At 41.4% G+C, this 230,686-nt stretch carries 206 protein-coding genes, 6 tRNA genes, 3 rRNA genes, 2 pseudogenes and 1 riboswitch (2 of these 218 only partly in view); of the genes and pseudogenes, 108 read left to right on the plus strand and 109 right to left on the minus strand.

What is annotated here, in order from left to right; genetic code table 11:
* The 14 genes from NA23_RS01470 to NA23_RS01535 form a co-directional block, all read right to left on the minus strand.
* Nucleotides 1-533, minus strand: the 5' portion of a protein-coding gene (locus tag NA23_RS01470; RefSeq protein ID WP_033191375.1) for a DNA polymerase III subunit delta. Its footprint begins 496 nt before the window's first position; only the first 533 of its 1,029 coding nucleotides appear in the window; its start codon is at nucleotides 531-533; its stop codon lies off the left edge, out of view.
* A 20-nt stretch (nucleotides 534-553) separates the two neighbouring features.
* On the minus strand, nucleotides 554-1,288 hold the full coding sequence (locus NA23_RS01475) for an ABC transporter ATP-binding protein (protein ID WP_052107102.1): 735 nt from the start codon (nucleotides 1,286-1,288) through the stop codon (nucleotides 554-556).
* 22 nt (nucleotides 1,289-1,310) lie between these two features.
* Nucleotides 1,311-1,799 carry a pantetheine-phosphate adenylyltransferase gene (gene coaD, locus NA23_RS01480; RefSeq protein WP_033191374.1) on the minus strand — a complete coding sequence of 163 codons (489 nt, stop codon included), beginning with the start codon at nucleotides 1,797-1,799 and terminating at the stop codon, nucleotides 1,311-1,313.
* Nucleotides 1,800-1,834: 35 nt separating this feature from the next.
* Nucleotides 1,835-3,181, minus strand: a complete 1,347-nt coding sequence (gene dnaB / locus NA23_RS01485) for a replicative DNA helicase (RefSeq protein ID WP_033191373.1) — start codon at nucleotides 3,179-3,181, stop codon at nucleotides 1,835-1,837.
* An 18-nt stretch (nucleotides 3,182-3,199) separates the two neighbouring features.
* Complete coding sequence (lnt, locus tag NA23_RS01490) at nucleotides 3,200-4,675, minus strand: apolipoprotein N-acyltransferase (RefSeq protein ID WP_033191372.1); 1,476 nt, start codon at nucleotides 4,673-4,675, stop codon at nucleotides 3,200-3,202.
* A 37-nt stretch (nucleotides 4,676-4,712) separates the two neighbouring features.
* Nucleotides 4,713-5,870, minus strand: coding sequence for a DegT/DnrJ/EryC1/StrS family aminotransferase (locus tag NA23_RS01495; RefSeq protein ID WP_033192500.1), 1,158 nt, complete (start codon nucleotides 5,868-5,870; stop codon nucleotides 4,713-4,715).
* A gap of 73 nt (nucleotides 5,871-5,943) precedes the next feature.
* On the minus strand, nucleotides 5,944-6,975 hold the full coding sequence (locus tag NA23_RS01500) for a tetratricopeptide repeat protein (protein ID WP_128998154.1): 1,032 nt from the start codon (nucleotides 6,973-6,975) through the stop codon (nucleotides 5,944-5,946).
* Nucleotides 6,968-7,909 (minus strand): cation diffusion facilitator family transporter, encoded by a 942-nt coding sequence (locus NA23_RS01505; protein WP_033191370.1) that lies wholly within the window; start codon nucleotides 7,907-7,909, stop codon nucleotides 6,968-6,970. The genes NA23_RS01500 and NA23_RS01505 overlap by 8 nt, the downstream gene beginning before the upstream one ends.
* A gap of 75 nt (nucleotides 7,910-7,984) precedes the next feature.
* Complete coding sequence (gene rplT / locus NA23_RS01510) at nucleotides 7,985-8,341, minus strand: 50S ribosomal protein L20 (protein WP_033191369.1); 357 nt, start codon at nucleotides 8,339-8,341, stop codon at nucleotides 7,985-7,987.
* Between the two features lie 37 nt (nucleotides 8,342-8,378).
* The gene (gene rpmI, locus NA23_RS01515) at nucleotides 8,379-8,582 is read right to left on the minus strand and encodes a 50S ribosomal protein L35 (protein WP_033191368.1); all 204 of its coding nucleotides are present in this window, start codon (nucleotides 8,580-8,582) and stop codon (nucleotides 8,379-8,381) included.
* A gap of 44 nt (nucleotides 8,583-8,626) precedes the next feature.
* Nucleotides 8,627-9,148 carry a translation initiation factor IF-3 gene (infC, locus tag NA23_RS01520; RefSeq protein WP_084384006.1) on the minus strand — a complete coding sequence of 174 codons (522 nt, stop codon included), beginning with the start codon at nucleotides 9,146-9,148 and terminating at the stop codon, nucleotides 8,627-8,629.
* A gap of 198 nt (nucleotides 9,149-9,346) precedes the next feature.
* A tRNA-Lys gene (locus NA23_RS01525) sits at nucleotides 9,347-9,422 on the minus strand.
* A 5-nt stretch (nucleotides 9,423-9,427) separates the two neighbouring features.
* Nucleotides 9,428-9,502, minus strand: a tRNA-Arg gene (locus NA23_RS01530).
* Nucleotides 9,503-9,510: 8 nt separating this feature from the next.
* A tRNA-Glu gene (locus NA23_RS01535) sits at nucleotides 9,511-9,585 on the minus strand.
* Nucleotides 9,586-9,859: 274 nt separating this feature from the next.
* Here NA23_RS01535 and NA23_RS01540 point away from each other — a divergent pair.
* Nucleotides 9,860-10,810 (plus strand): glycosyltransferase family 4 protein, encoded by a 951-nt coding sequence (locus NA23_RS01540; RefSeq protein WP_052107101.1) that lies wholly within the window; start codon nucleotides 9,860-9,862, stop codon nucleotides 10,808-10,810.
* Between the two features lie 26 nt (nucleotides 10,811-10,836).
* Nucleotides 10,837-14,115 (plus strand): O-antigen ligase family protein, encoded by a 3,279-nt coding sequence (locus NA23_RS01545; RefSeq protein WP_236938452.1) that lies wholly within the window; start codon nucleotides 10,837-10,839, stop codon nucleotides 14,113-14,115.
* 46 nt (nucleotides 14,116-14,161) lie between these two features.
* Here the strand turns inward: NA23_RS01545 and NA23_RS01550 are convergent, their stop codons facing one another.
* Both NA23_RS01550 and NA23_RS01555 read right to left on the minus strand, forming a co-directional pair.
* Nucleotides 14,162-14,905, minus strand: coding sequence for a carboxylesterase family protein (locus NA23_RS01550; protein WP_203225727.1), 744 nt, complete (start codon nucleotides 14,903-14,905; stop codon nucleotides 14,162-14,164).
* Nucleotides 14,906-15,059: 154 nt separating this feature from the next.
* Nucleotides 15,060-15,989: a DDE-type integrase/transposase/recombinase gene (locus NA23_RS01555; protein ID WP_033191792.1), complete on the minus strand. Its 930-nt coding sequence runs from the start codon at nucleotides 15,987-15,989 to the stop codon at nucleotides 15,060-15,062.
* Nucleotides 15,990-16,118: 129 nt separating this feature from the next.
* On the opposite strand from NA23_RS01555, the gene NA23_RS01560 reads away from it, so the two are divergent.
* From NA23_RS01560 to NA23_RS01580, 5 genes are read left to right on the plus strand one after another with little or no spacing between them, the layout of a single operon-like run.
* Nucleotides 16,119-16,769, plus strand: a complete 651-nt coding sequence (locus NA23_RS01560) for a PIG-L deacetylase family protein (RefSeq protein WP_033191364.1) — start codon at nucleotides 16,119-16,121, stop codon at nucleotides 16,767-16,769.
* Between the two features lie 19 nt (nucleotides 16,770-16,788).
* On the plus strand, nucleotides 16,789-17,190 hold the full coding sequence (crcB, locus tag NA23_RS01565) for a fluoride efflux transporter CrcB (RefSeq protein ID WP_033191363.1): 402 nt from the start codon (nucleotides 16,789-16,791) through the stop codon (nucleotides 17,188-17,190).
* A gap of 35 nt (nucleotides 17,191-17,225) precedes the next feature.
* Nucleotides 17,226-17,561 carry a DUF190 domain-containing protein gene (locus tag NA23_RS01570; RefSeq protein WP_033191362.1) on the plus strand — a complete coding sequence of 112 codons (336 nt, stop codon included), beginning with the start codon at nucleotides 17,226-17,228 and terminating at the stop codon, nucleotides 17,559-17,561.
* A gap of 46 nt (nucleotides 17,562-17,607) precedes the next feature.
* Entirely contained in the window at nucleotides 17,608-18,966 is a 1,359-nt protein-coding gene (locus NA23_RS01575; RefSeq protein ID WP_033191361.1) for a hypothetical protein, read from the plus strand.
* Nucleotides 18,963-20,966, plus strand: a complete 2,004-nt coding sequence (locus NA23_RS01580; RefSeq protein WP_145974438.1) for a hypothetical protein — start codon at nucleotides 18,963-18,965, stop codon at nucleotides 20,964-20,966. Before NA23_RS01575 ends, NA23_RS01580 begins: the two co-directional genes overlap by 4 nt.
* On the opposite strand, the gene NA23_RS01585 is transcribed toward NA23_RS01580, so the two are convergent.
* Nucleotides 20,963-22,549 (minus strand): PatB family C-S lyase, encoded by a 1,587-nt coding sequence (locus tag NA23_RS01585; RefSeq protein WP_033191359.1) that lies wholly within the window; start codon nucleotides 22,547-22,549, stop codon nucleotides 20,963-20,965. The genes NA23_RS01580 and NA23_RS01585 overlap by 4 nt on opposite strands.
* Nucleotides 22,550-22,656: 107 nt before the next feature.
* A complete protein-coding gene (guaA, locus tag NA23_RS01590) occupies nucleotides 22,657-24,204 on the minus strand; it encodes a glutamine-hydrolyzing GMP synthase (protein WP_033191358.1) in 1,548 nt (515 codons plus the stop codon).
* A gap of 228 nt (nucleotides 24,205-24,432) precedes the next feature.
* Here guaA and NA23_RS01595 point away from each other — a divergent pair, with 228 nt between their 5' ends.
* Genes NA23_RS01595 through NA23_RS01605 form a run of 3 tightly spaced genes read left to right on the plus strand, consistent with a single transcriptional unit; the run spans nucleotide 24,433 to nucleotide 29,312 of the window.
* On the plus strand, nucleotides 24,433-26,298 hold the full coding sequence (locus NA23_RS01595; RefSeq protein WP_033191357.1) for a family 20 glycosylhydrolase: 1,866 nt from the start codon (nucleotides 24,433-24,435) through the stop codon (nucleotides 26,296-26,298).
* Nucleotides 26,299-27,864 carry an ABC transporter permease gene (locus NA23_RS01600; RefSeq protein WP_249477113.1) on the plus strand — a complete coding sequence of 522 codons (1,566 nt, stop codon included), beginning with the start codon at nucleotides 26,299-26,301 and terminating at the stop codon, nucleotides 27,862-27,864.
* Nucleotides 27,861-29,312 carry a phospho-sugar mutase gene (locus NA23_RS01605; protein ID WP_033191356.1) on the plus strand — a complete coding sequence of 484 codons (1,452 nt, stop codon included), beginning with the start codon at nucleotides 27,861-27,863 and terminating at the stop codon, nucleotides 29,310-29,312. Before NA23_RS01600 ends, NA23_RS01605 begins: the two co-directional genes overlap by 4 nt.
* Nucleotides 29,313-29,361: 49 nt before the next feature.
* Here the strand turns inward: NA23_RS01605 and NA23_RS01610 are convergent, their stop codons facing one another.
* Nucleotides 29,362-30,237 (minus strand): PhzF family phenazine biosynthesis protein, encoded by an 876-nt coding sequence (locus NA23_RS01610; RefSeq protein WP_033191355.1) that lies wholly within the window; start codon nucleotides 30,235-30,237, stop codon nucleotides 29,362-29,364.
* A gap of 115 nt (nucleotides 30,238-30,352) precedes the next feature.
* Between NA23_RS01610 and NA23_RS01615 the strand changes: the two genes are divergently transcribed.
* The 8 genes from NA23_RS01615 (at nucleotide 30,353) to NA23_RS01650 (ending at nucleotide 39,217) form a co-directional block, all read left to right on the plus strand.
* A complete protein-coding gene (locus NA23_RS01615; RefSeq protein ID WP_033191354.1) occupies nucleotides 30,353-31,165 on the plus strand; it encodes a metallophosphoesterase family protein in 813 nt (270 codons plus the stop codon).
* Between the two features lie 432 nt (nucleotides 31,166-31,597).
* Nucleotides 31,598-33,105 (plus strand): 16S ribosomal RNA (locus NA23_RS01620).
* Between the two features lie 41 nt (nucleotides 33,106-33,146).
* Nucleotides 33,147-33,223 (plus strand) — tRNA-Ile (locus NA23_RS01625).
* A 5-nt stretch (nucleotides 33,224-33,228) separates the two neighbouring features.
* Nucleotides 33,229-33,304: transfer RNA gene (locus NA23_RS01630), tRNA-Ala, on the plus strand.
* A 35-nt stretch (nucleotides 33,305-33,339) separates the two neighbouring features.
* Nucleotides 33,340-36,265 (plus strand): 23S ribosomal RNA (locus NA23_RS01635).
* Between the two features lie 24 nt (nucleotides 36,266-36,289).
* Nucleotides 36,290-36,406 (plus strand): 5S ribosomal RNA (rrf, locus tag NA23_RS01640).
* The 16S, 23S and 5S rRNA genes sit together here with 2 tRNA genes alongside, the layout of an rRNA operon.
* Nucleotides 36,407-36,528: 122 nt before the next feature.
* Nucleotides 36,529-37,827, plus strand: coding sequence for a methylenetetrahydrofolate--tRNA-(uracil(54)-C(5))-methyltransferase (FADH(2)-oxidizing) TrmFO (gene trmFO, locus NA23_RS01645; protein ID WP_407918651.1), 1,299 nt, complete (start codon nucleotides 36,529-36,531; stop codon nucleotides 37,825-37,827).
* Between the two features lies 1 nt (nucleotide 37,828).
* Nucleotides 37,829-39,217, plus strand: a complete 1,389-nt coding sequence (locus NA23_RS01650; protein WP_033191353.1) for an MATE family efflux transporter — start codon at nucleotides 37,829-37,831, stop codon at nucleotides 39,215-39,217.
* Between the two features lie 12 nt (nucleotides 39,218-39,229).
* Here NA23_RS01650 and pcm read toward each other — a convergent pair whose 3' ends face one another.
* The 3 genes from pcm to NA23_RS01665 all read right to left on the minus strand — a co-directional run bounded on the left by pcm (nucleotide 39,230) and on the right by NA23_RS01665 (nucleotide 42,482).
* On the minus strand, nucleotides 39,230-39,826 hold the full coding sequence (pcm, locus tag NA23_RS01655; protein WP_033191352.1) for a protein-L-isoaspartate O-methyltransferase: 597 nt from the start codon (nucleotides 39,824-39,826) through the stop codon (nucleotides 39,230-39,232).
* A gap of 34 nt (nucleotides 39,827-39,860) precedes the next feature.
* Nucleotides 39,861-40,814: a calcium/sodium antiporter gene (locus NA23_RS01660; RefSeq protein ID WP_033191351.1), complete on the minus strand. Its 954-nt coding sequence runs from the start codon at nucleotides 40,812-40,814 to the stop codon at nucleotides 39,861-39,863.
* Nucleotides 40,815-40,979: 165 nt separating this feature from the next.
* Complete coding sequence (locus NA23_RS01665) at nucleotides 40,980-42,482, minus strand: GGDEF domain-containing protein (protein WP_052107100.1); 1,503 nt, start codon at nucleotides 42,480-42,482, stop codon at nucleotides 40,980-40,982.
* 418 nt (nucleotides 42,483-42,900) lie between these two features.
* Here NA23_RS01665 and gap point away from each other — a divergent pair, with 418 nt between their 5' ends.
* The 3 genes from gap to tpiA all read left to right on the plus strand — a co-directional run bounded on the left by gap (nucleotide 42,901) and on the right by tpiA (nucleotide 45,956).
* Entirely contained in the window at nucleotides 42,901-43,899 is a 999-nt protein-coding gene (gene gap / locus NA23_RS01670) for a type I glyceraldehyde-3-phosphate dehydrogenase (RefSeq protein ID WP_033191350.1), read from the plus strand.
* A gap of 90 nt (nucleotides 43,900-43,989) precedes the next feature.
* Nucleotides 43,990-45,189, plus strand: coding sequence for a phosphoglycerate kinase (locus NA23_RS01675; RefSeq protein WP_033191349.1), 1,200 nt, complete (start codon nucleotides 43,990-43,992; stop codon nucleotides 45,187-45,189).
* A gap of 14 nt (nucleotides 45,190-45,203) precedes the next feature.
* Complete coding sequence (gene tpiA, locus NA23_RS01680; RefSeq protein WP_275060694.1) at nucleotides 45,204-45,956, plus strand: triose-phosphate isomerase; 753 nt, start codon at nucleotides 45,204-45,206, stop codon at nucleotides 45,954-45,956.
* Between the two features lie 75 nt (nucleotides 45,957-46,031).
* Here tpiA and NA23_RS01685 read toward each other — a convergent pair whose 3' ends face one another.
* Nucleotides 46,032-47,600: a bifunctional aspartate carbamoyltransferase catalytic subunit/aspartate carbamoyltransferase regulatory subunit gene (locus NA23_RS01685; protein WP_033191347.1), complete on the minus strand. Its 1,569-nt coding sequence runs from the start codon at nucleotides 47,598-47,600 to the stop codon at nucleotides 46,032-46,034.
* 225 nt (nucleotides 47,601-47,825) lie between these two features.
* On the opposite strand from NA23_RS01685, the gene aglB reads away from it, so the two are divergent.
* Nucleotides 47,826-49,286 (plus strand): cyclomaltodextrinase, encoded by a 1,461-nt coding sequence (gene aglB, locus NA23_RS01690; protein ID WP_052107099.1) that lies wholly within the window; start codon nucleotides 47,826-47,828, stop codon nucleotides 49,284-49,286.
* 142 nt (nucleotides 49,287-49,428) lie between these two features.
* Nucleotides 49,429-50,184 (plus strand): class I SAM-dependent methyltransferase, encoded by a 756-nt coding sequence (locus NA23_RS01695; RefSeq protein WP_033191346.1) that lies wholly within the window; start codon nucleotides 49,429-49,431, stop codon nucleotides 50,182-50,184.
* A gap of 179 nt (nucleotides 50,185-50,363) precedes the next feature.
* Here NA23_RS01695 and tnpB read toward each other — a convergent pair whose 3' ends face one another.
* The 7 genes from tnpB to NA23_RS01725 all read right to left on the minus strand — a co-directional run bounded on the left by tnpB (nucleotide 50,364) and on the right by NA23_RS01725 (nucleotide 56,615).
* A complete protein-coding gene (gene tnpB / locus NA23_RS01700) occupies nucleotides 50,364-51,632 on the minus strand; it encodes an IS200/IS605 family element RNA-guided endonuclease TnpB (protein ID WP_203225728.1) in 1,269 nt (422 codons plus the stop codon).
* The gene (locus NA23_RS10680; RefSeq protein ID WP_084384008.1) at nucleotides 51,610-51,753 is read right to left on the minus strand and encodes a transposase; all 144 of its coding nucleotides are present in this window, start codon (nucleotides 51,751-51,753) and stop codon (nucleotides 51,610-51,612) included. The genes tnpB and NA23_RS10680 overlap by 23 nt, the downstream gene beginning before the upstream one ends.
* Before the next feature lie 169 nt (nucleotides 51,754-51,922).
* Nucleotides 51,923-53,149: a [FeFe] hydrogenase H-cluster maturation GTPase HydF gene (hydF, locus tag NA23_RS01705; protein ID WP_033191345.1), complete on the minus strand. Its 1,227-nt coding sequence runs from the start codon at nucleotides 53,147-53,149 to the stop codon at nucleotides 51,923-51,925.
* 25 nt (nucleotides 53,150-53,174) lie between these two features.
* Entirely contained in the window at nucleotides 53,175-54,113 is a 939-nt protein-coding gene (locus NA23_RS01710) for an ABC transporter substrate-binding protein (protein WP_052107098.1), read from the minus strand.
* Complete coding sequence (locus tag NA23_RS01715; RefSeq protein WP_033191344.1) at nucleotides 54,110-54,817, minus strand: ABC transporter ATP-binding protein; 708 nt, start codon at nucleotides 54,815-54,817, stop codon at nucleotides 54,110-54,112. Before NA23_RS01715 ends, NA23_RS01710 begins: the two co-directional genes overlap by 4 nt.
* The gene (locus NA23_RS01720) at nucleotides 54,818-55,564 is read right to left on the minus strand and encodes an ABC transporter permease (protein WP_052107260.1); all 747 of its coding nucleotides are present in this window, start codon (nucleotides 55,562-55,564) and stop codon (nucleotides 54,818-54,820) included.
* Nucleotides 55,565-55,685: 121 nt separating this feature from the next.
* On the minus strand, nucleotides 55,686-56,615 hold the full coding sequence (locus tag NA23_RS01725; RefSeq protein ID WP_033190929.1) for a DDE-type integrase/transposase/recombinase: 930 nt from the start codon (nucleotides 56,613-56,615) through the stop codon (nucleotides 55,686-55,688).
* A gap of 128 nt (nucleotides 56,616-56,743) precedes the next feature.
* Between NA23_RS01725 and NA23_RS01730 the strand changes: the two genes are divergently transcribed.
* Nucleotides 56,744-57,013 (plus strand): CPF_0552 family protein, encoded by a 270-nt coding sequence (locus tag NA23_RS01730; protein WP_033191343.1) that lies wholly within the window; start codon nucleotides 56,744-56,746, stop codon nucleotides 57,011-57,013.
* Nucleotides 57,014-57,072: 59 nt separating this feature from the next.
* Here the strand turns inward: NA23_RS01730 and hydE are convergent, their stop codons facing one another.
* From hydE to NA23_RS01760, 6 genes are all read right to left on the minus strand, one after another.
* Entirely contained in the window at nucleotides 57,073-58,113 is a 1,041-nt protein-coding gene (gene hydE, locus NA23_RS01735; RefSeq protein ID WP_033191342.1) for a [FeFe] hydrogenase H-cluster radical SAM maturase HydE, read from the minus strand.
* A gap of 5 nt (nucleotides 58,114-58,118) precedes the next feature.
* On the minus strand, nucleotides 58,119-58,367 hold the full coding sequence (locus tag NA23_RS01740; protein ID WP_033191341.1) for a hypothetical protein: 249 nt from the start codon (nucleotides 58,365-58,367) through the stop codon (nucleotides 58,119-58,121).
* On the minus strand, nucleotides 58,354-59,763 hold the full coding sequence (gene hydG, locus NA23_RS01745; RefSeq protein ID WP_033191340.1) for a [FeFe] hydrogenase H-cluster radical SAM maturase HydG: 1,410 nt from the start codon (nucleotides 59,761-59,763) through the stop codon (nucleotides 58,354-58,356). Before hydG ends, NA23_RS01740 begins: the two co-directional genes overlap by 14 nt.
* Nucleotides 59,764-59,804: 41 nt before the next feature.
* Nucleotides 59,805-60,050, minus strand: a complete 246-nt coding sequence (locus NA23_RS01750; protein WP_033191339.1) for a TM1266 family iron-only hydrogenase system putative regulator — start codon at nucleotides 60,048-60,050, stop codon at nucleotides 59,805-59,807.
* A gap of 421 nt (nucleotides 60,051-60,471) precedes the next feature.
* Entirely contained in the window at nucleotides 60,472-62,238 is a 1,767-nt protein-coding gene (locus tag NA23_RS01755) for an NADH-dependent [FeFe] hydrogenase, group A6 (protein WP_033191338.1), read from the minus strand.
* 237 nt (nucleotides 62,239-62,475) lie between these two features.
* A complete protein-coding gene (locus NA23_RS01760) occupies nucleotides 62,476-63,195 on the minus strand; it encodes a hypothetical protein (protein WP_052107097.1) in 720 nt (239 codons plus the stop codon).
* A gap of 246 nt (nucleotides 63,196-63,441) precedes the next feature.
* Here NA23_RS01760 and NA23_RS01765 point away from each other — a divergent pair, with 246 nt between their 5' ends.
* The 7 genes from NA23_RS01765 to NA23_RS01795 all read left to right on the plus strand — a co-directional run bounded on the left by NA23_RS01765 (nucleotide 63,442) and on the right by NA23_RS01795 (nucleotide 70,881).
* Entirely contained in the window at nucleotides 63,442-64,296 is an 855-nt protein-coding gene (locus NA23_RS01765; RefSeq protein ID WP_084384009.1) for an HAD-IIA family hydrolase, read from the plus strand.
* 38 nt (nucleotides 64,297-64,334) lie between these two features.
* Nucleotides 64,335-64,958: a sigma-70 family RNA polymerase sigma factor gene (locus NA23_RS01770; RefSeq protein WP_033191337.1), complete on the plus strand. Its 624-nt coding sequence runs from the start codon at nucleotides 64,335-64,337 to the stop codon at nucleotides 64,956-64,958.
* Between the two features lie 34 nt (nucleotides 64,959-64,992).
* On the plus strand, nucleotides 64,993-65,478 hold the full coding sequence (locus NA23_RS01775) for a YqeG family HAD IIIA-type phosphatase (RefSeq protein ID WP_033191336.1): 486 nt from the start codon (nucleotides 64,993-64,995) through the stop codon (nucleotides 65,476-65,478).
* Nucleotides 65,479-65,482: 4 nt separating this feature from the next.
* Nucleotides 65,483-66,502, plus strand: a complete 1,020-nt coding sequence (locus NA23_RS01780; RefSeq protein ID WP_033191335.1) for a Gfo/Idh/MocA family protein — start codon at nucleotides 65,483-65,485, stop codon at nucleotides 66,500-66,502.
* Between the two features lie 272 nt (nucleotides 66,503-66,774).
* The gene (gene iscB / locus NA23_RS01785) at nucleotides 66,775-68,097 is read left to right on the plus strand and encodes an RNA-guided endonuclease IscB (RefSeq protein WP_033191334.1); all 1,323 of its coding nucleotides are present in this window, start codon (nucleotides 66,775-66,777) and stop codon (nucleotides 68,095-68,097) included.
* 42 nt (nucleotides 68,098-68,139) lie between these two features.
* Nucleotides 68,140-68,364, plus strand: a complete 225-nt coding sequence (locus NA23_RS01790; RefSeq protein ID WP_033191333.1) for a DUF4258 domain-containing protein — start codon at nucleotides 68,140-68,142, stop codon at nucleotides 68,362-68,364.
* Between the two features lie 24 nt (nucleotides 68,365-68,388).
* Nucleotides 68,389-70,881 carry a beta-alanine-activating enzyme beta-propeller domain-containing protein gene (locus NA23_RS01795; RefSeq protein WP_084384010.1) on the plus strand — a complete coding sequence of 831 codons (2,493 nt, stop codon included), beginning with the start codon at nucleotides 68,389-68,391 and terminating at the stop codon, nucleotides 70,879-70,881.
* 44 nt (nucleotides 70,882-70,925) lie between these two features.
* Here the strand turns inward: NA23_RS01795 and NA23_RS01800 are convergent, their stop codons facing one another.
* From NA23_RS01800 to NA23_RS01820, 5 genes are read right to left on the minus strand one after another with little or no spacing between them, the layout of a single operon-like run.
* Nucleotides 70,926-71,903, minus strand: coding sequence for a redoxin domain-containing protein (locus NA23_RS01800; protein WP_033191332.1), 978 nt, complete (start codon nucleotides 71,901-71,903; stop codon nucleotides 70,926-70,928).
* Nucleotides 71,900-72,739, minus strand: coding sequence for a thiamine pyrophosphate-dependent enzyme (locus tag NA23_RS01805; RefSeq protein WP_033191331.1), 840 nt, complete (start codon nucleotides 72,737-72,739; stop codon nucleotides 71,900-71,902). The genes NA23_RS01800 and NA23_RS01805 overlap by 4 nt, the downstream gene beginning before the upstream one ends.
* Nucleotide 72,740: 1 nt before the next feature.
* Entirely contained in the window at nucleotides 72,741-74,423 is a 1,683-nt protein-coding gene (locus tag NA23_RS01810) for a 2-oxoacid:acceptor oxidoreductase subunit alpha (RefSeq protein WP_033191330.1), read from the minus strand.
* Nucleotides 74,424-74,425: 2 nt separating this feature from the next.
* Nucleotides 74,426-75,007, minus strand: a complete 582-nt coding sequence (locus NA23_RS01815) for a 2-oxoacid:acceptor oxidoreductase family protein (RefSeq protein WP_033191329.1) — start codon at nucleotides 75,005-75,007, stop codon at nucleotides 74,426-74,428.
* The gene (locus NA23_RS01820) at nucleotides 75,004-76,857 is read right to left on the minus strand and encodes a thiamine pyrophosphate-dependent enzyme (protein ID WP_033191328.1); all 1,854 of its coding nucleotides are present in this window, start codon (nucleotides 76,855-76,857) and stop codon (nucleotides 75,004-75,006) included. The genes NA23_RS01815 and NA23_RS01820 overlap by 4 nt, the downstream gene beginning before the upstream one ends.
* Nucleotides 76,858-77,088: 231 nt before the next feature.
* Nucleotides 77,089-77,267: riboswitch (cobalamin riboswitch) on the plus strand.
* A 61-nt stretch (nucleotides 77,268-77,328) separates the two neighbouring features.
* On the opposite strand from NA23_RS01820, the gene NA23_RS01825 reads away from it, so the two are divergent.
* From NA23_RS01825 to NA23_RS01835, 3 genes are read left to right on the plus strand one after another with little or no spacing between them, the layout of a single operon-like run.
* The gene (locus NA23_RS01825; protein ID WP_033191327.1) at nucleotides 77,329-78,384 is read left to right on the plus strand and encodes an ATP-grasp domain-containing protein; all 1,056 of its coding nucleotides are present in this window, start codon (nucleotides 77,329-77,331) and stop codon (nucleotides 78,382-78,384) included.
* On the plus strand, nucleotides 78,368-79,216 hold the full coding sequence (locus NA23_RS01830; protein WP_033191326.1) for a succinate--CoA ligase subunit alpha: 849 nt from the start codon (nucleotides 78,368-78,370) through the stop codon (nucleotides 79,214-79,216). Before NA23_RS01825 ends, NA23_RS01830 begins: the two co-directional genes overlap by 17 nt.
* Nucleotides 79,204-80,049 carry a YitT family protein gene (locus tag NA23_RS01835; RefSeq protein ID WP_033191325.1) on the plus strand — a complete coding sequence of 282 codons (846 nt, stop codon included), beginning with the start codon at nucleotides 79,204-79,206 and terminating at the stop codon, nucleotides 80,047-80,049. The genes NA23_RS01830 and NA23_RS01835 overlap by 13 nt, the downstream gene beginning before the upstream one ends.
* Nucleotides 80,050-80,283: 234 nt before the next feature.
* Here the strand turns inward: NA23_RS01835 and NA23_RS01840 are convergent.
* A pseudogene (locus NA23_RS01840) lies at nucleotides 80,284-82,131 on the minus strand (ABC transporter substrate-binding protein).
* 598 nt (nucleotides 82,132-82,729) lie between these two features.
* On the opposite strand from NA23_RS01840, the gene NA23_RS01845 reads away from it, so the two are divergent.
* From NA23_RS01845 to NA23_RS01875, 7 genes are read left to right on the plus strand one after another with little or no spacing between them, the layout of a single operon-like run.
* Nucleotides 82,730-83,743: an aspartate-semialdehyde dehydrogenase gene (locus NA23_RS01845; RefSeq protein WP_033191324.1), complete on the plus strand. Its 1,014-nt coding sequence runs from the start codon at nucleotides 82,730-82,732 to the stop codon at nucleotides 83,741-83,743.
* A complete protein-coding gene (dapF, locus tag NA23_RS01850; RefSeq protein WP_249477115.1) occupies nucleotides 83,709-84,497 on the plus strand; it encodes a diaminopimelate epimerase in 789 nt (262 codons plus the stop codon). Before NA23_RS01845 ends, dapF begins: the two co-directional genes overlap by 35 nt.
* Nucleotides 84,498-84,516: 19 nt before the next feature.
* Entirely contained in the window at nucleotides 84,517-85,398 is an 882-nt protein-coding gene (gene dapA / locus NA23_RS01855) for a 4-hydroxy-tetrahydrodipicolinate synthase (RefSeq protein WP_033192486.1), read from the plus strand.
* Nucleotides 85,395-86,063, plus strand: a complete 669-nt coding sequence (locus tag NA23_RS01860) for a 4-hydroxy-tetrahydrodipicolinate reductase (RefSeq protein WP_033191323.1) — start codon at nucleotides 85,395-85,397, stop codon at nucleotides 86,061-86,063. Before dapA ends, NA23_RS01860 begins: the two co-directional genes overlap by 4 nt.
* A 23-nt stretch (nucleotides 86,064-86,086) precedes the next feature.
* Nucleotides 86,087-86,833 (plus strand): 2,3,4,5-tetrahydropyridine-2,6-dicarboxylate N-acetyltransferase, encoded by a 747-nt coding sequence (gene dapD, locus NA23_RS01865; protein WP_084384011.1) that lies wholly within the window; start codon nucleotides 86,087-86,089, stop codon nucleotides 86,831-86,833.
* A 25-nt stretch (nucleotides 86,834-86,858) separates the two neighbouring features.
* Nucleotides 86,859-88,079 (plus strand): aspartate kinase, encoded by a 1,221-nt coding sequence (locus NA23_RS01870; protein ID WP_033191322.1) that lies wholly within the window; start codon nucleotides 86,859-86,861, stop codon nucleotides 88,077-88,079.
* A gap of 17 nt (nucleotides 88,080-88,096) precedes the next feature.
* Nucleotides 88,097-88,810, plus strand: a complete 714-nt coding sequence (locus NA23_RS01875) for a DUF6062 family protein (RefSeq protein WP_052107095.1) — start codon at nucleotides 88,097-88,099, stop codon at nucleotides 88,808-88,810.
* A 145-nt stretch (nucleotides 88,811-88,955) separates the two neighbouring features.
* On the opposite strand, the pseudogene NA23_RS10685 reads toward NA23_RS01875, so the two are convergent.
* Nucleotides 88,956-90,093: pseudogene (locus NA23_RS10685) on the minus strand (IS110 family RNA-guided transposase).
* A gap of 239 nt (nucleotides 90,094-90,332) precedes the next feature.
* Here NA23_RS10685 and NA23_RS01890 point away from each other — a divergent pair.
* Nucleotides 90,333-91,469, plus strand: coding sequence for an aspartate aminotransferase family protein (locus tag NA23_RS01890; protein ID WP_033191321.1), 1,137 nt, complete (start codon nucleotides 90,333-90,335; stop codon nucleotides 91,467-91,469).
* On the opposite strand, the gene NA23_RS01895 is transcribed toward NA23_RS01890, so the two are convergent.
* The 5 genes from NA23_RS01895 to NA23_RS01915 all read right to left on the minus strand — a co-directional run bounded on the left by NA23_RS01895 (nucleotide 91,466) and on the right by NA23_RS01915 (nucleotide 95,854).
* Entirely contained in the window at nucleotides 91,466-92,206 is a 741-nt protein-coding gene (locus NA23_RS01895) for an energy-coupling factor transporter transmembrane component T family protein (RefSeq protein ID WP_033191320.1), read from the minus strand. The genes NA23_RS01890 and NA23_RS01895 overlap by 4 nt on opposite strands.
* Before the next feature lie 46 nt (nucleotides 92,207-92,252).
* Nucleotides 92,253-92,840: a hypothetical protein gene (locus NA23_RS01900; protein WP_052107094.1), complete on the minus strand. Its 588-nt coding sequence runs from the start codon at nucleotides 92,838-92,840 to the stop codon at nucleotides 92,253-92,255.
* 24 nt (nucleotides 92,841-92,864) lie between these two features.
* Nucleotides 92,865-93,623, minus strand: a complete 759-nt coding sequence (locus NA23_RS01905) for an SAM hydrolase/SAM-dependent halogenase family protein (protein ID WP_033191319.1) — start codon at nucleotides 93,621-93,623, stop codon at nucleotides 92,865-92,867.
* A gap of 63 nt (nucleotides 93,624-93,686) precedes the next feature.
* Complete coding sequence (locus NA23_RS01910; RefSeq protein ID WP_407918652.1) at nucleotides 93,687-94,814, minus strand: M20 metallopeptidase family protein; 1,128 nt, start codon at nucleotides 94,812-94,814, stop codon at nucleotides 93,687-93,689.
* A 152-nt stretch (nucleotides 94,815-94,966) separates the two neighbouring features.
* A complete protein-coding gene (locus NA23_RS01915) occupies nucleotides 94,967-95,854 on the minus strand; it encodes an FG-GAP repeat domain-containing protein (protein WP_033191318.1) in 888 nt (295 codons plus the stop codon).
* 223 nt (nucleotides 95,855-96,077) lie between these two features.
* Here NA23_RS01915 and NA23_RS01920 point away from each other — a divergent pair, with 223 nt between their 5' ends.
* The 5 genes from NA23_RS01920 (at nucleotide 96,078) to NA23_RS01940 (ending at nucleotide 101,303) form a co-directional block, all read left to right on the plus strand.
* Nucleotides 96,078-96,320 carry a hypothetical protein gene (locus tag NA23_RS01920; RefSeq protein WP_033191317.1) on the plus strand — a complete coding sequence of 81 codons (243 nt, stop codon included), beginning with the start codon at nucleotides 96,078-96,080 and terminating at the stop codon, nucleotides 96,318-96,320.
* A gap of 40 nt (nucleotides 96,321-96,360) precedes the next feature.
* On the plus strand, nucleotides 96,361-97,545 hold the full coding sequence (locus NA23_RS01925) for an alpha/beta hydrolase-fold protein (protein ID WP_033191316.1): 1,185 nt from the start codon (nucleotides 96,361-96,363) through the stop codon (nucleotides 97,543-97,545).
* A gap of 29 nt (nucleotides 97,546-97,574) precedes the next feature.
* Nucleotides 97,575-98,573, plus strand: coding sequence for a phospholipase C/P1 nuclease family protein (locus tag NA23_RS01930; RefSeq protein ID WP_052107093.1), 999 nt, complete (start codon nucleotides 97,575-97,577; stop codon nucleotides 98,571-98,573).
* Between the two features lie 188 nt (nucleotides 98,574-98,761).
* Nucleotides 98,762-100,039 carry a serine hydroxymethyltransferase gene (gene glyA / locus NA23_RS01935; RefSeq protein WP_033191315.1) on the plus strand — a complete coding sequence of 426 codons (1,278 nt, stop codon included), beginning with the start codon at nucleotides 98,762-98,764 and terminating at the stop codon, nucleotides 100,037-100,039.
* A 28-nt stretch (nucleotides 100,040-100,067) separates the two neighbouring features.
* Complete coding sequence (locus NA23_RS01940) at nucleotides 100,068-101,303, plus strand: DUF1015 domain-containing protein (RefSeq protein WP_033191314.1); 1,236 nt, start codon at nucleotides 100,068-100,070, stop codon at nucleotides 101,301-101,303.
* 32 nt (nucleotides 101,304-101,335) lie between these two features.
* Here NA23_RS01940 and disA read toward each other — a convergent pair whose 3' ends face one another.
* Nucleotides 101,336-102,400 (minus strand): DNA integrity scanning diadenylate cyclase DisA, encoded by a 1,065-nt coding sequence (disA, locus tag NA23_RS01945; RefSeq protein ID WP_033191313.1) that lies wholly within the window; start codon nucleotides 102,398-102,400, stop codon nucleotides 101,336-101,338.
* Nucleotides 102,401-102,686: 286 nt separating this feature from the next.
* On the opposite strand from disA, the gene NA23_RS01950 reads away from it, so the two are divergent.
* The 7 genes from NA23_RS01950 to efp are packed head-to-tail and all read left to right on the plus strand — an operon-like array spanning nucleotide 102,687 to nucleotide 107,856.
* Entirely contained in the window at nucleotides 102,687-103,622 is a 936-nt protein-coding gene (locus NA23_RS01950) for an ROK family protein (RefSeq protein WP_033191312.1), read from the plus strand.
* 48 nt (nucleotides 103,623-103,670) lie between these two features.
* Nucleotides 103,671-104,105 carry an OmpH/Skp family outer membrane protein gene (locus NA23_RS01955; protein WP_033191311.1) on the plus strand — a complete coding sequence of 145 codons (435 nt, stop codon included), beginning with the start codon at nucleotides 103,671-103,673 and terminating at the stop codon, nucleotides 104,103-104,105.
* A gap of 45 nt (nucleotides 104,106-104,150) precedes the next feature.
* The gene (lptB, locus tag NA23_RS01960) at nucleotides 104,151-104,885 is read left to right on the plus strand and encodes an LPS export ABC transporter ATP-binding protein (RefSeq protein WP_033191310.1); all 735 of its coding nucleotides are present in this window, start codon (nucleotides 104,151-104,153) and stop codon (nucleotides 104,883-104,885) included.
* 26 nt (nucleotides 104,886-104,911) lie between these two features.
* A complete protein-coding gene (locus tag NA23_RS01965; RefSeq protein WP_033191309.1) occupies nucleotides 104,912-105,511 on the plus strand; it encodes a TIGR03936 family radical SAM-associated protein in 600 nt (199 codons plus the stop codon).
* On the plus strand, nucleotides 105,508-105,870 hold the full coding sequence (locus tag NA23_RS01970; RefSeq protein ID WP_033191308.1) for a response regulator transcription factor: 363 nt from the start codon (nucleotides 105,508-105,510) through the stop codon (nucleotides 105,868-105,870). Before NA23_RS01965 ends, NA23_RS01970 begins: the two co-directional genes overlap by 4 nt.
* The gene (locus NA23_RS01975; protein ID WP_052107092.1) at nucleotides 105,863-107,266 is read left to right on the plus strand and encodes a PP2C family protein-serine/threonine phosphatase; all 1,404 of its coding nucleotides are present in this window, start codon (nucleotides 105,863-105,865) and stop codon (nucleotides 107,264-107,266) included. The genes NA23_RS01970 and NA23_RS01975 overlap by 8 nt, the downstream gene beginning before the upstream one ends.
* A 32-nt stretch (nucleotides 107,267-107,298) precedes the next feature.
* Nucleotides 107,299-107,856 (plus strand): elongation factor P, encoded by a 558-nt coding sequence (gene efp / locus NA23_RS01980; RefSeq protein WP_033191307.1) that lies wholly within the window; start codon nucleotides 107,299-107,301, stop codon nucleotides 107,854-107,856.
* 43 nt (nucleotides 107,857-107,899) lie between these two features.
* Here efp and NA23_RS01985 read toward each other — a convergent pair whose 3' ends face one another.
* Nucleotides 107,900-108,829, minus strand: coding sequence for a DDE-type integrase/transposase/recombinase (locus NA23_RS01985; protein WP_033190913.1), 930 nt, complete (start codon nucleotides 108,827-108,829; stop codon nucleotides 107,900-107,902).
* Between the two features lie 127 nt (nucleotides 108,830-108,956).
* On the opposite strand from NA23_RS01985, the gene NA23_RS01990 reads away from it, so the two are divergent.
* The 5 genes from NA23_RS01990 to NA23_RS02010 all read left to right on the plus strand — a co-directional run bounded on the left by NA23_RS01990 (nucleotide 108,957) and on the right by NA23_RS02010 (nucleotide 111,963).
* A complete protein-coding gene (locus NA23_RS01990) occupies nucleotides 108,957-109,274 on the plus strand; it encodes an Asp23/Gls24 family envelope stress response protein (RefSeq protein ID WP_033191306.1) in 318 nt (105 codons plus the stop codon).
* Between the two features lie 35 nt (nucleotides 109,275-109,309).
* Entirely contained in the window at nucleotides 109,310-109,735 is a 426-nt protein-coding gene (gene nusB / locus NA23_RS01995; RefSeq protein WP_033191305.1) for a transcription antitermination factor NusB, read from the plus strand.
* Nucleotides 109,736-109,832: 97 nt separating this feature from the next.
* Nucleotides 109,833-110,345 carry a hypothetical protein gene (locus NA23_RS02000; protein WP_033191304.1) on the plus strand — a complete coding sequence of 171 codons (513 nt, stop codon included), beginning with the start codon at nucleotides 109,833-109,835 and terminating at the stop codon, nucleotides 110,343-110,345.
* A 26-nt stretch (nucleotides 110,346-110,371) separates the two neighbouring features.
* On the plus strand, nucleotides 110,372-111,211 hold the full coding sequence (gene folP, locus NA23_RS02005; protein WP_084384012.1) for a dihydropteroate synthase: 840 nt from the start codon (nucleotides 110,372-110,374) through the stop codon (nucleotides 111,209-111,211).
* Nucleotides 111,208-111,963 carry a pseudouridine synthase gene (locus NA23_RS02010; protein ID WP_249477118.1) on the plus strand — a complete coding sequence of 252 codons (756 nt, stop codon included), beginning with the start codon at nucleotides 111,208-111,210 and terminating at the stop codon, nucleotides 111,961-111,963. The genes folP and NA23_RS02010 overlap by 4 nt, the downstream gene beginning before the upstream one ends.
* Nucleotides 111,964-112,010: 47 nt before the next feature.
* On the opposite strand, the gene NA23_RS02015 is transcribed toward NA23_RS02010, so the two are convergent.
* The 5 genes from NA23_RS02015 to NA23_RS02035 all read right to left on the minus strand — a co-directional run bounded on the left by NA23_RS02015 (nucleotide 112,011) and on the right by NA23_RS02035 (nucleotide 116,719).
* Complete coding sequence (locus NA23_RS02015) at nucleotides 112,011-113,054, minus strand: vWA domain-containing protein (RefSeq protein WP_033191303.1); 1,044 nt, start codon at nucleotides 113,052-113,054, stop codon at nucleotides 112,011-112,013.
* Nucleotides 113,055-113,067: 13 nt separating this feature from the next.
* Entirely contained in the window at nucleotides 113,068-113,547 is a 480-nt protein-coding gene (locus tag NA23_RS02020) for a hypothetical protein (RefSeq protein WP_033191302.1), read from the minus strand.
* Nucleotides 113,548-113,981: 434 nt separating this feature from the next.
* On the minus strand, nucleotides 113,982-114,410 hold the full coding sequence (locus NA23_RS02025; protein WP_033191301.1) for an Hsp20/alpha crystallin family protein: 429 nt from the start codon (nucleotides 114,408-114,410) through the stop codon (nucleotides 113,982-113,984).
* Between the two features lie 256 nt (nucleotides 114,411-114,666).
* Nucleotides 114,667-115,575: a D-2-hydroxyacid dehydrogenase gene (locus tag NA23_RS02030; protein ID WP_033191300.1), complete on the minus strand. Its 909-nt coding sequence runs from the start codon at nucleotides 115,573-115,575 to the stop codon at nucleotides 114,667-114,669.
* Nucleotide 115,576: 1 nt separating this feature from the next.
* On the minus strand, nucleotides 115,577-116,719 hold the full coding sequence (locus tag NA23_RS02035; protein WP_033191299.1) for a pyridoxal-phosphate-dependent aminotransferase family protein: 1,143 nt from the start codon (nucleotides 116,717-116,719) through the stop codon (nucleotides 115,577-115,579).
* 350 nt (nucleotides 116,720-117,069) lie between these two features.
* On the opposite strand from NA23_RS02035, the gene NA23_RS02040 reads away from it, so the two are divergent.
* The 12 genes from NA23_RS02040 to guaB all read left to right on the plus strand — a co-directional run bounded on the left by NA23_RS02040 (nucleotide 117,070) and on the right by guaB (nucleotide 127,834).
* On the plus strand, nucleotides 117,070-118,305 hold the full coding sequence (locus tag NA23_RS02040; RefSeq protein ID WP_033192477.1) for an aminotransferase-like domain-containing protein: 1,236 nt from the start codon (nucleotides 117,070-117,072) through the stop codon (nucleotides 118,303-118,305).
* A 1-nt stretch (nucleotide 118,306) separates the two neighbouring features.
* The gene (buk, locus tag NA23_RS02045) at nucleotides 118,307-119,383 is read left to right on the plus strand and encodes a butyrate kinase (protein ID WP_033191298.1); all 1,077 of its coding nucleotides are present in this window, start codon (nucleotides 118,307-118,309) and stop codon (nucleotides 119,381-119,383) included.
* Nucleotides 119,384-119,386: 3 nt separating this feature from the next.
* A complete protein-coding gene (locus tag NA23_RS02050) occupies nucleotides 119,387-120,277 on the plus strand; it encodes a bifunctional enoyl-CoA hydratase/phosphate acetyltransferase (protein ID WP_033191297.1) in 891 nt (296 codons plus the stop codon).
* A gap of 34 nt (nucleotides 120,278-120,311) precedes the next feature.
* On the plus strand, nucleotides 120,312-121,397 hold the full coding sequence (gene buk, locus NA23_RS02055; protein WP_033191296.1) for a butyrate kinase: 1,086 nt from the start codon (nucleotides 120,312-120,314) through the stop codon (nucleotides 121,395-121,397).
* A gap of 20 nt (nucleotides 121,398-121,417) precedes the next feature.
* Nucleotides 121,418-122,062, plus strand: coding sequence for a ZPR1-type zinc finger protein (locus NA23_RS02060; RefSeq protein WP_033191295.1), 645 nt, complete (start codon nucleotides 121,418-121,420; stop codon nucleotides 122,060-122,062).
* 38 nt (nucleotides 122,063-122,100) lie between these two features.
* The gene (locus tag NA23_RS02065; protein ID WP_033191294.1) at nucleotides 122,101-122,331 is read left to right on the plus strand and encodes a 4Fe-4S dicluster domain-containing protein; all 231 of its coding nucleotides are present in this window, start codon (nucleotides 122,101-122,103) and stop codon (nucleotides 122,329-122,331) included.
* Between the two features lie 18 nt (nucleotides 122,332-122,349).
* On the plus strand, nucleotides 122,350-123,411 hold the full coding sequence (locus NA23_RS02070) for a 3-methyl-2-oxobutanoate dehydrogenase subunit VorB (protein WP_033191293.1): 1,062 nt from the start codon (nucleotides 122,350-122,352) through the stop codon (nucleotides 123,409-123,411).
* A 5-nt stretch (nucleotides 123,412-123,416) separates the two neighbouring features.
* The gene (locus NA23_RS02075) at nucleotides 123,417-124,172 is read left to right on the plus strand and encodes a thiamine pyrophosphate-dependent enzyme (protein WP_033191292.1); all 756 of its coding nucleotides are present in this window, start codon (nucleotides 123,417-123,419) and stop codon (nucleotides 124,170-124,172) included.
* Nucleotides 124,169-124,720 carry a 2-oxoacid:ferredoxin oxidoreductase subunit gamma family protein gene (locus NA23_RS02080; protein ID WP_033191291.1) on the plus strand — a complete coding sequence of 184 codons (552 nt, stop codon included), beginning with the start codon at nucleotides 124,169-124,171 and terminating at the stop codon, nucleotides 124,718-124,720. Before NA23_RS02075 ends, NA23_RS02080 begins: the two co-directional genes overlap by 4 nt.
* 196 nt (nucleotides 124,721-124,916) lie before the next feature.
* The gene (locus tag NA23_RS02085; protein WP_249477120.1) at nucleotides 124,917-126,086 is read left to right on the plus strand and encodes a hypothetical protein; all 1,170 of its coding nucleotides are present in this window, start codon (nucleotides 124,917-124,919) and stop codon (nucleotides 126,084-126,086) included.
* A gap of 72 nt (nucleotides 126,087-126,158) precedes the next feature.
* Nucleotides 126,159-126,234: transfer RNA gene (locus NA23_RS02090), tRNA-Gly, on the plus strand.
* Between the two features lie 85 nt (nucleotides 126,235-126,319).
* Nucleotides 126,320-127,834 (plus strand): IMP dehydrogenase, encoded by a 1,515-nt coding sequence (guaB, locus tag NA23_RS02095; protein WP_084384013.1) that lies wholly within the window; start codon nucleotides 126,320-126,322, stop codon nucleotides 127,832-127,834.
* Between the two features lie 96 nt (nucleotides 127,835-127,930).
* Here guaB and NA23_RS02100 read toward each other — a convergent pair whose 3' ends face one another.
* Genes NA23_RS02100 through NA23_RS02115 form a run of 4 tightly spaced genes read right to left on the minus strand, consistent with a single transcriptional unit; the run spans nucleotide 127,931 to nucleotide 130,238 of the window.
* Entirely contained in the window at nucleotides 127,931-128,233 is a 303-nt protein-coding gene (locus NA23_RS02100) for a hypothetical protein (RefSeq protein WP_033191289.1), read from the minus strand.
* Nucleotides 128,234-128,264: 31 nt separating this feature from the next.
* Nucleotides 128,265-129,344, minus strand: a complete 1,080-nt coding sequence (locus tag NA23_RS02105; RefSeq protein WP_052107091.1) for an SHOCT-like domain-containing protein — start codon at nucleotides 129,342-129,344, stop codon at nucleotides 128,265-128,267.
* A 26-nt stretch (nucleotides 129,345-129,370) separates the two neighbouring features.
* Entirely contained in the window at nucleotides 129,371-129,868 is a 498-nt protein-coding gene (locus NA23_RS02110) for a hypothetical protein (protein WP_033191288.1), read from the minus strand.
* Nucleotides 129,849-130,238: a DUF2089 domain-containing protein gene (locus NA23_RS02115; protein WP_033192474.1), complete on the minus strand. Its 390-nt coding sequence runs from the start codon at nucleotides 130,236-130,238 to the stop codon at nucleotides 129,849-129,851. Before NA23_RS02115 ends, NA23_RS02110 begins: the two co-directional genes overlap by 20 nt.
* Nucleotides 130,239-130,409: 171 nt before the next feature.
* Between NA23_RS02115 and hfq the strand changes: the two genes are divergently transcribed.
* The 7 genes from hfq (at nucleotide 130,410) to NA23_RS02150 (ending at nucleotide 135,363) form a co-directional block, all read left to right on the plus strand.
* Nucleotides 130,410-130,730, plus strand: coding sequence for an RNA chaperone Hfq (gene hfq, locus NA23_RS02120; RefSeq protein WP_052107258.1), 321 nt, complete (start codon nucleotides 130,410-130,412; stop codon nucleotides 130,728-130,730).
* Between the two features lie 32 nt (nucleotides 130,731-130,762).
* A complete protein-coding gene (gene hflX / locus NA23_RS02125; RefSeq protein WP_033191286.1) occupies nucleotides 130,763-132,043 on the plus strand; it encodes a GTPase HflX in 1,281 nt (426 codons plus the stop codon).
* A 2-nt stretch (nucleotides 132,044-132,045) separates the two neighbouring features.
* Entirely contained in the window at nucleotides 132,046-133,044 is a 999-nt protein-coding gene (locus tag NA23_RS02130; protein ID WP_052107090.1) for a M23 family metallopeptidase, read from the plus strand.
* A gap of 5 nt (nucleotides 133,045-133,049) precedes the next feature.
* On the plus strand, nucleotides 133,050-133,379 hold the full coding sequence (locus tag NA23_RS02135; protein WP_033191285.1) for a hypothetical protein: 330 nt from the start codon (nucleotides 133,050-133,052) through the stop codon (nucleotides 133,377-133,379).
* Nucleotides 133,376-134,566: a methionine adenosyltransferase gene (gene metK / locus NA23_RS02140; protein WP_033191284.1), complete on the plus strand. Its 1,191-nt coding sequence runs from the start codon at nucleotides 133,376-133,378 to the stop codon at nucleotides 134,564-134,566. Before NA23_RS02135 ends, metK begins: the two co-directional genes overlap by 4 nt.
* 99 nt (nucleotides 134,567-134,665) lie before the next feature.
* Nucleotides 134,666-134,953 (plus strand): 30S ribosomal protein S20, encoded by a 288-nt coding sequence (gene rpsT / locus NA23_RS02145; protein ID WP_033191283.1) that lies wholly within the window; start codon nucleotides 134,666-134,668, stop codon nucleotides 134,951-134,953.
* A gap of 2 nt (nucleotides 134,954-134,955) precedes the next feature.
* Complete coding sequence (locus NA23_RS02150) at nucleotides 134,956-135,363, plus strand: hypothetical protein (RefSeq protein WP_033191282.1); 408 nt, start codon at nucleotides 134,956-134,958, stop codon at nucleotides 135,361-135,363.
* A gap of 68 nt (nucleotides 135,364-135,431) precedes the next feature.
* On the opposite strand, the gene NA23_RS02155 is transcribed toward NA23_RS02150, so the two are convergent.
* From NA23_RS02155 to NA23_RS02220, 14 genes are all read right to left on the minus strand, one after another.
* Nucleotides 135,432-137,420: a methyl-accepting chemotaxis protein gene (locus NA23_RS02155; RefSeq protein ID WP_033191281.1), complete on the minus strand. Its 1,989-nt coding sequence runs from the start codon at nucleotides 137,418-137,420 to the stop codon at nucleotides 135,432-135,434.
* Nucleotides 137,417-138,922 (minus strand): histidine ammonia-lyase, encoded by a 1,506-nt coding sequence (hutH, locus tag NA23_RS02160; protein WP_033191280.1) that lies wholly within the window; start codon nucleotides 138,920-138,922, stop codon nucleotides 137,417-137,419. The genes NA23_RS02155 and hutH overlap by 4 nt, the downstream gene beginning before the upstream one ends.
* A complete protein-coding gene (locus tag NA23_RS02165) occupies nucleotides 138,919-139,443 on the minus strand; it encodes a cob(I)yrinic acid a,c-diamide adenosyltransferase (protein WP_033191279.1) in 525 nt (174 codons plus the stop codon). The genes hutH and NA23_RS02165 overlap by 4 nt, the downstream gene beginning before the upstream one ends.
* Before the next feature lie 96 nt (nucleotides 139,444-139,539).
* On the minus strand, nucleotides 139,540-140,130 hold the full coding sequence (locus tag NA23_RS02170; protein WP_033191278.1) for a GNAT family N-acetyltransferase: 591 nt from the start codon (nucleotides 140,128-140,130) through the stop codon (nucleotides 139,540-139,542).
* A gap of 101 nt (nucleotides 140,131-140,231) precedes the next feature.
* Nucleotides 140,232-140,495 carry a DUF4911 domain-containing protein gene (locus NA23_RS02175; protein ID WP_033192472.1) on the minus strand — a complete coding sequence of 88 codons (264 nt, stop codon included), beginning with the start codon at nucleotides 140,493-140,495 and terminating at the stop codon, nucleotides 140,232-140,234.
* Nucleotides 140,495-141,016, minus strand: coding sequence for a metal-dependent transcriptional regulator (locus NA23_RS02180; protein ID WP_033191277.1), 522 nt, complete (start codon nucleotides 141,014-141,016; stop codon nucleotides 140,495-140,497). The genes NA23_RS02175 and NA23_RS02180 overlap by 1 nt, the downstream gene beginning before the upstream one ends.
* A gap of 46 nt (nucleotides 141,017-141,062) precedes the next feature.
* Nucleotides 141,063-142,736, minus strand: a complete 1,674-nt coding sequence (locus tag NA23_RS02185) for a nucleoside kinase (RefSeq protein ID WP_145974440.1) — start codon at nucleotides 142,734-142,736, stop codon at nucleotides 141,063-141,065.
* 75 nt (nucleotides 142,737-142,811) lie between these two features.
* Nucleotides 142,812-144,194 (minus strand): Rne/Rng family ribonuclease, encoded by a 1,383-nt coding sequence (locus NA23_RS02190; RefSeq protein ID WP_052107089.1) that lies wholly within the window; start codon nucleotides 144,192-144,194, stop codon nucleotides 142,812-142,814.
* A gap of 37 nt (nucleotides 144,195-144,231) precedes the next feature.
* Nucleotides 144,232-145,455: an adenosylhomocysteinase gene (locus NA23_RS02195; protein ID WP_084384014.1), complete on the minus strand. Its 1,224-nt coding sequence runs from the start codon at nucleotides 145,453-145,455 to the stop codon at nucleotides 144,232-144,234.
* 32 nt (nucleotides 145,456-145,487) lie between these two features.
* Nucleotides 145,488-146,654 carry a hypothetical protein gene (locus tag NA23_RS02200; protein WP_033191276.1) on the minus strand — a complete coding sequence of 389 codons (1,167 nt, stop codon included), beginning with the start codon at nucleotides 146,652-146,654 and terminating at the stop codon, nucleotides 145,488-145,490.
* Between the two features lie 15 nt (nucleotides 146,655-146,669).
* Nucleotides 146,670-148,358 (minus strand): GspE/PulE family protein, encoded by a 1,689-nt coding sequence (locus tag NA23_RS02205; protein WP_084384109.1) that lies wholly within the window; start codon nucleotides 148,356-148,358, stop codon nucleotides 146,670-146,672.
* A 59-nt stretch (nucleotides 148,359-148,417) separates the two neighbouring features.
* Nucleotides 148,418-149,479, minus strand: coding sequence for a cell division protein FtsZ (ftsZ, locus tag NA23_RS02210; RefSeq protein WP_033191274.1), 1,062 nt, complete (start codon nucleotides 149,477-149,479; stop codon nucleotides 148,418-148,420).
* Nucleotides 149,480-149,509: 30 nt separating this feature from the next.
* A complete protein-coding gene (gene ftsA, locus NA23_RS02215; protein ID WP_033191273.1) occupies nucleotides 149,510-150,790 on the minus strand; it encodes a cell division protein FtsA in 1,281 nt (426 codons plus the stop codon).
* Nucleotides 150,791-150,795: 5 nt separating this feature from the next.
* On the minus strand, nucleotides 150,796-151,284 hold the full coding sequence (locus NA23_RS02220; RefSeq protein ID WP_033191272.1) for a DUF4894 domain-containing protein: 489 nt from the start codon (nucleotides 151,282-151,284) through the stop codon (nucleotides 150,796-150,798).
* 173 nt (nucleotides 151,285-151,457) lie between these two features.
* Between NA23_RS02220 and NA23_RS02225 the strand changes: the two genes are divergently transcribed.
* On the plus strand, nucleotides 151,458-153,416 hold the full coding sequence (locus NA23_RS02225) for an SUMF1/EgtB/PvdO family nonheme iron enzyme (RefSeq protein WP_033191271.1): 1,959 nt from the start codon (nucleotides 151,458-151,460) through the stop codon (nucleotides 153,414-153,416).
* A gap of 6 nt (nucleotides 153,417-153,422) precedes the next feature.
* On the opposite strand, the gene NA23_RS02230 is transcribed toward NA23_RS02225, so the two are convergent.
* The 8 genes from NA23_RS02230 to NA23_RS02265 all read right to left on the minus strand — a co-directional run bounded on the left by NA23_RS02230 (nucleotide 153,423) and on the right by NA23_RS02265 (nucleotide 161,770).
* Complete coding sequence (locus NA23_RS02230) at nucleotides 153,423-153,998, minus strand: macro domain-containing protein (protein ID WP_084384015.1); 576 nt, start codon at nucleotides 153,996-153,998, stop codon at nucleotides 153,423-153,425.
* Nucleotides 153,985-155,262 carry a replication-associated recombination protein A gene (locus NA23_RS02235; RefSeq protein ID WP_033191270.1) on the minus strand — a complete coding sequence of 426 codons (1,278 nt, stop codon included), beginning with the start codon at nucleotides 155,260-155,262 and terminating at the stop codon, nucleotides 153,985-153,987. The genes NA23_RS02230 and NA23_RS02235 overlap by 14 nt, the downstream gene beginning before the upstream one ends.
* The gene (locus NA23_RS02240; RefSeq protein ID WP_033191269.1) at nucleotides 155,228-156,163 is read right to left on the minus strand and encodes an SDR family oxidoreductase; all 936 of its coding nucleotides are present in this window, start codon (nucleotides 156,161-156,163) and stop codon (nucleotides 155,228-155,230) included. Before NA23_RS02240 ends, NA23_RS02235 begins: the two co-directional genes overlap by 35 nt.
* Entirely contained in the window at nucleotides 156,156-156,689 is a 534-nt protein-coding gene (locus NA23_RS02245) for a metal-dependent transcriptional regulator (protein WP_084384016.1), read from the minus strand. The genes NA23_RS02240 and NA23_RS02245 overlap by 8 nt, the downstream gene beginning before the upstream one ends.
* A 37-nt stretch (nucleotides 156,690-156,726) precedes the next feature.
* Nucleotides 156,727-157,320 (minus strand): uracil-DNA glycosylase, encoded by a 594-nt coding sequence (locus tag NA23_RS02250; RefSeq protein ID WP_033191268.1) that lies wholly within the window; start codon nucleotides 157,318-157,320, stop codon nucleotides 156,727-156,729.
* 290 nt (nucleotides 157,321-157,610) lie between these two features.
* Nucleotides 157,611-159,527: an ABC transporter ATP-binding protein gene (locus NA23_RS02255; RefSeq protein WP_033191267.1), complete on the minus strand. Its 1,917-nt coding sequence runs from the start codon at nucleotides 159,525-159,527 to the stop codon at nucleotides 157,611-157,613.
* Nucleotides 159,528-159,547: 20 nt separating this feature from the next.
* The gene (locus NA23_RS02260; protein ID WP_033191266.1) at nucleotides 159,548-161,302 is read right to left on the minus strand and encodes an ABC transporter ATP-binding protein; all 1,755 of its coding nucleotides are present in this window, start codon (nucleotides 161,300-161,302) and stop codon (nucleotides 159,548-159,550) included.
* 3 nt (nucleotides 161,303-161,305) lie between these two features.
* Nucleotides 161,306-161,770, minus strand: a complete 465-nt coding sequence (locus tag NA23_RS02265; RefSeq protein ID WP_052107088.1) for a MarR family winged helix-turn-helix transcriptional regulator — start codon at nucleotides 161,768-161,770, stop codon at nucleotides 161,306-161,308.
* A gap of 243 nt (nucleotides 161,771-162,013) precedes the next feature.
* Here NA23_RS02265 and NA23_RS02270 point away from each other — a divergent pair, with 243 nt between their 5' ends.
* The 11 genes from NA23_RS02270 (at nucleotide 162,014) to NA23_RS02320 (ending at nucleotide 174,613) form a co-directional block, all read left to right on the plus strand.
* Nucleotides 162,014-162,505, plus strand: coding sequence for a hypothetical protein (locus NA23_RS02270; protein WP_033191265.1), 492 nt, complete (start codon nucleotides 162,014-162,016; stop codon nucleotides 162,503-162,505).
* A 40-nt stretch (nucleotides 162,506-162,545) separates the two neighbouring features.
* Nucleotides 162,546-163,550 carry a Holliday junction branch migration DNA helicase RuvB gene (gene ruvB / locus NA23_RS02275; protein WP_033192465.1) on the plus strand — a complete coding sequence of 335 codons (1,005 nt, stop codon included), beginning with the start codon at nucleotides 162,546-162,548 and terminating at the stop codon, nucleotides 163,548-163,550.
* Nucleotides 163,540-164,238 (plus strand): YggS family pyridoxal phosphate-dependent enzyme, encoded by a 699-nt coding sequence (locus NA23_RS02280; protein WP_084384018.1) that lies wholly within the window; start codon nucleotides 163,540-163,542, stop codon nucleotides 164,236-164,238. Before ruvB ends, NA23_RS02280 begins: the two co-directional genes overlap by 11 nt.
* Before the next feature lie 30 nt (nucleotides 164,239-164,268).
* A complete protein-coding gene (locus NA23_RS02285; RefSeq protein WP_033191264.1) occupies nucleotides 164,269-164,565 on the plus strand; it encodes a YggT family protein in 297 nt (98 codons plus the stop codon).
* Nucleotides 164,562-165,365, plus strand: coding sequence for an NAD(+) kinase (locus NA23_RS02290; protein WP_033191263.1), 804 nt, complete (start codon nucleotides 164,562-164,564; stop codon nucleotides 165,363-165,365). Before NA23_RS02285 ends, NA23_RS02290 begins: the two co-directional genes overlap by 4 nt.
* A 34-nt stretch (nucleotides 165,366-165,399) precedes the next feature.
* Nucleotides 165,400-166,116 carry a phosphate signaling complex PhoU family protein gene (locus NA23_RS02295; RefSeq protein WP_052107087.1) on the plus strand — a complete coding sequence of 239 codons (717 nt, stop codon included), beginning with the start codon at nucleotides 165,400-165,402 and terminating at the stop codon, nucleotides 166,114-166,116.
* A gap of 71 nt (nucleotides 166,117-166,187) precedes the next feature.
* Nucleotides 166,188-169,532 (plus strand): LptF/LptG family permease, encoded by a 3,345-nt coding sequence (locus NA23_RS02300; RefSeq protein ID WP_033191261.1) that lies wholly within the window; start codon nucleotides 166,188-166,190, stop codon nucleotides 169,530-169,532.
* A gap of 10 nt (nucleotides 169,533-169,542) precedes the next feature.
* Entirely contained in the window at nucleotides 169,543-170,898 is a 1,356-nt protein-coding gene (gene tilS, locus NA23_RS02305) for a tRNA lysidine(34) synthetase TilS (protein WP_052107086.1), read from the plus strand.
* Nucleotides 170,888-172,738, plus strand: coding sequence for an ATP-dependent zinc metalloprotease FtsH (ftsH, locus tag NA23_RS02310; RefSeq protein ID WP_033191260.1), 1,851 nt, complete (start codon nucleotides 170,888-170,890; stop codon nucleotides 172,736-172,738). Before tilS ends, ftsH begins: the two co-directional genes overlap by 11 nt.
* Nucleotides 172,739-172,775: 37 nt before the next feature.
* On the plus strand, nucleotides 172,776-173,174 hold the full coding sequence (locus tag NA23_RS02315; RefSeq protein WP_033191259.1) for a thioesterase family protein: 399 nt from the start codon (nucleotides 172,776-172,778) through the stop codon (nucleotides 173,172-173,174).
* Nucleotides 173,175-173,206: 32 nt separating this feature from the next.
* The gene (locus NA23_RS02320) at nucleotides 173,207-174,613 is read left to right on the plus strand and encodes a B12-binding domain-containing radical SAM protein (protein WP_033191258.1); all 1,407 of its coding nucleotides are present in this window, start codon (nucleotides 173,207-173,209) and stop codon (nucleotides 174,611-174,613) included.
* A 35-nt stretch (nucleotides 174,614-174,648) separates the two neighbouring features.
* Here the strand turns inward: NA23_RS02320 and NA23_RS02325 are convergent, their stop codons facing one another.
* The 10 genes from NA23_RS02325 to NA23_RS02370 all read right to left on the minus strand — a co-directional run bounded on the left by NA23_RS02325 (nucleotide 174,649) and on the right by NA23_RS02370 (nucleotide 184,219).
* Nucleotides 174,649-174,876: a TM0026 family membrane protein gene (locus NA23_RS02325; RefSeq protein ID WP_033191257.1), complete on the minus strand. Its 228-nt coding sequence runs from the start codon at nucleotides 174,874-174,876 to the stop codon at nucleotides 174,649-174,651.
* 3 nt (nucleotides 174,877-174,879) lie between these two features.
* Nucleotides 174,880-175,686, minus strand: coding sequence for an ABC transporter ATP-binding protein (locus NA23_RS02330; protein WP_033191256.1), 807 nt, complete (start codon nucleotides 175,684-175,686; stop codon nucleotides 174,880-174,882).
* A complete protein-coding gene (locus tag NA23_RS02335; protein WP_033191255.1) occupies nucleotides 175,683-176,678 on the minus strand; it encodes an ABC transporter ATP-binding protein in 996 nt (331 codons plus the stop codon). Before NA23_RS02335 ends, NA23_RS02330 begins: the two co-directional genes overlap by 4 nt.
* Nucleotides 176,679-176,680: 2 nt before the next feature.
* On the minus strand, nucleotides 176,681-177,523 hold the full coding sequence (locus NA23_RS02340; RefSeq protein ID WP_033191254.1) for an ABC transporter permease: 843 nt from the start codon (nucleotides 177,521-177,523) through the stop codon (nucleotides 176,681-176,683).
* 2 nt (nucleotides 177,524-177,525) lie between these two features.
* A complete protein-coding gene (locus tag NA23_RS02345) occupies nucleotides 177,526-178,542 on the minus strand; it encodes an ABC transporter permease (protein WP_033191253.1) in 1,017 nt (338 codons plus the stop codon).
* Nucleotides 178,543-178,635: 93 nt separating this feature from the next.
* Complete coding sequence (locus NA23_RS02350) at nucleotides 178,636-180,450, minus strand: ABC transporter substrate-binding protein (RefSeq protein ID WP_033191252.1); 1,815 nt, start codon at nucleotides 180,448-180,450, stop codon at nucleotides 178,636-178,638.
* A 42-nt stretch (nucleotides 180,451-180,492) separates the two neighbouring features.
* Nucleotides 180,493-181,635: an ROK family transcriptional regulator gene (locus NA23_RS02355; protein ID WP_033191251.1), complete on the minus strand. Its 1,143-nt coding sequence runs from the start codon at nucleotides 181,633-181,635 to the stop codon at nucleotides 180,493-180,495.
* A gap of 400 nt (nucleotides 181,636-182,035) precedes the next feature.
* Nucleotides 182,036-182,713, minus strand: coding sequence for a 16S rRNA (uracil(1498)-N(3))-methyltransferase (locus tag NA23_RS02360; RefSeq protein ID WP_033191250.1), 678 nt, complete (start codon nucleotides 182,711-182,713; stop codon nucleotides 182,036-182,038).
* 97 nt (nucleotides 182,714-182,810) lie between these two features.
* On the minus strand, nucleotides 182,811-183,920 hold the full coding sequence (locus NA23_RS02365; RefSeq protein ID WP_033191249.1) for an ABC transporter ATP-binding protein: 1,110 nt from the start codon (nucleotides 183,918-183,920) through the stop codon (nucleotides 182,811-182,813).
* Between the two features lie 23 nt (nucleotides 183,921-183,943).
* Nucleotides 183,944-184,219 (minus strand): type II toxin-antitoxin system Phd/YefM family antitoxin, encoded by a 276-nt coding sequence (locus NA23_RS02370; protein WP_033191248.1) that lies wholly within the window; start codon nucleotides 184,217-184,219, stop codon nucleotides 183,944-183,946.
* Nucleotides 184,220-184,401: 182 nt separating this feature from the next.
* Between NA23_RS02370 and NA23_RS02375 the strand changes: the two genes are divergently transcribed.
* From NA23_RS02375 to NA23_RS02385, 3 genes are read left to right on the plus strand one after another with little or no spacing between them, the layout of a single operon-like run.
* The gene (locus NA23_RS02375) at nucleotides 184,402-185,850 is read left to right on the plus strand and encodes a radical SAM/SPASM domain-containing protein (protein ID WP_033191247.1); all 1,449 of its coding nucleotides are present in this window, start codon (nucleotides 184,402-184,404) and stop codon (nucleotides 185,848-185,850) included.
* A 38-nt stretch (nucleotides 185,851-185,888) separates the two neighbouring features.
* Nucleotides 185,889-186,455 carry a TetR/AcrR family transcriptional regulator gene (locus NA23_RS02380; RefSeq protein ID WP_033191246.1) on the plus strand — a complete coding sequence of 189 codons (567 nt, stop codon included), beginning with the start codon at nucleotides 185,889-185,891 and terminating at the stop codon, nucleotides 186,453-186,455.
* Between the two features lie 23 nt (nucleotides 186,456-186,478).
* Nucleotides 186,479-187,681, plus strand: a complete 1,203-nt coding sequence (locus tag NA23_RS02385; RefSeq protein WP_033191245.1) for an MFS transporter — start codon at nucleotides 186,479-186,481, stop codon at nucleotides 187,679-187,681.
* A gap of 97 nt (nucleotides 187,682-187,778) precedes the next feature.
* On the opposite strand, the gene NA23_RS02390 is transcribed toward NA23_RS02385, so the two are convergent.
* The 5 genes from NA23_RS02390 to NA23_RS02410 form a co-directional block, all read right to left on the minus strand.
* Nucleotides 187,779-188,141, minus strand: a complete 363-nt coding sequence (locus tag NA23_RS02390) for a S1 RNA-binding domain-containing protein (protein WP_033191244.1) — start codon at nucleotides 188,139-188,141, stop codon at nucleotides 187,779-187,781.
* Between the two features lie 38 nt (nucleotides 188,142-188,179).
* Complete coding sequence (gene rpmE, locus NA23_RS02395; RefSeq protein WP_033191243.1) at nucleotides 188,180-188,392, minus strand: 50S ribosomal protein L31; 213 nt, start codon at nucleotides 188,390-188,392, stop codon at nucleotides 188,180-188,182.
* A gap of 79 nt (nucleotides 188,393-188,471) precedes the next feature.
* A complete protein-coding gene (locus NA23_RS02400; protein ID WP_033191242.1) occupies nucleotides 188,472-190,289 on the minus strand; it encodes a heme NO-binding domain-containing protein in 1,818 nt (605 codons plus the stop codon).
* Nucleotides 190,290-190,706: 417 nt separating this feature from the next.
* On the minus strand, nucleotides 190,707-191,837 hold the full coding sequence (locus NA23_RS02405; RefSeq protein ID WP_052107085.1) for a hypothetical protein: 1,131 nt from the start codon (nucleotides 191,835-191,837) through the stop codon (nucleotides 190,707-190,709).
* A gap of 497 nt (nucleotides 191,838-192,334) precedes the next feature.
* Nucleotides 192,335-193,909 (minus strand): GGDEF domain-containing protein, encoded by a 1,575-nt coding sequence (locus NA23_RS02410; RefSeq protein WP_033191241.1) that lies wholly within the window; start codon nucleotides 193,907-193,909, stop codon nucleotides 192,335-192,337.
* Nucleotides 193,910-194,141: 232 nt separating this feature from the next.
* On the opposite strand from NA23_RS02410, the gene NA23_RS02415 reads away from it, so the two are divergent.
* The 8 genes from NA23_RS02415 (at nucleotide 194,142) to polA (ending at nucleotide 206,571) form a co-directional block, all read left to right on the plus strand.
* Nucleotides 194,142-194,807: a class II glutamine amidotransferase gene (locus tag NA23_RS02415; RefSeq protein ID WP_062946211.1), complete on the plus strand. Its 666-nt coding sequence runs from the start codon at nucleotides 194,142-194,144 to the stop codon at nucleotides 194,805-194,807.
* Nucleotides 194,808-196,004 carry a diaminopimelate decarboxylase gene (gene lysA, locus NA23_RS02420; protein ID WP_275060690.1) on the plus strand — a complete coding sequence of 399 codons (1,197 nt, stop codon included), beginning with the start codon at nucleotides 194,808-194,810 and terminating at the stop codon, nucleotides 196,002-196,004. It abuts the gene before it with no gap.
* Nucleotides 196,005-196,106: 102 nt separating this feature from the next.
* Nucleotides 196,107-198,452, plus strand: a complete 2,346-nt coding sequence (locus NA23_RS02425) for a CehA/McbA family metallohydrolase (RefSeq protein WP_236938475.1) — start codon at nucleotides 196,107-196,109, stop codon at nucleotides 198,450-198,452.
* A 155-nt stretch (nucleotides 198,453-198,607) separates the two neighbouring features.
* The gene (locus tag NA23_RS02430; RefSeq protein WP_033191239.1) at nucleotides 198,608-201,094 is read left to right on the plus strand and encodes an ATP-dependent Clp protease ATP-binding subunit; all 2,487 of its coding nucleotides are present in this window, start codon (nucleotides 198,608-198,610) and stop codon (nucleotides 201,092-201,094) included.
* A 60-nt stretch (nucleotides 201,095-201,154) separates the two neighbouring features.
* Complete coding sequence (radA, locus tag NA23_RS02435; protein ID WP_033191238.1) at nucleotides 201,155-202,549, plus strand: DNA repair protein RadA; 1,395 nt, start codon at nucleotides 201,155-201,157, stop codon at nucleotides 202,547-202,549.
* A gap of 54 nt (nucleotides 202,550-202,603) precedes the next feature.
* Nucleotides 202,604-203,479 (plus strand): DegV family protein, encoded by an 876-nt coding sequence (locus tag NA23_RS02440; protein WP_084384019.1) that lies wholly within the window; start codon nucleotides 202,604-202,606, stop codon nucleotides 203,477-203,479.
* 37 nt (nucleotides 203,480-203,516) lie between these two features.
* Complete coding sequence (locus NA23_RS02445) at nucleotides 203,517-203,900, plus strand: carboxymuconolactone decarboxylase family protein (RefSeq protein WP_033191237.1); 384 nt, start codon at nucleotides 203,517-203,519, stop codon at nucleotides 203,898-203,900.
* Complete coding sequence (polA, locus tag NA23_RS02450; protein ID WP_033191236.1) at nucleotides 203,878-206,571, plus strand: DNA polymerase I; 2,694 nt, start codon at nucleotides 203,878-203,880, stop codon at nucleotides 206,569-206,571. The genes NA23_RS02445 and polA overlap by 23 nt, the downstream gene beginning before the upstream one ends.
* 4 nt (nucleotides 206,572-206,575) lie before the next feature.
* Here polA and NA23_RS02455 read toward each other — a convergent pair whose 3' ends face one another.
* The gene (locus NA23_RS02455) at nucleotides 206,576-207,439 is read right to left on the minus strand and encodes a DMT family transporter (RefSeq protein WP_052107084.1); all 864 of its coding nucleotides are present in this window, start codon (nucleotides 207,437-207,439) and stop codon (nucleotides 206,576-206,578) included.
* Nucleotides 207,440-207,542: 103 nt separating this feature from the next.
* Here NA23_RS02455 and NA23_RS02460 point away from each other — a divergent pair, with 103 nt between their 5' ends.
* From NA23_RS02460 to NA23_RS02490, 7 genes are read left to right on the plus strand one after another with little or no spacing between them, the layout of a single operon-like run.
* On the plus strand, nucleotides 207,543-208,106 hold the full coding sequence (locus NA23_RS02460; RefSeq protein WP_236938639.1) for a chromate transporter: 564 nt from the start codon (nucleotides 207,543-207,545) through the stop codon (nucleotides 208,104-208,106).
* Nucleotides 208,103-208,624 carry a chromate transporter gene (locus NA23_RS02465; RefSeq protein WP_033191234.1) on the plus strand — a complete coding sequence of 174 codons (522 nt, stop codon included), beginning with the start codon at nucleotides 208,103-208,105 and terminating at the stop codon, nucleotides 208,622-208,624. The genes NA23_RS02460 and NA23_RS02465 overlap by 4 nt, the downstream gene beginning before the upstream one ends.
* Before the next feature lie 51 nt (nucleotides 208,625-208,675).
* On the plus strand, nucleotides 208,676-209,455 hold the full coding sequence (locus NA23_RS02470) for an oxygen-binding di-iron domain-containing protein (protein WP_033191233.1): 780 nt from the start codon (nucleotides 208,676-208,678) through the stop codon (nucleotides 209,453-209,455).
* Nucleotides 209,456-209,459: 4 nt separating this feature from the next.
* On the plus strand, nucleotides 209,460-210,302 hold the full coding sequence (locus tag NA23_RS02475; protein WP_033191232.1) for a methyl-accepting chemotaxis protein: 843 nt from the start codon (nucleotides 209,460-209,462) through the stop codon (nucleotides 210,300-210,302).
* 31 nt (nucleotides 210,303-210,333) lie between these two features.
* A complete protein-coding gene (locus NA23_RS02480) occupies nucleotides 210,334-211,206 on the plus strand; it encodes a sulfide/dihydroorotate dehydrogenase-like FAD/NAD-binding protein (protein ID WP_033191231.1) in 873 nt (290 codons plus the stop codon).
* Complete coding sequence (gene gltA / locus NA23_RS02485; protein WP_033191230.1) at nucleotides 211,197-212,627, plus strand: NADPH-dependent glutamate synthase; 1,431 nt, start codon at nucleotides 211,197-211,199, stop codon at nucleotides 212,625-212,627. The genes NA23_RS02480 and gltA overlap by 10 nt, the downstream gene beginning before the upstream one ends.
* Nucleotides 212,628-212,679: 52 nt before the next feature.
* The gene (locus tag NA23_RS02490; protein WP_033191229.1) at nucleotides 212,680-212,958 is read left to right on the plus strand and encodes a hypothetical protein; all 279 of its coding nucleotides are present in this window, start codon (nucleotides 212,680-212,682) and stop codon (nucleotides 212,956-212,958) included.
* A gap of 92 nt (nucleotides 212,959-213,050) precedes the next feature.
* Here the strand turns inward: NA23_RS02490 and NA23_RS02495 are convergent, their stop codons facing one another.
* The 12 genes from NA23_RS02495 to NA23_RS02550 all read right to left on the minus strand — a co-directional run.
* A complete protein-coding gene (locus NA23_RS02495; protein ID WP_084384020.1) occupies nucleotides 213,051-213,671 on the minus strand; it encodes a carbohydrate binding domain-containing protein in 621 nt (206 codons plus the stop codon).
* A 484-nt stretch (nucleotides 213,672-214,155) separates the two neighbouring features.
* Nucleotides 214,156-215,163 (minus strand): LacI family DNA-binding transcriptional regulator, encoded by a 1,008-nt coding sequence (locus NA23_RS02500; protein WP_033191228.1) that lies wholly within the window; start codon nucleotides 215,161-215,163, stop codon nucleotides 214,156-214,158.
* Nucleotides 215,164-215,196: 33 nt separating this feature from the next.
* Nucleotides 215,197-216,075: a glycoside hydrolase family 16 protein gene (locus tag NA23_RS02505; RefSeq protein ID WP_236938480.1), complete on the minus strand. Its 879-nt coding sequence runs from the start codon at nucleotides 216,073-216,075 to the stop codon at nucleotides 215,197-215,199.
* Nucleotides 216,076-216,099: 24 nt separating this feature from the next.
* The gene (locus NA23_RS02510) at nucleotides 216,100-219,321 is read right to left on the minus strand and encodes a hypothetical protein (protein WP_033191227.1); all 3,222 of its coding nucleotides are present in this window, start codon (nucleotides 219,319-219,321) and stop codon (nucleotides 216,100-216,102) included.
* Nucleotides 219,322-219,355: 34 nt separating this feature from the next.
* Nucleotides 219,356-221,509: a beta-glucosidase family protein gene (locus NA23_RS02515; protein ID WP_033192455.1), complete on the minus strand. Its 2,154-nt coding sequence runs from the start codon at nucleotides 221,507-221,509 to the stop codon at nucleotides 219,356-219,358.
* Between the two features lie 28 nt (nucleotides 221,510-221,537).
* Nucleotides 221,538-222,458 carry a carbohydrate ABC transporter permease gene (locus NA23_RS02520; RefSeq protein ID WP_033191226.1) on the minus strand — a complete coding sequence of 307 codons (921 nt, stop codon included), beginning with the start codon at nucleotides 222,456-222,458 and terminating at the stop codon, nucleotides 221,538-221,540.
* Nucleotides 222,455-223,306 carry a carbohydrate ABC transporter permease gene (locus NA23_RS02525; protein WP_033191225.1) on the minus strand — a complete coding sequence of 284 codons (852 nt, stop codon included), beginning with the start codon at nucleotides 223,304-223,306 and terminating at the stop codon, nucleotides 222,455-222,457. Before NA23_RS02525 ends, NA23_RS02520 begins: the two co-directional genes overlap by 4 nt.
* The gene (locus NA23_RS02530; protein ID WP_236938482.1) at nucleotides 223,303-225,654 is read right to left on the minus strand and encodes a DUF5696 domain-containing protein; all 2,352 of its coding nucleotides are present in this window, start codon (nucleotides 225,652-225,654) and stop codon (nucleotides 223,303-223,305) included. The genes NA23_RS02525 and NA23_RS02530 overlap by 4 nt, the downstream gene beginning before the upstream one ends.
* Nucleotides 225,641-227,674, minus strand: coding sequence for a YIP1 family protein (locus NA23_RS02535; protein WP_236938484.1), 2,034 nt, complete (start codon nucleotides 227,672-227,674; stop codon nucleotides 225,641-225,643). The genes NA23_RS02530 and NA23_RS02535 overlap by 14 nt, the downstream gene beginning before the upstream one ends.
* Nucleotides 227,675-227,712: 38 nt before the next feature.
* The gene (locus NA23_RS02540) at nucleotides 227,713-228,585 is read right to left on the minus strand and encodes a carbohydrate ABC transporter permease (protein WP_033191224.1); all 873 of its coding nucleotides are present in this window, start codon (nucleotides 228,583-228,585) and stop codon (nucleotides 227,713-227,715) included.
* Between the two features lie 23 nt (nucleotides 228,586-228,608).
* On the minus strand, nucleotides 228,609-229,460 hold the full coding sequence (locus NA23_RS02545; RefSeq protein WP_236938488.1) for a carbohydrate ABC transporter permease: 852 nt from the start codon (nucleotides 229,458-229,460) through the stop codon (nucleotides 228,609-228,611).
* 278 nt (nucleotides 229,461-229,738) lie between these two features.
* Nucleotides 229,739-230,686 carry the final stretch of an extracellular solute-binding protein gene (locus NA23_RS02550; RefSeq protein ID WP_033191222.1) on the minus strand. The gene runs 2,019 nt beyond the window's last position, so the window shows 948 of its 2,967 coding nt (coding positions 2,020-2,967); its start codon lies beyond the right edge, outside the window; its stop codon occupies nucleotides 229,739-229,741.

Genomic DNA, 230,686 nt, shown 5'->3' on the forward strand with positions numbered 1-230,686 from the left:
ACCACATCCTCAACATCGCGTGGAGTTGGATGGTCACCAGCATAAAGCTGAAGTTTTTCTAGTTCGTTTAGTATAGCGTATTCATCCGGCCCTGTGAATTTAAATACGGCTTTTGCCGTTTCTTCTGAACATACTATACCGATTTTGCTTGCGACATCGCTTATAAACTTGAGCCATTTGTCTTCTTCCCATTCTTTTGGTTTTTCAAACGTTAAGACCTCTACCTTTCCCGGTAGCTTAGTGACTTCTTTGCTCACCTTCTCTGTACGTACAAAGACAGTGACCCAACTTGCGGATAAGTCAGTAGAGTAAAACTGTGTCTTTTCGTCTTTAGACCACTCATCGAAATCAACCAAATCGTAAACCTTAGCATTTGCAAACAAACCTAAGCTCACACCTGCGTTCTTTAGTTCTTCGATTTTGTTATCATCGTCGGCATATATTTTGTGATACTCCACATCTTTTCCTTTTAAGTATTCTCTTATATAAAGTTCCTTACCGAGCTGGGAATCACCTGTGAGGTAAACAACCATATTCTGCCACTTTCTCCCCTTCAAATGCCTTTTGTGGTATTCTCTATGACCTCTACAATCCTACCGTTTTCCATTCTCATTATCCTGTTTGCTATCTGAGCAACATTTTGGTCATGTGTTACTATAACGAATGTCGTTCCAAACTCTCTATTAAGCTCGATTATTAGCTTCTTTATCTGCTCGCCGTTTTTCACATCGAGTGCACCTGTTGGTTCGTCCGCCCATATGATCTTTGGTTTTGTAGCGAGCGCACGAGCAATTGAGACCCTTTGTTGTTCTCCACCAGATAACTGTGAAGGGTATGCATCTTTTCTATGGGAGATTCCCATCAATTCGAGCAACTCTAAGGCCCTCTTTCTTGCGTCTGCAACGGGAACCTTGTTTAAGAGAAGTGGTAATTCTGCGTTCTCTACAGCGGTTAGTACCGGGATCAGATTGAAGAATTGGAATATGAATCCCATACTCTTTGCCCTGAATTTTGCCTTTTCTTCTTCGGACATCTTGGTTATCTCCTGGCCGTCAATGACTATCGTCCCTGATGTGGGAATATCGAGCCCTGCCAACAAGTTCAACAAAGTAGTTTTTCCCGAACCGGAGGGACCTAAAATCGCAACAATTTCTCCCTTTTTTATCTCCAGGTTCACAGAATCGAGCGCAACAACCTTTGAACTACCAGAACCGTAAATCTTGGAAAGATTCTCCGCTTTCACTATAGCTTCCACGAGCTCCCCCTGGCCGACATTTTTTAAATCCATAATTTCACCTCATCTCATTATCTTAAAATCTTAAATTACCAAACTTTTCGCGTAACTTTCTTTCCACAACTTCAGGGACCCATTGGGAAACCTGTCCACCGAAAGATGCAACTTCTTTAACAAGACTGGAGGAAAGAAACGAATAATTTTTGTCGGTCATAAGGAAGACGGTTTCTACGCCGTTGCATATCTCTTTATTGGCAAGTGCCATTTGAAGTTCGTATTCGAAATCCGTAACTGCCCTTAAGCCTCTTATAACTACGTTTATATTATTCTTCGTAGTGTATTCCACCAAAAGTCCCGAGAATGTTTCAACACGTATATTTGGGATATCCTTAAGACATTCCCTTACCATCTCTACACGCTCTTGGATTGTGAACGTGTAGTTTTTTCTTTTGTTTTCCATAACCACTACGTACAGTTCATCGAATAGCTCGGCTGCTCTCCGTGCTATGTCTATGTGACCGTAAGTTATAGGGTCAAATGACCCCGGATAGATTGCTTTAACCATACTCTTCCGCTCCTTGTGTTTTATTGTAGTTTATTTCAGCTTTCCGAATGGAATACATCAGGTTCGAAGAAGTTTGTAAACGAGGGGTTGAACATAAGCGTTATTGTACCGATGGGTCCGTTTCGCTGTTTGCCGATAATTATCTCTGTCTCGTGTGGTAGGTCTACATGCTGCTTTTTGTAGTATTCCTCCCTGTAAAGGAATATCACAACGTCCGCATCTTGTTCGATAGCTCCGGATTCTCTGAGGTCACTGAGACGTGGACGCTTGTCTTCTCTTTGCTCAACCGCTCTCGATAACTGAGATAGTGCAATGATGGAAACATCAAGTTCCCTTGCCAGAAGCTTCAACGAACGTGAGATTTCGGATATTTCTTGCTGCCTACTATCTCTTCTACCATCACCTAAATCCATGAGCTGCAAGTAATCTATGAATATGGCATCTATATTGTATTCTTTTTTCATCCTCCTGGCTTTTGCCCTCAAGACTCGCGGTTCCAGATTAGACTCATCATCTATTATTATATTCGCTTTCATCAATCTGGAAGCCCCTTGAACAAGCCTTTTCCACTCTTCGTCACTTAACCAACCTCGTCTGACTTTTTGAAGGTCTACAAGTGATTCCATACACAGAAGCCTTTGGATCAGCTGCTCTTTGCTCATCTCCAGGCTGAATATCCCGACTGAGGCTTCCCCAACTGTTGCCATGTTTTTTGCTAAGTTCAGTGCGAATGCCGTTTTTCCCACGCTTGGACGCGCTGCTATGATTATTAAATCGGACTTGTGAAATCCGGATGTCATTTCATCGAGCTTCTTAAAGCCCGTTGGAATGCCTGTTACCAAACCTGTGAGTCCTTTAAGGTGCTTTGACCTCAAATCTTCAAGATGTTCAAAGACCTCAGTCAGAGCACTCCGGATGTCTATGTACGTCTTTGTAGCACGTGACTCCGCTATCCTGAAGACCAGCCGTTCTGCTTCGTCAAGTACTTCGTCTACGTTGAGTGCTTCATTGTAGGCCTTCTCGACAATAAGGCTACCGGCAGTAATCAGTTCTCTCAAGATCGCCTTGTCCCTTATTATCTGGGCATACATCTCAGCATGTGCGGATGTCGGAACGTTATCGGCAAGTTGAGCAACGTACAATTCTCCACCAATCTTGTCAAGAACACCCATCACCTTCAGCCTGTCGCAAACGGATATTATATCAATTGGGAGTCCCTCATCGTGCAGCTGCTCTATGGCGGAGAAGATGTAACGATGCTTAGGATCGTAAAAGTCAGAGGAGCTGACTATCGAAACGATGTTATCAATCTTCTCTGGCTCAATCAAAATACTTCCTATCAACGCCTGTTCCGCTTCTATACTAGCAGGTACATTTTTCACGTTTTCATCCTCCTAGAGTTAATCGAATATCGTCCTCTTCTTCTTTGCTGTAATACCTACAAGTATCGTCAGAATCAGTGATACGAGGACTATATAATCGCCGTATGTCGCATAAAATGTTACTTTGTCGTTCGGTTTGACGTACAATAGTCCCCAAGTAGTTTTGTTCTCAGGTAATGTGACGAAACTACCGTATTCATCAACAACACCGCTGATACCTGTGTTGGAAACTTGGACGACGTTCCTGCGCGTTTCAACAGCTCTGAAAATCGCCTGGACAAAGTGCTGAACTAATGGAATTCTTGAGTCGTACCATCCATCGTTTGTAATGACTATCAAAATGTTCGCGTCTTTTGACATCTTTCTTGAAATATACGGGAAAAATGACTCAAAGCAGATTTGCAGTCCCACTTTCCCGTAGCCTTCGATATTAAACGTTTTTATTTCTCCGGGGGAGAAATAGTACATTCCCCTCAGAAACGCAAGCCGACCGAATATTTCTTTGTAAGGTAGGTTCTCTACAAATGGAAAGAGATGGACCTTGTCGTACTTGTCTAAGAACTGTCCATTCGCATAAATTACAGCGCTGTTGAACGCGTTATTTCCAACCAGAGTTGGATAACCAATCACGAATACCCTGTTTTTAAATTTTTCAAGCAATTTTCTTTCCACTTCCGAGTTTCTTATATCCGTACCTGAGAAGACTGCTTCAGGAAATATCGTTAATAATGCTGGAGCATTTGAAAAGCTATTTTCAAGGTAATCGATTATTGTGTTTGGATCATATGTGTACTTTACCTTCTGTGGTGTGTTCGTCTGAGCCAAGACGACAGGTTTATCTCCCACTTTCTTTGGTAGGAATGATTCTACTGTTCCATTTATCAGAAAAATAAGGGCTACGATTGCTAATACAAACACAAAATTTTGCTTGTTTGCACGCAGAAGTTTGTAGCCTTCGTAGTTTAAAACAACTATGAGAAACACAAGTCCGAGAGTCCCTGTGTACGGGAGTATCTGGAGTAAGCCCCTAAAATTATAGAGTGCATCACTCAGTCTTCCGCCCGTAAAACCCAAATCACCTATTCCACGCAAGTAATCGGCAATAACGTAAATAGAAGCTACAAAAAGCGGTTCAAGGAATCTGAATCTGACCTTTTCAGCCCAGAGACCATAGAAAAAACCAAAGAGCAAGAATGGAAGAGCTTCCAGTATGCAGAAGAGTATAAAAACAAAGAAGCCTGTAGTAGCGTTAAATCGACCGAATAGTTCTGGTAGACTGGTCGTCAGTGTGTTAATTAAATAGTGAAAGTTCGAGAAAGAGAACACAAAAAAGTACAAAAAAGACACGGTTGCAGAAATAAAAGGTCCTTTCTTCTCAAGGGCAAAAAACAGAGGGATTAAAGAAAAGAACACCAACCCCCCGTAAAGATAGCCTGGCATTGATAACGTAGTAATTAGTGAGGCTAATAAAGTGTTAAGCAATGTTTGAACCATGATGACCTTTCCCCCTATCACCTGTTATATTCCAAAACTACTTCAAAAACTTTTCTAAAACGGCACGTAGTTTTTCAGCGACGTACTCTTGCTCTTCTAGTGTCATGTCAGTGTAAAATGGGATAGCTATCGTCCTTTGGGAAATTTCTTCAGTTACAGGCAGCATACCTTCTTTCCACCCCAACTCTCTGTACGGTTTTTGCAGATGTACAGGAGCAAAGTAATTTCTGCATTGAACGCCTTCACTCTCTAAGTTCTGCATTATCGCATCGCGAGTGAAACTTGTTGTACCTCTCGGCAATCTAACAACGTACACAAACCAGGACATCTTGGTAACATAGTCCTTCACAACAGGTAGTTGCAAAGGTAAGTCTCTTAAAAGCATTTCATAGCGCTTAGCTACTTGCATGCGCTTTTCGATAATCTCGTTCAACCTGCACATCTGTGACCATCCGAGCGCTGCCGACATTTCATCGATTCTGTAATTGTAACCAACATAGTCGTGAGAGAGCCAGCCCTGGCCTTCACCTCGACCTTGGTTTCTCAGCGAAACTGACATTTTGTGTATCTTTTCGTTGTTTGTGACAACGATTCCACCTTCACCCGTTGTTATCTGCTTGTTTGGATAAAAGGCAAATGCTCCAGCCATTCCGAACGTACCAACTTTCTTACCCTTGTACTCACTTCCAAGTGCCTCGCAAGAATCCTCAACAACTATAATATCGTATTTTTCGCTTATTAAGTTTATTTTATCCCAATCCAGTGGATGTCCAAATACATCCACGGCCATTAAAAATATCCTCCGAAATTTGTTGTAATTCTCTTCCGCTACCGTTTTGAAATGTTCGATATCCATGTTCATCGTCTCAGGTTCTATATCAACGAAGGTAACACTGCCGTTTTCATACAGTGCCACGTTAGCGGAGGCAACGAACGTGAAGGAAGGAACAATCAACAAGTCTCCTTTCCCAAAATTGAGAGCTTTCAAAATAAGATGGAGAGCGCTTGTGCCACTGGAAACGGCAGCAGCGTATTTTGACCCCACGTAATTTGAAATAGCATTTTCAAACATCTCAGTGTAAGGTCCTATGCTAAGTCTTCCCGATTTGAGTACGTTAACTACAATATCTATATCTTCGTTTGTTATCTGTGGTTTCGACAGCGGGATAAAGCGCTTTTCGTATGTTTTATCCATATTCTCTATCTCTCCTTTTGGCATTTAAAAAGGATTCTCTCTCAAAAACATTATACCACCAAAAAAGGAATCATTATTCAAGCTTTATCCTTTTCAAGAAGTTGTACTCGTTCATCGCCTCTTCAAACATGCCCGCCTCTTCGTAAAGCTGTGCAAGGCGCAATCTTTTTTCTTCGTTCAGAGGGTCTTTGTCTACAATTTTTCTGTAAGTCTGCGCAGCGAGTTTTTTCAAGCCCAGGAGGTAGAAAATTTCGTACCTTGTGTACCTTATTGAGAAAAGCACTATTACAACAAGTACCACGAGAAAAACGGTACTGAAGAGTAGATTTTTACCAACGTTCAACAGGTGAGAGAAAAACTCCTTGACGGAAGACCAGATTACAAACCACAATTTGTTTTTCTTGGCTAATATACGCTCAAATCTTTCGTCTACGAATCCGTGAGCTTTAAAGTCTTTGTACAGCTCCAAAATTCGAGCTTTCATCTCCTTGTCGGCATCTGCGTAACGTTGGTACAGTTCTTCCAGTACGTATTGCACAAACGCGTTTCTTTTTTCCAAATTCTTCAACACTTCGCTGAAGAGTTTTTCTTTGGTTTTTGTGTCTTTTGATATTATTTCAAGCACGTCTTTTGCATAATCCTTCACATCGATGGTGAGAACATTTAGAATCAACAAGGCATCAATATTCCGTGAAAGGTTACTGTTTAAGTAATCGATGAGTTTTTCTTCTCCGAAAATCTCCAAAATATAATATTTCAGATTCGGTTTCAGAGTAGATGTCTTCAAAAACTTTATAAGTCCATCTACGTCTTCTTTGAGCGCAAAATCAAAATCTTTGAGTTTCCTTTTGGCATTAAGAATCCTTCCAAGCTGTTCTATCCTTCTGCTTTCTTCATTTGAGACATATGGACTCAATTGTGATATGTAAGATAGGTACATATCCCAAGCAAAATCTGGGTCTTCTTTCGATTTTTCTAGAATTTCACCAAGGGAGAGGCAGAAAGATGTTGCAGGGGTTAAAAGAATCAGGGCAATTATGAATGTAAGCAAACCAAAAGCAAAAGGTTTCCAGGGACCTGAAAACAGTTCTGGTAGATTATTCATTTTTTCTTTCGTCCTTTTCGAAACTCTCCTTTGTGAGTCCAAAAGGCTCGTGTTCATCGTTCTCCTCCGGCTCAACGTGGATAACCACATCGTAAATCTCTTTTGTTTCACACAGGTGCTTCTTTATGCATTTTGTAATCTCATGTGCGTCTTTAACATTCATTTTACCATCTACTTCGATATCCATGTCTATGTCGAATTTTCCTCCAACTTTTCTTACACGCACCTTGTGGGGATTGTGCGCGCCGCATTTTTGGCAAGCTTCGAAGACCTTTTCGTAAATCCACATCTCTTCTTTTCTAAGTCCATCCATTAAGTCATGGGCGTTCTCTTCAAAAACTTCCCACGCTACCTTTATTATTATACCAGACATCACGATTCCAACCAAAGGGTCCATCCACGCCAGACCGATTTTATTAAGTGCAACTCCTACAAAAACCAAGCTTGACATTATGATGTCGTTTCTCATGTTCTTGGCTTCTGCAACCATAGAATTGCTCTTGTACTTCTTGCCAGTTGTGTATTCGATCAGAAAGAGGAATGTTTTTCCACCTACGGAGAGAATAGCTGCGAGCAATGGGAGGATCCCCATCAAAACTTCGTACTCCCCTGTTATCAACCTTTTCGCACTCTCAATAAGCAAACTCACACCTGCGTAGAAGATGACGAAAGATATTATTTTTGCACCTATGTTCTCAGCTTTATGATGTCCGTAGGGATGGCCTTTATCAGGGGGTCTTCTAGAAATCAAGGTTGCGACTAGCATTGTAGAAGATGTTAGGATATCCGTTGACGTATCAATACCATCAGCCAGAACAGCCATACTCTTGAAAATGAGGCCGATGCTGACCTTGAGTACCGCAAGTAAGATGTTCGTAAAAACAGCGATAAGTGCCACCTTTTTGATAGCTTTGTCTGCGTTTAGCTCGCTCAAAAAGGTCACTCCTTTCTGCTCAAAATAGAAAAATCAAGGGGCTTTGCGCCCCTTGATTTTGAGAATCATTATCAATTATTTTCCGAGAGCTGTCTTTGCGATCTTTACGTACTCTTTGAAGCTTTCTGGATCGTTTACCGCAAGCTCAGCAAGCATCTTTCTGTTGATTGTCACATTCGCAAGTTTAAGCCCGTGGATAAGTTCGTTGTATTTGAGTCCTTCATTTCTTGCTGCGATGTTAATTCTTGTGATCCAGAGTTTTCTGAAGTTACCCTTCTTATTTCTTCTACCATCAAATGCGAACTTGAGTGCTCTGTAGTAAGATTGCTTTGCAAGTGAATACCTTCTGCTGAGTGCTCCTCTGAAACCTTTGACAAACTTCAGAAATTTTTTCTTTTTCTTCTTCGCATTCACAGCATTCTTAACGCGCATAGTTATTCCTCCTTATTCGGTTTGATTTTTTATCTACTTATTTTTTGCCAAGAAGTCTGAGGATTCTTGGCTTGTCAGCATTTGAAACAACATCTTCGAGTCTTAATGCGCGAAGTGTCGACCTTCTCTTCTTTCCAGTTTTGTGCCATGCGTTAGCATGTCTGCGCATAATCTTTCCATTCTTTGTTACTCTGAACCTTTTGGCAGCAGTCTTGCTTACTTTCATCTTCTTCTTGGCCATTGTTTTTCCCTCCTACTTGGTATTATTTTTTGTATCTCCAACTCTTACAAATTCTTTGGCTTGAGCATCATCCACATGTCTCTTCCTTCAACCTTTGCCTCTTTTTCAACGGTGCCAATGTCGGCAACATCTTTGGCAATACGTTCGAGGATTTCCTTACCTTTGTCCATAAATGCCATTTCTCGTCCGCGGAACATCACAGTGACCTTAACCTTGTTACCATCTTCGATAAATCTTCGGATATGCTTCAGTTTCGTTTGGTAATCGTGTTCATTTATTGCAGGTCTGAACTTCATTTCTTTAATTTCGATAATCTTCTGGTTCTTTTTGGCCTTCTGTTCCCTTTTTGAAAGTTCATACTTATACTTGCCGTAATCGAGAATTCTTGCGACTGGTGGTTGCGCATTTGGAGCGACAAGAATTAGGTCTAAACCTCTTGATTTGGCAAGGTCGATAGCTGCGCTCTTGGACATGACACCAACTACTTTTCCTTCCTCATCAATTACGCGCAGTTCTGAGAACGGGATTTCTTCGTTCTTGATGATCTTTTCTTTTTCGTTCTTAATAGTTTTCCCCTCCTATCAAAAAAATTAATGCGGGCTTGCGCCCGCCATTGAATACCTTCCCAACGATTGATTCACAAAGTTTTGCTATAAACATCACTCACTACTTTTACTTACCCAATAAGCTTTATGCCATTGGGTGGGAAGCCGGGCGCTTCCTCTTTTCACATTTACTTATAAGTGTTGGTTTCCTAAAAAACCTGGTGGGCCGCGTGGGACTCGAACCCACGGCCACCTGATTAAGAGTCAGGTGCTCTACCTGCTGAGCTAGCGGCCCAATCATGGTGCCCCCAGGAGGAATCGAACCTCCATTTGCGGATTAGGAATCCGCCGTTCTATCCTTTGAACTATGGGGGCTTCCCTTCTGGCAGCCCCACGGGGAATCGAACCCCGACCCTCGGACTGAGAATCCGATGGACTAGCCGTTATCCTATGGGGCCATCTTTTCAAAGAGTCAGCTTTCTCATTTTTGCTGACCGTGTTATATATTAACATATAAGAACGAATTGTCAAGAGACGAAGTTTGAAATTCTCTCGTTGAATTATTCCAACTGTAATTGTTGTCTTGGCGATAGTTGATTTAGTTTTCTTAATGAAGAAAACCAACTTATTAAAAATGCTACAATGAGTAGTATAATATTTAATCGTGATGAGATGGCAACTCGGCAGCGAATATTACTAAAGCGTTCGAACAGAAAGTAGGTGGGGAACGTAATGCGTTCAACTTTCTTGAATGACTTTTTAGTTATAATACCCTCTTTTGTTATCAGTGCGATAACAGTACCTATTTTTGGTCGGTTGGCTTACAAATACGGCATTGTTGACAAGCCAGATGGTGAACTTAAACCGCACGAGCGAATAACACCGTACCTCGGGGGGTTGAGTATTTACCTTGGTGTGCTCTTTCCCACTCCTTTTGAGCCTCTAACAAAAATTGCCTTAACCGTGCTGGTTCTTTTAGGACTCTATGATGATGTCAAAAACCTAAGTCCGAAGGTTCGACTTTTGACGGAATTTCTCATTTCTTGTGTGCTTGTGTATAAGTACGTTGGGCTATCTGCCTTTTTCCCGATTTACGTTTTTGTGATAGTTGGTTTGATAAACGCCGTGAATATGATGGACGGTTTGGATGGTGTTTGCGCAAGTGTTTCTGCTATTTCAGCACTTGGTTTAGTGATGGTTGCAACATCAAGATATGACAAAATCTTATTGATTGCGCTTATTGGTGCTCTGCTGGGTTATCTGCTGTACAACTTCCCACCTGCGCGGATATTCATGGGCGATGCGGGAAGTTATATGATTGGTGGCGTGCTTTCGATAGGATTACTCTCAGCACTCCGGAATGCTTCCTCTAATTTCCAATATGTAGTATCAGCTTTCATTTTCCTTTCTCTTTTCTTTTTTGATTTAGGTGCAGGTGTTTTGAGAAGAATTCTGAATGGTCGTAATCCTTTCAGTGGCGACAGAGGGCATTTTTATGATAAAATACAGCTAAAGACACAAAACAAAAGACGTACACTTCTGATTGTGACTTTTACCCAGTTTGCGTTTTTCCTTGTTGGTGTAATATCGAAGCAGGACAAACTGCTTTCAGTAGTAGGGACTGTATTTGTCGTTGTTATGTACTACCTTATCTCTCGCTGGCTGAAAATACTCAAGTATTAAAAAACACTGTGATATAAGGGAGGAGGATGAAAGTGCTTTCGTTATTTGAAGAGCTCGTTCTGTATGTAACTATACCACTTGTTGCGCTCTTTGCCCACAAAGAGTATACCTACGAGTTCAGTACTCCAAAGTACGCGATCCTAACTATCTCGACACTGCTGATAGGGGTGTATCTACTCTTTAAACTCTTACAAACAAAGAAGTTTAAGTTCTACGCGACCAAGGTTCATTTTGTTTGGCTAGCGTTTTCGATAGTGGCTTTGCTCTCGACAATAAACACATGGAGAGACAATCCTTACTTTTTTAGACAGGCTTTCGATATTGGATTATATTTGTTCTTGAACGTGCTTTGGGCATTTTATTTTTCAACGATTCTGGACGACAAGAAAAAGATTGCCAGGTTTCTCTTTGTTTTCGTGTTGACAGGATTGTTCGTCGCAATTAATGCGATTCTTAACTTTTACTTAGGTTACGATATAATGCTTGGACAAGTTGGGAGCCCATTTGAAAGAGCGAGTATAAAGGCGAATATAGGAAATGTGATATTTGTCTCGAACTACTTGAACATGCTTCTGCCTATTGCTCTTTATTTCGTCGTTAGTCTTGACCTTGGTGTTATAAACGTGCAAAGATTCTCCGCTATTTTCTTTTTGAAGTTCCTGTCATTGATTTCTGCGATCCTTTATTTAGACGTGATTATATTTTCCCAAACAAGATCAGAATATCTGGCACTCGTTGTCGAAGTGATTCTACTGGTTGTTGCATACTTCTTTTTCATTAGAAAACGTGAAGATAAAGCCGAAATGGAACTTCAAAAAAGTGCACCTAAGGTGCTCGCCAGATTGAAATCTTTGCGCCGGATCTCTGTTTTGGTATTCATTTTAATGGCACTCTTACTTGTTGTTCTTTACAACATTCCGTCGCCGTTTAACAACTACGGAACTTTCACTATGACCGAAAGATTCAACGCTATGGCTTCGGTATCGAGTAGAGATGAAAGGTTCTTATCTTGGTTCTCTACGTTGTACATGTGGAAAAAACACAAACTCTTAGGTCAAGGGATAGGAACGTACCAACTCTATGGGCTTTACGGGATCGCAGACCTCACCGATGCCAAACCTATCTACAGTTATGGTTGGAACAATTTCAAAAGGGCGCACAACGATTATTTCCAGATACTCGGAGAAACAGGAGTAATTGGACTTTCGTTGATTGTTCTGATGCTTGTGCTACTCACCCTTTATATTGCAAGAAACATCCGCAAAATTCAAGATCGTGACGATATCATCTTGTTTTCTATGCTCGTTTTGAGTGGTATAGTTTTCGCATTCCAAAGTGTCTTCAGTTTCCCAGGTCACCTCTTGCCAAATGCATTGCTGGCAACATTCGTTATAAGTGCAGGGCTGGGCAAGTACTTCAATAAAGTTGATGGCAGAGAATACGAAGTAAAGGGAACAAGAGCTCTGACAGTTGGTTTTGTACTCATATTTGCTGTCGCTGGTTCAACGTACCTAAGATGGAATCATTTCGTTTCAGAGGTGTACTTTAGGAATGGGAACATCGCATTCCAAACTCTTGTAACATTGAGAGATCAGATGACGCAAATAGACAATTATCTGAAACAGTTAGACCAAATCGAGTCTGACTTGAATAATTTCTCAGGCCAATTCCAAATCTACTCGCCCGAGAATTGGCACAAGTATAAGCAATCTCAGTCTGGCACGTTGAGTGGACTCTACAACAGGGCGCAAGCGGAAAGTGAAAGACTGCAGAACATCCAAAACATAAAAAACCAGATAGAACAGAATCGAAGAACACTGATTGCTCAAAAAGAAGCGATACCTCAAGAAGTCAAAAAATACTACGAAGAAGCAAAATCGTATTTCTTGAAAAGTATACAGCTAAACCATACCTACGGAAAGTCGTATTTCTATCTTGCTGCACTTGCCTCTGATCCGATAAGAATTGAAATGCTCAAAGAGGCGCTTAGGAAAGATCCGGAAGCGGTCTTAAGTCAAAATTACGATGAATATCAAAAGATACTACCAGAAAGGTTCAAGTACGCCTATTACAAAGATCTCGCAAAGTATATCAAGGAGAATCCTTCGTTCTTAGATAAAATAGACATGCCGACGGTTCAAGCACTTGTTGATTCATCTTGTCTGTACGAGTTCTCACTTCTCACGTTCACAGAAAGAAATACTTTCAAAACATTGGCAATCAGATACAACTCACTTTATCTTTTTACCAAAATGGTTACCGACACAATAGAGGACGAGGAACTCAAAAAGAAGACAGTGGCTCTTGAATCTGTTTTGTTCAATAAATTCGACACGTGGGTCAGAAGAACCCTCTACATAATGCCCGGTGGATGGAACAGGTTCCCGGACTGGAAAAACATCGATATTGAACTTGCAACAACCGGTGGGCAGGATATTTACCGATACTTCGCAAGTTTAACGGTCCAAGCATTGGATCCAGTTAACGTTGATTCACGAAACCTACTTGTAGATATGGCAAAACTCGAAGCAAAAACGTGCAAGTACATGGAGGAAAAAGGTGTTTGGGGTGTGCCCGATGGTGTACTTGATTATCTACATGCACTCGCCAGGGAGTACCAGATCATTTCGGAATACCAAGAGAGCATTGTTACGTATTCACAGTTACTTGAATGGTACAAAGAAAACTACGACTACATCTCAAAGAAAGTTGACAACAAAGAATTTTGGGACAAGAGCTACGAAAAATTTGTTGAAGATTTGAAAAACCAGCTAGATTCGTTGCTGGCAAAGGATGATAAGGGATATCTCTCAAACAGCCTTACACCTATGTTTGAAGATAGGTTACGAAGATTGTACCAAACCATTATGAGTACTGACTTCAAGCAAATTGAGAAGGAATACGTAGATGAAATTGTGAAATACGCACCTTCACTTTGGCCGAGAGTGGGCAAGTCAAGTGTTTGGAAAACCAATGCTTATAATTCTATGAAAGATTTTGAAAACCAGCTGGGCGCTCTGAATTTCTCAGAAGAGGCGAGGAAAGAACTTAATTCGATTCTAACAGGTGTCATCAACACAGATTTGATGAAGCTTTACGAAAGGTACGCACGCTTCAAGGCACATTACGAACTCATAAAAGACGAATTTCTCAACACAGCACAAGTTCTGATAAGTTTGTATCAGGAAAAACCAGAAGAAGAAATAATGAAGGACTGGAAAGAACCGATGTTCAGCATGCCTGAGTTTAAGAGTAAGGAAGAAGTCTTAAAGTTCCTGAACGAACTCATAGAAAAATACAAATAAAAAAGAATCGACATTTTAAGAACGCAGGGGGTATCCCTGCGTTCTTTTATCTTTTCACTTTTCTATGACTAAAGACCCACTCGATCATTTCTTTGTCCCTGTAAGCCGGTATCCAAGATGCGTGCGGAAAGCTTCCAAGACTTGCCATGAAACCCTTGGGATATTCCGTGTACCTTACAGGTGCTCCTAATTTCTCAAGTGCTTCGACTAAATCGCGCGAGTACTTTACTGGAACAACATCATCGTCCTCGGCATGAAAGAACCAAATTGGGATATGAGAAATTTTGTGAACTTTCTTTACATTTCCACCACCGCAGACGACAACTGCTGCTGCAAATTTTTCAGGACAAAGCGTCAGTAAACCCACCGTGCCAAATCCTCCCATCGACAGACCGGTTATGTATATCCTTTCTGTGTCTACTGGATAGTCGTGAATGACCTTATCAACAATCAAGACAACAGTTAAAAGCAACGAATTTGGCTCAAGTTCGTCACTTGTTCTGAACGAAGTGCCCCAGTATGCATTTTCTGGACATTGTGGAGCTAAAACAAAACACGGATGTTTTTGTTGAACATCTTCACTTGCCCATACCGTTGCGCCCTCGTTTGCGAGGATTTGCTTCGCGTTATCCCTTCCACGTTCACCTGCGCCGTGGAGAAATACAACCAACGGGTACTTCTCCTGGGTTTTCATATTCTCGGGAACAAACAACCTGTAAGGCATTTCGATAAACTCGTCCTTGTATACGAAGGGTTTAAACACGTCAAGATAGTTGATTTTTTCTGACATTGTGCACTCGCCTCCTAACCTCAGTTTTGTGGTCTCAGAAATATTATACATGAGATTTTGAACATTTGGAAAAATTGCGAGCGAGGGATATAATATGTTCAGAATAGCTCGTGTACTTTCATGCTTTGGGGATAGTTCAAATATCTCGATGCTGTTAACTTGTAGTGATGGAAGACAATAGAACACAGATAACACGCGCAATATCATTGTTGTTCAGTTTCAAGAGATTTCTCACTACACAAAAGCTGTTCACGTACATTGGAAGATTGTCAATATTCTTAAATCCACGCTTGGCTCGTACAAAGTCTTGGAATAACGAAAACTTCGATTCACATTGATTGTTTTGCCCAAGTCTCACAACAATATGATTGATATTCTTGTATAGTATCTTCACTGCACCATATGCACCAAGTCCATCTGTAATTAGTTCGATTGTTCTTTCGTTGTTACCAAAGAACTTCTCTAACAATATCTTCACTTGACCCATATCGCGATATTTGGATACATGCCAAGCAACAATAAGATTCGAATCGTGCTCAACTAAGAACCAAACGTAGTACTTTTTGGATTTAAACAAAACGACAGTTTCATCACCATGGACTTTGAAAGCATCTACAGGAACGAGGATGGAAAAGAAACAAGACAACTTAAGGATCCACTTGTAGATAGCGACATGAGAGACTTTGATATTAAGTGAGTCTCTGATGGAACGCAAGGACACAGCTTTGAAATAAAGGACGAAGGCTTTAAGGACAATAAAGATAGGGAAGCGGAAGAACTTGAAAGAGTCGAAAGGAAGAGGGACAAATTGAGGTAAGTTAGTTGGGATTTCGTCTCTGGTATGGCAAGAACGGCAACGGAACTTAACGAAGGCTTTTTTGATTTTGTGGATTTGCATAGTTTTTCCACAGACAGGGCATTTAGGATAAGGGAAAGAGAAGAACTTGTGTTTTTTTGAATGAACAAGTCTGAAAGTGCGCTTACAGTCTTTGCAAAAGTATTGTTGGTTACCGTACTTATCATGACCGTTTTTGTAGATGTTGGTAGAGCCGCATTTGGGGCAAGAGACTACAGAATTTTGCATAGTGGAGTACCTCCTTTTTGTGAGAATTGATGGTGGGGGGTGTTCCACTAATAAGAAGATAATACGGTTTTTGGAAATTTTCAATACTTTTAGTTAACAGCATCAATATCTCGAACGGTGGTGGTATGTATGTTGACGTCGTTTAGCAGTTACCTTTTCGTTGGTGCACACCCGGACGATATCGAGATCTGGGCTGGTGGCTTGATTTTCAAAATCCATGAGCGAAACAAAACAGCAAAGGTTTACTGCGTTGTACTTACGGACGGTTCGGCAGGTCAAGGAAGTGTTCAAGAACGCTACGAAGAGTCGATGGAAGCAGCCAAAATGCTAAGGGTTGATTCGTACGAGTTTTTGAACTTCAAAGATGCCAGTTTAGACTTTAACGTTGAACTTTCGAAGGTCATAGCTAACCTGATAAGGAAGTACAAACCGGATGTGTTGGTAACCCATCCTGCGAGTGATAAACATCCAGACCACGCAGCGGTGGGGTTGGCAACGAGCAAGGCTTTGTTCCTTGCAATGGTGTCTCCGGAATTCTTAGACTACGAGCCCCATCTGTGCAGGAATGTACTGAGGTTCGTATCGGATCCGTTCAGCAGTCCCAGTTCAAGAGTGTACGTTGATATTTCTGAAGTATACGAAATGAAAAAGGAGCTTATTGCCAAGTTCAAAACACAACTGGATGTTTTGGAACCTTATTTGCAACTCAACGAACTTTATGGTCGCATGATCGGTGTAAGGGCAGCTGAGCTTTTCGAACCTGAGGTACTGATATTTTGAATGAAAGGAGTGTTTCATTTTGAGGTCAGGGTTTTGGATTAAACTCGCAGCGGTCGGGACAGGTGGCTTTTTAGGTTCGATTATCAGATACCTGATTTCGTTGTGGTTAAACGAAAGATATCCAAATTCTTTTGTACCGTACGGTACTTTGGTAGTTAACATAATAGGGAGCTTTCTTCTCGGAGCCATCATGCAGGTTGCGTTTTATATTCCTATGAACCTATCTTTTAGGTTATTCCTTACAACAGGCATCATGGGCGGGTTAACCACGTTTTCAACACTAACGTACGAGACTATGTCTCTTGTTTACAGTGGAAGCTATTTTGCAGCCACACTGAATATATTGTTCAATTTGGTCCTTGGCCTTTCAAGTGCGTTCGGCGGAAAGGAATTGGTCGACCTCATTTTTGCAGTATTGTAATACGTACATTCATGTAGTCTTGGGGGTGATGGAGCGTGGAAAAGATAATTGGTACATTTGTACGTATTTACGTTAAGGAGAATCAGAAATGCGAAGCTTTCGGAAAAAAACCGCTCAACCAGGTGATTGCAGAAATGGCTGTAAAGATGGATATTACCGATTTCGTTGAATATAAAGCGTTCGAGGGGTATATATTCGATAAAAAGATCCACACGCTGACAAGAGAAGTTATAGACCACGAGCTTCCGATAATAATAGAGTTTTTCACAACAGATGAGAAAGCGCAAAGGTTTCTGGAAACCATGGCACCGTACTTAAAAAATGCGGCGGTACTTGTGTTTAGAGACACAGAGGGGTACTTTTTCACGTAACAGATAACCTCAGGGTATCGACCCTGGTTGTCGAGAGGTGAAACGTATGCGGAACTTTTACAAAAAGACCATAACGAAGGTTCTTATCATTGTATCTTTTCTTCTATTCATTTCGGGATTTTCGATAAAGCCAGTCATTGAAGTTTCGGTAAATATCATTGGAAACGAGAACATTGAAAAGATAACTAAAAGTGTTTTCTTATCTGAACTTCTTGACACAAACAAATTCACAGTAACCTTAGTAGACAACATTAAACATCTTTTCTTTGAGATGAATCTCCAAGATCTGCTCTCAACAGAAAATGTGATTCTTTCCAAACGTGAATATTCGAAGGGAACACTGAGTGTGATCCTTTATCTGAGGAACTTAAATGTGAGAAAGGAAACAGTTGAATACGTACGAAACGATGTTTCTGGCGATTACATTTACGCTGATGGTAAGTACATTCGCGTCATTCAAGGCGCTTGGTTTAAATTTGATGGGAAAAACTATATTCAAGATGAGAATGGTATATACGTAAAGGGAACGGATGGTAAGTACTATTCAGCCTTGGCTTTCTATTCACGCGTGCCGCACGAAAACACCTACTATGTTCTCGATTGTTCGATAAGTTACACGTTGAATGTAGAAAGCACTGATGTGAAAAAAGGTACATTCGATACACACTTAAGCGTTCCATTAGTTGAGCACAGATATGACCCGTACAACAATAAACTCTTAAGAATCGAGTACCCTTCTTCAGACATTTTGGATCGATTTGCTAAAAGTATAAGTTTTGAGCTGGCGAGCAGACTTATGGACCTCAGAAAGCTTTATGGCTTTGTCGAGAATGTAAGAATGCCACGGGTGCTAATTGATATCGGTTCGATAGATGGAGTGAAGCCAGGACTGTGTTTTGGAGTTTACGATGGGAACAATTACATCGCAGAACTAACGGTTGCACGTACTGGAGGCGACTACAGTGAGTGTGAAATAAAGTACATCAAGAAGGGAGCTAAGATAGAAAGAGGTTTCTCTGTTGTGGAGAAGAAACCGGATTTTGTCATTCCGTTAGGTATCAGCGTTCTTTACATGTACCATCCAGAAAATCTTGGCGATATCTGTGCAGAGTTCTCTGTGAAGACTTTGGATATCCACCGAGAAGAGCTTTCTTCAGTTGCTTTCGGCTTGAGTTATGATTTATCCAGCTCGGTAACTGATACCTTCCATGTGAGTTACTTACATCGCATGTTCTCTTCACCTGTTTATTTCATCGCGACTCTCAAAATACCAAAAGATTCCGCATCCCACATTACTCTAATTCCAATGATGGGTCTAAACGTCAGATTCGGCATTTTCACGCTCAGAGCGCTTACTACCATCGATCTTTCCAACTTTGAAATAGGTGGTGGTATCTCATGGTGAGAAACCATCTTAAGCGTTTAAATATTTGTGCATTCATAATTACGGTTATTTTTTCCTCACTCATCTTTGCACAAGGTGAAAATTTGAAACTCAGGGTCGTTTTTGATAAGAGTGTTAAACCTTTTTACGAGAATGTTGACCTTAACATTTCATTAATGAGCACATTCTCAGATGTAAAAGAAAACACTGCGAGAATCGTTCATGTGATAGGTGTGTCAAAAGAATCTATAACCCGAAAAGTAAATGACTTTGTGCGCGATGAAAAGGGAGATTACGTTTATTTCAAAGGAAGCTATTACCGAATATCCGATAAAAGAAGGTATTCCTACGATGAAAAGCAGAAAAAGTTTGTAGTTGATAAAAACGGTAGGTATGTATATCTTCAGGAATATGCCTGGGCGAGAAAGCAAGAGGATAAGTACGTAATTAGTGACTTTTATGCGTTGAAAAGCTACGAAGTTCAGGAAACGAAGTACTTTATATTTCTTGTAGTAACAGATATAGAAATATCGACGTTCTTCATCAAATCGATAACCCCGATTGTTGGGAAATGTTCCACAATTGAAAAGGCGATTGAGAACGCGCACAGGAGATTTTCAACGGTAGTAAACGAGTACAGTCCTGATAAGCTGGACATCGCCGTTCTTTTTGAGAAAGGTTTCGACCCCGTTTTGCGAACAGCCCTATTAACGCAGTTGCAAGAAGACACAAGGTACAATATTTACGACAGGCTTTACATAGATGAGGTTATGGAGATCCTACGTACTTCAGATTTGTTCGGTGTAGAGCAAATCGTTCTTAAATTCCGCCCGCCAAAGTACCTAATTACGTTCGAAAACTTAGTCCAGCTTGATAATCAAACCGCTGAGGACAGATACTACTTTTTCGAAAACCCAGTCAACGGACAATACATAAGAAGGACAATAAATGGTTTGGATGTGCCGGTGAGGGTTGAAGTCGGCGGTTATTATCGATACGATAGTACTAACAAAAGGTACGTTTTTGACATCGAGAAAGGTTCTTATGTAAAGTACTACAAGGGGCCTTGGGAGAAGGATAATTACGTTTTTGAGACGAGGTTCTACGACTACAACCTGTATAAACCCACAAGGCTCACAACGTTTTATTCGTTTCTCATGAAGGTGTTCGATACACAAAAGGGTACACTTGTCAGTAGTAAATTCTTTAGTAAGAATATAGAAACTATCCTGAAAGAGCCTGTCGATCGATTTGGCTCTGAAGTTGTGAACTTCCACACAGATGGGAAAGTTGAAAGTTATTACTCAGCTGCGAGACAAGTTCAAGAATTCCTTCAAACGGTCTTTCCTCTCACTGCAGTTATTTCCGAGACCTTTGGCGAGAAAGCGATAGTTGAAGGTGGTAAAAACATAGGTGCAAAGCCGGGTTACGTTTTTCAAAGCGTATCGGAGGGTTACACAACGGGCTTTTTGAGGTTGGAGAAGGTTCTTGAAAAGAGTTCCGAAGGTAAAATCTTCTATACTGTCCCAGGTGATGATGTTGAACCACACACGCTCGCCTTTGAAACAAAAATGTACCCCAACAACATAGGCCTGCGATTTGGTATGTTTATGAACAAAGAAGCCTACGGTATGAAAATAGGGTATATAAGAAGCGATATCTACGGAAATTATCTGTGGTCACTCACATTCTCTCTTGGAATTCCTTATAATGCGAATTCTCAGTCTGACAAAACGATAGTTCCAATGGGTTTGGAATTCTCAAAATTCTTGTTCGGTGAGAATTTTGAGTTAGTACTTGGCACATCCGTTAAGTACATTTCAGAAAACTCAGGTGAGACTTATATTAGCGATTACGAAATTGTCGCCGGTGTGACGCTCTCATCGTATGTGCGAAATTCCGTACTATCTTACGGAGGCGCTTGCTTTTACACAAGTTTGACTTACACACTCCCAATGAGTAATTTCGAGTTATCACAAAACAACATAAACATTTCTCTTGGATTCGACCTTAGGTTCTAACGTTCTAAATCTTCGGTTTTTTCCATCTTGATATGTGGAATTCCAGCTTCGTAGAAGACATGGCCAACAGATTTGTAGCCGAGTTTTTCGTAGAATTCACGAACCTCAAGCTGAGCATTTAGTGTGATCGGCTTGGGGTTCGTTCTCTTTATATAACTTTCTATCGCCTCCATTATCTTCTTGCCGTATCCAAGCCCGCGGAACTCCTTCAGAACTGCGACACGTTCAACCTTCCAGTACTCTCCGATGTCCCTGATCCTTGCTGTTGCTACGTATTTGCCAAAATGTCTGACTAAAAAGTGTATCGCTTGTTCATCTCTACCGTCGAGTTCCAATCTTTCGTCGATCCCCTGGCCGATGACGAAGACCTCGTGCCTGATTCTTTTGCATTCTTCAAATCTTTTATCCGGCAATTTGAAGTGTTCTATTGTCAATAGTTTATCGTACGCATCTTTTAGGCGATTCAATCCTTCTTTCAAAATGGCTCTAGGACATGCGAAGTTCAGCCTGACCGACTGGCCATCACCAAACTCTGCTCCGTCGTTCAAATAAACCTTTGCGTTCTCTAAGAAGAACTTTTGAGGATTTTCAAGACCAAGCGATGAACAATCAAGCCACATCAGATACGTTCCTTCTGGGAGGGTTGGTTTCACAAGCGGCATATGTTCTTTTATGAAATGGTAGGCAAAATCCCGGTTTACTTTTAAATAGTTTCTTAACTGAACAACCCATTCGTCGCATTTATAAGCTGCCTTCAGCGCTTCAAGACTTAATACATTGCCTGTCAAAAGTTCGAGCGATTCTATGTAATTTTTGTAATTCTGCCTGAGAATCTTGTCGGAGATTATCCCGTAAGCGTTTGTCAAACCGGCGATGTTAAACGTCTTTCCCGGCGAGTTAAGTACGATTACATTTTCCTTTCCCACTTTCAGAAAACTTGTAAAAGAATTTGGCTCGTAGATTATATCAGCATGGATCTCATCGGAGACAATTAAGATGTTGTGCCTTTTGGCTATTTCGTACAGTTTCGAGAGTTCATCGAAAGTCCACACTCGGCCAACCGGATTGTGTGGATTTGAGATGACTATCATCTTTGTGCGTTTATCGATTGATCTTTCCAAACCTTCGTAATCCATCACCCATTTGCCGTCTTTCAAAATCAACCTGTTCTCAACAAGTCTTCTTCCGTTGTTTTCCACTACTTTGAAAAACGGAGGGTACACCGGTGGTTGAATGATGACCTTATCTCCTGGGAGGGTAAAGATGTTGATTAGGAATGCTATCATAGGTACAACTCCGGGACCGTTGACTATCCATTCCTTTTCTATTCTTACACCGTAAGATTTTTCGTACCATTCAATTATCGCTTCGTAGTACTCGTCTGAGCGGAACGTGTATCCAAAGACCCCGTGTTCTACACGCTTTCTTAGAGCTTCAATGACACAATATGGACTCTTGAAGTCCATATCTGCAACCCACATGGGAATTACATCATCACCGTAGAGCTTAATTATCATATCCCATTTGAAAGAATCTGTGTTTTTTCTGTTTATGAGCTCGTCGAATTGATAACCTTTTTCCATTCCATCCAGCTCCCTTCACTATTGAACTCTTATCACCGTACATTGAGATTATACAACAAAAAAAGCACCCCGGAAGGAGCGCTTTTTAATATCCGCATTTTTAAAAGTTATTCCCACTCAATTGTGGCAGGTGGCTTCGAGGTTATATCGTACACAACTCTGTTAACACCTCTGACTTCGTTTACAATCCTTTTCGCAACATGGTTCAAAAACTCATGAGGTAGTTTTGCCCAATCGGCGGTCATTCCATCTTCGCTCGTAACGGCCCTTAGTGCTATCACATTTTCGTAAGTTCTGTAGTCGCCCATAACTCCGACAGTTTTTACTGGGAGAAGCACAGCAAACGCTTGCCACACTTTGTTGTACAAATCCCATTTCTTCAGCTCCTCGATGAATATCGCATCCGCTTCCTGTAGGATTTTGACAGCTTCCCTCGTCACAGGTCCGATGATTCTAACCGCAAGTCCGGGCCCGGGGAATGGATGGCGATAGAGTATGCTTTCCGGCAAACCTAATTCCTTTCCAAGTGCTCTCACTTCATCTTTGAAGAGGTACCTGAGCGGTTCGATGATTTTGAACGGCAGCTTTTCTGGTAATCCACCGACGTTGTGATGTGTCTTAATCTTTGCTCCAGCTTTCCTTTCCGCTACTTTACTCTCTATTACGTCCGGATACAATGTCCCTTGTGCCAGATATTCAATATCACCGTGCTGCTGTCTGAGTTTCATCGCTTCTTCGTAAAAGACGTCTATAAATGTATGCCCGATTCTTTTCCTCTTTTCCTCAGGATCTTCAATTCCCTCCAAGGCTTTGAAAAATCTATCCGATGCGTCAACGTAGTGTATCTTTATTCCCAGTTCTTCAAATCGCTTAACAACTTCCTGACCCTCATTCTTCCTCAAAAGCCCCGTGTCAACAAATATCGGTATCAGTTTGTCAGGTACAGCTTTGTGCAAAAGCATCGCGACAACGGAAGAGTCCACACCACCAGATAGACCCAAGATGACTTTGCCATCGATTTTCTCCCTCAGTTCTTTTATCAATTCTTCGGCAAGGTTCTTCATCGACCAATTCGGAGAAAGTTGCGCTACGACAGTTAGGAAGTTCTTTAAGATTTCTTTCCCATGTTGTGTATGGACAACTTCGGGGTGGAACTGGACACCGAAGTATTTGTCATTTTGACTCCGTATCGCCGCGTAAGGCGAGTTCTCGCTCTTGGCAATTACCTCAAATCCATCCGGCAACACTTCAACCCTATCAGAATGGCTCATCCAGACGGTGAATTTCTCAGGTAGACCTTCGAATATGCCAACATGTTTTACAATTTCAAGTTCAGCAGGGCCAAATTCCCTGTGAGGAGATTTCTCGACTCTACCTCCGAGTTGATGGACGAGCGCTTGAAGACCATAGCAGATTCCAAGCACAGGTAGGTTGCTTTCAAAAACATAGGAAGGTATCTTTGGTGAATTCTCATCGTAGACACTTGCCGGACCTCCGGAAAGAATAAACGCACTTGGTGATAGCTTTTGAACGTTTTCCCAAGGTTCATCATACGGGAGCAGTTCCCCGTAAAACCCTAGTTCCCTGACACGCCGGAGTATCAATTGCGTGTACTGTGAACCAAAATCAAGCACTACTACCGTTTTTCTTTCCATACTCTTCCCCCCACGGTTTTTTAGCTTCTTTTTTGGTTGTACAAATATTTGGTTATACAAAAACACTATCACAACACAACACGTTCTTCAAGCAAAAATATTTGAACTTTGTTTTGCGATTGTTATGAATTCTCTATGAGTACGCTTAATTAATCTGCTTATGGTGGTATAATCTTTTCTGGAGACAATTGAAACGCACAATTTTGGAAAATAACAGGGGGTGTGGGCATGAGCGCAAGAATACTTCTAATTCCGAAACCAAAAGTATTAAAGTGGACCTTTGAAGAATCGGCAATTACAGAAATTCCCAAGTATGGTTTTATCTACACAACGAACGAAGAAATAGCGAGATATCTTAAGCGCAGTGCAGAATCATTTGCGGGATATACAGTAACAAAATCTACAAACGGTGATGAGTTCGTTCAGTTGATTTCAAATCCCTATCTTTTTCCAAAACACGAGGGTTACAGACTGGTAATAGACGGAAGAATTACGATAATCGCCCATGATGATACGGGTCTGTTCTATGGAGTACAAACGCTAAGGCAGATTTTGAGACAAAGTTCTCACTTCAATGGTTTGCCGAATGTATTTATCGAAGATTATCCAGACTTTTTGTATCGAGGCATAATGATAGATGTAAGTCGTGACAGAATTCCAAAACTCGAGGTGCTTAAATTCATCATCGAAAAACTTTCAGAGCTGAAGGTAAACCAACTGCAGCTTTACACAGAGCACACGTTTGCCTACAGAGGTCATGAAAAGGTGTGGGAAGACTACAGCCCGTTAACACACGAAGAAATCATTGAGCTCGATACCTTTTGCAAATCGCATTTCATTGAACTTGTCCCTAATCAGAACACGTTCGGACATCTGAGTAAATGGCTCATACACGATGAATACAAGCATCTTGCCGAGGCATCAGATGGATATGAAACACCATGGGGAGGACGGTACGAGTACCCGTTTTCCATCTCGCCGGCAGTACCTGAATCTGTGAAGTTTGTTGAAGACATTCTCAGGGAGTTCTTGCCAAACTTCTCAAGTGAGCAGGTGAATATAGGCTGTGATGAGACGTTTGACTTAGGGCAGGGGAAATCGAAAGACTTGTGTGAAAGATATGGGAAAGGAAAGGTATATTTTGATTTTCTGATGAAGATCTACAATATCGCAAAAAGATACAAAAAGGCTGTTATGTTCTGGGGAGATATCATTGAGAATCATCCCGAATTCATCCCGCAGTTGCCGAAAGATATGATCGCAATGGTGTGGGGTTACGAGGCTGATCACCCATTTGACGAAAAGTGCGAACTTTATTCGAAAAGCGGTCTGTCGTTCTACGTTTGCCCCGGCACGTCCACGTGGAACACCTTTATCGGAAGAACAGATAACGCAATTGAGAACATAAAGAATGCGGTTTACAATGGATATAAGCACGGTGCGATAGGAGTTCTAACTACGGATTGGGGAGACAACGGACATCCACAACACTTGCCTTTCTCATGGATTGGATTTGCTTTCAGTGCGGCTTTAGGATGGAACATCACCGGGTTGGAAGTTGATGAACTTCTGGACGCTGTAAATCTCTATGTATTTGAAACAGAAAGACCTTTAGCTCAGTTCATACACAGACTTGGACAACTACACAATGCATTACCGTATACACCGAATGGAACTCCTTACTTCTACGCGTTTGTCTACCCAGATAGATTCAGTCAGAACGAGAAACTGAAAGAAATCAGTTACGAAACGTTAGAAAACATCGAGAGTGAACTAAAAACAATGAAGAAGGAGCTCAGTTCATTGGTTTCAGAAGAAAGTAAGCTCTCGGACGTAGTGGAACAAATAAGCAACAACATGGACTTTGCGAAGTTGGGATTGCAAGTACTAAGATTTTTAAGAACGTACGGTTCTGTTGAAAATATCCCTGAGGATGAGTGGAACGAATTCGATGGCGAACTTGAGCGTGTTTTGGAAGATTACAGACGAATTTGGTTGAGTTGCAACAGAAAAGGAGGATTAGAGCAGAGCATATATAAACTGACTCGAATAAGAAGAGTTCGAAAAGGAGATAAACGGGGGTTGATCTTCTAAGTGGTGCAGAAGATGGTAAAACGGACCGTCAAATTGACAGTTGCGCTGATTCCCATTTTTTACATAATCATCGCATTACTTGTACCTTTTATCCTAAACCTTCGATTTGCCGGAGGGTTTTCTCTTACCGCTCTGGTCGATAACGCTTCGAAGATAAGGTTTACAATATATCAAGCTTTGGTATCTTCGGTATTCACAACACTACTGGGAATACCCGGTGCGTACCTCGTTGGAAGAACTAAGATACATCCGGTTATAAAAAAAGTTTTTCGTGTAATGTCTAGCATACCGTTTGTGTTACCAGGTATCACAATGGCTATAGGCTTTTTCCTGGTATTTGGTAACAAAGGATTGTATTCACAGATACTAAGGCTTCTGGGACTTGATGTTCGCATACTCTACACGTTTACAGCGATACTTTTAGGTCATGTGTTCTACAACTTCCCGCTCTTCATCAGGATAGTTGGGGAAGCTTGGGAGAATATGGATGGTTATTTAATTGAGGCCGCAAAGGTCGATGGTGCCAGTAAATGGCAAGTATTTTGGAAAGTGGAGGTACCGGTACTTCTTCCGTCTATCCTCAGGGCGTTTTTCCTCACATACATTTACACATTTACGAGCTTTTCAGTGGTCTTGATACTCGGTGGCATCAGATACTCCACTCTCGAAGTGGCAATTTACATGTACTCAAGAATTACTTTCGATTTCAAAGCGGCATCCACACTCATGCTTTTCCAACTCTTGTTCATCTCCGTTCTTGGCTTTTTTACATCCATTAAAAGGGAGGGCTATGAAAAGCATCACTACCGGCATCTTGATGAATTCCCTCTTTGGGGCTATTTTTTCTTTGGAGTATCGGCACTTTTGATCTTTATACCGCTTGTTTATTCAGCACTTTCGGGCTTTTTAGATTACTACGGTAAGTTTTCACTGACGAATTTCAGAATGCTTCTCTCAGAAGACTTAGAGTACCTTGTAGGGACGAACTTTAAAAGCATGGTTCTGTACACGGTTGTTATAGCCTTCACCTCTTCACTGATAAGTGTTATAATTTCGATGTTTGCTGGATACTATTCGTCAAGAGGAAGAAGGTCGTATTATATTGTACTCATACCGGCTGCCATGTCGTCGGTGACGATAGCGTTTTCATACGTCTTTGTCAATATTCCCGTGCTCCTTAAACTCATCCTTGTTCATTCTCTGATTAACTTGCCTATCACTTTCGGTATACTTGAAGCTGGGTGGAGGAATGTACCGGAGAGTATCATCGATGCAGCAAAAGTGGACGGAGCAGACGCTGTACGATGGATATGGAAGATAGCGATTCCTTTGATAAAGAACTACGTCTTCATAGCTTTCGTTTATTCGTTTACAATCTCCGTTGGTGAGACATCTGGTACTCTAACACTTGCTGAACCTCCTATAACAACGTTCGCAGCTGTTGTGTTCAGGTTGATGAGTTCAAGGAACACAGAAGTAGCGATGGCACTCAATACATTTTACTTTATCTTCGTCGTCTCATTGTTCATAATAATAGAGATGCTAAGAAAGGAGGAAAGTGCATGATACTTTTCGGAACAGGTGGTATAAGAGGGATAATGAGAGAAGGGGAGTTCGATGAAAAAACCGTAGCTGTTGCATCGAAGGGCGTAGCCGAGTACATGAAGATGAAAGGTCTCAAAAAAGTTCTGATAGCATATGATACAAGGAACAACTCACAAGAATTTGCAAAGGTCAGTGCATCTGTATTTGCGGGTGAAGGTATGGACGTTTATGTTTTTGGAGAACCAGTACCAACGCCTGTCTTGTCTTATGGTGTACGAAAACTCGGCATGGATATGGGAGTTGTGATAACCGCGAGTCACAACCCCCCTGAATACAACGGTTACAAAGTCTATACATCAAACGGTGTCCAGGCAGTACCAGAAGTTACCGACGTACTTACCGAAATGGTGAAACGAGCATGGAACCAACCAATAAATGCGGTGGAAAAGTATAAAATAGTGCCGAACGAGGTGCTTGATGAATACATTTCGGATGTGGCAAAGCTTGTGAATGTAGATTTAAAAGGCTTGAAGGTAGTTTATTCTCCTCTCCACGGAACAGGTGCAAGATTTGTACCCAAACTACTGAGAATGCTTGGAGCGGAAGTCGTAGAGGTCGTCGAGCAGATGGAGCACAACGGGAATTTCCCAACTGTGAAGACACCGAATCCAGAAGATGATAGAGCACTTGAACTATTGAAAAAGTACATGGCAGACTATAATGTAGACCTTGGACTTGCAACAGACCCAGATGCAGACAGGGTTGGTGTTGTATTTAAAGACGTCAGGTTAACAGGTAATCAGGTCGGGGTTTTACTATCCAAAATGTTGATTGATGAATACTTAAGTTCTGGAAGGAATAAAGGTATGCTCGTAAAGACCATAGTAACAACAGATATGGTGAGACCTATGTGCGACGAAAGTGGGATAAAATTGTTTGAAGTACCAACGGGTTTCAAGTTCATCGGTGATTTGGTTGAGAAAGGGAAAGACCTGGACTTTGTCTTTGGATTCGAAGAAAGTTGTGGGTACTTAACCGGGGATTTAGCAAGAGACAAAGACGCGGTCCTTGCTTGTGGATTGGTGGCAAAAGCAGCCGTTAGGTTTGATCTACTTAACAAGATGGAAGAACTATACAAACAGTACGGATACTATTTTGAAAAACTCGTCAATTTCGACTTCAAATCGGTTGAACAAGCGCTCGATGTATACGCTAAGTTGAAACAAACAAAAGCTGAAGAAGTTAAGCAAGTTATCGACTACTCAGAAGGGTACAACGGGGTAATTCCAAACGAAACTCTGAGATTAGATTTCGACAACGCACGTATTTATGTCAGACCTTCGGGTACAGAACCAAAAATGAAGGCCTACGTGATGGTAAAAGCACAAACAAAAGAGCAAGCGCTCGCTGACTTAGAGAAATTCGAAGCAAAGATAAGGAGTATCGTCGATGGAATTTTAGCAAAATGACGAGATGAAAAAGCGGGGGATTTCCCCCGTTTTTTAAATTCTCAAATTCTCAAATCAGAAGACTACCTTCGATAACTATCTTCGCATCCCCACCCACGTATGCTTTATACACTCCATCTTTCAAGTGTACTTTGGCAAATATGTTGGACATCCTATTCATGGTTTCACCTTGGATTACCTCGTACATCTTTTCCGGTTCAACGATACCGTGCTTGTACAGATAGTAAATCAACGCACCATTCGCTGTTCCCGTTGCGGATTCTTCAGGTATCCCGTAGAGAGGAGCAAAATCTCGACAATTTGCAAGTGCCCGAGTTTCATCAAGCGTGAAAATATGGAAACTAACAATATTGTTTATCCTGCAGTAATCCGATATACTATCAAAATCAGGTGATAACGAGAAAAGCGTCTGTTTTGATTTAACTGGTACGATCAGATCCCAAAGTCCTGTACTGACCGCTTGTGGTTTTAATGTATACTTTCTATCTCCGATCTCATCTTCCTCTATACCAAGCAGTTCAGCCACCTTCTTAATATCATCCATCTCTAGCTCTTCCCCCATTACCGGTGTTGCCTGCTCCATCATCACTTTCCCTTCTTCTATAGATACATCGATAATACCAGCACGAGTGTGAGCTTTGTATACGCAGCCTGCTTTGACTAACTCCAAGTATTCCAATACCTTGAAAGAACCAATTGTCGCGTGGCCGCAGAGGTCAACCTCTGCAACGGGAGTAAAGTACCTGATATCGAATTCATCCTTTGAAATGCTTCTTACAAAAGCCGTTTCAGAGAATCTGACCTCTTTAGCAATGTTCTGCATAACAGAGTCACTTAGATTGTCCTGATTTTCTAAAATCACAACTCCTGCAGGGTTGCCCAAGAATGGCTTGTTTGTAAAAGCATCCGCCACGAAGAACTTCATTTTCCCCCTCCTCGGCAGTATCAGTCTTAAGAGTATTGTACCACACTTAACAATTCTTAAAACTAGAGACCTTTAGACATGATATAATACTTAAAAAAGTGTAGGAGGCTTTGAAATGAGAAAAATAGCGTTTATTTCTGATATACATTCGAACTTAGAAGCTTTAAGTGCAGTACTTGAGGACATCAAAAAGAAGAATTTAGACGAAATATATTGCCTCGGTGACCTTGTAGGCTACGGTCCAAACCCAAACGAAGTGGTTGAGATAATACGTCAGTACAACATCCCGACTGTTATGGGAAATTATGACGATGCAATTGGCTATGAGAAAGACAGCTGCGGCTGTGCGTACAATCCTGGCAGGGAGACAGAAGTAGGGGATGAATCGATCAACTGGACTATAAAACACACCACAAAAGAAAACAAAGACTTTCTCAAAAAGCTCCCCCACAAACTTTCCATCGAAGTTGAGGGCGTAAAGATCTTGCTGGTCCACGGGAGTCCCGCTAATCACTTGCTTGAATATGTGAAACCCTCAACCTCTGCTGATAGGCTGAAGATATTGTTAAGGAATGTAGAAGAAGATATCATCATCAACGGTCACACACACTTGATGATGGCACGGCATCTTTTTGGTAAGACCGTACTAAACCCAGGAAGCGTTGGAAGGACAAAAGACGGTATTCCGGGGGCTACCTATTTGATTTTGTACGTTGAGAGCGGAGTTTACTGGTATGAATTTGTGAGAGTGCCATATGATGTGAAAACAACGGTGGAGAAGATAGTAAAGGCAAGTCTACCTGTTGAACTTGCGACGGTCTTAGCACTCGGTCAGACCTTTGATATGGGAGAAGGAAAAAACGCAAAGTCCACCAACAAAGAGAATCAACAAGAAGTTCAAGAGAGTGGTATCGAATTCAAAATCTGAACAAATAGTTACTATATAACTTTTTCAAAGCCATGATAAATTCAGGGCTTTTGGTTTTATTGAAACGCCTGAGGAATAGGAAAGTGTTTGGAATGTGTAACAGAAGATTCGGATAATCCGTTACTGAGATGGACTTTACAGTTAACACAAGGCGTAGTAAAATGGCTTTCGCCGTCTGAAAAAAGACAGGCAAAAAGGAAAACAAAAAGCGCAGTTGACAAAATCAAAAGCATGTGGTAAATTAAGTAACGCTTAAGAACGCTTAAGAAAGATTAAGCGAAAAAATTTGAGTCTTGACAAAACTAATAGAGTGTGATAAATTAGCAAAGCGCACAGCAGCGACTCGATGAAGGTAAAAAAAGAGTCCGGTCATTGAAATACGAATAGCAGCCACCGAAAAAAATAAGAGCAGGGTTGAGCCTGACAAGGATTAGCTTGGAGGGTTTGATCCTGGCTCAGGGTGAACGCTGGCGGCGTGCCTAACACATGCAAGTCGAGCGGTGCAGCTGGAGGCTTTTGCCGAAGGCTGCATAGCGGCGGACGGGTGCGTAACGCGTAGGAACGTGCCCCCTGGAGGCGGATAGCCGTGGGAAACTGCGGGTAAACCGCCGTAGACTCGGGAGAGTAGAGGCCGAAAGGCGCCAGGGGAGCGGCCTGCGTCCCATCAGGTAGTTGGTAGGGTAACGGCCTACCAAGCCTACGACGGGTAGCCGGTCTGAGAGGATGGCCGGCCACAAGGGCACTGAGACACGGGCCCTACTCCTACGGGAGGCAGCAGTGGGGGATATTGGACAATGGGCGGAAGCCTGATCCAGCGACGCCGCGTGGAGGACGAAGCCCTTCGGGGTGTAAACTCCTTTTGTCGGGGAAAAAGGACTGATGGTACCCGACGAATAAGCCCCGGCTAACTACGTGCCAGCAGCCGCGGTAATACGTAGGGGGCGAGCGTTACCCGGAATTACTGGGCGTAAAGGGTGCGTAGGCGGCCGAGTGTGTCTGGCGTAAAATTCCACGGCTCAACTGTGGGTATGCGCTGGAAACTACTTGGCTTGGGTGCGGCAGAGGCAGACGGAACTGCTGGTGTAGGGGTGAAATCCGTAGATATCAGCAGGAACGCCGGTGGAGAAGTCGGTCTGCTGGGCCGTAACCGACGCTGAGGCACGAAAGCTAGGGGAGCGAACCGGATTAGATACCCGGGTAGTCCTAGCCGTAAACGATGCTCACTAGGTGTGGGGACGGAAGTCTCCGTGCTGAAGCGAACGCGATAAGTGAGCCGCCTGGGGAGTACGCCCGCAAGGGTGAAACTCAAAGGAATTGACGGGGGCCCGCACAAGCGGTGGAGCGTGTGGTTTAATTGGAAGCTAAGCCAAGAACCTTACCAGGGCTTGACATGCTGGTGGTACCGAGCCGAAAGGTGAGGGACCCTACCGCAAGGTAGGGAGCCAGCACAGGTGGTGCACGGTCGTCGTCAGCTCGTGCCGTGAGGTGTTGGGTTAAGTCCCGCAACGAGCGCAACCCCTGCCCTTAGTTGCCAGCGGTAAGGCCGGGCACTCTAAGGGGACTGCCGGCGACGAGCCGGAGGAAGGAGGGGATGACGTCAGATACTCGTGCCCCTTATGTCCTGGGCGACACACGCGCTACAATGGGATGGACAGCGGGAAGCGAGGCAGCGATGCTGAGCAAAACCCTGAAACCATCCCCCAGTTCAGATTGTGGGCTGAAACCCGCCCACATGAAGCCGGAATCGCTAGTAATCGCGGATCAGCCACGCCGCGGTGAATACGTTCCCGGGCCTTGTACACACCGCCCGTCAAGCCACCCGAGTCGCGGGCACCCGAAGACGGTGACCCTTAGGGGCGCCGTTGAGGGTGAACGTGGTGAGGGGGGCTAAGTCGTAACAAGGTAGGTGTACCGGAAGGTGCGCCTGGATCACCTCCTTTCTAAGGAGAGGATGGTGGCTGCTATTCGGATTTGAGTGATCGGGCTCGTAGCTCAGATGGTCAGAGCGCACGCCTGATAAGCGTGAGGTCGGAGGTTCGATTCCTCCCGAGCCCACCATGGGTGGGGACATAGCTCAGCTGGGAGAGCACCTGCTTTGCAAGCAGGGGGTCAGGGGTTCGAATCCCCTTGTCTCCACCAATGGGTGGAGGGTCATTGAAAAGTGCATAGGGTAAGGTGAAGGTACTAAGGGCACGCAGTGGATGCCTAGGCGGCAGGAGGCGAGGAAGGGCGTGGCAAGCTGCGAAAAGCCTGGGGGAGCTGCAAGCGAGCGTTGATCCCAGGATTCCCGAATGGGGCAACCTGCACGGGAGCAATCCCGTGCGCCACCAAAGGCGCGAAACCCGGGGAAGTGAAACATCTCAGTACCCGGAGGAGAAGAAATCAAACGAGATTCCCTGAGTAGAGGCGATCGAAAGGGGAGGAGCCTAAACCAGCGTTAGTGCTGGGGTTGTGGGACACAGCTAGGCTGAGACCGCTCTGAGGCGTTGTGTAGCCGAACAGTCTGGGAAGGCTGGCCGTAGAGGGTGATAGCCCCGTAGGCGAAACGCAACGCGCAGGAGTGGCTGTGATCCCGAGTAGCGCGGGACTCGAGGAATCCCGCGTGAATCAGGGGGGACCACCCTCCAAGGCTAAATACTACCTGCCGACCGATAGCGCAACCAGTACCGTGAGGGAAAGGTGAAAAGCACCCCGGAAGGGGAGTGAAAGAGACCTGAAACTGCGTGCCTACAAGAAGTCGGAGCCCGAGAGGGTGACGATGTGCCTTTTGATTAATGAGCCTGGGAGTTACCGTACCTGGCGAGGTTAAGCCGGGAGAGGCGGAGCCGAAGCGAAAGCGAGTCCGAATAGGGCGTGAGTCAGGTGCGGTAGACCCGAAGCCGGGTGAGCTACCCATGGGCAGGATGAAGGTGGGGTAAAACCCACTGGAGGTCCGAACCGGTGGATCGTGAAAAATCCTCGGATGACCTGTGGGTAGGAGTGAAAAGCTAACCGAACCCGGTGATAGCTGGTTCTCCCCGAAATGCATTGAGGTGCAGCCTCGGCAGTTCTGTGGTGGAGGTAGAGCACTGATAGGGCTAGTGGGGTTACCTGCGAACCCTGTCAAACTGCGAATGCCACCACACTAATGCCGGGAGTGAGCCCGTGGGGGATAAGCTCCACGGACGAGAGGGGAACAACCCAGACCGTCGGCTAAGGGCCCGGAGAGGTGGCTAAGTGTGAAGAGGAAGGAAGTGGTGCGTCCTAGACAACCGGGATGTTGGCTTAGAAGCAGCCATCATTTAAAGAGTGCGTAACAGCTCACCGGTCGAGACGCACTGCGCCGAAAATGTGCGGGGCTGAAGCCACCCCCCGAAGCCACGGAACCAGCGGAAGCTGGTTGGTAGGGGAGCGTTCCGCGGTAGGGAGAAGGTAGACCCGAGAGGGCTACTGGACGAGGCGGAAGTGAGAATCCAGGCATGAGTATACGAGAGGATGGTGAGAATCCATCCCCCCGAAAGCCTAAGGGTACCTGGGGAAGGGTCGTCCGCCCAGGGTGAGTCGGGACCTAAGGGAAACCCGAAAGGGGTACCCGATGGGAAACCGGTTAATATTCCGGTACCACCTGCGTATCGATACTGTAGGCGGGGACGCAGGAGGCTAAGCTCCGGGGATAAGTGGCAAATCCCTCCAAGCGGTTAGGCGGAGAGGGCTGTAGGTAAGTCCGCAGCCTGAGCTGAGCCGTGAAGGGGAGAGCCCGAGAGGGCTCAACGGGACTGACGCCAGACTGCCAAGAAAAGCCGCGTGTAGTGATACGTGGGTGCCCGTTCCGCAAACCGACACAGGTAGGCGGGCTGAGAAAGCTAAGGGGAGCGGGATAACCCTTGCCAAGGAACTCGGCAAATTGGCCCCGTAACTTCGGGAGAAGGGGTGCTACGGTAGGTTGAACCCAGGGGAAGCCGAAAGGTGGAAACTGGGGGAGGCCGAGGTAGCCGCAGTGACAAGGCCCTGGCGACTGTTTACCAAAAACACAGGTCTCTGCAAACTCGATGAGAGGAAGTATAGGGACTGACGCCTGCCCGGTGCCGGAAGGTTAAGGGGAGGGGTGCAAGCTCCGAACCGAAGCCCCGGTAAACGGCGGCCGTAACTATAACGGTCCTAAGGTAGCGAAATTCCTTGTCGGGTAAGTTCCGACCTGCATGAATGGCGTAACGACTGGGGCACTGTCTCGGCAGGGGACCCGGTGAAATTTCAGTCTGGGTGAAGATGCCCAGTACCCGCAGCTAGACGGAAAGACCCCGTGGAGCTTTACTGTAGCCTGGTATTGTGCTCTGTTGCGGCGTGTACAGGATAGGTGGGAGGCTGAGAACCGTGCTCGCCAGGGTGCGGGGAGCCGCCGGTGGGATACCACCCTCGTCGCAGCGGAGTTCTAACCTACGCGTGTGGAGAGCACGCGAGGGACAGTGCCAGGTGGGCAGTTTGACTGGGGCGGTCGCCTCCTAAAGGGTAACGGAGGCGCGCAAAGCTCGGCTCAGGTGGGTTGGAAATCCACCGTAAGAGTGCAAGGGCAAAAGCCGGGCTGACTGCGAGACCGACGGGTCGAGCAGAGGGGAAACCCGGTCCTAGTGACCCGGCGACTCCGAGTGGAAGGGTCGTCGATCAACGGACAAAAGTTACCCCGGGGATAACAGGCTAGTCTAGCCCGAGAGTTCACATCGACGGCTAGGCTCGGCACCTCGATGTCGGCTCATCCCATCCTGGGGCTGAAGCAGGTCCCAAGGGTTAGGCTGTTCGCCTATTAAAGGGGTACGTGAGCTGGGTTCAGACCGTCGTGAGACAGGTCGGTCCCTATCTGCTGCGGGCGCAGGAGGCTTGAGGAGGGTCGCCCTTTGTACGAGAGGACCAGGGTGAGGGAGCCTCTGGTGTACCAGCTGTCCTGCCAAGGGCATACGCTGGGTAGCCACGCTCCTGAGCGATAACCGCTGAAAGCATCTAAGCGGGAAGCGCGCTCCAAGATGAGGCCTCCAAGGCCGGTCCGAGAAGAGGACCTTGATAGGCCGGTGGTGGGAGCACAGCGATGTGTGGAGCCAACCGGTACTAATAGGCCGACTCCTTCACCTTGACCCTATGCACTTTTGAATGACCCTGGGTGCCGATACCGCGGTGGGAAACACCCAGTTCCATTCCGAACCTGGCCGTTAAGCCACCGTGGGCCGATGGTAGTAAGGGGGCGACCCCTTGCGAGAGTAGGTAGTGCCCAGGATTCCTATATGTTCAAAAAAGCCTCTGCATATCGCAGAGGCTTTTTTATTTTTTGATTATGTGTTAAAATGTTCTGAGCAGATAAACGAAAAGATGAGGTGGTAGGAGTGAATGAACAGAAAATTCAAGAAATACACGTTGTTGGTGCAGGGCTTGCAGGTAGTGAAGTTGCATGGCAGCTTGTGAAAAAGGGTCACAAGGTTGTCATCCATGAGATGAAAAGGATAAAGAAGTCGCCAGTGCACACAAGCAACCTCTTTGCTGAGCTTGTTTGTAGTAATTCGTTGAAGTCGATGGATTTGAAGAATGCCGAAGGGCTTTTGAAAGAAGAAATGAGATTGTTCGGAAGTTTAATTTTGGACTGTGCCATGGAAAATCGAGTGCCTGCGGGAAAAGCTCTAGCTGTTGATAGGGAAAAGTTCGCGAAGTGCGTTACTGAGAAGCTTTTGAAAACCGGACTTGTGGAAGTTGTCGATGAAGAAGTAAAAGAACCGGGTTCTGAAGGCATATGGGTGATAGCTACTGGTCCTACAACGGATGGTGAATTGGCAGAGTGGATTAAAAAAGTTACTGGCGGTGTTTTAAATTTCTTCGATGCGGTTGCACCGATAATCAGTGCGGAAAGCATAAATATGGATGTCTGTTATGTAGCTGATAGATACGGTGTAGGTTCCGGGGATTACATAAACTGTCCAATGAACAAGGAGCAGTACGAGGCGTTTTGGGAAGCGATTGTAAATGCGGAAGTTGTTGAAATGGACGATTTTGATAGAAAGCTTCTTTTCGAACGTTGCCAACCGATAGAAGAAATAGCTCGTAGTGGTAAAGATGCGATGAGGTATGGCCCGTTGAGACCAGTTGGACTTCGAGATCCAAAAACAGGAAAGGAACCATACGCGGTTGTGCAGCTAAGAAAAGAAAATGTAGAAGGAACGATGTATAACCTGGTCGGCTTCCAGACAAGGCTGAAATGGGGAGAACAATTAAGAATAATCAGAATGATTCCGGGATTGGAAAACGCGGAGATTCTAAGATACGGTGTGATGCACAGGAACAGTTATATCGAATCACCGAAAGTTTTAGATAAATTCCTCAGACTGAAAAGTGATCCAAGGATATTCTTCGCTGGTCAGATAACAGGTGTGGAAGGATATGTAGAATCCGCGATGACAGGCCTTTATGTTGGGCTGAATATTGCAAGGTTGGTCGAAGGGAAAGAGATGGTCGAATTCCCAAGAAAGACGATGTGTGGTGCACTGATAGATTACATAACGAGTGCGCATGAATTAAAGCCCATGTATGCGAATTTCGGGCTGATAGGTGGAGGCAAGAATCGCGAAAAGGTCGCACAAAAAGCTTTGGAAGAGATGAAGCAATTTATCGAAAGCACTGGGGAAAAACATATAGAAGGGGGAATCTAGTTTGGAAAGCAAGGTGAATAGGAATATAGAACTCTTGCTGGGAGACTACCGAAAGGCGATTGTTAAGCTTTCCATTCCCAATATGATTGCCATGTTTATCCAAACGTTATACAACCTTGTTGATGCCGTATGGGTTGCAGGTTTGGGACCTTCTACGCTCGCTGGTATGGGCTTGTTTTTCCCGATATACATGATAGTTATCTCAATTGCAACTGGTATAGCGGTCGGTACCAGCTCTGCAATTGCGCGAAGGATAGGTGCTAAGGATTTTGACGGTGCAAATGCGGTGGCTGAACATTCGATAATCCTTGCCATCTTTGTAGGTTTCTTGACCGCTCTTGTTGGTATTTTAACACTTGAAGGGGTTCTTCAGTTCACCGGTGCGTCCGGAGAAGCTCTACAAAAAGCAAAAGAATATGGAGTCATTATCTTTTTGTCTTCAGTATTTGCAATGTTTAACAACGCTGCTATCGGTATCCTCCGTGGTGAGGGAGATTCAAAAAGGCCTATGTATATAATACTTTTCAGTTCGGTTTTGAATATGGTTCTTGATCCGATTTTCATATACGTTTTTAAATGGGGTATTAAAGGAGCAGCGTGGGCGACGAATATCTCGGTATTTGTAGCGAGTGCTATGCTTTTGCACCTTCTGATGTTTTCAAAAAAGACATTTTTGAATGTTGGTTTCAGAAAGTTTGTTCTTACTAAAAGCATCATTCTGGATATCTTTACTGTCGGTTTCCCAACCGCACTTGCGCAGATCACAATGTCTGTAGCTATATATTTCCTTAACTTCTTTGCATCAAAAGCAGGCGGAGATATGGGAGTAGCAACGTTCACAGGTGCTTGGAGGATAATAAACTTAGGAACGTTAACTATTATTGGAATCTCATCGGCCGTAACGACGGTAACTGGGGCAGCATACGGCGCAAGGGATATTAAAAAGCTTGAATCGGCGCTTAACTATGCAATCAAATTCGCAGAGTACTTTGCAATTGCGATAATGGTAGGGATTTTCTTTTTCTCAAAGCCACTTGCGATGATGTTTGCGTACTCCAAAGCTTCTGCTCAGCTCTTGGACAATATCTCTCAGGCTCTTAAGATACTTTGCCTTTTCTTACCAGGTACACCTTTCGGAATGCTCACTTCTGGCATGTTTCAAGGCATTGGACATGGTTACAAAAGTCTGGTAACAACGATATTGAGAACGGTGATATTCCAGCTCTTCTGGACGTGGTTATTTGTAGACGTGTTTAAAATAGGACTGGCTGGAGTATGGTTGGGAATCGTCGTGGGTAACGCTACCGCTTCGATAATAACCTACACGTGGGGCAAGATCACCATAAAGAAGCTGTATTCCATACAGAACCAACAAACGGAAATGGATTAAGAAATCAGAATGCTAAACCATAGGTACGAATCTGACATGCCCTAAGGATTCTTCGGCGATCTTTGTTCCGTGTTTTCTTATTCTTTTCAAGATTTGCACGTATTCGTCTCCGACAGGAATAAGCAAAATCCCACCATCGCTAAGCTGCTCGATCAACGCTGGTGGGATTTCTTTTGCATAGCAAGTCACGGTGATTTTATCGTAAGGAGCGAATTCTTCTAACCCAAACTTTCCATCGCTTAAGAATACTTCGACGTTTTCAAGTCCCAGCTGCTGGATAATTTTTTTTGCCCTATCGTAGAGTGGTTTAACTACTTCGACGGTGTATATCTTTCCAGTTGGACCAACAAGTAATGACATTACAGCAGCGTTGTATCCACTCCCGGTACCAACTTCCAGCACTTTGTTTCCTTCTCTTAGCTCTAAGTATTCGCACATCAATCCCACCATATGTGGGGCGGATATGGTTTGACCGTAGCCTATAGGGAGTGGCGTATCAACGTAAGCACTATCTTGATATTCCGGTGGCACAAAAAGTTTCCTGTCTATTTTGTTCATAGCCTCAATGACTTTTTTTGATACACCGTAATATTCAAGATGTTCGTACAAATATCCCACCTTCTCAAAAAGTGGCTTATAGCTGTTAACCTCTGAAAATCAAATACGCGGTGTATCCTATGTACGCAGCAAAGAAAAGTGCGCCCTCAATCCTGCTTAATCTTAAATCCTTTGAGAAAAGTGTCAGAATAACCGTGATGGCAATAAGCAGTAAGACGTCCGCATTCAATACTATGGGGTAATTTAAAGGATTGATGATAGCGGAAATACCTAGTATGAAGAAAATGTTGAAAATATTAGAACCAACAACATTGCCCAATGCTATCTCATTTTTGCCTTTTATGGCAGCAACAAGTGAAGTGGCAAACTCAGGTATAGATGTACCAGCAGCAACTATTGTCAAACCTATCAACTTATCGGAAACTCCAAATACCTTTGCTATTTGTGTCGCACTGCTGACAATTATACGTCCTCCAAACGAAAGACCTATCAGACCTCCGATTATGTAAATTACGGAGAGCCAGGTACTTATATTTTTTAACTTTGCCATTTCCATCTCCTCAAATATCTCTCTATCTTTTTTTGCCATCTCGAATACGTAAGCAATGAAAATGGCGAAAAAGCATAGTAACACAACACCGTCACCACGTGTAATAAGTGAGGGGAGGTCCCGCCCCTTATTGCCAAGTGCGAGCACAGACAAAGCAGCTATCAGGCTAAGGGGAATTTCTTTCTTCAAAGTCGAATGTTTCACGGCTATCGGTCGTAGCATCGCAGAAAACCCTGCAACCACAAGGATGTTGAAGATATTGCTACCAATTATATTACCAAGTGCGATATCTGAATTCTTCTTGATGGATGAAACAACATTCACCGCTAACTCTGGTGCGGATGTTCCAAAAGCAACTATCGTGAGCCCGATGACAAGGTCTGAAACTCTGAGCTTCTTTGCGATAGCTGAGGCACCCTCTACAACTTTATCGGCACCGATACTTACCAAAACGAGTCCCAAAGCAAACAATAAGAAATTCAGAAGCACAAAAGACACCTCCAACTATCTACTTGATAAATAAATTGCGGAATTCATCCGCGATAGATTGATAACCTAACCTTTGAATAACACATGGTCCAGCTTGCTTGATACTATTATACTACCTACTGCCATTTTTGTATACGGTGGTCTATTTTCGGCGTTAATTGTTAGTCAGAAAAGCGTGATAGTTCGGTTTTTTCCGTTTGATTTTGAAATGTACAACGCCTCGTCTGCTCTCTTTAAGAAGCTTTCAATCGTATCGCTCCCCTTTAACTGAGTGACTCCAAGACTTATAGTGACTTTGTACGGGGTGTCCTTGAACTTTTCCTCAACCTTTGTACGAATTCTTTCCGCAATCAAGTGTGCTGCATCGATATCTGCTTCTGGTAGGAGAATGAGTATTTCCTCACCTCCCATTCTTATCGGAAAATCACTTGCCCGAACATTTTTCAATATGACCTCCGCTATGCCTTTCAAAACTTCATCACCCACGTTGTGTCCGAACGTGTCATTAATTCTTTTAAAGTCGTCTGCATCGATAGAAATTGCGGACAACGGAATTCTATCAGCTTTGCTTGAAACATAGAGTCGTTCGATTTGGCTGTTAAAAACGTATCTTGTTAGCAATCCGGTCAAAACATCCTTCTCAAGCAGTTGACGAATCTGTTCGTTTAGAGACCTTAGACTTTGATTTTTACTTTCGAGTTCTTTGAGGTAAAGATTTATCTGCTCGCGCTGGTGGAGATACTTTTTTATTGTGTTGGCTAAACTGCCGATTTCGTCGTCTCGGTAGATATATTTCTCAACAGTGTCAGGTGTATGGTTGTCAATTGCGTAGATTATATCACTGAAAGGTTCCAGAGCCAAGTGCTTCAGTTTGACGTAGAACACCGAAAGAATAGATATCAGAATAGCAATAGATGTTATAACCAAAATTACAACGTACAAGAGATATCTTGTGAGCAATGTAAAATTCTTTGAAAAGATAAGATACGCCACTCCCTTACCGGTGTGATCTAAAAGCTTGTAAGAATAAACCAGCTTTGTTATCGAGGAAATACCAGGTTTGTCTGAATAAGAGATAGAGGCTCCTGTTAGCTCTTCTAACTTTACCAGGTCCGTTACAGTCCAGTAGTTCCCAACTGTAATAACACTCGGCTCTTCAATCTGCCATAGGTTCAAGATTCTTGGTGATGGATAAAGAACGAACACCTGGATGGGAAACAAAGTTTCCGGGCTATCCAGAAAGAAATACGTCTTTCCCGTGAGTTGCTTGAAGGAGAGTTTGTCCAAAAGGTTATTAATCCTACTAACGTTTTGGTCGTCGAGAAATAATGTATGTATAAGCCCGTCGCTTTCATAAAATGCAAGAAAATCAATGTCGAGCATTTTAAAATTTGATATCAAACTCTCTTTGTAGAGTGCCAATTCTTCATCAGCTGGAGAAAGCCTATCAAGGAGGCTTTTGTGGGTATCAAGTACGCGTTGGAGTTCCCTACTCTTCTGGCTGAATTGAAATTCCAAATCTTTTGACACGTTCTTTGAAAACTCTTCTAACTGTAAGTTAAATGCGCTTTTTAAATTTGCCATCAGTAGAATGGCTAGTACAAGTGTGAACAAAAGAAAAGCAATAGATGAATAAATGACGAGCTTTCTAAGTTTTTGTGCTATCATATGAAGTTGTTATCCCCCTTGAGACAATTTGAAACGTCAGCGACCAATCTTCGTCTTAGTTTACAAATTTATTATATCACACGACCATTATATCACATAAACAAGTCTTAAAGTAACGTTTTTTCAAAGTTATCTTCTCAAAAGCAGAGGCCTTCTAATATCTTTGGAACAATAAGCATATCGTTCCAAAATATAGCTTAGTTGCCTAAACTCAGTCTATGTGGTATAATATGTCTGAAAATCCGCTGTATTCGAACATGACAGGCCTTACTTTGGATTGACTTTTTTCACCAGTACGAAAACTTTGAAAAATATTCAAAAAATTTAACTTCCCGTACCTTGCAAATGTAATATTTATATTGTACAATTTTTCACGAGCATGAGAAATTCGCACTAACACTACGAAGGAGGGAGAAAGATGAAGATAGCTATCAACGGTTTTGGAAGGATCGGAAGACTTGTTCTTAGAGAACTCATTCGCCGCAACAGTTCAGTTGAAGTAGTTGCTATTAACGATTTGGATAGCCCAGTAACATTGGCACACCTTTTCAAATACGACTCAGTCCACAGGGAATTTCCTGGCGAAGTTAAGGTAGAGGGCGACGTGATGTATGTTAACGGTAAGGCTATAAAAGTATTTGCCGAAAAAGACCCAGCAAACCTTCCATGGAAAGACCTCGGTGTTGACGTAGTTGTTGAATCAACAGGTAAGTTCACAGAAAGAGACGGCGCGATGAAACACATCCAAGCTGGTGCTAAGAAAGTTATCATCACAGCTCCAGCAAAAGGAGAAGACATCACCGTAGTCTTTGGTTGTAACGAGGAACAACTCAAACCAGAACACCAGATTATCTCCTGTGCATCCTGTACAACAAACTCCATCGCTTCAATAGTTAAGGTCATCAATGACGCATTTGGAATAGTAACAGGATACCTTGTAACAGTCCACAGCTACACAAACGACCAGAGAGTTCTTGACCTCCCACACAAAGACCTCAGAAGAGCAAGAGCAGCCGCTTTGAACATCATCCCAACAACAACAGGTGCTGCAAAAGCTGTTGCACTTGTCGTTCCAGAAGTCAAGGGTAAACTCGACGGTATGGCACTGAGAGTTCCAACTCCAGATGGTTCCATCTCCGTTCTCAGCGTCCAGGTTGAAAAGGCAACAACAGCCGAAGAAGTCAACGCAAAAGTCAAAGAAGCAACAGAGGGCAGGCTCAAGGGAATTATCAAATACAACGAAGATCCTATCGTCAGTTCAGACATCGTTGGAACAACGTACGCAGGTATATACGATGCAACACTTACCAAGGTAATGAATGGAACATTCGTAACAGTCTACAGCTGGTACGACAACGAATACGGTTACACTTGCAGAGTTGTCGATACAATCGAGAAAGTTGCAACAATGCTTTAATTCATAAACCGATAAAGGGGGCTTGTCCCCCTTTTTTGTACGGTGTTGATATGTGAATGTAAAATACCTTAGGCTCAGGAGGTGTCGAGAATGGAAAAGCTCACGATTAGGGATGTTGATCTCAAAGGTAAAAGGGTGATAATGAGAGTTGACTTTAACGTTCCTTTGAAAGATGGAAAAGTTGCTGACGATACAAGAATAGTTGAAGCGCTTCCAACAATAAAGTATGCCCTTGATAACGGTGCAAAGGTAATTCTCCTTTCCCACCTTGGCAGACCGAAGGGCGGTCCAGATCCAAAATACTCATTGAAACCAGTTGCAGAAAGACTTTCTGAACTTCTTGGTAAAGAAGTAAAGTTTGTTCCAGCATTGTACGGCGAAGAAGTTGAAAAGGCAGTTGCAGAATTAAAAGAAGGCGAAGTTTTAATGTTGGAAAACACAAGATTCGACCCAGGCGAAGAAAAGAACGATTTGGAACTCGCAAGAAAATGGGCAAGCCTTGCTGATATCCACGTGAACGATGCATTCGGTACAGCTCACAGAGCACACTCAAGTAATGTTGGAATCGCTCAATACATTCCATCCGTTGCTGGATTTTTAATGGAAAAGGAAATTAAGTTCCTTTCCAAAGCAACACTTAATCCTGATAAGCCATACGTGGTTGTCCTTGGCGGTGCAAAGGTTTCCGATAAGATAGGCGTCATAACAAACTTACTCAACAAAGCCGATAGGATAATCATCGGTGGCGCTATGATGTTCACATTCTGGAGAGCTCTCGGCAAACAAACGGGAAACTCTCTTGTTGAAGAAGATAAAATTGAACTTGCAAAACAACTCCTTGAACAGGCAAAAGAAAAAGGTGTCGAACTTGTTATTCCAACAGACGCAGTTTGTGCTCAGAAGATGGAAGCCGGTGTTGAGAAGAAGGTCTTCACTTGCGAAGAAGGTATCCCAGAAGGTTGGGCTGGCTACGACATCGGTCCTGCAAGTATCGAACTAATCAAGTCGAAACTTGCAGATGCGAAGACAGTTGTATGGAACGGACCACTTGGTGTGTTTGAAATCGAAGATTTCGCAACTGGTACAAAAGCGGTTGCAGAGTTCATTGCATCTCTCACCGAAAAAGGCGTAACAACAGTAGTTGGCGGTGGCGACAGCGCAGCAGCAGTTGCTCAGTTTGGTCTTGAAAAGAAATTCAGCCACGTATCAACGGGTGGCGGTGCATCACTCGAATTCCTCGAAGGAAAAGAGTTGCCCGGTATAGTATCAATTGCGAATAAAAAAAAATAACCAATAGGAGATTCATTCTCGCTGGAAATTGGAAGATGAATAAAACACCCAGCGAAGCGCAGCTGTTTGCCAACACTTTGACCAATGCGTTCGCTGGGTTTAATTCTTTTGATATATACATTGCCCCTGTTTTTGTGGCGCTCGATAGAGTTCGAGAAGTTGTTGCATCGAGTAATATAAAACTGGCAGCGCAAAATATGTACTTTGAAGATAGTGGAGCATTCACAGGTGAAGTATCACCGAAGATGCTTAAAGAAATCGGAGTTCAAGCGGTTATAATCGGGCACAGCGAAAGAAGAAGAATTTTCGGAGAAACGGACGAGTTAATTAACAAAAAGGTGAAAAAAGCACTCGCAGAAGGCTTGACTCCAATATTCTGTATAGGCGAAACTCTTGAAGAAAGGCAAAAAGGTTTGACGTTCTGTGTTCTTGAAAAACAAGTTAGAGAAGGTTTGTATGGAATAAGTGCAGAAGATGTCAAGAAAGTTGTAATCGCATACGAACCAGTCTGGGCAATAGGAACTGGTGTTGTCGCAACCCCAGAGCAAGCTCAGGAAGCTCATGAATTTGTGAGAGCACTACTTGAAAAAATGTACGGAGGCGAAGTTGCTCAGTCGGTGACAATCCTTTACGGTGGTAGCGTAACCCCAGAGAACTTCTTCGGTCTTTTTGTCAAACCCGATATCGATGGTGCACTCGTTGGTGGTGCAAGTTTGAAGGAAAGCTTTGTAGAACTTGCAAAGATAATGGCAAGCGTTCTTGGATAAGGCAGGTTTGTAATTAGTCAAGATAGTGAATTTAAAAAGCCCCCGATTTGGGGGCTTTAAATTTTTTCGTCTTTTTCAAATTCTCCATATTTCGTGGTATTCGTGTGGTGTTTCGCAGTATTCACAAACGAACTTTCCATCGATTTGAACAAACGAAGCGGTTACATTTTCACCGTGTGCAGGATTGGTTATACAGTTTTCATTTTTGCAACCAATCTCTTCAAAACCGTATATGCGTGGTGGTAGGTGGATTCTGTATTTTTCAACAACTCTCGAATTCTTGATGATATTAACCGTAGTATTTGGAGAAATGGCGGAAAGTTTCTTGATCTCTTTGAATGACAGGTATCTGTCCGGCAGGCTGATGTATCCTTTGTAGCTACCGTCGGCAGATTTGAAGATACCATCTGCACTGTCAACATCGTAAAGCTTGAGTATTTTCCTTATCTTTACTATCGTGTTGTATATTTCTTCCTGCGATTTTCCTTTCGCAATGTGGTCAATAACCGTCCCATTTTCGATTGGTTTGATGCCACGTTTTCCTTCTTTCAGAACACCTTTCGTCCCATCAACAATCGGTGCTGGGATTATGAAGTTTTCTTCCTCTTGCTGTTCAGATTTTGCTGTATCAAACGGTGCTTCAAGCGCACCTCCAAGCATGGAAAGAAGCACTATTCGTACATAGTATCCGTTTATCGCTTGCTCTTCCCAACCGTTCAAAGGAAGTGTATCAAGGAATGTGGGAATTTCAGGGTTGAATTTCGGTCTTGGCAGAGGATGGTAGAATTTTGTGCCTTCTGGAATTTTGTCGAGCATATCTTGTCTGAACGTCACAGCTTTTCTTAAGAATTTCTCTTTTTCAAGGATGTCTTCACCCATCCTTTCTAATTGCAGGCGGGTGAAGTACCATATCTTTGCCGGATTTCCGTAGCTCAAGTACTCATCTAATGAGTAGAATTGCCTAACTTCAAAACCGTTTCGTTTCATTTTCTGCACGTACCCATCTGGCATTTGTAATTCAGGTGGGGCGATCAAGTCAACTTCGACGTTTTTGAAAACCTTTAAGCCATCAGCTTTGGAGTGGACAGTTCTTCCGTGGAGTAAATCACCAACGAGAGCTATTCTAATATGGGAATTATCAAATTTGTTGTGTTCGAGGAAGGTGTATTCATCGAGAAGTTCTTGGGTAGGATGTTCGTGTTTGCCATCTCCACCGTTGATGAACGCGGGTCTTAAAATACCGTGCCTATCGGCAAACTCTCCAACCTTTCTCTCAAGTAGTCTTACAACACCCTCAAGCCTTGTTCTCAGTACAAAAATGGAGTACTCGCTGTAGCCTGTCAGCATATTGAACGTATCGACGTAGCTTTCTTGCTTGTTAAAAGAGGAGTGTTCTGAATCAAATATGTTCACTTTAGCGCTTCTGTGGAATTTTGCAGCGTTTATGAAGGATTCTTTCGTTCGGGTAGAAGGTTCTACAAATACGATGTAAATCCCTGTGTTACGTTTAATTTCAAATTCCGAAACGTCTTCTTTGTTTTTGATCTTCTCTTTCAATCGCTTTGTTGACTGGTACAGAAAGAGCTGTTCTTCAACCGAAAAATCGTTAATCACTGCCAATGTGCGGCTCAAAAAGTTGCCCATACAACCATCACTCCCCCCACGTTTTTGAGTCTTACTTTTTTGTTTAGCCGGTCTAACCCGGCTTATTCTAACTTAAGTTTCTAGCATATTATACAACACAAACGTGAAATGTGAAGAACCTCTGTTGGGAATGTTGAAAATTCTGTAGATTTCGAAGAACTGGAATGGTATAATTTTGAGCGGCAGGTTTTTTAGAACCAAATTCTAACTGAGGAGGAAACAAAGATGTTTGACAGAATTAACCAAGGTTACCAAACTCAACAACTCTATCCAATACCATCCTGGGTCTACGAAGGTGTTATCTACCAAATCTTCCCCGACAGGTTTGCTATAGGTAAGGGAAAAACTGTTCATGATAAAGCAAAGCTTTACGCAAAACGTGGCGGGAGGATCGTGGATTGGGATGTCCCACCAAAGAGAAAGGATAAGGCAGAACACGTGAAGGATTTCTACGGCGGAGACCTTTGGGGAATTGCAGAGAAGCTCGATTATCTAAAAGACCTCGGTGTTAATGTGATTTACACAAATCCTATATTCCTCTCCCCATCAAATCACAAATACGATGCGATAGACTACATGAGAATTGATCCACAATTCGGAGGGGAACGGGCTTTTAGGTACTACGTTAATAAAGCCAAAGAGGAGGGGTTTAGACTCATACTGGACGGTGTATTTAATCATCTTAGTAGCGAGAATCCGTGGTTCAAAAAAGCACTGAAAGGTGATAGAAGGCATGTTAGCAAATTCGCGATTCACAAAGATGGTCACAGAGCGTGGTACGGACACAAGGCTCTCCCCGAATGGCACCTTGAGGAAGTTGAAGTGATGGAGTACATTCTAAGTGTTGTTGAGCACTATCTGAGAAAAGGTATCGATGGTTGGAGACTGGACGTCGGATACGATTTGGGATATGTGAACAATGCGTTGATTACAAAGACCGCAAAAGAGATTTCGATTGATAAATACGTTGTCACAGAAACGTGGAACTATCCATCGAACTGGTACATGGTCGATGGAATAATGAATTATCACTTCAGAAATTCCGTAATTGCTTACCTGAAAGGTGAGTTCAACAACTTGGCAAAGGCACTGCAAAGTGCGTACAACGACACTCCGAATATCTACGGTTGCTGGAACATGCTCGATAGCCACGACACAGAAAGGCTTGCTACTGTGATACCCGACAAACAACTGCGAAAACTGGCGATAGTCCTGCAATTCACTTATCCCGGAGTGCCCGTGATTTACTACGGCACAGAAATCGGGCTTGAAGGTGGAAACGATCCGGAATGTCGTGCAACGATGAAGTGGAACGAAAAAGAATGGGACACGGATTTAAGGGAGTTCTATAAAAAGCTCATCGCAATTCGAAAAGCGCAAACCGCACTTAAGATTGGTACGTTCGAAGTACTTAACGAGGAACCTCTGGTGTTTTACAGACGCACACCGCATGTTTTGGATGGAATAATAGTGGCGGTAAATAAAGGCAAAAGGGCAGAGCTTAATATCTCGCTTCCCGATGGTAGAGTACTTGCCGGCACATGCTTTGTTGATTTGATTACAAACGAAGAATTCTGGATAACAGGGGGAATAATGAAGATAGATATTCCAGAAAAAGGATTTAGGATACTTAAGATAGTAAACAGACCAAGGAATGGATACAATCAATACAAACGGATTTATTAATATTAACATGGGTTTTTGGCAGCCCATATACTAATTCTTAGGAACATTAAAGGTTTCTTGTTCTGAATTAAGCTACTGAGATTTTTGCCATAGCGAATGCATTTGGCAATTAATCATTCACTAGTCATCAGGAGCGCGTTGTATGAGAAAATTTAAAAATTCAAGTGAATACTACGATTACATAGCTAACATGTACGATGCGATGTACGAAGGCACTTATTGGAATATTGCTAAAAAGCAAATCGTGTTTGAAATAAACAAGTACTTGCCCACATTGTCAGATAAGCATGTTCTTGATGTGGGATGCGGAACAGGTTTTTGGAGTGCCTGGGCTAATAGAAAAGGTGCAAGTGTGGTATGTGTGGAACCTTCTAAGAATATGATTGAAAAAGCAAAGGTTAGATTGAAAAGTGTACTATCCAATGAAGTTGATGGAAGGATTGAATTTCTGAATTGCTTTGCTGAAGATATAGGAAGCTACTATCCACTCGATGGTCAGTTTGATGTTGTGTTTCTCCTCGGGGATGTGCTAAGTTACGTGCAGGATATTCATAGGACCATGAAAAACATCCAAAAGGCAGCCAAGAAAGGGGCATTTGTTTTTGGAACAGTTGATAACTATTATTCATACGTTAAAGATGTTATCGTGTATGGTTCTTGGGATGACTACGAGTATCTGGAAAAGCATCAACGACTCACGATAGGTTCCGAATTTGGGACTTTTGAAGCGCATCCGTTTAAACCTTCTGAACTCGATGAGTTATTTGAAGCATACAGCTTTGAAGTTGTTGAGCTCACGGCTCTTGCGAGTTTTCCGAGTCTGGAATTAAGCATAAAATATGGCAGACATCTGATAAATGAAGCAGAACATTTGTTTTTTGTCGCTCAAAAAAATTAAGGGCATCACCTTCGGATGCCCTTTGTGTTTTTGCTCTTCTTATCTATCACATTCCAACCATCTTTTTGAGTCGCTTATTTCTTATCAAATCATTTCTTTATATGCCTTCCTTTTGAGCGAGCAGTTCAGTTGCTTAGATACGTCATACAGGTTTGTTTGTGAATCGCTCATGACTGAAGTCACGAGCTTCCTGCTTCACTGACAAGACTTGCTACCAGTGGTATGCCACTAATAGTAGAGGTCTCGCCTCCACAGGCATCGCCTTCCGGCTCGGACCGTCCCAGCCCTACGGGTTTATCAACAAGCAACTTTAGCCCTTCTGCTAGAATATTCCTCGCCGCATTGAAATCTCTGTCGTGTACACTACCACAGCTTGGACACTCCCAAACTCTCACACTCAGCTCTTTCACTTCTTCGTTCTTGTATCCACAATCACTGCATTTTTGTGATGATGGAAAATTGGGCGATACCTGCATGAAAATCCTGCTTCGTCTCATGGCCTTGTATTTGAGCATTTGCAAAAATTTCGACCATGATGCATCATGTATACTCTTTGCGAGCCGTCCGTTCTTTACCAGATTCTTAACCCTCAGCTCCTCGCAGATGATAACTTGGTTTTCGTTAATCACCTGCAAGGATAATTTCTCCAGAAAATCATCTCTGATATTTGATATTTTCTGATGCAACTTAGCAAGTTTGATTCTTGCTTTCTCAAAGTTCTTGCTTTTTACTTTCTTTCTTGATAAATCTTTTTGCAGTTTCTTTAGTTTTTTCTCATATTTAGCAAGCACCTTCGGTGCTTCGACACGATTACCGTTGCTATCCACGTAGAAACTTTTAAGCCCAAGGTCGAGTGCAACTGCATAGTTGATTGGTTCTGGTGTTTGGTTTTTGTTATTAACTTTATCAACCTCAACAGCGATTGAAACGTAGTAGTGTCCACTGGGAAGTAACGTAACTGTTGCAGTCTTTATCTTACCGTTGAACGTTCTGTGTATTCGAGCTTTAATCCAACCAAGTTTTGGTAGTCTTATTTTCCCCCAACAGCGGTTCTTAGTCTTATCTTTTGCCATAACTCCGAAATCAATCTGGATGTTGTTGTTTGTAGAATACGTCGTGTATGAAAACCTGTGCGACTTCTTTTTCTTAAAACGTGGCTTGTTAGCTTGACCTTTGAAAAACCTTTGATAAGCTTTATCCAATCTTATCAATGCATCTTCCAGAGCAAATTTATCAACTTCCCTAAGCCAAGGATACTGCTCTTTGAGTACGCTATTTAGGTGTTTTCTACACTCAGCCTCAGTGGTTGCGAGTTTTTGTTCTTTATATCTTTCCTCTCTCCAAGCAAGAAAATAGTTCCACACAAATCTTGTGCAGCCGAATGTTTTGGAAAGTTGTAGTTTTTGTTGCTTGTTTGGATATATCCTATATCTGTACGTGACTATCAACTAGCTTGTGTTCTATTTCGCCGGTAAGGATTTTAAGTCTGTCCTTAACGCACCAGACGATATGGTATTGAATGGAATAAACGTAACCTCTGCCTCTATGAAGATGAGCCACTAGCAACACCCCTACGCGAGATTAACATGGTACGTATATTCCAACATCTGTTGTCATGTGCGTCAAGTCAGAACAATGATTATGATAGCACAACTGTCTGACATACTAACTGTTACTCATGTCTGAAGACACGAGAGTGTCTTTAGCTTCAACGTCCAGCGTCGTTTTTCGACAAGAGTTACTTATTAACAGCTTTAGACTCGACCTCAATCCCGAGTGGTGCGAGTGCTCTTTCAAGTACTCCGTGCATGTACGAGATTACGATACCGTAATTCGTCATCGGGATGCCAAGTCTTTTGAACATTCTAACCCTTCGCATCATCTGATTACGCGTATTTACACAACCGCCGCAGTGGATAACGAGTTTTGCGTCGGCTACTTCCTCGTATTCTGGTAAATCAACACCAGCCCACACTTTGAAATTCACGTTCGCACCTGTGTGGTTTATAAGCCATCTGGGGATTTTTACGCGTCCGATATCTTCACTTAACGGCCTGTGCGTACAACCTTCCATGATGAGAACTGTATCACCATCTTGCAGTTCTTCTATTTTGTACACGCTTTCAACGAAATACCTAATGTCTCCTCTGTAATTCGCTTCGAGTATCGAGAAGGTTGTCAGTGGTATGTCTTGTGGAACGTCCAATGCAACTTTCATTACCGCTTGGGAGTCGGTTATAACAAGCTTCGGTGGTTCGTTGAGTTTTTCCAATGCATGCTTGAGTTCTGTTTCTTTCGTAACGATAGCTACCGCGTTCCTGTCGAGAATTTCTCTAATAGCATGAACTTGCGGCATTATGAGTCTTCCTTTTGGTGCGGCAATGTCAATAGGAACAACCAGCACAACGGTATCACCAGCGTCGACGAATCTCGGTACAAATGGCAGTTCCTCATCTGATGGAATAAGTTCGTTGAGCGCTTTGCCGATTTCATCTAATCCTTCTCGTTTTAGCGAGCTAACTAAGAAAACTCTTGTGTGGTAGAGCGATTCGTACTCACGTGCAATATCGTAAGCTTTATCTCCTAGTAAATCAACCTTGTTGACAACAATGATGAATGGAATCTCAAGCTCGTTGAAAAGTTTAATGATCTTCTCTTCGTACTCGCCTGGGTAATCGTTTACCACCAATATGCCCGCATCGGATTTATAAAAAGCCTTTATCGCTTTTTGAATTCTCTTTTCTCCCAGTTCACCGACGTCATCAAGACCCGGGGTGTCTATCAACGTCACAGGTCCAAGAGGATGAAGTTCCATCGCTTTGTAGACGGGATCCGTGGTGGTGCCCGGGATATCACTAACTATGGAAATGTCCTGTCCTGTTAGTGCGTTCATGAAAGAAGACTTACCGACATTCCTTCTTCCTACTATAGAAATGAACTTCCTAAAGCCACTTGTTGGTAGCAATTACCACACCTCCGATTGAGTGAGCTTACTTTACTACGTAGAAGAATTTCTCATCGGGTACCTTTGGCATACCGTCAGGATACAGTTCGTTCAACTTCTTAAGGTAAGCAAGGACTTCGTCTTTGCACTGTGCAGCAGAGATGTAATTGTACTGGCTTCTGTCAAGCGAGGTTTTTAAGACATTTGCAGGTATTCCAAGCTGTCTGCTTGTGATTTCAACAGCTTTGTCTACATTTTTGTACGACCACGCAAGGCTTTCTTTGAAGGATTTTTCAAAGAGTTTCACCGTCTGTGGGTAATCTATCAACTTTCCAGTTACAAACAATCCTGTGATTGGTATACCGAATTTAAAACCAGTTGCTTTGTTCCATTCATCTTGTAAGTCCATAATTATCTTTCCCTTTGCAAGTGTCATCGTTACGAATGGCTCTGGGATAGCTGCAATCTTTATCTTTCCACTGTTAAAGAGAGAAACAATTTCTTGAGGCTGAGCGTAAGCGAATGTAACGTCTTTGTCTGGTTCAAGTCCATTTCTCACCAGCAAGAATCTGAGCACAACGTCTGCTGTTTGTCCTCTTCCGTGAGCAGTGTATATCTTCTCGCCTTTGAAACTCTGGAAACCTTTGAATTCGAAATCCGGAGCAGCGACAACGTAGAACAACCTCCAGCTGTAGACTCCGACAAGCCTTACGTCGATACCTTTTGTATAAAGGTTTGCACCGAACGTTACCGGCAAAGCCGCAAAGTTCACTTTCTTTGCAACGATGTAAGCTGTTGCTTCGTCCATCGTTTTCCAAAACTTCATTTCGAGTGCCATATCTGTCTTTACCTCTTTGCTAATTAAACCAGCTACTGGGAATATCGTCGGACCGAACGGGTTGATGAACGTTACTCCAAAGATCGCCACTGTAATCAAAACCGACACAAAAACAACAACTTTTCTCAAAAGCTTAATACCTCTCATCCACTCCACCTCCCTAAAATTTTTGAAAGAATTTCAGATTCCGCTTTATAAAATTCAGGATTTGATATGTTCTTAGGTATACCGGAAACGTCGATCTCCTCAACAATCTTGCTCGGTTTATCACTCAGCACGTAAATTTTGTCTGCAAGCAATAGTGCTTCTCTAACATCGTGTGTTACTACAATCATCGCAAAGTTCATATCTTTTTTTCTATCGATTATATCCGAGATTATCGAAATCTTTAAATGGATATCCAACGATGCGAATGGTTCGTCTAATAAGAGCAACTCAGGTTGTATCATCAAAGCTCGCGCAAGGTTTACACGTTGCCTCATCCCACCGCTTAATTTTGATGGCTTGTAGTTAGCAAAATCCCTTAATTTCAATATGTCTAAGATAGTGAAGATCCTTTCCTCGTCTTCTGAGACAAACTTGAGATTCTCAACAACAGTTCTCCATGGTATCAGCCTTGGTTCTTGGAAAACGTAGCCAATCCTTTGAGCTTTGTTATCAACAGTTCCTTCGTATTCATCGATCAAACCTGCGATGATGCGAATCAACGTCGTTTTTCCACATCCTGAAGGTCCAAGCAGTGCTATCGATTCGCCCTTTTTTAAATCAAAGGATATCATTTCAATAACTTTGAGTTTTCCATAGCTCTTGCTTACTGATGTTACTTTTAAGATTTCTTCAAATGCATCCAATTAAACCAGCTCCCAATTCTTTAGAACTTTCTTAACAAAATGGTTCAGGATGTTTTCTACTGCAAGACCCATGAGTATGATAACCGCTGTGTACGCATATACTTTTTCAACAGCGACCGACTGTCTCGCCCAGGCTATAAGTACACCAATCCCCTTATCACCACACATGTACTCAGCTACGACCACAACCTTCCACACGTTGCCGATAACAACTTGCAAAGCACTCAGAAGCTGAGGAACAATCGAGCCAAGGTATACATCTCTCACAACCTTTGAACTGGGAACTCTGTATACTTTCGCCATCTCTATCAATCTCTTATCCGTTGTTCGTATACCAACCGCCGTCGACAATACCGTGTGTGGAAGCAGAGATAATATACTGACAATCACTGGTCCAAGCCAGCCTATGCCCCAGATGAACATAACGAGTGCAAGCCAGGTAACTATCGGAATAGCTTGGATGACGAGTATCCCAGGTCTCAAAATGTCGTACACAGTGTCGTTCAGACCTATGAAAAATCCTATTAAGACACCAATGAATACCGTAACGGTAAGTACAACAGCTATCTTCGAGAGTGTAAAGAAAAGAGCGTTCAGAACTTCATTTTTTTGAAATTCTTCAATTATGGTCTTTAAGACCGTTAGTGGATCTGGGAGTATCAGTTGTGAGTTTATCGCAAATGAAAGTATCGTCCATGTGATAAATATAACTAATATTCCTGCTAAATACTTCCAGATATTTTCCAATCTTCTTCCCCTCTCCAATTTTTTATGAGTCCTTTTGCTTTTGTTCAGTTTCATACATCGTGATTTTTTTGACAAAGTCCACTTCTTTCTGTTATAATTATAGTACCACACAAAGATGCTGTTAACTTGTAGTGATGGAAGACAATAGAACACAGATAACACGCGCAATATCATTGTTGTTCAGTTTCAAGAGATTTCTCACTACACAAAAGCTGTTCACGTACATTGGAAGATTGTCAATATTCTTAAATCCACGCTTGGCTCGTACAAAGTCTTGGAATAACGAAAACTTCGATTCACATTGATTGTTCTGCCCAAGTCTCACAACTATATGGTTGATATTCTTGTATAGTATCTTCACTGCACCATACGCACCAAGTCCATCAGTGATTAGTTCGATTTCTCTTTCGTTGTTACCAAAGAACTTCTCTAACAATATCTTCACTTGACCCATATCGCGATATTTGGATACATGCCAAGCAACAATAAGATTCGAATCGTGCTCAACTAAGAACCAAACGTAGTACTTTTTGGATTTAAACAAAACGACAGTTTCATCACCATGGACTTTGAAAGCATCTACAGGAACGAGGATGGAAAAGAAACAAGACAACTTAAGGATCCACTTGTAGATAGCGACATGAGAGACTTTGATATTAAGTGAGTCTCTGATGGAACGCAAGGACACAGCTTTGAAATAAAGGACGAAGGCTTTAAGGACAATAAAGATAGGGAAACGGAAGAACTTGAAAGAGTCGAAAGGAAGAGGGACAAATTGAGGTAAGTTAGTTGGGATTTCGTCTCTGGTATGGCAAGAACGGCAACGGAACTTAACGAAGGCTTTTTTGATTTTGTGGATTTGCATAGTTTTTCCACAGACAGGGCATTTAGGATAAGGGAAAGAGAAGAGCTTGTGTTTTTTTGAATGAACAAGTCTGAAAGTGCGCTTACAGTCTTTGCAAAAGTATTGTTGGTTACCGTACTTATCATGACCGTTTTTGTAGATGTTGGTAGAGCCGCATTTGGGGCAAGAGACTACAGAATTTTGCATAGTGGAGTACCTCCTTTTTGTGAGAATTGATGGTGGGGGGTGTTCCACTAATAAGAAGATAATACGGTTTTTGGAAATTTTCAATACTTTTAGTTAACAGCATCCACACAAATGCGGGGGGTGTGAGTATGGCAAGAGATATCACTGTAAGAACTGTCATGGCTGTTCTTGTTGACAAGCGAGAACAGGCTGCCGTTGAAGTTCAGAAACTGTTAACAGAATACGGTTGCTACATTAAGACACGTCTTGGGCTTCATGAAGGCGCAGGTCAGTATTGTTCTCCAGTTGGTCTTATCATCCTTGAACTTGTCGATGATGAAACAAAGCACGAAGAACTCTGTCAAAAACTCAACGCTATCGATGGTGTCCAAGCAAAGTACATGAAACTCGAAATCTAAGCTTACTTTTCTCACACTTTTCACACTTCACGATGGCGGGATTCTCCCGCCATTTTATTTTACTTTTTAACTGGCTCGGCAAGGCTTTCCGTTTTCTTTCTGTATCCGTAACCCTCGCCTACTATTAAACCAACGCTTTTAATCATATGTTTTGTGCATTCAACACACGCTGTATCTCGTTCGAAAAGGCATATCTTACCCGGATAAAGAGAATAGTTTGGTCTGTAAGGATTGGGTGTAAGATTTGGCATGATAACATTCGCTCCGTACTTTAGTCCGTACTGTCTGCCAAGTGGGTTAATCGAACCGAGTGCAGTTGTAGCTGGTATATTTGCAGTCGGCACAACTATCCTTGCAAGTGCTATCATTCTCAAGGTTGTCTGCAAATCGCCACCGGTAGCATCTTTCAATGGCGTGTCGGGGTTTGGTATGAAAGGTCCTATACCTATCATGTCTGCATCGAGCTCTTTGAGAAAGACAAGATCTAAGGCAAGATCGTACGGTGTTTGACCGGGTAATCCAACCATGAAACCAGCCCCTGTTTCATAACCGAGCCTTTTCAGTTCGTACAGATGTGCTTTCCTGTTCTCAAGCGAATCCCCAGGATGCAATTTTGCGTACAGCTGCGGTGAAGCGGTTTCATGGCGCATCAAGTACCTGTCTGCACCAAGTTCTTTCCAGATTCTATATTCTTCAAATGTTCTTTCGCCCAAACTCAGGGTTATCGCAACGTCCAACTTTTTTATCTGCTGGATAATTTCGCACATCATTTCAGTTGTGTAGTACGGATCCTCACCTGATTGCAGCACTATAGTTTTTATTCCGAGCTGTGCTATCAGTTTCGCTCTTTCGATAATTTCTTCCGGGCTCATCCTGTACCTTGCAAGGTTCTTATTTTCCGCCCTTAAACCGCAGTACAAACAATGCTGTGTGCAGTAATTGGAAAACTCAATTATACCTCTCAGATGCACTTCCTCGCCAACGTACTTTCTTCTGATTTCATCAGCAGTCTTGAATATTTCTTCATCGTATCTATCAGTGCTAATTATGTGTGTTAGGTAATCTATGTCGACATTTTGAATCTTCTTTAGGTCTATCATAACAATCACCTCGATGACTTTATCCTGAGAACTGCTTCAGCAACTAAACTCCGTTCCTCGGTTGATAGGTTTTTTTCACAAAAAGCTACGTACTTTTCGTCTTCGTAGACGATAAAACTTTCCCCGTATGTTTCTTCACCTGCTCTTGCGATGCAGGACAACCTTCGACCTATTTTTTCGCATACCCAGAGTTTCGCACCAATTTGCTGGGCGTAAGGAGTGAGTATTTGGCTGAGTCTTTCAAAATCTGACATCTCTCTCACCGCTATCGATGCGCTCTAAGTATTTTTCAACCAAGTCCCTATTATTGACCCTTTCGAGTTCTTTCTGGATCAGCTCGTAACCGAGCTTTTTGGTTTCCTCGGAAGCGTAGTCGTTCAGGTATTCTCTTAGTGTGAAAAGTGCGTTTGGTGTACAGAACCTCTTGACAAAGCCTGGGATGGCGAACTCCATGAAATGTTCCCCAGTTCTTCCCATCCTGTAACAGGCCGTGCAGAAGGAAGGTATGTATCCTTCCTTGAGCAGGTCTTGTATTACCTCCTCAAGTGACCTGTTATCGCCGAGTATGAACTGGCTCTTTCTCACTTTCTCTGGGTCATCCTGTGAATATGAACCTATGCCGATGCTCGAACCTCCATCTATTTGTGATACGCCCATCTTGAGTACTTCTTTTCTCAGATCAGCAGGTTCCCGCGCTGTGAGTATCATACCCGTGTAAGGAACAGCAAGCCTTATTATCGCCACCAGCTTTTTGAAGTCTTCATCGCTAACTTTGTGCGGTGGGTTGTAAGAAATCTCGCTTCCTACAGCTGGTTCAATTCTTGGGAACGAGATTGTGTGTGGACCAACACCGAAACGCTCTTCAAGGTGTATCGTATGGTATATCAAGCCCATCACTTCGAATTTCCAGTTGAACAGTCCGAAGAGTGCACCGATACCGACATCATCGATACCTGCAAGCATCGCGCGGTCAAGTCCGTAGAGTCTCCAAGCGTAATTCGATTTCGGACCTCGTGGGTGTAATTTTTTGTATGTTGGTTGGTGATAGGTCTCTTGGAAAATCTGGAATGTTCCGATTCCAGCCTCTTTGATGATCCTGTAGCCTTCTACAGTTTGCGGTGCAGCGTTGACATTTACCCTTCTTATTTCACCGTTTCCAACTTTCGTTTCGTATATGATTCGGATAGTTTCTGCAATGAATTCAGGGCTGTAGCGTGGATGTTCGCCGTAAACGACAATAAGTCTTTTGTGTCCCTTTGATACCAAAGCCTTAACTTCGTTTCTTAGTTCTTCAAATGTTAGCGTCTTTCTGTAGACCTCTCTGTTCGAAGTTCTAAATCCGCAGTAAACGCAGTCGTTTATACAATCATTGCCGATGTACAGTGGAGCGAAGAGCACAATTCTGTTGCCGTAGATACGCTCTTTAAGCGTGCGTGCAGCGTGGAAAATTTCTTCAAGCAGTTCTGGATCTTCAACGTTGAGTAAAGTTGCGACCTCTTCTGGTTCAAGTCTGTTCTTGTTCAGCGACTTGTCGAGTATTTCCAAAACTTTCTTCCTGTCAGGATTCTTTGTCTTCTCGAGTAGTTCCCAAATCTCTTCCTCAGGAATAAATGTCTTTTCAGTATCGATTTCTTTTGTAAAAACGTACATACTTCCCACCTCCGACATATCTGTAACAACCTTAGATTTTTCTAGTTAACAGCTACACTTTTGACCTTCACGCCTTTTATATTCCCCAACTTCCCTGTGAATGCTCCCATCGTATCGTTGTTTGTCTTCACTATGAGAAAGACGATTGCGATATTTTCATCCGGAACAGGGTATCCGACCCTGAGCTTGATAATATCTGCGTACTGGTGCAAAAGTTCGTTTACTTTTGAGTAGGCATTTTCTCTGTCGTGTACAATGATGTCAACGGTATAGTACCTTTCCTCCACAATTGTTCACCTCCAAGTGATTTGACAACGGTGAGATAAACAAAAATCCCTCTTTCCTTTGAACCAAGGAAAGAGGGATAATCAGCCACCAAGAAAATGATGCGATGCGTAAGAAATGCGCTAATTCATTTAAGACAGTACGTACAACCTTTACTTCCTATCCCTCTTTCCTTGGTGTCAGAGCGCTTTGCTCCTTCACCTCAGAAAGCTTACCAAAATACTTAGCGAAAATATTCACATGTCATATTTATTATACCACGGAAGTTTATACGAATGCAAGTGAGAATTTTATAATGTTAGTTGAATTTTGTACAATATTAGGAAATGTATGCTAAATTTGTGTGTTTTTTCACTTTTTCGGTGCATTTAAATAAAAAGCCGATGTGCTTTGGAGCACACCGGCTTTTGCAAATTGACTTTCTTAGTTTACCTTTTCAGTTTCCTTTTGTTTTTGTGCTTTTCTAACAGCCTTTGACCTATCTGTGTAATGCGTATGGAGCAAGTGGTGTGCGATGTGGCTGTTTGGTTTTTCGAGGAACTCTTCGTACAGCTTTATGATATCCGGGTTTTCGTGAGACCTTCTCAACACGCTTAGCTCGTCGATCGTGTAGATTGCCTGTGCGCGCTTCTTGAGGATGTCTGGATCAAGGCTCTTGGGCTGACCGCCGCCACCGATACAACCACCGAGACAGGCCATTATTTCAACGAAGTCGTAGTACCTCTTACCTTCCTTCATTTCTCTAAGCAGTCTCTTCACGTTCGCCATACCGTGGGCAACAGCAACCTTTATTTTCTTACCTTTGATATCAATTTCAGCCTCTCTCACACCGTCAAGACCACGTACGCTGTCGAAGACAAGTTTTGGCAATTTTTCTCCGGTCAGAACTTCGTAAGCGGTTCTGAGGGCTGCTTCCATAACACCACCGGTAACACCAAACAGCGCACCCGCACCAGTTGATGTACCAAGTGGGTTGTCGTACTGTTCTTCGGGCAAGTTGACAAATGGAATGCCTTTGAGTTTGATGAGTTTTCCAAGTTCTCTTGTTGTGATTACGTAATCTGTTACTTTGATTCCGTCTACAAGTTGCTGAGGTCTGGTGATTTCGTCCTTCTTAGCTGTACACGGCATGATAGAGACCATTACGATATCTTCTGGCTTAACTCCAATTTTCTGTGCGAAGTACGTCTTGACAACGGAGCTCATCATCTGCTGTGGAGATTTCGCCGTTGAGAGGTGTTCTCTAAGTTCTGGCCATTCTTTTTCCATTTCATTTACCCAACCTGGACAGCAGCTTGTAAACATGGGGAATTTTCCACCGTTTTGGAGTCTATGAATGAGTTCGTAGCCTTCCTCCATTATGGTAAGGTCTGCTGCAAAGTTCGTATCGAAGACGTAATCAAATCCAAGCCTTCTTATTGCCGCCACCATCTTTCCTGTGCTTATTGTCCCAGGCTCCATTCCAAATTCCTCACCTATTGCAACTCTAACGGATGGAGCTGTTTGTGCAACGTATACTTTACCAGGTTCTTTACTGTTAAGCATTTTCCAAACTTTCTTCCAATCTGGTGCTTCGTAAATTGCACCTACTGGACACAGATTAGCACACTGACCGCAGCTGATACAATCCGTCTCATAAAGCGGGATACCGAATTCGGTTTCAGGAAGAGATTCATATCCACGTTCAATCATCGAGTAGATATTCATGCCCTGTATCTCACTACAGACTCTAACGCATCTTTGACATTTAATACATTTCGAAAGGTCCCTGTGAACAGATGGACTGCTCATATCGATTTCTTTATCTAGAGCAACATTTACACCAAATATTGGTTGCACATCGTACATGTGAACAAGCTTTTGCAATTCACAGCGACCATCTGCTTCACAGTACATACATTCGTGAGGATGGTTGGACATTATCAAAGAGAGGTTGAACCTTACGGCGCTTTCTACTCTTTCTGTGTTTGTCTTTATCTTCATCCCATCTGCGACTTTTGTTGTACACGCAGGTTGGAGTGTTCTTGCTCCTTCGATCTCAACAACACAGATTCTGCACGCACCAATTGGTTCGAGTTCTGGATGGTGACAAAGCGTTGGAATTTTGAAACCTAAGTCAGCTGCCGCTTCGAGGACTGTTTTGTTTTCTGGAACTTGATAAGGCTTGTCGTTGATATAGATAGTTACCATCGGCCACCCACCTCCGTATAATGATAGCAGAAAATAAGTCTAATTGTATTCTACCACATAAATAAAAAATTCACAAGTTACAAATGCTTTGATTTTACACAAAAATCAAAGATATGTGTTCTTTTACGGCTAATTTTGGTTTTCACAAACATTTTTAGCTCTATGCTTAATTTCATAAAGTACTTTTTTCACAAACCAGAGCAGATAACTCGCCGTTTTCAAAATCTTGTTGAAAAGCTAAGATATAAGATAATAGTCTGTGGTTATAAAAGGTATTGATATTTGTTGTTCCGGACTTGTGTAGTACAGGGCGTTAAAGTAGTTGTACAACAAGTCGTTCAGTGAATAGACTTGAACAAATCGTAAGGGGCTGTCGGCACCGTGAATGATGAACCTGTAACCTAATCCGATACCTGAATATCTATCGTAGTACCAAATACCGCCAACTCTCGCAGTGACGTAAAGTGATTTTTGCCTTGCCTCGTTCAGTACAGTCTCCCAATCTTCAGGTTTTTCTTGTGATGTCCAAACGTTAACCAAAACACCACTTTCGATTAGTGTAAATAATTCCAAGTTCTTCGTTAGAAGGAAGCCAGCACTGACAAAACCGCGGCTGATAACACCTGCAACCCAGCTGTTCTGAGAAGGTAGAATAACAGCTCCTGAAATCGCTTGGAGGTGAGGTCTAAAAATCAAAGGTCCGAACACTGTGTTGTTATGAATATACGTTGAGTTGAGTATAATGTACAACTGCACTTCTTCTGGAACGTTTTGCTGTGCGTATACCTTACTGACAAAGAATGGATCGATAAAAAATGTATCACTGTTAAAAATTGTGTAGTCTGTGGCGTAGTTTCTTATTCTAAAGTTGAACAAACCAAGGATATCCAATATCGGCTGGGTTGAAACTTCCATGTTCCCTGTTGAAAAGCCGATCGATGTGAACTCGACGAACAAGCCTTCTTTGTGTTAAGGAATGATACTTAAGACAAAATGACTTTCTTCAGCGTATAATACGGAAAAGAGAGACATGAATATTAGCAACCCAAAAACAAAGAACTTCATAATACCACATTCTCAAGCGGGATAGCTGGGACTTGCAATAATTATACCACCTTTTCCTATGTTTTCCAAAAACCGTTCAAAGGTATGGTATAATTATGAAAATAGACGATATTGAAAAAATGTGGGAGGTAAACAAAGATGGAGACATTAGAGAACAGCAGAGAGATGCTGAAATTTCAGGAAATCAAAGAAAAAGGAAAGGAAAACATCAAGAATTGTAAGCTTTTCATATTGGACATCGATGGGACTTTTTACTTGAGCGGAAGACTTTTCGACGGTTCAAAGAAATTTGTAGAGGCACTTGAAAAGCTTGGTAAAAAGCTTGTTTTCCTCACAAACAACTCTAATAGAACTATAGATAGTTACATCGATGAATTTTCAAAAATGGGAATAAAACTTACAAGAGACCAGATAGTTACCGCAGGTGTTGCTACCGCAGAGTATCTGTACGAAGAATTCGGCCCGAAGAAAGTATACATTGTTGGAACAGAGGATATAAAGTACGAATTTTCAAGACTCGGTCATTCGGTTGTTGAGGAAGATCCAGAGGTGGTCGTGGTAACTTTCGATAAGACTCTGACTTACGAAAAGGTCAAAAAGGCCACTCAGTTTATTTCGAAAGGTGCACTTTTTGTTGTCACCAACCCAGACCTCAATTGTCCATCCTCCGAAGGTCCTCTTCCAGATGCAGGTGCAATCGCGTCCCTCATTAGAAAAGCTTCAGGAGCTTATCCCAACATAATTTTTGGCAAACCAGAACCAAAGCTACTTGAGATGGTAATAAGGCACAACAACGTGAGCAAAGAAGAGACCTGTATGGTTGGTGATAGATTGTACACGGATATACTTGCAGGCATACAAGCAGGCACTTGGACGGTGTTGGTGCTAACTGGAGAAGCCACCGTGGAACAGGTTCAAAAAAGCCCGATAAAACCACATCTGATAGCAAGAGATATAGGAGTCCTTGCCGATATACTACTTGGGGAGATATAAGATAAAAACAAAATCAACTGCACTGGTAGGTATCGTAAATGATAAAGTATGCACTTAGGAGTAAGCCGACTGAGAAGTTAGTTGAACTTGCACAAAGCGGTCTAACGGAAGCAATGGACCTTATCATAGAGAAATTTTACCCAATGGTCGTGAGGATAGCCTCACAGTTCTACGCTCCATGGGCAGAGTTTGACGATATCGTGCAAAACGGTCTAATTGGATTGATAAAGGCTATATTCTATTATGAACCTGGGAAGAGTTCGTTTACAACATTCGCTTGGAGGAGTATCGAATCAGAAGTAAAGACATTCATAACTTACCAAAACCGAAAGAAGAACAAGATGCTCTCGGAATCGACAAGCATGGACTCCATTTTTGATGACGTTGATGATGAACAGATAGATTACTTTGTAGCAGATACGGCACCGACTACTAACGTTGTCAAAAACGCTATCTTGAGTATAGTGCACGAGGAGATTTTAGAGTCGCTGAAAGATGATGAAATAAAGATTTTCGAACTCTGGCTCGACGGTCACAGCTACAAAGAAATAGAAGAGCAGGTTGGTGTCAACTTCAAGAAGGTCGATAATACCGTTCAGAAGGTAAAAAGAATTATCCGTAGTAGGCTCAGTATGTCTATTTTACCTTTCTTGGAAGGATAGGTTGAATTCATCACAGGAAAAGGAGCGATGCTGTTTGGGACGCTTCAGTAGGGTTCGAAGAGCGAAATCTGTCTTTGATATAGATTTCAAAAAGTTGCTTGATGAAGGTAAAAGAATTTTTCTTTTTGATTTTGACAACACTATAAATACGTGGAAATCGGCGCACGTACCTGAAGAAGTAGTCAGCATATTTGAGTTTCTCAAATCAAATGGAGCGGAAGTTTACATTATTTCGAACGGTTCAAAAAGGCTTCTTGATTACGATGTACCGGTGATATGGCGCTCGCTTAAACCTATCGGACTTAAGGTAAGATTGAAACTCAAGGAAAAGCTAAAAAGGAAACACGAAGTAATCGTGATAGGTGACCAATTTTTCACAGATGTGCTCTTTGCCAGATTGCTCGGTGTTGACGTTATCAAGGTAGAACCGTTGGATAGATCCCACGAGTTCTTCGGTACAAAGGTTCTTAGGTTCTTTGAGAAATTATTCCATCGTGCAGGGCACGGTGAAAAGGGGTGAGCGTATGCATAGAGTAAGACTCGGCATCGTGGGGTGTGGAATTGCGGCACGTGAGTTACACTTTCCTGCACTCGTTCAACTTACAGACAAGTTCGAAATCACAGCGGTCACAAGTAGAAGAAGAGAAAGGGCAGAAGATTTTGCAAGCATGGTTAAAGACGCTCTCGGATACGAGCCTGCGGTTTTCGATTCGTACGAAGAACTACTCGAGTCAGGAAGCGTAGATGCTGTTGACCTAACACTTCCCATTGAGCTCAACGTTCCTTTTATATTTAAGGCCGTTGAAAAGGGTGTGCATGTGATTTGCGAGAAGCCGATATCCACGGATATTGAGAATGGTAAGAAGGTTGTTGAACTATCAACTAACACCGACAAGGTGATATACATTGCAGAGAACTACAGGCACGATTTCAGGTTCAACAAGATAAGAGCGTTCATCGATGAAAATACCATAGGTCGACCTATCTTTGTCGCTTGGCATCTTTGGATCGGTATGGATAAGTCGAACAAGTACGTGCAAACCGAATGGCGGCAAAGGCCGAAACACATAGGTGGATTTTTGTCAGATGGTGGTGTTCACCACATAGCTGCACTAAGGGTCATCTTCGGAGATATAGCATGGGTGAGTGGTGTGACAAAAAGGGTCTCTGATTACCTCGGAGATGATGATACGTTATCTACTGTTTTCGAGTTCAACAGCGGTGTGGTAGGTAACTACACAGTTTCCTATGCCGTTAGCGGTAAGCAATATTTCGAGATTGTAGGAACAGACGGAAGAATCTATCTTGACGAAGAAAGAATCACAGTCCGTGGGCAAAGAGAAGAGACGATAAATATACCAAACCAAAACACATTCAAGAACGAGTTCGAAGATTTCTACAGGGTAGTTAAACATGGCGAACCAAACATTTTAGGTCACCCTGTTGATGCTTTAAAAGACCTTTCATTCTTTGAAGCGGCAATTAAATCGAAAGATACGAGAATAGAAATTGAAGACCTGTTAAGGTCAACTACCCCCGACTGAAGTCGAGGGCTTGTAAAAGCCCTGGTTGACCAGCCTAAGCACCGGACCCAAAGGACAAGGGGACGAAGGTGCTACGTTGGTAGTAGGCTCAAGACCCACTCCGGGATGCTTCTCCAGTCCCGGACACTGGAAGTGCTGGTTGCAGACAACCTTTGGGGTGTGGGCGAAACGGACCAGCACACGTGCCGGCTACCAACATTGGCGAAGAGAGTGCTAAAGTGAGTCCGCTTTAGCACGTCACAAGGCCCGTAAGGGCATTTTCATGGAGTGAGATGTATGGTGTTTGTGTTGGACAAAAACAAAAAGCCTCTGATGCCCTGTTCAGAAAAGCGCGCAAGACAGTTAGTCGTGGCAGGGCAGTAGTCCACAAAATGCATCCGTTCACTATACGTCTAAAAGACAGAACAGTACAGCAAAGTCAGTTGCAACCATTAAGGCTAAAACTTGACCCTGGCGCAAAAACTACAGGAGTAGCAGTTTTGCGAGAAGACGGCGACGTAGCAGAAACAGTTTTTCTTTGCGAGATACACCACAAAACAGACATAAAGCAAAAACTTGATGCCAGATGTGCTGTTCGTCGAAGCAGAAGAAACAGAAAGACTAGATATCGAAAGCCTAGGTTTCTAAATCGCAGACGGCCTGAAGGGTGGCTGCCACCATCGCTCAAAGCAAGAGTAGACCAGCTTATAAATGCGGTAAGGAAACTGACAAAGCTGTTGCCAATAAGTGCAATATCCATCGAAGATGCAAAGTTTGATACTCAAAAGTTGCAAAATCCAGAGACTTCTGGCATCGAGTATCAACGAGGTACGCTTTTTGGCTACGAGGTAAGGGAATATCTTTTGGAAAAGTGGGGACGAAAGTGTGCGTACTGTGGTAGAAGCGATGTGCCACTGGAAATCGACCACATCGTACCAAGGTCAAGAGGTGGAACAGATAGAGTATCAAACCTAACACTTGCTTGCCGTGAGTGTAACCAAAAGAAGGGCAACAAAACAGCTGCTGAGTTTGGATACCCACATATTGAAGAGCGGGCAAGACAAACATACAAGCAAGCAGCATTCATGAACTCGATACGCTCATATCTGAGCAAATCATTAAGCAGTTTTGGAATACCAGTTGAATACGGAACAGGAGCGCTAACAAAGGCAAATCGCATTCGTCTGGGGTTTCCAAAAGAGCACTACTTTGATGCTTGCTGTGTTGGTGAGAGCACGTCAAGTGAGATACGTATAACACAAAGCTATGTGCAAATCTGGCGTGCAGTTGGTCGTGGTACAAGGCAGATGTGCAATACTGATAAGTTCGGTTTTCCACGTGGGCATAGGCAAAGATGCAAGAAACACTTTGGTTTTCAAACTGGAGATATAGTTAAAGCTATTGTGCCACGAGGAAAGTATACTGGCATATGGATAGGTGCAGTAGCAGTGAGAGGAAGTGGATTTTTCGACATTAAGGATACGAATGGCAAAAGGATATGTGAGGGAATAAGATATAAGTACTGCAAGCTGATTCAAATAGCTGACGGCTGGCAATATAGCAAGAGGAAAGCAAACTATTCCAAGTCTCACACAACTGAAGTCGCGTGCCTCTAAGTCGGAGGTGAAATTTTCACGGACCAGTTCTACATCTCACTCTTGGATAAGTACGTACTATTAACACCACATGTGTACGAAAGGATGATTGAAAGGGGAATAACCATCGAGGAATTGATAGAAATGCTCGAATCGAAAGATTCACAAGCGATAATGCAAAGGAATTTCAGAATTAAGATAACAAACGGCAGAATTGCGGCAATTCTTCAACTTTCCAGCGGTGTTTTGTACGTTATAACGGTGTTTAAGGAAGGTAGGAAGGGTTAGTATTCCGATTGCGAGGTGGTAAATATGAAGAAGGTCACCATCTCGGTGTTTGTATTAATAGTGGTATTTATTCTATCTTCGTGTGTCCTGTTTCAAGATACCATTCCTCCGAGTGTTAATCTAACACTTAGTTATACTGTTGCCAAGCCAAACGTCAAAGTATCTGCGACCGTTGAGTTTTCCGACAACGATGTTGTAGACAGAATAGAACTCTATTCTGGTAGTAGCCTTATACAAGTAAGAACAGTTGGTAAAAAGTCCGGAACAGAAGTCTTTGAACTTCCGGAAATCCCCATTGAAGAAGGGATTATTAAAGATGTTAGCGTTGTAGCTAAAGTTTACGACAAAGTTGGCAATGTAAAACTGTCCAATCAAGCGACGTTGACACTTGATTTCCGAAAGCCAGTAATAACGATTAAAAATGAGTACGTAGGATACTTTGTGGATGTGGAGGTCCAGAAAGGTCCAAAACTTATTAAAATAGAGATCTATTGCAATAATGGAAAAATTGAAGAGATAGAAACACAGATATCTGAAGGAGTTGTAAGAATTCCAGTTTCTATACCTGACAACAGCACGGAGATTCTTGTGAAAGCGGAAAGTGAGTTCGGCATCTTTGGACAAGCAACTAAGACGATAATTGTTGATAAAGTAGCACCGCAGGTGAGTATTCCAACTGTGATAAGTGCACCTTACGTTAGTGGCACGATTACAATAGATATCACTGCATCTGATGATAACTTGGACAAAGTAGAGTACTACCTCAACAGTTCGAAAATTGGAGAGAAGAAGTCTGGACCGTTTTCTATCAGTATCGATACAGCAAAGTATCCAGATGGAGCATATACTTTTAAAGCTAAAGCGTACGATAAAGCAGGTAATTCAAGCGAAGCGTCTATATCTTTCATGATAGATAACAACCCACCGAGTGTATCGATAAAATCACTGACATCCGAAGCGTACATTTCGGGAACGAAAAATATAGAGGTCTCTGCGGAGGACGGAAACGGTATAAAAAAGGTGGAGCTATATTTGAATAACAACAAAGTTGGTGAAGCTACCTCGTCACCCTACATTTTCAATCTAAACACTTCCGGCTATTCGAATGGACAGTACACTTTAAAAGCGGTTGCATACGATATTTTCGACAAACGCAGTGAAACAAGTATTCAGATATATATTGATAACACACCACCTACTGTTAGTATCGTTTCACCTTCAAGTGGTGAAGTTGTTGTTGGGATAGTTGAAGTTCGTGTCAATGCATCGGATAACTACGGACTTAGCAAATTGGAGTTGTATTTAGACTATTCAAAAGTTGGTGAAAAAACAACTGAGCCGTACTTGTTGACAATCGACACCAGGAGTTACATTTCCGGTACCTCAACTTTGAAGGCAATAGCTTATGATTTGGCAGGAAATAAAAAAGAAGCAAGTATCAATATAACTATTCAAAAACCTCTACCGGGGGATATTATTTGGAAGTTTAAAACAGGTGGAAGTATAGCGAGCTGTCCTGCAATTGATACAAGCTGGAGCAGAAAGGCAATTTACTTTGGCAGTGACGATGGGTATTTGTATGCACTATCGTTCGATGGACAGATGAAGTGGAGGTATAAAACAAACGACTGGGTACACATTTCACCTGTTGTTGATACGGATGGGACAATTTACGTGGGAAGTGATGATGGGTATCTTTATGCTGTCAAACCAGACGGTACTCTCAAATGGAAAACACCTGTTGGGGATTGGGTGAGATCTTCTCCTGCTTTGTACTACTCAACTCTTTATGTTGCAAACAGAGGTGGAGAAATTTATGCTATACGCACATACGATGGAACGAAAAAATGGCGAGTTCAAATCGGCTCTTCAATATACTCTTCACCCGCTGTAGGAAAGGATGGAACGATTTACATAGGTAGTGGTAATGGAAAACTGTATGCTATTGACGATTGGGATGGAGAGACATTGTGGGAATTTAAAACCAACGGCTCTATTCAATCCTCCCCAGCAATCGACAACTATGGAACAGTATATATAGGCAGTGATGATGGCTGTGTTTATGCAGTAAGACCAAATGGTACGCTGAAATGGCAGGTTCAAACTGGTCACGGGGTGCGTTCTTCACCTGTGATTGGTTCTGACGGAACGGTTTATGTAGGTAGTGACGATGGCTATCTTTATGCGATTAATAGTGATGGAATTATAAAATGGACATTCAAAACCAACGGCTATATACGAACCGCTCCTGTGGTTGGTTCGGATGGGACGATATATGTTGCAAGTAACGACGGATACGTATATGCGGTTTCCTCCAGCGGAAAAGAAAAGTGGAGAAGGTCTATTGGTTACGTTCCCTCTTCAGCAACACTAGACGATGATGGGACTCTTTACATTGGAGCAAATGATGGATACCTATACTGGATTCAAACAAATTCTACATCAGGTCTGGCACGCAGCGATTGGCCGAAGTTTAAGAGAGATTTAAGAAATACAGGATACGTCTGGAGTTACTAAAAAAATGCCGCCCAAATGGGCGGCTTGCTTGCAAAGTTTTGGAGTTAAATATACTTTGCAATTTCTTCAACCGGCTTGCGGATTCTCTCGCTAAATTCCGCTGCTAAGTGTTTTTCATTCAACATATCAATATTTCCCCAATAACCAACAGCAATGAGGGTTATAACCACTCCTTTGATCTCGAATAGCTCTTTGACCTTGATGGGGTCGTAACCGGCAACCGGGTGTGCAATCAGACCCATTTGGGTTGCTTGAGCCAAAAGCAATCCAACGGCTGTGCCTGTATCAAATAACGCGTAGTTTCTCCTATCGCTCAACTGACAGCCAAGTTCATCATCTGTGTAAACTATTATCATAACAGGTGCGTGTTTCATCCAGTAGTTACCTTCTGAGAGTGTGGAGTGCAACTTCTCGAGATTTTCTTTCGTTCTTACAACAAGAAATCGCCAAGGTTGTTTGTTCATGCAAGAAGGTGCAAGGTGAGCAGCTTTTATGAGCGTTTCTATCTTTTCATCTTCGACAGGATCTGGTCTTACACCTCTGAGCGCCCTTCTGAGTAGTATGTTATCATTAAGCGCCTGATCTTCTTGAATCATTCTTTTGTACTCTTGCAAAACTTCCTCGGCATGGCCATTCACGTTGACTTTAATCCATTCTTTTCTGATTCTTCCCCAAGGGTCGACTATGAATGTGGATCTTATAAGCTTGCCGTCCTTTACAACTCCGAATTGCTCTGCTACTGCTTTGTCCGGATCTGACAGCAATTTTACCTTTAGACCTTTCTTCGATTTAAAGCTGGCGATAGCTTTGCAGTCATCAGGTGAGATACCTACAACATTGCCGTTGAATTCATCGATTAACTTTGTGAAGTCTAAACCTTCCAATGTGCACCCGGGAGTATTTGCCTTTGGATAGAAATACACCACTGTGTACCTTCCCAAAAGGTTCTTCCAAGAAAAATCGTTTCCGTCCTCATCTTTCAGAACGAATTGGGGAATGAGTCTGAAACGTGATTGAATCATACCTCCAACCCCCTCAATGCAACAGGTGTTTTATCGTTTTCGTATGGAGCAAGTTGCTCTTCGTACACAGGTTTGTTCGGGTTTACGTATATAACCCCCAGTGCGAGCTTAGAATTATCTGTTGCAATCTTAAACGCAGCTTGCCTATCGGTTGGATCATAACTGTCCGGTAGCAGATATGTGTTTTCTCTGTACCACTGGTAAGTGTTCACTTTGTTGAACGTCACGCACGGTTGGAGTATATCGATGAGTGCGTAACCTTTGTGCTTAATTGCCATCTTGATGAGTTCAACTGTCAGTTGGAAATTTCCCGAAAAGCTTCGGGCAACAAAAGAAGCATCGAGTGCAACGGCAACAGCAATGGGATTGAATGGATCAACCATTACTCCATCGAACTGGAGTGTTGTTACTTGGCCGCGAGCGGTCGTTGGTGAGGCCTGTCCTTTTGTTAATCCGTATATTTGGTTATCGTGGACGATATTTGTTATATCCGGATTCTTCCTTATTGTATGTATAAAATGATTACCACCTTCACCGTACGTACATCCATCTCCACTTTCTGCGATGACAACAAGGTTTGGATTGACCATCTTGATAGCAACAGCTGCCGGCAGTGATCTTCCATGTAAGCCGTTGAACATGTTGGCTTTAACATACTGCGGCATCTTTGCAGCTTGACCTATACCTGAAACCAGAACAACTTGGGTTGGATCAAGCTGAAGCTGTGCAAGTGCTGTTTTCAATTCGTTGATTATTCCAAAATTCCCGCAACCTGGACACCATGCGATATCTGCATCCGGTATATCGTATATCTTTGGATCAAACGCACTACTCATATTACTCAACCTCCTTGGAAATCGCTTCAACAACTTGCTCGACAGAGAATGGGAATCCGTCGTATTTCAAGATTCTTCTGCGCGTATCTACACCGTCGAACGTTAGTTTTATCAAGTTAGCAAACTGACCTATTGCGTTTTGTTCAAGGAATATAATCTTCTCTGCTTTTTTAAAGTAATTCTCCGCAATTGGAGGTACCGGATAGACTTGAGAAAAGTGGAGCATTGCGACGTCTTTTTTTCCGAGCCGTTCGAGAGCTTCTCTTACAATCAGTTGAGTAGAACCCCACGTGACGATTAAGTATTTGTAATCTTCACTTCCGAAAAGTTTCGGTGGCACAGCGTCCTGGAGTATTTTCTCCATCTTCTTCAAACGTTTTTCCACCATTTTCCTTCTTACCTCAGCACTTTCTGTTATGTGTCCATATTCGTCATGTTCATCACTATCAACTCTCACCAATCCCTTTCCGTATCCTGGAATTCCACGCGGTGATATGCCATCATCGGTTAATGCGTATCGCTTGTAATTTTCGTCTGTTTTAATTATGTACCGTTCTATCTTCGCTTGCGGCATTTCGTCTACATTGTAGAAGGAATCGAGGAAGTACTGGTCTGTGAGTACGAAGACTGGGACTTGGTATTTATCAGCCATGTTGAACGCTCTTGCACCAAGTTCATACGCCTCGCACAAATTCCCAGGTGCATAGATAATCCTCGGGAAATCACCATGCCCAGCGTACAGCACTAAGTTCAAATCACCTTGTTCTGTTCTTGTTGGCAGCCCGGTTGCTGGTCCAGGTCTTTGGCCGAGGTGAACAACGATGGGTGTTTCGATCATACCTGACAAGCTAATAGCTTCTGTCATTAATGCGAATCCTCCACCGGATGTCGAAACCATCGCCCTTGCTCCAGCGTACCAAGCGGCTATTGCCATGTTTGCTGCGGCAATCTCGTCCTCTGCTTGGTCCACAAGAATCCCATGTTGTCGTGAAAGCCTCGAGAGTTCCGTAAAGACCGTTGTTGCAGGCGACATTGGATAGGATGATATGAAATTGCAGCCGCCAGCTATTGCACCTTTTGCAACAGCTTCGGAGCCGTTTAAAAGATATTGCTTTTTGACTTCCTCGGAAGGGGTGATTTCGAACTTTAGGCCAAATGACTTCCCTATTTCATATCCTTTGAGTGCCGCGTTGATGTTCGCCTTAACGACCTCTTCTGATTTCTTTAAAAAATAAGCCCTTATGTTGTTCACCAGTGCATTCTCATCGGCGTTTATAATCCCTGCGAGAACACCTATCGCTACAGAGTTTTCGTATATCTTGTTCCCAAAACTCTCAGCGATTTCCTCAAGCATCAGACCTATCGAGTTCTTTTCCTTCTCTACATACCTCTTTTCACCAAGAATGAGCGTTTCATCTGTGATACGGCTTCTTAACCTCTCTATGGCGTTGTCGTTTAGCGGTACGAGAATGTCTATTCTATCGACGTAGGCTTTCACTGGTTGGGAAGAGATACGTATCTCGGTTGAGTTGTTACCTCCTCGAACTCGTGACATGTACTCTTTTGTTGCAAACACATGAAATCCAGAATCTTTTGCAACTCTTGTCAGAATATGCTCAACCGCTTGAATACCTTGCCCTGCGGCACCACTCAATACAATCGAAATCTCGCTTTTCTTTTCCATAACTATCTCGCCTCCAAAATACTCTCAAAAATTTCTTTGTTTGCACTATAGACGCGTTCACTCATTAGATCCTCCATTGCCATCAAATAGTGTTTTGGTTCTACACCGGGAACTAAGTTATTTTTCGCAACAACACCGAGTAATGCGATGTTCTGCATTCTTGAATCGGGAAGAGCGTATTTGACTTTGAAAACTGATATATTCCTCTGCCTTGCTGTGCTTTCGATTTCTTCCTCTTTTATCTCTGGTTCTTTACCAAGCCTCACTGGTAGTGGTTGCCAGGATGTGTTGTAATAGACAAGTATTCCATTATCTTTCAGATAGTTCAGAGCACGAGCGGCTTCGTGTCTTTCAAGTGCGAGTGCTAAATTCACATCGCCCGGTAGAACGAGCGGAGAATTTACATCGCCAATCTTAATATGCGACGAAACAACGCCTCCTCTTTGTGCTAAACCATGCGTGTCAACACCGATACACCTTTGACCACTGTAATCTATCGCACGGATAAGTATCTCGCTCAACAATCCGATACCTTGACCACCGACACCGATTAAAAAGATATTGAACGCAGTGAATTTCGTCATTTTGCACCACCACCTGTTTCAATCTTTTCAAATTCCAAAGCGCCTGATGGACAGACAACCATACAAGAACCATCACCGATGCATAGGTCTTCGTGAACAAAGATGCTTCCATCATCGGCTCTTTGGAACGAAGGACATGCGAATTTCGTGATACAAACACCAGCTAGTGTGCATCTGTTCGTTACCTTCATCTGCGGTACTTTTATAATGCCTTTTCTCCGCCTTTCCCTTGTGAATTTCAACATACATGGATGCTTGGCTATTACCACGTTGAATTCCGGTGTTTCGAGCGCAGTCTTTAGGATTTCTTCGAGTTTATCTTGCTGGTACGTGTCAACTTCCCAGATGTGTTTAACCCCTATGGCTTCAAGTATCTGCCTTATTTTAATAGCTTTTCCAGGATGGTCTTGATGGCCTGTCATCGCCGTTGTTCCGTTCTCCATCACAACGAGTGTAAAGTTGTGTTTGTTAAAGACAGCGTTGATAATTCCAGGCAATCCGGCGTGGAAGAACGTTGAATCACCAAGGAATGCCACAACTTTCCTATCTTTATTGAACATACTCAAACCGGAAGCAGTACCGGTTGAATGCCCCATGGACAGCAGGATTTGACCAACCTTGTACGGCTCCAAAAATCCCAGCGTATGACAACCTATATCCGCCACAGAAATATCCTTCTCCCTTAAAAGTTTCGATAAAACGTAAAAGACCGGCCTGTGACCGCAGCCTGGACAAAGCTGAGGTGGGCGGTTGACAACACGAACGAACTTTACTGGCTTTTCAACTTTCCTTACCAGCTCAGGTGAGAATTTGGACATAACAGAGTAAACCTTCTCAGGCGTGTATTCACCTATCCAGTCCTCAATATCGGTTTTCCCAACTATCTCGACGTCAATTCTTTCCTCATAGGCGATGGCTTTCACCTTTTCTTCTATAAAATTATCGAGTTCTTCAAGGATTTTCACTACCTTGTGCTTTCTGAGAAATTCCGAAATCGCTTTTCTGGGGAGTGGGTAAACCATTCCCAGCCTTAATATATCAACCTTCTTTGCGCTTTCACCAAGAACATCCAGTAACGAAAGATAAGGAAGCCCAGCGGTTATGATACCAACGTCGCTCCCATTACCTTGCAAGAAAGCGTAATTTTCAGATATCTCCTGCCACCTTAGGAGTTTCTCAAGTGCCCTTCTTTTCATTACAGGTACGTTCTGCGCTATTGGGATGTAAGGTCCGTTGGCGTTTGGATCGAAGAGAGGTTCACCAGTTGGGGATGGTTCGTAAACTCCAAAACTGACCTTCTGTTTAAAGTGTGCGGTGTGGGTTGTCAAGCGAAGAACAACGGGAGAACGCAGCTTTCTTGAGTATTCCACAGCCTTTTTGAACATCTCATAGACTTCCTGCGCATCCTTCGGTTCGAAGATAGGTGTGTATGAGAGCCTTGCGTAGTGCCTGTTGTCCTGTTCGTTTTGTGAACTGTTCGCTCCTGGATCATCGCCGGTTACAATTACCATCCCGCCGGGAATTTCCATCATACTGAGCTGGACAAACGAATCCGCAACAACGTTCATTCCTACACTTTTAAAGAACACGCACGATGTATATCCATTCACCGCCGCTCCAAATGCCAATTCGAGTGCTACTTTCTCGTTTGTTGAAAATTCAAAGTAAAGAGGATTTTTGTCTTTAGGTATAGAATTGATCGCTTCCGCTATTTCTGGCGTGGGAGAGCCAGGATACGAGGTGACCACTTTAACACCACTTTCAAGCATTGCCCGAACAATTGCAGAATTACCAATAACTATCTCGGAAAATGGACCTCGTTGTATCAAAACCTCCCCTAAGCTCTTCATTCGCCCACCTCCTAAAGTAAATTAGGTTTAACTTATTATATCATAAAAGAGTAGACTTTGTACAGATATGAATTTTACACGAAATTTTTCAGAAATCGAAAGTTAGCAAAAAGGTGTATAATGAAGAAAAAAGGTGAAAGGTATATCTAATTAACCATGCAGATAACTTTGGACGATTTTTTCTTTCTTGAAACAGAGTGTGTTTTCAATTATGATATAGTTGAAAAATGAATATCCCCTACCCTTAAAGGTGCGTAAGCTTAAAAGGGAACTCCGGTGAAAATCCGGGACGGTCGGGCCACCGTGAGTGTGGACGAAACCTGCAATATGCCACTGGCTGCAAAGCTGGGAAGGCGCAGGGAGTAGGATGATACACGAGTCGGGAGACCTGCCTTTAAGGGATGGGCACCCCAAAAACCGCAGATTTTTGGGGGAATTTTTCTTTGAATTTTTAAAGGGGAGGTTGATGAGATGAAGGTGCACGAGTATTTGGCAAAACGGGTTCTGAAAGCGGAAGGCGTCAGGATACCAAGCGGTGTTTTGATAACAAGGGAAGATATCTTAGAAAACTTGAGTGGCTTTTCTGAAAGACTTTCCCTGCTTGGATTTCCACAGGTTTTGAAAGCGCAGGTACTCGTCGGTGGGCGCATGAAAGCTGGTGGAGTTAAAATCGTCAAAAACTTAGAAGAGTCTTTCGAAGAAATTGTCAAAATCTCCCAGATGGAAATCAAAGGGGAAAGACCTTATGGGGTTCTCGTGGAAGAATTTATCCCGCACGAAAAAGAAATGTACCTTTCTATTTCAATCGATAGGAACATCAGAGATATCGTTATCGTTTTTGCACCGGAAGGCGGGATAGATGTAGAAGAATATTCGCAAAAGTATCCAGATAGGATTATAAAAAGCAACAATCCAGAGGATTTCCCTGCGGAGTTAAGAAAGCTGATTCTCAAGTTGAAAGATGTATTCGTAAGATACGATTTAACGCTTCTTGAGATTAATCCGTTCGTTGTAAAGGATGGTGAATTTATAGCGCTTGATGCCGTATTCCACGTAGACGATAGTGCTCTGTTCAGACAGCTATGGTTAGATGAAGAGATGCCGGAAAGTTCGTTTGTCAAATTACACGAAGGTGGTGTTGGTGTTATCGGTTGCGGTGCTGGGATTGTAATGGCGACACTTGATGCCCTCGTTGAGCATGGATTTAGACCAGCGAATTTCTGTGACATAGGTGGTGGAGCAACTGCTGAGAGTGTTTACAACGCTTTGAATAAAGTTAAGGAAATTACGAATTGTGCCGTTCTTAACATATTCGGTGGAATTACTGATTGTGTTGAAATAGCCAAGGGAATTATAAATTTTAAGAAGCAAAATCCTGATTTTACTTTACTTATCAGGCTTTCCGGTAACAACGAATTGCTCGCAAGGAAAATGCTTGAAGGATATAACATCCCAACTGTGAGCGATATGAAAGAACTCATCGAGAGTTTAAGAAAAGGTGGGATGGTCCATGTTCTCAGCAAATGACAGAGTTTGTGTGTACGGTGGGACTGGAAGGTACGGTAGTTTTCATTTAAAAAAGATGATTGAATACGGCACAAAGGTTAACTGTGTTGTGAGTAAGAATCGGTTAGTAAGAGAAATTGAAAAGGTAAGAGTTTACCAAAGCCTCTCGCAATTTCCTGACCATATTGACACAGCAATATTTTTCGTTCCTGCCCAGTACGTACTTGAAGCTTTCAACGATGCTGTTGAAAACGGGGTGAAAAAGATCGTTGTAATCACCGAACACGTTCCGATTCATGATTCAATAAGGATGGTTAGTATAGCAAAGAGCAAAGGAGTAATTCTTATAGGTCCAAACTGTCCTGGTGTAATTCATCCTAAAGAAAGGTTCAAAGTCGGAATAATGCCAGAAAAGTACTTTGCACCAGGTTCAGTTGCCATCATTTCCCGCAGTGGAACTTTGATGTATGAAACAGCAAAGCACCTTTCCGAAGGTCCAGGTGTCTCAATCGCACTTGGGTTGGGTGGGGATCCCATAGTTGGTACAAATGTTGCCGAAGCGTTCGAAGTGCTGAAATCGATGGGTTACGATAAGGTACTGCTTATTGGAGAAATTGGTGGGGAAGACGAGATAAGGGGTGTTGAACATGCTTTGAAAATAGGTTTTGAACCTAAAAACATAGTGGCATTCTTTGCAGGAAGGCACGCACCGGAAGGTAAGAGAATGGGACATGCGGGTGCGATTATAGAAGGCGACAGGGGTAAGATTTCTTTTAAAGAGAACTATTTGAAAAATCTCGGTGTTCGGGTGGTGAAGTTCCCGTGGGAAGTACTAAACGCTTGGAAGAATTGATTAAAGAGTATTTACTCTCTTCGCTGGGAGTGTTGCTGACAGCTCTTGGACTTGTTATATTCTTGATTCCTCACAACATAGCCGCCGGAGGGGCGTCTGGGCTTGCCATTGTGCTTAACAAATTGTTGCCGCTTTCCGTCGGTATTTGGATGTACATCGTTAATGCTGTGCTTTTTTTAGTTGCATTCTTAATCATCGGATTTGATTTCAGCTTCAAAACTATCTACTGCACGTTCTTGCTAAACTTTCTGATAGATTTATTCGACAGAATTGTTCCAATATACAAATACCACGGTGAGGAAGTAATTCTTGCGGTCTTCTTCGGAGATATTTTGACAGCCATCGGTATGGCGATAGCGTTTTCACAGAACGCATCAACCGGTGGGACCGATATCATCGCCAAAATCCTAAACAAATTCTTTGGTGCTCCATTTGGTCTGTCGATACTTTTCATCGATTTTGCAATAGGCATCTCTGCAGGATTAGTGTACAACATCGATACTGGACTTTATTCTATCTTGGCGATCATAGTTAATGGAACAACGATAGACTTTGTTTTGAAAGGTCTTGAACTTTCGGTAAATGTGTGGATTATCTCAGATAAACATGAAGAAATCAAAAATTTCGTAACGTCAGAACTTGAACGGGGATGCACAGTTTTCGAAGCTAAAGGGGGATACACGAATAAAGAAAGGATAGCTTTGCTTGTTGTTCTTAAGCGAAGAGAACTCCACGAGCTTGTCAACGCTATAAGAAGAATTGATCCAAGGGCCTTTTTCTTGGTGAACGAAGCAAGACAGGTTTACGGTGAAGGTTTTAAAGAGATAATTTAACTACATCCCTTCCCAAGGTTTGGCATTCCTCTTTCTTGGTTTTATACCCCTCGAGAGTCATTCGAGGGGATTTTTTTGTTTTAATGCGCTATGTCCACGACAGGATTTACCTCTGCTTGCTATTCATTCCATTCATGCTTTAGTTTGTGTCTTAAAACCGAAAAGTCCGAATTTTTTATCTTTATGAATCAAAAAAGGGCACCTTTCGGTGCCCCATTTGTTTTGTAACAAGGCTTATTGTTGTTTATACAACGAATAGAAATCGTTTCCAGGTCTCATCGGGTTATAGCTCCAACCTTTTACCCAAGTACGGAATACGTATGTTGCCGTTGGTTGATATAGTGGAACACTGATGCAGTTATCAATTACGAACTTTTGGATTTGTGTGTACAACTTTCCACGCGACTGTGGATCCGTCTGCGTTGCTGCCTCTTTTATGAGTTCATCAAGGCTTTTTCCACCGAGTTCTTTTCTTGGTGTGCTAACAAATTTCTTAAACGCATCACCTTGCCTGTCCGCATAGTCTCCTGAGCTGTGATAGTGCGTGAAAATGAAGTTGTCCGGATCTGGATAATCTGCCTGCCACGCGTTTATCGAAACTGGAATTTCTCCGTTTTGCGTTGCATCAAGGAAGTTGGGCCATTGTAGTGGTTGAACTTCTATCTTAACTTTACCAGGTGCTGCCATTTCCATATACATCTTAATCATTTCCGCTACTCTCTGCCTTGCTGTATTTCCTTCGTTGAAGGCTATGCTGAACTTTATACCTTTCTGCCAAGCTTGACCATTCCAAGCCTTTTGAAGGTATGTTTTTACGTCGTTAAGATTGAATTTGTAAAGCGGCAGCGAAGGATCGTAACCAAGTAAACCTTGTGGGAGTGCCGTTGGCACTCGTTTACCTGAACCTTTCAAGACTTCTTGAATAAGTGCGTCGTAGTTAATAGCTGCTGCAACAGCTTTTCTTGCGTATATGTCGCTAAAGAAGTCAGGTGGTATACCGTTTCCGTCGAACTTTCCACTTCCGATGAACTTGCTATTTGGATTAACAGACCAGTTAAACAAAAGAACTGTCACTGCGAGTGTCGGAAGGTTTCTGAATATTTGGATATCCTTGTTTGATTTCAGCTGGTCTACAAATTCTATAGAAACGTCTATAGTATCGGCATCTCCTTTTTCAAGCATCGCTTTTCTTGTAGACCACTCTGGAATCGCCCAAATTATTACTTTCTTAATCTTTGCAGGCCCTTTCCAGTAGCTTTCGTTTGCAGCAAGTGATATTTTTTGTTGCTTTCTATCCCATTCTGCAAGTTTGTACGGTCCTGTTCCGTTTGCATAGGTATGGAGGGGCGATTCCTCTTTTGCGACGTTTTTTTATTTCCACCATGTGTCCGCTTTACCATTCCATAGTCCGAGTTTGATACACGTTTCTTTGTCAAGTATTGCTGCCCAGTGAGCGCTTTGTGCTATTATGTTGAGAAATGCACTGTACGGTCTTTTGAGTTTAATGACTACGTTATCCCCTTGAACTGCTATCGCTGGATCAACAACTTGCTTGTAGAAATCAATAACCTTTTGCTTGTATTCTGCTTTTGGTTCGCCACTTTTGTCGAATATTTCGTCTACTGACTTACCAACGAACTCTTCAAGTGCTTCATCTCTTGAGTGGACTCCAAATATTGCGTACCACAGCATCCACATTGGACCGCCTTCTGGGTCGTAAAGCAGACCACGTTCGAATGAGTATTCGACATCTTCTGGTGTAAGTGGGTTACCGTTGTGGAATTTGACACCTTTTCTTATCGGGAATACGTATGTCTTGCCACCGTCTTTGATAAGACCGTTCTTAACAGTTGGAACTTCTGTTGCGAGCCTTGGTTCAAACTCGCTGACGCTTTGTCCTTTGTAAGCGATAAGGTTTTCGTACACGTTGAAGAGAACTTCGCTACTTGCTGTGTCGTATGCCAGATGTGGATCAAGTGTGTCTGGCTCACCTATGGTTGCTTGAACAAAAACCGTGGGGTTAAAAGCTGCAAAAAGTAAGTAGCTTAGAGCAAGAACCGGTACCACCAGTAACTTCTTCATCTGACTCCTCCTCTCGTCCAATGTTGTGGTTTTTCTTTGAGTCCATCCTCTCTTGCAGCTCCCCCCAATCAATCAAATATTATATGTAACTACACAAGCGTGGTCAATCGATATATTTTGTTAACTTTAGTCGCATTTTGCTTTCTATTTATAAATTCTCTTTAAGTGCGTGTTTAAGTTTTTGGCATATATATAGTTGAAAAGGTGAATTTTACTAAGGATAAATAACATGTTGTTTTCTGAGTAGAAAGGTATTGACAAACCATGGGACTCTTGTGGTATAATACAAGCAAAGTGTATGGTTGAGAAAAAACGAGAAAAAGTGAGCAAGAGAAAGATAATAGAATTTAAGTGAGGAGATATTTGGATATGGCAAATTACCTGAGATTATTAAATTCTGAAATGCCGAATGTAAATTTCAATATGAAGTCTAAAGCTAAACGCAGCTGCCCGCTATATGGTGGTCAGCTTGCGTTTGGCGTGGTGTAAAGCAAGCGCAAGTAATAGGGAAAGACTACCATAAGCGGGCTACAGTGAAAGACTGTAGCCCGCTTTTTTTAAAACTAAAGTGAGAAGTGCAAGAAGAGGAGGTATGTTTATGGGTTTCAAAATCGGGATTGTAGGTGCAACTGGTGCGGTTGGAAGAACGATGCTCGAAGTGCTTGAAAAAAGTAGTGTTCCTGTTTCAGAACTGAGGCTATTTGCGTCGGAAAGGTCAGCAGGTCAGATCCTTACGTTCCGAGGTGCGGATGTAAGGGTTGAAACACTCACGCAAGAGGCTATGAGAGAAGGTTTTGACTACTTACTGTTCTCAGCCGGTGCTGATGTATCAAGAAGGTACGCTCCGATAGCTGCTGAGGTCGGAACAACGGTCATCGATAATTCTTCCGCATTCAGGATGGTTCCGGAAATTCCGCTCGTTGTTCCGGAAATTAATGGGCATCTACTGAAAGGATACCGCGGAATCGTGGCAAATCCGAACTGTTCGACGATCCAGATGGTGCTGGCACTTTATAAAGTGCACGACAAATACCAGCTGCACGAGATATTCGTCTCAACGTATCAAGCGGTTTCCGGGGCTGGTCACAAGGCCATTGTCGAATATGAAAGGCAGCTTTCGGGCGATGATTCTCATTCCGTTTTTGTAAGGCAGATAGCCCACAATGTGATTCCTTTGATAGGAGACCTCAAAGACGATATTTCCCAAGAAGAGTGGAAGATGATAAATGAGACCAAAAAGATATTGAATTCAAAAGCCTTAGCGGTCTTTCCAACAACGGTGAGGGTTCCTGTTAGAATCGGACATTCTGAAAGTGTTATCGCACGCACGCTCTTTCCAATAATGTCAAAGGAAGACCTCATTGAGACGATAGCCTCCGGTGAAGATGTTGTGGTTCACGATGATATTGTCACTCCGCTCGAGGTAGCAGGCGATGATTACGTGCATGTTAGTAGAGTGAGGTTGTTCGATGCACAAACGTTCGGGCTATGGGTTGTAGCAGACAATTTGCGGGTTGGAGCGGCAACAAACGCGGTGAGAATCCTTAAACTGCACAGTGAACTGAACAATCCGACTGTTGAAAGAGAGGTCGAAGAAGTTGAGAGAAGATGAGTTAAGAAGGTACGGAATTACTTTGATTGAGAAGTACTCTGCGACCGGTAATACGTTCGTTGTTGTCGATTCAACTAGCATCGAACTTAGCGATGAAGAAAAGCAGGAAGTTGTGCTTTCGGTTGTTGAGGAAAGAGACGGGGTCATTTTCGTTGAACGGCGTGATGAACGTTTTTTCATGGATTATTTTAACAGGGACGGAAAGAGGGCGGCCTTTTGCGGAAACGGTGCAAGGACGTTTTTGAGATTTCTGTCTGAGCATTTTGGTGTGCAAGGGAAAGTGAGTATAGAAACAAACGCAGGTGTGCTTGTTGGATACACTAAAGAGAACGTTTATGTGCAGATGCCAGAACCAGTTGTCAGTTCTTTGATACCCAAAAAGGAGCTGGAAGACTTCGACGGTGCGTTGATTACAGTAGGTGTACCTCACCTTGTTAAGTACGTCGGTAGTGCGATTTGGGAGTTTGATATGGAGGTTGCAAGGTTGCTCAGACACAGGTACGATGCCAACGTCAATTTGTTTAATGTTTTGAATTCCAGCACGTTTGAGATTCGCACGTTTGAAAGGGGCGTTGAAAGAGAGACGCTATCTTGCGGGTCAGGAACTACTGCAACAGCGTACTTTGTTAAGTATTACGTGCTTGGAAACAACAAGGTTCCTGACAGGTTGACGGCGCATACAAAAGGCGGAGTGCTCAATGTTCTTTTTGAAAGTGATGGAATCTACTTAGAAGGGGGAGTCGAACATGGGTAATTCAGCAGGTCAAATGCGGATGTTCGAAGGGGTCGGGACTGCGATAGTGACACCTTTTGTCAACGGAGAGGTTGATTACGAAAGCTATGAGCGAATCGTTAGATGGCAGTTGGAAAGCGGTGTAAGTGCCATAATCGTTGCAGGTACGACAGGTGAAGGTGCCACATTAAGTGTTGAGGAAAGAGAACAACTGACAACTTTGACAAAGCAGTTGTGCGAAGGCAAGGCTCAGGTCATTGTGGGAACTGGGAGCAACGATACCAAGAAGACTTTGGAACTTTCACTGAGTGCACAACGCTGCGGTGCGGATGCGGTCTTGATAGTGACACCTTACTACAACAAGCCCACTCAAGAAGGTCTTTACGCACACTACAAATATCTGTCCGAAAGGTTGGATATTCCCATCGTCATATACAACGTCCCATCTCGAACAGGCGTGAATATATCTCCTGAAACTGTGGCACGCTTAGCTGCCGAATGCAGGAATGTCAAAGCGATAAAGGAAGCTAATCCGGACGTTGCACAATCAGATGAGATTTACAGATTGACAAAAGACCTCGATTTTTACATATACTCCGGTAACGATGATAGGGCGTTTCACATGATTTGTGCTGGTGCAAAAGGTGTTATCTCCGTGGCTTCGAACGTGATTCCAGCACAGATGGTAGAGATGGTGGATGCGATATTCTCAGCTAACCTTCCAAAAGCCCTCGAGATCCACACACGTCTTCTCCCACTCTTTAAAGCCTTGTTTATCGAAACCAATCCGCTTCCAGTTAAGGCTGCTATGTACTTGATGGGATTGCTGAACAATGAATTCAGGCTCCCACTCGTTCCACCAAAGGAATCGACCGTGGAAAAGCTAAGAGTTGTTCTCAGAGAGTTGGGGGTGATTCAATGAGTGAAAGAAATTTAAGGTATGGCCTAATCGGTGCCAATGGAAAGATGGGTACGGAAATTCAGAGCTATTTTTCTTTGTTCGGTGATGTGTGTGTTTTCAAAAAAGACAAGGGATTTTCAGAAGAAATCGAAACACCGCAGGTAATAATTGACTTCTCATCACCAGACGCAGTTTTTGAAACTGTCGAGCTGTGCAAGAAATATGGTTCTGGACTTGTGATAGGGACAACCGCTCTGATGCAGGAACATTTCGATGCACTACACGAGTTAGCTAACTATGTGCCAGTTGTTCAGAGCTACAATTTTTCGACCGGTATTGCTATTTTAAAAAGGCTATTGAAAGAGTACGGTGCTTATTTTGAAGATTGGGATGCCGCTATGGTTGAAATCCACCACAATCAAAAGAAGGATGCGCCTTCTGGAACTGCGAAGATACTGAAGCAGGCACTGGGCAGGGAGGTGCCTATAAGTTCCATAAGGGTTGGTGGGGTTTTTGGTGAACATACGGTGATTTTCTCGAACTCAGGTGAAACGATAGAGCTAACGCACAGGGCTTTGTCAAGAAGGGCATTTGCAATAGGTGTGAGGAATGCAGCGTTATTTGTGTTAACAAAAGAAAAAGGATTCTACAGCTACGACGATGTGCTCGCATCTGCGGGATTGTAGATTTAAAAATTGGAGGGAGTAAGATGGACATGAAAAAGAGTGCAAGGGAATTAACAAGCGAAGAGATTATTGAACTAATAGCAAAGAGTAAGAAAAGGGATGTTGTTAGGGTTTATGTATCCGGAAATCTTGAGGGCATCGATTTCAATAAATACAGATCTCAAGGTGCTGAGTTTGATTTTGTCGTAGGTAAAGACTTCGGTGTTTTGTTTGGAGATTTGGAAGTGATATCTCAAGTACTTGAGAACAAGAATATACGCCATTACAAAGTGGAGTACATCGCAAGGAATTCGGCTATACCGCTTGCGGATATTTCACGCTTCAATGCAAGGATAGAGCCCGGTGCGATTATTCGTGAGTATGTTGAGATAGGTGATAAGGCGGTTGTTATGATGGGCGCTGTGATTAATATAGGGGCGGTTATAGGTGAAGGGACGATGGTCGATATGAACGCTGTAATCGGTGCGCGAGCTCGCATTGGTAGGTACTGCCACATAGGTGCTGGTGCTGTTGTGGCTGGTGTTGTTGAACCGCCAAGTGCAAATCCCGTTGTCATCGAAGATCACGTCCTTGTTGGTGCGAATGCTGTGATTTTAGAAGGTGTCAGGGTTGGGCATCACGCGGTCGTCGCAGCTGGTGCAGTTGTTGTCAACGATGTTGAACCGTACACCGTTGTCGCTGGTGTGCCGGCAAAGATGGTTAAGAAGGTTGATGAGAAGACAGCCGATAAAACTCAGATTTTGGAAAGTCTCAGAGAGATTAATAAGTAAGTTGAGGATAGGTAGGTGACAGGCATTGACAAGGGTAGGCAGCGACAAAGTCATTGTTCAAAAGTACGGGGGTTCTTCTGTTGCGGATGCCGAGAGGATCAAGAATGTAGCTCGAAGGATAGCAAAGAAAGTCCAAGAAGGGTACAAAGTGGTGACCGTCGTTTCTGCAATGGGGAAAACCACGGATAACCTTATTTCGCTTGCAAAGAGTGTGTCAAGCAGACCGGATGAACGTGAACTCGATATGCTCCTTACAACAGGCGAGCAAGTTTCTTGTGCACTTGTTGCAATGGCTCTTAAAGATATGGGTATAAACGCAATCTCACTGAACGCTTTCCAGGTGAAGATTCTGACAACAAAATCACACAACAATGCAAGGATAATGGATATCAGCGTCAAGAAGTTGAAAGAGTACCTTGATAATCATGATGTGCTCGTGGTAACGGGCTTTCAGGGAGTTACCGAGGATGAGCATCTAACGACTCTCGGTAGGGGTGGTTCTGACACATCGGCGGTGGCGCTGGCCGCCAAGTTGAAATGCGATTGTGAAATCTACAGTGATGTGGCAGGTGTCTACACGTGCGATCCGAAACTCTATCCTCAGACGAAGAAACTTCAGTACGTCACGTACGATGATATGCTGGAAATGGCGGCAACTGGTGCAAAGGTCCTACATTCGCGATCGGTTGAGATAGCGAAAAAATATGGAGTTAAAATCTACTGTGGTTCATCATTCAGCGATGAGGAGGGAACTTGGGTGGTTGACAGGATTCCTGAATGGCTTGAAGAACCTTTGGTAACTGGTGTGAGCTTGGATAGGAACCAAGTCAAAGTGTCCATTATGGACCTTCCAAATGATGCGAATGTTGTTACCGACATATTCAAGAAGGTTGCCGAGAAGGGAATAAACGTCGACATGATTTCGTTGTTGAAAAACGGTTCGGCTACTCACGTTTCGTTTACAGTTGTTCCTGAAAGGCTCGATAAGATCGAAAGTCTTTTGAACGAAACACTGGCAGAATTCGGTGCGAAATACCACTTCTATGGTCAGTATGCTAAAATAACAGTAGTTGGAACTGGCATGCGCTCGCATTACGGTGTTGCGTCGAAGTTGCTCGAAGTTTTGGCAAAGCACGGTGTTGAGCCTGAACTGATAACGACTTCTGAAATTAAGATATCGGTGCTCGTGCCTGAAGATGTTGCACAAGAGCTTGTGAAAAGTATCTGTGAAGCTTTTGATTTGTGAGATGGAAGGTGGAATGATTGGGACTTACTGAGATGCACCTTGAGGAAGTTATCGAACAGTCAAATTTTGAATGCCCCATATGTAAACTCACACAGAGCTCCGTTGAGCAGATAATCGGTAGCCTATTGTATGAGGCTGTAAACGATCCTTCAGTCCGAGCTAAGCTACGTATTGAAGGTTTGTGTCGAAAGCATGTTGAAAAGATAGAGATGTATTTGTCTAAGCATCGGCAACTCGGTTCGATGGGACTAGCGATAATATACGCGGATATGCTCGATCATCTTACCAATTTTGTGCAGTCTGGAACGGAACCTGAGATGACCAACAGATGTGTTTTGTGCGATAAAGAAGGAATGTTTGAAGAGATGTACATTGAATCTTTTGTTGAGAATATCGAGAGCATGATTACGCTTTATGAGTCATCGAACGCTGTATTGTGCTATAGCCATTATGCTGAGATTTCTTCAAGACTTGGTAGTATTCTAAAAGATAGGCTTCAAAGAATTCAAGTGTCTAAATTCAAACACTTGGTAAACTTACTGCATTCGTACGTTGATAAGCACGATTATAGGAACAAGGTTGAGTTCTCAAAAGAGGAAATATGGGCACGTAAGGCGGCGGGATATTTGGTCGGAAAGAGTTTCAAGGTTTTACATCAAGGAAGCGCTGATTCTCCAGACAGTATTCTGAAAAGCATTGGTAAGAAGTTCAAAAAGCGAGGAGAAAAATAGAACCGTTCGAGTTCTTAAATAAGATTTCCGGTAATAAGTCAAGAGGAGAAAAAATAGAAAAATAAAAAACCTAGTCAACACTTTGACTTTCAATAACTTAATATTTCACTTTCATTCTTCACATACTTGATTTCGTTCTTTTTACCTATTTCATCGGTACATACGGTACGTTGTTCTTTAGTAAATAATACACTAAATTTACTAATTTCCTTGCAGTTAATATTAGCGCTCTCATGTGTTTGTGTGTTGTTGCTTCTGCGTACTTTTTGCGATAATATTCTTTGTATACAGGATCGTATGTCTTTACTCCGTTCGCTGCCATTACTAGGTATGTTCTTAGATACTTGTTCCCTTTTTTCGTTAGTTGGTTGTTTTCTGATTTGTAATTTCCACTTTGATTGATTGTCCATACAAGCCCTGCGTATGATGCTAACGCTGAGGCTTTTTCGAAACGATTGATGTCTCCTATTTCGGCTATAATTCCAGCTGCAGTTATTTCTCCTATCCCTTTGACTGTTGTTAGTGTGTTCGAAATTACTTTAAGTAATTTACTTATTTCTTTCTTTACTAGTTCGATTTGTTTTTCATAGTGCTGTATCAAATCGATAGTGGAAACAATAGATATTCTCAGAGTGTTTGAAGGATTAACAGACAACCTCAAGGCATCTTTAGCAAGAGTTTGGAGTTTTTCTGCTAAGACTTGTGAAGAGACATTGTGTCTGGAAATTTTCGCAATATATTCAAATAACTCTTCAATTGGCATGTTTGCGATTTCTTCGATTGTATAATCTTTAAGCAGGCATTCGAAAGTCTTATTTAGTTTAAAGTCAAGTTTAGGGAAATAAAGAGAAACGCCTAAGTTTCAATCGAGCGATATCTTCGTTGAACTTTAAATAAAGTCTGGTGAGATTACGAAGCTCAGAGATGATATATGAGTTATTGACAAAAGGGACTAAAGACTCAGGAAATTTAGAAGCGATAGAGAAAATAAGTTCAGCATCGATTTTGTCAGTTTTAGGACGATTGAGAATTTTGCGATAGAGCTTAATGTTATCAGTTTTAACCCAAAAGACAGGTACGTTGTTTTGAAAGAAGAAGTTAGCGACATTAAAAGAAAAAACACCAGTTGATTCAAGGACAAGAGAAAAATCGGAAGAAGAAGCAAAAGCTTTGTTAAAAAGTTCAACAATACCTTGAGGAGAGTTCTCAACAGTCCCACTACCGATGAAATCAGAAAAGAAAGAAAGATAGTTCTTTGAGACATCAATAGCTAAAATAGCCAAAGGAATCACCTCCGGATTGAGTACAGCCTTACAACCTCGCGGTACATAAGAAAACGAGGCAAAACATTTTCCGGCAAGTAAAAAGCTGTACTCTAGTTAGGCAATCTTATTTAAGAGAACAAAGTCTCAAGGAGGGGCAACCTGAAACTATTTTACCAGAGGTGTTAAAAAATATGCATTCAATTTTCAAAGACCAATTTTAATTTTTACCGAACTTATTATACGAGGAGGAAGAATCTATGCTCACTCAAACCGAGTGTTATCTGTCGAATACGTATAATAGATATCCGATAGAGGTTTCCCATGCGAAAGGCATATATATGTGGGATAAGTCGAACAAAAGATACATCGATACGTTCATGGGCATTGGTGTTTTGCTTTTCGGACATGGTCATGAGAAGGTTATACAGGCAATGAAGGAGAAAATCGATAGGTACGTCCATCTTTCGAATTTTTTCGTGGATGACGATGCAAATTACGTGGCGCAAAGACTTGTACGCGAGACAGGAAGGTACGGAAAGGTGTTTTTCACTAATTCAGGGACGGAGAGTACAGAATGTGCACTGAAGGTCGTTAGTAAGGTAAAAAGACATGGTAAGATTGTATCCTTTGTTAAGAATTTTCATGGAAGGACTTTGAAGGCCTTGAGTATCACGGGATTTGATAGTATACGTAATCAGTTCATATCCGATGAAAACGTAGTGTTTCTTCCCTACGATTATCATGTGGTCAAGGAATTCTTTGACAAGACCGAAGATATAGCTGCCGTGTTCATTGAGGTTGTACACGGTAGTGGTGGACTTAATCTGATTCCGAAAGAAATTGTAGATTTGATAAGAACTTACAAGGAGAAGAAGGAATATATAATCGTTGCGGACGAGGTGCAGAGTGGACTTGGTAGAACAGGACGATTTTACGCCTATCAGTATTTCGATATTGAACCTGATATCGTTACTGTGGCAAAAGGCATTGGAGGGGGTTTGCCACTTGGTGCATGTGTAATGCTCGATGAGTTCGCCGATGTCTTCGAGCCAGGTGAACACGGCTCGACGTTTGCTCCGAATCCTGTGGCTCTTGCCGCTGGAAGAGCGGTCTTGGATATGATTGATGAACAGTTGATGCATCAAGTTGTTGAAATGGGCGGGTACTTTGAAAAGCGTTTCTCAGATGTTGGAACCATCTTAGGTATAGGGTTGATGAGGGGAATAAAGCCAAGAGTATCGATTGATTCGAAGTGGGTTGAGAAATTCATAGACCATGGGCTTTTGGTAAATATACTAAGTAGTGGTGTTGTGAGGTTCTTGTTGCCGTTGAACGTAACTGCTGAAGAGATTGACGAGATATACACAAGGTTCTGCAACGTTTTAGAGCACTAAAGTATACGCATCGCCAAAACAGTGCAAATCAATCCTATGTTGGCAAGAAGGTAAAGCGTGTCACTTTTTGACCAACTGAGTGTATAATAGTGACTTCGTTTTGTGACACCGTATTTGCGAGCCTGAAGAGCTAATGATAGCTCTTCGGCTTTCCTTAAAGAAGATACTAACAAAGGGATAATGATACTTGTTAGTGCAGATAGTTTGTTCTTAATACCTTTTTCTGAATACTTCGCACCTCTTGAGATCTGCGCTTTGATAATCCTATCTGCCTCGTCCAAGAGTATTGGGATAAAGCGTATCGATATCGCAAGCATCATGCCGAAATCTTCTCGTGAATCATCCTTTACACCGAAATACTTGAGAATATCGACGATTCCTCTTGCGGTCAGAAGCGGAGGAGTTGTGTATGTGAACATCGTTGCAAAAAGGAAAATGAGAGACAAGCGAAGTCCTATGTAAATACTTGAAGTAATCCCTCCTATGAAGTACTGAACAATAACAGCGAAAACTATCAGAAACCACATACTTTTTAAGCTTCTTAAATATACAACAGGTCTTATTTTTGATAAAAGCATAAAGAAAACAAAAACAGCTACGGGGCCTATGTAGCCAATGAGGTCTTTAACTAACATTACACTCGTAACTTGGATAAGAACGGAAATCATCTTTACCCTGGGATCTAGCTGGTGGATTGGGGAATCTTTTGGGATGTATTTTCCTATGGTCAGTTTCAAAATTGATCACCTACTTTGTACCAATAGATTAAAAGCGAGACGTTCGCTATTTGCTGCTATTTGATTTTTTTGAATTCAAAAAGGCAACGTACTCGGAAATGATTTTCGTGTAGTAATGGAAGAACTTGATCGTGTATACGTTGTACTTATCAGACCGACCGTTGTAAGCAGAGATGGCTCTGGCAAGGTCCCAATCGAATACGTAGCGAAGTGTCAAATAGATGTAGCGATAAGCGATTCTCAGCTGCCAATCTGGGTGATTTATCAGTTCCACGTGATTTCTGTGCTGTTGCTTGAATTGCTTAACATCATCGTAGAAGTTGGCAACGTAAAACACCGCGTTTTCATGGAGTTGGAAATACCCAACAGCTTTACCTTGATCACCGAAGATGTTCCTGAAATTCGTTTCCGAAAGGCCAAAGGCAAGCATGTACAGAGGATCCACACTTTTTGGAACGATCTCAGCTTCTTCCTCCAAAGCTTTTGCCATCAGTTTTGCGTGGTTTTCTGGGACTTTGTGATTAACTAAAAAAACATAGGCAAACTCGTAGAGTTCGCCCGCAAGAATGCTATTCACGCTGAGAATCAACAAGAGTATACAAAAACTCTTGGAAAGATTTGTAAAGTACAGCATAAACCACCTCTTCGTCGAAGGAAATTAGAACAGAATTTCTAACTCACAACCTTCAAAGCATTTAAACCTCTCCCTTGCAACACCCTTATTCACCGCAATTTCAATGTATCCCGTACTGTCTTCGTGTATTAAGAGCTCTCCTTCGTTGACATCTGCGTAGGTTTCAACAACGGGGACAGCAACTGTTTTGTTGCCTATTCTCAATTTCACTTGGTCTTTCTGAGCAACCCAGGAGAAAGGCACGTTGGTTTCGATATTGCCAAACCTGTCAAAGTAGGCCACTTCCCCAAAGATACCGGTGGCACTCATGTGCGCCTTTCTGTAAGGAACGGTGGCGTAATTCGGTAACCTTGTTCCTAATTCATCGAAGATACCTTTTGTGATGTACGCAGCTGCAGGTGAGAAGATATCACGGCCGTGGAATGTTCTTGAGCTTCCAAAGTGATATTTCTTGTTTACCAAATCAACGATCTTCCTTGGTAGGTGCCTTTCCAAAACCAGTGTGAGGATACCATTATCAGGTGCAACGAAATAGTACTTTTCAGTTTCCACTGCTATTGCTTTTCTAGCTGTACCAACACCATAGTCGACTACAATAAGGAAAACAGACTTTTCAGGAAAGTAGTCGACGCTTCTATCCAAGATATACATAGCTTCTCTTACATTGTAAGGAGTGATGTTGTGTGTTAGGTCCACAATTTCTGCATCCGTTATATGTCGCATCACGCCTTTGCAGATACCAACGTAATGTGAATTTCCCCAATCGGTCATGAATACAATCACACCAGACACCTTCCTTTCAGTGGTGTTTCTAAGAGTTTCGATTTTTCCTATTCAGGTTGCTTTTCAAAATTCATTGTACAGTTCAACTAACCATTTTACCATAAAGTCGACAAGGTGTGGAATAACCTCGTCACCTGGCAAGAATTTAGGATGGTGCAATCCTATTACTTCGTTCCCTGTCCTAACACCTGCCCAGAACATCAAGGATGGATATTTCATCGTGAAAAATCCGAAGTCCTCACCTGTATATTTCATCCCACAATCTATGAATTTGTACGAGTTTTTTGAAACGAAGTCTTTGAATAGACCATAAATAACGGTGTTATTGACAACGGGTGGGTAGAGACTTCCCTTCTCCAATGTTCCACCGTATTTTTCTACCATTTTAGTAAGTTTTTGAAAATTCTCAAAGACAATTTCAAGTGTTTCTCCACGTATAGAACCCTCAACCTGTGCATAGTCTGCAACAGCGTTTCTTACATTACCACCAAACATTTTTCCAAAACCTGCCAGTACCCTTCTGCCTAAAGTTGAGTCATCTATGGGGTTGTTGTAGAACTCAGAGAGAAATCCTACGGCATTTCTTATTGCATCTATACCTTTCTCTTTTTGAGCGATGTGGGCTGATACTCCTTTGAATTTTGCGGTAATTTCCATTGCGCAAGCAAAGAGTGTACCATTGGTAGATGCAAACTCTCCGAGTTTGTATTCATCAGTAACGTGGAGTGCTGTTGCGCACTTCACTTTGTACTTTTCTCTTAATTCATCAAGGACGTACTTTGCACCTCCGATAGTTTCTTCCGCAGGCTGGAAAACGAAGACGTAGTTTCCCTCTATTTTTTCTTCCAGAATCTTCTTAATTACACCGTACATCACAGACATATGGACATCATGACCACACGCGTGCATAAGTCCTTCGTTTTTTGAAGCAAATTCCCAGCCTGTTTCTTCTCTTATCGGGAGTGCATCCATATCGGCTCTGTAGAGAACCGAAGGTTTCGCAGGAGATTGTTCTATAAGGACAACTAGACCTGTTTTCGCGATCTTTTCGTACTTAACTCCGAGTTTTTCAAGTTCTTTGATAATTATTTCTTGGGTTTTGTACTCGTTAAACGCGAGCTCTGGCGACATGTGAAGTCTGTGTCTCATTTCTATCGGTGAAATGGCATTTGAAATGTTTTCCATACCCATCGCTACACCTCTCCAATCCGTCGCGTTCTTTTACCGGTCACTTAGAATTATACCAAAAATCGGCGAAAAGAAAAAAGTCCACCTTCTCAGGTGGACAAAGTTATAAAGGTGAGGTTATGCGTTTTTGCGTAGAGGCATTAGGAACTGAGAATTCACACTTTGAAATCGACTTGCCTGACCGTTCCGACACTTCCGTTCTCAGTAAGGTAAATACCCGTACGTCTTATAATCGTATCGTAGTAGTCAAAAGGAGTAGTTACGCTTCCAAGAAATATCGCCCCAACGTTCAGGTCTAACAAGCCAACAAGTTTTTGCCTTCCATTTTCATCAGTTGTCCAGATTTTCAGTTTTAAGAACTCCACATCGTCTTCATCTATCCAATTATCTCCGTCACTGTCCAGCTTGCCCAGTTCAGAAAACCCATCACCAGTTACAGGTCCGAGCAATTCTCTTGCATCGTCTACCTTCCCGTTTCCGTTCTTATCGTACACGAGCAGCCCTCGCCCGTTACCGATGTAGAATTTTTCGAGCTTTCCATCAAAATTCAGGTCAAGTTCGACGACTTGCTCCTTGCCGGTCGGTGATTTTAAATCAAGGGCAAGTGGATCCACAACTTTTCCAGATACCTTTTCATATGAATAGGTCATTTGGAAGAGCGAAGCTTGAATGGAAAAATCTATTGTTCTGCCGTCTTTTGTCTTTACTTGTCCGGTTGCCGAGAAGTTTGAGTATTGGAGATTCAAAGATTCTGTCTCATTTTCAAACTCAACAACTTCTTGTGCGTCTTTTTTGTTTACGGAAATCTCGTATTGTGTTCCTGGAAGATAGATTTTCAACTTCTTACCTGTCAGTTTTTCCAACATCATCTTGAGTATCTTGATCTTGTTCAAAGTCTTCTCATCGATCATAGGCGATTTTTCATAAACCGTGATTTCAACAGTTGCTGGAATTTTGTATTTACGAACCGTTGAAGAGTTTCGCACGTAATTCAAACTAAGGTTTTCTGACGAAAGTGCTACGTTGTATTCTTCTATTCTCATTTGCTCACCACCTCTTGGAGATGGAACAAAACTTTGTGGAGTGAGTATTTCCAATTATATTATCGGAATATCAAACATGAACTGTAGGCTATCAGACTTTTAAAAAAGTGAAGAGATTTTGCAAATGAATATCGATAGTGTGTTATAATTGTTCATGAGCAACTATATGTCCAAGGATTGAGAAAACACTTCCATTTTAATTTTGGTACTATGAGGTGAAAAGATGATATGCCCAAATCTGCAAGGATGTAAGTTCTTCAATATCACTCTCTCGGGAAAAAGCGCACTTCAGGAATACTATAAATCGAATTACTGTTCAGCAAGTGATAAGTACAAAGACTGCGCTCGTTGGATCGTTTGCCAAAAGCTTGGAAAAGAACACGTACCCGATGACCTGTTTCCAAATCAAAAAGAGAGGGCGGAGTTGATACTTCTAGAGGCACAATCCAAAGGAAAATTAACTTAGCACTATTAATAAATCCAGTCATTTCCGGGAGGGGGAGCATATGAGTTTTGTTTTATCAGGAAACATATTTAAAAAGAGCGTGCTTTTGTCTATTGCAATGCTCTTGAGTGTTTTTGTAACACTATTTGGATTCAAGGTTACGTTCGTTGTTGAGGTTCCAACGTACACACCTTTTGATGATGATGATGTTTACATAGCGGGTACGTTTAATAACTGGAATCCAAAAGACGAAAGGTACAAGTTGGAAAGGGCTGGAGAGGTTTATACGATAACACTTGAGCTTAACGGACCGATTGAATTCAAATTTACCCGAGGTTCATGGGAGACCGTTGAAAAGGGTCAAAAAGGTCAGGAGATTCCTAACAGGGTGCTGAACGTTGACAAAGATATGGTTGTTAATATCACCGTAAATCACTGGAGGGATTTTGTGGAAAAGCAGCAAGCAGGTCTGAGAAAGACGTACACTGGAAACATAAAGTTGATTAAGGATTTTTATTCTCCAGAGCTCGGGAACAAAAGAGACATAATCATCTACCTTCCACCGGATTACGAAACTTCGGATGAGAGGTATCCCGTTCTGTACATGCACGACGGTCAGAATATCTTCGATGCCTCAACTTCGTTTTCGGGTGTTGAGTGGGGTGCAGATGAAAGTGCGGAAGAGTTAATTAAAAAAGGTTTGATGCGTCCGATTATAATTGTTGGGATATACTACACGGGCGCGGAAAGGATAAACGAGTACTCCCCTTGGGTTGATTCAAGTTACGGAGGAGGAAAAGGAGATCTGTATGCGAAGTTCATTGTAAACACCCTCAAACCTTACATCGATGAGCATTTCAGAACCTTACCAGACAGAGAAAACACAGCCATAATGGGTTCGTCGATGGGTGGTTTGATTTCACTTTACATAGGTTTTGAATACAACGATGTCTTTTCGAAAATAGGTGCGATGAGTCCATCTGTTTGGTTTGCAAATAGGAAGTTGGTAGAATATGTAAGAAATGCACAAGTTGAAGATTTTACAATGGTGTACGTCGATATTGGAACAGCAGAGGGTTCTAATCCAGTAGACCGCTTAAACGATGCTCGCGAGCTTTACAAGGTCTTGCTCCAAAAGGAGAATCTTGAAGTATTCTACATCGAAGATAGGGGAGCCCCACACTCTGAAAGTGCTTGGGCAAGGCGGCTACCAGAAGTTCTACTTTATTTCTTTGGTAAAGAGTAGAAATGCTGATTCCTGCAGGAGGTGCAAAGATGGCTAAGAATTTCTGGTTTCGCTTTTTAATATTTGCTTTTTTGATAATATTTTCGACTCTGTTGCTTTCCTGGAGTGGCCATGAGTCGTACACATATTTGGTCGTAAAATCGCTGAAAATTGACGTTGACAGATTGGTTGAGATAAGGCCTTACACTTACAAAGAAAGCCGTGTTTACAACATGGAGTTTTACTACACCGATGATTTTGCAGGTCAGCGAAAGTTCTTCGATTCTCTCAACGATGGAATTTTTCCGCCTGATCCTGAACCTGTCGATGGTAAGTTACCTGTGTGGCAGATAATGACAATATATGCACAGTTTCCGGATTTTGGAATGGATGAAGGATTGAACCTTTCCCCGCTTCAGTCACTTATTGGTAATAGTCAAGGTGTCAGGCATATGAGGTATAAATTAGGATTAATTGAAGCATTCGAAGGAGATAAGTCATTCTTGTACTTTGTTGAGATGTCTAAACAAGCATTTTCAAAAGGTGATGAATACTGGGGCTACAGGTTCCTATCTTACGCGCTCCATTATATGGAGGACCTATTCCAGCCATACCACGAAACACCTGGAACGTTCTGGGAAGTTGTGAGAAGCTTAATGGATAAGAAGACGAAGAATCTTTTGAACAACGCACACTATACGTACGACAACTATCTGGCTTTTCTGATTCATTATTCGAAGCACAGCGAAGAGATACGGAATTTGATAACCAGCACGCCAAAAAGAAGAATACCTTCGAATTACGAGGCGTTGATAAACGAGGTAATGATGTACGGTTATTCGAGATTTCCAGAAGTCCACAAGCGTATAAAGGATGTGATGGGCGATATGTTAACAGAACGCGTTCCCACACTTGAGGACTTCAAAAGGCTGGAAGCAGAGGGGAAGCTTGATAAGTTGTACGATGTAACGAAGGAAATAATCGTTGTGATGACTGGAACGATAAAGGCGTTTCTTGAAAACTATCTGTCAAGCTATGTGGAAAAGTAGTTTCCTTGTGGAAGAAAGCATATCCGAAGAATAAGATTCATTGGTATGTTTTCGATATCTTAAACGATAAAAACACATGAATAATGTAATTTTTCGAGACTGCGTGGAGTTTTTTGGACTCCACGTTTTTTTATTGACAATGTATAATGAATTACAGATTATTGCATTCCAATTTAGGAGGTGCGCCTATGTGGGAGCATGTTAAAGTCACCGATCCTGAGATTTACGAAGTGATTCTAAAGGAATGGGAAAGGCAAGAGTACGGACTCGAGCTCATAGCTTCTGAAAACTTTGTTTCTTTAGCTGTTATGGAAGCGATGGGGAGTGTTTTAACGAACAAGTATGCAGAAGGATACCCAAAAAAGCGCTATTACGGTGGATGTGAATGGGTTGATGTAGCTGAAACACTCGCAAGAGAACGCGCAAAGAAATTGTTCAACGCGAAGTATGCAAACGTGCAACCTCATTCTGGTTCTCAGGCTAACATGGGAGCGTATTTTGCTCTTGCAGAGCCAGGCTCTGTGCTGATGGGTATGTCACTGAGTCACGGAGGACACCTTACACACGGTGCAAGTGTAAATTTCTCAGGTCAGATATACAAAGTCGTTCAGTACGGTGTTAACCCACAAACAGAGGTCATCGATTACGACGAAGTAAGAAAGCTCGCATTAGAACACAGACCGAAGATAATCGTTGCAGGTGGTAGTGCTTATTCGAGAATCATAGACTTCAAGAAGTTTAGGGAAATAGCTGACGAAGTGGGAGCTTACCTTGTAGTCGATATGGCACACTTTGCTGGACTCGTTGCTGCAGGTCTTTATCCGAACCCACTTGAGTATGCGCATGTTGTTACAAGTACGACACACAAAACTTTGCGAGGTCCACGCGGTGGTTTGATATTGACTAATGATGAAGAGATTTACAAGGCGATTAACAAAGCAATCTTCCCAGGGATTCAAGGCGGTCCGTTGATGCATGTTATCGCAGCAAAGGCTGTCTGTTTCAAGGAAGCACTTACCGAAGAATTCAAGGAGTATCAAAAACAGGTTGTAGCAAATGCGAAAGCACTGGCAAAGGCATTGGAGGATAGAGGTCTAAGAATTGTGTCGGGAGGAACGGATACTCATTTGATGCTTGTTGATTTGAATCCGCTTAACGTAACAGGTAAAGCAGCCGAAACAGCTCTCGGATACTGCCATATCACCGTCAACAAAAACACGATACCTAACGAAACAAGGTCACCATTCGTGGCAAGTGGTATAAGGCTTGGAACTCCTGCGTTAACCACACGTGGGATGAAGGAAAAAGAGATGGAAATCATCGCTGAGTTAATTGTTAAAGTCTTGAAGAACATCAAAGACGAGGAAGGAAATATCGATGAAGGCGTTGCAAAAGAGGTGTCTTCACAAGTAATTGAATTGTGCAAACAGTTCCCACTTTACGAAGGAAAAATAAAGTTAGCGTAAGTAGACTAACAAATACGGAGGTGCGACAATGATTGTCAGACCTTTTCGAGCTCTGAGGCCAACGAAAGAGATGGTTGATAAGATCGCCGCTAAACCATACGACGTCGTAACAGAAGAAATGGCCAGAGAGGTGGCTAAGAACAATCCATATACGTTTTACAAGGTCTCAAGACCTGAGATAAACTTTGAGCAGCCTGTGGATACGCATGATCCAAAGGTTCTGGAAACTGGTAGGAAGCACTTGGAATGGTTGACGGAGAATGGATACATGTTCGTTGAAGACAGACCTTCCATTTACATTTATCAGCAGCATTGGAGAGACCATGTGCAAACCGGATTTTTTGCAACATTCTCAGTAGATGAATACATCGAGAACAAGATAAAGAAGCACGAACTGACAAGGAAAGACAAAGAAGACGAAAGGGCTCTCCATGTGAAGGTAGTTAAAGCACATACGGGACCTGTGTTTTTAATGTACAAATCCAAACCGGAAATTGATAACTTGATTATGAAACACACAGCAGGAACACCAGAATATGATTTCGTTGATGAATCCGGTGTGAGACACATAGTTTGGGTGCTAAGAGACGAAAACGAAATTCAAGAAATTGTTGATGCATTTAAGTCCGTTGATTCTTTCTACATCGCCGACGGTCACCACAGAGCAGCAGCGGCTGTAAGGGCTGCTATCGACTTTAGGAATGAAAATCCAAATTACACAGGTGAAGAAGAATTCAACTATTTCTTGGCAGCACTATTTCCACACAACCAGCTTAAGATACTTGATTACAACAGGGTGGTTAAGGATCTGAATGGTATGAGCGAAGATGAATTCTTAAGAAGGGTTTCTGAAAAATTCGAGGTCACTCCAGTGGACGGAGTTTATAGACCCGAAAAAAAACATACAATAGGTATGTACCTGTCAGGAAAGTGGTACAAGTTGGAACCAAAGAGTGGAACGTACGATGAGAACGATGTAATCGCTTCGCTTGACGTGTCAATCCTGCAGAATAATCTTCTTGCACCTATCCTTGGAATAGAAAATCCAAGAACGGATAAGAGAATAGATTTTGTTGGTGGTATTCTTGGTATAGAAGAACTGATAAGGCTTGTCGACGGTGGAGAGTTCAAAGTTGCGTTTGCTATGTATCCAACATCGATCAACGACCTTTTGAGAGTTTCTGACGAAGGTAAAATCATGCCTCCAAAATCCACATGGTTTGAACCAAAATTGAAGAGTGGAATCGTTGTCCATCTGATTTGAATATGACGCTATGATGTTGAAAAAGGCGCCGATTATTGGCGCCTTTTCTTTATTTCACGCAGCCTTCGTAGAATTGCTTTGGCACGTTTATCACCGATACCTTCGACTCTTTGCAGGACATTCGCATTCGTCTTTACGAGCTGGTCTATGGACCTGAATGACTTGATGACGTTTTGTGATATGTTCATTGGAATGTGGACTTCGTTTCTCAAGATTCTGTAACCTCTTGGTCTCACAATCGTGTCAGAAACCTGCTGTGAATTAACAACATCGTATCCTAATGCCTTTGCAAACGGGACAACACGGTGGTCTATCCTCATCATAGTTTCAAGAATTTGCTTTGCTTCGTCTTCCGTTACATCTTTTTTCGAATAATCCATTATTACCAACGTAAGTAGTTCTTCTAAATCTTTGAGAACCTCGCGTAACCTGAGTTGAGATAACCGTCCTTCGACACCTAATTCAATGATGTTTAATTCTATACTTGACGATATCGACTTGATTTCAGTACCTCTGATGAGGATTTCGCAGACTGAATCGAGCGGAACACTCCCCTCAATCTCGAGTTTGTCGAGCAATTCCAAATCCCTATCGAAGGACTCCCTAAACCTTTCAAGTGCGTTAATCGTTTGCCCTACTTTTGTTAGGACAAAGTTTATATCACCAAATACGTACTTTTTATCTTTATAATACAAGGTTACAACATTTCTTCGCTTTGATATCGCAACCACCATGACGCCAAGCTGCCTGGCTAACCTTTCGGCAGTTCTATGACGTGTGCCTGTTTCTGACGTTGGAATGCCAGGGTCTGGCACTATATGAACGTTGGCTGCTAAGATCTTCGATGCATTTTTGTCCATAACTATAGCTCCGTCCATTTTTGAAAGTTCGTACAGTCGCTCAGGGGAAAAAGCACATTCGATTCTAAAGCCCGCTTGTAATATATTAGAGTACCTCGGAAATTCTTCCTCATCTATGAAAACAATGAGAGCACCTAGCTGTGCGTGTATAATGTCATCAAGTGCTTTTCTAAGTTTCGTACCAGGAGATAGGAGTTTTATTTTTTCTGTGAGTTCTTGTTCGATAGGTTCTATCATGTCATCACATCCTTTTACACAGAATTTCTGAAAGTTAAACGTAATTCTAAGGTCCTTCCAAGGTTGACCGTGTTACAATGGTATGTGAGATTACAAAAATATCCAGCTTAAATAGTTTAACTTGCTAAAGAGATTTTATGTTTCAAACTTGTATTGAAAACTTCCACTTTATATTATACACTATCGTGCGAGTCTGTGTTATAATCGTTTATGACTTTGTCGTTTTTGGTTTTTTGTCTATTTTAATCCAGTAAAATAATACTAAGTGACAAGGGAGGAGACGAAAGTGTATGTCGTTGGTATAGACTTAGGCGGAACGTTTTTTAAAGTAGGTTTGGTTGATGCGAAGGATGGAAGGATCTTGAGAAAAATTGAAAGAGAAACAAAGGTAGAAGAAGGTAGAGACAAAGTAGTTGAGCGCATGGCGCAAGCGGTTTTAGAAGTGACGGAAGGTAACGAGTATGTGGGGGTTGGTGTAGGTTCACCCGGGTCTATTGATCACGATAAAGGTGTTGTGCGTTTCTCTCCCAATTTCCCAGACTGGGTCAATTTCGAGCTTGGTGAAAAGCTTTCATCTTTTTTGAGTAAGCCTGTTTTTGTTGAAAATGATGCGAATGCGTTCGTGCTTGGTGAAAGATGGTTTGGTGCAGGTAAGGGGCACGAACATATAGTAGCACTAACACTTGGAACAGGCGTTGGTGGAGGAGTTATCTCGCATGGGGTACTTATAACAGGAAAGGACGGGATAGGTACCGAGTTAGGACACGTAATAGTTGAGCCAAATGGCCCACTTTGTGGATGTGGCAATTACGGTTGTCTTGAAGCAATAGCTTCTGCTACAGCGATAAAACGCATGGCACTGGAGGGTCAGAAGAAATTCCCAGAATCAGAGATATTCTTGGCTGAAGAAGTAAATGCCAAGGTTGTTTTTGATGCTGCAAGAAACGGTGATTTACTTGGTAAAACAATAGTCGACAGGGTTGTTAATGCATTGGCTGTAGGTGTAGCTAACTTTATACATATTTTCAACCCGAGTATTGTGGTTATCGGTGGAGGTGTTTCTCGCGCAGGTGATATTCTGTTCACGCCACTTAAAGAAAAGGTGCATCACCTGGTGATGCCTTCCTTCCGTGGTACTTACGAAATTGTTCAAAGCCCGTTGGTTGAGGATGCAGGGATACTTGGAGCAGCTTCTATTGTTCTTCAGAGAGGGGTTAAATAAGCATCACTGGAGTAAATTTTAACTACTACATTTGGAGGTGTTTTCAGGATGAGTAAGTATTTCTTGTACGTATTAGTTTCAGCATTTGTGGTTCTTGCAGTCATTATTGGAACAGCGGCAGATTCAAAAACAGGGCCAAAGCTTGGCTACATTGATCCAAACAAAGTACTGCAAAATTACGATAAGTGGATCAACTTCCAGAAGCAAATGCAGGATGAGATAGCGAAGTACCAAGCTGAGCTCGATAAGATCAAAGATCAAAACCAGAAACAACAAAAGTACTTAGAATATCAACAGCTGATCAACAACAAAATAGCACAAACACAACAACAAATCGAAGCAGAGATTTTGGGAAAGGTAAAAGAGTATGCAGAAATTATGGGATACGACTTCATTTTCAATAGCACAACGATGGCCTATGGAAGCCAAGCTTATAATATCACGGATGCTTTTATAAAGTATCTTAAGACTGCAAAGAAGTAATGATTGTTCGACAGTCAAAGCAAAGCACAGGAGTTTGTACGAAAAATGGCAGAGACAGACAAAGTTTTCGATCAGATCTCTTGTGAACGGATAGTTAAAAAGTTCGGCAGAAAACTGGTTCTTAAGGAAGTTAATATGTACGTGAATACTGGAGAAGTGGTAGGCTTGCTTGGCCCTAACGGGTCAGGCAAGACTACGTTGTTTAATATCATACTCGGTGTCGTTGTACCAACGAGAGGAAAGGTCTATTTTAACGGCAAGAATATCACTAATATGCCTATCCACAAAAGAGCAAGGCTTGGTATAACGTATCTTCAACAAGAGACTTCCGTTTTTAGAGATTTGAATGTAGAGGATAACGTCAGGTTGGTGTTGGAATTTCAGAAACTCAAGAGGAATGAGATAAAATCCATTATCGATACCACACTTACAGAGTTTGGAATAGACTCATTGAGGAAACAGTACGCATTTTCGCTATCTGGTGGAGAAAAAAGAAGACTGGAATTGGCAAGGATGATGTCACTGAAACCGAAATTCGTTCTGCTGGACGAACCGTTTATTGGTATAGATCCGAAGACGGTCAAAGAGATCCAAAAGGTAGTTTTGAGCCTGAAAGAAAGAGGAATCGGTGTGATTATCACTGATCATTCTGTGGAAGCTTTGAAGCCAATTGTAGACAGGTTATATGTAATCCACAAAGGGGAAGTTTTAGCCGAGGGCGATCCCGATGAGGTTCTGTCAAACGAATTGGTTAAATCTGTCTATCTCGGAGAAGAATGATACGATGAAAAGATACGGAGGTTACAATGATTCTATTATTTAAGAAGAAGGGACTTTTGAGGTTCTTATCTGCTATTGAGACCTCGAATGCAATTGTTAGAACTCTTCTGAGGTCCGGTATGAAAATCCAATATTCTGAAGGTTTTCATCCAAAACCAAGGGTTTCTTTTCTGGATACTGTTGCTACCGGTGTTGTCGATTTGGCACTTTATGTTAATGTTAAATTGGAGCACGAGGCCAGCGATCTGGATATAGAGAGTTGGAAAGGGATTATAAGAAACGTAGCCGTGCAAGGTCTGGAACTGGTTGAAATATTTCCCAGCGACATTAACTTGAATGAAATTGTCACTTCGTATGAATATCTTCTCTTTTCACGAGAACCTCTTGATTTGAACCGTCCTGTTCAAAAGCATTCAGGCAAATTATTTATCCCTGCTGAAATGATGAACAGATACGAACTTATTTTGAAAAACGGACTTTATGTGGTAAAATACACTATAGAACGTCAAAAAATATTCAACCCGTACCTGATAGATGGAGTTTTTTTGGCTGTTAGGACAAAAGCATTCTATGGAACCGTTGAACTAAGAGAGTTTCTGACCAAAAACGGGGGGAAGATTCCATGAAAGTTCTTGTTGTTGATGATTCGGATGTGCTAAGAAAAATTACGGTGTTCAACTTAAAAAAATTGGGGATGGAAGTAGAAGAAGCAGTAGATGGCGTGGATGGCCTGGAAAAAATGCGTTCGTGGCGTCCCGATGTAGTCATTCTTGACATTATGATGCCACGAATGGATGGTTTTACAGTTTTGAAGGAGATGAAAAAGGACGAAGCGATAAAGGATATACCTGTCATTGTCTTGACTGCAAAAGGTGGTCAAGATGATGAGCAAATAGCCCTGTCACTCGGTGCAAAGAAGGTAATGACCAAACCGTTTAGTCCTACCCAACTTGTCGAGGAGGTAAAGAGCTTAGTAAATGGTTGACAGAACAAATGAAACACAGGTTTTGGAAGCGGTGAAACCCCTTTCGAAAACTTTGGAAAAGATAGCTCAGTTGTTTGGTTTTGAGTTAAAATCCGTAAATAGTCTCGAAGAGCTGTTTAATTCAGCTGAACAGCTCTATGATTATATTCATAGACGCCTCGTTGACCAGAAGGCGAACAACGAAGCACTACAACAGCTAATTGAGGCACAACTCGAGGAACTAACAGCGACGTACGAGGGATTGTCAGCTTTATTCGAAATAAATAAAATCATCTCATCCGTTGAAGAGCCTTGGATGATTTTGAGTAGTGTTCTAAAGCTTTTAAAGAATGCAGTTAATTTTTCCGCAGCGGTCATTGTACTCAAGATCAATGATAAGCAGTACTTAGAATACTATGGTGGCAAGAGTGCTGAGAACGTTCTCAATGAGTTAGTTCAAAGATATCACCAAGAAGATAGTACGATCTTTGTCGACTTTGATAAAGATGTTGGTGGTCATATAGCTCTGCCTCTAAAATCGGAGATAGGTGATTACGGGATAATGATACTTTCGGGCTATGGTTCTGAGAAGATATTCACAGCTGGCGACAAGAAGATTGCCGAAGCGGTTGCGCAACAAATACTCACAGCTGTGAATAGGTATGTTATGTTACAAAGAGAAATAGAAAAGAAGCGACTTGAAGAGCAAATTCAAATTGCAAGAAATATTCAAATGGGCTTACTGCCGAAGGAATTCCCTGTTAACGAAAAATTTGATATAAGTGCGCAAAGCGCACCGGCCGTTCAAGTTGGTGGGGACTATTATGATGTACTTGCTAAAGACGATGGAACGATTATATGTTGTATTGCGGATGTTTCTGGCAAAGGCTTGCCAGCAGCGCTTATAATGTCTTCTTTTAGGAGTATGTTCAGGCTCTCAAGTAAGATTTCTGAAGATTTAAAGATGTTGGCAGAACAGTTTGATAAAATGATACACCAAGATTTTGAAACTGGTAGGTTTATAACTTCAATAATCTTTAAGATTACGCCCGATGGTGAAATGGAATATGTTAACGCAGGTCATGATCCGCTGTACATACTCAGGGAGAACAAGATAATTAAGCTGGAGTCTACAGGTACACCGTTTGGAATTCTCGGCGAGGGTTGGTATGATATCGGGAAATTTAAACTCGAAAAAAACGACGTAATCGTGGCTTACACTGATGGCGTAGTTGAAGCGCGGAGTATTACAGGAGAAGAATTTGGATTTGATAGATTGCAGGAATTGATAATGAGAAATAGATACTTGAAAGCCTCGCATATAGTTGATAAAATAATGAACGCAGTCTTCGAATTCTCGCAAGGTACGGTTCAGCACGATGATACTACGGTGCTAGTCGTTAAATACGAATATTAAGATAAACAAAAAAAGTAACTGGAGGGATTAGTATGATAGAAGTTGGTGACCTTGAAAAGGGTATGTACATCAAGTACGAAGGAGATATATACAGAATAATCGATGTGAACAAGCACTTCAGAGGAAGAGGGTCAGGACTTATCAGAACAAAGCTCAAGAGTCTGTCAACTGGTTTGATTAGAGAAGCCAACTTCGCAAGCGGTGAAAAGGTCGAGGAAGCTGAACTTTCCTTCAGGAAAGCGGAATACCTTTACAACGATGGTGAAAACTATTACTTTATGGACCTACAGACTTACGAACAGTACGCAATCCCTGAGTCGGAAGTTGATGAAGCAAAATACTACCTTGTTGAAAATACACAGGTAGATCTTGTGATGCATGACGAAAAACCTATCGGTATTCAATTACCAACAACTGTGGTCTTGGAAGTTGTGGAAACGGAACCAAACTTTAAAGGTGATACCGTTTCAGGTGGGGGCAAACCTGCGGTCTTGCAGACAGGGCTTAAGATCAACGTTCCGTTCTTCATAAACGTGGGGGACAAGATTAAGGTCGACACAAGGACGGGAGAGTACATAGAACGAGCGTGATGACATTCAACAGAATTAACTTAACGATAGTGTTTGGATGCTGTTAACTTGTAGTGATGGAAGACAATAGAACACTCATAACACGCGCAATATCATTCCCGTTCAGTTTCAAGAGATTTCTCACTACACAAAAGCTGTTTACGTACATTGGAAGATTGTCAATATTCTTAAATCCACGCTTGGCTCGTACAAAGTCTTGGAATAACGAAAATTTAGATTCACATTGATTGTTCTGCCCAAGTCTCACAACTATATGGTTGATATTCTTGTATAGTATCTTCACTGCACCATACGCACCAAGTCCATCAGTGATTAGTTCGATTTCTCTTTCGTTGTTACCAAAGAACTTCTCTAACAATATCTTCACTTGACCCATATCGCGATATTTGGATACATGCCAAGCAACAATAAGATTCGAATCGTGCTCAACTAAGAACCAAACGTAGTACTTTTTGGATTTAAACAAAACGACAGTTTCATCACCATGGACTTTGAAAGCATCTACAGGAACGAGGATGGAAAAGAAACAAGACAACTTAAGGATCCACTTGTAGATAGCGACATGAGAGACTTTGATATTAAGTGAGTCTCTGATGGAACGCAAGGACACAGCTTTGAAATAAAGGACGAAGGCTTTAAGGACAATAAAGATAGGGAAACGGAAGAACTTGAAAGAGTCGAAAGGAAGAGGGACAAATTGAGGTAAGTTAGTTGGGATTTCGTCTCTGGTATGGCAAGAACGGCAACGGAACTTAACGAAGGCTTTTTTGATTTTGTGGATTTGCATAGTTTTTCCACAGACAGGGCATTTAGGATAAGGGAAAGAGAAGAGCTTGTGTTTTTTTGAATGAACAAGTCTGAAAGTGCGCTTACAGTCTTTGCAAAAGTATTGTTGGTTACCGTACTTATCATGACCGTTTTTGTAGATGTTGGTAGAGCCGCATTTGGGGCAAGAGACTACAGAATTTTGCATAGTGGAGTACCTCCTTTTTGTGAGAATTGATGGTGGGGGGTGTTCCACTAATAAGAAGATAATACGGTTTTTGGAAATTTTCAATACTTTTAGTTAACAGCATCAGTGTTTGAAAGGGGGGAAACCCATGGGCAACATCACGGTATCTGATAATGTTATTTCCGAAATTGCCTACAGATCTATATGTTCAGTCTACGGTGTGGAACCAGATGACAAAGAGTTTAAAAAGGTGCGAAAAAATATATCTGTGGAGAGAACACCGGAAGATAACGTGATTTTAAACATCAAACTTGAGGTTCCATACGGGGAAAACATCGTTGAATTTTCCAAAAAAGTTATGAAAGCAATCTCTGAAAACGTTACTCAGATGACAGAAAAAGTCGTTGAAGCGGTAAACGTTATTGTGGTTGGTGTTTCAGAAAGGGAATTTAACAAAGCTTCATAAAGAGTTTAGATAATCAAATTCAAGGGGTTGAAAATTTGGTATCAAGGAGACGGAAGCTCAGAGAAGCGGTAGTAAGAGCGCTTTTCCAACTTGATTTTAGGCCTGACGAATTTAATGATATCCTTCAAGATATGCTCAGTGATGAAAAGATATCGGAGTTAAAGAAGGACGTCGAAAGGTATTTGAGAAATATACATGAGAACAAAGAGAAGATAGATGAGACTATTTCAAAGTATCTTTTGAACTGGGATTTTGGAAGGGTTTCTTACATCGACCGAAGTATTTTAAGATTAGGAGCGTACGAATTGCTTTACGAAATGGATGTACCTATCGAGGTTACGTTGGATGAGATGGTAGAGATTGCAAAGAAGTATGGTTCCGAAGAGAGTGGAAAATTTGTGAACGGTGTTTTAGACAAAATTGCGAAAGCCGAAGCTCCGAAGGAGAAGTTTAACCTGTAATAGTGTTGATTTTAATCCATCTTATTTCATTTCTTATCAATTTTACTTTTTGTTGCTTGTCAGTATCTCAAGGGGGAAAACTGGGGGTTCTCGTTTTGTGAGTTACGTTGAGTTTGTTATTTTCGTGATCGTTGCAAGCTTGATTATGATCACCGCGTTCGATGGTTACAGCCATGTGCTACAACACATGGCTTATATTTTAGATATAAATAGAAAGACTTTGAGAACCTTTCATATGATAAACTATCTGAGGTTCGATTTTCATAGGCATGGTGTTGCAAATTCGAATATAAAAATAACTCAAGCGGAAAACTACACATCGTTTGCATTTGATGAGGAAATAGACGGTCAAATAAAAAGAGTGCTGTATAAAGCCATGAAACCGTTCGAAGGCAAATCAGTAATATACAGAGATGTGTACGAGCCTTTTGGCACTACTTACAAATTGTTGAACAGAAGAACATACACGGTAGATGGATTTTACAAGCTCAGCTCATCGCAAGATGGGAAGTATCTTATTATAGAAACAACTTACTACGAAAAGTGCTTGATACCGATCAAACTTCCAAATGTCCAGATAGTAAGTATAATTGTCACAAGGGAAGAATAGAAAGCTTTGTTTAAGGAGTGAATGATATGCAAAACATTGCTCGGGCTCACATGATAAGGGAATTAATAAACTCAAAGAGGACAAAAGTCATGGGGATAATTAATGTTACACCTGATTCTTTTTATTCAGGCAGTCGCGTCAGCGAAGACGAACTGCTCAAGAAAGTAGAAGAGATGGTCAGAAACGGTGTGGATATTGTAGATGTCGGCGGTGAAAGTACAAGACCAGGTGCAGAACCTGTACCTCTTGAGGAGGAAATTAGAAGGACAGTAACAGCCGTAAAGATCATAAGGCAACATTTTGATATTCCAATTTCAGTTGATACCTATAAATCAGAAGTTGCACGACTTTCTCTAGAAGCTGGTGCGGACATTATAAACGATATAAGTGCGTTAAGATTTGACGAAAAAATGGTCGATGTTGCTGCGCAGTACAAATGTCCTGTCATCATTATGCACATGAAAGGTACTCCAAAAACGATGCAACAGAACCCTGAATATACAGATGTTATTGCTGAACTGCTCGATTTTTTCAAAGAAAGGATCAATTTTGCTAAGAGTCGTGGAGTAGGACAAATAATAATTGATCCAGGCATTGGATTTGGAAAAAAATTGGAGCACAACTTAGCGATATTCAAACACATAGACAAGTTCAAAGAACTCGGATATCCAGTTCTCATCGGTGCGAGTAGAAAATCGATGATAGGAATGATACTTAACCTGCCACCAGAAGAAAGACTGAACGGCACACTTGCGTTGACCGCGTACTGCGTTATGCACGACGTGGATTTCGTAAGAGTCCACGATGTGAAAGAAAATGTTGAAGTTGTAAAAGTAATGGAGGCTATCAAAAATTATCCACTGTGAAAAGGAAAGAAGGTAAACAGAGAATGGATGTCAAAGACAAAAATAAGAAAATCCGCTTAGACCGGTTCTTGGCTAATGCACACATAGGGTCCAGAGCAGAAGTTAAAAGGTATATAAAAGACAAACGGATAAAAGTTAACGGTGAGATTATTACTGATCCTGGCCTTCACATATCAGAGCGTGACGTTGTTACAATAGATGATAATCCTGTGATAGCACATCATTTTGTCTACATTATGTTAAACAAGCCAGCAGGCTTTGTGTCAACAACGGCTGAAAATGAGCCAAGTGTTCTTAATTTGATAGAGCATCCTTATATTAATGAGCTGCACATAGCAGGAAGGCTCGACAAAGATGTAGAAGGGCTTTTGATAATTACCAACGATGGAGACTTCACACACAATTTGATATCACCGAAAAAACACATAGAAAAAGAATATTACATTTACACAAGAACACCAGTTTTTGTGAGTGAGCAGATGAAAAATGATGTCGAAAAGGGATTAGAAGTTGATGGTGAGAAGTTTTTGCCGGGCAAGATAAGACAAATTGATGAAAAAGTAATTTCAATAACTATTGTTGAAGGGAAGTACCACCAAGTTAAAAAGATGTGTAAAAAGCTTGGAATAGATTGGGAGAAGATAAAAAGGATTAGAATTGGAAAACTAAGACTCGACGAGACTTTGAAACCTGGTGATTGGCGAGAACTGTCACAAGAAGAGGTTAGGAAAATTTTTGAAAATCGAATCTAAAAAAGCGGTGCCAATCTCGGCACCGCTTTTCTTTAAAAAGTTGACTATTAATAAGAAATATTTTCGAGCTTAAGGTATCTCTTGTCTTCGTCCTTGGTGTAAAAGACTTCTATCGTATGTGTAGCTGCTGGTGAATCGCTTTCAAAAGTGACGATCCAAGATGAAGTCACGTACTCTACTATGCCAAGGTCATTTAAATTGACGTTTCCTTCAGAATCAGTGTATTTTATAACCCCACCTGTTTTTTGGCAAAGCTCTCTTACATCTCCCTGAGCAGAAAAGTCTGTTGCAGATGAGTTGTAGTAAACTCCTGGTACGAATGCACCGTGTATTGTGAAATATCCAACAAGAAGTGGTAACATGTCTGATTTATCAAAATGAGCGATTCCTGAGCCATCGCTTTTATAATGCGCTGGTGCATCCGTAATAACAATCATCACACGCTGTGCAGCTGGTCTCCATTCCATGGCAGTAGCAGCAAACATGATAGCATCGTAATCATTTTCTGGCCAATCGCCACCGTCACCTGCATAAAGTGTTGCAACGTATTCTTGAGCTGAAGCTGGTGAGGTGAGATTTAAAAACGTTGGGCTGGCTACTATATCACTTGGAGGATTCACGTAATCATCAAACGGAACAACACCGACCCTTGCGTCCAATCCTCGTTCTTCGAGAGACTTTGCAAAATTGATTATGCTGTTTTTAGCACCGTTTATAGCAGGAGACATACTTCCAGTTACATCAAGGATGATAGCGATGTCTAGTTTGTTTCTTACGGTGGATTCCTTGTATAGCACAAACCCCTGTTCCCTGTTATCTTCAAATACCCTCAGTTCGCTAGATTGCAAATTTTCTACACCGGGCAGACTAATCCTTAGTCGAACTGGATCGGGAACAGCAATAGGAACCAAAGAAGGTTGCTTGTCCAGTGTCCCATAGATACCGCTGCTTGAGTAACCTGTTGTGGAAGGTTTAGTTGTGCCAACTGGATCTCTTGGGATTACCTTAGGAGCTTGAGGTATCTCTGAACAGCTGACCAAAAATGCGAGAACAAAAACAAAAGTTAAGATACTTATAATCATCTTTTTCATACTTACCACTCCCTTAGAACCCAATTCCTACGCCCGCTGATACTGCGTAGGTATCGAAAAGTTGAAATGACGTGTTCATTGTTGCAATTCCCTCTACAAAAAAGATTATGCCAGTTCCGAATCTCATACCGGCTTTGAGGTGGAATATATCTTGATACATCGCAAACTCTGTATTCTTGATATCGTAAATGATAATCGGCGCAGCACCCACATAAAGTAACGAACCCATCAACGGTATTCCAAGGTAGAGATACGGATCAATCTCTACAAACTGGATTTCTTCGATGTTTATCTCTTCTAATTGCTCAAAAGATGCAACAGGATAATATCCTTCTAACATGAGAGAGATTCCTGCTGAAAGCGTTCCTATCCTTGCACCTACGTAAGGTCTGTTCTTACCACCAAGTTCCAAACCACCAAAGACGGATATTTCAAAACTGAATGCGGAAATTAAAGCAAGTACAACAAAACCGATAATCAAAACTTTTCTCATAAAATCACCTTCTCCTTTTTGTGTTGATTAGATTTTCCTTAAATACGTTGTTACTCCATTTAGGTAAATCTCACCTCTTACACCTCCCTCCGTAATTTCCAACAATTTGATTTAAACAGATCCTTTCTTGTTTCTAGTGAACTTCGACAAGTTTTCGAAGTTCTTTGGATTGTTTTAAGCACATTGGGGATTCTAAGCAATTCCTAATCAACCCTAATATACTTTTGACCTTAGTATGGAGAAAAAGGTTCAAATGCTCACCTGCCATTTGTGGCCAGATAACAAAAAAGCATATTAAAACAATCATTTTAAGCAAATTGCAATTTTTTGCACAGTTCAACCTAGGAAAGTATTTCTACGCTCTGTTCTAAAAAAATAAAAGCAGGGTTCTCGCTTTCGCAAGAACCCCGCTTTCTTTATGTAGCTCTAGTCTGTTATTCGACTTTTACCTCGAGAGCTGGTTTTTCTTCTTTCTTCTTTGGCAGTTCTATTGTCAAGACACCATCGTTGTATTTTGCCTTGATGTTTTGTACGTCAACATAGTCTGGGAGCAAGAAGGATCTTTCAAATTTGCCAAAGCTTCTTTCGACGATTCTGTAGTTCCTACCTTTTTCGTCTCTTTCAGCCTTCTTTTCTCCTGAAATTCTTAATATTCCGTCTTCAACTGTGATTTTTAGTTCGTCCTTCTTAACGCCAGGAACTTCAAGTTCAAGAACTACCTTGTCTTCTGTTTCATAAGCGTCTACCTTTGGGAGGAATTCAAAATCTGTTCTGAATGGTTTCATGAATTCTGAGAAGAGTCTGTCAACTTCTCTTTGTAATTCCATGAATGGTTCAAATAAGTCGTTTCTTCTTGCCAACATACTCTCACCCCCTGCTCAGCGTGTTGGATTTCTACCGAATTCCACTTATATTATACAGAATTATCACTCTACTGTCAAGAGTGATAATAACAAAGTCGGTAGTTGCGATTATACATAACGAAAAACAGAATACGTATGCTAAATTCTATAGCAATTAAAATGTTAATCAGTCGTAATATTAAACTGACAAATACAGAAAAACAAAAAAAGGGAGCACGGATGCTCCCCTAGATATGTGATTTTCTGATAACTATTCTTATGCGATTTCTTTTATAAGCCTTTCAACGAGTAGCATTCCAACTCTCTCTTGCGCTTCAAATGTGGAAGCACCAATGTGCGGAGTTGCTACAACATTCGGTAAGGCAAGCAGTTTCTGTCTGAGTTCGTCTGTAGGAGGCTCTACTTCGAATACATCGAGCCCAGCTGCGTAGACTTTGCCATTAACCAAGGCTTCGTACAATGCAGCTTCGTCGATAATTCCGCCCCTGGCAGCGTTGATGATTATTACTCCGTCTTTCATTTTTGAGATCGTTTCTTTGTTTATTAGGTACTTTGTCTCTGGTGTTAGTGGAACATGGATCGTTACGTAGTCGCTTTCTTTATAGAGTGTATCTAAATCAACCATCTTAACGTTCATATCGGTTTCTTTAACAAATGGATCGTAAGCCAAGATGTTCATGTTGAATGCAAGCAATCTTTTTGCAACTTCTCGACCAATGTTTCCAAATCCTATGATTCCGACGGTCCTACCAAAGAGCTCATGACCTTCAAGTTCCTTCTTCGTCCATTTGCCGTTTTTAAGGTCAGTTGTCCCACGTGCGATGTGTCTTGAACAGGCGATCATAAGCCCGATTGTTAATTCAGCTACGGAGATGCTGTTTGCACCTGGTGTGTTTATGACTTTGATTCCTTTCCCTTCAGCTGCTTTTACATCGATGTTGTCCAATCCTGTTCCCGCGCGTCCGATTATCTTAAGCTTTGTACCTGCTTCGATTATGTCGGCTGTGACTTTCGTTGCACTTCTAACAATTAGTACTTCTATTTCGGGCATGATTTTAAGAAGTTCTTCTTTTTCTAGATGTTCAGATGTTACTTCTACTCCGGGGACACTCTTCAATTTTTCAGTAGCCTGTTTATCAAGTGGATCGTTAATGTGTATCCTCATCTTACTTCACCAACCCTTTGAAGAGAACTTCTTCTGCAGCGACAACTCCTTTACCAAGCTCAACGTTGTATCCAAGTTCTTTCAGAGCGAACTCTAAAGCGGTGATTCCGGTGATTATATCGAACGGAGTAAGGTATCCAAGATGAGAAATTCTGAATATCTCGTCCTTCATTGGTTCTTGACCGGCTGCTATGGTAACACCGTACTTATCCCTCATGAGTTTCGTCAATTTGCTTGATGGGATTCCCTCGGGTGAGTTAACTGCAGTTAAGACGTTACCAGGTCTTTCTGAGAAGAAGGTCAATCCAAGAGCTCTAACTGCTGCTCTTGTCGCTTCCCCATAAAGTGCATGTCTTGCCCAGACGTTTTCAATTCCTTCTTCTTTGAGCATTTTAACAGCTTTGTTCAGCATGTAAATCAAGTTGACTGCAGTTGTCCATGGGTTGTCTGGTGAGCTCTTTTTGTATTTTCTCAAGTCAAAATAGAATCTGCTGTTCGTGCATTTTTCAACTTTTGCATAAGCTTTGTCGTTTATAGCTATGAAAGCAAGTCCTGGCGGGAGCATCCAACCCTTCTGTGCACCAGAAACTACAACGTCTACGCCCCATTCATCCATCTTAAGAGGTTCGGCCAAAAGACCACTAACTGCGTCTGTAACAAGGATGACATCTGTGTCTTTTGTGAGTTTGGCAATGTTTTCGAGGTCGATGACTGTACCTGCGGATGTTTCACTGTATGTTGTGAAAATGACCTTTGCATCTGGATGCTCTTTCATTGCCTTTTCGATCATTTCTGGTGTTACTGCTTTACCCCACGGTAGTTTGATTTCCACAACGTCAACACCATACGCTTTTGCGATTAATACCCATCTTTCACCGAATTTACCAGCGTTGACTATTATTGCTTTCTCACCAGGATTCACAAGGTTGACAACTGCGGTCTCAAGTGCACCTGTTCCGGAAGCGGTGAGAATGAAAACATCGTGCTTCGTTTGGAAAACGTACTTTGTCAGTTCGATAGTTTCTTCAAGAATCTTAACAAACTCAGGTGTTCTGTGGTGAATGGTTTCCTTCGCACCTTCGAGTAATATTTCGTGAGGAACTGGCGTTGGACCAGGTGATAACAATAAATACTTTTTTACCACATAAATCCCTCCTTCTTCGATATTAGTGTGGAATTTTTGTCTATAACTTACACTGACTAACCTATGCTAAAATGAGAATTTATTCACCAATATTTTACATCTTGGAACGTATATTTGACAACAGGCTTAATTGTGCAATTTTTTTCATGCAATGATTTGCAAAGTTGAAATTGAAGCAAAATCTCCACTAATCTGTTCATAACGTGAGTATGCAGTATTATCTTTCTTTTGCCTTTTGGCACAATGTTGCTAATATATAAGTGGAACAACAATTGAAACTATTCCAAAGGGTTAAGAGAAACCTTGTGCAAAGAGTTATCTGCAAAAATATGAGAAGGAGAGTGAGAGTCATGGATTTAGAAAGCATATTGTCCGATGTTGGAAGAAACCTAAGGTCTTCTTTGATTAGAGAACTGCTCAAATATGCCTCTGTTCCAGGTTCTATATCGTTCGGAGGTGGAGTCCCTGACCCGAACACGTTCCCGCGCCATGAACTTGCTGAGATCGCCAAAGAGGTAATTGAGAAAGAATACGCGTACACTCTCCAATACAATACAACCGAAGGTGACGACGAGCTTGCCAAACAAATGATTAAACTTCTTGAGAGGATTTATGGAATAACGAACCTTGATAGGTCTAACTTACTTTTCACAACAGGCTCGCAGCAAGCACTCGACCTTATCGCAAGGATTTTTCTTGACAAAGATAGCATCTGTTTTGTCGAATTTCCAGTGTACCTTGGCGCCGCAAGTGCTTTCAGAATGACCTTTACAAATTTTGAAACTGTACCGCTTCAAGAAGATGGTATGGATGTAGACTACTTGGAAAGAAAGCTTCAAGAACTGGATAAATTAGGAAAGATAAAGAATGTGAAGTTCATCTACTCTGTTCCTAATTTCCACAATCCAGCTGGCGTAACTATGAGCTTGGAGAAGAGAAAGAAACTAATTGAAATAGCAGAGAGATACGACATTCTTATTCTTGAAGATGACCCGTATGGCCTTCTAAGATTTGAAGGTGAACATTTGCCATCACTTTATAAATTAGGAGGGCCCGATAGAGTTGTTTTGCTCAATACGTTCAGCAAAATCCTCACACCAGGCTTAAGAATAGGAGTAATAGTTGGTAGAGCTGACATTGTCAGAAAAGCAACTCTTGCCAAACAGGCGGCTGATTTGTGTAGCCCGAGCTTAAACCAGAGGATAGCAGCAAGATTCTTAGAAAGATACGATTTACTTGAGTACTTAAAACCAGGAATCGAATTGTACAGAAAGAAGAAGAACACAATGATAAAAGCACTCGAAGAGGAATTCGCCGATATGAAAGGCGCAAAGTGGGTAAATCCGCAGGGTGGACTTTTCGTATGGTTTACGCTGCCTGAAGGTTACGATACGATGGAAATGTTCGAGACAGCAAAGGAAAAGAAGATCTACTATATCCCAGGTCAAGCATTTACCGTGGATGATAGTATAAGTTCTTCTATGAGACTCTCATTCTGCTTACCGCCAGAAGAGAAAATTATTGAAGGCGTCAAGAGACTAAAAGAAGTTGTTGTTGAATATGGGAAGAAGAAAGGGTTGATATAGTATGAAAATTCTCGTTATCAATCCTGGTGCAACAAGTACAAAAGTAGCGGTGTTCGAGGATAAGCAAAAGATAATACAAGAAACCCTTCAACACACAGTCGAAGAGCTCGATAAGTATCCATCAATAATGGATCAAAAAGAAATGCGCGCAAACGCCGTAGAGGAATTTTTGAAAAAGCACAATCTGTCGATTGAGCACTTCGATGCTATAGCAGCACGCGGAGGTATTCTTCCACCAGTTGAAAGTGGAACTTACGTTGTTGATGAGTATATGGTAGATTATCTGACCAACAAAACAAAAGTTCAACACGCTTCAAACTTAGCGGCGGTTATAGGCTATGAATTGGCAAGACGAGCATCCAAAAATATACCAGTTTATATCACAGATCCTGTAAGCGTTGATGAGATGATACCGGAAGCCCGATTATCTGGCATCAAGGACATAGAAAGAAAAAGTCTTTCGCATATATCCAATATGCGAGCTGTGGGTATTAGGATCTCAGAAGAACTTGGAAAAAGGTTTGAAGAACTGAACATGGTTATTGCACACCTTGGCAGTGGGATATCGGTCGCTCCTTTCGAAAAGGGAAGAATGATCGATGTGAACAACGCAAACGACGAAGGTCCATTTAGCGTTGAAAGGACTGGAGAATTGCCGGTTGGTGACGTTGTTAAATTGTGCTACTCAGGTCAATACACCAAAGACCAGCTAAAGAAGATGTTCGTTGGCAAGGGAGGTTTAGTAGCTTACCTTGGAACAAACGATTTAAGAGAAGCGTTTAAAATGGGAGAGAGTGATCCAAAGGCACTTGAAGTGATAGAAGCTATGGCTTATCAGATTGCACAAGAAATTGGTGCTATGTGTGTGGTTCTTAAAGGTAAAGTTGATGCAATAGTACTCACCGGTGGTATGGCTTTTAGCGAAAAGTTTGTTGACATGATTAAGTCGTATATTTTCAAATTCGGTCCGATCTTCGTCGTTCCCGGTGAGATGGAAATGGAAGCACTTGCCTACGGTGCACTCAGGGTACTGACTGGTGTTGAACAACCCAAGGTTTGGAAAGCTCAGGAGGTGTGATAAATGAAGAAACTTTACGAACTTTTGGATAAAGCAAGGAGCATAGGTAAAAAGGTTGTTGCTGTTGCGGCTGCGGATGACGATGTTGTGCTGAGAGCTGTTGATATGGCAAGAAAAGAAGGTATCGTCGATGCGATTTTATTCGGCGATGTAAAGAAAATTGAGCTTCACGCTGAAAAAGCTGGAGTCAGCCTCAAGGATTTTGAAATAGTCGATTCCAAGAATCCAGCTGATGACGCTGTCAAAGCTGTTGTTGAGGGTAAAGCACACTTTGTAATGAAGGGAAATATTAAAACAGGGGATTTGATGAAGGCAGTTTTGAAGGATGAATACAACCTGAAAACTGGTAGAACGATGTCTCTTGTTAGTATTTTTGAAACACCACTGTACCACAAGCTATTGATAGTTACGGACGCAGGTATGACAATTGCGCCTGATTTGGAACAAAAGGTGCATCTTATAGAAAATGCGGTTCTTGTTGCAAGAAAAGCAGTTGGTGTGGAAAAGCCCAAGGTAGCGATATTAGGAGCAATTGAGGTTGTTAATCCAAAGATGGAAGCTACAGTGCATGCTGCATTACTCGCGAAAATGAACGAAAGAGGACAGATAAAGAACTGTATTGTGGACGGGCCTTTCGCGTTGGATAATGCGGTGTCAAAAGAAGCCGCTGAGCATAAAGGTTTAGTTAGTTCGGTTGCCGGAGATGCCGATATTCTGATTATGCCAGACATTGAAGCCGGAAACATCTTCTACAAAGCTATGGTCTTTCTTGCCGGAGCAAAGGTTGCTTCTGCGATCATTGGTGCAAAGTGCCCTGTTGCACTTACATCGAGGGCTGATAGCGACGAAACAAAGTTGCTGTCACTAGCGTTAACATGCTTGATGAGTGAATGATGCTTAACCTTCAAGAAGATAGGTGGTGTAGAAGATGAAAATTTTGGTTATTAACCCTGGTTCTACGAGTACGAAGGTTGCTGTTTTTGATGATGAAAATATGATTGCGTCAAAGACATTAAGACATGCACCGGAAGAATTGGCACTGTTTAATAAATTAACCGATCAATTCGAATTTCGTGCCAAAATCGTTGAGAATTTCTTAAATGAAATAGGCGTCGAACCCGAGGAACTCGCGGCCGTTGTTGGTCGCGGTGGACTTTTGGATCCTATTCCAGGAGGTACATACAAGGTAACGGAAGATATGTTGGAAGTGCTCAGAGAAGCAAAAAACGGTGAACATGCATCAAACTTAGGTGCACTCATTGCCTATGAATTTACCAAAAGATACGGCATACCTTCGTTCATCGTAGATCCCGTCGTTGTTGACGAATTAGAGACTCTTGCAAGGTACACGGGTCACCCGATGTTTAGAAGAAAATCTATTTTCCACGCGCTGAACCAAAAGGCAACTGCAAGAAATGCGGCTGCACAGCTTGGAAAGAAGTACGAAGAGGTCAACCTCATCGTTGTGCACATGGGTGGAGGTATATCGATAGGAGCGCACAGAAAAGGCAGAGTTGTTAATGTGAACAATGCCCTTGATGGAGACGGACCATTTACACCAGAGCGAAGTGGGACGTTGCCTTTAACACAGTTAATTGACTTGTGCTACAGTGGAAAATATACGTACGACCAGATGAAGAAAAAGATCAAGGGTGCTGGCGGGATGGTTGATTACCTTGGTACGAATGATGCGATGGTAGTCCAGCAGAGGATTCGCGAAGGTGATAAGGAAGCAGAACTTGTTTACCGAGCAATGGCTTATCAAATAGCAAAGTGGATAGGCAGAATGGCGGCTGTTTTGAAAGGAGAAGTAGATGCGATTGTGCTAACCGGTGGACTGGCATACGACAAGGAATTCATGGTGAAATGGCTCACAGAATACACAAGTTTCATTGCTCCTATCCTCGTTTTCCCCGGTGGGGATGAGGAAAGAGCGTTAGCTATGGGAGCTCTTAGGGTTTTAAGGGGTGTTGAGGAAGCCAAGATATACTGGGAAAATGTTTTGCAACACTAACAAGAAAGGAAGTAAACCGAATGGCAAAGAATTATGCATTCATAGGTTTGTTTGGGAGCGGTAAGACTGAGGTGGCGATTAATTGGGCACTGAAACTAAAGGAAGAGCACGATAAAGTGGCAATTATCGACGGAGATATAATCTCCCCGTACTACAGAACAAGAGATGTTGCTGAAGAACTCGAAAATGCCGGATTGGTGACAGTTTACCCTAAAGGGGCATTAAGGAACGCAGACTTACCAATTATCACCGGTGGTGCAATTGGGTATCTTTTAAATCCCGATTTCAGGACAGTCATTGATGTTGGTGGTGAAGAAAACGGGATTGTCGTACTTGGTTACTTGAAACCATATCTTGGTGACTCGGAAATAAGTATGGTTGTGAATATTGCAAGGCCTTTCTCTTCAACAGTGGACGGGATAATTAGAGCATACGAACAATTGCGCAGGGTTGCGAGAATTAAGGTGGACTATCTCATAAACAACGCAAACCTGTCTTATGAAACAACACCAGATTTGATTAGAAAAGGGGAAGAGATAATCTCAAAGGTTTCAGAAATCATAGAAGTTCCTGTAAAGTGGACCGTTGTTCCAGATTTTATCAGCGAAAATGATTTTAGATATCCGGTGTTTAGGATTCGTCGATTCATGAAAATGGAATTATAAAATTTTTTGAATTCATTTTTTCGCAAAGGAGGATGCGTATGCCAAAGGTCAAAGGTAGGATAGAGATCGATCAAGAAAGGTGCAAAGGTTGCGGATTATGTATCAGCGTTTGTCCGATGAAAGTTATCGAGTTCAGTGATACGTTCAATTCAAAGGGTTACCATCCAGCTGAACCTAAACATGTTGAAAAATGTATCGCCTGTGGTTTTTGCTATAACATGTGTCCCGATGTATGTATTACAGTCTACCGTGAAGTAGAGAGCGCATAATTTGAGGAGGGAAGACTGATGAGTGAAAGAGTTTTAGTAAAAGGAACAGAAGCAATAGGCGAAGCTGCTGTTAGAGCTGGTTGTCGTTTGTTCTTTGGTTATCCAATAACACCGCAAAACGAATTGCCAGAGTATATGTCCAAGAGAATGCCAGAAGTTGGAGGAACATTCCTCCAAACAGAGAGTGAAGTAGCAACAATCAACATGGTATATGGTGCGGCATGTACAGGTACGAGAGTAATGACCTCGACTTCCTCTCCAGGTTTTAGTTTGATGCAAGAAGGCGTTTCTTACATGGCTTGTGCGCAGTTACCGGCAGTTCTTGTCAACGTTGTACGTGGTGGACCCGGGCTCGGTGATATTCAACCATCGCAAGGCGACTATTGGCAGGCAACGAAAGGTGGAGGCCACGGCGACTACAAGCTCATTGTGCTCGCTCCTTCAACAGTTCAGGAAGCCGTTGACCTTACTTATCTTGCTTTCGATTTAGCTGATGAGTACAGAAATCCTGTATTGATAATAGCTGATGGCGTTATTGGTCAAATGATGGAACCTGTTACGTTCCCTGAATTCAGAGATTTAAACACGTTACCAAAGCACGAGAGCTGGGCTTTGACAGGTGCGGATGGTAGAGAGAAACACATAGTTGTATCGTTCGACATAGATCCTTACGTGCTTGAAAAGATGAACCTCGAACTTGTTGAGAAGTTCAAGAGGATTGAAGCAAAGGAAAAGAGATGGGAAGAGTACAAATTGGATGATGCAGAAATAGTTATTACAGCGTTTGGAACGGTAGCAAGGATTGCAAAGAGCGTCGTTGAACAGGCAAGAAGAGAAGGAATTAAAGTGGGACTTTTCAGACCAATTACACTCTGGCCATTCCCGTATGAAAGATTAGAAGAAATAGCAAAGGGTAAAAAGTTAATTTTCGACGTTGAAATGAACATGGGACAGATGTTGGAAGATGTTAAGCTCGCAGTTAAGGACCATGCACCTGTTGAATATTACGGCAGGCTTGGAGGAGTTGTCCCAACACCTGATGAAATACTCCAAGCATTGAAATCTAAACTCGGGAGGTAATGGATATGGCATTTGAGGTTATATTGAAAAAGCCGGAAAGCCTTACTCAAAAAGAATTTACATATTGTCCGGGATGTACACACGGAATTATACACAGATTGGTTGCAGAAGTTATCGATGAGCTTGGAATAAGAGAAAAGACAATCGCTGTTGCTCCGATTGGTTGCTCTGTTTTTGCCTATCAGTTCTTTAATACAGATGCAACTGTTGCAGCTCATGGAAGAGCTCCCGCTGTTGCAACCGGTATGAAGAGGGCAAGGCCGGATCTGTATGTTTTCACTTACCAAGGTGACGGAGATCTTGCAGCAATTGGAACTGCGGAGATTATTCATGCAGCAAACAGAGGAGAAAAGATTACAACGATTTTTGTAAACAACGCTATTTACGGAATGACTGGTGGTCAAATGGCTCCTACAACATTGCTCGGTATGAAGACAACAACCACACCATACGGTAGAAGTGCGGAAAATGATGGTTACCCACTCCATGTTGCTGAAGTAATAAAGGAAGCAAGAGGTGTCGCATTCTTGGCCAGGACGAAGGTTAACACTCCTCAAGATGTGGTTAAGACAAAGAAAGCAATAAAGAAGGCTTTTTTAGCGCAGATAAAGGGCTTAGGATTTGGGATGGTCGAAGTACTATCCACATGTCCGACGAACTGGGGAATCGACCCTGTTAGTGCACTGAAATGGTTGGAAGAGCATATGGTTCCAGAGTACCCACTTGGAGTATTCGTTGACAAGGTAGGGGATGAGCAATGACAACAAGGATGATCTTCGCAGGATTTGGTGGACAAGGTGTCATGTTGATGGGACAGATCCTTTCCCTCGCTGGGATGTTACAGGGTAAAAACGTTACGTGGATGCCATCATATGGACCAGAAATGCGTGGAGGAACTGCAAACTGTACCGTTGTGATAAGTAATGAACCAGTTGCGTCTCCAGTTACCGATAAAGCGGAGGTTATTGTAGCGATGAACATACCTTCTCTTCTAAAATTTGAGCCTGCGGTAACACCAAATGGATATCTTTTTGTCAACCAATCGGTTGTGGACAGAGAACCAGTAAGGAATGATATAAACATCATCAAGGTACCTTGTAATGAAATCGCTGATAAACTTGGAAATCTGAAGGTTGCAAACATGGTCATGCTTGGCGCAGTTGTTGGAGCAACAGATGTTGTTGATGTAGAGAGTGTATTCAAAGCACTTGAAAAGAAACTCAGTGGTGGAAAAGCTACGCTTATTGAAATTAACAAACAAGCTATTCTAAAAGGCATAGAAATAGCAAAAGAACAACTTAGAAAGTGAGAAGCAAGGGGTACTTTTAAGGCGGATTAGATAGATATAAACACATTATGCCGGGGTTTCTAACCCGGCAATTTTTTTATAGCACGTTCAACAGTGAACGTGTTATAATATAATTGAATTAGAGACACAGAATCTCCATAAATTGAACGATAAGGTACTTTCAGTGGTCAAAACTTATAGGAGGTGAAGAAGGATGATGAAGTGGACTTTTAAAGGGATTTTTGTTTTGGTGATTCTTTTTGCGGTCGTAAGTTTCGCAAACTTTTACCTTAACGTAGGTACCGTTCAAATTGGAAATGACAACTATATGGTTTATGAATTCGGACCTGAGTTTTCGATAGGTCCTGTAACGCTTGGGTTTACTCTTACAACGTATGCAACCGATCTAACGACTGGTAATTTTTATTTTGGGTATCCTGGCTTATCAGCACCAAGCACCAACATTATCGACGGTATTAACATAACAGCTTTGGGATTAGACCTTGGTAACGTTTGGTTCAGATACGGCAGGATGAAACCAATAACTTACGGAATGGGTTTCATTTTCAGTGGTTATTCTAATCCGAGTGCAAGAACCGTTGATGCAGGTATCAGATTGGGCTCCTTGAACGCCTCTGCGCATATACCTTACCAACTGGCACAACTTTCAACGTTTACTTTCACTCAATCAGATCCGGTGTATACGGCAAATGTGAGCTCTAAGATTTCCATCTTTGAGCTATCACTCTTTGGCGGGGTAGACATGGATGGCTTGAAGGAAGATGCAGTTGCCACACCACTTACATACGCTGCAAGTGTTTCAATGACCACGAACGTAATCGGTTTTGTACTTGGTACAGAGGCTGGAGCACAAATTTGGAAGGACGGAACAGTCGGTTATGGTGCGTTTGGTGGTATATTTGGAGATTTTGGTATGCTGCAGTTTGTCGCTGGTCCGTTCTACGCATCCGACGGATTTAAACCATGGCTTATTTCAAGAAACTACGCTTTTGAGAAATTACAACCGGATTTCGGACCGGAGAAATACAAATCAGATGTTGGTTACATCGCAAATTTGGCTTTGACATTCACGCCGTACGGAAAAGTGGTAATTCTTTTGAAGGGGAATTTCGAAGGAAATATGACGCTTTCTGGTGAAGGACTGATCAACATACCAGCTATCGGTGGTACGAATGGTTTGGTTCTCTACGGTTATCTGTACGACGACACACCTTTCAAAGAAGGTCAGATCCTCGACTCCGATACATTGGCAAGAATAACTATAGCGTATCCTGTTTTTAGTAGTTTCTACGCGGGCGTAAAATACATTTGGCAAGATAATGAGTGGAAACAGACCGCATTTGTTGGAGGGACAGCGAATTTCTAAGTTTGCCGTGTTTTTGACTGTAAGGGTCTTGAAAATGTCGGTCTCTGGTGATATAATATATGCAGAAATTGAGCGGGTGTAGCTCAGTTGGTAGAGCATCAGCTTCCCAAGCTGAGGGCCGCGGGTTCGAATCCCGTCGCCCGCTCCAAATAACCAGGAAAGCAGGCAGACCCATGTAGGGGGTCTGCTTTGTTATAAAATAAAAAGCCGTGGGGCGGATGGAGGTTGAAAAAATGCCACAGAAGAAGGAAAGTGTTAAGAAGACTTCAAAAGATTCTGAGGTCGATGGTACGCTTGTTTTTAAGGAAGCCCTTACGTTTGACGATGTTTTGTTAGTCCCACAGTATAGTGAAGTATTACCCTCAGATACGGACGTTTCAACTCGTCTGACTCGCTTGATAAAACTCAACATTCCTCTTGTTAGTGCTGCTATGGACACTGTTACAGAAAGCGAATTAGCCAAAGCATTAGCTCGTGAGGGTGGCATAGGAATAATTCACAAGAACCTTTCCATTAAAGAACAAGCACATCAGGTGGAGATTGTCAAGAGAACAGAAAATGGCGTTATTGAGAATCCTGTTGTTATACATCCTGACGATACTGTTTTCAACGCATTGAAGCTTATGGCGGAATACAAAATTGGAGGTTTTCCTGTAGTCGACGATGAGGGACGTTTGGTCGGGCTATTAACTAACAGGGATGTAAGGTTCGAAAGGGACGTTAAGAAGAAAGTCAAAGAGCTTATGACTCCAAGAAAAAAGTTGATAGTTGCTAAACCGGGGATTTCGCTCGAAAAAGCGAAAGAGATCCTGCACGAGAATAGGATAGAGAAACTTCCACTTGTTGATGAACATGATAAACTCGTTGGACTCATCACAATTAAGGATGTGCTCAGCGTTATCGAGCATCCGAATGCGGCAAGAGACCAGAAAGGAAGGTTGCTTGTAGGAGCTGCGGTCGGTACTGGAAAAGATACGTTTGAGCGAGTCGAAGCACTTGTGAAAGCTGGTGTTGATATTATAGTCGTAGACACAGCACACGGTCATTCAAAAAAAGTTATTGAAACCATTAAAGCTATCAAGAGAGATTATCCAGAGCTGCAAGTTATTGCCGGAAATGTTGCAACAGCGGAAGCGACAGAAGAGCTTATAAAGGCAGGGGCAGACGCGGTAAAGGTAGGAATCGGGCCAGGTTCCATCTGTACAACTCGTATAGTTGCAGGTATAGGCGTACCTCAGCTCACAGCAATTCTCGATTGCGCTCAGGTAGCTAAGAAGTACGACGTTCCTATTATCGCTGATGGTGGTATCAGATACTCTGGAGACATCGTTAAAGCGCTTGCAGCAGGTGCAGAAAGTGTTATGCTTGGTAGTATATTCGCAGGAACTGAAGAATCTCCTGGAGAAACAGTTCTCTACCAAGGAAGAAAATACAAAGTCTATAGAGGTATGGGTTCCATAGGCGCCATGAAATCAGGAAGTGCTGACAGGTATTTCCAAAGCGAAAATCAAAAGTTCGTCCCAGAAGGTGTTGAAGGGATGGTACCATATAAGGGTGCAGTTAAGGACGTTGTTTACCAATTAGTTGGTGGATTAAGAGCCGGCATGGGTTATGTTGGAGCAAAAGATATAAAGGAACTCCAGAAAAAGGCTAAATTCATAAGGGTAACTCAAGCTTCGATTAAAGAAAGTCACCCACATGACATCGTTATCACGAAAGAACCACCAAACTACTGGAGCGGTCAGTAATAAATTGGATAAACGTTAGCAGTTTGTACGTATTAAAACTAAGCGGGGTAGATAAGTAGCCCCCGCTTAGTTTATCCATCACTGACTCATTGTGTGCTACCAATTTTCCTTTCTATGACTTGCAACCATGAGTTTCAATCCTATTTCTATTAATCCTGCTGCAATAATTGCTACGACGAACTCCCAAAATCCCATCTTTATGTAACCTAAAGCTTGGGTGATGATTAATCCACCTAAAATCGAAAGTCCAAGGCCGTTGGGGAAACTCTTTATCATGCTAACGATACCACCAACAAGCGCTATTGCGCCGAAGATTAACCAAACCGGAGAAGTTACAGATAGGACGACACTCAAGAGAATGAACACACCTGCCGTGAAAAGTATGACACCCCAAAACACAATACCACACCCCTTTCTGAGTTTCGTACATTTAATCCAACTTGGTTACAGGATTTCCTTCGAGCTCTCTGTAATTGAACAATTTAGCACTGACCTTACCTTTGTTTTTCAGGAAGTCAGTTTCCAGTGCTTGTGCTCTTATCGTACCTGTGTTATAAATTGTTTCCGCTTTCAATAAATTTACCGCCAATTCTCCAGTGTTATCGAGCTCTTCCAATCTCGCCGTTTCAATTAGCATTGAGCCATGATTTTCAACTGATTCGAGTTTGATGTCTTGACATTCTGTTTCTCCTTTGTTTTCCATAGTTTCACCAGTAATGCTTTTGACTTTTACTCTTCCTGTGTTCTTTATTCTTTCAGACTCTGTTTCTTTTGCTTCAATGCTCCCCATGTTATTAATTTCCTCGGCTTCTAAGACTTCAACGTTACACTTACCGTTGTTCACAAGACGCTCAAGCTGAGCTTGTTCTGCAATCAGTATACCACTTTTTGAGACGACCACGCTCTCTGCTTGTAAATTGTTAACGGTAAGTGAGCCTGTTAAGATAAGATTTTCGCATTCAATGGAGAGAGCAGAAAGTCTTCCGTTAACAATTACTTTTTCTTTTTTGAGAGAATCTATCTTGTGCTCGCCATCGATGAATATTTCTCTCTCGGACTGAAGCTTGACTTTATCGGCGAATAGCTTATTAACTAATGGGATATCAAAAGACACGATGTTATGTTTTCCAACGACGTTTGGAGTGCCTTCCTCTTTTGAAAGTATTAAGTTTACATCTCCGTCAACTTGACCTCCAGCCCAGATTATTTTGGACCTCACAGCATTTAGATTCCCGTTTATGATCCCTTGGATTTCGACAACGCTGTTTACCACTGAAACATCACCTTTGACCTTACCTTTGATCACAAGCTTTCCGTTAGTCATAGATATGCTTTTGTTTAGTTCTTCACCTTCCAGAATTTCCTTTGTTATCTCTACAAAATCTTCTGCATCGTATTTATCTCCAATCTCTTTCTCATAGAGCGCCTCTATCAGTTTTTCGGCATCCTGGGGGGTTATCTCTCCACTCTCGACAGCCTCCAGTACTCTCCTTAGTTCCGATCTATCCATAGTTTTTCACCACCTTTTGGTAAAGGTCATTCTTCAATCCTTATGCCGTGTAAAAAAGGTTTAATTATGAGATTGCGCACCATTCCAAGTATACCGTTTATGAAGAAGTTATTCACTTCGTTTACCTTTCCATCCACTGTGGGTCTTGTACCTTTGTATGAGCAACCTACCATCTCAAGGTTACGTCCGATGCGCCCCCCATTCCACACAATATTTGTGCCAACGAGTTCTACATTCCCGGTTACTTCACCAGAAAAGATCAGTTCGCCGAAAACCACTTCAAGGTCTCCAACAAGTCTTCCGTTTATAACTGCTTTTCCGTTCACTACTTCAACTGTTCCAACGTACTCTTCACCGGGATTTATCATAAATTCTCTACCGATGTACGTTCTCTGTTTCCTCACATTTTTGTTCATTCTTTTCTCCATAACAGCCTGGATGAGTTGTTCTGCTTCATCAACCGTTATTTCTTTTCGCGAAAGAGCTTCCAGAACCGCTAAGATATCATTCGGAAGTTCTCCCATCGGTTTCACCTCTCTTCTTTTTCAAAAGAGCAATAGCTTCTTCAACCGTGATCTTCTTTTCTTTAAGTAGTTTGTAGACATCGTTGGAATCAACCTGCTCTTCATCTTCATCAATAGGTGTAAGGCCCATCTTTTCCAAAACTTTGTCAAGTCTTCCTCTAAGCGCAAAGTAACCAATCCCAGTGAGTCTTTCCATTTCTTTTAAGTTTCCTTTTGTTCTCAAGAACATCATAATAAACCTCGTATCTTCTTCATCGAGATAAGCAAACGAAGGCGCTTCAAATGAACCACTAACGGTTACACCATCATCGTCGCATCTTAACTGAATTACTTTCATCGGCTTTCCACATACGGGACACCTTGGTAACATCTTAGCCACGGATTTCACCTCCCAAAATTATTGTACCACTTTCCAAATAATTTGTCAAATTAAACAAAAAATACACAAAGAGTTCTTGGCAAACAATGTAAAGCTGTGAAAAAACATCTCTTTGAAATTTACATATGTTGTGGTATAATCACATTGCATTGTGCTGTCTTTATGATTCTCTTTAAATTTGGGGGGATTTGTGTGGCAAAGGAAAAGTTTAACCTTCAAGATCGCTTTTTGAACATCGTTAGAACGCGCAAGATAGAGGTCAAAGTTTACTTGGTCAACGGCTTTCAAGCTAAGGGGATTGTTAGGTCGTTTGATAACTTTACGGTTCTTTTGGAGAACGGTAAGCAGCAGATGCTTATTTATAAACATGCTATCAGTACGATCCAACCTGCTCAGTACATCATGCTTATGAAGACCGAAGAGCAAGAATCGGAACAACAAGAACAACAAGAACAGCAGGATTCTGAAGATTCGCAAGAATAATTTGGCTGAATGTACAGCTCTTTGGAAAGGGGATGACAAAGTTTAGGAAGAAGGGGTTAATAATAGCGGTTGCGCATGATATTAACCTTAAAACGAATGAATCACTTGAGGAATTAGAACTGCTTTGTAAGACGTTAGGGATTGATGTTTTAGAAAAGGTTGTTCAGCGCAGGGAAAAACCCGACCCGGCAACTTACATTGGCAGCGGTAAACTCGAGAAGATAAAAAAACTCTGCGATGAAAACCAAATAGATGTTGTTGTGTTCGATGATGAGATTACACCTGTTCAGCAAAGAAACTTAGAAAGTATCCTAAAAGTCCCTGTTCTCGACAGAACGCAGGTAATTTTGGAAATTTTTTCCAAACATGCGACAACTTACGAAGGAAAAATACAAGTAGAAATGGCAAAGCTAGTTTATGAGCTACCTCGACTTAGGGGTAAAGGTTTTTATTTATCAAATCCTGGAGCAGGAATAGGTACTAGAGGACCTGGCGAGACTGCTCTTGAACTCGATAGAAGGAAGTTGAAACAAAGGATCGCAGTGCTAAGGAAAGAACTAAATAAGTTGAAAATTAACAGGGAAAATACGAGAAGAGCAAGGTTGTCGAGTGGCTATTACCTTGTTTCAATCGTTGGTTATACGAATGCAGGAAAGAGCACGCTTTTGAGTGCTTTGTCCAAAGAAAGTGATATACTCGTTTCTGACAAACTTTTCTCAACGTTGAACCCTACCATTCGAAAAGTTAAGTTACCAAGTGGTCGATGTTGTCTTGTAGGTGATACGGTCGGGTTCATAAGTAAACTGCCGCATACACTTGTCGAGGCTTTTCATTCTACACTGGAAGAGATTTTGTACTCGGACCTTCTTTTGCTTGTGGTCGATATTTCGGATCCATTTTATAAGGACAAAATTGCCGCATCGTACGATGTTTTGCAAGAGATAGGAGCATATGAAAAACCAAAGATGCTTGTTTTTAACAAAATAGATGCTCTGCCTGAAGACAAAGTCGAACTCATAAGGTACGAATATCCCGAGGCGGTTTATATATCAGCTAAACACAGAATAGGTTTTGATGATTTATTCTTAAAACTGGAAAGTTATTTTAAATCGTTCGACGTGCACCTGAATATCAAAATGGCTCATAGTGATTATGGACTTGTTTCTAAGTACTTTGAATATGTGAGGATAGAAGAATTGAGCTCGTCCGATGGTTATGACTTCGTTCAGATAAGTGGTCCCGAAAGTATTGTGTTAAAAATAAAAAATATCTTGGATTCAAGAACTGAGAATAATTGCTTTAAGGAGAGGTGAACATGGAAATTAGAGATTTTGGGTTTAAGTTCTTGTTATCAGTTATTGTCTTCTTCATAGTCTTCACACCTTCCTTGTTGGTTGCGCTATACCAGTTGCCGGTTGATAGCTCGTATATAACGGCTACGTTCATGGAATTTCGCTCTACTGGGAAAACACCGCATTTTCACTCTGGAATTGATTTCAGTACGTTTCTTAAAGAAGGCGTTCCGATAAAAGCAGCTGCCGATGGTTTTGTAAGAAGGTTGGAAATAGACTTAGATAACATCTATGGTAACACCGTTGTTTTGGAACATCCTGATGGATATAGAACACTGTACGCCCATCTTTCAGCGTTTGCAGACAAATACGAAAAACTGGCAAATATGCTAAGGGAAGAGTTTGGTTCAAAAAGGATTGTTGTGGAGTTCTTGTCGGACGACTTGAAGGTGTCAATCGGTGAGTTAATAGGTTATTCTGGAAGAACCGGCGAAGCAGCTCAACCGCATTGTCATTTCGAGGTGCGAGATAAAGAAGAACGAAATATATATGATCCTTTGGATTTCATTGATAAGAAATTATTGAAGCCTGTCCAGATGGGGATCATCTTGAAAGATTTGATAATTGATGGCAAGCAGTATCCATATTCAGAGAATGCTACATATGAGTTTTCAGGAGCTTATCCAAGAATAGCTGTTGAGGCATACACAGAATTAGCCAAAAATTTACTTGGAGTTAAAGAAATAAAGGTGTACTTTTCGGATGATTTGGTGTATCATATAATACTTGATAAGTTACCTATGGAGTACTGGGAAAAGCCGAATCTTCTCTATGACGAACACACTGTAATGACATCCTTGGTTTACCGTGCGTATTATAAGTTGTACTCTGATGAGGATTCTCCTTTTGTTAGGGTAAATAAGGTAAAGCAGTATGGTGGAAGTAATTACAAAGTGTCTCTTGAAATTAAAGATGCTTTTGGAAATGTTGGTAAGTTTTCTTTCAATCTCCAAAGAAGGTGATTAATATGTTCTTTTTTAGGAAAAAGGAGAAAACCGAGTCAGACTTAGAAAGGAATCCATTTTACAAAGAATCGAACGCACTGGTGGTATACATCAAATGTAATAAATGTGGGGAAGTATTCAGGAGCCATCTGAGGATCGGCTACGACTTTATAATAGATTACGACAACAGATCAGCTCCGTTCAAGATCGAAAAGATTTATGTAGGTTCGAAATGCCCCAATAAAATTGAGTTGAAAGCAAAGTTCACTGGTTCGTACAAACCAGTGAGCATCGAAATAGAAGGTGGAAAGTTTATATCAAAAGAAACTTACGAAAGGGAGGCAGAGAGATGAGAAGGCTGTTCACAAGCGAAAGTGTTACCGAAGGACACCCAGACAAGATGGCAGATCAGATTAGTGATGCCATCTTAGACGCGATTATCGCAGAGGATCCAAAGGCACGCGTCGCTGTCGAAACGTTGCTCACGACAGGTGTTGCCGTTGTTGCCGGTGAAGTAACGACAAGGGCATACGTCGACGTTCAGGATATTGTGAGAAGGACCGTTCTCGATATCGGTTACACAAGGGCAAAGTACGGTTTTGATGGAGAAACTTGTGCAGTTCTTTCTTCGATACACAGTCAGTCACCTGATATAGCACTCGGTGTTGACGAAGCAGCAGAATACAAAGAAGGCCAAAAAGCTGAAGACGAATTTGAAAAAATCGGTGCCGGCGACCAGGGAATGATGTTCGGGTACGCTACAAACGAAACAGAAGAGTTTATGCCTCTTCCGATAATGCTTGCTCATAAGTTAGCCATGAAACTTGCCGAAGTCAGAAAGAACGGTACCGTACCGTTTTTGAGACCAGATGGTAAGACTCAGGTTACTATTGAATACGATGAAAATGATAGACCGATTAGAGTAGATACGATCTTGATATCAACTCAGCACGAACCGGATGTGACAATTCCAGAGATTAAAGAAGCGCTTGTAAAGTACGTAATCGATCCTGTGATTCCGGAAGCGCTCAGGGACAACAAAATGCGAATTCTTGTCAACCCAACAGGGCGTTTTGTTCTCGGAGGTCCAGCGGCTGATACGGGTTTGACGGGAAGAAAGATAATTGTTGATACTTACGGTGGAGCTATACCACACGGTGGCGGTGCGTTCAGTGGTAAAGACCCGACGAAAGTTGACAGGTCTGCACACTACTTTGCAAGGTATGTTGCTAAAAACGTTGTCGCAGCAGGTTTGGCAGACAGATTCATGATTCAAATTGCATATGCGATAGGAGTTGCAAGACCGGTGTCCATAATGATCAATACATTTGGTACATCAAAAGTAGACGAGGAAAAGCTCCTGAAAGTTATAACAGAGCTCTTCGATTTCAGGCCAGGTGCCATTATTAAAAAGCTCGATTTGCTTAGACCTATCTACAAAAAGACAGCTGCATATGGTCATTTCGGAAGGAACGACCCAGATTTCACATGGGAAAAGACCGATATGGCAAAAGAGTTAAAGGCAGCGTTCAATCTTTGAACTTTTTAGATGTACTGAGAGCTGAGAAAGTCCCATCTACGGATGGGGAACCGATTAAAAAGACTAAGAAGACTAAAAGAGCAGGAGGGATTGGTTTTTATGCCTAACACAAAGTCTGCTGAAAAGCGTGTGAGAGTTTCCGAGAAAAGAAGAGTTCTTAACAAAGCTTACAAAACAAGCATGAAGAACAAGATCAAAGCGGTTCTTAAAGCTATTGCTGAAGGTAAACCTGTCGAAGAGGTTCAAGAACTTTTTAAGGTTGCTCAAAGTGCTATCGATAAGGCTGCAAGAAGAGGTGCAATTCACAAGAATCAAGCAAGCAGGAGGAAATCAAGATTGGCAGCAAAGGTTAAGGCCTACGTTGCTGCTAAAGAACAAGGGGTGTAAAAATGCCATTCTACTATGTGATGGAGCTGAGCGTAAGTGAGCAACGCGCAGATTATGCGCTCAAGAACGAAGAGCTCAAAAGATTAATAGAAGAAAAAAGGTGCGAAGTGAAGTTTGAGAATGGAACGCTTAGCATCAAGTTTCCGGAGAATGAGGACCTTGATGAAGAAGTCATGCAGATGGTCTTGGAAGTATTGAGAACACCAGTGAACGCCAAGGAATACATATATGAAAATGGAGAAAAGATAGAGATATTCTCCGGAAGGCTCGATCCAGCACACCCTCTTGGACAAGCAAAGGAAGAGATAAAGGAAAGAACCATAGAAAGCCTTGAAGAAGAAGAGGAAGAAGATCTAAAACCACACTACGAAGAACTCCTCGATGAGATTGAGGAGGAAGAAGAAGAGTAAGTGTAGATTTCAAAAGCCCACAGAGAGCTACTTTAAATAAAAACCCCCGATTCATCGGGGGTTTTTGCTTATATTTTGAACCTTTTTACATACTCGTTCAAATCGCTCACAGCTTTTGCAAGTTCGTCTGAGTAGTTCTTAACGTTGCTAACTTGTTCAGCTTGATTTGCAATTTGCGCAGCCATTTCTTCAATGTCATGTTCAACTTCTTGTATGTTCTTTGTTATCTTATCCATTGCAGCGCTGACTTCTTCTGTAGCACCGCTTTGTTCTTCAGCGGTAGCAGCCAAATCCGCTGTCATCTTTGAAACTTCTTCAATCTTTCCTATAAGCATTTTTAGGCTTTCCCCAGCTTCTTTAACCGTTGCGACATAACCATCAACTTTTTGACTTACTCCTGTTGTTACCTTTTCAACTTTTCTTGCCTGCTCTCCAATTTTGCCAAGTATCTCTGCTATCTTCTTTGTTGCCTGCCTGCTTTCTTCGGCCAGTTTTCTTATTTCATCGGCAACAACCGCAAAGCCTCTTCCAGCTTCTCCAGCACGTGCAGCTTCAATTGCAGCGTTGAGCGCAAGTAAGTTTGTTTGTTCTGCTATGCTCGATATCGTGTCGACTATTTCTCCTATCTGGTTTGAGAACTTTGTCAGTTCAACTATAGCGTTCAAAGATTCTCCCATACCTGTTCTGATTTCACTCACTGAGGACTCGACTTCTGCCATTCTTCCTGAGACCGTTGTGACATTCTCTCTCATTAATTCGGCGCTCTGAGACAACCTTTCTGAGTACCTGGCTATGTTCTGGGCACCGGCCGCTATCTCTTCCATACCACTATTCGCTTCCTGAGTAGCTGCAGCGATGTCTTGAACTTCCAAAGTTGTCTTTTGCACGGTCTCTTTAGATGCCATCGCTGCTTCTGCAGAATTTTGTGCAAGGTCATCGAGCATGAACGAAACGGATGAGACTTGTGCGCCGAGCTTCATAATTTCACCGACTGTTTGTTTGAAACTGTCTATGAGTATCTTGAATGCGCGGCCAAGTTCAGCGATTTCGTCTTTTCCAAGTTGTTCTTCGGAAACTTCAACCGTCAAATCGTTATTTGCAACCTTTTGAGCAACTTCAACGACATGATTGATTCGCTTGGTTATGCTATCGGTTAAGAACAGAGCAATTAAAGCTGCACCAAGTGCGATGATTATTCCAGCAAAGATACCGGATGTTATGATCTTTCGTGCAGCATCCGTGATTTCAGAATATGGGATTATGCCGATAGCAGTTAGGTTATAACTTCCTATCCTTTCAAACGCTGTAAATATCTTACCGTTGAACGTGTACACAACAGTCCCTTTTGTCTTTGAGATGATTTCCTGAGCAAGTTGTTTTGTACCTTCTTCTTTCGCCAAATCAAGTTTTCCGACATATTCAGCCTTTGGATGCGCAACGGTCAGTGTTCCATAGGCAAGGGCTACGTAGCCGGATTTTCCTATCTTGATGCCGGCGACCATCTTTTGTAGCTTATCCAATGGATATATACCAGCTAGTACCCCAATAACATTTTCTCCAAAATCCTTTACGGCTGCAACAACCAAGATACTTTGTTGACCGTTGTATTCATAAGGCATGTAAATATCGTATTCTTTCTTTTTTGTTAGAATATTTTCGATAACGTCGTTTGGAAGTTGAATATTAACAACCCCATCTTTGGACACTATTCTTTTGTCCGGCAAAATAACAAAAATTTCTAAATACCCCTTCGGATTTAGTGCGCTGTACGCGTTCCTAACACCCCAGCCAAGTTGTGTGATGCCTAATTCATCGTTTGTATTCATCATATAAGGCGATATAGCACCACTTGTTGAGTAATCGACCAAAGGCTTAACGGTTTCGTTTAAACTTACTTCTATGTCTTTTTTCACGGAACTTAGAACAAGTGCTTCAATCTGGGCTGCTGCGTCTCTGACCACGGAAGTTGAGACAAGAACAGAGACGAAAACGCTTACAAAAGAGGCTACGACTCCGACCAGAACCAAAGATAGGATAAGCTTTGTCCTCAAGCTCATGAAAACACCTCCTCGAGTATCACTTGCTTTACTTTATTAAAGTTATCTCCGAAATATTTGTCCTCAGATAATTTTATCTTTATTTTACCATAGAATTCCTCGATTATACAAGAGCTATTCAGTGGCCTTCGAGAGTCTAAGGCGACTGAAACGAGCATCGCTTCAATACTAACTAGTGATACCAAATTATCAAACACTTTTCTTAATTTTCTAACAGCGGTAGCTCCCATGCTGACGTGGTCCTCTTGGTAAGCAGAAGTTGGTATTGAATCGGCACTTGCGGGATGAGAAAGAACTTTATTTTCGTTGCAAAGTGCAGCGGCTGTGTACTGCCAAATCATATATCCGCTGTTGAGACCTTCTTCACCACCTGCAAGGAAGGGAGGAAGCCCTTCGTTAACCTTTGGATTGACAAGCCTATCTATCCTTCTTTCTATCATATTCCCCATGGATGTCAGTGCGATCGCTAAAAAGTCTGCACAAAGCGCAAGCGGTTCTCCGTGAAAATTACCTCCACTGATTATTTCGTCTTCAAAAACCAACGGGTTGTCGGTAGCTGAATTTATTTCTCGTTCAACAACTCCTTTAACCCATTCGATGGTATCAAAAACAGCACCGTAAACTTGTGGTATCGTTCTTAACGTGTATGCATCCTGGACTTTACTGCAATTTTTGTGACTTTCTCTGAGCTCACTTCCTTTTAAAAAATCCCTGAGCATCTGTGCTATTTTTATTTGTCCGGGATGTGGTCTTGCCAGCTGGATTCTTTCATCGAATGCAGAAGGAGTTCCAAGTAGGACATCTACACTTGAAGCCGCAATTAATGTAGCTATTTTCATCAGTCTTTCCAAGTCGCGAACAATCAAAGCCAAATGTGCTGCCATGAATTGCGTCCCGTTTATTAGACTCAGTCCTTCCTTTTCTTCCAATTGAATTGGCACAAAATCATAGCTGGAAGGAACGAAGGGAATATCTTTTCCATCTTTAAGGATTTTCCCTTCCCCAATTAAGACCATTGCAATATGTGATAAAGGAGCCAAGTCACCACTTGCACCAACCGAACCAATTTCAGGAACAGCGGGTGTTATTTTCTTGTTGAGTAGTTCCAACAGTTTTTCAATAACGACAGGTCTGACACCGCTAAGACCTTTAGCTAATGCATTAGCCCTTATCAAAATCATTGCTCTCACTATATCTTCCGAAAGGTAGTTACCTATGCCTGCAGAGTGCGAAAGGATAATATTTCTTTGTAGTTCTTTTAATTTTTCTTTTGATATTCGAACGTTTGCAAGAGCACCAAAACCAGTGTTCACACCGTATATTGGCTTTCCTATATCAAGAAATTTCTGGAGAATTTGTCTACTCAATTTGACTCTTTCGTGCGCATCTGGAGAAATGCTAACAGGAGCGTACTTTCTACTAACAAGATGAACATCTTCAATAGTTAGATGTTCACCATCAATTACCACGCTGGGGATTCTTGCAGAACTTTGAGAGGTCATAGTTCACTTCCCCTTATTCTTGTAATGTGTTTTCCTTCTACAAAACGGGCCATGATGTAAAGTAAATCGGAAAGGCGGTTCAGGTATTTTATAACCTCTGGTCTGACACCCTCTTTTTCCGAAAGTTTCACAACAAGTCTTTCGGCACGTCTGGCAACCGTCCTGCATACATCCAAGTATGCACTTGGCACTGTTTCGCCCGGTAAGACGAAGGAATCCAGTTTCACGACTTCTTCGTAAGCATGAACGTGTTTTGTAAGCAGTTCAATATCCTCTTCGCTAATTAATCTGACGAATTTTTCACCTTTTGCAAGTTCTGCCGCCAATCTGAAGAGGTCTTTTTGAACTTGTTCTACAACCTCCCTTTCATTGTCAGGTAGAAAATGCTTAGCTAATCCAAGAAACGAATTCAATTCATCGACTGTTCCGTAGGTTTCAACCCTTATGGCAGCTTTAGATATACGTTCTCCGTTTGCAAGACTTGTTTCACCTGCATCACCGGTCTTTGTGGTTATCGACATTTTTTATCCCCTCCATCTTGTTAGTTGCATCCTTTCTATGATATTATACTTTTGAATTAGTCATTTCACAAACTTTAGAAAGGCCAATTACGATTCTTATTCTTGAAAGTTCTCATCAATGCACTTTGATACGTCTAAAATCTTTCCGTAAATGACCGTGTTTTCGTAGGAATCACGATTTCTAAGGTAGCATTTCTTAGTACCTTCTAATTCAAAACCGAATTTCTCTAGGATCTTCCTCATCGGTATGTTTTTTTCTAAGGTTTCCGCTTCGATTCTTACAGCGTTGTTGTTTCTCGCCCATTCAATAGCCAACTCGGTTAATTTCGAGCCAATGCCGTTACCACGGTGTTCGGCTACTATTTCCATTCCGAATTCCGCAACATGCGCTGTCTTCTTTTTGCTATCCAAGAACCAAACCCATAGCTGGCCAACGATTTCATTTCCGTGTTCAACAACCACAAAGAGTCTGTTGCTTATGGAGAGCCAGTTCTTTACCCAGCTACTCATACCCTCCAAGGTGATTTCATCTGGAGCAGATAGTATCGTATCGCTTTCAGCGGCGACCTTTTTTCGCATTATATATACATTTTCAATATCATCTACACAGACTGTACGCAAAATGTACCCTTTGAAATTAACAGGAAATTCTAAACCATTGACTTCCGACCCCGCATCAAAATTCATAGCGCTCCCCCCAAAGACTGGATTTAGCATAGATATCAAGTACTCACTAAAGAAAATAACCCCAACGATACTGTTGGGGTTATCCATTATCTTTTAAAGATTCATCCAGCATTTCCATTGTTTGGTTTTAACGTAATGATTTCAAGGTCAACAAAACTTTTCGCACTCTCCAAAAGTCTAATGGCATCAACTACGGTGTCCTTTGTAGCAATAACCTTCAAGAATTCACCTTCGAAACTTCTTATGTTCATAACATTATCCTCTGCTTCAAGCAAGTAATTTAAGATATGAACATCTTCTTTTTTGAGCTTTACAAGTATGTCGTATTCAACAGGTTCTAAAGCATTTACAGAGTTATTTTTCATCACTTTTCCTCTGCCTCCTTGGTTTGTTCATTCGTATTGCCTGAATTTTCAAACATGCCCTTTGTTAGGGGGCAGGGAGCTAATCTTTTACGTGGTTGGGATAGGAAATTTCTAAACTTTTCGATAATTTCTTTACCTTCTTCTTCAAAGAGGAACCTTGCAAACTCTGAGAATTTGTTTACCGTGTTTTCACTTAAGTTGAAGTATATGTTCCATGCTGCTTCGTCTGCTTCTTCAGCAGAAAGTTGTAGAATTTCGCAAAAGAACACCTTAACAGCGTTGAATCTTGCATTTTCTGCAACAGCTATCTTCTTTCCTTCAGCAGTTAGAGAGATACCACCCCTGTGTTCGTAATAGATAAGACCTGCGTCAGCCAACTTTTCCAAAAATTGTTTGGCCGAAGGCATTTTAACTTTTAAAAAGTTCGAAATCTTTTTTAATCTTGTCCATCCCATTTCGTTCAATGTTAGGTAAACTGCCAAAAGATATTTCCGTTCAGTTGGGCCGAGTTGACTTTCCATAAAGTTCACCTCTCTATTTGCATTCAATTTTATTTTACCACATGAATTAGTATCTAAACGCACTCCTACCTATGAATTCTCTTATAATGGATGTCCTTGGTATGTCTTCTATGTTTGTAATGGGCAAGAAGTAATCGAGTATCTTGAGCAGTCTATTTGCTTCGGTGGACTCCGGCACATCGTCTGGCACTACTGCAAGCAATGGTTCAGCAAAGATTTTTAGCACAGATACTTCGTAAATAAGTGCGCTGTTAAACATTACGTCCGCATTTTCTTGGTACGGGAAGATGTTCTTTTCTTCACCTCGTCTAACACTATCCCACATCCTGAGCGTTGCAAGCGCGTCGTGCCCTCTGAATTTGCTATCTCGAACCATTCTTCTTAAAAGTCTGACGTCGGTTGTGTGCAATCTGTTGACGTTATCTAAATTGAGCTGTGCGAGTGCACTTGCGTAGATCTTAAACTTCAGTTCTTCTGGTACAAGCTCTGTGAGTTTCGGATTGAGACCATGGATACCTTCAACAATAATTATTTGTTCTTTCTCTATTTTCATCTTGGTACCCACTGGTTCTCTTTTTCCCAAAACAAAGTTAAATTTCGGTATTTCGACTTCCTTACCATCAAAAAGGTCTATCAGATTCCTGTTGAACAATTCAACATCTATCGCTTCGAGTGCTTCGAAGTCGTAGTTGCCATTCTCATCACGAGGTGTTTTTTCCCTATCAACGAAGTAATCGTCCAGTGAAATTGTCACAGGCTTGAACCCACTGGCTTTCAACTGGACCATCAAACGTTTTGAGAACGTTGTCTTTCCACTTGAAGAAGGTCCAGCAATAAGGACCAATCTGACCTTACCTTTTTTCTTTATCTCCTCAGATATCATTGCTATTCTTTTTTCATGCAACGCCTCAGCTAGAATGATTAAATCGGTAACCGCCCGTTCACCTTTTGCGATTACCTCATTCAGTTCACCAACACTGTTTATCTCCATGATTTCAAGCCATCTTGAGTACTCAAGAAAGACAGCCGATAGTTTCGGTAGGGGTTTAAATGCAGGAACTGAAACGTTCCCGTCTTTAACTACAGGAAGAAGAAGCACAAAACCTTGCTCGTACTTAACAAGCTCAAACCACTTTAAATAACCCGTTGATGGCGGCATGTAGCCGTAGAAATAATCAAAGTGTCCATCTGCTTCGTACACTTTGACTGTTTTTTTCTTTCTGTATTTTAAAAGTTTTACCTTATCTTCCATTCCTGCCGATGCAAAGAGCTGTATTGCTTCGCTCTTTTGAAGCTCGTTTTTCTTAAATCTGATATCAGCTTCCACCCACTTTTTCATCTCATCAGATAAGTTCTTTACGTCGTTTTCTGTGAGAAGAACGGGGTTGTTATTGTCTCTGATTTCGCAGTACACACCGTGTCCAATTGTGTGAAGTACTTTCAAGGTATATTGTTTAAATACGTTTCTCACAGCTGCGTGTAGAATAAATAACAAACCGCGCTGGTATATTCTCATACCATCTTGAGATTCTAAAGTAATGAAGCTAACCTCACCAGAACGATATATCGGTCTGAATAACTCAACAATTGAGTTATTTAATCTCGCTCCAAGAACCATTTTTCCAGTCTTTCGTTCGTATTCTTTAGCGATATTTTCCAAAGTTCCTCCAAGAGGTATTTCGTAAGTTTCGCTATTGACATAAATTTTGAGCATTTCCATATGCTTTCCCCCTTTTTTAAAAAATTGTTTAGTCTTTTACGGTGATCGTAGCCAAAAATTATATCACAATATTTGTTATTTTTTCCAGGTAATTTCGAAATCAGCGGGGTTAACGTGAGTAAAATGAACATGGACGTTTAGTTTGGCGACTTTCTTGATTTCTTCTTTGTTAATTATCTCTCTAAAGTGTGGGTGTAATTTAACAATGACCTCTGAAACATCTTTTGGCTTTTTCTTGAGCTCGTTAAAGAGTTGTTCAATAACAAGCTCAGGACTTGGTATCGTCCCTTTGCCACTGCACACAGGACACGTTGTTGTCAAGCGTTCATCCAACGACTTGGTGGTTCTTTTCCTTGTCATTTCAAGTAATCCTAGCTGAGTGAAACCATAGATCTCAACCCTGTTTCGGTCTTTAAGTACTTCTTTCTTCATGATTTCGATTATCCTGTTTCTACTCTTTTCACTTCTCATATCGATGAAATCTATGATTATTATACCTCCTAAGTTTCTCAATCTAAGAATCCTCGCAATCTCTTTGGCAGCCTCCGCGTTTATTTGTTCAGAAAGTTCTTCATGGTCGCTTGTGGTTGTGAAATGCCCTGAATTGACGTCTATAACGACCATTGCTTCCGTTTTGTCGATCACAATCTCGCCGCCTGATGGCAACGGAATGTATCGACTTAGAATTTTCTTCAGTTCTTTGTTTATTCCAAGTTCTTCGAATACATCTCCTTCTATTATTTTCACCCGGATGTCTCTGGAATATTCTCTTATCAATTCTTTATAAGCTGCCGAGTTCGTTATTACCTCATCTACACCTTGCTTCAAGAATTCCCTAAGTACAAAAGCATCCGAATCCGATTCTTTGTAGAGTAATTTAACCTTCTTAGCCTTTTTAAATTCTTTGATCAACTCGTTCCACTTAGACAGTAGCAACTCACCTTCATGGTAAATCTGCTCTTCAGTGGCCTCCGCCGCTGCAGTTCTCATGATAAATCCGCACGAGAGTTTTTCACGTAACCGACTCCCAAGCTCTTTGAGCCTGCTCCTATCATCTTGATCTTGAATCTTCCGTGAGACTCCGATACTGTGTGAAAATGGCATCAAGACTACATACCTACCCGGTAGACCAATGTTTGTGGTTACCTGGGGGCCTTTTGTTTGTCCACCTTCTTTTTTTATTTGCACAAGCACTTTTTGACCTTCCTGGAGTTTTTTCAGACCAAAGAATTCGAGATATTCCTGTTTTATATCTTTTAATCTTAGAAAACCATTCTCATCGTTCGACAATTTGACAAACGCTGCTTCGAGTGCAGGAACAAATTTCTCTATCTTTCCGACAAAAATACTTCCCGCAACGCTTTCCTCATCTTCTGGGAAGTATATTTCAACTAATCTTCCATCTTCAAGTAGTGCAACTTGAGGTCTGTCGTCTTTCTTGTTTATAACTAATATCACACTCTACACCTCTTTATAATACTCCGCACGAGTGTATTCAAAAACTTTCCAGGTATTTTCTTTGTTCGTCGGATAGTTCGTCTATCTGTATTCCTAATGCTCTTAATTTTAACTTTGCGACCTGTTTGTCTAATTCTTCAGGATAATCGTAGACCTCGTTTTTCAGTTGTTTATATTTTTGGGAAAGGTAAATCAACGAAAAGGCTTGAAGCGCGAATGAAATGTCCATGATTTCGACTGGATGTCCGTCTGCGGCTGCCAGGTTAACCAATCTACCCTGTCCAATAACGAAAATGTCTTTACCATCGATTTCATAGCAATTAACGTTTTGTCGTATCTCGTATTTCCTAGTTGCAAGCTTTTCAAGTTTTTCAATAGGTATTTCCACATTGAAGTGTCCTGCATTTGCCAAAACTACCCCATTTTTGAGTTTGCGAATTATTTCTTCATTTAAAACATCGCGAACACCTGTGGCTGTTACTATTATGTCTGCTCTTGGAGCAAGTTCTTCGATTTTCCCTACTTCAAACCCGTCCATCAAGGCTTCTACAGCTTTGATGGGGTCAACTTCACTGACCATGACTTTAGCGCCTAAACCATGTGCACGCATCGCTATGCCTCTTCCACACCAACCGTAACCTGCTACAAGAACGTTCTTACCGGCTATGAGCAAATTCGTGTTTCGCATAATCGAATCCCAAGTTGATTGTCCTGTTCCATATCTGTTGTCAAACATGAATTTCATCTTTGCGTTGTTAACTGCTATTACAGGGACCTTCAAAATTCCCTGCACCTGAAGGTTTTTTAGCCTTCTCACTCCCGTTGTTGTTTCCTCAGAGACTCCTTTCAAGTTTTCTAAGACCTCTTGTCTTTGTGTATGTGCAAGAACCGTTAAATCGGCTCCATCATCGAGTATTAGATCTGGTTTGTAGTCGAGTATTCTATGTAAAAAACCAAAGTACTCGTTCTCGTCTTCCGTGCGCTTAGCATGAACTGTTATACCAAAGTCTTTAAGAGCCTGTGCGACATCGTCCTGTGTTGACAACGGATTACAGCCAGTTACGAAAACTTCCGCACCAAGCTTTTTCAAGGTGATCGCAAGATAAGCGGTTTTGGCTTCAAGGTGAATCGACATCCCTATTTTTAAACCACTTAGTGAGTAATCCATTTCCTGAATTAAATTCAGAAGTTTCATATGTTTTGATACCCAATCTATTTTTTGATGTCCTGACTTTTGAAGATTTTTTTCCATCTGATTCATTTTGCTCCTCCTTTTCTAATTATTCTGAACCTTTACTTCGCTACTGCTATTGGGATTTTCTTTTCAATTTTTGACTTCCCTGAAGAAAACGTAACGATGAGGTCATAGACTCCGGGTTCCGCGAACGCAAGCCTTTCCAATGTTCCAACAAAAGTTCGTCCAAACGGCAAGCAATAGAATCTTCTGTTACTGATTTCAAAGTTGTAACCTATTTTCGCTATACTGAATTGCATTTTGTCAACTTTTATGAAGCGCTCCTTATTTATTTTATTTGTTAAATAGACTTTGATTACAGGAGTCTTTCCAACAACTACTAGATCCTCGGTTTCTATGTTAAAGTCAATTTCTCTTGGAGCAGGTTCCGGCTCTTTCGTAATAGGAATTGCAGATTTAAATTCTTTTATAGTCCCGTCATTAAAATAAAGTTTGACAGCCACTTCCATAAGCCCTTCGTTTTCCGCTTTGATGTTGACGCTCGATTTAAATATATGCGATTCACCGGGGTAAAGTTTAACTTCTTCTTTTACAACTTGCTGTACCTCTTTACCTAAATAATTCCATACGATCTTTGAAAGTGAAATATTTTGCAGCTGAGTCGTTCTGTTAATTATGTACACCGAAGGCTTAAACTCTTCACCAACCAAGTAGTACGGCTCAGAGAAGATGCCATAATATATCTCTTCCTTATAAGTAAATGTTCTAGAAATTTCAGCAGGCTTTCCATTGATCTTACATTTAGAGTAGATCGTGTACGTCCCGCTTGGCAAATTTGCTAAAAAGACGTTTTCTTCCAAATTGAAAACAAGTCTCCGCCCCCGAGCATCTACAGAGCCTTGAACTGCATTTGGATACGTGAATTCGTACAGTGTTTTCGATTCGCTATAAATCTTAAAGTAAAATTCCGAAATAACGAAATTTTTCTCCGTCCGCTTCGTGTTTACAATGTAAACTCTCGCTCCAATCTTTTCGGGAGCGGTATACTCAAGTTTTGGGATTTCAATGGTCAGTTGAAGTGCATCAACGATATTGGAATAGGTCTGCGGAGAAACGTTTCTAACGAAAAAGAGAAAAGAAAATACTGCCAGTACTATTAAAACGTTGAGGAAGAGAAATTTGAAACTTCTCTTCCTCATAGCGCCGTAAGTAGTATTTATTTCTTTTTCTTTCTCTTTCCTAAACTTCTCTGGATCAAAACCCAAGAACATACCCCCTTATTATTCTTCCTCTTCTTCACCCACTACTGCTAGAATTTCTGCCATGGTTGTTTCACCATTCAGTACTTTGTACAAGCCATCTTGGAACATGCTGATCATTCCATACTTCCTTGCAGCTCTATCGAGTTCGTACGTTGACGCACCCTTTTGTACGAGCCTCCTTATCTCATCATTAACCATGAGGACTTCTGCTACAGCAGTCCTTCCTTTGTAGCCTGTGTTGTTGCAAGCTTGACATCCTTCACCGATGTATTGAACTGTGTTCATTTCTGGGAAAAGTTTTCTTGCCAGGTTTACAAATCTTTCAGGCAGGTCTCTTTCTACTTTACATTTACTACAAACTTTCCTAACCAACCTTTGGCCAATAACGCCTATAAGGGATGCCGAGATGAGTGATGGTTCGATCCCCATATTTACTAACCTGTCAATAGCTCCAGCAGCTGTATTTGTGTGCAGTGTCGACAAGACCAAGTGACCTGTCAACGATGCCTCAACAGCAAGCTGGGCAGTTTCCCTGTCTCTGATTTCACCGACCATTATGATGTCAGGGTCTTGCCTTAGGAAAGCTCGCAAATATTTAGCAAAAGTTAGTCCTATTTCAGCGTTGACTTGGCACTGAGTAATTCCTTCGACAGTATATTCCACCGGGTCTTCGGCTGTGACAATGTTCACGTCTTCCGAATTAAGCGAATTTATTATAGCTACTAAGGTTGTGGATTTACCGCTACCTGTTGGACCTGTGACAAGTATAATACCGTAAGGATGTTCTATCAGCTTTTGAATTCTCTCGTAGTTGTAAGGAGAGTAACCAAGTTCTTCGAGTTTCTTCTTTGATGAAGAGACTTTCAATAAACGCATAACCACTTTTTCACCATGAACAGAAGGCATCGTTGAAACACGTAAGTCGTACTGTTCCTCTCCGTGCTTGACAAAAAATTTTCCATCTTGCGGCAACCTTCTTTCCACTATATCAAGACCTGCCAAGATTTTTATCCTTGAAACTACCGCCGCGTGCATGTTTCTGGGGTACTCAGTAATTTTTCTCAAGACCCCATCGAGACGATATCTAACAACGACATTTCGTCTTTGTGGTTCTATATGAATATCACTCGCATCAAGCTCAATTGCATGGTCGACGATGTTGGAAACTAGCCTTACAACAGGAGTTTCCTCTTGTTCGGAGATGGTCTTTTCCTCTTCGAGCTGTTGCTGTTCTATTTCTTGCTGAGTAATTATTTCGTCAATTTCTTGAACCATTAACCCGGACGTTATGCCGTGTAGAATGTTGTTGTAGAGTGTTTCAAAGATACTTGGTGGCATAAGGCAAAAGTCAACATCTTTGCCCAATTTGAATTTTAACCTGCGTTTTATAACAGGTATATCGTAAACATTTGAGATCCCAACGATGACTTTTCCTTCCTTTTCATCGATTGGGATGATTTTCAATTCATTTATTAAATCTTTTGGGAATGACTTGGCAAACTCTTCGTTGATTTTTACTTCCCCGACACATGCTTGGATTTCGTACTGCTCAGCAAGGGCTTTTACGATATCGTCCCATGTACAGTACCCAAGCTGAATCAAAATCTCTCCAAGTGGTTTGTGTAGTTCCCTTTGCAATTCCAGTGCGTTTTGGAGTTCGGCAGGTGTGATAATTCCCTTTTCTATGAGCACGTCTCCTAGTTTCATAATCTTCTTTTCCACATCAACTCACCTCTTCTAAGAGGCTAAGAATCGAAAAGTCTTCCTTAATCTTGCCTTCCTTTATATTCGAGGCCGAATTTATAAATTGCTGGTATGTCTTCCTCAGACTTTACGAATTTTTCCTCGACATCGAAACGTGTAGCAATGACAGTCACTCTCATTTCGTCATCGGCCAACTCATCGTCGATAACCATACCAAACTTCATATCCGCATCTTCGCTGCAGGTTTGTTTTACTATCATTGCTGCTTCTTGCATTTCTTGGAGTGTCGCGTTTCGTGGAGCTGATATATTCAGTATAATGGACCTTGCATTCTCGATAGGATAGTCTAGGAACTTGCTATCAAGAGCTTTTCTCGCAGCGTCTATTACGCGCTTTTCGCCTTTTCCAACACCAATTCCGAGCATCGCATTGCCGGCATTCCTCATAACGGACTCTACATCTGCGAAGTCAAGGTTGATGTAACCACGTTTCATAATGAGATCAGATATACCGCGAACAGCTTGATGCAGGATTTCATCTGCGGTAGCAAAGGCATCAACGATAGTAGTTGATGGTGAAAGTTGTTCAAGTAGTTTGTTGTTACTTATTTTAATAAGTGTGTCGACTTTTCCTGTAATTCGCTTTACACCTTCTAAAGCCACGTTCCACCTAGGTGTTCCTTCAAAGAAGAAAGGCATAGTGATAATTGCAACCGTTAAGATGCCCAAATTTCTGGCAATCTCTGCAATAACAGGTGCAGCTCCGGTACCCGTTCCTCCGCCAAATCCAGCGGTGATGAAAAGCATGTCCGTCCCATGCAGGATCTCTTCAAGCTTTTTCCTATCTTCTAATGCAGCCTCTTCCCCAATCTTCGGATTTCCTCCTGCACCAAGGCCTTTTGTAAGTTTTTCTCCAATTTGAACTGTGACATCTGCTTTGCTTACATCAAGCACCTGAGCATCGGTGTTCACTGCGATCAGTGTGACGCCTTTCAATCCCATTTCGGCCATCCTGTTGATCGCGTTACAACCAGCTCCCCCAACCCCTATCACTTTCAACACAGGAACACCAGGTATTCTTTCAACATCTCTTTGCTTGCTTTCTTTTTCTATCATAAACGGCATGAGAATTTCCCTCCTTATCATTTTATCCAATTATCCAAATATCTTTCCAAAGGTCTCGGAGAGTTTTTTGAAAAATCCGGGACCTGATTGTCGCTTCTTTGTCCTCTCACCAACCATAGGACTGTACATATTCTGTTCCTTTTGATAAACAATAATATTCCCAAAGGCTGCAGCATAAAGAGGTGTAAATACGTTAAGCTCTGCACCTTCAGCTTTAAACATCTCCGTGTCCGCTACTGTTCCGATTCTAACGGGACATTTAAAGACTTCACTAGCGAGTGTTTCAATACGTTGTAGCATTGCTCCTCCCCCAGTCAGGACTATCCCACCGGGAATCCCAATGTTTCCAAAATCTGGATATTTTACGGTGAAGTCTTTGTAAAGTTTCTTTACACGCATGAATATTTCCCTCAGCCGTGCATATATGATTCTTGATAGGAACTCCTTATCGGTTCGTTGAATAGTTCTACCATCTAAGCCCTTGTATTCAATAGGGACTGACTCTATATCCATGTAAACAGCAACACCATACGTCTTTAGTAGCCTTTCTGCTTCTTGTAAAGACGTCTTCAGAACAATAGCGATGTCTTTTAAAACGTTTTTCATGGATATATCAATTCTTTCCATCTCCAAAGGCGTGTTTGCGTAGTACAGGGTTACAGTTGTGTGATTATAACCTAAATCCACATGGACAACTCCTCTATCTTTCTCAACGTTTGATAGCACGGCTTCTGCATTTGATACAAAGGAAATATAATACTCCGCTTCACCAAGGATATCTTTTGTTGCATATTCGACAACATTTCTGTACTTCTCCGAACCCATTACAACTGTGTAGATTGCAGCAACTTTTCTTGTCTTCATGCCTATGGGATTGACAACAATCTTATTATCATCAAGCACGTATTTTTTTACAAAGAGATGCAGCGAGTTCCTCTCGTTGTTTGGGAAAAGGTCCGCAAGTAAATTGTCGGTAAGTTTCATTACGTGCTCTTCAGAAACGTATGCTTCTTCTTTTTCCGTCAATATGAGCTCTTCAGTGATTTCAGTAAGGGTGAAGTCGCCACAACTGGAAGAAACTAAAAGTTCCCCTCTAAGCTCTTTGCCCAACTGTTCTTCTAAGTCTTCAACAATCTGACCCATTGATTCGTTTAAAGCAATGACATCTTTGATTTCACCATTTTCTATACCCCTAGTTTTAACATTTGAAAAAGCCAATACGTTTCCGAATCCTTCGCTGAAATCAACCACGATACCTTTGATACTATCGTTTCCGATATCCAAAGAAACGATCTCTCGTGATTTAGGCATAATCCTCACCCCTTTATTGTATAAATTTTTCCATTCTTGAATAAGTATACTTTCTTAGGATCCATATACTGCCATGCCAAAGCTAGTGTGTTCAGACAAGATTGGATATCAATAATGTCTGTAATATAAACTATTGAGGAGTTCCTTGTTACAATGTATTTTTCTTTAAGATTGATTTCAAACACGCCTGTTGGGATTTTCTGAGGCAAATATTTCAAAAACGGGCTATCGATTTTTCCTTGTATTAAATCGATGTTGAAACCTGTTACAAAAGGTGCAGCCTCCAGCAGTGATTTCCCATCATCTGGATAAATATCATATATACGACCTGCTGTGTTGACTTTCCAAAAGCGTCCATCGTATGAAATAGAGAACCAGTAAGTTGACGGTTGTTCTGTAGTTATTGAAAAGGTTTTGTAAGATTTTAGGTTATATGATGAAAAAAATAGCAAAACAACGTAAAGGGTAACAATCAATAAATACCTTCCTGCCATTTTCTACTCCCATTTTTTTCATTTGGTTTTTGACGATAAGTTTCTAATACTTTAGAAACAAGAATTGCTAAACATATTTTACCACAAATTTTCTATTTAAGTGAAGAAGTTTTTTGTGTTCTGGTATAATATATTAGATACGATGATACGATGTCAAAAGGGAGGTTTGAGCTATGAAACTGAACAAATATCTGTTAACAGTTATTTTATTTATTATGTATTTTTCGGTCTTGTCTATAGTCCTTGCCGTTACGATAGTTTACAAAGACAGTTCAACGATTGAGGGTGACTTGGAAGATATGAACAACAAGTATGTCGTTGTAAGTAACGCACTTGGCAAAATCCAGATACCGGTAGATAATGTAAAAGCTATCATCTTCAGAAATCATAACATGTTTCAAACTGGCCGTGAAGTTTCCATAGGTGGAAAAAAGTACGAAGGGTATGCTACCGAACTCTCAAAAGAATACGTAACAGTCACTACGTGGTTTGGAAACGTTAAGGTAAATTTGAAGTCAGATATTTTGGATTTCATAGGCTTTGAAAAAGTTGATTTTCCTAATGTCCCGTTGGAAACGTATTTCCAAGTTGAATTATCGTTAAACGAATATTACGTTTGCTCTTTAAAAAGTGGTGAAATGATCGTTGGGACCCAACTCAGCTCAAATAACGATTATCTCATTGTTTCTGACAACTATAGAAACACGTTCTACATATTGAAAGGGGCCGTAGAGGATTTATACATACCTTACAAATACGCTAAGGGCTATGATCTGGTCGTGCTTAGTACGGGACGTAAGTTGTATGGTGTAGTTAAGAAACTTTCGGAAACGCAGTATGAGGTTTCTGGACAATGGGGTAAAGTTGTTGTCAACCAGGGAGAAATCCTGTTCACGACCTATAAGGAAACGAAGGAGCAGGTTGTACAGCCTGTTCAACCAACTCCAAAGGTAGAACCTGCTCCAAACCTTCTTGATAGACTCATTTACGACAAAGATGGGGTTGCAGTGGTTGTGGCGGACAGTCCTATAAAAGTCGAAGGGAAAGAAATCAAAAGGATAAACATCTATCCGAGGCAAATTGTTGATCCGAGGACGGGAATTGTGTTCGTCCTTGTTCCTGGTGGAGTATTCAAAATGGGAGCGGACACTTCTTGGGGAAGCGTCGACGATGATGAGCTTCCACAACGCGAAGTTTATGTTTCAGCATTTTATATATCCAAATACCCAATCACGGTAAAGCAGTACTTAGACTTCCTTAAAGCTTCTCAGACAAGTTCTAGTGTTGTTTACGGAAAACAGATAAGTCCTGTTGAAATCGATTTCCTGAGTCAAAAAGTTAGAGTGAGTTACAACGCTCCACAAGCCCTTCTTAACAGTCCGATAACTGGTATAAACTATCTCTCAGCAAAGGCATACTGCGATTGGGCAGGCTATCAACTCCCTACTGAAGCACAATGGGAGAAGGCGGCAAGGGGTACGGATGGAAGGAGATATCCGTGGGGTAATAGTAGACCAACCACATATAACGATGGTAAGAAGGATTACCCTGTTGATATGTTTGAAGAAACCGACGTATCCCCATACGGTGTAGTAAATATGTACGGTTATCCTATTGAAATTTGCAGGGATTACTACAGCAAGGATGCATACAAAAAGCTGCCTAAGGATGATCCGCTAAATACCACGGGAACTTACGTGGTTGGTAGGACAGGTGTTCTGACTGGTAGAATAACCGACAGAATTCCGATCCTTCCATCCGAACCAAGAGACGATACAACTTTTAGAGTGGTACTGAGCGTTGAAGAAGCACTTGACATTTCAAAGAAGCCACTTAATAACAAACTTGTCGGAATAACATGGTTTATTGTGAATGACAATATAAAGAAACAATACAGCGTAAAATCCGAAGGTCTCTACGTAGCGTACGTAGAGTCCGGCTCACCGGCACAACTAGCTGGCGTAAAGACTGGAGATGTGATTGTAAAGATAGACGGAAAAGCTATTAAGTCACAAGATGATGCACTGAAGGCACTCTCAGGAAAAAAACAAGGAGACGTTTCGGTTCTCACAATCGAAAGAGCAGGGAAAACTCTGGAAATAAAGATTAAGCTTGGAATTTGGTTGTTCTAAAAAGCGTTAATTATCCTGGGAGAAACTTTTTTTCAAAAATGTTTCCATGAGTTTCTGAACTTTCGAACTGTCTATATCGCAAAAGGTAACTAATTTTATTGGGCCACTGTAATTTGAAAAGAAATTCAGAGTCTTATCAACACAAATTTTGATGAAATTCTCAAAAGGATATCCAAAGATTCCGGTTCCCACAAAAGGAATAGCAAGAGAAGTAATGTTTAGTTCATCGGCTTTCGAGAATACGTTCTCGAAAGCTTTTTTCATTATTTCATCATTCCCTTCCTTATTTCCTATGGGCCCAACTGTGTGAATCACGTACTTGGCCTTTAGATTTCCTGCACCAGTAACTGCAACGCCACCTGGTGGAACAGGTCCGTTTTTCCTCACAAATTCGTCGCTCTCTTCTTGAATCGCAGGTCCGCCAGCCCGTGATATAGCACCTGCCACTCCTCCACCATGCTGCAGGTATGAATTTGCCGCGTTCACAATAGCATCAACGTCTAACTTTGTTATATCACCAACCACGAATTGGATTTCAACATTACCGATGCGAACGTTACCTTTTAATTCAAAAGTTCTCACGCTGCGCACCTCCCTTGTCTACTTCCTTTTTGCCGTCTTGACTTTCAGAAGGAAACCGTTCTTTCCATAGTTTTTTATAAACTTCTGCCAGCTTTGCTTCCTTTGCAATGTTTTTTGGTATATAAATTCTTTCGGTTATTTGCTTTGGCATGTACGTTTGTTTTATGAAGCCTCCATACGAGTGTGGGTATTTGTAACCACTATTTTCGACGTTCAGTAGATGTCTCGGCACAGGTAGGTTCATCGTCTTTTGAGCTAACTGTTGTGCTTTCATGACTGCCTCGTAACTTGAGTTACTCTTTGGAGCCAATGCCAAGTAAATCACACATTCTGAAAGGTTTATTATGCATTCTGGCAAACCGACACTTTCCACAGCCTGACTTGTAGCGGTTGCGAGGACCAAAGCAAATGGGTCAGCCAACCCCACGTCTTCGCTCGCTAAAATAACAAGTCTTCTAGCAATAAAACGTGGATCTTCCCCTCCTTCGATCATACGCATCATGTAGTACAAAGCGGCATCCGGGTCGCTACCTCTGATACTTTTAATGAAAGCTGAAGCAAGGTTGTAGTGCTCTTTGTCGGTGTATTTTGTATATCCTTCTCCAAGGTACATATTTAAAACAGCATCGTCTATAACATCTTTGCCTTGAGTTTTTGCAATGTTTGAGAGCAACTCGTAGGAGTTTAGCAAAAACCGAGCATCTCCGTTTGACGAATTTATAAGATATGCCTTACTGGATTCACTTACACGGATTCCCGTATGATTCACAGCCTTTTCCAAGATTTTTGAAAGGTCTTCGTTACTTAACCTTCTAAATCTCAAAACCCTACAACGAGAAAGGAGCGCTGGATTGATAGCATGTTCAGGGCTTTCGGTTGTTGTACCGTACAGTACGTAGACTCCGGCTTCAACTCCGGGCAAAAACACATCTTGTTGTTTCCGATTGAATCTATGGATTTCATCGATAAAAATTAATATCTTTTTGATCCCTCTGACGTTGTACGCGTAATGTTCCAATTTTTTGATTTCCTCAACAGATGTGAAAGCTGCATTCAATTGATAAATTTCATAGTCAGTGTAATTTCGTATTAACTGTAAAACAGAACTTTTACCAGTTCCCGGAGGACCGGCAAGGATGGCTGAAAATAGTTGATTTTGCTCTATAGATATACGCAAAAGAGCACCTTGTCCGAGAAGGTGCTCTTGTCCGACAAATTCTTCAAAAGTCTTAGGCCTGAGTATTTCGCTTAAACCATTCGACAGTTTCCCTCAACCCCTGTTCTAATGTGTGTTTTGGTTCCCATTTGAGTTCTATCCATGCTCTGTTATAACAAAGCACACTTTTGCGGATATCTCCTTTTCTGTGAGGTCCATATATTGGGTCTTTTTTGTAGCCTGTTAGTTTCTTGAGTATCTTGAAAAGTTCATTTGTCGTCGTTCCTGTCGCGGTGCCGATATTGATTACCAAACCGTCTCCCTTTTCCATGGCACGTATGTTAGCGTCAACAACATCTTCGACATACACGTAATCCCTGACGTATTCTCCGTCACCAAAAATCGTACAATCCTCTCCTTTTAGCATTTTGGAAGTAAAGATTGCAACAACACCTGCTTCGCCATACGGGTCCTGCCTTGGACCATAAACGTTACCGTATCTAAGAACTGTATATTTAAGACCAAATTCTTTGCTGAAAAACCTCAAATAGTTCTCAACGCTAAACTTTGCGATACCATATGGAGAAATTGGTTGTGGGAACACGCTCTCGGGTGTTGGAAAGACTTTTACCTCTTCTCCATATATAGCTCCACCTGTTGAAGAAAAGATAAACTTTTTGACGTTGTTTTCAACAGAAGCCTTTATTAGATTCAAACTGCCAATTATATTCACGTTTGCATCTTTAACAGGGTCTTTAACAGAAACTGCGACACTTGCCTGAGCTGCCAAGTGGAATACGTATTCAAATTTCTCTTCAGCAAACAACCTACTAATTGCCTCGCCATCGTAAATGTCCATCTCGTAGAACTTCGCTTTTGGATTTACGTTCTCCCTTTTTCCTGTAGACAGGTTATCAACAACCACAACCTCGTGAGCAAGTTCAACGAGCTTGTCGGTTAAGTGCGAACCGATGAATCCGGCCCCTCCCGTGACCAAAATTTTACTCATAATCTTCGTCCTCCTTTATTTTTCCTTTTAGTCTATATGCTTCTTCTGGAAGCTCCGTATTCTTCCTTTGCTCTTGGATGAACTTTTCAAGTTCTTCCGCTTTGTCTTTGGTAAAATCGATGAGAATAGAATAGAATTTCCTCAGCTTTCTGCGAGTATCAGCATCTAAGTCGTAAACCATTAGACTTGCAATCTGTTCAGCCTTCTTTTCAGGGATTCCAACAACGTACATGAAAAAGTATTTGATTCTTGATTCTCCAGACTTAAGCATCTGCGCAATTCTAAGACCACGCGGTGTCAATTTGGCAAATCCATATCTTTTATGGTCAACTAGACCTAACGAGACAAGTTTTTTAACAGCATTGGTGGCACTGGCATAAGACACGCCTTTTGATTTGGCTATATCACTTATGCGTGCAACTCCTTCTTTTTCCATAAGGTTGTATATCGTTGATATGTAGCTCATAACGGTTGGCGTTAGCTTCTCGTGTTTCTCGAGTTTTTGTTCCCTGAGTTCATTACTCACGTTCGTTCCTCCCTTGAAGTTTTATCATTTTCAAATATTAAATGTTTCCCTTCAAGAACTCGTCGTAATATTTTCTAACCTTTTTTATATCTTGCCAGGTCAAATCTTTTGGACTTCCCTTCTCCTTTGACGGGTTCCTCAGCAAGTAACTTGGATGGAACATCGGAAAGATAATTATTCCACCCTTCCAAACGAATTCTTTCCCGCGAATTTTAGTAATTGGTTCGTCTTTACCAAGGAAAAACGATGCAGCAGTGCTACCAAGCGGCACTATCATCCTGGGGTTTATAACCTCTATCTGCGCAATTAAAAAAGGAGAGCAAGATTGGATTTCCATAGGAGTAGGAACCCTGTTGTTGGGTGGTCGGCATTTTACGACGTTCGTTATATAAACATCCTCACGCTTGATATTAACAGATTCTAATATCTTTGTCAAAAGTTGCCCTGCCTTTCCTACAAAAGGTCTCCCTTGCTTGTCTTCTTCTTCACCCGGCCCTTCACCGACAAACATTATCGGTGAATGGAGATTACCTTCACCTGGTACGACGTTGGTTCTTTGTAACCAAAGAGGGCAGGCTTGACACTCATGTATCCTCTGTTCGATTATTGCCATAAGTTCTTCTTTTTTCATTTCCAGTTATCTCCCCCACTTCAGTTTTAGTTCCGTTGTACAAAAAGGGGCACAAAATTAAGGTTTTTGGAGAAAGTGAAATTTAGAAAAACAAAGTTTAACTAACAATTTTATTATACCACAGAGCAGTCAACTAAATCAATAGTCAAAAGAAGTTTTTCGCTGATTTTTGCTACGTTTAATTAAAAGCGCTACCACTTCACAACGGTAGCGCCAATAAGTGCTTTTTGTTTACGAAAAGAAAGTTAGCTTGAAAGGATTTCTCACATTTGTATGGGTTGCTATGAAAGTTAGGCAGTTTCAACGACAGCTCCTAGGAACTGACTTCTGTAAAGTTCAGCATAAAATCCGTTTTTGAGCAGGAGTTCTTCGTGTTTCCCTATTTCGATGATTTTTCCTTCGTTCATAACTAGGATAATATCTGCGTTCTTAATCGTTGATAACCTGTGTGCAACGACGAAAGAAGTTCTACCTTTCATAATATCCCGCATTGCTCTCTGGATATAAACTTCGGTAAGTGTGTCGACATTACTCGTTGCTTCGTCGAGAATCAAAATATCAGGATTAGCTAAGAATGCTCTTGCGATGGTGATGAGTTGCTTTTCACCTTGGGAGATGTTGGAGCTGTCCTCACCTATCACGGTATCATAGCCATCTGGAAGTGCCATTATGAAATGGTGCACGTGTGCCATCTTTGCTGCGTTGATTATCTCTTCTTCCGTTGCCCCATCCTTACCGTACGCTATGTTTTCCATTATGGTCCCACTGAAGAGCCATGTATCTTGCAAAACCATACCAAAATGTTTTCTCAAATTGTATTTCTTGATATCCCTGATGTCAATTCCGTCAACCTTTATACTACCACCTTGGATTTCGTAGAATCTCATCATCAAGTTGACAAGAGTTGTCTTACCAGCACCTGTTGGGCCAACGATAGCAACCATTTGACCACTTTTAACATCGATATTTAGGTTTTCAATCAATGGTTTATCTGGAACGTAGCTGAACTTGACATTCTCAAATTTAACGTCACCTTGTACTTTTTCTAATTCAATTGCATCTGGTTTATCCGGAGCTTCTTCCTCTTCTTCGAGTATTTCAAAGACCCTTTCTGCAGCTGCTAAAGTGGACTGAATCATGTTGACGATATTGGCAATTTGAACTATTGGCTGATTGAACTGTCTTGAATACTGAATAAACGCCTGAACATCGCCAACAGTTATTGCTTTCTTTGTGACCAAGATACCACCGCCTACAGCTACTATTATGTAACCGAGATTACCGATGAAATTCATTACGGGCATTATTATACCTGATATGAACTGTGCCTTCTTGCTCTCTTTGTAAAGCTTTTCGTTTATTTCTTTGAACCTTCTAACTTCGTCGTTTTCCCGTCCATAAGTCTTAACAGCCAAAAAACCCCCGTACACTTCTTCCGCCCTTCCGGTTATTTCACCAAGGTATTTTTGCTGTGCAGCAAAATACTTTTGCGATTTTTTAGCTATGTGCACTGTAACCAACGCACTCAATGGTAAGGTTATAAGCGTAAGCAAAGTCAGTTTAAGATTGATGGTAATCATCATATAAGTTATACCAACGATAGTGACAATACCCGATATGAACTGCGTTAAGCTCTGCTGTAGAGTGTTACTAATAAGGTCGACGTCGTTTGTCACACGGCTTATTATATCTCCGTGCGAACGGCCATCGTAAAACTTCAGTGGAAGCCTTTCGAGTTTGTTGTTAATATCTTCTCGCATCTTTCTGACGACTTTCTGGGTGATGCCGGCCATCATGTAACCTTGAAGAAAGTTCAGTAATGCAGCAACAGAATACAGAATCGCAACGTTCAGAAGAATGCTAGAGATCTTATCGAAATCCATTTTCGTTTTCAGAAAGCCAGATAACGGAGTTTTTCTGAGCATAATGACTCTGAATATCTCCGTCGTAGCTTGTCCAAGCACTTTTGGAGCTTTTATTGTTAGTATCGTTGCGACTATTGTGAGAGCGAACACGATTATAATACCAACCATGTGTGGGCGAAGGTATTTTAGTAGTTTCCGAGTAGTGTTTTTAAATTCTTTTGGCTTTTCACCACCACGTGCAAACGAGGGACCTCCAGGTCCACCAGGCCCCATTGGTCTTACTGGTTTTGCATGGCTTACATTTGGTCTTGATGGCTGTTCCATTCTTTTTTCTTCACTCATGACTTTTCCTCCCTTCGTTGTCAGATGGCTTCTTCTTTTGAAAGTTGTGAGTAGACTATGTCTCGGTATACTTCATTTGTCTTAATTAATTCAGAATGAGTACCAATTCCAACGATTTTTCCATCCTTCAAGACAATTATCTGGTCGGCGTTCAATATTGTCGCAACCCTTTGTGCTACAACAATAACGGTTGCATCTTTCGATTCTTTGAATAGTCTCAACCTTATTTTTGCATCCGTTTTGAAATCAAGTGCACTGAATGTATCATCGAAGAGGTATATTTTCGGCGCACCCGCTATAGCTCTCGCCAATGATATTCTTTGTTTCTGACCTCCTGATAAGTTCAATCCCGCTTGCTCAATTTGGTAATCGAGCCCTTCTGGATATTTCGAGGCGAATTCGAGCACTTGAGCAATATCAGCTGCTCTCAAAATCATGTCGTCTGTTACCCAATCACGTCCGAATTTGATATTTTCTTTAATCGTCCCGGTGAAAATTATGGGTTTTTGTGTAGCGTAGCCTATCACCTTTCTTAACACATCAAATGGAATCTCACGTACATCTATGCCATCTATTTTCACACTTCCTGATGTAACATCATAAAAGCGTGGGATTAGATTCAAAAGAGTTGTCTTACCAGAGCCTGTAGAACCTATTATCGCAGTTATTTTTCCGGGTTCTGCTTTGAATGAAATTTCACTCAGCACGGGTTCTTTTGCTCCAGGATAAGCGAATGTGACGTTATCAAATTCTACAATACCTTTGATATCCGATTTGTCAGAGCTTTCAAACCATGTGAGCGTTTGTTTCCCTGATGCCCGAGGATCTACTACTTTTGGCTCAACACTTAGAACCTCACTTATCCTCTTTGCAGATACGCTGGCTCTCGGCAAAAAGATGAAAATTACGGATATCATTATGAAAGAAAACATGATTTGCATAACGTACTGCATAACGGCCATCATCTGACCCACTTGCAAATTCCCAGCATCGATTTGCTTGGCGCCGAACCATATGATTGACAGTGTAGTGAAGTTCATAACGATCATCAAATAAGGAAAGAGTAAAGAAGCCATCCTATTTACCCACAACGCTGTCTTGGTCAAATCCCAGTTGGCTTGTGAAAATCTCTTCTTTTCATGTCCTTCCTTATTGAATGCCCTGATTACGCGAATACCAGTTACGCGTTCGCGAACAACAAGGTTAAGTCTATCTATCTTCTTTTGCATACTCTTAAAAAGTGGCGCTACAATGCCGGCAATTATTCCTAAGCCACCTAACATAACTGGCAGTGATATAGCAAGTATGCTTGTCAACTTAGCATCCTTGTTCACAGCCATTATGATTCCACCAACAGCCATAATTGGTGCCATAACTACCATTCTAAGGATCATAACAGTAGCTTGTTGTATCTGGACGACATCGTTAGTTGTTCTGGTTATAAGTGAAGACGTGCTAAACTTGTTCATTTCTTCAAGCGAAAATGAAGAGACTTTTTCAAAGACCGAGTTTCTCAAGTCCCTTCCAATTCCCATACTTACAATTGAAGATGTATAACTTGCAACGACAGCTGCCAGAACACTCACCAAAGAAACAAGCAACATTCTCCAACCAACGCTCCAAATGTAATCTACATCTCCGCGTGTGATACCCTTATCGACTATATTTGACATCAAGTCTGGCAGGTATAGTGAAATAATAGACTGGACGGCTACCAGTGCAATTGTAATAGTAATCAGAAACCAGTACTTCTTGAAAGTCATCTTTAATATCATGTCTTAAACCTCCTTTAAACAGTTGTCTTCAACCTTCCGTTTGATGTTATTCTGCAGTTTCTTAAGAATATTTTCCACTTCTTGTTTTTCCTCATCAGACAGTCCGCCTACTAAAAGTTCCTCAGCTTCTTTTACTATTTTTGCAAGGCTTTTAAGTACGTCTTCTGACTTTTCCGTAAGGTATACGCGTGTGATTCTTCTATCCTGCTCGTCAGGAACCCTCCTTACGAGGCCATTCTTCTCCATCCTGCGTAGCATGACGGCTATTGTTCCCTGTTCCACCCCTATACGTTTGGCAATTTCTTTTTGACTCAGTCCTTCTTCTTTTCTAAGTATAAACAATATCGGTATCTGCCCGGGATGGATGTTGAACTCTTTGAGTGTTTTTTCGTGAACAAATTTGAAAACAGATCTCTGTATCGAATTCAAAAGTGCCAAAATACGTGCATGCTCCATGAGCTCCTTCAAACAAATCACCTCCGTGTTGCTCATTAAGTTTCGAAAGATTCTCAATTGGTAGCAACAAGTAACCTGGTAGTTTTAGTTATACGTCTAAATATTAGACGTATAAATATATTAGCCGGCAGTTGTCAAAATGTCAAGACACATTTTTTGAGGCGAACTAATCTTTTAACTTTAAAATCACTCATAAGCGTGTTATAATATAAAATTGTGTAGTCAAAAGATACGGGCAGATTCGCTGGACATTTAATGAGGGAGGAATATTCGATACAGGTAAGGGCAAACATCAAAAAACACTTCTTTTTCAATCTCTTGCTTATCGTGCTGTCAGTCGTTGCGTTCGTTTTTCTCGTGTTATCAGTCAATAATTTAAAGGGCGCTTTCAAGAAGTTAGAAAGTGCCAATGTTGTTTTTGATGTTGAATTTTGTGAACAAAGAGGCATTTCCTTAGTTTGCGATGGAAATCTAAGAGTGGTTACCCCCGGAGTTGAACATGAAATTGAGATGGTCCAGCTAAGGGTATTCACAGAAGATGGTAAATACATAGGAAGCTGGACAAACGATAACATCGATGATGAACGCTTCACCTTTTCTGTAACTAATGCCGGTTTGTTTGGTAAAGCGGAAAACAGAATTATAATGATAAATGGTTTTGTAAAAATCAAGCTTGACATAGGTAGGTATGGATTCAAGATGAACTTGCCAATCGAGGAAGAGGTGAAAGTTAGTGAAAGAAGATAATGTGCTAAACGAAAAGAGCTTATCTAATGAACCCACGGAAGTGCAAAGGATATTCTCACCAGAAAGAAACGCTTATGACACGTATTCCCTGCGACCGAAGTTCTTGGCTGAGTACATAGGTCAGGATAATATTAAGCAGCGACTGGAGCTTGCTATATCTGCTTCAAAGATGCGTGGTGAACAGCTCGACCACATACTTCTGGCTGGTCCTCCAGGACTTGGTAAGACAACGTTAGCGGTTGTGATTGCGAATGAACTTAATGCAAATATACATATAACAAGCGGACCTGTTCTTGAAAAGCAAGGTGATGTTGCTGCAATACTTACAAACCTGGAGCGAGGAGATGTTTTATTTATCGATGAGATCCACAGAATGAACCGAGCTGTTGAAGAGATACTGTATTCCGCTATGGAAGATTTCCAAATTGATATAATGATCGGTAAAGGGCCCGCTGCAAGATCAATAAGAGTGGATCTACAACCGTTTACACTCATCGGCGCGACAACACGAAGCGGATTATTAACTTCTCCTTTGAGAAACAGGTTTGGCATGATTTTTGAGATGAATTTCTACACAGAGGAAGAACTTAGCTTGATAATAACTCGAGCGGCGCAGGTAATGGATGTTTCAATAAAGCCTGAGGCCGCTTTGATGATAGCGCGACGTTCAAGAGGGACACCGCGAATCGCAATTAGACTTTTGAAACGTGTTCGGGATCTAAGCACTGTAAAGGGCTCAAAGTTGATAGATGTTGAAACTGTTGAGGAAGTTATGACCTTGCTTGGAATCGACGAGTATGGACTCGATGAGATGGATAGAAAACTTTTGAGAGTTATAATCGAAGTTTACAAAGGTGGACCTGTGGGTCTGAAGGCACTCGCCGCGTCATTAGGGGTTACCGAAGACACAATTGCAGAAGTGTACGAACCGTACCTTGTCCAAAGTGGATTCCTCGCAAGGACGGCTCGTGGAAGGGTGGCAACTGAGAAATCTTACAAATATTTCGGGATAAACACGTTGGGGGGACTTTTCAGTGATTACTGAAGAAGAACTGAGAAAGAACTACGAGGATGTTTTGAATAACATAAAAGCTCATGCACAAAAAGTTGGTCGTGATTACAGCGATATTAAACTCGTTGCCGTTACAAAGACTCATCCTATAGAATTATTGAATTTGGCAGTTAAGATTGGAATAAGAACGTTTGGCGAGAATTACGCACAGGAGCTAAGGGATAAGGCCAAAGCACTTGAAGGTGTCGATATTGAATGGCATTTTATTGGCAGAATCCAGACAAACAAAGTCAAATACATAGTTCCTGTTGCGAAAATGATTCACTCCGTATATAGATTTGAAGAATTGGAAGAGATAGATAAGGGTGCGAAGAAAGTTGGGAAGATACAAGATATTTTGCTTGAAGTGAACGTCTCTGGTGAGGAAACAAAGGCGGGATTGCAACCAGAACAAGTGAAAGATTTTCTCGTTAGTGCAACTAGATTCACAAACGTGAAGATCGTTGGATTAATGACAATGGCACCGTACGTTGAACCTGAAAATGCAAGACCATACTTTAGAAAGTTGAGAATTTTAAGAGATGAGCTGAAAGTTGATTTTCCAGATATTGTCGAGCTTTCAATGGGTATGACCAACGATTACACCGTTGCTGTTGAGGAAGGTAGTACAATAGTAAGGATCGGTACAGCTTTATTTGGTGAAAGAAAAAAGCTAAAATAGAAGGTTAAATACAGTAAAGGGGTGTGGACCATGTTCATACTTGGTAACTTTTTTTACGCAGTAGGAGTCGTTCTAAGGGTTGCTATCAATTTTGAGACAGCGGTTATAATCATTGCCGCGATACTCAGCTGGATACCTCAGGCTTATTCTTTCCGGGTTTATCACATATTACGTGACCTTGCAGATATTGTAGAGAGGCCGCTGAGAAGGGTAATCCCTACGATTGGTTATATTGATATAACCCCTCTTGTGGCAATTTTGGTTTTGATCTTCTTGGACAGATTTCTTGCTCAGTCATTGATTGATTTAGGGTGGAGATTAAGGTGAGAATTGGTGTTTTTTACCGAACAGACTATCTAAATTCAGCAAAGGAAGTGTACACAAAGCTAAAAGAACATTTCGATGTTTTGTTTTTCAAAGATTCATCAGAACAACTTTCCGAGGTTATAGGTGGTGAACTAGTAGAACCCAAAGTTGTAATCTCCGTTGGTGGTGATGGTACTGTTCTTCGCGTTTTGAAGAAGGTTAAGTGTCCAGTTATAGGGGTCAAAGCGGGAAGGCTGGGATTCTTTTCTGGTTACTTACTTACCGAATTGGATAAGCTCGTTGAAGATTTGAAATGTTGGAATTTCATCGAAGATAGAAGATGGATGTTGAGGGTAGAGATAGAGAATGGAACTTTTTTTGCCATAAACGATGCGGTGTTACAGAAGGATGTGGAGCAAAAAATCGTTGATTTTGCTGTTGAAATGACTGACGGAAGTTTCTTTTATCATGCCGACGGCCTGGTTGTAAGTACACCGACAGGTTCTTCAGCATACGCACTGGCACTCGGTGGACCCATAATTCTTCCAAACGTAGAAGCATTTGAGATCACCCCTATGGCTCCTCAGTTTTTGGCTACGCGTAGCTTAGTCATCCCCAGCACGGAAAAAATAAGGATTACGGTAAACGATACGGTGAATTTGGTTGTTGATGGTGACGTTGTAGGGAAAGTGAGAGAGATCCACGTAAGAAAATGTTCAAAAGTAATAACGTTGTTGCGACCGAAATCCTATGACTTTTCTACATCGATTAAGGAAAAGATCGGTTATGGCAAGATGGTTCTAAAGAACGGTTCTGAATAATCGATTAGATTATCAAGCACAAATAGAATGAAAGGTGATCTACGTGAAATGGATAATTAATGAAAAGCTTGAAGAATTAAAGAAATACGTTGTAAAAGAAGGTTGGTATGTAGAAGACATATTCCAGAGCTGTGCCGTAGCGTTCAGAGAAAGGAGCGAAACCTTAGCCAAGGAAGTCAACAAGAGTTATTGGGATGTGTATAACGAATATCTCATGATTCTCGATTTTTCTCAGCAACTTTTTGGGATGTTTACACCAGACAAGCGAGACTTACGTTTCATATCTGGCTCTGTGATTGTCGCGAAGGTCTTGCTTGATATAGCAGATAGATTAAGGGACATTGCTTCAGATATTATCAATTTGACAAAAGAGCCTGACATTAACCAGAGCATATCAATTCCCGATATGTTCAAGTTCTCTCAGCGGATGCTAAGAAAGTCGTTGCGTGTCTATGTTGATCAAAACCTTGAAGGTTCCGCAGCAATTTGTTCTCAAGATGCACAGATCGACGAGTCGCATGCGAAGTTTAAAGATGAGATAGTCAGATTGATTCAAGATAATCCGAGAGTCGTTAAGCGAGCGCTTATGCTAATGGATATTTCAAAGGGTCTGGAAGAGATATCTGACTACTCCGTTCAAATAATCGAAGTCACACATTTTATACTCACAGGAAAATACTACACATGCTATAAAGACCTGCTAAAAGAGTTTTCTTTAGAGATTTTCAAAGACTTTTCGGAGGAAGTGTGAAATTATAGAGCCATCCAAAATCTCGATTTAGTATAAAACCTTTAATTTCCGTTTTTCAGGAGGGGTGTACTCTGAAAACTCTTACAAAATACGTTCTCAAACAATCCCTTAAACCTTTTTTCATGGGTCTTGCTGGTTTCATAGTTTTCGTGAGCGTTGAATGGTTGTATCAGATTTCTGATTATATAATCAGAAACAGAGTCGGGTTTTCGAAACTCTTGTTATTTGTTGCGTACAATATACCCTACTTTACCGTACTTGGCATTCCAGTAGGTGTGCTTTTTGCGATCTTTTGGGTTACCAGCGAAATGTCAACAAATAGGGAAATTACAGCCATACTGGTACACGGGATTTCGTCCAAACGGCTTGTGACTCCGTTTTTGATCTTAGCGCTGATCCTGGGATTTTTTGCATGGCTTTTGAACGATTACGTTGTTCCAAACGCGAATTACAAGTCGTCCCAAGTACTCAATCAATATATTCTTCAATCTCCGGAAACGGTTATTAAGACTAATATGCTCGTAGAACTTGAGAAGGATGTCTATTTTTATGTAAAACAGTACGACAAGCAAAAAGGGGAATTGTACGATGTTGTTCTATTTAGAAACGAGGAAGGGAACGAACAGATTGTAACTTCAAAGAAAGTTATGAAAAGACAAGACGGCTGGTACCTACTCGATGGTAATATGTACGTTGTTGAACTGGAAACAGGATTTCTCAAACTGGATATGCAATTTAGAGAGATGAAATTAGATGTCGCTGGAGAAATCGAGCAAATGCTCAGAGCCTATAAGACAACTCGCGATAAGACGTCAAAGGAACTTCGAGAACAGCTTGAAACGTACAAAAAGTTAGGCATAAACACTGCGTCGTTAACCGTGGAATTACATCAGCGTTATGCAAATGCACTTGGCTCTCTGGTTATAGTCCTTATTGGGCTTCCAATATCGTTGCTTTTTGGTTTAACAAGTAAATCTTGGGGTGTAATTTTGACATTCGTTCTTGTTGTGCTTTACCAAGGTTCTGGAGCTTGGCTTTCCGGTATGGGAAAGGAAGGTTTAATGGACCCGGTATTGGCAACTTGGTTACCAAACCTCGTATTTGCAGTAGTAGGTTTTCTTCTTTATCTGTTCATGGATACACCTGTAGCTTATAGGGCAAGGGAAGTGCTGAGTAGATTTTTCACTATGTTATTAGTAGTAATCTCACTTTCACTGATCTTCTCATCAGTAGGGTTCGCAGCAGACTTGAAAGTAAACGCTAACATCGCTGATTTTTCAGAAAATTTGGTGTCTTTGAAAAACGGCATTACAATGACGTGGGATAAGTACAAGCTCGAATGCGACGAAGCATCCGCTACTTTGGAGGATGGAAAAGTAAAAACAGTATATGCTGTAGGAAACGTGTCGTTTTACGACGGTGATAGGAAATACTTTGCAAAATCCTTAGTTTACTATTTTGAAACGAGCAGAGTTCTTGTGCTCAATGCCAAGACGGTTTATAACTACAACTACAAAGGTAAGAACGTACCTATATACGTTCACGGCTCGGAGATAGAGGTTGAAAACATCACAGACGAAGCAAAAATGCTTGTAGAGATACGCAATCCGGCTATAACCACCTGTAACTTTGAAGAACCCCACTATACCATTCAATCTGAAGAGGTCTATGTCTTAGAAAACAAGTACATCATAGCTACTAATTCATTCCTTGTAGTCCTTGGCGTTCCTGTTTTTCCTTACCCTGTATTTGTAACTGCACTCCAAGGTGAATCACCCTATTCTTTAACTTTTACCTTCGGCCAAACGCTTGGAGTCTCTCAAACTTTTGCTTTTACCCTCAACAATTGGAGTACTAAACTCACTTTGGGGACAGATAATGTAACTTTCCAAGCAAACGATAGTGTAAATAAGCAGCAAAGAGTCTCATTTGACATGAAAAGTAACAAATTTGAATTTACTATCTTCCCACTTACGTACAGATATGTGAATAATGCCGTCTACTATAAGTACGATGGCGTACTTTATTTTGAAGGTAATTACTTGGCCGATAGTAACTACTATCAAAAAGTTGGGTTGACATATCAGGACCCAAAATCTCCGTTCTACTTCAAGCCTTATATAATGTACGACGGGCGACTGACTGACACCATTGTCTATCTCAATGGTGGATTTAGGAATCTCTCTTTTGTTTTGCTCAACTCCAATAACCTTACACTCAATTTGGATGATACGGTGCAATTAAGAACGGATGGATATTTGACATCTTTGGAAAGAGACTGGACGTCAACATACCGAACAACGTACACTTTGACTCTTTCTAACAACAATATAAGGTACAACTTCAGTCTAACGGGGAATTTAAGCGAAAGCGCTCAGAATAGAACTTTTACATACACTTACCAGTTCCCGTGGACTTTTAAGTGGGACGCGTTTACGTTGAATTTCAATTATACGTTTAACATAAAAGGTGTGTCAAACATTGCTGCAACAAAAACAGAATCTGTCGGAATGTCTGATAAGTATATTTCTGATCTGAGTTACATTCTTGGCCCTTTTAGGTTGACAGGTGGCTGGGAGCAATTTTACGGATTCTTGGATGAACCAGCGGCGAACAATAAAAATGTTCTCAGATTTACCTTCAGTTTAAGCTCGGATAAGATAACTGCATCAGCGAGCAGGGGCATCGACATCTCAAATAACAAACTGCTTCCAGACAGTTATAGTATCAGGTACTCTGAGCAATTTGGCCCTGTAGGAGTAAGCAATTCAATTTCCGGAACTTACGATAACGATAAAGCGAAACTTGGTGTTCAGAACTTCAACTTAGGGTTAAACTTCCAAGACATCGGAACAAGTTATTCACTCCAGTTCTCAACAATTCCGGGTAATCAAATCTCAACGTACATTCACACGTTAAAATACGCGAACCTCAGTGCAACGATTTATCAAAAACCAGACTACATAGAGAGGGCAACTGTATCAGGTTCTTTCAATTTGTTCGATTACCTTGCTAAACTCAGTGGAACGTACTATGTGAGATCTGCAAACGCAGAACCAACCTGGAGTCTGTCGTACAGCATGGAGAAAAAAGATGAAAAATACGTTGTCTCTTATAACACTGACAATACAAGAAAGTATCTTGTTGAAATCAGCAACAAAACGATTGATCCAAACGTTTATGTAAAATTAAAATACGATCCATCGAGAAACCTTCTTGAAAGTGTTAACCTAACGTTCGACAAATCGTTGCATTGTTGGAGACTTCTAATTGGCGCAGATTTATCGTACAAAGCAACAGGTAACTGGTTGGATTACTTGGATAAGCTTACTCTTAAATTCTACTTAACGGATATATCAGATATCTTCTTCTTGCTTGATCCAAAAGCAGGGCAATTCCAGTTCAGTGGGATGTGATCACGTCTTTATGAAAACTCATATGGATTTTTATTCCGGTGGATTTGAATCGTCTGATCTATACGAGAGATTCAAAAAAATCGTGGACGAGTACGCTCCAAAAGTAACTTCGTTCCTCCTTGCCGTTTCGGGTGGTATTGATTCAATAACTATGCTTGATTTATTTTCAAGGTTAAGGAAAGAAAGACCGAATTTGCGAATCGGCGTTGCAACGTTCAATCATAAACTTCGACCGCAGGCCGATGAGGAGGTAGAATTCGTAAAGAGTCTATCGGAAAGTATGAACTTTCCGTTTTACACGGACTCAGCAGATGTTAAGAGCTATTCTAACCTTAATAAGCTCTCCATAGAAGAAGCAGCCAGGACACTGAGGTACAGCTTTCTTGAAAGAACAATGAGGCACTATGGCTATGAATTAACGGTAACGGCGCATAATACCAACGACTTGCTTGAAACGATTCTAATGCGGTTGGTAAAAGGTACTGGTCCGTTCGGCCTTGTAGGTCTGCGAGTGCTCTCCGATAAGTATTTCAGGCCATTGTTATTTTTCTCAAGGCAAGAAGTAGAACTTTACGCAAAAAGCAGAAAACTGTCTTATGTGGTTGACATGTCAAACTTTGACGAACACTACGAGAGAAACTATATAAGACACAGTGTGGTACCACTTTTAAAAAAGATCAACCCAAGACTGGAAAAAGCAGCGCTGTCTTTAGCGCTCAGTACCTGGGAGATGGACGAGTATGTTGAACGAGTAGTACAAGGCACGCAAAGATATGTATTGGGTGATAGGTTGATATTTAAACTCCTTCCTGATCCTTTCATTCAAACCGAACAGCTGCGCAGATTTTCGCTCCAGTTCTTTGGTAGACCCCTGGATCGAGAGAAAATTGAACGCTTTTCGAAAACCTTAAGAAGTTCTAAATCCTTCAAAGTTTCATTTTGGAACGAACTTGGAGCGGAAGTTTCACACGGGTGGGTTATGCTTGGAAACATTAGAAACTACGAGCCTTTTACATTTTTTATTGAAGTGTCGAGACACGGCGAGAGTTTTTCGATACAACCCACAGATAGTTTCGAGATTAATGGATACTTTATTAATTTCTCACTTCGTGGTATAATTAAGTCTGAAACTCCAGTGATTCGTTTTGTAGTTAGAAATTGGAACGAAGGTGATAGAACGTATGAAGGAAAAAAGTTGAAAGAGTTATTCAACGAAAAGAAAGTTCCAACTTTTGCAAGGAGGTTGATTCCGTTAGTGTTTTTAAATGAAAAGGTTGTTTACGTACCAAAGTACTACAAATCAAAGCTTCTCGATGAAATCGGGTTGGAAGTTGTTTCGAAGGGAGGTATAAATTTTGAATCGTAACTTGGGCTCGATAATATTCTTCATACTCACAGCACTTTTTCTTTTTTGGATCTACCAAGGACTTGTAAGTTCGAAGAGCGCCGTAGAAGTAAACATGAGTTATAGCGACTTCATTAATCGTTTGGATGATGGTGAAACAGATATAGCCAAAGTTATCATCAAAGACGATGGTAATCTTTCGGTGGAAACGAAGAGCGGTAAGTTGTACTCAGTTTACGCTCCGTGGTTTAGGTACGATGTTGAAAAGATTAATAAACTTGTCGAATATGGAATCATAGTCGAAGGAGAAAAAAGCGTTGATAGCTCGTTTTGGATAAATGTTATAGGAAACATAGCGATGTTCATAATTACTCTGCTGCTTTTTGCCTTCATTATCCGCGGTCTTGGAAGAGGTAACAACCAGGCGTTTAACTTTACGAAGAGCAGAGCAGAGAAGGTTGGACCAAACAAAATAAAGGTAACGTTTAAAGATGTCGCAGGTGTCGATGAAGCCGTTGAAGAATTAAAAGAGACCGTTGATTTTCTAAAAAATCCAGGAAAATACGCGAAGATTGGTGCCCGTATGCCGAAGGGTATATTGCTTGTAGGGCCTCCGGGTACCGGAAAAACATTGTTAGCCCGCGCAGTTGCTGGAGAAGCCAATGTTCCGTTCTTCCATATAAGCGGTTCCGATTTTGTTGAACTTTTCGTCGGTGTGGGTGCCGCAAGAGTTAGAGACCTTTTTGAACAGGCTAAAGCAAGTGCTCCATGTATAGTATTTATAGACGAAATCGATGCGGTTGGCAGACACAGGGGAGCAGGTCTTGGTGGTGGACACGATGAAAGGGAGCAAACTTTAAACCAGCTGCTCGTTGAGATGGATGGATTTGATATTAATCAAGGTATAGTTGTTATGGCTGCTACAAACAGGCCAGACATACTAGACCCTGCGCTTTTGAGGCCAGGTAGGTTTGACAAAAAGATCGTTGTGGATCCACCAGATGTGAAAGGTCGAGAGGCAATATTAAGGGTTCACCTAAGAAATAAACCAATAGACAAAGATGTTGACGTTGCTGTTTTGGCCAAAAGAACTACGGGTTTTGTTGGGGCGGACCTCGAGAATTTGGTCAATGAAGCTGCACTTCTGGCTGCGAGAGCAGGTAGAAATGTCATAAGAATGGAAGATTTCGAAGAAGCTATCGACAGGGTTATCGCTGGTCCAGCTAGGAAATCCCGAATGATTTCGGAAAAGCAAAAAAGGATAGTTGCATACCACGAGGTAGGACATGCAATTATAAGTTCTTCTTTACCAAACGCTGACCCAGTGCACAGAATTTCTATAATTCCGCGTGGTTACGCGGCATTGGGATACACTTTGCACCTTCCAGCTGAAGACAAGTACCTTATCAGCAAAAGCGAGCTTCTTGATCATATAACAACTTTACTTGGTGGAAGGGCAGCAGAAGAAATCGTGTTCGGTGACTTTACAAGTGGTGCTGCTAACGATATAGAACGGGCAACTGAAATTGCAAGGAAGATGGTCTGCGAGTACGGAATGAGCGACAGCTTTGGGCCACTCGCCTGGGGAAAGACAGAACAGGAAGTGTTCCTTGGTAAAGAACTCACGAGGATTCGGAATTACAGTGAAGATGTTGCAAAGCTAATTGACCACGAAATCCAAAAAATCGTTATGAATTGTTATGAAAGAGCAAAACAGATTCTTGAGAAAAACCGCTCTAAGATGGACCAAATAGTGGCCGTGTTGCTTGAAAGAGAAATCATGAGTGGTGAAGAACTGAGGGCGATGCTAAATGGTAACGAAGATAGCGAGAATGACAGAGATGAAGTAGCAGCTAACTAGAAACGTTTTGGAAAGGAAACGACAAGGGGGAATAGAAATGGAGCGTTTTGAAAACCTTTTGGGACTGAACAAGTCATTTGAAATACCAACTGATGAATCGATGATATGGGACGAAGACGACGAACTTTCTTACTTGCATTTGGTGTCCACTTCTTCTCTGTTCAGGGAAATAAGTGCTGTTTCTTTTGATTTCTTAAGAAACTATCTTAATGAAGATGAAACCTCGGTTGTTACAAAAATTGAGATTGAACATGTGGCACCTGTTGTTGTCGGCGAACGTCTCGTAGCTGGTTTACGAATAGTAGACGTCCACGAGAACCACATAACATTTAAGGCACTTGTTTTAAGAGAGTCGCAAAAGGTTGCAGAGATTACCATTACACGTGTAGTAGTCTCGAAGAGTTATCTAAGGAGGAAGGCGCTTGAACATATCTAATCTTTACATGAGAAAGGTGATTGATTTAGAAAATGAGGCGACCACGGAGTTCTGAGGCCTTTAAAGAGTACAGTTATGTTTTGAATTTCAAAAATTCGGAAAAGATCATCAGAAAATTGGAGGGCAACCTTGGTAGGGTTGCCCTCATTTTCCCCAATTCCTATTCGATTGCAAGTGGCTCTTTGGCTTGGAGCTGGATACAGACTTTATTGATGCAGAGAGGTTTGCACGTTCAGAGGTTCTTTTACGAGCGATGGTTTGAGAAATTTTATTCAATGGAAGATCAAGTTCCTTTAGATGAGTTCCCGATATGGCTATTTACATTCCAATTTGAAAACGATTTGCTGAATATAGCGGAGATGCTTTTAAAAAAAGGTATACCATTGTCGATTTATGAAAGAAAACCGTACCATCCGATAGTTATAATCGGCGGCCCTGTGACGTTGTTTAATAATGAATTGATTGATGAAATCGCAGACTTTGTCTTCATTGGAGATTTAGAATGCAACGCTGACGAGTTTGCAAAAGCCTTGGGTCACGATGATAAAGATGAGATTGTCAAGCATTTACTGGACATCAAACAAATCTATTCGAAAAGATATGGAAAATTGGTCTTCTCCAACTGTATAGGTACATTAAGCCCTGTTCCTGTTGCTCATTTTATAACTCCTTACTCACCTTATAAGAATAAGTTGCTTGTTGAATTAGGACGCGGGTGCATACGTAGGTGTGCATTTTGTGTTACGGGCTATACAAAAAAGCCTGTCAAGTTCGCAAGTCTTGATGAAGTTATTGAAGTCTTCGAGCGATACCAAGATTTCGAATTTGGCTTAATAAGTGCCACGATAACGGACTACCCGTATCTTGAAAGATTACTTGAATACCTCGAACGGAAGAACGTCAGGTTTTCTGTCTCATCGATGCGAGCAGATAAAATTAACGAAAAACTGCTGAGACTGTTGAAAACAACCGAGCACCACTCCTTCACAATAGCTCCAGAGGGCATATCTCAAAAGCTCCGGGATGTTATGCTCAAAGATCTAACAACTGAAGAACTTATCACGGCACTTGAGCTGGGAAGAAAAGTCGGGTTTAAACAGGTAAAGTTTTACTACATCATCGGTCTTGAAGAAGAGGACGGAAAAGATTATGCAGAGTTCTTCGAATTTCTCAAAACAGTTATAAATATGCGCTATCAAGAAATCAGCATCAGTATAAATCCCCTCGTTCCGAAACCTTTCACGCCTTTTGAATCTAGGAAGATGATAGATAAGAAGTCATACGAAGAAAGGGTTGCATTTATAAGAAAAAATATCCCAAAGAAAGTCAAAGCTGATTTTGAAAGCTACAAACTAAGCAAGATGCAGTACGAAATCTCACACCTAAAAGGGACCCAGACAATAGAATATCTCCGAGAAGTTTTCAAAAACAAGAAGTAAGAAAAAACGCGGAACCGAAGTTCCGCGTTGTTATTCTACTGTGATTTTTCATTTTTCTTATCTTCCGTTAATTCATTTTCCAGTTCTTTCTTCCATTTTTCTTTAATTATGACAAAAATCAGAACAACGGCTGTAAATATCGTCAATACAAGATCAAGGTAGAATTCAAAAGGTTTCGTTTCTTTAGGTAAATAGTATATTAGCACGAAAAGCTCGAGCACAAAGGCCCATGTAAAAATGCTCAATACAGTGCGTGTGAACATACATCACAGTCCTTCCAGCTTTCTGTAAAGTTTCGGTACACTTTCCACGAGCAGTTTCGTATACTCATGAGATGGTTGTAAAACAACCCTGTCGGGATGTCCACTTTCAACTACTTCTCCATCTTTCATGACAAGTACGTTATCGGATACATAGTATGCGAGTCCAAGGTCGTGAGTTATGAAGATGATCGAAGTGCCTTGTTCTTCCCTCAATTCTTCGAGCAACTTAATTATACCTCCTCGACTCGATGCGTCAATCATCGAGGTTGGTTCGTCCGCAACTATAAGTAGTGGTCTTAATATCCAGCACCTTGCAATCATTATTCGTTGCTTCTGACCACCGGAGATCTGGTGCGGGTATTTTCCGAGAACATCCTTTGGATCTATACCAACCTTGAAGAGCGATTCCTTTATTATCTCCAATCCTTCCTTCTTACTTGCAGGTTTCTTTTCCAGAAGATTCACTGCTTGCCAGAGTGTCCTCTCAACAGGGTAAAAAGGATTGTAACTTGCGAATGGGTCCTGAAAGACCGCATGAACTTTTCTTCTGAACCATCTTAACTCTTCCTGCTTTTTTATATCCTTCCATATGTCCTTTCCTTCAAAAACAATCCTCCCGCTTGTTGGTGGAAAAAGTCTGAGGATCATCTTCGCGGTAGTTGTCTTACCGGAACCGCTTTCTCCAACCAGCGATACGATTTCTCTCTCCTTTACTTCAAAAGAGACGTTATTTACTGCGTGGATGTATCTTTTTGAAAAAAAGCCTACTGCAAACGTCTTTGTTAGATTCTCTACTAAAAGTCTGCTCATACTCTATTCGCCTCCTGGTGGAGAAAACATGCGACTTTTCTACCTGGTTCAACCTCGACAAGCTTTGGTTCTTTCTCCTTACATATATCCATTGCATATGGACATCTTGGATGAAATCTGCAACCAGATGGTGGATTTATAAGGTTTGCAGGCGCACCAGGGATCATGCTGATGCCTCTTGTTCTTATCTCTGGTTCAGGTGTCAAAACGGAATTCAAGAGTCCCGTTGTGTACGGATGGAGAGGTTTTTCCAATATTTTCTCCATTTCAGAAAACTCTACGATCTTTCCTGCATACATAACGATCATTCTGTCAGCTATCTGCCTGATGGTTGCAATATCGTGTGTGATGAAGACTATGCTCTTAACGATTTCTGCCCTTTTCAGTTGCATCAGAACTTGAAGTAAGACTTTTTGATTGACGACATCAAGTGCAGATGTCGGTTCATCGGCAACAAGCAACTTCGGATTTAGTAGCGTTGCTAAAGCGATAACTGCCCTTTGCCTCATGCCGCCGCTCAATTCGAATGGATATCTGTTCAGCCACAAAGGATTGAGTCCAACTTCTTTGAATCGTTCCTCCGCTTTTTTTACTAGGTCATTTGGTTCAATGTTGTGTGACTGTGCCAAATGTTCAACGTATTTCGACATTTTAATTGTGGGCATCAACGCGTTCATAGCACTTTGTGGGATGATAGTTATATCTTTACCCCAGAACTTGCGTTTTACCTCTTCTCTTGACATTGAAGAAATTTCCTCGAATTTCCCATTCACCTTTAGAAACACTTTTCCATCAACCAACGTCAGTGGTTTTAGCATGTTCATGAAAATAAGGTTTGAGAGTGTTGTCTTTCCGGATCCTGATTCCCCCACTATACCGATAACTTCACCTTCGTGTATTTCAAAAGACACATCGTCAACCGCTCTTACCGTGGCCTTTTCCAATTTATAATAAGCTTTTGCATTTTCAACCTTTAATAGCACTTCTTTCACGCTTATTCCTCCCTCAAACGTGGATTGAAAACTTCATCCATCGTGGTACTTATGACCATCAAAGAAGCTGTTACCGCAACAATTGCTATTCCGGGTGGGACGAACCACCACCAAAGGCCTCTTCTTATACCATCCATTAACACCGACCACTGAAGCATCAGACCTAACGATATGCCTTGTGTAGGTCCAAGACCTATCAAGCTCAAACCGGCTTCGCCCATTATTCCACCGTTGATGAACAACACAAAAGACATGAAGGCATAAGTTGCTATCGTTGGGAGCAGGTCTTCGATAACCAGCCTCAGATCTGAATATCCAGCCATTCTCGAAAGGTAGACATACTCGCGAGACATTACACTCATCAACTGAGCTCTTATTGCTCTTGCGTACCATGGCCATTGGAAAAGTCCAAGGATAACCGCTACAACTTCCAGACTTCTAAAACGAAGGTAGCTGGCAATTAATATGGCGACCAGTATAGATGGTGTTGTTAGAACGATGTTGGTTATTGCCATCAAAACGTCGTCAATGATTCCTCTCTTAACAGCAGCCAAGCTTCCTATTATTGAGCCTATCACCAATGAGATTAGAGCTGCAAAGAAACCGATGTACAATGAAGCACGAATGCCGTAGAGAAGTTGAGCCAAGATATCTCTACCATAGGTGTCTGTTCCCAAAGGGTGCTTAGCAGACGGTGCCTGCTCGTAATCCCATGACATCTCAGTGGGATCAACTTTGTAGAAATACGGACCTAAAAGTCCTGTTAAAAGAAAGAGTAAAAAGATAATCATTCCAATAATAAACTTTTTATTCTTAAAAAGTGGTCTTATCATTGTCAACAGCATATTCATTCCTCCTGACCAAGTCTTATCCTTGGATCTATTAAAGCATACACAAAGTCAACTACAAAGTTCGCAAGGTATATAGAAGCTATGAGTATGACAAATATTCCTTGTATCATCGGGTAGTCGAGAGTTGTGAGCCCTTTGAAAAGTAAATATCCCGTTCCAGGGTAATTGAAAACTATTTCCGTTATCAATGCTCCACCTAACGCTCCACCTAAGCTTAACGCAAGTCCGGTGATTTGAGGTAGTAAAGAATTCCTGTAAGCATACTTGAATATCCTTCTGTCTTCCATACCTAAGTACTCTGAAAATAACGCGTAATCGCTTCCAAGCTCGTAAACAATCATCACTCTCATTCCAATTGCCCATCCACCCATGGCGGATATCACAATCGATGCGAACGGCATTATATAATGTCTTAACACGTCAACAAAAAACTTCCAAGTAAGACTTGGTATTGTTCCCTGAGAGTAGGCACCACTAACTGGGAACCATCCTAACTTCACGCCGAACAGGTATATGAAAATCATTCCAAGCCAGTAGTAAGGAACCTGCGAGAGAATCATCGATGAAGTCAAGACCCATTTGTCTATCCACGTGTTTCTTTTGTATCCTGCAATTGCTCCAAGTCGGTTACCAAGCCACCATGCGGTTAATGTTGCTGGAAGTAACAAGAACAAAGTCCATGGGATAACCGGTACAATTAAATCTATTACCTTCCTTGGATAATATGTTATCGAGGTTCCCAAATCCCCTTGCAAGGCCTTCGATATGAAGCTAAAATATTGAACAATGACGGGCTTGTCGGTTCCAAACTGTTCAAGTAACACCTTTTCTGCTGCTCTTATTGATTCAGGGTTTGCTTGAGCAACTCGGGACAAATTCGACAAAAGCTGAGAAAGTGGGTTACCTGGAATTGCACGAGGAAGTATAAATACAATAGTGGTTGCAACTATGTACGTTAATAAGAGGAACAGAAATCTTCTTCCAATAAATTTAAGCATCGGTTTAAATTTCATCCTATCTATCACTCCTTGACTTTATTTTACTCACTTGTTTAGAACCGTGCTTTACAAACCGGCCCCCTTTCGGGGACCGGACAGTTTTACAAACTATTTCTTTGCGGATTGAAGGTCTTTGAAGATCTTTGATGTTGGTATTTCAATTCCGCCCTTGTCTGTTGTTTCGAGCCATTTTGGAATTGGTTGTGGGTTTTTGGCTGGTGAAATTCCGAAAAGAACTGGCCACGTATCCGCATGCCATGGAGCTGGTCTGAACCAGTATGGCCTATCTTGGTTCGGCCAGTTGACCCAGTACTTTGTCGAATATTCGTACCAGTGGGCAGTATAGAATGCAGGTATAGAAGGCATATCTTTGGCAATTATTTCTTGGATTCTGAAGTAAGCGTTCTTTCTTACTGTTGGATCGAGTGTAGAAACTGCTGTATCAAGAAGCTTTACAATCTCGTCATTATCGTAGCGTTCCCAATCTCCTGCCCATGTAACTTCTCCTACTGGTGCTGAAAGCCTCTTGTCAAGAACGAATCTATAGATGTTGAACGGATGATCAAAGCTTGGTCCAACGCTCCAGGAAATAATCATATCGAACGTTCCCTTTGTCATTCTATCAGCCCATACTGAGAAGTCTGGAAATTCTGTAGTAACTTCAATACCTATTTGTTTTAAACTCTTAGCTATCAATTCACACATCATCATCCAGTCTGTCCAACCGTATGGAACCGAGATCGTGTAAGACAGCCTCTTTCCATCTGGTCCAACTCGGATACCATCTTTACCAACCTTGTATCCTGCTTCGTCAAGTATTTTCTTTGCCTTGTCAAGGTCATATTCTGGTCTTCCATCTGCTGTTCCAAATGTCTTTTTCCAGAGGTCGTAATTGATGTATTGCTTATTCGGTTCAAAGAGGTCAATAACAAACGAAGGATGAGCTTGGCTTCCGTATCCGAAATACGCCTTTTCTAGCATGTCATCGTATGGGATAGCGTATGCGATAGCTTTTCTCACTGCCGGGTCAGAGAGTCCTGGCTTTGTGTTGTTCAAATAAACAAACCCGACACCATCTGGTAAGAAGTACGGTTTTGATTTGTACCACGTTCCTACTGGAAGGTTCTTCTTTTGCCACATTTCCCAAACGCTTGGTATGAACAATCCTGCCCAGTCTACGTCTCCTCTTTCAATGGCCAATGTTGCAGCTGGATTGTCTTTGTAAATTACGTGAGCGATGTACTTGGGTCGTGGAAGTCCAAAAATATCTTTACCCCACCAGTTGTCGATTCTTTGGTATACCACTATATCAGGGGTGTAGAAATAGATTTTGTAAGGGCCGGAAACGACTTGTTCTGATGGTTTGTCGTTTGCCCAATCTCCAATGTTGATTTTCTTCGCTTTGAGACCTTCATAAACATGTTTTGGCATTGGTTGTGCTCCGAGTGCATAAGAGAGGAACTGGAAGTAGTTAAGTGGTTTTGTTTTTGCTTTGAATTCGACAACTTTTGCGCCAATGCGGTTTATGGAATCAATGTAGTTTTCCCATCCTGCACCAGGGCCAATACCGAGTTCCTTAGTAAGTTGGAATGTGTACATGAAGTCCTCTGATGTTATATCTCTTCCATCGCTCCACTTTGCTTCTTTTCGTATGTAAATCCTGACTGTTGTGCTGTTTACGAATTCGTACTTTTCGGCGATAACCGGAATCCATGCATCTCTACCAAGGTCATACTGGAAAGCAGGCAGGAACAAGAATTGGTCAGTTCCCCATGTTGACTGTGCCGCATAAAGGTTCCAAGTTGTGGCTGGTCCCCACAGTGCTCCCGCAATGTAAACTGTTTCTTCTCGTGGCAATGTTACTGCTGCCAAGCTTAACGAAACAACTACCAACAAAAGAAAAAAAGTACCCAAACGTCTCATACAAACACCTCCCCAAAAGTGATGTGAGAAACCGAAAACACTTTACAACGTTCGCAAGAAATGCTCGAGAACCAGCACATTCGCGCCAACCAAAGAGGGTGGAACGTTCTCAAAAACAGTGTCTCTTATAACCGCATTGAACATATCCTTATCCAACGATTTGTAAAGTTCATCTTCAATGAAATTCCCAAAAGTTCTGTATATGTTGTTAATCAGGCCTCCTAACACGATAACGTCCGGGTTGATAAAGTAAATGATGTTCCTTAGTGTAAGAGCTAAGTGATGGATATACCTTTCTACAAAACTCTTTACCTCCTTGTTACCATCCTTCCACAGTCTTGTCAGATGGCAAAATCTTTCCTGCAAAGTTCTATTAGTAACCTTAGTATGACTGATAATTTTTTCGAAGGTACTAACTAATCTTGCCGGTGAAAGGTATTTTTCAAGTTCTATGCCGTTGACCGCAACATGACCTATTTCGCCGGCTGCAGAATTTCGACCTCGCACAATGTTCCCGTTCACCAAAATTGCACCGCCGATTCCTTCACCAAAATAAAGGAAAAACGCTACCTTTGAGTGTTTGATATCTTGCGAAAAGAACCGTTCAGCAAGCATTGAAAGATTTGCATCATTCTCAATAAGAACTTCTACACCCAAGGTATCAAATACCTTTTTAAAATCTATATTCTTCCAATCAAGATTAGGGGCACACATGAGCGTCTTGTTCTCGTAATTCACAATCCCGGGAAGCGAAAAGACAACTTTTGAAACAGTCGCGTTAAGTGGATATTCTTTTGTAAGCTTATCAAAACTGTTCACGACTTTTTCTCTGAACTTCTCAAACTCTCTCTCCGTCTTAAAACTGTCCACAATATCCCACGAACCGTCGAGGTATCCAACACCAACAAGCGTCTCGAAGATCTCTACGTTGTAAACAACGGACGTTACAAAAGACCGAGTTGGTCCGTAGAGTATTGAACTTCTCCCAACACTAGTGGATACACCCCTAACCTCAAGTAATCCCTCATTTTCAAGCTCACCTATTATTCTCCAAACAGCACTTTGAGCGAGCCCCGTTTCCCTAGAGAGTTCAGCACGACTTGCCTGACCTTTCTCCATGAGGTATCGAAGAATGGTTCTTTTATTTTCTCTTTTCATAGATACAGGGTTAAGTTTTTTTGTCACAGTACATCCCCCGTTTAAGTTTAATAGATTTTGTCAAATCTACTGGCTCTTATTAATTTTTTCTTTCTCAGAAATAATCGTTTAGATTATACCTGTTAGTCTGAAAAATCCAAAATTGATGAACCTAAAGAAAACAGAAGAAAACTTTTTCAAGTAAATACTAGTTCCAGAATTTCTAGTAATTCACAATTATTGATTATCACCTGGGAGATTCAAAGAAATTTGTTGGAACATGTTACATGATGAAATGGAAATATTACTTGGTGGGCAACCTTTCAGGAAGATTTGGTTTTGAGCTCACCAATTCATCCTAACAAGCTCAAAACCTGCATGCAGGGTGGGTGAAATATGGGTGACTTACCAAATTCTTGAATTAAAAATCTAAGATTAGTGCACTTATCTATATCTTTCCAAGTTTCATACTGAACACACCTGTGGCAAGAATTATTGCTGTTTCAAATCTTAGAATCTTTTTCCCGAGGCATATGCTTTTAAAGTGCTTTTTCAGTAAAGCAAGTTCCTTGCGACTAAATCCGCCTTCCGGACCTGCGATGAGACCAACGTTTTTTGAAATCCTCTTTGGAATTTTCCGCCCCTTAAAATCAAGTATGTATGTGCTTTCTGGAGCTAGAGAAAATATGTCCAAGAACTCTATAGGCTTAATCGAGGGAAAATTGTATCGAACACACTGTTTCGCAGCTTCCCTTACAACAAGTTCCAATTTTTCTTGTTTGTCCTCGTAGTGTCTTGATGCTCGTTCGTTGTTGAATACATAAATCTCATCAACTCCTAACTCGACAGCTTTTTCAATTGTCCACCTTAACCTTTCCCAGCGACCAGATGGGGCAAAGAGGACGAGCCTACCTTCGGTGTTTTCAACGAATTCATAACTTATCACACTTCCAAGAGCGGATAACTTATCTATCTTCTTAAGAACAACTTTGTATTTCCCACCGTTCCCATCGGTGGCTTCAATGATTTCACCTTCTTTAAGTCTCATCACTTTCATATGGGTGACTTCGTGCTCATCGAAATACACAGAATCATCTTTTGGAATACAGAAATATAAATTCGGCAAAGTGAATCCCCCCATCAAAAACTATGCATATTTTCTAAAATGTGCCGCCCGAAATACGGGCGGCCACTACAATCAGTTTCATTTCTAGCAAATGTTATTACCAGTGCAGTACTTCTTTTTCTGTCTCTTTGTCAAATATGTGCATAGTAGTCATATCGAAGACCAAATCGATTTTCTGATCTTCCTTTGCCTGCGTCTTTGCGTTAACCCTTGCAACCAATCTGTCTTCTCCTGCTATTACGTGTAAAAGTGTTTCACTTCCAAGCGGTTCAACGACATCAACTATAACCTCAGCTGTGTTTTCTGGTTTCGGAGCAATTGCAAACATCTTATCATAAATGTTCTCAGGTCTGATACCAAAGATTATGTCTTTGTCGATGTACTTCGACAACTTGTCTTCGTATTCTGTTGGAACCTTTAGTTTTAGACCACTTGTTTTGACCCAAAGTCCGCCCTCACCGCGGATGATTTTACCAGGGATGAAGTTCATCGATGGGCTTCCGATGAACCCCGCGACAAATATATTCGCAGGTCTATTATAAACTTCGTAAGGATTTCCTATTTGTTGAATGACCCCGTCTTTCATAATGACTATCTTATCTGCCATAGTCATTGCTTCAACCTGGTCGTGTGTAACGTAAACAATAGTTGCTTCAAGTCTCATGTGCAGCTTCTTTAGCTCTGCCCTCATCTGAACACGTAATTTTGCATCGAGGTTTGAAAGAGGTTCGTCAAATAGGAAGACCTTTGGATTTCTGACGATAGCCCTACCTACTGCAACCCTTTGCCTTTGACCACCGGAAAGTTGTCTCGGTTTTCTATCAAGCAGGTGTTCGATTTCCAGAATTCTGGCAGCCTCTCTTACGCGTCTTTCAATTTCATCCTTTGGAACCTTTCTGAGTTTTAAACCGAAAGCCATGTTTTCATATACCGTCATGTGTGGATAAAGAGCGTAGTTTTGGAAAACAAAGGCGATATCTCTGTCCTTTGGTTCTACATCGTTGACAACTCTTCCATCGATTTTAATAGTTCCCTTCGTGATTTCCTCCAGACCGGCTATCATTCTGAGGGTTGTTGTCTTTCCACAACCTGATGGTCCCAACAATACTACAAATTCCTTATCTTCTACTGTAAAAGTTGCGTCTTTAACCGCTTCCACCTTACCTTCGTAGATCTTCCACACGTGTTCAAGGTTGACCTGTGCCATACGTGTTATACCTCCTCTTCTTTTTAGTGACTCTCACTGTTTTCATTTTCCTCAATCTCAAAAATTTCTTCCAGTCTTAGTTCTTTAAATAAGGATGGATCACCGAGGTCAAGCAAGTACAAGTCCCATACTTTATCGATAAAGTCCAAAATCTTAGCATACTTTTCGTAAGACATCACTACGACTGCAGGCTTGCCATTTTTTGTGACTATTATGTCCTTAGAAAACGCATCGTCAACCACTTTTGAGAACTTTGCCTTGGCTTCAGCTAAAGAATAAAAATCCTGCTTTACTCTCATACGTTGACCTCCTTGACTATAATTATAGTCAAAATTTTTCCATGATGTGCTACGAGTTATCAAAAGTTACTATATTGTAACGTGATAGAAACACATTTCTTGAATGATAAGGTGTAAAATTTGACTGAACGGTCAATAAAATTTATGGAATATACTTTATAAGGCAAAAGGAGGGGAAAAGTATGTCGGTTGGTGGGTTAAAGGGTATGGTTTATCATCAAGCTGGAAAGTTGGTTGCGGGGGTAGTTAGAAAAGCGGACACTCAAACATTTGCGAAGTTGTTGTTCACCGTTTCGGCTCTGAGCAAGGAACCAGCAAAGAGTGGTCTCAAAAAACTTGGGTTGATGGCTCAAGAAGAGCATCCTATGATTAAGAAGTGGATTGAAATTTTCCAAAAATCTTCGCCTAAAGCAGTTGAAAAAATCATCAACAACCTTATCATCAACGAGTTTGCTATTGGAGAACCTCTTAGACAAAAGTTGATGCACGAGCATAAGGTTGTTTTACCGAAACTCGGAGTTATAAGTCCAACGTACGCTTGTAATTTAAATTGTGTTGGTTGCTATGCAGGTCTCTACGGTAGAAAATACGAGCTTACAAAAGACGAGGTAAGGAGCGTTTTAAAGCAAGGTGAAGAACTTGGAATCTATTTCTGGGTTATCACCGGTGGCGAGCCTTTCTACTGGCCACATTTGATGGAAATACTGGAAGAATTCAATGAGCACTACTTCATGATTTATTCTAACGGCATCCTTATAACAGAAGAAAAGGCTAAGAAACTTGCAGAACTCGGAAACGCAACAATATCGATATCAGTAGAGGGATTTGAGAGTGAAACAGATTGGAGAAGAGGTCACGGAGTCTTTAAAGCAATACTCAATACTTGGGACAGGTTGAGAAGATACGGTGTTCCGTTTGGAGCAAGTGTAACTGCTACAAGAATGAATCACGATATCATTATGAAAGACGAGTTCTGGGACTTCCTCGAAAAGAACGGTGTTGAGTATGTTTGGATTTACCAGTTCATGCCTGTTGGTCAAGACCCGGTAATGGACCTCGTCCCAACACCGAAGCAGAGATACGAAAGGTTCTTCAAGACAGAACAGATGAGGCTCAGTGGAAGATTTGCGTTTGTAGCAGACTTCTGGAACCATGGTTTCTTGACGCACGGATGTCTTTCTGCTGGTGCAAAGTATTTCCATGTGAACGCTAAAGGGTACGTCGAACCATGTGTGTTCCAACAGTTTGCAGTGGATAGCATCAGAGAAAAGACACTACTGGAGATATTCAAATCACCGTTCTTTGAAGCTTACAAGAGGGCAATTCCATTTTCAAATAACTTGTTCAGACCGTGTCCAATTATCGATAATCCAAAAGTGTTCAGAGCCATGGTCAAGAATTTCAACGCAATTCCACAGCACGAAGGTTCTGAAAAAACTATCACAGAGCTTGCTCCAGAACTCGACAAACTGGCGGAAGAATGGAAACAGTACGCAGACAAGTTGTGGTACGAATACGGTTACGTTGAAAGGTACCCTGTTAATAGAGGTATTTACAACTACGAGACAAGAATGAAGAGGTACGCTAACAAGGAAGAAGCACTCAAAGTAGATAAGAAGATGGCTCTTTAATAAGCTAGCAAACTATTGCGAATTCGGGGGCGCTCAAGTTGAGTAACCGCGCATCAGAAACAAAGCAGAGAATTTTAGAAGCTGCGAGGAAGTTGTTTGCCGAAAAAGGATATGACGGTGTTAGCATGGAGGACATTGCGCAGGCCTCAGGCGTGCGCAAGTCTCTTATATATTATTATTTTCCGAGCAAAGAAGTATTATTTGAAGAAGTCTGGATCGGTGTCATTGATGAGCTTGAGAAAGAACTTTTCTCCGAAGTCGAAAGCGAGAAAAGTATATCCGGGGCTATTAAAAAGCTGATAAGAAAATACATCGAATTTACTTTGAATAAGTCTGAGTTAAGTAGATTGATTGCTCGTGAACGTATGAACGTTTTGGAGAACGGTGAAAGTTTATCAAGAGCAAAAGGCAAATACATTAGTTTGTTGAGCAGACTCGAAAAGATTTTTGAAAAAGGGAAGCAGGAGAACGTTTTGAACGATATAGAGCCTTCAACAGCAACTGAAATTATATCAACCGTTGATTCGATTCCGAGAAAGAGCCTTATTAAAAGCGTAGAAGAGTTTTTGGTCAGAACGATTCTCAAAGAAAGAGCTGAACATTAGGATCACTGGGTGGTGATTTTAGAATGAACAGTAGTGTCTCGCAGAAAAAGAAGGCTTTCTATTTTGTTCTCTTAATGGGCTTGGTAAGTTTGTTTAGCGATATCACATACGAAGGTGCACGAAGCTTAGTAGGTCCTTACCTTGGTCTGCTCGGTGCATCTGCTGTTGTAGTAAGTGCCATCGCTGGATTTGGCGAGCTTTTGGGTTACACTCTGAGGTTTGTGACCGGAAGGCTGGTTGACAAAACCCGTAAGTATTGGTTCTTTGCGACTTTTGGTTACGCAATGAACCTTTTCGTAATTCCCACATTAGCGTTAACAAAACACTGGTATGCAGCAGCTGTCTTGATTATTTTAGAACGCGTCGGAAAGGCATTCAGAAAACCAGCAAAGGATACAATAACATCTTTCGCTGGAAGTCACCTTGGCTACGGAACCACCTTTGCCATTGAGGAGTTTTTGGACCAAATTGGTGCGACGATAGGGCCTCTTATTATGAGTATAACTGTGGCTCAGAATATAAAGCTTGAAACTGCGGATGCATATCGTAAAGCGTTTGGGTTTCTTTTGTTTCCAGCTCTTATAACCATGGGCATCATTTTCATAGCAAGGACACTGGTGCCTGAGCCAGAAAAAATGGAAAAATCACAAGACAAAGTCCGTTCCGCCAAATTCGATAAGAGTTTTTACCTGTACTTAATCTCCATTTCGCTCATAGCGTTTGGTTTTGCCGATTTTGCATTGATAGGGTTCCACGCTCAGAAGAACAACATACTTTCTCCAGCTCTAATTCCATTAGCGTACATGACAGCTATGATTGTAGATGCATTTGCCGGTTTGATATTCGGTCGACTTTTCGATAGGTTCGGAATAGTGATCATGTCAGTTGCCTCTTTTATCACGTCATTTTATGCGATCTTTTCCTTCGGAATGACGAAAGAAGCGATTTTTTTAGGTGCCGTGCTATGGGGTATCGGTATGGGAGCAAACGAATCTATAATGAAGGCAACGGTAGCCAAGCTAGTGAGTTCAGAAGTCAGGGGCACTGCGTATGGATTTTTCAACGCGATTTTTGGAATCGCTTGGTTTATAGGTAGCGCCGTACTCGGATTTTTGTATGCTCTCAACAGATATTATTTGATGTACGTCGCATCGCTTACTCAGATCCTAGCGGCTGTCTTGCTGTTGTACCTGTCAGTTATGGCAAAAAGGAAATCCTCTACATAGCAAAGGCTGTTGTAGAACAAGCCTAACAAAAAACAAAGGGGTGCGTCTGCACCCCTTTTTTATCAACTTCGATTATGTACTTTTTTGGCTGGTTTTCTTATCTTCTTTTTGTTACGCCTTGCTTTTTGTCAAGTCTCTTTTTGTACTCAGAATACGTTTTCTGGCTATCTTTTAAAAACTTTTGGAGTTTCTTTTCGAACTCTTCCTTCTTCAATTCGGCATCACTCATCTTCGTTGTTTCTTCTTTGAGTGACAGTTCCCACTTGCCGTCCTTACCTTTTCCAACAATTTTTGCTTCAACTTCCTGTCCTACTTTTAGAAAATCCTCTACCTTCTGAACATACTGGTTTGAAATCTTTGAAATGTGAATAAACCCCTTTTCTCCATTCTCTAGTTCAACGTTTGCTCCGAATTTGAGTACTTCTGTTACTTTGCCTTTTACCACTTGACCAACTTCCATAAAATGTAACCCTCCTGAAAGATAAGATTGGAGAAAAATTAATACTTACCTTCGAACTTTTTCTTGAATTTCTGAACGCGTCCTTCGGTGTCTACTATCAGTCCAACACCTCCACTTCCTTTGTAAAGTGGATGGCAATTAGAGCAGACATCGACCTTAAGTTGTTCCTTGGTGGTCCAAATCTTGTGCTCTGCACCACATGCACATCTGACAGTTAGCAACCTCATCTCTGGGTGGATACCCTTTCTCAACTCACTCACCTCTCCCAAGTGATTTTGACTGTATAAATTCACGTTATATAATACCACTTTATTTTGAATTTTGCAAGTCTTATATTTTTACCTCCTTGAAATTATCTTGGATAGTGTTCAACAAGGCAATTGTTTGTTTCACATTAGCGAAAACATTGTTGATTTCATCCAAGAACTTTTGTATTGACGCGCTAATTTCTTCCGCTGTAGCTGAACTCTCCTCAGAAATTGCTAGCAGATTCTGGATGCTGGTTGTTATGCTTTCAAGTTTCTGAGCTTCTGAATTCAGTGTTTCAACCAAATCGTTCAGTTGTCGAGCTATGTGGGATATGATATTACTTGACTCTCTGCTTTGATTAGCACTCTCAGACAAGGTTTTCGATTGACTTTTAAGTTCTTCATACCCATTCAATATGCTCTGGCTGAGCCTTGCTATCCCATCCGACACAGTATTCAAAAACTGTGATATCTTAACAGCCGATGCCTTACTTTCTTCTGCAAGTTTTCTAATTTCATCAGCTACAACTGCAAATCCTCTACCTGCTTCTCCGCTTCTCGCTGCTTCTATCGCGGCGTTCAATGCCAACAAGTTCGTTTGTTCCGCGATGCTCATAACCGTGCTTGCGATCTCCATAATTGCACTGGCTTGATTTCTCAGCTGTTCACTTTCGTTCGCTATCGCCTCAAAGTCATTACTCATCACCTTCATACCGTTCGCAGAATTCTCAACACTCTTAGCTGCATTGATTATCTTTTCTACAGCCAAGTTAAGGTCCTTTATTATTTGGTTCTGGTCACTAATTGTTTTTGTAATAGTATCCACGTTGGACGAGACAGCCTCAGATATCCTTTCCGCATCGTTACTGATTTGAACAGCTGTGTCGGCAACTTGAGCGGATAATTCTTTCATTGTGTCAATTTGTTCGAGCACAGCTTCAGATGATTCCATCGTCTTTTTTGCAAACGTCATAAGCTCTTCCGCATCGCCTTGGATACCAAGTAAAAATTCTCTGAGACTTTCGATCGCTTCCGCGTTGATGTTTGATATCTCCTCAAAATCTTTTTCACCCTTAATGTAGACCGTTTTATTGAAATCTTTTTCCTTGTATATCTTGCCAATATGTTTCACACCTTCAATACTTGCCCTAAAATCCCTCAAACCGAAAGTTACACCAACAAAAGTCAGAACAGACACTGAAAACGCTGCAATGAGAGGATTATTGAAAAGACTTGTTAAAATCAACGTAGCAACAAATGTTAATACCGGAAAAACTACTGTGTATGTTGAAATAAAGCTTTTAAGCAAACCTAAACTGAGCACTTTGTAACTCTTCAGTCTGATTGTCCTTCCGTATGGTTTTGTGGAGCGCACCTTAACTTCGATAAAACTGCCAGAGTTTGATGAACCTTGGTCAAGAATCTCGACCTCTATTGGGTCGTTGAAAAACTCTGAGGCGCCTTTTAGCAAGCCCAAAAAGTAGTACCTAAAATCCCGATGAGACTGATACCTAATAATTGCCGTTCGGTCATCTATGTAATTGAAAATGATTCTCGGAGGTTTAGCACCCGAGATACGTCTTGTTAAAACCCTGTGTACTCCATCCATAGCGCTCAGAAAAGACATACAGCTGTCCTTTCTAAAATAGCTTGGGTAGAATTTTTCAAATGTCTTAATGTTATTGTACCCCGTTTCTTCCCAAAGTTGCTCGTATGTCTTTCCCACTCTTTGAGCTAACTCTTTCGAAAACTCTACTACAACGTTGTCGGAAATATCGTTGATAGGGATAAGTAACTTTGAAGTGTCAATCTTGTACTTTTCAATAAGAGAGTTTACAACGTTATCACCATACAGCTTCTTCCAGGTATTTATCCATACGTTCATGATAAAGCTTTTCATACTAATGCCCCCTTTCCAGCATTTGATTTTTTGCTAAAATATTTCTAATTCTCTTAAAGGGGAAAAACACCTTCATTATACGGGGATCACTCCGATCATTCTCCAACTTTGTCCTTATGACAAGTTGAAAGTGCTTTCCACTGTTCGAAGATTCTTTAATTTATTATACCACATTAAGTACAGTGCAAAATCAACGAAGAAATGTTCCCGAAATACCGCAGGAAATAAAATCCATAGTAGCTCAACGCTACCTTCCATTAAGATTGCCTACTACATGGTCAAAAAGTGTGCCTTGTATGATTAACTCCAAAAAATTATATCACAAAGCTATCAAAGTCTCCAAATGAAAAAGCGGTGATTCGAACATCGCTTCTAAATTTTACAAAATTTCAGGCAAAAAAATACAAAGAGAAAATATTAGAAATACATTCCAATTTGTATCAAAAGACCCGATGGTCCCGTTGCATCCAAGTATTGCGCGTAACCAAGACTACCGTACACACCTGATTTGGGGTTAAATTCGTATGTTATAAGCAGTCCACCGAAAACACCGAACAAGTATTCGTATATCTCAAACATACTAAGGTCAATTAGTGCTATAAAACTACCTCCAAGGGTAAATGAACCGTTTATTCTGTCGATTGTAATGAAGTTGATGTTACCACCGAGGTTTAAGAACACAGGTGTCAAACCATACAGGTTACCCATAAATGTTCCTAAGTGAAAGTAAACCGGTAAGGGTGCTTGTTCCCCGGCTCCCCAAGCTGAGAGACCGATTCCAAAGAAATTTGAAAACATCCCTATGTTTAAACTAACCTTATAAGGCATCATTTCGTACTCGGTTGCAATATCGTATTCGGAAGGTCGGTGACCGTACATGAACTGGGTTACCACTGTATTATCGGTTCTATCGTATCCAACAACTTTTACATAACCAACATCGCCGGTATGTGTCTCAATCTGAAATACGTAGCCTTTCTTTGCAAGTTTCGGGTCGAGCCCAGCGAGTTTTACCACGCTACCACTAACTGACTTTACGTACGCCTCGAGCCTGAAAAATCGTCTCAGTTCATACCATATATCAAGTGCAGTTGCCTTGAGCGCTTCACCAATGGCTTTTTGAGCTGACTCTAACGAAGCTCCTCGTGATTCCAGACTCTTTGAGGCAAGTAAACTACCATTCTCGATGTTGTACAGTCTTATCGTGTAACGCGCTACTGCAGAGTGTGTTAATGAAAGTATATTCCACGATGAGGATAGCTCTGTCAAAGTCAACAGCAACGCGTATTTCGAGCCTCCGAGTTTACCTATTTCCAAAGCTTCCGTCACTCCCAATTCGCTCAGATTTCTTTCTTTCATAATCTGCTGAATATCAGTTCTTGGGAACAGCTGAAATCTTCCGAGTTCCAGCGCCTGTTCTTCAAGGATCCCGAGAAGAAAGTCAACTTCATCCATATCCCATCCAGTTGCAACTTTTGCAGGTAAGATCACCAATTTTATTTTTTCTGTTACAGTTATACCGCTCTGAGAAAAGCACAACCCCGCCATTCAAACCTAACTTTGCTTGTCTCAGCTTTAAATAAAGCTCTGGAAACTCACAAGTTAATACTGCAATCGCCTGTTACCATAAAACATACGATGTTCGATCTAAGACTCTTTGATACGTAATAACCTTTTTTGCTGAAAGAATTTTCGTTTCGCTGTTCTTATCGTCCGTCGGGTGTTAAACTTGTGCTTTGTCCAATAGAGGCCCTCCGGTATCAACGTGTTTAAGTTAATATCCAGTAGAGGTAAACGAAAAATTTTTTTCGATATTTTTTAAGATTCGTACTGAAAAGTCTGGAGTGTGTAAGTCGAACCTGGAGGATGTCTAAAGTTGTTTGAGGGCATTTGCGTGGCTTGAGATTTCGTATGTATGAGTTAAATAACCTTGCTGTAGTGGTAAGAAAAGTATATGCGAAGAAAAAGTATAACTTCTGCTCCTGAAAATTTTTTATTATTATACCACAAACAGTGTAGCACAAGAATAAACTTTCAAAGATTTTCTACACCAAATTATTCTTTTGTCTTCTTGTCTCTTTCATCTTGTACATTAAAGTATCAACAATTCTCAGAGTATTTTCTGTGTTTAATATGTACTGTACAACGCCAAACGAAAATCCAGGTCTCAATTCATGAGTATTAGAAAATTCTTCAGCAATTTTATCAAAAATTTCCTTCGCTTTTTCAACAGGGCAATTTCTAAGCACGGTTAAGAATTCATCCCCTCCCATTCTTATCACGTAATCGTTTGAACGGATGTTCTTACGAATAGTTTGAACAAGTAGCTTAAGAATCTCATCGCCAACTTTGTGACCGTAATTATCGTTTATGGATTTAAAATTATCCATGTCTATATACACAAATGAATCCTCTGAAGAGAAACTTACCTCGCTCAAGAAACCTCTGTTATAAGCACCTGTCAGTGGGTCTGTCACACTTCTTAAATGTGACATAGTGACTCTAACAATCATTTCTTTGTATTCGCTGACCAAACTATAAGCAAAGCCTGCAAAGAGTGAGACGATCCCGAATGCTGACAGAAGCTTTGCATTAGTTGAAAATAGCATAATCATTCCATCATGTGCAACAGTTAGTATAAAGAAGAAAGCGAAAGCAAAGAGTATTTGAGAAAATATGCCCAGTGTCTTCCAGAAAAGATAAATTGCATTAACAACAAGCAGAATCGCGATGTTGTTGGTAAGAATTTTCATGGAGTAATTAGTTGGTGAAAGCAAAACGAGGATTGCAGCAGTAATGTTTGCGGATATCATTATTTTATCGAGGATTTTGAGGTCTTCGAAGTACTCTTTGTTAATGCCGTATATCAGCGACGCAAATGCCAGATAAGCTGAGACAACGAATATTTTCCGAAAGATGAGTAATCCCAAAGTACTCCCAAACGTTGGAAACGGAATCATGTCGAACATCCAAATTCCACCTAGAAAACTTGAGATCGAAAGGTGCAAATAAATCGTTTGCTTTGATTTATCCATGGTTCGCGCGATGAGGTAAAGAATTATTGAGATAGTTACAGCTAATCCCAAACTTATGGGTAGCAAAACGGCAGTTAAAAGATAGAGCAATTGATATTTTCCTTTTTGCGAGTTGTCTATAACTTTTGCGGTGAAGTCAATACCGATTTCATATACACCAGCTATTTCTATTTCTAATGTATCAAAAGAATCTGGAAGCAGAAAAATGTATGGCTGATACCACGTGTGACCAGTCTTGTCATCTCTAAATCCGAAACTCCCAATTACTTTCCCGTCTGTTTTTACGGCAAAGTACGAGGCATCTATCTGAGGAATGTACAAGTACTTTGCCTTACCCTCTGAACTCTGCAGATTAATATCCGCAGTGATAGTTACTGTCGATGGAGACTTTAAAACCTTGTAAAAGGTTGCATTGAGTATACCTGACGAACCAGAAAAAACGCCGGCTTTATCTTCTAAAATCTTCCAACCAGTTATTTCAAAACCTTTTGCTGTTATCGCATATCTAAAGGCGAAAAATAAAACTAAAAAGGCCAGGAAAGCAATCGTGGCTGGTTTTAGGTAATATTTAATGTATTCCGTCATACTCCCCCCCCATCTAAATCCCAAGAACTAAAGCCACAAAAACTTTGCAAAACTGACAATGCAATTATAACATGCGCATGTTAAAAGCTCCAAATGAAAAGACATGTTTACCAGTGTGTTCTCGACCTGAATTTGAATTCTTAGTTGAATTAAACTGGTGCTTTTTGCGTGGTATAATTGAAAAAACACGACAACTGCTAAACAGAAAAAGGAGGTGCTAACTGTGTGCCGAATGGCTGCTTTTTCAACAAAAGAGGTAGTCGATATTTCTTCGCTCTTCGAAATTGTCTCTTGGATGGCAAAGAACGGTAAGAAGGCTGAGCACAGCGATGGGTATGGCGTTTTGGTGTTTGATGAGATATCTAAATTTGAGTACAAAACCACGGTTCCAATTTATGATGACTTCCGTGGTAGAGAATTAGTCAAACAGATCCACGGAAAACTAGGTTTGATACATGCGCGCAAAGCCTCACAGGGAGTTCCCGTTGGGCTTCAGCAACTCCATCCTTTCCACATAAGAGGTCGTTACTTGGCCCACAATGGGACGATTACAGGTGCGGATAGATCAAATGCCTTTCAAAGCGATACATACGGCTTTTTCAGTAATGTGGTCGATTTTGAAGATTTTGAATCGCTGGTGAATAATGTCAAGCGATACATTAGCACCCATGATTTCACAGGTGTTAATTTCTTGCTCGTAGATGAATTTGAAAAAGCCCTCTATGTAGGGTGTATTTACAAAAAAGACGTTGATTACTTTACGCTCCACTACAAAATTGACGCTCTCGGTTTTTATGTTTATTCTGAGCAAATGGAGGACTCTTTGTTGGAAATGGAAAATGGAGAGATTCTCAAAGTTGTGGAAGGTAATATAGTTGAGCAAGGGAAGGTGTTTTAAGTGGATGAATTTGTTAAGACCTTTTCAGCTGACCTTGTAGAACAGTTAGCGTCAATGTACGGTTCACCGCTTTATGTTTACTCTGAGAAAATTATCAGGCAAAGGGCACGTATCGTGAAAAAAACATTCGAAGGGATAAATCTTTTCCCAACCTTTGCGTGCAAAGCAAACAACAATCCAAATTTGATTCGAATTCTTAAAGATGAAGGATTTGGAACCGATGTTGTGACGTTGGGAGAGTATCATGCATCTAAAATGGCAGGTATTTTGGATGAAATGATTGTATGGAATGGCAATGGTAAATGTATAAACGAAATGTCGGTACTGTCGAATGTTAGGTATGTCAATGTGGATTCGATCGAGGAACTGGAAAGATGGAAAAAGATAAGCACTAGGACTGGGCAAATTCCAGAATTATTCTTAAGAATAAATCCCGATGTTGATCCAAAAACGCATCCACATATATCGACAGGTTTGAAAAAGAACAAATTCGGAATTCCCATTGATATGGTAGATACTGCTTTACAAAAAGCAAGAAATAGTAATCTGAAGATAGTTGGTTTCCATGTCCATATCGGTTCGCAAATAACCGATTTCGAGCCATTTGCTGAAGCAATAAGCCAAGTTGTAGAGCTCAGCAAAAGGTACGATTTTGGTAAGATCAACATAGGTGGTGGCTGGGGGATAAATTATAAAGATAAAGAGCTTGACCTATCCCAATACCAACGTACAGTTGTGCCTCTGCTTAGGGACTTCGAGGAAGTTGTTGTTGAAATCGGTAGATACATCGTTGGACCAGCCGGAGTGCTTATTCTGAAAGTAGAATACGTGAAAAGAACTCATGAAAAGGTATTCATAGTGGTTGATGGAGGGATGAACGTTCTTGTTCGTCCCGCAATGTATGGAGCGTTTCACGGAATACAGGTTTTGAACCCCGAAAAAGAAGACAAGATTGAAGTTGACGTTGTTGGACCGCTTTGCGAATCTGGGGATATTTTGGCAAAACACCTTATGTTAGAAATACCAAAGGAAGGTAGCTATATTCTTATTGAAAATGCGGGTGCTTATGGTTTTTCCATGGCAAGTAATTACAACTCGACTCTAAGACCTGCGGAAGTACTGATTACAGAAGATGGCGAACCAAGATTGATCAGAAAACGTGAAACCTTCGAAGATCTGTTTAGAACAATCGTGTGATTATGAATTTTGTTTGCATTGCAAAAATTCAGAAAAGTTGTGGTATAATAATCAGCTCACGGAAAATACTGGAAATAGGAGCGAACTCGGAGGTGAACGATTGTGGGGGAACTTGGAAGTATTCAGATGCTAAAAGTGTTAATTACGGTACTGCTGGTTATACTAACATCGGTTTTTGCAGCACCTAACTTTGAGTACCAAATTTTTTACGGAAATTTGCACTCACACACATCTTATTCGGACGGAAGAGGTACACCTGAGCAAGCTTATGCCCACGCCTCAAGATATGCAGATGTTTTAGCTGTAACTGACCACTGCTACTTTTTGAAGATACCTGTCAATGGTCAGTCAAAAACTTTTCTTACTCAGCAGGCGGCACGTAATGCAACCGTTCCAGGTAAATTTGTCGGATTACAAGGCTTTGAATGGACGGCAGGTTCTGGACATATAAACGTGTATGAGACACTTGAGTTTATAAGTCGAGACGAGAAGGGTGATTTGAAGGATTTTTATGAGTGGATAACAAAAGTGAAAAAACTTGCACAATTTAACCACCCAGGTGTCACCTTTGGTAATTTTCAAGATTTCTGGTTCTGGCCTGAGGCTGATAAATACGTGAATCTAATCGAGATAGGGAATGGAAATTGGAGTAGCGCTGATATTATTTCTGATGAGATGTATCAAAATTACATTCTTGCATTGAACCGAGGTTGGCACGTTTCTCCTACGGCTAACCAAGATAATCACAAGGAGAATTGGGCAAGTGCAAACGATGCAAGAACAGGTATCCTGGCAAAAGCGCTGACTTACGAAGATATTATGGATGCATTGTGGAGTAGAAGAACGTTCGCATCGGAAGATAAGAATGCGAAGCTCTATTTTTACGCTAACAGTACCATTATGGGAAGTATCTTGCCGTATTCTGGTAAAGCCCAACTGTATATTTATTATTCTGATAAGAAAGATCCAGTTGATAGGGTTTATATCGTTTCACAAAGCAAGATTTACGAACTATCAGAACTGTCTGGAAAAGACGAATTTGAGTATTCCGGAGTATTCGACATACCTGATGGCTACGAGTGGTTCTTTGTTTACATCATCCAAAAAGATGGTAACGAGATTGTTTCTGCACCTGTATGGTTTGAAACAAACAGTCCAATAAAAGTTAACTACGTGCGTGTTGGTCCAAAAAATCCAAACGTAAATCAAAACGTGCAGATAACCTTCGATATTTACAACAGCTCCGAACAGCCGGAAGAAGGTGTCCTCAAGGTTCTTGTGAACGGCAATCTTGCCTTCAATGAGAAGATTTCTTTGGAACCTTTCGGAATTAACTACGACAAAAATATCCAACTTGGAAAACTCGCTGCTGGGAATGTGCGCGTTGACTTTTTAATTAATAACGTGGTTGTTCAATCAATCACGTTCACAGTTTCAGAAAAGTCAGGATTAACAATACTTGTTGACAAACTACACGAGAATGATATCACTGATGAATTCTTGGCAATTTTAAGAGCGCTCCAAGAAAACGGGAATACAGTTCTGTTCGCAGAGACGATCTTGAAAGATTACGAAGAGGCAGACCTTGTCATTATTCCCACACCAAAACAAGACGGATTGGATTTCTTCAAAGACCTCATACCTGATGAAGTTGAGTGGCTAAACACTTTCAAAGGTAGAGTTATCCTGTTGAAAGGCAGCGACGAAGAGTATTTCAGAAAGTACACAGAAATGCTCACAAAAGCGACCTCGGCAAATTCTGTAGACGAGCTTGCTAAAATACTTGGAATATCGACAACTACCTCGAATGTGACAAAACAAATGAAAAAGGCCGTTTATATAGACCAAGGACACGCGAACGATTACTACAAAGACAAACTCACGAAACTCGAAAAGTTCCTCAAGTCTAATGGATTTGAGATAGTTTATACTGATAAGATACAAAACATCGATGGTATGTATTTAATCATTATGAATGGAAAAGGTTACACAGACGACGAAGTGAGGAATATTGTGAATTTTGTAAGAAGTGGCGGAATTTTGATTATAACTTCCAAGAGTGATTACAACAACGGTGGAAACACAGAAGATTTGAATTACATATTGGATGCAATAAATTCGCCTGTCCGATTCAACGACGATCAGGTAATTGACGAAGTTAACAACTACGGCGCTAATTATAAAGTGATAGCAAATGGTGTAAGATTTTACTCTGCATGTTCTCTGGTCTTATATGGCAACGCGCAAGTCTTGGTAGCCTCCGATACGGCTCGTTCTATTGACTCTGATGGAAGAAATGATGCTGAATTTGTTGACAAAGTTGTCCTTGCTGCTACATTTACAAGCAATTCAGGAAGAGTTTTTGTACTTGGAAAAGCTATCTTTTCCGATTATGACTATGAGTTGAACAAAGATTTCATTGAAAGCGTGCTGTTCAAGATAAAGTAATCTACAACTAAGAGAGTTCAATATTCACAAGGTTTTTGGTATTAGACTTAGTCTATGTAAACACTTTTTATTTTTGTAAAATTGCGGGGGTGTCCCCGCTTTATTTTTTTCTTTGTTTATGGTATAATATTTCTGGAAGTATGGAGGTGATTTACATGTTCGACAGATTTTCCGAAAGATCAGCAAAAGTTTTTGTTATGGCTCAAGAGGAAGCGAAAGACCTCGGTCATTCGTACGTTGGAACCGAGCATTTGTTGCTTGCAATACTGAAGCTTAATGATAAACCTCTCGCCAATATCTTGGAGAGGTATGGGCTTACATATGCACGTGTGAAAAACGAGGTCATTTCGATAGTTGGATTAGGGATGCGTGGATTTATAATGTCACCGCAGATGACACCACGCGCAAGAAAGGTTACCGAAATCGCTTTTGAAGAGGCGCGTATGATGGGAAGCGACAAGATAGATCCAGAACATCTGCTTTTGGGTATATTACGCGAAGGTGAAGGCATAGCTATTCACATTTTGAAAAAGCTCAATGTGAATATACAGGCGTTACGTAAGGAAATAACGGATAACATTTCCGATGAAGACTTTTTTGAGGAGGGTCCATCACTCCCACCATCTTATGAGGAACCTTCAACATCACCAGCTGTTCGTCAGCTCGAAGGTTTTGGTGTGGACCTGACCGCTCAAGCACAGCGTGGTGAACTTGATCCAGTCATCGGACGAGAAAATGAAATCGAAAGGCTGATGCAAATCCTTGTCAGAAGAAAGAAGAACAATCCTGTACTTATCGGTGAACCTGGTGTTGGTAAGAGTGCGATAGTTGAGGGATTGGCACAAAGAATAGTTTCTGGCGAGGTCCCGGAACCATTAAAGGGAAAGACGATATTTTCACTCGATGTGGCAGCGCTTGTAGCAGGTACAAAGTACCGTGGCGAATTCGAAAAAAGGATGAAGAAATTACTCCAAGTTGTTAAGGGGAACAAAGATATAATCTTGTTCATAGACGAGCTTCATATGATAGTTGGAGCAGGTTCTGCAGAAGGAGCAGTTGATGCTGCAAACATTCTTAAACCTGCCTTAGCTCGTGGAGAGCTCCATTGCATAGGTGCTACAACGCCAGATGAGTACAGAAAGTACATAGAAAAAGACGCGGCACTCGAGCGTAGGTTCCAAAAGATATACGTTCAAGAACCGACTCCGCAAATGGCATTGGAGATACTGAAGGGGCTCAAAGCGAAGTATGAAGGTCATCACAAGGTAAAGTATACAGACAAAGCACTTGAGGCGGCCGTATATCTATCGCAAAGGTATATCACAGACCATTTCCTGCCAGATAAGGCTATCGATGTTATCGACGAAGCAGGAGCGCGGAGTCGACTTAAGTTGTTTGTCATGCCAAGTGAACTGCAACTTCTAAAATTGCAGATAGAGGCTGTGAGAAGTGAGAAGGAAGAAGCAGTAGCAGCTCAGGATTACGAAAGGGCAGCGGAATTGAAAGAACGAGAACAACAACTTAGGGAACAATTTAACGAAGCTTACAGTAACTGGCGCAAAGAAGTCGAGTCTACGGTGGTAACTGTCGACGTTCCTCAGATAGAAGAAGTTGTCGCAGGCTGGACAGGCATTCCACTTAAGAAACTCGAAGAAACGGAACGAGAAAAGTTGCTTAATCTTGAGAACGCGTTGCATCAGAGGGTTGTTGGTCAAGAAGAAGCAATTAGTGCAATCGCACGAGCTATCAGAAGAGCCAGAAGTGGTTTAAAAGACCCAAGAAGACCCGTAGGTGTTTTCCTGTTCCTTGGACCAACGGGCGTCGGTAAGACGGAGCTTGCTAAAGCATTAGCGGAGTATCTATTTGGTGATGAAAAGGCCTTGGTAAGGTTCGACATGAGTGAATACATGGAGAAATTCTCAGTATCCAGATTAATAGGTGCACCTCCAGGATACGTTGGGTACGAAGAAGGAGGAACGCTGACAGAAAAGGTGAGACGCAGACCGTTCTCTGTGATACTATTTGACGAGATAGAAAAAGCACATCCCGATGTATTCAATATACTACTCCAGATAATGGACGATGGACGTTTGACTGATTCACAAGGTCATGTTGTTGACTTTAGGAACACCATAATAATCATGACCAGCAATATCGGAGGTAGTGAAATAGTCACTTCTAAGAAAAACCTTGGTTTCGTTGGTGAAGAGTCTCATGAGAGAGATTTCAAAGAGATGAAAGATAAGGTGCTTGAAGAAGTGAAGAAAGTCTTCAAACCGGAGTTCATAAACAGAGTTGATGAAATCATAGTATTCCACAAACTTACAAAAGAACACATAGAACAGATTATAGAAATCCTGCTCAGGGACATTAGGGCAAGGTTGAGTGAAAGACACATCACGTTGACGCTTTCACCAGAAGCGAAAGAATTCTTGGTTAGTGTCGGCTACGATGCAGTGTATGGAGCAAGACCTCTGAAGAGAGCAATTCAGAAATACATAGAAGATCCACTCTCTGAAGAACTGCTCAGAGGCGAGATAGAAGACAACGATGAAGTGTACGTTGTTCGCGATGGTGATAAACTATCTTTTGTGAAAAATAAGCAAACTCAACTTGCAACAACGGTCAAATCCGAGTCGTAGTGAAATATTTGACTCTGATTTTCCAAAATTCATCACTGAAATAGAAGGTGACTTGAAAAGATGCCAAAAGTAAAGACTATTTATGTATGTGATAAGTGCGGTTACGAGTCACCAAAATGGTTTGGAAAATGTCCAGTTTGCGGTGAATGGAACAGTGCAAAGGAATTTCAGTTGAAAGACTCTTCTTCGGAATCAAAAAGCATAAGAAATGTAGATGCGGGGATGATGGAATCTCATCCTCGCTTTTTTGATTTACAGACAGCTCTTGAAAGAACTGAAGAACAGAGAATCAAGACAAACATCCAAGCTATCGACCAACTACTGAATGGTGGGTTAGTTCCTGGGCAGGTCATATTACTGGGTGGTGAGCCTGGTGTTGGTAAGAGTACTTTAGCACTTCAAATATGCGATGCAGTTGCAAGAAGTCAAAATCAGGAAGAAAAATACGTCTACTATGTCTCAGGTGAAGAAAGTGTACATCAGGTTGCCAATCGTGCCAAAAGATTAGGGATTAAGAATCCTAGAATTCTAATTTCTTCGGAAACACAGATCGAGGATATTCTAAAAGACATGGACCCGAAAAAGGTAAGACTACTTGTGGTTGATTCGATACAAACACTTAGTAGTATGGATATAGATTCCCCGGTCGGTGGCGTTGTCCAGATAAAGGCCGTTGTTGAAAAGGTCAGGATCTTTTCAAAAAAGTACAACATCCCTTCTTTGCTTATTGCACATGTAACTAAAGAAGGTGTTATTGCAGGGCCAAAGCTTGTTGAACACGTTGTTGACACGGTGATATACTTTGAGGGTGAGCGAACAACTGATTACAGGATACTGAGAGTGCAGAAGAATAGGTACGGCCCAAGCGGTGAAATTTCTGTATTTCAAATGACCCAAGAAGGTTTAAAAAGTCTGTCTGAGGACACGCTTTTAAATTACTCAAGCACCCCCGGAAACGTGTTCACCAGTGTTTTTGAAGGGAGTAGGCCTTTAAATGTACAAATTCAGGCGCTTGTCTCAAGGGTGAAGATGGCTTCCGGAAGAAGAATATCACACGGAATTGATGTCAGAAAGGTTATAATAATTTCGGCAGTTTTAGCGAAACATCTAAATTTACCGTTGGATTTCCACGATATTTACATAAACGTATCTGGTGGGCTAAATATCACAGACCCGGGTTGTGAACTGGCAATGGCAGGAGCTATACTATCGTCTTTTTTGGATTCTTATGTAGGAAGTGTCTTGATGATAGGGGAAATAGGACTGGATGGAAGTGTTCGACCAACGGTGAATGTTGCAAAGCGTATCGAAAATGCCAAGAAACTTCAGATCGAAAGGATAATTATCCCTGCTAACCTTGAATATAACCAGAACAACTCAAAATCTGCATTGAAAATAGAACGCGTAAGAAGTGTGAAAGAGCTTTTTGAAATTGTTGTATCCAATAAGGCATAGAAAATATGTAGGAATTTAATCTGAGAATTTGATAAAAAGGAAGGGGTGCAACAAATGGCTGAGAAGTTGAAAGTTAAGATCTTGGTAGACAGTACATCGGATTTCCCGAAGGAGCTAATCAAACCTTGGGACGTTGATATTGTTCCTCTTTACGTGATCTGGCCAGACGGGACTACAGAAAAAGATGACACAAGAGATTACCAGGAGCTGAAGAAGTTCTACGATAAGCTTAGGACGGCATCAGAGCTGCCAAAAAGCTCACAACCAACAGTGGAAGATTGGAAGGCGAAATATGAAGAGGCAAAGAAGAACGGCTACGATGGTGTTTTAGTCATAACAATATCTACAGCGATGTCTGGTACGTACAATTCGGCAGTTCTGGCTTCTAAGGAAGTCAATATCCCCGTGCGTGTTGTGGATTCCAAGAGGGCTTCAACAGCCATATCGCCCATGGTCAGATATGCACGCGAACTTTTGGACCTTGGTTTGAATCTTGACGAGGTTGCAGAGCAACTCGAAAAGAAAATAAAAGCCAAAGGATTTGGCGCGTTCTTCTATGTTCAGGACTTCAACTTCCTTGTCAAAGGTGGAAGAGTTAGTAGATTCGCCGGATTTGTAGGTTCGTTACTGAAGATAAAGGTGGGAATATATATCGACGATGAGGGGAACATGATACCTTTTACAAAAGCAAGAGGCACAAAGGCCATTCACGATGAGCTGTTAAAAAAGGCCCAGGAAGAAGGATTCCCGGCAGGAAGTACCGTCGACTTGTACATGGTGAGTTGCGATAACATGGATGAACTCAAAGAAATAGAAGAACAATTGAGGAAGGTTTACAAAGTTAAGAACGTTTATTACACTCCAACAGGGAAAGTCATTTCCATGCATGTTGGACCAGGGCAGACAGGATTTGGTATAGAACGGTATTGATAGATGCAAATCAAAAAAACTACGGAGGGGTATTGGGATGTCAGAAGGTACATTCAACACACTGGAAGAGTTTAAGAAATTCAGGGAACGCATGAATAAAGAAATCCTCGACCGTGGAACGATAAACACCAAGCGATTTTGGAATCTCGATGGTGCAGTCTACCGAGAAGGTGCAATTGAACCGAAATATAAAGAACTGATGGGGCTGGTTGCTTCTATGGTTCTAAGGTGCGATGATTGTATTACGTATCACATGATTCGATGTGCTGAGTTGGGAGTAACAGACGAGGAATTCTTTGAAACATTTGACATAGCGCTCATCGTTGGAGGTTCCATAGTTATACCGCACTTGAGAAGGGCGGTCAACACATTGCTAGAAATACGGAGGCTCCAGTTAAATGGCGAAAGCGTTTCTATTTGACGGAACGGGATTGCTTTACAGGGCATTCTACGCAATAGATCAATCCCTATCAACAACAACCGGCATTCCAACCGGTGCCTTGTATGGTTTGGCACGAATGCTTTTGAAGTTCATAAAAGAGCACATAAAGGTAGGCGAAGACTACTGCGCCTTTGTTGTTGACGTGAAAGGCGGTAGCACATATAGAAAAGAACTTTATGAAAAATACAAAGCTCATCGCCCCGAAACGCCAGAACCATTACTTAAGCAAATTGGCATTGTTGGTGAATTGGTAGATGGGTTTGGGATCAAGCTTTTAAGAATTCCCGGCTACGAAGCTGATGATGTAATTGCCACGCTCTCCAAACGATTTGAAAAGGAAAAAGACACTCTTGGAATAAGCGAAATAAACGTTGTAACGAGTGATAAAGACTTGTTACAGCTTGTCAATGAAAATATATCGGTGTGGCGTATAGAAAAAGGTGTAACGGATATTAGGAAATACACCGTAAGAGATGTCTTCGAACGATACGGCGTTTATCCACACCAGATAATTGATTACCTTGCATTGGTTGGAGATGCTTCCGACAATATCCCTGGCGTGCCAGGTATTGGTGAAAAGACCGCTGTAAAACTACTGCAGGATTTTGGAAGTGTGGAAAATGCTTTGAGAAACCAGAACAGAATACCAGAAAAAGTCAGGGAAAAGCTACTGTCCTATTTGGAAGATTACGAATTAAGCAAGAAGCTCGTCGAATTGAACTGTGAAATCGATATACCTATCGATTTGAAGGAACTAAAGTATCAAGGTTTCAAACCAGCAGAACTGTTAGAGGTTTTAAAAAAGTTTGAATTTGCTAGCATAATCAAAGAATTGCAGCTCAGCTCCTCGCTTGAAAAGACAATGGAGTACAGAGTAATATCAAAAGAGAGCGAATTTAAAAGGCTTCTTGAAGAAATTGAAAGGGCGAAGAAAATAGCGATTGATTTGGAAACCAGCTCTCTTGATCCGTTCTCTGGAAAAATCGTTGGTGTTTCTATCGCTGTTGACGAAGGTCGAGCGTACTACATACCTGTAGCTCACTTAGATGGTCCTAATGCTTCCATTGATACGGTTAAGAAATTTCTGAAGGACACCGTAAGCACAACAAAATTTGGCGGGCACAATCTGAAATTCGATATCAAATTTTTGAGAAGGCTGGGTATCGAACCTGAATATCCGACTTTTGATACTATGATAGAAGCTTATTTGCTGAATCCAAACGAGAAGCGTTTCAACTTGGACGAAATGGCTTTGAAATTCCTAGGATATAAAATGATGAGTTACGAAGAAGTTATGCAGGGGGCTCTGCCACTTTTTGCAGGAGACTTTTCGTACGTTCCCGTCGAACGCGCAGCAAGGTACTCCTGTGAGGATGCGGACATGTCTCTGCGAATTCACAATAAACTTTATCCCGTAATTTATTCCAATGAAATGGTAGAACTATATGAAAAAATCGAATTGCCACTTGTTTCGGTCTTAGCTCAAATGGAACTCAACGGTGTATTCTTTGATACGCAGTACCTTTCGGCACTGTCTGTAGAGATGGAGAGAAAACTCTCTTCACTGTCGCAGCGCATATACGAAATAGCAGGTGAACCTTTCAATTTGAACTCTCCAAAACAAGTTGGGTACATACTTTTTGAAAAACTAAAGCTACCGGTAATGAAATCAACAAACACGGGAGCTTATTCTACAGACGTCGAGGTTTTAGAGAACTTAGCACCTGACTTCGAGATAGCACGGCTTCTCTTAGAGTACCGTAAGATTCAGAAGTTGAAGAGCACGTACGTGGATGCAATACCAACAATGGTTAACAAGTATACAGGGCGTGTTCACGCATCGTTTAACCAGACCGGAACTGCAACAGGTAGATTGAGTAGTTCAGATCCAAACCTACAAAATCTACCAGGCAGGACAGATGAAGGAAGAGAAATAAGGATGGCCGTTAAACCGCAGAAGGAAAATTGGTGGATACTTGGGGCAGATTATTCGCAGATTGAACTCCGCGTGCTTGCACACATGAGTGAAGATGAAGAACTTATAAAAGCTTTTAGTGACAACAGAGATATACACTTAGAGACGGCGAAAAAGATATTTGGTGTGAGTGACGAATTCGTCAATGAAAGCATGAGAAGAATTGGGAAGATGGTCAATTTTGCGATAGTTTACGGTGTTTCACCTTACGGGTTGTCAAGAAGAATAGGATTAGATGTGAAGGAAACAAGAAGAATCATAGATGCGTACTTCAACACCTACAAAGGTGTTCAAAGCTATATAGCAACGATGAAGGAATTTGCAAGGAAGAACGGGTATGTCAAAACGATGTTTGGACGAAGACGAGAGGTACCACAGATAAACGCCAAAGATCCAAACATCCGGGCTGAAGGTGAGAGAATTGCCATAAACACACCTATACAAGGAACTGCGGCGGATATAATGAAGATAGCTATGATACGGATACATGAGAGACTGAAAAAAGCAAACTTGAAGAGTATGATGATACTCCAAGTGCACGATGAGTTAGTCTTTGAAGTACCAGATGACGAGCTGGAAATGATGAAAGATATCGTTAAGACAGAGATGGAGAATGCTGTAAAACTTAGAGTTCCGTTGATGGTAGATGTTTACGTAGAAAAGTACATGCTATAAACCATTAATATATCAAAATACTTCCCGAAAATAGCAAAATAGCTGCCAGCAGTCTGATTCCTATAACTTCTTTGAGGAAAATCTTAGCGAAGAACATGGTAACAAAGACAGAGAGCATAGAAAGTGGTTCTGCTACGCTAACACCGAAGTAATTGAAAGCTTTCAAGAGAGCAACGTAAGAATACGCGTTGCAGATACCTCCCAAAATAAGATAGATCCACTTCTGTTTAACTAAGCTAATATAATCCGGAATTCGACTACCAGTTGCAACTCCGTAAATCAATATGTAAGCACTTATCACAAGATATATTCCCACCGAGTATCCAAGAGGCGAGAGATTGATTGTGAACTTCCTATCGATAATCCTTCCTATTGCCATGAGCAGTGACGCTACTATCATCGCCACCGCTCCTTTGCTTTTAATGATGTTTTTGTAGGAGATAACAACATTCTCTCCCTTTTTCAAAAAACTTACGCCGTAAATCATCAATAAAGCACCTAACAGTCTCTTTACGCTGAAGTGTTCACCTAAAAACATCGCTGCCAATATTACTAAGAATATAGCGTTCAAGTTATACAAAGGCGCAATAACTGAAGCATCTTCGTTGCCTAATGCATATGTGTACAGTGAAAAGGAAATTGAGTAGATTGTACCACTCACAAGAGAATTCAGGAGGATTTTCCAAGTAATCGTGTTGAAGAATGGAAAGAACGAAAGAAAAGAGAAGAAAAAGAATCCCCATGCGGCCACGAACGTTGGGGAACCTTTAGAAATCCTGTTCCCAGCGATACGTTCGTAACCGAGCAGAATGATACGTAAACTCATCCATAACAGACCTGCCATTTGTGGAACTATAAGTGCATCCATAGTTACCACTCCTTTATTTCATTTTCCTTCTTGTTGTGCTATAATCATTTTAGCACATGTTTTTTGAAAATCGTAGCAGCTTTGGAGGTGCTTTTTGAACAAAATGGAGAATGTTCACAAGATACCTTTATGGAAGATTTTTACAATTACGGCAAAAATAGGTGGTGTAACCATCGGTGGTGGTTATGCAATGGTTCCTATTATTCGAGAAGAATTTGTAATTAAGAACAAATTTTTGCAACCGGAAGAGTTTGATTCTCTTTTGGTTATCGCACAGTCTATGCCAGGTCCGATTGCGGTCAACACTTCTACGCTTGTCGGTTATAAACTTCGAAAGGTTCCAGGAGTACTTGCAGCAGTTGCCGGTGCGATATTCTTTCCCACTGTTATAATCCTCACTATAGCCATTCTTCTCGGCAAGTTTTATGATCTGGTAAGACCATTCCTTAATGGCATGAAGATTCCTTTATTAGCTATTATCGTAGTTAGTGTATTGAAATTATGGAAAAACAGTGTTAGAAACATAGAAGATCTCGTTGTATTTTCAGCTGCGTTTCTAATAGTTACTATCTTAAAATTCAACCCTGTCTATGTCATTTTACTGGGAATCGTATACGGAGTTATTCGATCCTTTGTGAAAGGTCCGAAAAGGAGTGACAGGACTTGATATATTTGAAATTATTCCTTGCTTTCATTCAAATCGGTGCAATAAGCTTTGGTGGAGGATACAGTATACTTAAAGCAATAATCCACTACGTTGTAGATATTAACAAATGGTTAACACTTGAGCAGTTCAATGAAATAGTTGCTATATCACAATCAACCCCTGGGCCGATAGGAATCAACGCTGCAACGTTTGTTGGTTACAAAGTCGGGGGAATATTTGGTTCACTTATTGCAACATTCTCTGTTATACTAGTTCCTGTCCTGTCATCACTTTTCCTTTACTTTTTCTATCAAAGACACTCTGAAAATAAAGTCGTTCAGACGGTGATCTCTAAGTTAAAGCCTGTGGTTCTTGCAATGATAGCTTCAGCAGCATTTAGTTTTCTCAGAACTTCTCTTGGAAGTCCGTTAGCAATTATTATAAACGTTGTTGCAATTGCTGTCTTGCTTAAGACAAAAATCGATGCCGTAACGCTACTACTCTTATCTGGTATCTTAGGTTACATTGTTTTTAGATAGTTTATGCTAAAATAAATACAGGTTTGTGCAAAGTTTGAGGGGGTGAAACGCATGGCACCGAGGGAAGGTATTGAAAACATAACACTGTACGACGACGGCCAGCACAAGTTCATTTTTCTTGCGTGGGAGGAACAAGAGGAAGAAGGTATTGTTCAAACAAACCAGTATCTAATAATCGATGGGAACGAAGCGATGTTGCTTGATCCAGGTGGAGCTCACGTCTTTCCGAGGGTACTCGCAAATGTTTCCGAAATAATCGATCCTAGCAAAATCAAGTACATCTTCTTCACACACCAAGATCCAGATGTCACATCAGGTATAACGCTTTGGCTTTCGATCGCAGAAAATGCAAAAATATACATATCAGCTCTCTGGACGAGGTTCCTTCCTCACTTTGGGGTATACGATCAAAGAAGGGTCGTTGCACTCCCTGACAAAGGCGACAAGTTGAGACTATCTTCAGGAACTGAGCTTGAGTTCATACCAACACATTACCTTCATTCAACTGGCAATTTCACGCTTTATGACCCAAGAGCGAAGATTTTATTCTCCGGCGACCTCGGTGTTGCTGTTTTTCCTAAAGGACAAAGGTACGTTTTCGTCGAGAACTTCAATGAGCATGTTAAACTTATGGAAGGGTTTCATAAAAGGTACATAACATCAAGCGTTGCTTTGAAAAAATGGCTGAGCATAGTTGAGAGGAAAGACATCGACATAGTAGCTCCTCAGCATGGAGCTATATTCAAAGGTGAAAATGTTAAGAAGCTATTTGACTGGTTCAAGAACTTGAAGTGCGGAATCGATATAATCGATGAGATATACGGTAGGTGATACTATGCCAAAAATAAGCAAGGAAACAATGGAAAAGATGTCTTCTGCGTTCTTTGCAGAAAATCTTATGACTTCGTTCATGGAGCAACTTGATGAAGCCTTGATTTCGCGAGTCAGGAATGTTCAAGAAAACTTACGCGACTTGGAAAACGTGTTTCGTGATATGCAGAGTCGTTTAAATAAGTTGGCTGAACAGTTTGCCATTGAATCCCAAGAAATAGTTAAAGCAATTGAGGATTCCCAAAACATGAATAAGAATATAACAGAAGAACTGAAGAAATCAGGAGCCGATATATCGAAGATAAACGATATCGTTTTAAGTTCAGTGAACAGCACAACTCAAACACTTGAGATGTTTTCAAAAGTCGAAAACATGGTTTCTGAAATTACAAAAATAGCCAAGCAGACCAACCTTTTGGCACTAAATGCATCTATAGAAGCTGCAAGAGCCGGTGAACTTGGAAGAGGTTTCGCTGTTGTCGCCTCTGAAGTCCAGAAACTTGCAGGTGAGTCCAACCGAGTTGCCAAGGATATTAACGACTTAGTTAAAGAACTCTCTGATTCAGTGGCAGATGCATTAAATAGCATAAAGCTCGTAGGTGAAATATTTCAAACTGTTCAAAGGTCTTTGCAGCAGCTTTTGGAGTTCATGGGGCAAAATTCGGCGCTACTTTCGCATGTGGCCGAACTTCTCTTAGACACAAAGTCGGAACTTGAAAGTGAAAATAGTAACTTCAACTCTGCTGTTGATGTGATGGACCAAGCAGCGGAGAAGTTTGAAACGTTGTCAAGGGCGATATCCTCAATTGTAAAGGCGCAGACAAAGCTGAAAGATTTGAGACTGTAAACCAAAAAACGTTCTTCAAGGAGTGTTTTTAATGAGCAAAATTCCAAAAAATACTATACTGTCAAAACAACGACTTGCAAAGGCTACGTACGAGTTCTGGATAGATAACGCACTTGTTGCAGAAAATGCGAAACCTGGCCAATTCGTGATAATTAGAACCTCAGAGAAAGGTGAACGAATTCCGATAACAATAGCTGATACGCAGGAAAACGCGTTTCGAATAGTCGTGAAGGCTGTAGGAAAATCCACTATAGAACTTTGTATGAAGAATGCAGGTGAGCAACTCTACGATATTGTGGGACCTCTCGGTAAACCTAGTGAGATAGATTGTTATGGAGATGTTTTGATCATTGGTGGTGGAGTAGGGATAGCCGCTATACTACCGATTGCGAAGGCGCTTAAGAATGCTGGGAACAAAGTACGCGTGATACTCGGTGCCAAAACATCTACAGAATTGATTTTGCAAGATGAGTTCTCTTTTGCGGACAAGCTTGTGATTTGCACAGACGATGGAAGCGAAGGCATAAAAGGAACGGTTGTAGACGGGATGATGGAAGAATTTAACTTGGAAAAGCCAAATGTGATTTGGTCAGTTGGACCTGCTCCGATGATGAAGGCTACGAGCATGATCGCTGCACAGTATGGCATACCAATCTGGGTCTCTCTGAATGCCATAATGGTTGATGGAACAGGTATGTGCGGTGGGTGCAGGGTGTTGATAAGAAAAGAAGAAAATGGTGTTACAAAGGAAGAAATTAAATACGTTTGTGTCGATGGGCCAGAATTTGATGGGAGATACGTGGATTGGGAGAGTTTTATAAGAAGGTTGCAACAGTACAAGGAGGAAGAACAGAAGGCACTGGAGAGATTTTTGGAAGAAGTAGGTGATATATCATGGCTGTAAAAGATAGAGTTCCAGTGCCTGAACTTGAACCGTCTGTAAGAAAGGGGAATTTTCTTGAAGTTTCACAGGGATATACGTTTGAATTGGCTCATCAGGAAGCGCAGAGGTGTTTGCAATGTAAAGTTCCCACTTGTGTTTCGGGATGCCCAGTCGGTATAGATATCCCTGGATTTATAAAGGAGATAGTCAAGGGCAATTTAAAAAAATCCTACGAGATACTCAAGAGTTATAACTACCTGCCGGCTATATGCGGTCGCGTATGTCCGCAGGAAGTTCAATGCGAAGGTGCATGCGTTTTAAACAAGATCGGAAAGCCGATAAATATAGGTGCGCTTGAAAGATTCGTAGCTGACTTCGCAAGCCAAGAAGGATTCGAAGACGAAGTTGGGAGATTATCGTTTTCGGAAGGTATCTCTAAGGAACTCGGCAATGCTCCGAGAAAATTAACTGATTTAAGGTCTAAAAAAGTTGCGGTGGTTGGTTCTGGGCCTGCTGGTCTGACTGCTGCTTCGGAGCTTGGAAAACTTGGTGTTCAAGTTCACGTTTATGAAGCGCTGCACGAGTTTGGTGGAGTGCTTGTTTACGGTATCCCCGAATTCAGGCTCCCAAAAGAGATAGTCAAACGCGAGGTGCTGCAGCTTGAAACACTTGGTGTAGAGTTAATAAAGAATATTCCCGTTGGTTACGCAATTCATCCGAAGGAATTGCTTGAAAAGTACGATGCTGTTTTTATTGGAGTTGGTGCAGGAACTCCGAAATTTATGGGAATCCCCGGAAGCGAGCTAAATGGTGTCTATTCTGCGAACGAGTTTCTTACCCGTGTGAATTTAATGAAGGCCTATAAATTCCCAGAATACGATACCCCCATAAAGGTAGGTAAAAGGGTTGTTGTTGTCGGTGGTGGTAATACAGCGATGGATGCGGCAAGAAGTGCTTTGAGGCTTGGAGCACAAGTTACAGTAGTATATCGAAGAACGGAAGCGGAAATGCCGGCAAGACGGGCCGAAATTCATCATGCTAAGGAAGAAGGTATTGAATTTCTATTCTTGACCAATCCTGTTAGGTACATTGGCAACGAAACAGGAAAATTAGTCGGCGTGGAATGCATAAGAATGGAACTTGGAGAGCCTGACGAGAGCGGAAGAAGAAGGCCAGTTCCAGTAGCAAATAGCAACTTTGTTATCGAAGCGGATGTCGTAATTGAAGCGATAGGGACAGAGTCCAATAGATTCTTGCTTAACCAATTCCCCGATTTAAAAACAAACAAGTACGGCTATATTGTGACGAACGAATACGGTCAGACAAGCATACCAAAGGTTTTTGCTGGAGGTGACATTGTAACCGGCTCAGCAACAGTTATCTTGGCCATGGGTGCAGGTAAAAAAGCTGCAGAAGGAATCGTTAAGTTCTTGGTGTATTAATCATTTTGGTTCAGTTGCATTCGTTCAATAGCCGGGGGATAGGGGGGGTACTGTGCTCTACACAGAGCTCATTTTTGCGATGATTGTACTCATGCTTTTTTTAACGATTATCGCTGTCACCATTCCTGCACAAAGAGAAACTTTACAAGAAGCTATCAGACAAGAACGCGCTCAGTTGATTGCTGAAAACATGTTCTGGCAACAAATAAGCGATGAGTATTTGCAGAGTATCCAATCAAACAAGTTCAGTATAACCTACGATGTTATTGTTGATGGGAAGCACTATAAAGTTACTATCAACGCTATTAAGTTTGATAGACCTAAAAAATAATGCGGAGCGCGTCGCTCCGCATTATTACTTAACTGCTTATGAGTTGCCTAGCCATTAATTGTTTTCAAAACCGTATTCTGTAGCTTTCTTAATCATTCTTCTTTAGATTCTTGAACTTCTGATTCATCAACTGGTAAGAGAATAACATCAGCTATATAAACTGTAGTCGCTGGTCCTTTTCCAAGTTCAAAACAGAAGTTGACGGTCTCATCTGCTTTATCCGGATGTTTGTAGTAGAATGTATATGTATTCCATTCCTTTGTGAGTTCAACTGTTTGAGCAAAGTAATTCACCCAAGGATCGTGGTTCATCAAAATCTTGATGTTGATCGTTCTTGGTTGGTCAGCTTTTGCTCTAAAAGAAATCAGATAGTACTTCTCTTGCTTAAGTTTTACCCACTGATTAAACTGGATGTGCCATGTATCAGACCCTGGAGCTGCGATTTTGATGAAGGCATACCCATCCTTTACACCGTATGCTGCAACATTACCATCGCTAACACCATATTTTGCTGCTTCCCACAACCACCATTCAAAAGGAGCGTTTACTTGGTCGTTTCTGATATTTGAGCGGAAGTTCCAGTTGTTGAGCAAGCTCGTTGCTGTACCACTTAATTCAAATTGCTCAGAGACATCAGCTACAACTTCCGTTTTGTAAGCAAACAGTAACAAAACAACAAGAAAGAGTCCTAACCTCTTCATCAACTTGCGCATACGAATACCACCTTTCTTTCAGCTTTGTCAAAAGATTTCGAAAACAATAAGACAGTTGCTACATAACATACACCTTCAAAAAGAAGATCTTTCATACCCCTAATACCTCCCCACAACTCCGTTTTCATCTTTTCTAACACACTATCAAAACACTATCTGCGTTTATTAAAGACTAAAAAGCATTCGTTCTTTATTATATCGTTTGCGCTTACTCTTGCAAAGCACTTTATCACGGCGAAATTTCGTAACAATCTGAACTAAACACGATTAACTTCTTAATTTTTTTATTTCGTCTCGCAAACTCAAGAAAGTCTGCATAACAAAAAATTCACCAGAAAGCATATCCCCTTCAAGTGGATTTAATGAGCGTTTGATGAACAAATTAAATTAGAAATCCGCGGTAATATTTAGGAACAATTCCCATGCTGCGATAAGTTTCCTACGTTGGAAAAATAATGCGGAGCATTTCGCTCCGCATTTTTTCTCAAATTTGTCTCACTGATTCTCTTTCAACTATCTTTGTTGGGAGTATGATGTTTCTAGGAAGTCTTGTTCGTTTATCCGTTATACGCTCTATCAAAAGCTGAGCTGCGGTTGTTCCCATTTCCCACCTCGGTTGCATTACAGTTGTAAGTCTCGGGTTGGTGTAATTTGCAAATGGCGCGTCGTCAAAACCTATTACCGAGACTTCGTCAGGCACTTTTATTCCATGATCCTTCAGCGCATCAATAGCACCTATCGCTGCCCAATCGTTGACTGCGAATATTGCTGTAAAATTGAGACCATGTTCTTGAAGATGACGAATTACACTCACCCATCCGTGTTCAGAGTTGTAGCCCCTATGGACTCCATAGTAAATTTCTATATTGTCTCTTCCTACTTTGTCAATGAACTTTCTTATCCCTCTTTCTCTATCGATTGCAGCAGGCGAGTTTTCCGGACCGGGTATGAACAGTATTTTTCTGTGTCCGTGTTCGTAGAGATACTTCATAGCCATGTATCCGCCTCCAATGTTATCGACGTTAACTGTATCAAAGTTAATCTCATCTACTGCGAAATCTACAACGACCATCGGTATTCCACTTTTCTCAAAGCGTTGTATGAGTTTGCTACCTCCGTAAAGCTCTCCAAGTATGACCCCATCAACTTTCCTTCTGAAGTATTGGTCCAAAACGTGCTGTTCCGCATCAGGTTCGCCTTTAGGAAGTGCTAACATTATATCAAATCCTTTTGTATACGCGTATTCCTCTATGGCCATAACAATATCACTGTAATGGTATCCGCGTATATCGGGAATCAAAATGCCTATGGTTTTGAAGAGCTCTCTGTAGGTTGTTTTGAATGACATCATGGGTTTGTAGTTTAGCTTCTTCATAGCGTTTAGGACTTTCTTCCTTGTCTCTTCAGAAACTTTTTCACTACCGTTGATAACCCTTGACACAGTGGCTATCGAGACATTCGCCATTCGCGCAACGTCTCTGATATTTGCCATTTAAATCACCTCGGATAAGACGTTGTAAATAAATCATTCATCTTCGTCGCTCTCCATCTGGTAAACCCTGACATAGTCTACGTACATCCTAGCGGGGAAAGGTGTCTCGTTCGTGGGGTATCCGGGCCAATTTCCCCCGACTGCGAGGTTCAGTATTATGAAAAATTCGTTGTCGAAGACCCAGGGTTTTCCTCTGGACTCTATCGCTGACTTAGTAACTACATGGTATACTCTGTTATCAACGTACCAGACTATCTTTTCTTCATCCCACATTATTCCAAAGATGTGAAAATCCTTTGTAAAGTCCGGTGTAGGAGGTTCCAATCTCATACTTCCGCTTATACCGCTCGAACCAAAGTAACCAGGTCCATGCAAAGTCCCATATACTGTCCATTTATCGTGTCCTAAAAATTCAACTATGTCGATTTCACCACATGTTGGCCAACCAACGTATCTAAAATTGCTTCCAAGCATCCAAAATGCTGGCCAAAGACCTTTGCCGTAAGGGAACTTTATCCTTGCTTCGATTTTACCATACTGGACCGAAAACTTCCCTTCCGTCTTCATGCGTGTAGACGTGTAATTGAAAGTCTTGTTTCCTTCTTTAACAGTTTCTTTTCTCGCTTCAATAACAAGCATTCCGTTTTCTATCCATGCGTTTTTCCCTTCTGTATAGTATTGCCACTCATTGTTTCCCCAACCGTTGTTGTTTCCTATATCGTATTTCCATTTGCTCGTATCGATCACTTTCCCATCAAACTCATCTGACCAAACCAACTTCCACCTTGTGTTTTTTATCATAGCTTCGTACTCCTTTAAAGCTGCTACACAGCTCGTGGTTAGTATCCCAAAGAAAATGAATCCTACCAAAACTGCCACGTACTTAAAAACCTTAGATTTTGCAATCGTCACAATACATCACCTTCTCTTTTCCTTTTATTCGTACAAGAAACTCACTTCTACACTCTCAATTTTACCATCCCTGACAAGTTTTGCATACGGTTCGGGGACAAGATGACCGTCTATTTCAACTATTTCACCATTTTTCGTTTTCAGCTTTACTTTTTGTTTTGTGATATCAACCTTAAATGTGTCAAGCTTTTTCGGATTCACGTACGTTACCTTAACTTTTCCAAGGAAATTAAACGATACCTTTCCCTCTTCGTCGAACAACCAACCAGGCAGTATGGGTTCGAAGCCCAAAAAGAGCTTGCCATCGATGAACTTGAACGGTTTTTGTCCTGCTAACATTATTTTCCACATACTCAAGAATTCCGCACTTGCGCCACTTAGCCTTGCGACAAAACCTGTGCCATGAATTTTCTCATCGGGATTTGCACTACTTGCTATGAACGAAGAGTTTTCGAGAGGATTTCGCCCGTAAACCTCTGGGTTCATGAAGGCTACGATTACATTTTTGAAGTCCTCGTAGAATTCCTCGTAAAGTCCGTTCTTTATAAGCTCGAGCATGTATTTGTATTCCATATGTAACCAGATCGACTCATTTTCAAGCCATCCGGGAGTAAATGCCTTTGCACGACCTATCTCTATTGTTTCGTTTGTTAATGGAGCATTTACTTTGTACATTTTCAGCTTCCTGTCGTACAACTCGGACAGTTTTACCTTTCTGTAAATTTCTTTCAGCAATTCCCTATCAGTTGCGTAAGCTTTGAAGCCGCGAACCATTCCTTCCAAGAACAGAGGCATTGCTCTCTGTTTAAATTTGCGCACATTAACGAATTTCTGATTACCTTCCTCGTTGATGATTTCGTACTCTATTGCCTCGTAATAGTAGTACGTTGGCATCAGACCATTGTTTTCAGAAATAGCTTTATCAAGCGCAGCCTTGAGCTTCATACGGAATTTATCAAAAATGTCTGAAAGTATTTCTGCTTCTATTTGAATTTCAGCACCGTCGAAGCCAAATTTTACATCCTCACGGTACGATTCTCTTAGGTCAGACATTTTCTCCCAGTACTTGAAGTCTTTATCTCCCTCATCTGAGTTTTCATACCACTGAACTATTTCGTGCGCTTTTTCTATAAGGTTCATAACTTCTATTGGCAAGCTTACCATTTGATGCTTATATTCCCTCAGTGCATCAACAATAAAATTCATCAGTCTTAAGAGCTCGAAACTCTCGGCTACGGATGAACCAAATAGACCAGGGAGACCATTAAGTGCATCGTACCATCCTGGCTTTCCAGCCTCCATCTCTATACCAACACCAGCCGGGTCTGTTGTTGCGAACTTTATCGCCGCTAAGTTTACAAGTTTCGATATCAGTGTCGTTCTGTATATCTCACCTTTCCCTTTGTTCGTTCTAACTATGTTTTTGAACTTCCCTCTTGATTCAATGAGCTTCTTCTTGTCCTCGTCTAAATATAGCGAATTGTACTGCCTTACCTTTCCATCAACGAAGACGTAACGTTTAGATCTCGGTAAAACACATTCCGCATTGTCATAGTAAGTGTAGGACTTATCTTCGAAGAGCAGTTTTTCTTTAGTTTCTGGATAGATGGACAAGTAACTTTCAATGAGGTCCAAATTATACGTCCAGTGGTCTGTCCAAAAACCCTCGCCATGGACAGCATCTGTTTCCTCGACCAAATAGTGCGCTAAGCTTCTCAGGAATTCTTCAAATTCTTTTTTTAGCCTTATATTTTCCTTCTCAATAAACCTCAGCAACTTACCAGGAGTCAAATTTCCAGCTTTCAGGAAATTGAGAAGTTTTTCAACGTCTTTGTGATTTTCTAATTCACTTTTTAAGAATTCTTCTACTTCGCAATCTGGGTTGAGCGAATACCTCACACCGTTAATCACCAATGGATTGTAACCGTCAGCCTGAATTAAATTGACGAAGAATCTGATGTTGTAGTTTCCGATTTCTGGGTGGAACACAACATCCTCTCTTCTGTTTTGGTTAACGTCTCTGTAATTTGCATTTCCCGAAGAATAGTACTCAGGTAGTAGCACGAAGTAGTTGTAATCTCTTTCTAAATCGCCGTGTTTTCTTGAGTACACGTGATAGACCAGACTGTCGTCACCTTCACGTAAAACTATAGGATATCCACCTCTAAGAACATTATCCAAGTATGTTTGCTTCGTGTATTCATCGAACAGATCAGATGATGTTTTCGTCCACACATCCTCGACAATTTCTTCGATTATTTGCGAGCCTTCTCTTCTTTTTCTTTCAAGGTATTCTTGGCTCGAAAACCTCTCTGCGTATTCTTTGAGTAAGTTCATATCTGGGGTATGTCCAGTAACTGTGTAAAGATGTAGTTCTTCACCAGGTTGCAATATAGCCTCAACAGGTGAAAATGCGCATGGAACCTTGTTTGATGTGATTTGCTTTATTTTTCTGATTTCGCTTAAATTGTGGTCAAGAAAGACATCTGGTGTAATATACGATGTATTCATTCCAAAGACAACATCCGGGTCTACCAAAGGCATCAAAAGCTCTTTGGCTTGCGACTGGATTTTGAAAGAGACATAGAAATTACCTTCCTTAAACTCGGAAACAGCTGCTACGTCCTCGGCTGTTGATCTCAGTTTGAATACAGGCATTTTATTTTCCAGGTTGTAGACTTCCATCCATGCTTTTAGTGTATTACCAACATGCTTTAGTCCGTAGTCATTGATTCCGTACGGAAGAAGAGCCGGCAGTCCGTCGAGGATCTCAAACTTTTTGACTTCGTTTGATATATTTTGGAACTTAACGATTCTAATCAATGCACCCAAATTTTCTTGTGGCAATATGAAATAAAGCACATTCGTTTTTAGGCCATGGGCTTCATTTATCTCTTCTAGCTCCACTTCGTTTCTTGTGATGTACATTCTCTGAACTACCTTTTCATTAGACACCTTTCCAAAAGGCTCAAAGAATGTATTCTTGGACAAGTCTTTGACAAATGTCCTGAATCCATGAGTGAAAACGACTTGGTAAGACCTGAAGGCCGGATGAAATTCCATAATCGGATTATCTTTGTGAGCTATACCGAACGAAGCTATCGCTTGTGCTCTATTCACGTAAAATACCCACAATGGGATGCCTTTCTTACCCGCTATTCCTGGTAAAAAGCTTGAAAACGGTTTAGAATTATTGTACTCTTCTATAACGAACCTTTTGTTTTCATCGAAATAGTATCTGACCATCTTGAGACCTCCCGTTTTAAGAATTCAGAAACATTTAGTCCAGAATGTAGGTTTGCTTTAATCTGATATCTCTTGATGAAGCACCTATTCTGATTTCATATTCACCTTTCTCAATTACCCAGCACCGACCATCGAAGCTTGCAAGACTTGAGACCGGAATTCTGATTTCTATCTTTTGCTTTTCACCTGGCCCAAGCAACTTCGTCTTGTCAAAACCTTTGAGCTCTTGGTATGGTTTGTCTATCTTCCCTCTCGGCGCTCTCACGTACACCTGTGCAACTTCTTTCCCAGCAACCTCACCAGTGTTGATCACCTCAAACCTCACAACGATATCTCCACCGTCTCTGTATATTTTCAAGTTCGAATATTCAAATGTCGTGTACGATAACCCAAATCCAAACTCAAAAGCTGGTTCTACTCTGAATGTATCGTAATACCTGTAGCCCACGTAGATATCTTCATCGTAGACGACAACTTCAGGGTTGTCTTTCGGTTCTCCTGGGAACGATCTTGACGGAACGTCTTCGTATCGTTTCGGGAACGTTGTTGGTAGCTTGCCGGAAGGATTAACCTTCCCACTTATCACATCTGCAAAGATTCTTCCTGCTTCTTGACCTGGCTGCCATATCAATAAAATCGCATCACACAAATCTTTCCAACTTTCAATCTCTATAGGTGCGCCTACGTTAAGTACAACAACCAGTTTCTTTCCTTGCTCTCTAAATGCCTTTGAAAGCTTCGATAACATGTGAATCTCATCGTCTGCCAAGTAGAAATCGCCTTTTACAAGTTTCCTATCTACTCCTTCTCCGGAGATTCTGGTTATAACAAAAACACCTATGTCATTTACCGTTGCGTATCTTTTGATTTCCTCTTCAGCTAACAGGTCCTGAGGTAGTCGTGGAATTATGTTGTCTCCCCATTCGTTCTTCGTAATCTTATAGTCAGAAGCTCTTAGTTCGGATATCTTCTGTTTGTAAACTTCCGATAGTTCTTCATCGATTTTGATACCTTTTTCGATCAATCCGTCAAGAAGATTGACCACATATCTTGGGTGCGTATCTCCACTACCAGTTCCTCCTTTTATCGTCTCTATCTGACCTGTGCCAAAAATTGCAACTCTTGTTTCTGGTTTTATGGGTAACGCCCCGTTGTTTTTCAGTAGCACAACACCTTCACAACCTGCTTCGTACGCTATTTTTGCATGCTCTTCTAAGTTCGGCTTGTTGGAGTATTTGTATCCTTTGAATGCCGGTGTATTAACAAGCACTTTCAATATCGTCCTCACTCTTTCATTTAACATCTCTTCCGTTATTTCTCCTCGTTCGTACGCTCCCTTTATCTCCTCTATCTCCGGCCTTCTGTTCTTGAATATCTGATATGTGTTCCCCGGCATCAATAAATCGTTCCATGATTTTATCTGTTCTGCCGCATTATCACCAGCAAACCAGTCCGTCATCACAAATCCTTCAAATCCCCATTCATCACGAAGCACGTCTTTCAATAACCACTTGTTTTGCGATGTATACTTACCATTCAGCTTGTTGTACGAGCTCATCACAGTCCAAGGTTTTGCTTTCTTGATGGCTATCTCGAACGGTTTTAGATAAATCTCACGCAAAGCTCGTTCTGAAACTATCGTATCAACACTCATACGATTGGTTTCCTGTTCGTTGGCAACAAAATGTTTCAAACAAGCACCAACGCCTTGGGATTGAACACCTTCGACGAAGCTCGCAGCCATTTCACCTGTTAGTAATGGATCCTCAGAGTAGTATTCGAAGTTCCTGCCACACAGTGGATTTCTGTGGATGTTTATGGCAGGTGCAAGCAATATATCGACACCGTATTCTCTTACTTCTTCTCCCATTGCCTCTCCGACTTTTCTGAGGATTTGTCTGTTCCAAGTGGAAGCAAGCATGGTCTCTATCGGAAATGCTGTAGCATGGTATTTATTCTCATCGTTTTCACGTTCTGGATCGATTCTAAGTCCTGCAGGGCCATCGGCAAGTACTGCTTTTGGAATGCCAAGCCTTTTTATCTCACGAGTTTCGCCTGCTTCACCTTTGACCTTTGGTGCAGGGTTGTTTGGCAACCAGAGAATACCAGCGCCCACGACAAAGTTGATCTTCTCTTCAACAGTCATTTCAGAAATCAGCTTTTCGATATCGAATTCCACTTTAGCCATCTCCCTTCTTAGCATTTGTTGATATATATTATTCACCAGTGATACCTGTTCTCTCCAAACTTTCCACGAACTGTCTTTGCAAGAACAGATAAGTTATCAAGAGTGGTAGAATCGTAATCATAGTTGCTGCCATTCTTATGCCTTCGTTAATTCTGTTTGCTGCACTACCGTCAGCTGTCGGGAACATGACAGCATATCTAGCAACGAAATCTCTGAGTTCCAATGGAAGGGTCTTAATTTTGTTGCCAAGCAAAAGGCCTGATAGTAGTGTTTCGTTCCAGTACCACACCAAAGAGAAGATAAATGTTGTCACAATTGCTGGCAAAGAAAGGGGAATCATGATTTTGTAAAAAACTTGAAAAGTGTTAGCACCATCTATTTCCGCCGCTTCGTCAAAAGCCTTGGGTAGCATGTTGAAGAAATTTAGATAGAGTAGTATGAATATCGCACTTCTAATGCCTTGGCCAAAAATTGCAGGTAAGAATGTTGCGTAAATTGTATCGGTTAGTCTCAACGTGCTGAACAGAACATATTTGGTGACGAGAGTAACCTGTGTTGGAATCAAAAATGTTGCGAGCATTAAAACTATCCAAAATCTCTTTAGTGGAAATTCGAAACGTGAAAGTCCGTACGCGATAAGTGCAGTTATTAAACTTTGCGCAAGCGCAGGTATGACAGATGTATAAACGCTGTTCCACAACGATTTTGGCATCTCCAGAACTTTCCAAGCTCGTATGAAATTATCCAACGTGAGCTTACTCGGTACCCAGACAACCGTTGGATTCACTAAGTCCTCGACGCTCATGAAAGATGAGGTTATCATGTAAAGCAGAGGATAAAGGTAAGCATATCCGATACCTATCAAGACAACGTAGATAATTGTCTTTGTAGCGGGTTCTTTGAATGTCTTGTAATACGAAATGCGAAATCTTCGTTCTTTGTTCTTCATATTCTGTTTTTCCTCCTTTCACGGAAGAGTAGATACGCGATACCGAGTATCACCATGATTGCGGTGAAGTATATCCAAGATAAAGCAGCTGAGTAGGAATACGGTTTATCTATGTCGAACATGTGTTGTGTGATACTTGTGTTCACAGGGTTATTTGCAAAAGATGCTAGATCAACGATAGTGTAAATGGTGTTTACCAAGACAAATGGCTTGATGAGTGGCAATGTGATTTTCCAGAACATGATCCAGTCATTTGCACCGTCGATTTGTGCCGCTTCGTATATGCTACTACTTATCTTCTGCAAACCTGCGAGGAAGAAGATGATTTGTACACCAGAGAACCAGAGAATCAAAACCAGGTTGTTGAACATATACAGAAACGGATAACTTATCGTGTTTGGTATCATCTGGAAGAACCGATAAATGAAGTATCTTCTCGGGTCAACGATACTTGCAGCGTTATTTGCAACCAATTCAGCCACAACGGGTCCACTTACGATAACAACCGGTAAGAAGTAGAGCAGCCTGAAGAACGTTCTTGCTGTGAGTTTTCTGTTGAGTAGTATTGCAACTATCAGCGAGAAGATAATTATCAAGGGCGTGGATAATACAATGTTGAGTAACGTGTTCCAAAAGTTCAGAGGAAATGCAGGATCTGTTCGGAAAGCGTAAATGTAATACTTCCAACCTACAAATGTGGCTTCGATTCCGTGAACTGTAAAATTCACGTTGAAAAAGCTCAGGTACAGTGAGTAAAAGAACGGGAATGCTGTGAAGACACCAAAGCCTATTATCCATGGAAGTACGTACATGTAACCTGATAATGCTTTTCTTGTAGTTCTTTTCATTTGGAACCAACTCCATTTGCAGAATTTATAGACTTCACAACCTTGGGTGACTCAGCAGGAACGGTTACTGAACCATCTTTGTAGATTTCCTTTGTGTAGTTAACGTATATTTCATATCCATTGTCGTAAACAACTTTCACAACACCTGGTTTCAACACGATGCGGTCAACTATCTTTGAACCTTTCACATATTTGAGAACACTATTTATGGTTTTGTAAATCTCGGCTATCTTCTCTTTCCAATCTTCGTAGCGAGTCGAAGGATAGTCCCACAGTGGTGTGTCTTTCAATGATGCGTTATCGAGCCATGTTATCAAGAACGAAGGATATGCACCATAATCTATCGATTTCAGGACGTCCATTTTTGAAAAGAATCCGTTATTCATATACGGAGTAAAGTAGTTTATTCGGCCGCTCAAGACTATCTGGAGGAACGGAACGGTATCCGTTTCAAAAAGGTATTGACTTGAATTCATTGGTGCGGAGCCTATTGTATCTGCGTACTTCCAAGTGTAATCGTTTGGCTCGAATAGAATCAGGTTATCTGTTATTGAAGAAATATCGCTTAGAGTTTTTTCAACCAATTTCTTGGCTTTGAAACGATGTATCTCAGCGTTCATCTTCAAGTTCCCGTAGAGTTTATTCGCGTACTCCCTGACCGCGAAGTTCTTAAATCCAAGTTTTAAAAGCTTTGAGACGCGCATTGAAAGGTATTCAGATGCAAGATCAATTCTGACATAGTAACTTTTGTAAAGCCAGAGGTCTTTGTTATCCCTCTCTTCGGTGATTATCGATTGCGACAGGTTCAGTCCAACTTCTTTTCTCAAATTCAGTTGTTTTTCAGTTACCTTTGTCACGTTGTCAACGAAATATAGTTCTACACTCTTCCCATTTGATTTGTTCATCGTGTTGAACTCGACGACGTACTTCAAAAGGTCAAGAAAATCACCGGTCTTCTTCTCCAATCCAAATTTCCCGACCTTGTTTCCGTGCAGTCCTCCATCTTGCCAACCTTCTATCAAAAGAACGATTCTGTTGATTCCTTTGCTTGTCAATTCCTTGAGAATCTGTTTGATTTGCTCAACGGACGAAATTGCTATAACGCGTTGTCCTATCAACATCTTTTCTATGTCTGAAACAATCACGCTCAAATACAGTGGCACATCTGATTTCGATGTAGCGTTGGTTTGGTTTTCGTACTTGTGTACCTTACCGAAGAGCTGGTCTGCAAACTTATCCCTGTAATACTTCGCCATTCCTACGTAGTTTGCCAACTTACCTGTGAGGAAAGAAATTTCAAGTGCCGCATCGAAAATGTTTCTGTACTTTTGAGCGACCTGTATACCAGCTCCACTTCTTGTTGTCGGTTGAAGGTATTTCTGCCTGTATATGAATTTTGCTGAAGTCCAGTTGTAGTTGCTGAGAAGGCCGCTCGGATATGAAATTATCGCACTGTATTCTTGTCCAGAGGTGATTATTCCCAAAAACGCGTTTTGGTCTACTCCATGAACAATTCCAAATACCGGTATTAGGGCAGTGGGCTCTTCCCTTAAAAAGTCGTTTGGTCTGTTTGCTCTCAAGTCGTTAACGGTAACCAGATTTTCTATGGCATAATCTTTTCCGTATACTCTCTTTTCAAACCAGTTCAAATAGTGTGCCGGTTTCGAAAACCTTATAAGTGCACCAGGTCCATCTGGCACAAAAGCGTACCCGTTTATTTCATCGGATATTGTACTTCCCAGAAAAGGAGCGAATACAACAGATGCCATTGTGAATTTGCTTCCTTCTTTTATAGTATTTTGCGGCAGTTCGAATTTTATCGTATCGTCTTTAACGGTTATCCGAACATCGAATCTAATCTCGAGTGGTTCAAAGAACAGTGAATAGATGATACCGTTTTGGATTTTTTTCCAAGATTTCTTAACTTCCTCATCAGCAGAGCCAACGACGTTCGATATGCCACGTTCATCGAAATATTCCAGTAGTACAAGAGACCTAGCTATGGATTGGTAAGTAGCGTTCATTTCTTTGTATGCATCGGTTTCTTCTGAGACATCCCCCCATATGTATCCTGATCTTTTATCTACAACTCGTAACGATGTGGTCTCCAGATTGAACCAAAGTTCTAGGTCGGAACTCTCAGCTATTTTGGTATATCCATCCAGTGTGAAAGGTGATTTAACAAAAGCTATTGTTTCAGGCCTTGTAAATCTGTTTGACAGATAATCATTTCCAATCGTCTGGATGCTTTGAGCGAATGCAGAACTGAAAGATAAAACAAACGTGGTGATAGCAAAAAATAATGACAAAATTGCGGTGGTTTTTAAGTTGGACTTATTTTCTTGCACGGTAGAGCACCTCCTGAACAATTGCGTAAATGGTTTGCGCGAGCTGGTCCCAAAGCATGTAGACTATGGAATAAACAAGTATTATCACGAATATCCAAACCAAAGTGAGCAATATGCTCTTTATCGTATCCAGAACACCGTAGTCATGAATTTCTTTAACACCCGTGAAAAGTAGAACCGCCGACCAGGTTATCAGAATCATTGATACAAAGGATACAATGAACGCTTCATTATAAGTGAGAATGTAAGTAAGCAGTATAACAAACGGTTGGAAGAGGATGTAAGGTGCAAAGCTATACGCCGTAAATATATAAATATCTCTTAAAGTTCCACGACCGTCGTTAATGGAACTCACCAAATAATTTGCGAAAACCCACAACATTGTTGGAGCAGCACTTGCAAGCAGAACAAATCCAACAGAACGGTCGTGAACGTTTAAGTTGAAGATAAAACTTCTACCGAAGTAGTCAAATTGTATCACTAGGAAGAAAATTACATAGATAATGGTAGCTGACAGCACTGAACCATGTTTTCTTCTTTGAATGTAGTAGAATGTATCGAGTGGATGTCTTAATATATTTTTGATGTAGATAATGTCGTTCAACAACTTCGAACTAATTTTTAGTCTCTTCTTTATCAGACCACGTTTGGATAACTCATCGAGTGCTACAAGAAGTGCTATAAAGAGTATGAAACCAAGCAATATAATTCCTGCGTTCTTTTGCAAGAACTCGTTTCTAATCTCCCAGTATGCATCAGAATAGTCTCTTTTCGCGTAGGCCTTTTTGAATTCATCTGCCGCGGCTCTGTAATTTCCTTCCTGGAAGTACGCTTTCCCAAGACCGTAATGCGCAATTTTCGAGTACCCGTCGTAAATCATTAATTCTTTCCAAAGCCCTTTACTTTCCAGATACTTCCCTTGAGAGTAGAGTTCAAGCGCTTTGTGTAAAGTCTGAATGTACTGAGTAGGGTTAAACACATGGACAAGACCTCGTTCCCTATCGAGGACGTAAACTTTTCCATCAGCATCAACAGTGATAGCGGATGCAACGGTGAATAAACCATTTCTTTCCGTTGCGATCGCACGTCCACCGAACGAAACCAGCAGATTACCTTCTGAGTCGTATTCGTATATAAGGCCAGTTTCTGTTAACGCAAACATCCTTCCGTTGTTATCCACAGCGATATCTATGAAGTTCGGCTCGTCTATCATTCTCCTTTCCTTGGATGCAGGAAGTATATTTAGACCTATTGTATTGTGCTTTTTTATGGCATTTCCACGTTCCTTTTGAGTTACTGTGTAAATAAGACCTTTGGAATCTATCGTAATGTTAGTATAGGGTTTTGGAATTCTATTGAGGAACTTTTCTTTCTGCTCCTTTGTGTAGAATATATCGATGAACTTGTCCAAGAACGTTATTCCGACGGTATTTGCTCCAAAATATCCGAGGAACTCACCATTCTGGTCGAGTTGAATAATGCCTTCAAACGTACCTTCGCTAACTATGTAAAAATTACCTCGTTTATCGACAACAAGCTTCTTCGGTTTAAAGTTCGCGGTTTCACCGAATAGCGGATTCGTAGGTCTGCCTATCCTTTTAACTTCATTCCCAGATTTGTCAAATATAACAATCTCTGAAGTGCCAGGATCAGCCACGTAAATGTAATCATCATCGACAAATACTCCCGTCGGCTGGAACAAGGACATATCACCAACATAAGTAGCCTCGCGGGTTATCATATCGAAAACGACAATTCTTGCATTACCCGAATCGGCAATGTACATTTTGTTCTCCCAGATGAAGATATCATCTGGATAATACAAGTCTAAGTCCTTGAAAAGGACTTCACTAACCACGTACGCATCCTGCGTTATTTTCCATTCGTTCTTTCCAGATATCGTGTACGTAAGAAACGGACTGTTCACGGCTAGTAAACCGTTGCTTAAGATCAGCAGCACGTGTAAAACTATGATAAGTCTCATCAAAGATTCCATTTTGAATTTAATTTCCCTTTCCACGATATTCACACCACCCAACAAAAGGCTTTGGAGAACCATCATTTTAGACCACTGTAAGCCATCGTATTCATAACTCTGGACTGCATAATTATGAACAGCACCAAGTTTGGAACGAACATGATAAGCCCGGCTGCGGCCGCTATCCCTTGACCTGCGACTGTATTACCAGTTGTCTGAGTAAGGTTGGAAACGTAAAACGCAAATGTCTTTAAGTTTTCGTTATTTATGTAGTAAGTCGATGCTTCTGCGCTGTTCCAAGCAACCTGGAATGCCAAAATTCCCACAGTCGATATGGCTGGTTTCAAAAGTGGCATTATGATATTGAATATAATCTGAAAATCGTTTGCACCATCAACAAGGGCAGCATCTAATAGCGCATCAGGTATCTGGTCGATGAACTGCTTCACAAGAAATACACCTATCGGCATGGCTAGTAACGAAAGTACATTAATGAAGAATGTGTCGATGAGTCCAAGTTGTTGAACTATCAGGTATCTTGGGATAATTACTGCGATTGGGACGAACATAAGTGCGAGGTTATTTACGGTAAACAACAGATTCTTTGTCTTAAATTGTTTCTTAGAAAGCGCGTATCCTGCGAAAACGGATATTATTATGGTGAATAATACTGTCAAGAATGCAGTCAATATGCTGTTCATCAAATATCTTGAAACCGGGATTGCAGAAGCTCTCGTTATTTGGAATAATTCATAGAAATTACCCAAAGTAGGTCTTCTAACAAGGAATCTCGGAGGATAGAGGAACAACTCATCAACAGGCTTAAAAGCCTGCGAGAAGATGAATATAATGGGTAACATCATGAATATCGCAATTGGTGTCAGGATAAAGTAGAACTTGAGTTGACTTTTGTGAAAGTATCTTGGATTCGTTTTCGTTGTAAACTTGGCCATAGATTTTCACCCCCAATTCCAATCTAGTACCGTTCGCCAAACAAACGCCACGCAATTCTTGAAAAGAACCAAATTATCAAGAGTAGAACAACGGAAAGTGCAGCCGCGTACCCCATTTCGTATCTTAAGAATCCATAGTCCTCTATATGGTTGACTATCAATTGACCAGCGTACTGTGGTGTAGGATTCGAACCGGACAATGCCACACCGATGCCAGCCGATGTGAACGTGTTTACTATTGACATAACAGCACCAAAAAGCATTTGGGGTTTCATTGCGGGTATTGTCACGTAGATGATTTCTTGCAAGCGATTCTTTATACCATCGATATACGCAGCTTCGTAAAGTTGCTCGTCAACGTTTAAGATACCGGCAAGCATAGCCAAAAATCCTACCCCCATACTGCTCCAAAGGGAAACGAGAATCATAATATCCATCAAATGCTGTGGCGACTGCAACCACTGTACGGGTTTATCGATAATTCCGAGCTTGAGCAAGAGGGCATTCAGATAACCCTGTTGGTCTCCGTTAAAAAGCACTCGCCAAATTACCGACATTGTTACACCCGCGGTGAGGGATGGAGAGTAGATTATCAAAGCGAATATAGTTCTAGGAACTCTTGTAAGCTGGGCAACGAGCCAAGCTAACACAAATGAAAGGACATACCCACCAACACCAACAATTAATGCGTATTTAATTGTATTCGGGAGAACTTTTTGCATGAAGAGTGTGTCTCGTGTTAAGAGTGTGATATAGTTCTGTATTCCTATCCATTTAGGCCTCTCGATGGCGTTGAAGTAGGTAAAAGACAGGTATATAGCTACCACAACAGGTAGTGCGATGAATATGATGAATAGAACCAGGTATGGTGACAACAAAAGCCAGTGTCCTCGGTCTTTTTTAGAGCTTATTTTCATAGAAACTTGGCTGCGGACACACGTGGCTTCGCCACGAACAAGCAGCCTCTACCCTCCTTTTAACATTAGTGTCTTACTTCTCTCAATAAGCCTTAGCTTCGTATACTTTACACTGTCGCTTATCTTTTCTCCGCTAAGACTACTAATCGAAAAGTATCCTCTACTCATTACGTAGCCTGGTAACCTTTCGGTCCTGGCTGAGGGTAGTCAACCAGGGCTTTCTCAATCCCGCCACTTCAGTGGTGGGTGGTTGACTCACCCTCACCCCGATTTATTACCGTCTCTATGAACTCTTCCATACTGTCGTACATCCTATAATCTTTGATCTTCTTGCCGTTTATTATGTAACCGAATTCTGTGAGCTTCCTTTCTAATTCTCTGTTTATCAATATTACGGACCTATCGATAGATGTACGTAGTGGTTTACCCTCGATAACAACACTATTCCAAATGTTGCTTACTTCCCTTTCTACCATGTAACCGCCAGGGTGTCTCTGTACTTCTCGAATCCACTTCCATTGTTCAAGGATGACCTTTTTGTGTTTTTCATCGATGAAATCGAGCTCTTTGAATGCCTCTATATTAGCAGTATTCCAAAGATACGTTGGACCGTACCTGTTGACCATCATCCTCGCGAATTTTACTTGTGTATCTTTGGACATCCACCACTTTATAAATTCCCAAGCCTTTTCCTTCTTATTGGAGTTCGCAAATATAACTATAGCTCTGTCTCCAGCTACTTGATATCTCAAAATTTCTCCGTTTTCGGTCCGAACACCTGGAGAGGGTGCGATATCCCAAAGTCCGTAAATTTCATCCGCTGCATTCAAAAGCGTTACGTAAAGGCCAAAATCACCAACGCCAATCGGAATCCGCCCGTATCTGAAAGAGTTGTAGAAACTTGCTACCTGCTCTGGGATTCCATAAATAGCGAAAAGGTCGGTCATTAATTCGAAAGCTTTTACCGAATTTTCCTCGTTTATAGCAGTTTTCATACCATCCTTTGTGTAAAGTCTTGCTTTGTTCTGGAAGAAGAAAGGTCCGGTGGTGTTGAAGTATTTTGTTGTCTGTTCACACATGGGGATTGAGAAATTCATCCCACGCCTTTGAAGTTCTGGGAGAATCTTTTTTACATCGTCCCATGTATCCGGTATCGGTATACTGAGTTTCTCGATAATGTCTTT

The sequence above is a fragment of the Fervidobacterium islandicum genome (genome assembly GCF_000767275.3).
Classification (GTDB): Bacteria; Thermotogota; Thermotogae; order Thermotogales; family Fervidobacteriaceae; genus Fervidobacterium; species Fervidobacterium islandicum.

Bases quoted from the DNA above. Each gene is read 5' to 3' on its own strand.
- NA23_RS01475 (WP_052107102.1), bottom strand. From the start codon at position 1,288: ATGGATTTAAAAAATGTCGGCCAGGGGGAGCTCGTGGAAGCTATAGTG.
- coaD (WP_033191374.1), bottom strand. From the start codon at position 1,799: ATGGTTAAAGCAATCTATCCGGGGTCATTTGACCCTATAACTTACGGT.
- lnt (WP_033191372.1), bottom strand. From the start codon at position 4,675: ATGGTTCAAACATTGCTTAACACTTTATTAGCCTCACTAATTACTACG.
- NA23_RS01495 (WP_033192500.1), bottom strand. From the start codon at position 5,870: ATGGATAAAACATACGAAAAGCGCTTTATCCCGCTGTCGAAACCACAG.
- NA23_RS01500 (WP_128998154.1), bottom strand. From the start codon at position 6,975: ATGAATAATCTACCAGAACTGTTTTCAGGTCCCTGGAAACCTTTTGCT.
- rplT (WP_033191369.1), bottom strand. From the start codon at position 8,341: ATGCGCGTTAAGAATGCTGTGAATGCGAAGAAGAAAAAGAAAAAATTT.
- rpmI (WP_033191368.1), bottom strand. From the start codon at position 8,582: ATGGCCAAGAAGAAGATGAAAGTAAGCAAGACTGCTGCCAAAAGGTTC.
- NA23_RS01540 (WP_052107101.1), top strand. From the start codon at position 9,860: ATGCGTTCAACTTTCTTGAATGACTTTTTAGTTATAATACCCTCTTTT.
- NA23_RS01545 (WP_236938452.1), top strand. From the start codon at position 10,837: ATGAAAGTGCTTTCGTTATTTGAAGAGCTCGTTCTGTATGTAACTATA.
- NA23_RS01550 (WP_203225727.1), bottom strand. From the start codon at position 14,905: ATGTCAGAAAAAATCAACTATCTTGACGTGTTTAAACCCTTCGTATAC.
- NA23_RS01555 (WP_033191792.1), bottom strand. From the start codon at position 15,989: ATGCAAAATTCTGTAGTCTCTTGCCCCAAATGCGGCTCTACCAACATC.
- NA23_RS01560 (WP_033191364.1), top strand. From the start codon at position 16,119: ATGTTGACGTCGTTTAGCAGTTACCTTTTCGTTGGTGCACACCCGGAC.
- NA23_RS01575 (WP_033191361.1), top strand. From the start codon at position 17,608: ATGCGGAACTTTTACAAAAAGACCATAACGAAGGTTCTTATCATTGTA.
- NA23_RS01585 (WP_033191359.1), bottom strand. From the start codon at position 22,549: ATGGAAAAAGGTTATCAATTCGACGAGCTCATAAACAGAAAAAACACA.
- guaA (WP_033191358.1), bottom strand. From the start codon at position 24,204: ATGGAAAGAAAAACGGTAGTAGTGCTTGATTTTGGTTCACAGTACACG.
- NA23_RS01595 (WP_033191357.1), top strand. From the start codon at position 24,433: ATGAGCGCAAGAATACTTCTAATTCCGAAACCAAAAGTATTAAAGTGG.
- NA23_RS01605 (WP_033191356.1), top strand. From the start codon at position 27,861: ATGATACTTTTCGGAACAGGTGGTATAAGAGGGATAATGAGAGAAGGG.
- NA23_RS01610 (WP_033191355.1), bottom strand. From the start codon at position 30,237: ATGAAGTTCTTCGTGGCGGATGCTTTTACAAACAAGCCATTCTTGGGC.
- NA23_RS01615 (WP_033191354.1), top strand. From the start codon at position 30,353: ATGAGAAAAATAGCGTTTATTTCTGATATACATTCGAACTTAGAAGCT.
- NA23_RS01665 (WP_052107100.1), bottom strand. From the start codon at position 42,482: ATGATAGCACAAAAACTTAGAAAGCTCGTCATTTATTCATCTATTGCT.
- gap (WP_033191350.1), top strand. From the start codon at position 42,901: ATGAAGATAGCTATCAACGGTTTTGGAAGGATCGGAAGACTTGTTCTT.
- NA23_RS01675 (WP_033191349.1), top strand. From the start codon at position 43,990: ATGGAAAAGCTCACGATTAGGGATGTTGATCTCAAAGGTAAAAGGGTG.
- NA23_RS01685 (WP_033191347.1), bottom strand. From the start codon at position 47,600: ATGGGCAACTTTTTGAGCCGCACATTGGCAGTGATTAACGATTTTTCG.
- aglB (WP_052107099.1), top strand. From the start codon at position 47,826: ATGTTTGACAGAATTAACCAAGGTTACCAAACTCAACAACTCTATCCA.
- NA23_RS01695 (WP_033191346.1), top strand. From the start codon at position 49,429: ATGAGAAAATTTAAAAATTCAAGTGAATACTACGATTACATAGCTAAC.
- NA23_RS01710 (WP_052107098.1), bottom strand. From the start codon at position 54,113: ATGAGAGGTATTAAGCTTTTGAGAAAAGTTGTTGTTTTTGTGTCGGTT.
- NA23_RS01725 (WP_033190929.1), bottom strand. From the start codon at position 56,615: ATGCAAAATTCTGTAGTCTCTTGCCCCAAATGCGGCTCTACCAACATC.
- NA23_RS01730 (WP_033191343.1), top strand. From the start codon at position 56,744: ATGGCAAGAGATATCACTGTAAGAACTGTCATGGCTGTTCTTGTTGAC.
- hydE (WP_033191342.1), bottom strand. From the start codon at position 58,113: ATGATAGACCTAAAGAAGATTCAAAATGTCGACATAGATTACCTAACA.
- NA23_RS01740 (WP_033191341.1), bottom strand. From the start codon at position 58,367: ATGTCAGATTTTGAAAGACTCAGCCAAATACTCACTCCTTACGCCCAG.
- hydG (WP_033191340.1), bottom strand. From the start codon at position 59,763: ATGTACGTTTTTACAAAAGAAATCGATACTGAAAAGACATTTATTCCT.
- NA23_RS01755 (WP_033191338.1), bottom strand. From the start codon at position 62,238: ATGGTAACTATCTATATCAACGACAAGCCTTATCAAGTTCCAGAAAAC.
- NA23_RS01765 (WP_084384009.1), top strand. From the start codon at position 63,442: ATGGAGACATTAGAGAACAGCAGAGAGATGCTGAAATTTCAGGAAATC.
- NA23_RS01770 (WP_033191337.1), top strand. From the start codon at position 64,335: ATGATAAAGTATGCACTTAGGAGTAAGCCGACTGAGAAGTTAGTTGAA.
- NA23_RS01780 (WP_033191335.1), top strand. From the start codon at position 65,483: ATGCATAGAGTAAGACTCGGCATCGTGGGGTGTGGAATTGCGGCACGT.
- iscB (WP_033191334.1), top strand. From the start codon at position 66,775: ATGTATGGTGTTTGTGTTGGACAAAAACAAAAAGCCTCTGATGCCCTG.
- NA23_RS01795 (WP_084384010.1), top strand. From the start codon at position 68,389: ATGAAGAAGGTCACCATCTCGGTGTTTGTATTAATAGTGGTATTTATT.
- NA23_RS01800 (WP_033191332.1), bottom strand. From the start codon at position 71,903: ATGATTCAATCACGTTTCAGACTCATTCCCCAATTCGTTCTGAAAGAT.
- NA23_RS01805 (WP_033191331.1), bottom strand. From the start codon at position 72,739: ATGAGTAGTGCGTTTGATCCAAAGATATACGATATACCGGATGCAGAT.
- NA23_RS01810 (WP_033191330.1), bottom strand. From the start codon at position 74,423: ATGGAAAAGAAAAGCGAGATTTCGATTGTATTGAGTGGTGCCGCAGGG.
- NA23_RS01815 (WP_033191329.1), bottom strand. From the start codon at position 75,007: ATGACGAAATTCACTGCGTTCAATATCTTTTTAATCGGTGTCGGTGGT.
- NA23_RS01820 (WP_033191328.1), bottom strand. From the start codon at position 76,857: ATGAAGAGCTTAGGGGAGGTTTTGATACAACGAGGTCCATTTTCCGAG.
- NA23_RS01825 (WP_033191327.1), top strand. From the start codon at position 77,329: ATGAAGGTGCACGAGTATTTGGCAAAACGGGTTCTGAAAGCGGAAGGC.
- NA23_RS01830 (WP_033191326.1), top strand. From the start codon at position 78,368: ATGTTCTCAGCAAATGACAGAGTTTGTGTGTACGGTGGGACTGGAAGG.
- NA23_RS01845 (WP_033191324.1), top strand. From the start codon at position 82,730: ATGGGTTTCAAAATCGGGATTGTAGGTGCAACTGGTGCGGTTGGAAGA.
- dapA (WP_033192486.1), top strand. From the start codon at position 84,517: ATGTTCGAAGGGGTCGGGACTGCGATAGTGACACCTTTTGTCAACGGA.
- NA23_RS01860 (WP_033191323.1), top strand. From the start codon at position 85,395: ATGAGTGAAAGAAATTTAAGGTATGGCCTAATCGGTGCCAATGGAAAG.
- dapD (WP_084384011.1), top strand. From the start codon at position 86,087: ATGGACATGAAAAAGAGTGCAAGGGAATTAACAAGCGAAGAGATTATT.
- NA23_RS01890 (WP_033191321.1), top strand. From the start codon at position 90,333: ATGCTCACTCAAACCGAGTGTTATCTGTCGAATACGTATAATAGATAT.
- NA23_RS01900 (WP_052107094.1), bottom strand. From the start codon at position 92,840: ATGCTGTACTTTACAAATCTTTCCAAGAGTTTTTGTATACTCTTGTTG.
- NA23_RS01910 (WP_407918652.1), bottom strand. From the start codon at position 94,814: ATGGGTATGGAAAACATTTCAAATGCCATTTCACCGATAGAAATGAGA.
- NA23_RS01915 (WP_033191318.1), bottom strand. From the start codon at position 95,854: ATGAGAATAGAAGAATACAACGTAGCACTTTCGTCAGAAAACCTTAGT.
- NA23_RS01920 (WP_033191317.1), top strand. From the start codon at position 96,078: ATGATATGCCCAAATCTGCAAGGATGTAAGTTCTTCAATATCACTCTC.
- NA23_RS01925 (WP_033191316.1), top strand. From the start codon at position 96,361: ATGAGTTTTGTTTTATCAGGAAACATATTTAAAAAGAGCGTGCTTTTG.
- NA23_RS01930 (WP_052107093.1), top strand. From the start codon at position 97,575: ATGGCTAAGAATTTCTGGTTTCGCTTTTTAATATTTGCTTTTTTGATA.
- glyA (WP_033191315.1), top strand. From the start codon at position 98,762: ATGTGGGAGCATGTTAAAGTCACCGATCCTGAGATTTACGAAGTGATT.
- NA23_RS01940 (WP_033191314.1), top strand. From the start codon at position 100,068: ATGATTGTCAGACCTTTTCGAGCTCTGAGGCCAACGAAAGAGATGGTT.
- disA (WP_033191313.1), bottom strand. From the start codon at position 102,400: ATGATAGAACCTATCGAACAAGAACTCACAGAAAAAATAAAACTCCTA.
- NA23_RS01955 (WP_033191311.1), top strand. From the start codon at position 103,671: ATGAGTAAGTATTTCTTGTACGTATTAGTTTCAGCATTTGTGGTTCTT.
- lptB (WP_033191310.1), top strand. From the start codon at position 104,151: ATGGCAGAGACAGACAAAGTTTTCGATCAGATCTCTTGTGAACGGATA.
- NA23_RS01965 (WP_033191309.1), top strand. From the start codon at position 104,912: ATGATTCTATTATTTAAGAAGAAGGGACTTTTGAGGTTCTTATCTGCT.
- NA23_RS01970 (WP_033191308.1), top strand. From the start codon at position 105,508: ATGAAAGTTCTTGTTGTTGATGATTCGGATGTGCTAAGAAAAATTACG.
- NA23_RS01975 (WP_052107092.1), top strand. From the start codon at position 105,863: ATGGTTGACAGAACAAATGAAACACAGGTTTTGGAAGCGGTGAAACCC.
- efp (WP_033191307.1), top strand. From the start codon at position 107,299: ATGATAGAAGTTGGTGACCTTGAAAAGGGTATGTACATCAAGTACGAA.
- NA23_RS01985 (WP_033190913.1), bottom strand. From the start codon at position 108,829: ATGCAAAATTCTGTAGTCTCTTGCCCCAAATGCGGCTCTACCAACATC.
- NA23_RS01990 (WP_033191306.1), top strand. From the start codon at position 108,957: ATGGGCAACATCACGGTATCTGATAATGTTATTTCCGAAATTGCCTAC.
- folP (WP_084384012.1), top strand. From the start codon at position 110,372: ATGCAAAACATTGCTCGGGCTCACATGATAAGGGAATTAATAAACTCA.
- NA23_RS02015 (WP_033191303.1), bottom strand. From the start codon at position 113,054: ATGAAAAAGATGATTATAAGTATCTTAACTTTTGTTTTTGTTCTCGCA.
- NA23_RS02020 (WP_033191302.1), bottom strand. From the start codon at position 113,547: ATGAGAAAAGTTTTGATTATCGGTTTTGTTGTACTTGCTTTAATTTCC.
- NA23_RS02025 (WP_033191301.1), bottom strand. From the start codon at position 114,410: ATGTTGGCAAGAAGAAACGACTTATTTGAACCATTCATGGAATTACAA.
- NA23_RS02030 (WP_033191300.1), bottom strand. From the start codon at position 115,575: ATGAGGATACACATTAACGATCCACTTGATAAACAGGCTACTGAAAAA.
- NA23_RS02040 (WP_033192477.1), top strand. From the start codon at position 117,070: ATGGATTTAGAAAGCATATTGTCCGATGTTGGAAGAAACCTAAGGTCT.
- buk (WP_033191298.1), top strand. From the start codon at position 118,307: ATGAAAATTCTCGTTATCAATCCTGGTGCAACAAGTACAAAAGTAGCG.
- NA23_RS02050 (WP_033191297.1), top strand. From the start codon at position 119,387: ATGAAGAAACTTTACGAACTTTTGGATAAAGCAAGGAGCATAGGTAAA.
- buk (WP_033191296.1), top strand. From the start codon at position 120,312: ATGAAAATTTTGGTTATTAACCCTGGTTCTACGAGTACGAAGGTTGCT.
- NA23_RS02060 (WP_033191295.1), top strand. From the start codon at position 121,418: ATGGCAAAGAATTATGCATTCATAGGTTTGTTTGGGAGCGGTAAGACT.
- NA23_RS02065 (WP_033191294.1), top strand. From the start codon at position 122,101: ATGCCAAAGGTCAAAGGTAGGATAGAGATCGATCAAGAAAGGTGCAAA.
- NA23_RS02070 (WP_033191293.1), top strand. From the start codon at position 122,350: ATGAGTGAAAGAGTTTTAGTAAAAGGAACAGAAGCAATAGGCGAAGCT.
- NA23_RS02075 (WP_033191292.1), top strand. From the start codon at position 123,417: ATGGCATTTGAGGTTATATTGAAAAAGCCGGAAAGCCTTACTCAAAAA.
- NA23_RS02080 (WP_033191291.1), top strand. From the start codon at position 124,169: ATGACAACAAGGATGATCTTCGCAGGATTTGGTGGACAAGGTGTCATG.
- NA23_RS02085 (WP_249477120.1), top strand. From the start codon at position 124,917: ATGAAGTGGACTTTTAAAGGGATTTTTGTTTTGGTGATTCTTTTTGCG.
- guaB (WP_084384013.1), top strand. From the start codon at position 126,320: ATGCCACAGAAGAAGGAAAGTGTTAAGAAGACTTCAAAAGATTCTGAG.
- NA23_RS02105 (WP_052107091.1), bottom strand. From the start codon at position 129,344: ATGGATAGATCGGAACTAAGGAGAGTACTGGAGGCTGTCGAGAGTGGA.
- NA23_RS02110 (WP_033191288.1), bottom strand. From the start codon at position 129,868: ATGGGAGAACTTCCGAATGATATCTTAGCGGTTCTGGAAGCTCTTTCG.
- NA23_RS02115 (WP_033192474.1), bottom strand. From the start codon at position 130,238: ATGTTACCAAGGTGTCCCGTATGTGGAAAGCCGATGAAAGTAATTCAG.
- hfq (WP_052107258.1), top strand. From the start codon at position 130,410: ATGATTCTCTTTAAATTTGGGGGGATTTGTGTGGCAAAGGAAAAGTTT.
- hflX (WP_033191286.1), top strand. From the start codon at position 130,763: ATGACAAAGTTTAGGAAGAAGGGGTTAATAATAGCGGTTGCGCATGAT.
- NA23_RS02130 (WP_052107090.1), top strand. From the start codon at position 132,046: ATGGAAATTAGAGATTTTGGGTTTAAGTTCTTGTTATCAGTTATTGTC.
- NA23_RS02135 (WP_033191285.1), top strand. From the start codon at position 133,050: ATGTTCTTTTTTAGGAAAAAGGAGAAAACCGAGTCAGACTTAGAAAGG.
- metK (WP_033191284.1), top strand. From the start codon at position 133,376: ATGAGAAGGCTGTTCACAAGCGAAAGTGTTACCGAAGGACACCCAGAC.
- rpsT (WP_033191283.1), top strand. From the start codon at position 134,666: ATGCCTAACACAAAGTCTGCTGAAAAGCGTGTGAGAGTTTCCGAGAAA.
- NA23_RS02150 (WP_033191282.1), top strand. From the start codon at position 134,956: ATGCCATTCTACTATGTGATGGAGCTGAGCGTAAGTGAGCAACGCGCA.
- NA23_RS02155 (WP_033191281.1), bottom strand. From the start codon at position 137,420: ATGAGCTTGAGGACAAAGCTTATCCTATCTTTGGTTCTGGTCGGAGTC.
- hutH (WP_033191280.1), bottom strand. From the start codon at position 138,922: ATGACCTCTCAAAGTTCTGCAAGAATCCCCAGCGTGGTAATTGATGGT.
- NA23_RS02165 (WP_033191279.1), bottom strand. From the start codon at position 139,443: ATGTCGATAACCACAAAGACCGGTGATGCAGGTGAAACAAGTCTTGCA.
- NA23_RS02170 (WP_033191278.1), bottom strand. From the start codon at position 140,130: ATGAATTTTGATGCGGGGTCGGAAGTCAATGGTTTAGAATTTCCTGTT.
- NA23_RS02175 (WP_033192472.1), bottom strand. From the start codon at position 140,495: ATGAAAAATAACTCTGTAAATGCTTTAGAACCTGTTGAATACGACATA.
- NA23_RS02180 (WP_033191277.1), bottom strand. From the start codon at position 141,016: ATGGAAAGTCAACTCGGCCCAACTGAACGGAAATATCTTTTGGCAGTT.
- NA23_RS02185 (WP_145974440.1), bottom strand. From the start codon at position 142,736: ATGGAAATGCTCAAAATTTATGTCAATAGCGAAACTTACGAAATACCT.
- NA23_RS02195 (WP_084384014.1), bottom strand. From the start codon at position 145,455: ATGAATCAGATGGAAAAAAATCTTCAAAAGTCAGGACATCAAAAAATA.
- NA23_RS02205 (WP_084384109.1), bottom strand. From the start codon at position 148,358: ATGAAACTAGGAGACGTGCTCATAGAAAAGGGAATTATCACACCTGCC.
- ftsZ (WP_033191274.1), bottom strand. From the start codon at position 149,479: ATGCCGTTTATGATAGAAAAAGAAAGCAAGCAAAGAGATGTTGAAAGA.
- ftsA (WP_033191273.1), bottom strand. From the start codon at position 150,790: ATGCCTAAATCACGAGAGATCGTTTCTTTGGATATCGGAAACGATAGT.
- NA23_RS02220 (WP_033191272.1), bottom strand. From the start codon at position 151,284: ATGGCAGGAAGGTATTTATTGATTGTTACCCTTTACGTTGTTTTGCTA.
- NA23_RS02225 (WP_033191271.1), top strand. From the start codon at position 151,458: ATGAAACTGAACAAATATCTGTTAACAGTTATTTTATTTATTATGTAT.
- NA23_RS02240 (WP_033191269.1), bottom strand. From the start codon at position 156,163: ATGAGTAAAATTTTGGTCACGGGAGGGGCCGGATTCATCGGTTCGCAC.
- NA23_RS02250 (WP_033191268.1), bottom strand. From the start codon at position 157,320: ATGAAAAAAGAAGAACTTATGGCAATAATCGAACAGAGGATACATGAG.
- NA23_RS02255 (WP_033191267.1), bottom strand. From the start codon at position 159,527: ATGAGTGAAGAAAAAAGAATGGAACAGCCATCAAGACCAAATGTAAGC.
- NA23_RS02260 (WP_033191266.1), bottom strand. From the start codon at position 161,302: ATGATATTAAAGATGACTTTCAAGAAGTACTGGTTTCTGATTACTATT.
- NA23_RS02270 (WP_033191265.1), top strand. From the start codon at position 162,014: ATGAGGGAGGAATATTCGATACAGGTAAGGGCAAACATCAAAAAACAC.
- NA23_RS02285 (WP_033191264.1), top strand. From the start codon at position 164,269: ATGTTCATACTTGGTAACTTTTTTTACGCAGTAGGAGTCGTTCTAAGG.
- tilS (WP_052107086.1), top strand. From the start codon at position 169,543: ATGAAAACTCATATGGATTTTTATTCCGGTGGATTTGAATCGTCTGAT.
- NA23_RS02315 (WP_033191259.1), top strand. From the start codon at position 172,776: ATGGAGCGTTTTGAAAACCTTTTGGGACTGAACAAGTCATTTGAAATA.
- NA23_RS02320 (WP_033191258.1), top strand. From the start codon at position 173,207: ATGAGGCGACCACGGAGTTCTGAGGCCTTTAAAGAGTACAGTTATGTT.
- NA23_RS02325 (WP_033191257.1), bottom strand. From the start codon at position 174,876: ATGTTCACACGCACTGTATTGAGCATTTTTACATGGGCCTTTGTGCTC.
- NA23_RS02330 (WP_033191256.1), bottom strand. From the start codon at position 175,686: ATGAGCAGACTTTTAGTAGAGAATCTAACAAAGACGTTTGCAGTAGGC.
- NA23_RS02340 (WP_033191254.1), bottom strand. From the start codon at position 177,523: ATGCTGTTGACAATGATAAGACCACTTTTTAAGAATAAAAAGTTTATT.
- NA23_RS02345 (WP_033191253.1), bottom strand. From the start codon at position 178,542: ATGAAATTTAAACCGATGCTTAAATTTATTGGAAGAAGATTTCTGTTC.
- NA23_RS02350 (WP_033191252.1), bottom strand. From the start codon at position 180,450: ATGAGACGTTTGGGTACTTTTTTTCTTTTGTTGGTAGTTGTTTCGTTA.
- NA23_RS02365 (WP_033191249.1), bottom strand. From the start codon at position 183,920: ATGGCACAGGTCAACCTTGAACACGTGTGGAAGATCTACGAAGGTAAG.
- NA23_RS02370 (WP_033191248.1), bottom strand. From the start codon at position 184,219: ATGAGAGTAAAGCAGGATTTTTATTCTTTAGCTGAAGCCAAGGCAAAG.
- NA23_RS02375 (WP_033191247.1), top strand. From the start codon at position 184,402: ATGTCGGTTGGTGGGTTAAAGGGTATGGTTTATCATCAAGCTGGAAAG.
- NA23_RS02385 (WP_033191245.1), top strand. From the start codon at position 186,479: ATGAACAGTAGTGTCTCGCAGAAAAAGAAGGCTTTCTATTTTGTTCTC.
- NA23_RS02390 (WP_033191244.1), bottom strand. From the start codon at position 188,141: ATGGAAGTTGGTCAAGTGGTAAAAGGCAAAGTAACAGAAGTACTCAAA.
- NA23_RS02400 (WP_033191242.1), bottom strand. From the start codon at position 190,289: ATGAAAAGCTTTATCATGAACGTATGGATAAATACCTGGAAGAAGCTG.
- NA23_RS02405 (WP_052107085.1), bottom strand. From the start codon at position 191,837: ATGGCGGGGTTGTGCTTTTCTCAGAGCGGTATAACTGTAACAGAAAAA.
- NA23_RS02410 (WP_033191241.1), bottom strand. From the start codon at position 193,909: ATGACGGAATACATTAAATATTACCTAAAACCAGCCACGATTGCTTTC.
- NA23_RS02415 (WP_062946211.1), top strand. From the start codon at position 194,142: ATGGCTGCTTTTTCAACAAAAGAGGTAGTCGATATTTCTTCGCTCTTC.
- NA23_RS02430 (WP_033191239.1), top strand. From the start codon at position 198,608: ATGTTCGACAGATTTTCCGAAAGATCAGCAAAAGTTTTTGTTATGGCT.
- radA (WP_033191238.1), top strand. From the start codon at position 201,155: ATGCCAAAAGTAAAGACTATTTATGTATGTGATAAGTGCGGTTACGAG.
- NA23_RS02440 (WP_084384019.1), top strand. From the start codon at position 202,604: ATGGCTGAGAAGTTGAAAGTTAAGATCTTGGTAGACAGTACATCGGAT.
- NA23_RS02445 (WP_033191237.1), top strand. From the start codon at position 203,517: ATGTCAGAAGGTACATTCAACACACTGGAAGAGTTTAAGAAATTCAGG.
- polA (WP_033191236.1), top strand. From the start codon at position 203,878: ATGGCGAAAGCGTTTCTATTTGACGGAACGGGATTGCTTTACAGGGCA.
- NA23_RS02455 (WP_052107084.1), bottom strand. From the start codon at position 207,439: ATGGATGCACTTATAGTTCCACAAATGGCAGGTCTGTTATGGATGAGT.
- NA23_RS02460 (WP_236938639.1), top strand. From the start codon at position 207,543: ATGGAGAATGTTCACAAGATACCTTTATGGAAGATTTTTACAATTACG.
- NA23_RS02470 (WP_033191233.1), top strand. From the start codon at position 208,676: ATGGCACCGAGGGAAGGTATTGAAAACATAACACTGTACGACGACGGC.
- NA23_RS02475 (WP_033191232.1), top strand. From the start codon at position 209,460: ATGCCAAAAATAAGCAAGGAAACAATGGAAAAGATGTCTTCTGCGTTC.
- NA23_RS02480 (WP_033191231.1), top strand. From the start codon at position 210,334: ATGAGCAAAATTCCAAAAAATACTATACTGTCAAAACAACGACTTGCA.
- gltA (WP_033191230.1), top strand. From the start codon at position 211,197: ATGGCTGTAAAAGATAGAGTTCCAGTGCCTGAACTTGAACCGTCTGTA.
- NA23_RS02495 (WP_084384020.1), bottom strand. From the start codon at position 213,671: ATGCGCAAGTTGATGAAGAGGTTAGGACTCTTTCTTGTTGTTTTGTTA.
- NA23_RS02500 (WP_033191228.1), bottom strand. From the start codon at position 215,163: ATGGCAAATATCAGAGACGTTGCGCGAATGGCGAATGTCTCGATAGCC.
- NA23_RS02510 (WP_033191227.1), bottom strand. From the start codon at position 219,321: ATGGTCAGATACTATTTCGATGAAAACAAAAGGTTCGTTATAGAAGAG.
- NA23_RS02515 (WP_033192455.1), bottom strand. From the start codon at position 221,509: ATGGCTAAAGTGGAATTCGATATCGAAAAGCTGATTTCTGAAATGACT.
- NA23_RS02520 (WP_033191226.1), bottom strand. From the start codon at position 222,458: ATGAAGAACAAAGAACGAAGATTTCGCATTTCGTATTACAAGACATTC.
- NA23_RS02525 (WP_033191225.1), bottom strand. From the start codon at position 223,306: ATGAAAAGAACTACAAGAAAAGCATTATCAGGTTACATGTACGTACTT.
- NA23_RS02540 (WP_033191224.1), bottom strand. From the start codon at position 228,585: ATGGCCAAGTTTACAACGAAAACGAATCCAAGATACTTTCACAAAAGT.